The organism is Serratia sp. BIGb0234, from assembly GCF_024809915.1.
GTDB lineage: Bacteria > Pseudomonadota > Gammaproteobacteria > Enterobacterales > Enterobacteriaceae > Serratia > Serratia liquefaciens.
The window spans coordinates 1-200,571 of record NZ_JANUEI010000008.1 but is presented as its reverse complement, the minus strand read 5'-3'; the positions used below and the strand labels follow the sequence as shown (position 1 = coordinate 200,571).

189 protein-coding genes, 7 tRNA genes and 2 pseudogenes are annotated in these 200,571 nt (G+C 55.5%); 95 read left to right on the top strand and 103 right to left on the bottom strand.

What is annotated here, in order from left to right; all coding sequences use genetic code 11:
- Positions 1-94 precede the first annotated feature (94 nt).
- The 7 genes and pseudogenes from M2407_RS23015 to lptF form a co-directional block, all read right to left on the bottom strand.
- Positions 95-460: pseudogene (locus tag M2407_RS23015) on the bottom strand (ash family protein); the annotation flags it as partial.
- Positions 461-465: 5 nt separating this feature from the next.
- On the bottom strand, positions 466-711 hold the full coding sequence (locus M2407_RS23010) for a hypothetical protein (protein WP_259220002.1): 246 nt from the start codon (positions 709-711) through the stop codon (positions 466-468).
- Positions 708-971, bottom strand: coding sequence for an AlpA family transcriptional regulator (locus M2407_RS23005; protein WP_259220001.1), 264 nt, complete (start codon positions 969-971; stop codon positions 708-710). Before M2407_RS23005 ends, M2407_RS23010 begins: the two co-directional genes overlap by 4 nt.
- Before the next feature lie 916 nt (positions 972-1,887).
- The gene (locus M2407_RS23000) at positions 1,888-3,147 is read right to left on the bottom strand and encodes a phage integrase central domain-containing protein (protein WP_112363048.1); all 1,260 of its coding nucleotides are present in this window, start codon (positions 3,145-3,147) and stop codon (positions 1,888-1,890) included.
- A 164-nt stretch (positions 3,148-3,311) separates the two neighbouring features.
- Positions 3,312-3,396, bottom strand: a tRNA-Leu gene (locus M2407_RS22995).
- 556 nt (positions 3,397-3,952) lie between these two features.
- Complete coding sequence (gene lptG / locus M2407_RS22990; protein WP_020825022.1) at positions 3,953-5,023, bottom strand: LPS export ABC transporter permease LptG; 1,071 nt, start codon at positions 5,021-5,023, stop codon at positions 3,953-3,955.
- Positions 5,023-6,117: an LPS export ABC transporter permease LptF gene (lptF, locus tag M2407_RS22985; RefSeq protein WP_020825021.1), complete on the bottom strand. Its 1,095-nt coding sequence runs from the start codon at positions 6,115-6,117 to the stop codon at positions 5,023-5,025. The genes lptG and lptF overlap by 1 nt, the downstream gene beginning before the upstream one ends.
- Positions 6,118-6,397: 280 nt before the next feature.
- Here lptF and pepA point away from each other — a divergent pair, with 280 nt between their 5' ends.
- The 4 genes from pepA (at position 6,398) to M2407_RS22965 (ending at position 12,290) form a co-directional block, all read left to right on the top strand.
- Positions 6,398-7,909: a leucyl aminopeptidase gene (gene pepA / locus M2407_RS22980; protein ID WP_020825020.1), complete on the top strand. Its 1,512-nt coding sequence runs from the start codon at positions 6,398-6,400 to the stop codon at positions 7,907-7,909.
- A gap of 209 nt (positions 7,910-8,118) precedes the next feature.
- Positions 8,119-8,568, top strand: coding sequence for a DNA polymerase III subunit chi (locus tag M2407_RS22975; protein WP_012005017.1), 450 nt, complete (start codon positions 8,119-8,121; stop codon positions 8,566-8,568).
- Between the two features lie 13 nt (positions 8,569-8,581).
- Positions 8,582-11,458: a valine--tRNA ligase gene (locus tag M2407_RS22970; RefSeq protein WP_201895795.1), complete on the top strand. Its 2,877-nt coding sequence runs from the start codon at positions 8,582-8,584 to the stop codon at positions 11,456-11,458.
- Positions 11,459-11,786: 328 nt separating this feature from the next.
- Complete coding sequence (locus M2407_RS22965; protein WP_201895796.1) at positions 11,787-12,290, top strand: GNAT family N-acetyltransferase; 504 nt, start codon at positions 11,787-11,789, stop codon at positions 12,288-12,290.
- Positions 12,291-12,337: 47 nt separating this feature from the next.
- Here the strand turns inward: M2407_RS22965 and M2407_RS22960 are convergent, their stop codons facing one another.
- Positions 12,338-13,327, bottom strand: a complete 990-nt coding sequence (locus M2407_RS22960; protein ID WP_259220000.1) for an acyltransferase — start codon at positions 13,325-13,327, stop codon at positions 12,338-12,340.
- A 352-nt stretch (positions 13,328-13,679) separates the two neighbouring features.
- On the opposite strand from M2407_RS22960, the gene M2407_RS22955 reads away from it, so the two are divergent.
- Positions 13,680-15,287: a GMC family oxidoreductase gene (locus M2407_RS22955; RefSeq protein WP_259219998.1), complete on the top strand. Its 1,608-nt coding sequence runs from the start codon at positions 13,680-13,682 to the stop codon at positions 15,285-15,287.
- Between the two features lie 24 nt (positions 15,288-15,311).
- Here M2407_RS22955 and miaE read toward each other — a convergent pair whose 3' ends face one another.
- Both miaE and rraB read right to left on the bottom strand, forming a co-directional pair.
- Entirely contained in the window at positions 15,312-16,076 is a 765-nt protein-coding gene (gene miaE / locus M2407_RS22950) for a tRNA isopentenyl-2-thiomethyl-A-37 hydroxylase MiaE (RefSeq protein WP_044554017.1), read from the bottom strand.
- A gap of 99 nt (positions 16,077-16,175) precedes the next feature.
- On the bottom strand, positions 16,176-16,604 hold the full coding sequence (gene rraB, locus M2407_RS22945) for a ribonuclease E inhibitor RraB (RefSeq protein WP_020825014.1): 429 nt from the start codon (positions 16,602-16,604) through the stop codon (positions 16,176-16,178).
- Positions 16,605-16,767: 163 nt separating this feature from the next.
- On the opposite strand from rraB, the gene argF reads away from it, so the two are divergent.
- Together argF and M2407_RS22935 are read left to right on the top strand one after the other, a co-directional pair.
- Positions 16,768-17,787: an ornithine carbamoyltransferase gene (gene argF, locus M2407_RS22940; protein WP_149573629.1), complete on the top strand. Its 1,020-nt coding sequence runs from the start codon at positions 16,768-16,770 to the stop codon at positions 17,785-17,787.
- Between the two features lie 202 nt (positions 17,788-17,989).
- The gene (locus tag M2407_RS22935; RefSeq protein ID WP_259219997.1) at positions 17,990-19,558 is read left to right on the top strand and encodes an ABC transporter substrate-binding protein; all 1,569 of its coding nucleotides are present in this window, start codon (positions 17,990-17,992) and stop codon (positions 19,556-19,558) included.
- Positions 19,559-19,796: 238 nt separating this feature from the next.
- Here M2407_RS22935 and M2407_RS22930 read toward each other — a convergent pair whose 3' ends face one another.
- Genes M2407_RS22930 through M2407_RS22920 form a run of 3 tightly spaced genes read right to left on the bottom strand, consistent with a single transcriptional unit; the run spans position 19,797 to position 22,554 of the window.
- Entirely contained in the window at positions 19,797-20,195 is a 399-nt protein-coding gene (locus M2407_RS22930; RefSeq protein WP_020825011.1) for a RidA family protein, read from the bottom strand.
- Entirely contained in the window at positions 20,192-21,652 is a 1,461-nt protein-coding gene (locus M2407_RS22925) for an amidohydrolase family protein (RefSeq protein WP_259219994.1), read from the bottom strand. Before M2407_RS22925 ends, M2407_RS22930 begins: the two co-directional genes overlap by 4 nt.
- 38 nt (positions 21,653-21,690) lie before the next feature.
- Positions 21,691-22,554 carry a MurR/RpiR family transcriptional regulator gene (locus M2407_RS22920; protein ID WP_259219993.1) on the bottom strand — a complete coding sequence of 288 codons (864 nt, stop codon included), beginning with the start codon at positions 22,552-22,554 and terminating at the stop codon, positions 21,691-21,693.
- Positions 22,555-22,747: 193 nt separating this feature from the next.
- Between M2407_RS22920 and M2407_RS22915 the strand changes: the two genes are divergently transcribed.
- From M2407_RS22915 to M2407_RS22860, 12 genes are all read left to right on the top strand, one after another.
- Entirely contained in the window at positions 22,748-23,989 is a 1,242-nt protein-coding gene (locus tag M2407_RS22915) for an amino acid deaminase (protein ID WP_174573667.1), read from the top strand.
- 19 nt (positions 23,990-24,008) lie between these two features.
- Positions 24,009-24,797 carry an ABC transporter ATP-binding protein gene (locus tag M2407_RS22910; protein WP_174573666.1) on the top strand — a complete coding sequence of 263 codons (789 nt, stop codon included), beginning with the start codon at positions 24,009-24,011 and terminating at the stop codon, positions 24,795-24,797.
- Positions 24,798-25,033: 236 nt separating this feature from the next.
- Positions 25,034-25,990, top strand: a complete 957-nt coding sequence (locus M2407_RS22905; RefSeq protein ID WP_129983226.1) for an ABC transporter substrate-binding protein — start codon at positions 25,034-25,036, stop codon at positions 25,988-25,990.
- On the top strand, positions 25,990-26,994 hold the full coding sequence (locus tag M2407_RS22900) for an iron ABC transporter permease (RefSeq protein ID WP_046374622.1): 1,005 nt from the start codon (positions 25,990-25,992) through the stop codon (positions 26,992-26,994). The genes M2407_RS22905 and M2407_RS22900 overlap by 1 nt, the downstream gene beginning before the upstream one ends.
- Positions 26,995-27,307: 313 nt before the next feature.
- Positions 27,308-28,243 (top strand): aspartate carbamoyltransferase, encoded by a 936-nt coding sequence (pyrB, locus tag M2407_RS22895; RefSeq protein WP_020825004.1) that lies wholly within the window; start codon positions 27,308-27,310, stop codon positions 28,241-28,243.
- Positions 28,244-28,255: 12 nt separating this feature from the next.
- On the top strand, positions 28,256-28,720 hold the full coding sequence (gene pyrI / locus M2407_RS22890) for an aspartate carbamoyltransferase regulatory subunit (protein ID WP_020825003.1): 465 nt from the start codon (positions 28,256-28,258) through the stop codon (positions 28,718-28,720).
- Between the two features lie 157 nt (positions 28,721-28,877).
- On the top strand, positions 28,878-29,264 hold the full coding sequence (gene ridA / locus M2407_RS22885; protein ID WP_044554008.1) for a 2-iminobutanoate/2-iminopropanoate deaminase: 387 nt from the start codon (positions 28,878-28,880) through the stop codon (positions 29,262-29,264).
- 207 nt (positions 29,265-29,471) lie between these two features.
- On the top strand, positions 29,472-32,453 hold the full coding sequence (locus M2407_RS22880; protein WP_259219981.1) for a non-ribosomal peptide synthetase: 2,982 nt from the start codon (positions 29,472-29,474) through the stop codon (positions 32,451-32,453).
- 245 nt (positions 32,454-32,698) lie between these two features.
- The gene (locus tag M2407_RS22875; RefSeq protein WP_259220005.1) at positions 32,699-34,135 is read left to right on the top strand and encodes a circularly permuted type 2 ATP-grasp protein; all 1,437 of its coding nucleotides are present in this window, start codon (positions 32,699-32,701) and stop codon (positions 34,133-34,135) included.
- Positions 34,129-35,058, top strand: coding sequence for an alpha-E domain-containing protein (locus M2407_RS22870; protein WP_020824999.1), 930 nt, complete (start codon positions 34,129-34,131; stop codon positions 35,056-35,058). Before M2407_RS22875 ends, M2407_RS22870 begins: the two co-directional genes overlap by 7 nt.
- The gene (locus M2407_RS22865; protein WP_046374624.1) at positions 35,055-35,849 is read left to right on the top strand and encodes a transglutaminase family protein; all 795 of its coding nucleotides are present in this window, start codon (positions 35,055-35,057) and stop codon (positions 35,847-35,849) included. The genes M2407_RS22870 and M2407_RS22865 overlap by 4 nt, the downstream gene beginning before the upstream one ends.
- A gap of 75 nt (positions 35,850-35,924) precedes the next feature.
- Positions 35,925-36,653, top strand: coding sequence for a proteasome-type protease (locus tag M2407_RS22860; RefSeq protein ID WP_149573635.1), 729 nt, complete (start codon positions 35,925-35,927; stop codon positions 36,651-36,653).
- A 94-nt stretch (positions 36,654-36,747) separates the two neighbouring features.
- Here the strand turns inward: M2407_RS22860 and M2407_RS22855 are convergent, their stop codons facing one another.
- Both M2407_RS22855 and mgtA read right to left on the bottom strand, forming a co-directional pair.
- On the bottom strand, positions 36,748-39,141 hold the full coding sequence (locus M2407_RS22855; protein WP_259219975.1) for a beta-N-acetylhexosaminidase: 2,394 nt from the start codon (positions 39,139-39,141) through the stop codon (positions 36,748-36,750).
- Between the two features lie 272 nt (positions 39,142-39,413).
- Entirely contained in the window at positions 39,414-42,122 is a 2,709-nt protein-coding gene (gene mgtA / locus M2407_RS22850; protein ID WP_259219974.1) for a magnesium-translocating P-type ATPase, read from the bottom strand.
- A gap of 417 nt (positions 42,123-42,539) precedes the next feature.
- Here mgtA and treR point away from each other — a divergent pair, with 417 nt between their 5' ends.
- From treR to M2407_RS22805, 9 genes are all read left to right on the top strand, one after another.
- The gene (gene treR, locus M2407_RS22845; RefSeq protein WP_128865679.1) at positions 42,540-43,487 is read left to right on the top strand and encodes a trehalose operon repressor TreR; all 948 of its coding nucleotides are present in this window, start codon (positions 42,540-42,542) and stop codon (positions 43,485-43,487) included.
- A gap of 208 nt (positions 43,488-43,695) precedes the next feature.
- A complete protein-coding gene (locus M2407_RS22840; RefSeq protein ID WP_198640266.1) occupies positions 43,696-43,980 on the top strand; it encodes a pyocin in 285 nt (94 codons plus the stop codon).
- Complete coding sequence (locus M2407_RS22835) at positions 43,977-44,249, top strand: hypothetical protein (protein ID WP_201895802.1); 273 nt, start codon at positions 43,977-43,979, stop codon at positions 44,247-44,249. The genes M2407_RS22840 and M2407_RS22835 overlap by 4 nt, the downstream gene beginning before the upstream one ends.
- A gap of 53 nt (positions 44,250-44,302) precedes the next feature.
- Positions 44,303-44,821: a colicin D domain-containing protein gene (locus M2407_RS22830; protein WP_310445825.1), complete on the top strand. Its 519-nt coding sequence runs from the start codon at positions 44,303-44,305 to the stop codon at positions 44,819-44,821.
- On the top strand, positions 44,818-45,084 hold the full coding sequence (locus M2407_RS22825) for a colicin immunity domain-containing protein (RefSeq protein ID WP_142816056.1): 267 nt from the start codon (positions 44,818-44,820) through the stop codon (positions 45,082-45,084). Before M2407_RS22830 ends, M2407_RS22825 begins: the two co-directional genes overlap by 4 nt.
- Positions 45,085-45,147: 63 nt before the next feature.
- Entirely contained in the window at positions 45,148-45,690 is a 543-nt protein-coding gene (locus M2407_RS22820) for an S-type pyocin domain-containing protein (RefSeq protein ID WP_401423615.1), read from the top strand.
- Between the two features lie 137 nt (positions 45,691-45,827).
- A complete protein-coding gene (locus M2407_RS22815) occupies positions 45,828-46,100 on the top strand; it encodes a colicin immunity domain-containing protein (RefSeq protein ID WP_259219969.1) in 273 nt (90 codons plus the stop codon).
- A gap of 63 nt (positions 46,101-46,163) precedes the next feature.
- Complete coding sequence (locus M2407_RS22810) at positions 46,164-46,844, top strand: S-type pyocin domain-containing protein (RefSeq protein WP_236591382.1); 681 nt, start codon at positions 46,164-46,166, stop codon at positions 46,842-46,844.
- Complete coding sequence (locus M2407_RS22805) at positions 46,841-47,104, top strand: colicin immunity domain-containing protein (RefSeq protein WP_122076806.1); 264 nt, start codon at positions 46,841-46,843, stop codon at positions 47,102-47,104. Before M2407_RS22810 ends, M2407_RS22805 begins: the two co-directional genes overlap by 4 nt.
- 90 nt (positions 47,105-47,194) lie before the next feature.
- On the opposite strand, the gene M2407_RS22800 is transcribed toward M2407_RS22805, so the two are convergent.
- Positions 47,195-47,608, bottom strand: coding sequence for an Exc2 family lipoprotein (locus M2407_RS22800; protein WP_128865503.1), 414 nt, complete (start codon positions 47,606-47,608; stop codon positions 47,195-47,197).
- Between the two features lie 334 nt (positions 47,609-47,942).
- On the opposite strand from M2407_RS22800, the gene treB reads away from it, so the two are divergent.
- Together treB and treC are read left to right on the top strand one after the other, a co-directional pair.
- Positions 47,943-49,358 carry a PTS trehalose transporter subunit IIBC gene (treB, locus tag M2407_RS22795; RefSeq protein ID WP_020824992.1) on the top strand — a complete coding sequence of 472 codons (1,416 nt, stop codon included), beginning with the start codon at positions 47,943-47,945 and terminating at the stop codon, positions 49,356-49,358.
- Between the two features lie 56 nt (positions 49,359-49,414).
- A complete protein-coding gene (treC, locus tag M2407_RS22790; RefSeq protein ID WP_128865502.1) occupies positions 49,415-51,079 on the top strand; it encodes an alpha,alpha-phosphotrehalase in 1,665 nt (554 codons plus the stop codon).
- A gap of 29 nt (positions 51,080-51,108) precedes the next feature.
- Here treC and M2407_RS22785 read toward each other — a convergent pair whose 3' ends face one another.
- On the bottom strand, positions 51,109-51,633 hold the full coding sequence (locus M2407_RS22785; protein WP_259219958.1) for an NAD(P)H-dependent oxidoreductase: 525 nt from the start codon (positions 51,631-51,633) through the stop codon (positions 51,109-51,111).
- 104 nt (positions 51,634-51,737) lie between these two features.
- Between M2407_RS22785 and M2407_RS22780 the strand changes: the two genes are divergently transcribed.
- From M2407_RS22780 to nrdG, 3 genes are all read left to right on the top strand, one after another.
- Positions 51,738-52,646 carry a LysR family transcriptional regulator gene (locus M2407_RS22780; RefSeq protein ID WP_187962185.1) on the top strand — a complete coding sequence of 303 codons (909 nt, stop codon included), beginning with the start codon at positions 51,738-51,740 and terminating at the stop codon, positions 52,644-52,646.
- 283 nt (positions 52,647-52,929) lie between these two features.
- Positions 52,930-55,068, top strand: coding sequence for an anaerobic ribonucleoside-triphosphate reductase (nrdD, locus tag M2407_RS22775; RefSeq protein ID WP_259219953.1), 2,139 nt, complete (start codon positions 52,930-52,932; stop codon positions 55,066-55,068).
- A gap of 173 nt (positions 55,069-55,241) precedes the next feature.
- Positions 55,242-55,706: an anaerobic ribonucleoside-triphosphate reductase-activating protein gene (gene nrdG / locus M2407_RS22770; RefSeq protein WP_116691389.1), complete on the top strand. Its 465-nt coding sequence runs from the start codon at positions 55,242-55,244 to the stop codon at positions 55,704-55,706.
- Here nrdG and M2407_RS22765 read toward each other — a convergent pair.
- The 3 genes from M2407_RS22765 to M2407_RS22755 form a co-directional block, all read right to left on the bottom strand.
- Positions 55,703-55,987 (bottom strand): type II toxin-antitoxin system RelE/ParE family toxin, encoded by a 285-nt coding sequence (locus M2407_RS22765; RefSeq protein WP_259219944.1) that lies wholly within the window; start codon positions 55,985-55,987, stop codon positions 55,703-55,705. The two genes, nrdG and M2407_RS22765, sit on opposite strands and share 4 nt — an antisense overlap.
- Before the next feature lie 8 nt (positions 55,988-55,995).
- Positions 55,996-56,283 (bottom strand): type II toxin-antitoxin system RelB/DinJ family antitoxin, encoded by a 288-nt coding sequence (locus M2407_RS22760; protein WP_020824985.1) that lies wholly within the window; start codon positions 56,281-56,283, stop codon positions 55,996-55,998.
- Between the two features lie 104 nt (positions 56,284-56,387).
- A complete protein-coding gene (locus tag M2407_RS22755; protein WP_046374633.1) occupies positions 56,388-57,446 on the bottom strand; it encodes a permease in 1,059 nt (352 codons plus the stop codon).
- A gap of 261 nt (positions 57,447-57,707) precedes the next feature.
- On the opposite strand from M2407_RS22755, the gene phnF reads away from it, so the two are divergent.
- From phnF to phnP, 11 genes are read left to right on the top strand one after another with little or no spacing between them, the layout of a single operon-like run.
- On the top strand, positions 57,708-58,433 hold the full coding sequence (gene phnF / locus M2407_RS22750; RefSeq protein WP_170868571.1) for a phosphonate metabolism transcriptional regulator PhnF: 726 nt from the start codon (positions 57,708-57,710) through the stop codon (positions 58,431-58,433).
- Positions 58,434-58,877 (top strand): phosphonate C-P lyase system protein PhnG, encoded by a 444-nt coding sequence (gene phnG, locus M2407_RS22745; protein ID WP_046374634.1) that lies wholly within the window; start codon positions 58,434-58,436, stop codon positions 58,875-58,877.
- A 2-nt stretch (positions 58,878-58,879) separates the two neighbouring features.
- Positions 58,880-59,461, top strand: coding sequence for a phosphonate C-P lyase system protein PhnH (gene phnH, locus M2407_RS22740; protein WP_116691392.1), 582 nt, complete (start codon positions 58,880-58,882; stop codon positions 59,459-59,461).
- Positions 59,461-60,546, top strand: coding sequence for a carbon-phosphorus lyase complex subunit PhnI (locus tag M2407_RS22735; RefSeq protein ID WP_259219926.1), 1,086 nt, complete (start codon positions 59,461-59,463; stop codon positions 60,544-60,546). The genes phnH and M2407_RS22735 overlap by 1 nt, the downstream gene beginning before the upstream one ends.
- Positions 60,539-61,399 (top strand): alpha-D-ribose 1-methylphosphonate 5-phosphate C-P-lyase PhnJ, encoded by an 861-nt coding sequence (locus M2407_RS22730; RefSeq protein ID WP_020824979.1) that lies wholly within the window; start codon positions 60,539-60,541, stop codon positions 61,397-61,399. Before M2407_RS22735 ends, M2407_RS22730 begins: the two co-directional genes overlap by 8 nt.
- Positions 61,399-62,187, top strand: a complete 789-nt coding sequence (phnK, locus tag M2407_RS22725) for a phosphonate C-P lyase system protein PhnK (protein WP_020824978.1) — start codon at positions 61,399-61,401, stop codon at positions 62,185-62,187. Before M2407_RS22730 ends, phnK begins: the two co-directional genes overlap by 1 nt.
- Before the next feature lie 16 nt (positions 62,188-62,203).
- A complete protein-coding gene (gene phnL / locus M2407_RS22720) occupies positions 62,204-62,908 on the top strand; it encodes a phosphonate C-P lyase system protein PhnL (protein WP_020824977.1) in 705 nt (234 codons plus the stop codon).
- Complete coding sequence (phnM, locus tag M2407_RS22715) at positions 62,908-64,044, top strand: alpha-D-ribose 1-methylphosphonate 5-triphosphate diphosphatase (protein ID WP_048762825.1); 1,137 nt, start codon at positions 62,908-62,910, stop codon at positions 64,042-64,044. The genes phnL and phnM overlap by 1 nt, the downstream gene beginning before the upstream one ends.
- Positions 64,044-64,613 (top strand): ribose 1,5-bisphosphokinase, encoded by a 570-nt coding sequence (phnN, locus tag M2407_RS22710; protein ID WP_259219924.1) that lies wholly within the window; start codon positions 64,044-64,046, stop codon positions 64,611-64,613. Before phnM ends, phnN begins: the two co-directional genes overlap by 1 nt.
- On the top strand, positions 64,610-65,212 hold the full coding sequence (locus M2407_RS22705) for an acetyltransferase (RefSeq protein ID WP_259219922.1): 603 nt from the start codon (positions 64,610-64,612) through the stop codon (positions 65,210-65,212). The genes phnN and M2407_RS22705 overlap by 4 nt, the downstream gene beginning before the upstream one ends.
- Positions 65,213-65,226: 14 nt before the next feature.
- Positions 65,227-66,009 carry a phosphonate metabolism protein PhnP gene (phnP, locus tag M2407_RS22700; RefSeq protein WP_259219921.1) on the top strand — a complete coding sequence of 261 codons (783 nt, stop codon included), beginning with the start codon at positions 65,227-65,229 and terminating at the stop codon, positions 66,007-66,009.
- Here phnP and M2407_RS22695 read toward each other — a convergent pair.
- A complete protein-coding gene (locus tag M2407_RS22695) occupies positions 65,960-66,598 on the bottom strand; it encodes an NAD(P)H-binding protein (protein ID WP_259219918.1) in 639 nt (212 codons plus the stop codon). The two genes, phnP and M2407_RS22695, sit on opposite strands and share 50 nt — an antisense overlap.
- Positions 66,599-66,645: 47 nt before the next feature.
- Positions 66,646-67,074, bottom strand: coding sequence for a YhbP family protein (locus tag M2407_RS22690; protein ID WP_020824971.1), 429 nt, complete (start codon positions 67,072-67,074; stop codon positions 66,646-66,648).
- 438 nt (positions 67,075-67,512) lie between these two features.
- Between M2407_RS22690 and speFL the strand changes: the two genes are divergently transcribed.
- From speFL to M2407_RS22670, 4 genes are all read left to right on the top strand, one after another.
- Positions 67,513-67,617 (top strand): leader peptide SpeFL, encoded by a 105-nt coding sequence (gene speFL / locus M2407_RS22685; RefSeq protein WP_112363015.1) that lies wholly within the window; start codon positions 67,513-67,515, stop codon positions 67,615-67,617.
- A gap of 269 nt (positions 67,618-67,886) precedes the next feature.
- Positions 67,887-70,049 carry an ornithine decarboxylase SpeF gene (gene speF / locus M2407_RS22680; RefSeq protein WP_217331481.1) on the top strand — a complete coding sequence of 721 codons (2,163 nt, stop codon included), beginning with the start codon at positions 67,887-67,889 and terminating at the stop codon, positions 70,047-70,049.
- A 63-nt stretch (positions 70,050-70,112) separates the two neighbouring features.
- On the top strand, positions 70,113-71,429 hold the full coding sequence (gene potE / locus M2407_RS22675) for a putrescine-ornithine antiporter (RefSeq protein WP_115060310.1): 1,317 nt from the start codon (positions 70,113-70,115) through the stop codon (positions 71,427-71,429).
- Between the two features lie 90 nt (positions 71,430-71,519).
- A complete protein-coding gene (locus M2407_RS22670) occupies positions 71,520-71,834 on the top strand; it encodes a GIY-YIG nuclease family protein (RefSeq protein WP_259219916.1) in 315 nt (104 codons plus the stop codon).
- Here the strand turns inward: M2407_RS22670 and M2407_RS22665 are convergent.
- Both M2407_RS22665 and M2407_RS22660 read right to left on the bottom strand, forming a co-directional pair.
- Positions 71,821-72,324, bottom strand: coding sequence for a GNAT family N-acetyltransferase (locus tag M2407_RS22665; RefSeq protein WP_130016093.1), 504 nt, complete (start codon positions 72,322-72,324; stop codon positions 71,821-71,823). The two genes, M2407_RS22670 and M2407_RS22665, sit on opposite strands and share 14 nt — an antisense overlap.
- Positions 72,318-72,839, bottom strand: coding sequence for an SCP2 domain-containing protein (locus M2407_RS22660; protein WP_020824966.1), 522 nt, complete (start codon positions 72,837-72,839; stop codon positions 72,318-72,320). Before M2407_RS22660 ends, M2407_RS22665 begins: the two co-directional genes overlap by 7 nt.
- A gap of 254 nt (positions 72,840-73,093) precedes the next feature.
- Between M2407_RS22660 and M2407_RS22655 the strand changes: the two genes are divergently transcribed.
- Positions 73,094-74,089: a peptidase U32 family protein gene (locus tag M2407_RS22655; protein ID WP_044553975.1), complete on the top strand. Its 996-nt coding sequence runs from the start codon at positions 73,094-73,096 to the stop codon at positions 74,087-74,089.
- An 11-nt stretch (positions 74,090-74,100) separates the two neighbouring features.
- Positions 74,101-74,979 (top strand): U32 family peptidase, encoded by an 879-nt coding sequence (locus M2407_RS22650; RefSeq protein ID WP_020824964.1) that lies wholly within the window; start codon positions 74,101-74,103, stop codon positions 74,977-74,979.
- A 68-nt stretch (positions 74,980-75,047) separates the two neighbouring features.
- On the opposite strand, the gene M2407_RS22645 is transcribed toward M2407_RS22650, so the two are convergent.
- The 4 genes from M2407_RS22645 to M2407_RS22630 all read right to left on the bottom strand — a co-directional run bounded on the left by M2407_RS22645 (position 75,048) and on the right by M2407_RS22630 (position 79,520).
- Positions 75,048-76,169 carry a cupin domain-containing protein gene (locus M2407_RS22645; protein WP_115060314.1) on the bottom strand — a complete coding sequence of 374 codons (1,122 nt, stop codon included), beginning with the start codon at positions 76,167-76,169 and terminating at the stop codon, positions 75,048-75,050.
- 104 nt (positions 76,170-76,273) lie between these two features.
- Positions 76,274-77,416, bottom strand: a complete 1,143-nt coding sequence (locus M2407_RS22640; RefSeq protein ID WP_020824962.1) for an ABC transporter permease — start codon at positions 77,414-77,416, stop codon at positions 76,274-76,276.
- Positions 77,413-78,567 carry an ABC transporter permease gene (locus M2407_RS22635; RefSeq protein ID WP_020824961.1) on the bottom strand — a complete coding sequence of 385 codons (1,155 nt, stop codon included), beginning with the start codon at positions 78,565-78,567 and terminating at the stop codon, positions 77,413-77,415. Before M2407_RS22635 ends, M2407_RS22640 begins: the two co-directional genes overlap by 4 nt.
- Positions 78,549-79,520, bottom strand: a complete 972-nt coding sequence (locus M2407_RS22630) for an HlyD family secretion protein (protein ID WP_020824960.1) — start codon at positions 79,518-79,520, stop codon at positions 78,549-78,551. The genes M2407_RS22635 and M2407_RS22630 overlap by 19 nt, the downstream gene beginning before the upstream one ends.
- Before the next feature lie 224 nt (positions 79,521-79,744).
- On the opposite strand from M2407_RS22630, the gene M2407_RS22625 reads away from it, so the two are divergent.
- On the top strand, positions 79,745-80,758 hold the full coding sequence (locus tag M2407_RS22625) for a luciferase-like monooxygenase (protein WP_170868569.1): 1,014 nt from the start codon (positions 79,745-79,747) through the stop codon (positions 80,756-80,758).
- An 82-nt stretch (positions 80,759-80,840) separates the two neighbouring features.
- Here M2407_RS22625 and yedF read toward each other — a convergent pair whose 3' ends face one another.
- The 19 genes from yedF to rlmE all read right to left on the bottom strand — a co-directional run bounded on the left by yedF (position 80,841) and on the right by rlmE (position 100,470).
- On the bottom strand, positions 80,841-81,080 hold the full coding sequence (gene yedF, locus M2407_RS22620; RefSeq protein WP_259219913.1) for a sulfurtransferase-like selenium metabolism protein YedF: 240 nt from the start codon (positions 81,078-81,080) through the stop codon (positions 80,841-80,843).
- Positions 81,077-82,291, bottom strand: a complete 1,215-nt coding sequence (gene yedE, locus M2407_RS22615; RefSeq protein WP_259219912.1) for a selenium metabolism membrane protein YedE/FdhT — start codon at positions 82,289-82,291, stop codon at positions 81,077-81,079. Before yedE ends, yedF begins: the two co-directional genes overlap by 4 nt.
- Before the next feature lie 147 nt (positions 82,292-82,438).
- On the bottom strand, positions 82,439-84,406 hold the full coding sequence (locus M2407_RS22610; RefSeq protein ID WP_020824957.1) for a DEAD/DEAH family ATP-dependent RNA helicase: 1,968 nt from the start codon (positions 84,404-84,406) through the stop codon (positions 82,439-82,441).
- Positions 84,396-84,470 carry a protein YrbN gene (yrbN, locus tag M2407_RS26340; protein WP_223499600.1) on the bottom strand — a complete coding sequence of 25 codons (75 nt, stop codon included), beginning with the start codon at positions 84,468-84,470 and terminating at the stop codon, positions 84,396-84,398. The genes M2407_RS22610 and yrbN overlap by 11 nt, the downstream gene beginning before the upstream one ends.
- 122 nt (positions 84,471-84,592) lie before the next feature.
- On the bottom strand, positions 84,593-85,477 hold the full coding sequence (gene nlpI, locus M2407_RS22605) for a lipoprotein NlpI (RefSeq protein ID WP_012004952.1): 885 nt from the start codon (positions 85,475-85,477) through the stop codon (positions 84,593-84,595).
- 128 nt (positions 85,478-85,605) lie between these two features.
- Positions 85,606-87,723 (bottom strand): polyribonucleotide nucleotidyltransferase, encoded by a 2,118-nt coding sequence (pnp, locus tag M2407_RS22600; RefSeq protein ID WP_020824956.1) that lies wholly within the window; start codon positions 87,721-87,723, stop codon positions 85,606-85,608.
- Between the two features lie 255 nt (positions 87,724-87,978).
- Positions 87,979-88,248 (bottom strand): 30S ribosomal protein S15, encoded by a 270-nt coding sequence (gene rpsO, locus M2407_RS22595; protein ID WP_012004950.1) that lies wholly within the window; start codon positions 88,246-88,248, stop codon positions 87,979-87,981.
- A gap of 123 nt (positions 88,249-88,371) precedes the next feature.
- A complete protein-coding gene (gene truB, locus M2407_RS22590) occupies positions 88,372-89,316 on the bottom strand; it encodes a tRNA pseudouridine(55) synthase TruB (RefSeq protein ID WP_020824955.1) in 945 nt (314 codons plus the stop codon).
- Positions 89,316-89,726, bottom strand: a complete 411-nt coding sequence (rbfA, locus tag M2407_RS22585) for a 30S ribosome-binding factor RbfA (protein WP_020824954.1) — start codon at positions 89,724-89,726, stop codon at positions 89,316-89,318. The genes truB and rbfA overlap by 1 nt, the downstream gene beginning before the upstream one ends.
- 68 nt (positions 89,727-89,794) lie before the next feature.
- Complete coding sequence (infB, locus tag M2407_RS22580) at positions 89,795-92,482, bottom strand: translation initiation factor IF-2 (protein WP_259219909.1); 2,688 nt, start codon at positions 92,480-92,482, stop codon at positions 89,795-89,797.
- A gap of 24 nt (positions 92,483-92,506) precedes the next feature.
- Complete coding sequence (gene nusA / locus M2407_RS22575) at positions 92,507-94,015, bottom strand: transcription termination factor NusA (protein ID WP_004952855.1); 1,509 nt, start codon at positions 94,013-94,015, stop codon at positions 92,507-92,509.
- 21 nt (positions 94,016-94,036) lie between these two features.
- Positions 94,037-94,489, bottom strand: a complete 453-nt coding sequence (rimP, locus tag M2407_RS22570) for a ribosome maturation factor RimP (RefSeq protein WP_071827073.1) — start codon at positions 94,487-94,489, stop codon at positions 94,037-94,039.
- 217 nt (positions 94,490-94,706) lie between these two features.
- Positions 94,707-94,783 (bottom strand) — tRNA-Met (locus tag M2407_RS22565).
- 60 nt (positions 94,784-94,843) lie between these two features.
- Positions 94,844-94,930 (bottom strand) — tRNA-Leu (locus M2407_RS22560).
- A gap of 63 nt (positions 94,931-94,993) precedes the next feature.
- Positions 94,994-95,329, bottom strand: coding sequence for a preprotein translocase subunit SecG (gene secG / locus M2407_RS22555; protein WP_020824951.1), 336 nt, complete (start codon positions 95,327-95,329; stop codon positions 94,994-94,996).
- A gap of 252 nt (positions 95,330-95,581) precedes the next feature.
- On the bottom strand, positions 95,582-96,919 hold the full coding sequence (glmM, locus tag M2407_RS22550) for a phosphoglucosamine mutase (protein WP_130016090.1): 1,338 nt from the start codon (positions 96,917-96,919) through the stop codon (positions 95,582-95,584).
- Between the two features lie 7 nt (positions 96,920-96,926).
- Entirely contained in the window at positions 96,927-97,760 is an 834-nt protein-coding gene (gene folP, locus M2407_RS22545) for a dihydropteroate synthase (RefSeq protein WP_020824949.1), read from the bottom strand.
- Between the two features lie 92 nt (positions 97,761-97,852).
- Entirely contained in the window at positions 97,853-99,784 is a 1,932-nt protein-coding gene (gene ftsH / locus M2407_RS22540) for an ATP-dependent zinc metalloprotease FtsH (RefSeq protein ID WP_041414147.1), read from the bottom strand.
- 56 nt (positions 99,785-99,840) lie between these two features.
- Positions 99,841-100,470 carry a 23S rRNA (uridine(2552)-2'-O)-methyltransferase RlmE gene (gene rlmE, locus M2407_RS22535; RefSeq protein ID WP_012004940.1) on the bottom strand — a complete coding sequence of 210 codons (630 nt, stop codon included), beginning with the start codon at positions 100,468-100,470 and terminating at the stop codon, positions 99,841-99,843.
- A 144-nt stretch (positions 100,471-100,614) separates the two neighbouring features.
- Here rlmE and yhbY point away from each other — a divergent pair, with 144 nt between their 5' ends.
- Positions 100,615-100,908, top strand: a complete 294-nt coding sequence (gene yhbY, locus M2407_RS22530) for a ribosome assembly RNA-binding protein YhbY (RefSeq protein ID WP_259219899.1) — start codon at positions 100,615-100,617, stop codon at positions 100,906-100,908.
- 114 nt (positions 100,909-101,022) lie between these two features.
- Here yhbY and greA read toward each other — a convergent pair whose 3' ends face one another.
- Positions 101,023-101,499, bottom strand: a complete 477-nt coding sequence (greA, locus tag M2407_RS22525; RefSeq protein ID WP_020824947.1) for a transcription elongation factor GreA — start codon at positions 101,497-101,499, stop codon at positions 101,023-101,025.
- Positions 101,500-101,755: 256 nt separating this feature from the next.
- On the opposite strand from greA, the gene dacB reads away from it, so the two are divergent.
- The 3 genes from dacB to pmrB are packed head-to-tail and all read left to right on the top strand — an operon-like array spanning position 101,756 to position 104,921.
- Complete coding sequence (gene dacB / locus M2407_RS22520; RefSeq protein ID WP_142816071.1) at positions 101,756-103,189, top strand: serine-type D-Ala-D-Ala carboxypeptidase; 1,434 nt, start codon at positions 101,756-101,758, stop codon at positions 103,187-103,189.
- Positions 103,190-103,197: 8 nt separating this feature from the next.
- A complete protein-coding gene (gene pmrA, locus M2407_RS22515) occupies positions 103,198-103,860 on the top strand; it encodes a two-component system response regulator PmrA (protein ID WP_122076761.1) in 663 nt (220 codons plus the stop codon).
- Complete coding sequence (gene pmrB, locus M2407_RS22510; RefSeq protein ID WP_259219896.1) at positions 103,857-104,921, top strand: two-component system sensor histidine kinase PmrB; 1,065 nt, start codon at positions 103,857-103,859, stop codon at positions 104,919-104,921. Before pmrA ends, pmrB begins: the two co-directional genes overlap by 4 nt.
- A 51-nt stretch (positions 104,922-104,972) precedes the next feature.
- On the opposite strand, the gene cgtA is transcribed toward pmrB, so the two are convergent.
- The 4 genes from cgtA to rplU all read right to left on the bottom strand — a co-directional run bounded on the left by cgtA (position 104,973) and on the right by rplU (position 107,826).
- A complete protein-coding gene (gene cgtA / locus M2407_RS22505) occupies positions 104,973-106,145 on the bottom strand; it encodes an Obg family GTPase CgtA (protein ID WP_020824943.1) in 1,173 nt (390 codons plus the stop codon).
- Positions 106,146-106,161: 16 nt separating this feature from the next.
- Positions 106,162-107,133 carry a DMT family transporter gene (locus tag M2407_RS22500; RefSeq protein WP_259219894.1) on the bottom strand — a complete coding sequence of 324 codons (972 nt, stop codon included), beginning with the start codon at positions 107,131-107,133 and terminating at the stop codon, positions 106,162-106,164.
- Between the two features lie 106 nt (positions 107,134-107,239).
- Positions 107,240-107,497, bottom strand: a complete 258-nt coding sequence (gene rpmA, locus M2407_RS22495) for a 50S ribosomal protein L27 (RefSeq protein WP_004933559.1) — start codon at positions 107,495-107,497, stop codon at positions 107,240-107,242.
- 17 nt (positions 107,498-107,514) lie between these two features.
- A complete protein-coding gene (gene rplU, locus M2407_RS22490; protein WP_004933561.1) occupies positions 107,515-107,826 on the bottom strand; it encodes a 50S ribosomal protein L21 in 312 nt (103 codons plus the stop codon).
- A 269-nt stretch (positions 107,827-108,095) separates the two neighbouring features.
- Here rplU and ispB point away from each other — a divergent pair, with 269 nt between their 5' ends.
- Positions 108,096-109,067: an octaprenyl diphosphate synthase gene (ispB, locus tag M2407_RS22485; protein WP_020824941.1), complete on the top strand. Its 972-nt coding sequence runs from the start codon at positions 108,096-108,098 to the stop codon at positions 109,065-109,067.
- A gap of 49 nt (positions 109,068-109,116) precedes the next feature.
- Here the strand turns inward: ispB and M2407_RS22480 are convergent, their stop codons facing one another.
- Entirely contained in the window at positions 109,117-109,467 is a 351-nt protein-coding gene (locus M2407_RS22480; RefSeq protein WP_259219890.1) for a DNA-binding protein, read from the bottom strand.
- Between the two features lie 182 nt (positions 109,468-109,649).
- On the opposite strand from M2407_RS22480, the gene M2407_RS22475 reads away from it, so the two are divergent.
- A complete protein-coding gene (locus tag M2407_RS22475; protein ID WP_020824939.1) occupies positions 109,650-109,910 on the top strand; it encodes a helix-turn-helix transcriptional regulator in 261 nt (86 codons plus the stop codon).
- A gap of 68 nt (positions 109,911-109,978) precedes the next feature.
- Here M2407_RS22475 and mdh read toward each other — a convergent pair whose 3' ends face one another.
- Positions 109,979-110,917: a malate dehydrogenase gene (mdh, locus tag M2407_RS22470; RefSeq protein ID WP_201895813.1), complete on the bottom strand. Its 939-nt coding sequence runs from the start codon at positions 110,915-110,917 to the stop codon at positions 109,979-109,981.
- A gap of 251 nt (positions 110,918-111,168) precedes the next feature.
- Complete coding sequence (locus tag M2407_RS22465; protein ID WP_153263177.1) at positions 111,169-111,336, bottom strand: hypothetical protein; 168 nt, start codon at positions 111,334-111,336, stop codon at positions 111,169-111,171.
- Between the two features lie 47 nt (positions 111,337-111,383).
- Between M2407_RS22465 and argR the strand changes: the two genes are divergently transcribed.
- The 3 genes from argR to yhcN (M2407_RS22450) all read left to right on the top strand — a co-directional run bounded on the left by argR (position 111,384) and on the right by yhcN (M2407_RS22450) (position 112,911).
- Positions 111,384-111,854, top strand: coding sequence for a transcriptional regulator ArgR (gene argR / locus M2407_RS22460; protein WP_020824937.1), 471 nt, complete (start codon positions 111,384-111,386; stop codon positions 111,852-111,854).
- A gap of 405 nt (positions 111,855-112,259) precedes the next feature.
- The gene (gene yhcN, locus M2407_RS22455; RefSeq protein ID WP_259219882.1) at positions 112,260-112,523 is read left to right on the top strand and encodes a peroxide/acid stress response protein YhcN; all 264 of its coding nucleotides are present in this window, start codon (positions 112,260-112,262) and stop codon (positions 112,521-112,523) included.
- Positions 112,524-112,647: 124 nt separating this feature from the next.
- Positions 112,648-112,911 carry a peroxide/acid stress response protein YhcN gene (gene yhcN, locus M2407_RS22450; RefSeq protein WP_020824935.1) on the top strand — a complete coding sequence of 88 codons (264 nt, stop codon included), beginning with the start codon at positions 112,648-112,650 and terminating at the stop codon, positions 112,909-112,911.
- 203 nt (positions 112,912-113,114) lie between these two features.
- Here yhcN (M2407_RS22450) and mpl read toward each other — a convergent pair whose 3' ends face one another.
- Positions 113,115-114,494 carry a UDP-N-acetylmuramate:L-alanyl-gamma-D-glutamyl-meso-diaminopimelate ligase gene (mpl, locus tag M2407_RS22445; RefSeq protein ID WP_020824934.1) on the bottom strand — a complete coding sequence of 460 codons (1,380 nt, stop codon included), beginning with the start codon at positions 114,492-114,494 and terminating at the stop codon, positions 113,115-113,117.
- Between the two features lie 168 nt (positions 114,495-114,662).
- Here mpl and fbp point away from each other — a divergent pair, with 168 nt between their 5' ends.
- Positions 114,663-115,667 (top strand): class 1 fructose-bisphosphatase, encoded by a 1,005-nt coding sequence (fbp, locus tag M2407_RS22440; RefSeq protein ID WP_020824933.1) that lies wholly within the window; start codon positions 114,663-114,665, stop codon positions 115,665-115,667.
- A gap of 37 nt (positions 115,668-115,704) precedes the next feature.
- On the opposite strand, the gene M2407_RS22435 is transcribed toward fbp, so the two are convergent.
- The gene (locus tag M2407_RS22435; RefSeq protein ID WP_020824932.1) at positions 115,705-117,258 is read right to left on the bottom strand and encodes a methyl-accepting chemotaxis protein; all 1,554 of its coding nucleotides are present in this window, start codon (positions 117,256-117,258) and stop codon (positions 115,705-115,707) included.
- A 256-nt stretch (positions 117,259-117,514) separates the two neighbouring features.
- Between M2407_RS22435 and ppa the strand changes: the two genes are divergently transcribed.
- Positions 117,515-118,045 (top strand): inorganic diphosphatase, encoded by a 531-nt coding sequence (gene ppa / locus M2407_RS22430; protein ID WP_004952787.1) that lies wholly within the window; start codon positions 117,515-117,517, stop codon positions 118,043-118,045.
- 52 nt (positions 118,046-118,097) lie between these two features.
- On the opposite strand, the gene M2407_RS22425 is transcribed toward ppa, so the two are convergent.
- The 3 genes from M2407_RS22425 to M2407_RS22415 are packed head-to-tail and all read right to left on the bottom strand — an operon-like array spanning position 118,098 to position 123,999.
- Positions 118,098-118,445 carry a gamma-glutamylcyclotransferase gene (locus M2407_RS22425; RefSeq protein WP_006317485.1) on the bottom strand — a complete coding sequence of 116 codons (348 nt, stop codon included), beginning with the start codon at positions 118,443-118,445 and terminating at the stop codon, positions 118,098-118,100.
- A gap of 2 nt (positions 118,446-118,447) precedes the next feature.
- Positions 118,448-122,266 (bottom strand): translocation/assembly module TamB domain-containing protein, encoded by a 3,819-nt coding sequence (locus tag M2407_RS22420; RefSeq protein ID WP_115060321.1) that lies wholly within the window; start codon positions 122,264-122,266, stop codon positions 118,448-118,450.
- A complete protein-coding gene (locus M2407_RS22415; RefSeq protein WP_020824929.1) occupies positions 122,263-123,999 on the bottom strand; it encodes an autotransporter assembly complex family protein in 1,737 nt (578 codons plus the stop codon). Before M2407_RS22415 ends, M2407_RS22420 begins: the two co-directional genes overlap by 4 nt.
- Before the next feature lie 286 nt (positions 124,000-124,285).
- Here M2407_RS22415 and msrA point away from each other — a divergent pair, with 286 nt between their 5' ends.
- Both msrA and M2407_RS22405 read left to right on the top strand, forming a co-directional pair.
- A complete protein-coding gene (gene msrA, locus M2407_RS22410) occupies positions 124,286-124,927 on the top strand; it encodes a peptide-methionine (S)-S-oxide reductase MsrA (protein WP_020824928.1) in 642 nt (213 codons plus the stop codon).
- 177 nt (positions 124,928-125,104) lie between these two features.
- A complete protein-coding gene (locus M2407_RS22405; RefSeq protein WP_020824927.1) occupies positions 125,105-126,436 on the top strand; it encodes a hemolysin family protein in 1,332 nt (443 codons plus the stop codon).
- Between the two features lie 196 nt (positions 126,437-126,632).
- Here the strand turns inward: M2407_RS22405 and M2407_RS22400 are convergent, their stop codons facing one another.
- Entirely contained in the window at positions 126,633-126,839 is a 207-nt protein-coding gene (locus M2407_RS22400) for a DUF1107 domain-containing protein (protein WP_012004917.1), read from the bottom strand.
- Between the two features lie 326 nt (positions 126,840-127,165).
- Between M2407_RS22400 and M2407_RS22395 the strand changes: the two genes are divergently transcribed.
- Positions 127,166-127,723: a YtfJ family protein gene (locus M2407_RS22395; RefSeq protein ID WP_020824926.1), complete on the top strand. Its 558-nt coding sequence runs from the start codon at positions 127,166-127,168 to the stop codon at positions 127,721-127,723.
- Between the two features lies 1 nt (position 127,724).
- Here the strand turns inward: M2407_RS22395 and cysQ are convergent, their stop codons facing one another.
- Positions 127,725-128,465, bottom strand: a complete 741-nt coding sequence (cysQ, locus tag M2407_RS22390) for a 3'(2'),5'-bisphosphate nucleotidase CysQ (protein ID WP_041415176.1) — start codon at positions 128,463-128,465, stop codon at positions 127,725-127,727.
- 256 nt (positions 128,466-128,721) lie between these two features.
- Here cysQ and M2407_RS22385 point away from each other — a divergent pair, with 256 nt between their 5' ends.
- Both M2407_RS22385 and ytfE read left to right on the top strand, forming a co-directional pair.
- Positions 128,722-130,674, top strand: coding sequence for a bifunctional 2',3'-cyclic-nucleotide 2'-phosphodiesterase/3'-nucleotidase (locus M2407_RS22385; RefSeq protein WP_174573646.1), 1,953 nt, complete (start codon positions 128,722-128,724; stop codon positions 130,672-130,674).
- 119 nt (positions 130,675-130,793) lie between these two features.
- Positions 130,794-131,459 carry an iron-sulfur cluster repair protein YtfE gene (gene ytfE / locus M2407_RS22380; protein WP_259219873.1) on the top strand — a complete coding sequence of 222 codons (666 nt, stop codon included), beginning with the start codon at positions 130,794-130,796 and terminating at the stop codon, positions 131,457-131,459.
- A 43-nt stretch (positions 131,460-131,502) separates the two neighbouring features.
- Here ytfE and fklB read toward each other — a convergent pair whose 3' ends face one another.
- Positions 131,503-132,123, bottom strand: a complete 621-nt coding sequence (gene fklB / locus M2407_RS22375; RefSeq protein ID WP_020824922.1) for an FKBP-type peptidyl-prolyl cis-trans isomerase — start codon at positions 132,121-132,123, stop codon at positions 131,503-131,505.
- A 288-nt stretch (positions 132,124-132,411) separates the two neighbouring features.
- Here fklB and M2407_RS22370 point away from each other — a divergent pair, with 288 nt between their 5' ends.
- Positions 132,412-133,080 carry an OapA family protein gene (locus M2407_RS22370; RefSeq protein WP_259219872.1) on the top strand — a complete coding sequence of 223 codons (669 nt, stop codon included), beginning with the start codon at positions 132,412-132,414 and terminating at the stop codon, positions 133,078-133,080.
- On the opposite strand, the gene M2407_RS22365 is transcribed toward M2407_RS22370, so the two are convergent.
- The 5 genes from M2407_RS22365 to rpsF form a co-directional block, all read right to left on the bottom strand.
- Entirely contained in the window at positions 133,077-133,436 is a 360-nt protein-coding gene (locus M2407_RS22365; protein ID WP_128865489.1) for a DUF488 domain-containing protein, read from the bottom strand. The genes M2407_RS22370 and M2407_RS22365 overlap by 4 nt on opposite strands.
- Before the next feature lie 110 nt (positions 133,437-133,546).
- Positions 133,547-133,999, bottom strand: coding sequence for a 50S ribosomal protein L9 (gene rplI / locus M2407_RS22360; RefSeq protein WP_004933629.1), 453 nt, complete (start codon positions 133,997-133,999; stop codon positions 133,547-133,549).
- Between the two features lie 39 nt (positions 134,000-134,038).
- Entirely contained in the window at positions 134,039-134,266 is a 228-nt protein-coding gene (gene rpsR / locus M2407_RS22355) for a 30S ribosomal protein S18 (RefSeq protein ID WP_000135199.1), read from the bottom strand.
- Between the two features lie 4 nt (positions 134,267-134,270).
- The gene (priB, locus tag M2407_RS22350; RefSeq protein ID WP_006317460.1) at positions 134,271-134,588 is read right to left on the bottom strand and encodes a primosomal replication protein N; all 318 of its coding nucleotides are present in this window, start codon (positions 134,586-134,588) and stop codon (positions 134,271-134,273) included.
- 8 nt (positions 134,589-134,596) lie between these two features.
- Positions 134,597-134,995: a 30S ribosomal protein S6 gene (rpsF, locus tag M2407_RS22345; protein ID WP_006317459.1), complete on the bottom strand. Its 399-nt coding sequence runs from the start codon at positions 134,993-134,995 to the stop codon at positions 134,597-134,599.
- A 457-nt stretch (positions 134,996-135,452) separates the two neighbouring features.
- Between rpsF and M2407_RS22340 the strand changes: the two genes are divergently transcribed.
- Positions 135,453-135,719, top strand: a complete 267-nt coding sequence (locus tag M2407_RS22340; RefSeq protein ID WP_020824919.1) for a DUF1471 domain-containing protein — start codon at positions 135,453-135,455, stop codon at positions 135,717-135,719.
- A 94-nt stretch (positions 135,720-135,813) separates the two neighbouring features.
- Here M2407_RS22340 and yjfP read toward each other — a convergent pair whose 3' ends face one another.
- Positions 135,814-136,566 (bottom strand): esterase, encoded by a 753-nt coding sequence (yjfP, locus tag M2407_RS22335; RefSeq protein ID WP_259219863.1) that lies wholly within the window; start codon positions 136,564-136,566, stop codon positions 135,814-135,816.
- A gap of 126 nt (positions 136,567-136,692) precedes the next feature.
- Here yjfP and bsmA point away from each other — a divergent pair, with 126 nt between their 5' ends.
- Positions 136,693-137,001: a biofilm peroxide resistance protein BsmA gene (gene bsmA, locus M2407_RS22330; RefSeq protein WP_020824917.1), complete on the top strand. Its 309-nt coding sequence runs from the start codon at positions 136,693-136,695 to the stop codon at positions 136,999-137,001.
- A 122-nt stretch (positions 137,002-137,123) separates the two neighbouring features.
- Complete coding sequence (locus M2407_RS22325) at positions 137,124-137,399, top strand: DUF1471 domain-containing protein (protein WP_020824916.1); 276 nt, start codon at positions 137,124-137,126, stop codon at positions 137,397-137,399.
- Here the strand turns inward: M2407_RS22325 and M2407_RS22320 are convergent.
- The 16 genes from M2407_RS22320 to nnr form a co-directional block, all read right to left on the bottom strand.
- Complete coding sequence (locus tag M2407_RS22320; protein ID WP_020824915.1) at positions 137,396-137,794, bottom strand: DUF350 domain-containing protein; 399 nt, start codon at positions 137,792-137,794, stop codon at positions 137,396-137,398. The genes M2407_RS22325 and M2407_RS22320 overlap by 4 nt on opposite strands.
- An 87-nt stretch (positions 137,795-137,881) precedes the next feature.
- Entirely contained in the window at positions 137,882-139,513 is a 1,632-nt protein-coding gene (locus M2407_RS22315; RefSeq protein ID WP_259219856.1) for an isovaleryl-CoA dehydrogenase, read from the bottom strand.
- Positions 139,514-139,642: 129 nt separating this feature from the next.
- Positions 139,643-140,374, bottom strand: a complete 732-nt coding sequence (gene rlmB, locus M2407_RS22310) for a 23S rRNA (guanosine(2251)-2'-O)-methyltransferase RlmB (protein ID WP_020824913.1) — start codon at positions 140,372-140,374, stop codon at positions 139,643-139,645.
- A 59-nt stretch (positions 140,375-140,433) separates the two neighbouring features.
- On the bottom strand, positions 140,434-142,920 hold the full coding sequence (gene rnr / locus M2407_RS22305; protein WP_020824912.1) for a ribonuclease R: 2,487 nt from the start codon (positions 142,918-142,920) through the stop codon (positions 140,434-140,436).
- Between the two features lie 59 nt (positions 142,921-142,979).
- Positions 142,980-143,405, bottom strand: a complete 426-nt coding sequence (nsrR, locus tag M2407_RS22300) for a nitric oxide-sensing transcriptional repressor NsrR (RefSeq protein ID WP_020824911.1) — start codon at positions 143,403-143,405, stop codon at positions 142,980-142,982.
- A gap of 500 nt (positions 143,406-143,905) precedes the next feature.
- Positions 143,906-145,204 carry an adenylosuccinate synthase gene (locus tag M2407_RS22295; protein ID WP_041415174.1) on the bottom strand — a complete coding sequence of 433 codons (1,299 nt, stop codon included), beginning with the start codon at positions 145,202-145,204 and terminating at the stop codon, positions 143,906-143,908.
- A gap of 97 nt (positions 145,205-145,301) precedes the next feature.
- Positions 145,302-145,502, bottom strand: a complete 201-nt coding sequence (locus tag M2407_RS22290) for a DUF2065 domain-containing protein (protein ID WP_122076706.1) — start codon at positions 145,500-145,502, stop codon at positions 145,302-145,304.
- Positions 145,503-145,565: 63 nt separating this feature from the next.
- Positions 145,566-146,573, bottom strand: coding sequence for a protease modulator HflC (gene hflC / locus M2407_RS22285; protein ID WP_020824908.1), 1,008 nt, complete (start codon positions 146,571-146,573; stop codon positions 145,566-145,568).
- A 3-nt stretch (positions 146,574-146,576) separates the two neighbouring features.
- Positions 146,577-147,836, bottom strand: coding sequence for an FtsH protease activity modulator HflK (hflK, locus tag M2407_RS22280; RefSeq protein ID WP_115060329.1), 1,260 nt, complete (start codon positions 147,834-147,836; stop codon positions 146,577-146,579).
- A gap of 68 nt (positions 147,837-147,904) precedes the next feature.
- A complete protein-coding gene (hflX, locus tag M2407_RS22275) occupies positions 147,905-149,185 on the bottom strand; it encodes a ribosome rescue GTPase HflX (protein WP_020824906.1) in 1,281 nt (426 codons plus the stop codon).
- A 95-nt stretch (positions 149,186-149,280) separates the two neighbouring features.
- A complete protein-coding gene (gene hfq / locus M2407_RS22270) occupies positions 149,281-149,589 on the bottom strand; it encodes an RNA chaperone Hfq (protein WP_012004894.1) in 309 nt (102 codons plus the stop codon).
- A gap of 114 nt (positions 149,590-149,703) precedes the next feature.
- The gene (gene miaA, locus M2407_RS22265) at positions 149,704-150,645 is read right to left on the bottom strand and encodes a tRNA (adenosine(37)-N6)-dimethylallyltransferase MiaA (RefSeq protein ID WP_020824905.1); all 942 of its coding nucleotides are present in this window, start codon (positions 150,643-150,645) and stop codon (positions 149,704-149,706) included.
- Positions 150,638-152,512, bottom strand: a complete 1,875-nt coding sequence (mutL, locus tag M2407_RS22260; RefSeq protein ID WP_201895820.1) for a DNA mismatch repair endonuclease MutL — start codon at positions 152,510-152,512, stop codon at positions 150,638-150,640. The genes miaA and mutL overlap by 8 nt, the downstream gene beginning before the upstream one ends.
- Positions 152,513-152,538: 26 nt before the next feature.
- Positions 152,539-154,335, bottom strand: coding sequence for an N-acetylmuramoyl-L-alanine amidase AmiB (gene amiB, locus M2407_RS22255; RefSeq protein ID WP_020824903.1), 1,797 nt, complete (start codon positions 154,333-154,335; stop codon positions 152,539-152,541).
- A gap of 7 nt (positions 154,336-154,342) precedes the next feature.
- Positions 154,343-154,813 carry a tRNA (adenosine(37)-N6)-threonylcarbamoyltransferase complex ATPase subunit type 1 TsaE gene (tsaE, locus tag M2407_RS22250; RefSeq protein WP_020824902.1) on the bottom strand — a complete coding sequence of 157 codons (471 nt, stop codon included), beginning with the start codon at positions 154,811-154,813 and terminating at the stop codon, positions 154,343-154,345.
- Positions 154,814-154,827: 14 nt separating this feature from the next.
- Positions 154,828-156,339, bottom strand: coding sequence for a bifunctional ADP-dependent NAD(P)H-hydrate dehydratase/NAD(P)H-hydrate epimerase (nnr, locus tag M2407_RS22245; protein WP_259219836.1), 1,512 nt, complete (start codon positions 156,337-156,339; stop codon positions 154,828-154,830).
- On the opposite strand from nnr, the gene queG reads away from it, so the two are divergent.
- Positions 156,338-157,477, top strand: a complete 1,140-nt coding sequence (queG, locus tag M2407_RS22240; RefSeq protein WP_149573656.1) for a tRNA epoxyqueuosine(34) reductase QueG — start codon at positions 156,338-156,340, stop codon at positions 157,475-157,477. The two genes, nnr and queG, sit on opposite strands and share 2 nt — an antisense overlap.
- A gap of 299 nt (positions 157,478-157,776) precedes the next feature.
- Here queG and M2407_RS22235 read toward each other — a convergent pair.
- From M2407_RS22235 to orn, 4 genes are all read right to left on the bottom strand, one after another.
- Positions 157,777-157,852, bottom strand: a tRNA-Gly gene (locus M2407_RS22235).
- A gap of 55 nt (positions 157,853-157,907) precedes the next feature.
- Positions 157,908-157,983 (bottom strand) — tRNA-Gly (locus tag M2407_RS22230).
- Positions 157,984-158,047: 64 nt separating this feature from the next.
- Positions 158,048-158,123 (bottom strand) — tRNA-Gly (locus M2407_RS22225).
- Positions 158,124-158,327: 204 nt separating this feature from the next.
- Entirely contained in the window at positions 158,328-158,873 is a 546-nt protein-coding gene (gene orn, locus M2407_RS22220; RefSeq protein ID WP_020824899.1) for an oligoribonuclease, read from the bottom strand.
- A 183-nt stretch (positions 158,874-159,056) separates the two neighbouring features.
- Here orn and rsgA point away from each other — a divergent pair, with 183 nt between their 5' ends.
- The 3 genes from rsgA to mscM all read left to right on the top strand — a co-directional run bounded on the left by rsgA (position 159,057) and on the right by mscM (position 164,440).
- A complete protein-coding gene (rsgA, locus tag M2407_RS22215) occupies positions 159,057-160,106 on the top strand; it encodes a small ribosomal subunit biogenesis GTPase RsgA (RefSeq protein WP_020824898.1) in 1,050 nt (349 codons plus the stop codon).
- Between the two features lie 76 nt (positions 160,107-160,182).
- Positions 160,183-161,079, top strand: a complete 897-nt coding sequence (gene asd / locus M2407_RS22210; protein ID WP_020824897.1) for an archaetidylserine decarboxylase — start codon at positions 160,183-160,185, stop codon at positions 161,077-161,079.
- 13 nt (positions 161,080-161,092) lie between these two features.
- On the top strand, positions 161,093-164,440 hold the full coding sequence (gene mscM / locus M2407_RS22205) for a miniconductance mechanosensitive channel MscM (RefSeq protein ID WP_048762797.1): 3,348 nt from the start codon (positions 161,093-161,095) through the stop codon (positions 164,438-164,440).
- Between the two features lie 69 nt (positions 164,441-164,509).
- Here the strand turns inward: mscM and epmA are convergent, their stop codons facing one another.
- Positions 164,510-165,487 (bottom strand): elongation factor P--(R)-beta-lysine ligase, encoded by a 978-nt coding sequence (gene epmA, locus M2407_RS22200; RefSeq protein WP_020824895.1) that lies wholly within the window; start codon positions 165,485-165,487, stop codon positions 164,510-164,512.
- Positions 165,488-165,872: 385 nt separating this feature from the next.
- Between epmA and frdA the strand changes: the two genes are divergently transcribed.
- The 5 genes from frdA to blc all read left to right on the top strand — a co-directional run bounded on the left by frdA (position 165,873) and on the right by blc (position 169,797).
- Positions 165,873-167,669 carry a fumarate reductase (quinol) flavoprotein subunit gene (gene frdA / locus M2407_RS22195; protein ID WP_020824894.1) on the top strand — a complete coding sequence of 599 codons (1,797 nt, stop codon included), beginning with the start codon at positions 165,873-165,875 and terminating at the stop codon, positions 167,667-167,669.
- Complete coding sequence (locus M2407_RS22190; RefSeq protein ID WP_020824893.1) at positions 167,662-168,396, top strand: succinate dehydrogenase/fumarate reductase iron-sulfur subunit; 735 nt, start codon at positions 167,662-167,664, stop codon at positions 168,394-168,396. The genes frdA and M2407_RS22190 overlap by 8 nt, the downstream gene beginning before the upstream one ends.
- Before the next feature lie 15 nt (positions 168,397-168,411).
- Positions 168,412-168,804, top strand: coding sequence for a fumarate reductase subunit FrdC (gene frdC, locus M2407_RS22185; RefSeq protein WP_020824892.1), 393 nt, complete (start codon positions 168,412-168,414; stop codon positions 168,802-168,804).
- Positions 168,805-168,816: 12 nt separating this feature from the next.
- Positions 168,817-169,176 (top strand): fumarate reductase subunit FrdD, encoded by a 360-nt coding sequence (gene frdD / locus M2407_RS22180; RefSeq protein ID WP_020824891.1) that lies wholly within the window; start codon positions 168,817-168,819, stop codon positions 169,174-169,176.
- 87 nt (positions 169,177-169,263) lie between these two features.
- Positions 169,264-169,797, top strand: coding sequence for an outer membrane lipoprotein Blc (blc, locus tag M2407_RS22175; RefSeq protein WP_020824890.1), 534 nt, complete (start codon positions 169,264-169,266; stop codon positions 169,795-169,797).
- Here blc and sugE read toward each other — a convergent pair.
- The 4 genes from sugE to efp form a co-directional block, all read right to left on the bottom strand.
- Positions 169,791-170,108 (bottom strand): quaternary ammonium compound efflux SMR transporter SugE, encoded by a 318-nt coding sequence (gene sugE / locus M2407_RS22170; RefSeq protein ID WP_020824889.1) that lies wholly within the window; start codon positions 170,106-170,108, stop codon positions 169,791-169,793. The genes blc and sugE overlap by 7 nt on opposite strands.
- Before the next feature lie 215 nt (positions 170,109-170,323).
- Positions 170,324-170,455: an entericidin A/B family lipoprotein gene (locus tag M2407_RS22165; protein WP_020824888.1), complete on the bottom strand. Its 132-nt coding sequence runs from the start codon at positions 170,453-170,455 to the stop codon at positions 170,324-170,326.
- 122 nt (positions 170,456-170,577) lie between these two features.
- Entirely contained in the window at positions 170,578-170,706 is a 129-nt protein-coding gene (locus M2407_RS22160; RefSeq protein WP_232103375.1) for an entericidin A/B family lipoprotein, read from the bottom strand.
- 71 nt (positions 170,707-170,777) lie between these two features.
- Positions 170,778-171,344, bottom strand: coding sequence for an elongation factor P (gene efp / locus M2407_RS22155; RefSeq protein ID WP_020824887.1), 567 nt, complete (start codon positions 171,342-171,344; stop codon positions 170,778-170,780).
- A gap of 42 nt (positions 171,345-171,386) precedes the next feature.
- Between efp and epmB the strand changes: the two genes are divergently transcribed.
- On the top strand, positions 171,387-172,415 hold the full coding sequence (gene epmB, locus M2407_RS22150; RefSeq protein ID WP_142816086.1) for an EF-P beta-lysylation protein EpmB: 1,029 nt from the start codon (positions 171,387-171,389) through the stop codon (positions 172,413-172,415).
- 83 nt (positions 172,416-172,498) lie between these two features.
- On the opposite strand, the gene M2407_RS22145 is transcribed toward epmB, so the two are convergent.
- From M2407_RS22145 to M2407_RS22130, 4 genes are all read right to left on the bottom strand, one after another.
- Positions 172,499-172,843, bottom strand: a complete 345-nt coding sequence (locus M2407_RS22145) for a DUF4156 domain-containing protein (RefSeq protein WP_020824885.1) — start codon at positions 172,841-172,843, stop codon at positions 172,499-172,501.
- A gap of 239 nt (positions 172,844-173,082) precedes the next feature.
- Complete coding sequence (groL, locus tag M2407_RS22140) at positions 173,083-174,729, bottom strand: chaperonin GroEL (protein WP_020824884.1); 1,647 nt, start codon at positions 174,727-174,729, stop codon at positions 173,083-173,085.
- A gap of 44 nt (positions 174,730-174,773) precedes the next feature.
- Positions 174,774-175,067, bottom strand: a complete 294-nt coding sequence (locus M2407_RS22135) for a co-chaperone GroES (protein WP_004952634.1) — start codon at positions 175,065-175,067, stop codon at positions 174,774-174,776.
- 184 nt (positions 175,068-175,251) lie between these two features.
- A complete protein-coding gene (locus tag M2407_RS22130) occupies positions 175,252-175,743 on the bottom strand; it encodes an FxsA family protein (protein ID WP_020824883.1) in 492 nt (163 codons plus the stop codon).
- 345 nt (positions 175,744-176,088) lie between these two features.
- On the opposite strand from M2407_RS22130, the gene aspA reads away from it, so the two are divergent.
- The 6 genes from aspA (at position 176,089) to M2407_RS22100 (ending at position 181,936) form a co-directional block, all read left to right on the top strand.
- On the top strand, positions 176,089-177,525 hold the full coding sequence (aspA, locus tag M2407_RS22125; protein WP_020824881.1) for an aspartate ammonia-lyase: 1,437 nt from the start codon (positions 176,089-176,091) through the stop codon (positions 177,523-177,525).
- Positions 177,526-177,650: 125 nt separating this feature from the next.
- Positions 177,651-178,952, top strand: coding sequence for an anaerobic C4-dicarboxylate transporter (locus tag M2407_RS22120; protein ID WP_044553921.1), 1,302 nt, complete (start codon positions 177,651-177,653; stop codon positions 178,950-178,952).
- A 124-nt stretch (positions 178,953-179,076) separates the two neighbouring features.
- The gene (gene cutA / locus M2407_RS22115; protein WP_020824880.1) at positions 179,077-179,400 is read left to right on the top strand and encodes a divalent cation tolerance protein CutA; all 324 of its coding nucleotides are present in this window, start codon (positions 179,077-179,079) and stop codon (positions 179,398-179,400) included.
- Positions 179,376-181,085: a protein-disulfide reductase DsbD gene (locus tag M2407_RS22110; protein WP_122076688.1), complete on the top strand. Its 1,710-nt coding sequence runs from the start codon at positions 179,376-179,378 to the stop codon at positions 181,083-181,085. The genes cutA and M2407_RS22110 overlap by 25 nt, the downstream gene beginning before the upstream one ends.
- 40 nt (positions 181,086-181,125) lie before the next feature.
- Positions 181,126-181,701 (top strand): division control transcriptional repressor DicD, encoded by a 576-nt coding sequence (gene dicD, locus M2407_RS22105; protein WP_020824878.1) that lies wholly within the window; start codon positions 181,126-181,128, stop codon positions 181,699-181,701.
- Positions 181,702-181,860: 159 nt separating this feature from the next.
- Positions 181,861-181,936 (top strand) — tRNA-Phe (locus M2407_RS22100).
- A 555-nt stretch (positions 181,937-182,491) separates the two neighbouring features.
- Here the strand turns inward: M2407_RS22100 and torS are convergent.
- The gene (gene torS / locus M2407_RS22095) at positions 182,492-185,233 is read right to left on the bottom strand and encodes a TMAO reductase system sensor histidine kinase/response regulator TorS (protein WP_259219794.1); all 2,742 of its coding nucleotides are present in this window, start codon (positions 185,231-185,233) and stop codon (positions 182,492-182,494) included.
- An 81-nt stretch (positions 185,234-185,314) separates the two neighbouring features.
- Between torS and torT the strand changes: the two are divergent.
- Positions 185,315-186,364, top strand: a pseudogene (torT, locus tag M2407_RS22090) (TMAO reductase system periplasmic protein TorT); the annotation flags it as partial.
- Here torT and torR read toward each other — a convergent pair.
- Complete coding sequence (torR, locus tag M2407_RS22085; RefSeq protein ID WP_122076679.1) at positions 186,344-187,039, bottom strand: two-component system response regulator TorR; 696 nt, start codon at positions 187,037-187,039, stop codon at positions 186,344-186,346. The pseudogene torT and the gene torR overlap by 21 nt on opposite strands.
- Before the next feature lie 134 nt (positions 187,040-187,173).
- On the opposite strand from torR, the gene torC reads away from it, so the two are divergent.
- The 3 genes from torC to torD are packed head-to-tail and all read left to right on the top strand — an operon-like array spanning position 187,174 to position 191,538.
- A complete protein-coding gene (gene torC, locus M2407_RS22080; RefSeq protein WP_259219792.1) occupies positions 187,174-188,337 on the top strand; it encodes a pentaheme c-type cytochrome TorC in 1,164 nt (387 codons plus the stop codon).
- 12 nt (positions 188,338-188,349) lie between these two features.
- Complete coding sequence (torA, locus tag M2407_RS22075) at positions 188,350-190,884, top strand: trimethylamine-N-oxide reductase TorA (protein WP_259219791.1); 2,535 nt, start codon at positions 188,350-188,352, stop codon at positions 190,882-190,884.
- A 12-nt stretch (positions 190,885-190,896) separates the two neighbouring features.
- Positions 190,897-191,538 (top strand): molecular chaperone TorD, encoded by a 642-nt coding sequence (gene torD, locus M2407_RS22070; RefSeq protein ID WP_187962158.1) that lies wholly within the window; start codon positions 190,897-190,899, stop codon positions 191,536-191,538.
- 141 nt (positions 191,539-191,679) lie between these two features.
- Here the strand turns inward: torD and M2407_RS22065 are convergent, their stop codons facing one another.
- Together M2407_RS22065 and M2407_RS22060 are read right to left on the bottom strand one after the other, a co-directional pair.
- Positions 191,680-192,426, bottom strand: a complete 747-nt coding sequence (locus tag M2407_RS22065) for a sulfite exporter TauE/SafE family protein (protein ID WP_259220003.1) — start codon at positions 192,424-192,426, stop codon at positions 191,680-191,682.
- A 79-nt stretch (positions 192,427-192,505) separates the two neighbouring features.
- Positions 192,506-193,129, bottom strand: coding sequence for a DUF2238 domain-containing protein (locus M2407_RS22060; RefSeq protein ID WP_259219786.1), 624 nt, complete (start codon positions 193,127-193,129; stop codon positions 192,506-192,508).
- 210 nt (positions 193,130-193,339) lie between these two features.
- On the opposite strand from M2407_RS22060, the gene actS reads away from it, so the two are divergent.
- Positions 193,340-194,089 carry an amidase activator ActS gene (gene actS, locus M2407_RS22055; protein WP_187962157.1) on the top strand — a complete coding sequence of 250 codons (750 nt, stop codon included), beginning with the start codon at positions 193,340-193,342 and terminating at the stop codon, positions 194,087-194,089.
- Between the two features lie 71 nt (positions 194,090-194,160).
- Here actS and gltP read toward each other — a convergent pair whose 3' ends face one another.
- The gene (gene gltP, locus M2407_RS22050) at positions 194,161-195,477 is read right to left on the bottom strand and encodes a glutamate/aspartate:proton symporter GltP (protein ID WP_122076658.1); all 1,317 of its coding nucleotides are present in this window, start codon (positions 195,475-195,477) and stop codon (positions 194,161-194,163) included.
- Positions 195,478-196,310: 833 nt separating this feature from the next.
- On the opposite strand from gltP, the gene acs reads away from it, so the two are divergent.
- From acs to actP, 3 genes are all read left to right on the top strand, one after another.
- Complete coding sequence (acs, locus tag M2407_RS22045) at positions 196,311-198,269, top strand: acetate--CoA ligase (protein WP_048762782.1); 1,959 nt, start codon at positions 196,311-196,313, stop codon at positions 198,267-198,269.
- Between the two features lie 92 nt (positions 198,270-198,361).
- The gene (locus M2407_RS22040) at positions 198,362-198,673 is read left to right on the top strand and encodes a DUF485 domain-containing protein (RefSeq protein WP_020824859.1); all 312 of its coding nucleotides are present in this window, start codon (positions 198,362-198,364) and stop codon (positions 198,671-198,673) included.
- Positions 198,670-200,322 (top strand): cation/acetate symporter ActP, encoded by a 1,653-nt coding sequence (gene actP / locus M2407_RS22035; RefSeq protein WP_122076651.1) that lies wholly within the window; start codon positions 198,670-198,672, stop codon positions 200,320-200,322. Before M2407_RS22040 ends, actP begins: the two co-directional genes overlap by 4 nt.
- Positions 200,323-200,571 lie beyond the last annotated feature (249 nt).

Sequence of the window (200,571 nt, the reverse complement as noted above, 5' to 3'; positions counted from 1 at the left end):
CGCTTTACGCTCGGGTGAATAGGTCTTCATAAATATCGTCTCCAACCCCCTGATGATTTTTCAGTTGGAGGCGACAACTACCCTGACATGGGGGGATAGTAGCCATGGTGGCAGCCTCCATTGAGTAATGGTTATTGCTACCACCGAAGTTCCTACGCTTATGGGTGGTAGCCCAGACGGGGGTAGGAATACCGGCCTCAATGGATACCGGCCAGCCCGAAGGCTGCCCCGCCTGAGCCACCATTGTTTGACTGCTGCGATAGCATAACATCCATCGCGCAAAAAATGAGCGCGCTAAGGCCGCGACATAAAAAAACACGCAAGGCGCGTGTTGTGTCGCCATTGAGTAACACGGGTTCCTACGCCCGGCTGCCGATTTTGCGACAGCGGGAAAACTATAACGCAGGGCCGGACATGGGGGCAAGCCGTAAGACACCCCCGGACGTTCAATCGATCGCATAGTGATCAACGACCGGTTTGTAGGTGGTGATTGGTGTCGGCGGCTGCGTCGCTCAGAGACACCGGCCCGGCGCAAAACAGGTGAGGTGTGGCCTGGCGGCTGGTTAGACGGATGACACCGTGTTTAGTGCTGCGGTGTTCCGGTAAGACAATATCCGGGTGCTGGCGTTGCAGCAGGATAGCTTCGGCCACAAACAGCGCGTCGTTATCGTTCAGGGTAAACCTCTGTCGGCCCAGGGTTAACTGCATCATGCGGTGGCCCCCTGATGACGGTTGGCAATGCGTTCATCCATCCACTGCTCCACTTCGGAGGCCAGCCAGGCGACATTTTTGCCACCCAGCGAGATTTGGGCTGGAAACTGCTTACGGGTCATCATCTCGTAAACGGTAGAGCGTGACAGACCGGTGGTGTAAAGCACTTCCGGCAGACGAATAAAGCGTTCGCGTGGGGTGTAATCACTGTGCACAACAGGGGAAGGTGTGGCGTTAACGGGGCGGGAAACTGAAAGCATGTAGTGCTACCTCTTTGTGTCCGGTCAGCTCTGGCCGGGACTGTGTGAACTCTGGTAGCGCCCTATTATGTGAATATTTTGGGGGTTGGCAACAAGGGGATGTTGTGTGGTGGCAGAGCTTTTGTGCTTATTTTTCAATCGAATGGGAACATTGGTTAATATTGACCATTATTGACAATCGCTGGCAACACCACAGAAAAGAAACAGCAATGAATAAGAGTTTATTAATAGGTAAAAACAGGCTAAAGGAACAACCACAGGCTTGCCAGAGAAAAGGGCTTTTTTAGCCGGGTGAACAGCAGTGAACACCGAGTGACGAGTTTAAAACATACTATTCACGATTTTATTTATTGATTTAATTACCTTTTTACTTAAGTGAATAGTAGTGAAGAGTTTATATAAGAACTAAAATCACAATGGGGATTTTTCAGTCATTTTAGAAGGGTTATCAAAAGGAAAACTCATCCGGGATAGATAACGATATCTGGTGGGCAGTCAGCAGATAGATTTTATAGTCTGAACAAAAGACCAATCTCGACATCGCCATGATGGGGTAACCAGGCTCACTTCCATAGTGATGCTGCGCCCCCAGCCCTCACCCAAAACAGCCTTTTTCCTGGCTAGCCTGTGTCAAATTACGCGTGCATGCATAGAGTGCATGATTTTGCATGCAATAAAATGCACGTTGCGCCCCCTTCCGCACCAGTACTGGCGCGGTTTACACCCCTTAATGCACCTGCATGAAAAGCGACACATAAAGCGGGCAGGCGAGGCGGGGGTAGCATTGCGCGCCAGGGGGTATTACAAAGAAAAACCATCGGGGGGGCTTATTTTACTACGGTGCTATTTCTTGAGTTATTAGACGGAGTGCCATGAGGTGACACTCCCTTAAAGACGAAGCGTTATTGTGAATGGATCATCCCTTTTCACGGGCAAAATCATAGGGCCCAATGCTTGCTTCTTTATTCGCGTCTAGATAATCAGCCCACCATTGCACCATCAGACGACGTTCATCCAAATGCTCGGAGGTATGGATATACGCCGCACGCACATTATTGCGCTCAGAGTGGCTTAATTGGCGCTCTATTGCATCGTCACTCCACAACCCAGACTCCCCCAATGCACCACGAGCCATCGTCCTGAAACCATGCCCACACACCTCCGTTTTGGTGTCATACCCCATTGCACGCAGCGCGTTATTCACTGTGTTTTCGCTCATAACTTTTTTGGGATCATGGTCGCCTGGGAAAAGGCGCTCATTATCACCACTTAGCTCTTTCAATCTCTCCAGCAAGATCAATGCCTGGCGACTGAGTGGAACAAGATGTTCTTCTTTCATCTTCATACCACGGTGTGAATAGCGTACGCCTTTGATTTCTTCTCGTTGCGCCGGTATGCGCCAACAAGCTCTATCAAAATCGAATTCATCCCAACGAGCAAAGCGTAGCTCGCTAGAACGCACAAAAGTAAGTAAGGAAAGCTCCACAGCAATACGGGTCATCAGACGACCACGATAAGCTGCAAGGCGAGAAAGAAACTCAGGAAAACGATGTGGGGGCAATGCAGGATAGTGTCGGGCTTTGGTCGTTGCCAAAGCCCCAGCCATGTCACTGGCAGGATTCGAATCGATATAATCGTTCTGGACGGCATAGCGCATGATGGCCGTAACACGCTGCTGGAGACGCTGCGCAACATCGTGCTTACCGGTGGCATCAACGGCTTTAATCGGTGTTAAGAGGTGGCTGGTTTTTAGACCGCGAATATCAGCCGCGCCAATACGCGGGAAAATATACAGTTCCAGATAGCGAAGCACACGTGAACGGTGATCCTCACTCCAACGCTTATTGCTGGCATGCCATTCTCTGGCTATGGTTTCAAAAGTATATGCCCCCGCCGCTTCGGCCTGGGTTTCCTTGTGTTCGGCTTTCGGGTCTATCCCCTGCACCAGTAACCTTTTGGCCTCATCTCGTTTACTGCGGGCTTCGGCAAGGGTTATTGACGGCCACACGCCAAAAGCCAAGCGGTCTTCTTTTTTGTCGGCAGGTCGACGGTACTTCATACGCCAGTACTTGGATCCCTTTGCCGTGACTTCAAGGTACAAACCGCCCCCATCAGCCATTTTGTAAGTTTTCTCTTTAGGCTTGGCGGTCTCGACCTGGCGGGCATTGAGCTTCATTTTGGGGGCACATTTCTAATCGAAGTGGGGATGCCCCCAATTATGCCCCCTGCGGGGTCTGGATTGCAACGGATGTGCTCGGACGGATTCAGACCAAAAAAAAAGCCTTTCGGCTTTAATTTTAGTAACTTACGGACTGTTACGGACGTTCTCGAACATACTAATGGTGCCGAAGGCCGGACTCGAACCGGCACGTATCTCTACGGTTGATTTTGAATCAACTGCGTCTACCGATTTCGCCACTTCGGCACTGCAAGTAGTATGCGGAAAACGGGTGCATTATACCTTTCAGCGATCTACGTGCAACACTTATCCGTTGTTCAATGAGTTAAGTGCTGAAAAAATCGTCGCCGGGGTCACATTGGGTTCGTTTTTTGGGCGAAGTAAGGCGTGTCGATCGGGGATAACTGTGGCATACGGCACTGGCGCGGCATGCGGCGCCTCTACGCATATCATCGGGGATAACTGTGGCAAACAGCACGGACGCGGCGTGCAGCGCCCCTACGGATAACATCGGGGATAGCTGTGGCAAACAACACGGGCGCAGCATACGGCGCCCCTACGCATAATATCGGGGATAACTGTGGCAAACGGCACGGGTACGGCATGCGGCGCCTCTACGCATATCATCGGGGATAACTGTGGCAAACAGCACGGGCGCAGCGTGCAGCGCCCCTACGGATGATATCGACGATGATAATGGGCACTGTGCATAGCGGTATCAGCAGTAGCGCGCTGCAGAGTTCCCAGAAACAAAAAAGGCGTAACCGCATGGCTACGCCTTTTTAAATCATCTGTCGTGCCGCTACTTGCGTTTTAGCAGCATATACACGCTGATCAACAGGAACAGCATGCTTGGCAGCAACGCGCCCAGTACCGGCGGCATGTTGTACACCAGGCTCAGCGGGCCGAATATCTGGTCCAGCACGTAGAACAGGAAGCCGAAGCTGATACCGGTCACCACACGCACGCCCATCGGCACGCTGCGCAGCGGCCCGAAGATGAACGACAGCGCCATCAGCATCATCACCGCGACGGACAGCGGCGAGAACACTTTGCTCCACATGTTCAGCTGGTAGCGGTTGGCTTCCTGGCCGCTTTGTTTCAGGTACTTCACGTAGTTGTGCAGGCCGCTGATCGAAAGCGAGGTTGGGTCCAGCGCCACCACGCCCAGTTTGTCCGGGGTCAGGTTGGTTTTCCATTCGCCTGTCAGCGTCTGGGTGCCGGTCACCTGCTTTTCATTGGTCAGGTCAGAGGTATCCACCTGCGAAAGCTTCCACACGCCGTCTTCAAAGCTGGCGGTGGCGGCATAGCGCACCGTCTCCAGCCTGCGCTGGTCGTTGAAGTGGTAGATATTGACGCCGGAAAGCTCTTTCTCGCCCGCCACGCGCTCGATGTAGATGAAGTCGTTGCCGTCCTTCGCCCACAGGCCGTTTTTGGTGGAAAGCAGCGAGCCGCCGTACATCTGCTGCGCGCGGTAGTTGCGCGCCATCTGGTCGCCCTGCGGTGCCACCCACTCGCCAATCGCCATGGTCAACAGCACCAGCGGGATAGCGGTTTTCATCACCGAGCCGGCGATCTGCATGCGGGTAAAGCCGGAAGCCTGCATCACCACCAGTTCACTGCGCGTCGCCAGTTGCCCCAGCCCGAGCAGTGCGCCCAGCAGCGCGGCCATCGGGAAGAAGATCTCGATGTCTTTCGGTACACTCAGCAGGGTAAACATCCCGGCGCTCAGTGCCGTGTACTCGCCCTGGCCCACTTTACGCAGCTGGTCGACGAACTTGATGATGCCGGAAAGCGACACCAGCATGAACAACGTCATGATGATGGTGTTGAAAATCGTCTTACCGATATATCGGTCTAAAACGCCAAACATCAGGCCGCTCCTCTCAGGCGTGCACGCAGCTTACGCATCGGCACCGTATCCCACAGGTTTAGCGCCAGCGCGATCGCAAAGTACGCCGCGTTGACCACCCAAAGCCATATCATCGGGTCCAGTTTGCCCTTGCCGCCGTTGGAACGCAGCGACGTCTGCAGCAGGAAGAAAATCAAATACAGCAGGATGGCCGGCAGCATGCTGAGCACGCGGCCCTGGCGTGGGTTGACCACGCTGAGCGGTACCACCAACAGCGCCATGATCACCACGGAAAGCACCAGCGTCAGGCGCCAGTGGAACTCGGCGCGCGCGTCCGGGTCGTCAGACTCCAGCAGCGTCTGCATCGACATCTGCTCGGCCTGGTTGCCGTCCACGGCGACCGTGCGGTGACCGACCACGGCTTTGTAGTCGTTGAAATCGGTAATGCGGAAGTCACGCAGCAGCGCGGTGCCTTCGAAGCGGGTGCCCTTGTCCAGCGTCACCACCTGCGAACCGTCTTTCATCTGGTTGATCTGGCCATGCTCAGCCACCACCACGGATGGGCGTTGGTTGCCGTTCGGCCGCAGTTGCGCCAGGAACACGTCGTTGAAGGTGCTGCCTTTTACGTTGCCGATAAACAGCACCGCGTTGCCGTCTTGCGAAGGTTTGAACTGCCCTTCCGCCAACCCGGCGATGCTGGGGTTGGCTTTGGCTTCGCTGATTACCACGTCCTGATAGCGCGAGGCCATGGGCCCGGCCCAGAACACGTTGACCGCCGCCACGGCAGAGGTGATCAGCGCCAGCACCATCGCGGCGATAATCAGGGTGCGTTTACCCAGCCCGCAGGCATGCATCACGGTGATTTCGCTGTCGGTATACAGCCGCCCAAGCGTCATCAATAAGCCGAGAAACAGGCTTAACGGCAGGATTAGCTGCGCCATCTTCGGCACACCCAATGCGAGCAATGAAAGGACTAAATTTGTCGGGACATCGCCGTCCACCGCATCGCCTAACACCTTGACCAGGTTCTGACAAAAGAAGATCAGAAGCAGGATGAAAAGGATCGCGATTTGGCTCTTTAGCGTTTCCCGTACCAGATATCTTATGATGATCACGCTTATTACGCCTGTGAAAACTTGTCTTTTTGCAGGAAAATCGATAGTTTCATCGCTAATCCGCCATTTATTCTCATCATATGGCAACCAACACAGCTAAAATAGTATTACAACATCTAGCATTTGGGTGTCCTATAGGAACTTACTTATAGTCGCCAAAACAGAGCAATTTACGCCGTTCAGGTTAACATAGTTAGTTAACTCAATGGCGGGAGATCGTTACGGAGTACGTTATTCTAGCCGTAGCGCCTGCCTTTGTCTTTAAGATTCAGGAGAGTGCATGGAGTTCAGTGTAAAAAGCGGTAGCCCGGAAAAACAGCGCAGTGCCTGTATTGTAGTCGGCGTTTTCGAACCGCGCCGCTTGTCCCCTATCGCAGAACAACTCGACAAAATCAGTGATGGTTATATCAGCGCTTTGCTGCGCCGTGGCGAACTGGAAGGTAAAGTCGGGCAGACGTTACTGCTGCACCATGTGCCTAACATTCTCTCCGAACGCATCCTGTTGATTGGCTGTGGCAAAGAGCGCGAGCTCGATGAACGCCAGTACAAACAGGTGATTCAAAAAACCATCAATACCCTTAACGATACCGGCTCCATGGAAGCGGTCTGCTTCCTGACCGAGCTGCACGTGAAAGGCCGCAACACTTACTGGAAGGTGCGCCAGGCGGTGGAAACCGCAAAAGAAACGCTCTACACCTTCGATCAGCTGAAAAGCAATAAAGTGGAGCCGCGCCGTCCGCTGCGCAAAATGGTGTTCAATGTGCCGACCCGCCGTGAGCTCACCAGCGGTGAACGCGCTATCCAGCACGGTCTGGCCGTCTCTTCCGGTATCAAGGCAGCGAAAGATCTCGGCAATATGCCGCCGAACATCTGTAACGCCGGCTACCTGGCCTCTCAGGCTCGTCAACTGGCGGATGCCTTCAGCACCAACATCACCACCCGCGTCATCGGCGAACAGCAGATGAAAGAGCTGGGGATGAACGCCTATCTGGCGGTTGGCGCAGGGTCGCAGAACGAATCGCTGATGTCGGTGATGGAATATAAAGGCAACCCGAACCCGGACGCCAAGCCGATTGTGCTGGTGGGTAAAGGGCTGACCTTCGACTCCGGCGGTATCTCGATCAAACCTGCCGACAGCATGGACGAGATGAAGTACGACATGTGTGGCGCCGCCACCGTGTACGGCGTGATGCGCGTGGTGGCGGAATTGAACCTGCCGCTGAACGTGATCGGCGTACTGGCCGGCTGTGAAAACATGCCGGGCGGCAGCGCTTATCGTCCGGGTGACGTGCTGACCACCATGTCCGGCCAGACCGTCGAGGTGTTGAACACCGATGCCGAAGGCCGCCTGGTGCTGTGCGACACCCTGACCTACGTTGAGCGTTTCGATCCGGAGCTGGTGATTGACGTTGCCACTCTGACCGGCGCCTGCGTGATTGCGCTGGGCCACCACATCACCGGCCTGATGTCGAACCACAACCCGCTGGCACACGAACTGATCGGCGCGTCCGAACAGGCCGGTGACCGCGCGTGGCGCTTGCCGATGTCCGACGAGTACTATGAGCAGTTGGACTCCAATTTTGCCGATATGGCGAACATTGGCGGCCGTCCGGGCGGGGCTATCACCGCAGCCTGCTTCCTGTCGCGCTTTACCCGCAAGTACAGCTGGGCGCACCTGGATATCGCCGGCACCGCCTGGCGTTCCGGCAAGGCCAAAGGCGCAACCGGCCGTCCGGTAGCGATGCTGGCGCAGTTCCTGCTCAATCGCGCGGGGCTGAACGGCGACGATTAAATCTGAGCGGTAATTCAGGTATAATCCCCAAGGGTACAGCATGCTGTACCCTTGTGTTTTTAGTAATGCTGCACAATTTTATAAACCCAATAGCTTTCGAGTTGCAGCAAGGCGGCAACCGAGAGAATCCCCAGGAGCTTACACGGGTAAGTGACTGGGGTGAGGGAGGGCAGCCAACACGGCTGCAGCTTGAAAGATGAAGGGGTTATATGAAACAGGCTACGTTCTATTTAATTGAACATGCGGAACCGGCAGGTGCGCTCAGCGCGCATGAGGCCGTGGCCTGCGCCGTTGCCGCCGAACGCTGGCGCTCCGGCAAGCGGGTGTTGATCGCCTGCGAAAGCCAGGAACAGGCCCAGCGGTTGGACGAAGCGCTGTGGCAGCGCGATCCGCACCAGTTCGTGCCGCACAACCTGGCCGGCGAAGGGCCACACTACGGTGCCCCGGTCGAGCTGTGCTGGCCCGGCAAACGCGGCAACTCACCGCGCGATCTGCTGATCGCCCTGCTGCCGCAGTTTGCAGATTTTGCTACTGCTTTCCATGAAGTGGTAGACTTCGTCCCTTACGAAGACACCTTAAAACAGTTGGCGCGCGACCGATATAAAGCCTATCGCAGCGTCGGCTTCCATTTGACCACGGCAACGCCGCCAACTCACTGAACAACGATATAAAATGGAAAAGACAAACAGTCATCTCGATACTGCATACGACCCGAAAGAGATCGAACAGAAGCTGTACGATCACTGGGAAAACCAGGGTTACTTCAAGCCAAACGGTGATACCAGCCAGGAAAGCTTCTGCATCATGATCCCGCCGCCGAACGTTACCGGCAGCCTGCACATGGGTCACGCTTTCCAGCAGACCATCATGGACACCATGATCCGTTACCAGCGCATGCAGGGTAAAAATACCCTGTGGCAGGCCGGTACCGACCATGCCGGTATCGCCACCCAGATGGTGGTTGAGCGCAAGATCGCCGCAGAAGAAAACAAAACTCGCCATGACTATGGCCGCGATGCGTTCATCGACAAAATCTGGCAGTGGAAAGCGGAATCCGGCGGCACCATCACCCGCCAGATGCGTCGCCTGGGCAACTCCGTGGACTGGGAGCGCGAGCGCTTCACCATGGACGAAGGCCTGTCCAACGCGGTACGCGAAGTGTTTGTCCGCCTGCACAAAGAAGATCTGATCTACCGCGGCAAACGCCTGGTGAACTGGGATCCGAAACTGCGCACCGCCATCTCCGATCTGGAAGTGGAAAACCGCGAGTCCAAAGGCTCCATGTGGCACCTGCGCTATCCGCTGGCTGACGGCGCCAAAACCGCCGAAGGCAAAGATTACCTGGTGGTCGCCACCACCCGTCCGGAAACCGTGCTCGGTGATACCGGCGTGGCGGTAAACCCGGAAGACCCGCGCTACAAAGATTTGATCGGCAAAGAAATCATTCTGCCGCTGGTGGGCCGCCGCATCCGCATCGTCGGTGACGAGCACGCCGATATGGAAAAAGGCACCGGCTGCGTGAAAATCACCCCGGCGCACGACTTTAACGACTACGAAGTCGGTAAACGTCACGGCCTGCCGATGATCAACATCCTGACTTTCGACGGCGATATCCGTCAGGAAGCGGAAGTGTTCAACACCCTCGGCGAAATCTGCACCGATTACTGCAACGAAATCCCGGCCCAGTTCCGTGGCCTGGAGCGTTTCGCGGCGCGTAAAGCGGTGGTTGCCGCCTTTGACGGATTGGGCCTGCTCGACGAGATCAAACCGCACGACCTGACGGTGCCTTACGGCGACCGCGGCGGCGTGGTGATCGAACCCATGCTGACCGACCAATGGTACGTACGTACCGCACCGCTGGCGAAAGTGGCGGTGGAAGCGGTTGAGCAAGGCGAAATTCAGTTCGTGCCGAAGCAGTACGAAAACATGTACTTCAGCTGGATGCGCGACATTCAGGACTGGTGTATCTCTCGTCAGCTGTGGTGGGGTCACCGTATCCCGGCCTGGTACGACGTGAACGGCAAAGTCTACGTGGGCCGCAGCGAAGAAGAAGTGCGCAGCGAAAACAACCTGGGCGCCGACGTGGTGCTGACTCAGGACGAAGACGTGCTGGACACCTGGTTCTCTTCCGGCCTGTGGACCTTCTCTACCCTGGGCTGGCCAGAGCAGACCGACGCGCTGAAAACCTTCCACCCGACCAGTGTGATGGTCAGCGGCTTCGACATCATCTTCTTCTGGATTGCGCGCATGATCATGCTGACCATGCACTTCATGAAGGACGAAAACGGCAAGCCGCAGGTTCCGTTCAAGACGGTCTACATGACCGGTCTGATCCGCGACGACGAAGGGCAGAAGATGTCCAAGTCGAAAGGCAACGTGATCGACCCGCTGGACATGGTTGACGGCATCTCGCTGGAAGACCTGCTGGAAAAACGCACCGGCAACATGATGCAGCCGCAGCTGGCGGAGAAAATCCGCAAGCGCACCGAGAAGCAGTTCCCGAACGGCATCGAGCCGCACGGCACCGACGCCCTGCGCTTCACCCTGGCGGCGCTGGCCTCTACCGGCCGTGACATCAACTGGGACATGAAGCGCCTGGAAGGCTACCGCAACTTCTGTAACAAGCTGTGGAACGCCAGCCGCTTCGTACTGATGAACGCGGAAGGTCAGGACTGCGGCTTCAACGGCGGCGAGAAAGTGCTGTCGCTGGCGGACCGCTGGATCCTGGCCGAATTCAACCGTACGGTGAAGGCATACCGCGAAGCGCTGGACACCTACCGCTTCGATCTGGCCGCCAACATCCTGTACGAATTCACCTGGAACCAGTTCTGTGACTGGTACCTGGAGCTGACCAAGCCGGTCGTGAGCAACGGCAGCGAAGCGGAACAGCGCGGTACCCGCCACACGCTGATCACCGTGCTGGAAGCCCTGCTGCGCCTGGCGCACCCGGTGATCCCGTTCATTACCGAAACCATCTGGCAGCGCGTGAAAACCCTGACCGGCGAAACCGCAGACACCATCATGCTGCAACCCTTCCCAGAGTACGACGCCGCGTTGGAAGACGCGCAGGCGCTGAACGATCTGGAATGGATCAAGCAGGCGATCACCGCGGTGCGTAACATCCGCGCCGAGATGAACATCGCTCCGAGCAAACAGCTGGAAGTGCTGCTGCGCAACTGCAGTGCCGACGCTCAGCGTCGCGTGCAGGAGAACCAGAGCTTTATCGAGCGTCTGGCGCGTCTGGAGTCTATCGCCCTGCTGCCTGCGGGTGACAAAGGCCCGGTATCGGTCACCAAACTGGTGGACGGCGCCGAGCTGCTGATCCCTATGGCCGGCTTTATCGATAAAGACGCCGAAATCGCGCGTCTGTCGAAAGAGATGGGCAAGCTGGATGCAGAAATCGCCTCGATCGAAGGCAAGCTGGCCAACGAAGGCTTTGTGGCGCGCGCGCCGGAAGCCGTGGTCGCCAAAGAGCGCGAACGTCTGGCAGCCTGCAAAGAAGGTAAAGTGAAGCTGCAGGAACAGCAGGCGACCATCGCCGCGCTGTAATCTTTCGGTTCACTGCAACAGTTGAAAAACAGCGGGGATTTCCCCGCTGTTTTTTTATCGCCGTTGCATCAGCCATATAAATACCCAATAGATTTCGAGATGCAGGAAGGCGGCAAGTGAGCGAAGCCCCAGGAGCTTACATAAGTAAGTGACTGGGGTAAGAAAACGCAGCCAACACATCTGCAGCTTGAAAGATGAAGGGTATAGATGTTATTACAAGATATTAAAGCTGCATGGACGCCGCCGAGATATAACCCCGGCGCGTTTTCGTCTGCACAAAAAACGATATTCCGGAGCCCTTCGGGTTCTTTTTATGGCGAGTGTAACTATGACAACAGCAACCCCAGTACGTCTTCTGGTGCGCCCAATAACGGCTGACGACAATGCCGCTATTGCTAATGTCATTCGCGAAGTCTCTGCCGAGCACGGCCTGACGGCGGACAAAGGCTATACCGTTTCCGACCCCAATCTGGACGTCTTGTATCAGCTCTACAGCCTGCCACGCAGCGCTTATTGGGTGATAGAAGTCGATGACCGGATTGCCGGCGGTGGCGGCGTGGCCCCGCTGCAGGGCGGTGACGACGATATTTGCGAATTACAGAAAATGTATTTCCTGCCGATTTTGCGCGGCCAGGGCCTGGCAAAACGCCTGGCGCTGCAGGCACTGGAGTTTGCCCGTCAACAGGGCTTCCGCTGTTGTTATTTGGAAACCACCGCCAGCCTGACGCAGGCCATCGGCCTGTACGAGCATCTGGGCTTCGAACATATCGACCACGCCATGGGCACCACTGGCCACGTCGACTGCGAAGTCACCATGCTGAAAACGCTTTAATCTTGCTGCTGCGCCCGCGGTCATCACGGGCGCAACATTCAGCCTCCCTACGCCGTTACCCTGCCCTTGATCGCCAGCTCAATCCGGCTCAGCACCAGGCTGGTCAGGTAGGACACCACAATCAGCAGCAGCAGGATCAGCGGCGTATAGCGCGGCGCAAAAATCAGCTTTTGGGTAAAGTAATAGCAGTAGAAGCTGTGGGTCAGCCACATGTACATCGAATGCTTGCCCAGCTCGCCCACCACCCGATTCACCGTGCTGCCCAGCCCGTCTGCGGTTTTCATCATCGCGATGATAAACAGCGGCGTCACCAGCAGCAGCCCCGGATTATGGGCGACGATAAACACCGCTACCGTCACCATCAGCAAGATCAGCGGATGGGTGCGGCTCAGGGTAACAATCAGCTTCGACAGCCAGAAGTCCGCCGGCATTTGCTTGCTGCGGCCAAACACCATGCCAAAGCCGAAAGGCAGTAGCCAGGTGCAATATTCGATCAAGATTTCAGGCGCCCAGGCGAAATACTGCAGCCCTCTGCCGCACAGCGCCGCCAGAACCAGCAGCCCCAGTAAAGGGTAGATATTCAGCCGCGACAACAGCGGCAGAGAAAGCACGTACAGCACATAGAGTTTGAAGAACCACCACTCGCTGTTATACGTGGATTTAATGCCAATCAGGTTTTCGAGAAACAGCGGCAGGGAAAGGCTATACCTTTCTCCGGGAAAGAAGAAAATGCCGATAGGGACAAAGATAAATAACACTATCCAATAGCTGATATATAAATTCTTCAGCTTTCCCCAGATATAGTGAAACGACACTTCTTTTTTCAGCGCAAACCCGTAACCGGACAGAAACAGAAACATCGAAACGCAAATCTTGCCGAACAGACCAAGATACATTTCAAGATCAACGCTGTTAACAATATGATAGACCGGGATATCCGGGCTAATTCGGATCGGGTAGGCAAACAGGTGATGGATCAGCATCAATATGATGGCAATCCCTTTTAAATAATTAGATTTATTAATCGAAATGTCCATATTTCTTAATATCTTATCCAACCACAGAGTGGCTCATCATATAGCAGCATTTTTGTGCTGACATCCTCTTTCCCGCTCGGATAAATCTCATATTTAATATTCCGTTTAGAAACAATGCGCCGGATATTTATCACCGCGTATTTTTCGCTCCGGTATCGTCACGGTCGCGCAAACCACGAAAAATATTAATATGAACATTTTATTTTTTATATATTAAAATCAATTATTTGATAAAAGTTAAAAACAATTTATGTGATATTCATTAACAAATTAACGATTTGAAATTGACCTACCGCCCGCTTGCGATACTCTGCCATGACAGGCTCATGCCGTAATCGCACAGGGAGCAGTCATGTCGGAAAACGCTTTTGATTACATCATTGTCGGCGCAGGTTCCGCCGGCTGCGTACTGGCAGCGCAGTTGATCCGCCGCACTCAGGCACGGGTGTTACTGCTGGAAGCCGGTGGCGACGACAATAATTTATTCATCAAGATGCCGGCCGGCGTGGCGAAAATCATCGCCAAAAAAAGCTGGCCCTACGAAACCGAACCCGAGCCGCACGCCAACAACCGCCGCATGCAGATCGCCCAGGGCAAGGTGTTGGGCGGCAGCAGCTCGGTCAACGGCATGATCTATATTCGTGGCCAGCGGCAAGATTACGACGAGTGGGCCGAACGTTACGGCTGCGTCGGCTGGGGCTATCAGGACGTGCTGCCCTATTTCAAGCGTGCCGAGGCCAACGAGAGCCTGTCCGACGCCTATCACGGCGGTGAGGGCCTGCTGCCAGTCAGCGAGAACCGCTACCGACACCCGCTCAGCATGGCGTTTATCCGCGCGGGCCAGGAGCTGGACCTGCCCTACCGCAACGATTTCAACGGCGACAGCCAGCACGGCGTCGGCTTCTACCAGACCACCACCCATAACGGCGAGCGCGCCAGCACTGCACGCACCTACCTGAAATCGGTGCGTAACGAACAGCGCCTGGTGGTGAAACTGAATGCGCTGGTGCACCGAGTGGTATTGGACAACAACGTCGCCACCGGCGTGGTGTATAGCCAAAACGGCGGTGCCGAAGTCACCGCGCATGCGGCAAAGGAAGTGATCCTCAGCGCCGGCGCGGTAGGATCGCCGAAGATCCTGATGCTGTCAGGCATTGGGCCACGCGAACATCTGCAACAGTTGGGCATAACCCCGCTCGCCGATCTGCCGGTGGGCAAGAACTTCCACGATCACCTGCATATGTCGATCAACGTCAGCACCCAGCAACCGATCAGCCTCTACGGTGCCGATCGCGGGCTGCAGGCGCTACGCCACGGCACCGAATGGCTGGCGTTTCGCAGCGGCGTGCTGAGCTCCAACGTACTGGAAGGTGCCGCCTTCACCGACAGCCAGGGTGACGGCCGGCCCGACGTGCAAATCCACTTCCTGCCGATGCTCGACAGCTGGGACGACGTGCCCGGCGAACCGCTGCCCAATATCCACGGTTTCACGCTCAAGGTCGGTTATCTGCAGCCCAAGGCGCGAGGGGAAGTCCTGCTACGCAGCCGCGATCCGCGCGATCCGGTGAAGCTGCACGCCAATTACCTCGGCCATCCGGAGGATCTGGCCGGCAGCGTGCGCGCGGTGAAATTCGGCCTGCGCTTCCTGCAAACCGCGGCCCTCAAGCCGCTGATCAAAGATCTGCTGATGCCGCAGCCGGCGTGGTTGAACGATGACGCCCAGCTGGAGGAGTTTGTGCGCAACTTCTGCAAGACGGTGTATCACCCGGTAGGCAGTTGCCGCATGGGCCAATCGCCGCAGGACTCGGTGACCGATCTGCAACTGCGGGTGCACGGTTTTGAGCGACTGCGGGTGATCGACTGCTCGGTGATGCCGCAGGTCACCAGCGGCAATACCAATGCGCCGACCATTATGCTGGCGGAAAAAGCGGTGGATTTGCTGCTGGGCGCACCGGCGTAACTGAGTTGCGCGGGCGCCCGACTATCAGGCGAAGGCGGGCACGCCGCTGTGGAAGCGGAACTCGCTGTCCGGCGTTTGGATAAGCTCTGCTTCAATGCGGCCGAAATGGGCCACCCGCTCACTGATGTCGCCACCGGCTATCTGTTCGGCAAGCTGCAGGTAATCCTGATAGTGGCGCGCTTCGGAGCGCAGCAGCGAAACGTAGAAACGGTTTAACTCGTCGTCCAGATGCGGTGCCAACCGGGCAAAGCGCTCGCAGGAGCGGGCTTCGATATAGGCACCGCAAATCAGCTTATCAATCAGCGTGGCCGGATCGTGGGTGCGGATCTCGCGGATCATGCCTTTGGCATAGCGGCTGGCGGTGATCTTCTTATACGGGATCTGCCGCGCCAGCATGATCTCCAGCACCTGCGAGAAGTGATGCAACTCTTCTTTGATCAGCAACACCATCTTGTCCGCCAGATCCTGGCCGTAGGCCGAGCCGTTCTTAGGCAAGATCTTGCGGGTGAAATTGTTTTGCTGAAACAAGGCTTCCGGCACGCCCTGCGCTTCATGCAGAAACGCTTCATAAGGCCTTAGCAGCGCCAACAAGGCATCGCCGCTCTCCTTGTCTGCCACGTAACGGCGGATTAGCCACATGCCGGTTTGCGCCGCTTTCAGCTCGCACACCATATGGTCGGTCAGCAACAGCGGCAGGTTTTCCGGACGACGGGCGGCGTCGATCCAGGCGTCTGGGGTTTCGCAATGCAGGAAGTTTAAAATGGGGGCTAACAGGGATTGGTATTTCATCTGCTTCAACTGCCCTGTGCATTTCAAGTTACAGCTAGCGCTGCGGCTTGAAAAACGGCGGGATAGGCGGGGCCGGCGAGCGCCGGCCCACAAGATTAATTAATGGCGTTTACCGTCGTCGTCTTCGTCGATGAAGTCACCTTCTTCTTCGTCGTCGTCACCTTCTTCGCCGTTCGGATCTTCAAAGTAGGTGCCCCAACCGTCGTAGTTGACGCCGCAACGTGCCGCCAACGCCACCAGCTGCTCTACCTGAGTGTCGATCAGCTCGGCGTTGAGACCGATTTCGCTGATCACGTCACAGCACATCACCAGGGTACCGTCTTCCACTTCCAGCTCTTCGGCGTCGGTCACTTCGTAGCCCAACTTGAAGGCTTCAACGGCGGCCTGCTCCAGCACTTCAAACTTCTCAGCAGAAAGGTGGTGTTCGATAGTGTAGAGCGCTTCCGGATCGCTGCCGTCTTCCAGCAGTTCTTCGATGATCAGGCGGGTCTCTTCACGTTGTTCTTCTAGCTGTTCGCGGTTTGCCATGCCTATATCCTCAAGTCAAATGGCCTGTATTCCTTCTATTTTCACACACCGTCGGCATTGCTTCCACGATAAACGTGAAAGATTTCTCCCACGGGGTTGAAATTGAATATTCATACATATAAAGTGAATTTTAATTCAATAACAACAATCAGGATACACGGCAATGAGTAGCATAAACCCGTTCTACAAACGTCACTTCCTAAGGTTAATGGATTTCACCCCGGCGGAGCTTCAGGCGCTGCTGCAGCTTTCGGCCGAGTTAAAGCAGGCCAAGCGGAAAGGCCAGGAAAAACGCCACCTGCAGGGCAAAAACATTGCGCTCATCTTCGAAAAAGACTCGACCCGTACCCGATGCTCTTTCGAAGTTGCCGCTTTCGATCAGGGTGCTCAGGTCACCTATCTGGGCCCAAGCGGCAGCCAGATCGGCCATAAAGAGTCGATGAAAGACACCGCCCGGGTGCTGGGCCGGATGTATGACGGTATTCAATACCGCGGTTATGGTCAGGCGCTGGTGGAAACCCTGGCCAACCATGCCGGCGTACCGGTGTGGAACGGGTTGACCAACGAGTTCCATCCGACCCAGTTGCTGGCGGATCTGCTGACCGTACAGGAGCACCTACCGGGCAAGCCGCTGAGCGAGGTGAAGCTCGCCTACCTTGGCGACACCCGCAACAACATGGGCAACACCCTGCTGGAAGCTGCCGCCCTGGCGGGCATGGACCTGCGACTGGTGGCGCCGAAGGCCTGCTGGCCACAGCCGGAGTTGGTGGCAGAGTGCCAGGCATTGGCAAAACTGACCGGCGCCAAGATCACCCTGACCGAAGACATTGCCGAAGGGGTGAAGGACGCGGACTTTCTGTATACCGACGTGTGGGTATCGATGGGCGAGCCGAAAGAAACCTGGCAGGAGCGTATCGCGCTGCTGAAGCCTTATCAGGTGAATATGGCGATGGTGAAACTGACCGGTAACCCGAACGTCAAATTCCTGCACTGCCTGCCGGCGTTTCACGACGACCAGACCACGCTCGGTAAGCAAATGGCCGAACAATACGGGCTGCACGGCGGCATGGAAGTCACCGATGAGGTGTTCGAATCTGCACACAGCGTGGTGTTCGATCAGGCCGAGAACCGCCTGCACACCATCAAGGCGGTGATGGTCGCCACCCTGAGCGAAACGTTTTAATCTGCATTGCCGGGGCGCAGTGATCCAGCACGCTGCGTCCCCCTCCCGCCTTTTCCGTCTAATATATTTTAAGCATATCAAATAGCCGATTGGCCTTTGTCAGCCGCCGACAAAGACTCTACCGTGGCATTCTGGCGGCGAAAACGCCGTGAAAACAAACGATAACAATAATTTCTTGCCGTACATTCAAGGGAAAACATCGATGAAAGCCAAAGTCCTGCCGCTATTAATGCTTGCCGCCCTGTCCTCCTCCGCGCTGGCCGCCACCCCGCCCAATACGCTGGTGGTCGTGCAATCGCTCGACGATATCGTCAGCCTGGATCCGGCGGAAGCCAACGAGCTGTCGAGTATCCAGACCGTCCCAAGCCTGTATCAGCGGCTGGTGCAGGCGGATCGCGACGATCCGGCGAAAGTGGAACCGGTGCTGGCGGAAAGCTGGCAGGGCGACGCCGCGGCCAAAACCCTGACCATCAAACTGCGTCCGCAGGCGACCTTCGCCTCCGGCAACCCGCTGACTGCCGATGACGTGATCTTTTCCTTTAGCCGCGCGGTGAAGATGAACAAGTCACCGGCGTTTATCCTCAACGTTCTCGGCTGGCAGCCGGACAACATCGACGCACAGCTGAAAAAAATCGACGACCACAGCCTGCAACTGAGCTGGACGGCGAACGTCAGTCCTGCGGTGGCGCTGAATATTCTCTCCACGCCGATCGCCTCGATCGTCGACAGCAAGGCGGTGCAGCCTAACGCCAAAGACGGCGACTACGGCAATGCCTGGCTGAAAATGCACTCCGCCGGCAGTGGGCCGTTTAAAATGCGCGTCTATCAACCGCATCAGGCGATTGTGCTGGACGCCAACCCGACGTCGCCGGGCAGCAAGCCACTGCTGAAAAGCATCATCATTAAAAGCGTGCCGGACTCCGCCACTCGCCGCCTGTTGATCCAGCAAGGTGACGCAGATGTGGCGCGCGAACTGGGCCCGGACCAAACCGTGGCGCTGAAAAATCAGCCGGGCGTGAAGGTGCTGGAAATCCCCTCTGCCGAGCAGAATTACCTGGTGTTCAACACCGGCAATACCGCCAATCCGCTGTTGAAAAACCCGGCGTTCTGGGAAGCGGCGCGCTATCTGATCGACTATCAGGGCATCACTAAAGATCTGTTGAAGGGCCAATATTTTGTGCACCAGAGTTTCCTGCCGGTCGGCTTGCCGGGCGCGCTGAAAGACAATCCGTTCAGTTTCGATCCGGCCAAAGCCAAGGCCATTCTGGCCAAGGCCGGTATCACCAATGCCTCGCTGACGCTGGACGTCGAGAACAAACCGCCGTTTATTACTATCGCTCAGGCGCTGCAGGCCAGCTTTGCCGAAGGCGGCGTGAAGGTGGAACTGTTGCCGGCCGCCGGCAGCCAGGTTTATTCGCGGGTACGCGCCCGACAGCATCAGGCGGCGATCCGTCTGTGGATCCCGGACTATTTCGACGCCCACTCCAATGCCAGCGCCTTCGCCTATAACGACGGCAAGACCAGCACGGTCGCAGGCCTCAACGGCTGGCAGATCCCACAGTTGAACCAGCAAACGCTAGCGGCGGTGGCCGAAGCCGATCCCGCCAAGCGCAGCGCGCTGTACACTGCCATGCAGCAAGAACTGCAACGCAGTTCGCCGTATGTCTTTATCGATCAGGCGAAAACCGAAGTGGTGCTGCGCGATAACGTCAAAGGCTATCAGCAGGGTCTGAACGCCGACATGGTCTACTACGATCGCGTCAGCAAATAACTGACTCGCGCCGCGGAGCTCCACCGCCTGGTGAAATGATGATTAAGGGAAATTTTCCCCCTAAGGCCACTGGCAAAGTGCTCCAAAGTTTCGTAGTAAGGGCGCTGCATGCTGCGCCCTATCGCATAATCAATCGGTTAAATCGGGTCGAACATGTTCGCCCCCTACCGGTTTAGCCCTTATGCGGGTTAATCAGCGGTCTGAGGGTGGCTTCACCCCCCTTTAATCGGCAAGCGCTCTAGCGGGGAATACGTGCGGCGTTATAGCAGGTGATATCCACTTCAACCTTGCAATCCACCACCAGATCGGCGACCGCGCAAATCCGTGCCGGGGGATGAGCGGCAAAGAACTCGCGAAAGACTTTATTGAATGACTGGAAGTAACGCGCATCGGTCAGAATGACCTTAACGTGCACCACGTCTTCCAGGCCATATCCCGCTTCCGCCATAATATCCAGGCAGTTTTGGATCGCCAGGCGAGACTGATCGATAATTCCCCCCTCCACCACTTCACCGTCTTTCATCGGCGTTTGGCCGGAAATGTACAACCAGCCACCGGCTTCTACCGCGCGGGAAAAGGGCAGATGCTGTCCACCGGTTCCGGTTCCGCCGTCAATGCCGTATCTTTTGATCGTCATGCCTTGCTCCTGTCGATTGTGTTGCCCTGACGGCACAAAAACCGCCCGGCGCGCAGGCCGGTCACGGCCTGATGTTGATAACTCAGTACGCCGTTCACCCACACCGCGTCGATCCCTGCAGCGGGTTGCTGCGGTTGGCTGAACGTCGCGCTGTCTTTCACTTTCAATGCGTCAAACAATACCAGATCGGCGTAGTACCCTGTTTTGATCAGCCCACGCTGCGGCAGTTGATAACGCGCCGCCGACATACCGCTCATTTTGTGCACCGCCACCGTGAGCGGGAACAAACCTTCATCGCGGCTGTAGTGGCCCAGCACGCGGGGAAAAGCGCCCCACAGGCGCGGGTGCGGCATCGGATCGTTCGGCAGGCCATCCGATCCCACCATGGTCAGCGGATAGCGCAATACCCGGCGCACATCCTGCTCGTCCATGTTGTAATAAATCGCCCCCGCCGGCATCAGCCGTTTTCCGGCCTCATGCAGGCTCATTGACCAGGCCCCGGCGATGTCCCGCAAGGATTGCCCCGCCATCTCCGGGTGCGGTTCGGACCAGGTGATGACGATATCGAACTCATCGGTGATCTGTTTTAAATCCAGCGTCGATGAACTGGCGGAATAAGGGTAACAGTCGCAGGACACGTCCTGCGTCTGGCGCACCTTGTCGAACAGCTTGAGCGTTTCCTGCGTGCGGCCCCAGTTTTTGGCCCCGGCGCATTTGTGGTGCGAAATCACCACCGGCACCCGGCCATGGCGGCCAATGTGGAATGCCTCCTCCATTGCCTCGAGTATGGGCTCAAATTCAGAACGCAGGTGAGTGGTGTAAATCCCCTGCTCACCCGCCAGCTCTTCCGCCAATGCCATCACCTCTTCCGTGGGGGCAGAGAACGCCGAGGCATACGCCAGGCCGGTACTCAGACCCAAAGCGCCCTGTTGCAACGCGGCACGCAGCTGCTCACGCATGGCGCAGATTTCCTCGGCATTAGCCGGGCGAAACAGGTCGTCCATCTGGTTACTGCGCAGCGTGGTGTGCCCGATCAGCGTCGCCACATTCACCGCCGGCGTCGCGGCCTCGACCTGCTGACGATAATCGGCAATCGTGGGGTAAACGAAATGCGCTTTTTCTCCCAGCAGGTTCATTGGATCGGGCACGCTGGTTTTGATCACCGCCCCGGCAGCACTGATGCCGCAGTTGCCGACAATCACCGTTGTCACCCCCTGAGATATCTTCGGCAGCATCTCGGGCATGCGGATCACATTGGTGTCGTCGTGAGTATGTACGTCGATAAACCCCGGCGACAGCACCCGCCCCCGGCCGTCGATCACCACCTCGGCTTCAGCCTCTATGGCTGGTGCGATCGCCGCAATCCGATCGTCTTTCACCGCCACATCGGCACGGTATTGCGGCCCGCCGCTGCCGTCGATCACCGTGACATTTTTAATCAGATACTGATACCGCATGAATCATCATCCTCAGGTTAGTGTCTTGGGGCAGCGACTCAGTCCCCCAGCGGCTGCCGATCTTCTCCTCCACGGTGACTGTCCAGCGCCAGCTTGATGCGACGCAGACGGTCCCGGGACTGGCGTTTATTCGCCATGGCCAGCGCCGTCGCCAGCACGTCGACCATCGCCAACATGGCGTAGCGCGAAGTGCTGGGTTTATAGATGTAATCATTTTCCCGCACCACCAGCGCCAACAGCACGTCGGCCTGCGCCGCCAGCGGCGTTCCTGCCGGCGTGATGGCCACCACTTTGGCCCCGTACTGGCGAGCAATCGCCGCGCTTTCCACCACTTCCTGCGTGTAGCCGCCCAGCGACAGCGCCACCACCACATCCTGACTGGCCACCGCCGCCGCCATCATGCGCACCAGCAAGCCGTCGCTTTGCGCGGTCACCGGCAGCCCGAGCCGAAACAGGCGGTGCTGTACCTCAGCGGCACAAATGGTCGAACCGCCCCCCATGCCAATGGCCAGAATTTGCCGCGCATCGCTGAGCCACTCCACCGCTTTGGCCAGCGCCGGCTCATCGATCGTCCGGCGGTTAATCGTCAGGACATTGATGATGGTTTCGTAAATCCCCTGGATCCCTTCCAGGTCCGGTTCTTCATGGATAAACCGTTGCCCCACCGCCAACGACTGCGCCAGCTTGACCTTAAGGTCACGCACGTCACGGCAGCCCAGCGTTTTGGCGAAGCGCGTGATCGAGGCCTGGCTGACGTTGGCCTGTCGGGCCAGCTCGGCAATCGGCAAAGCGGTCACCGCGTCCGCCTCGTCCAGAATGAATTGCGCGATACGTTTTTCGGCGCTGCTCAGCTCAATAAAAAGCTCTGTAATGCGCGAGATAATGTCGATATCCACACCCATCGCCTCACCCCATAGTGATTAAATTTTGTCATTTACAATGCAAGAAAACAGTGGAAGACTACACAAAAATTAGCGTTAAAAATGATACTTTGTACCCTAAAATCAAAAAATAATATTTAAATCCAATTAAAATCAAATAAATAAATCAAGATACCTCATTTTAAAAAAGATAGAGCACCCAAAGGATAATGTTATGAAATACCAAAAAGATTTCACCGTTACCCATAAGGCCGCCGTGCTGCGCAGTGACCCGTCTGCGCCGGCAAACCTGCTTAACGAAGATGTCTGCCTGCCGGCCGCGGTGATCAAGCTCAGCAGCCTGGAAAACAATATCGCCTGGATGCAAAACTATGCCGATGCACGCGGTGTCTCGCTGGCCCCGCACGGTAAAACCACCATGACCCCCTGGATCTTCCAGCGTCAGGTAGCTCAGGGCGCCTGGGCGGTGGGCGTCGGTTCCGCCTGGCAGGCGAAGGTGGCAATGGAGGCGGGCGTACCCCGGGTGCTGATGGCCAACCAACTGGTCGGCAAGGCCAATATGCGACTCGTTGCCGAATTGAAAGCGCAACATCCCTCCACCCTTTTCCTTTGCTGCATCGACAGCCTGAGCAATGCGCAAGCCCTCTCGGCGTTTTTCAGCCAGCATGGGCAAACCCTGGATGTCCTGTTAGAGCTGGGCGTGCCCGGTGGCCGCTGCGGCTGCCGTAGCGTGGCACAAGCCGAGCAACTGGCGCAGGATATCGCCGGGCTGCCAGGGCTGCGCTTGCAGGGTATCGAGCTGTATGAAGGCGTGATGCACGGCGACGACGCCCAGAGTAAAATCGAACGGTTCCTGCGTGACGCCGCCGGCTTGCTGCGTGAACTGCACCGGCAACGTCTGCTCAGCGGTGAAGAAGCAATCCTCACCGGTGCGGGCTCTTCCTGGTATGACGTGGTTTGCCGCGTTTGGGGTGAAGAGTCGCTGCCGGAAAACTGCCGTCGGGTGATCCGCCCCGGCTGTTACATCACCCACGATCGGGGAATTTATCAGGACGCGCAAAATGCGGTGCTGGCCCGCGATAGCTACGCCTGCGATCTGGCGGGGGAGCTAACCTCGGCATTGGAATTGATAGCGCTGGTACAGTCGGTGCCGGAGCCGGGCCGGGTTATCGTCAATTTTGGCAAGCGAGACGCGGCTTTTGACGCCGGATTACCGCAGCCGATCGCCCTTTACCGCAACGGGGTTCGGCAAGACAGTGGCGTGCAGCAGTTAACCACCCAAGGGATTATGGACCAGCACGCCATGTTAAGCTGCCCGGCAGACTTCCAGGTGCAGGTTGGAGATATACTGGTGTTTGCCACATCGCACCCCTGCCTGACCTTCGATAAATGGAAGACGCTGTTGGTGATTGATGATAATTACAACGTTATAGAAACCATTGAGACATTTTTCTGAGCTCGGAAAAGGATATTTCATGACCAGCCTGCCCACCGACAGCCTGCTGTCGGTGCAGAATCTTTCTCTGACGACCCCAGGGAAAGCCCCGCGAATTGATCGGGCCAGCTTCAGTATTCAACCCGGTGAATCCGTTACCATTATCGGCCCGAACGGCAGTGGGAAATCCACTCTATTGCGGCTACTGACCTGTGAGCTCAAGCCGACCGAAGGCGAAATTCTCTTTCAGGGAAAGCCCCTAGCCAGCTTAAAACCTCAGCAACGCGCCCGCGCTATCGCCTTGCTGAGCCAGCACGATGATGCAGATTTACGGCTGAAGGTTAGCGAGTATGTGGCACTGGGACGACTGCCCTGGCTGGCCGATCATTCGCCATCTCAACACGCGCTGATAGTTGCAAAAGCGATGGAGGAGGTGGGTATCGGCCACCTGCAACATAACCCGCTGGGCAAGCTTTCAGGCGGTGAACGCCAGCGCGCCGGGTTCGCCAGAGCATTGGCGCAGCAGCCGGTGCTGTTATTGCTTGATGAACCCACTAACCATCTCGATCCGCTGGCCCGACATCAACTGCTGTCGCTGATCCATGAAAAAAAGATAGCCACGATAAAAGTGCTGCACGATCTCGAGCTGGTGCAACCCTTTTCCGATAAGGTGATGATCATCAATAAAGGGAAAATCCTTTGTTATGACCGCCCTGAAACGGTGCTGGAATCGGCGCACCTGCAACAGGTGTTTGGCATGAGAACGCTGCAGGTTCGTCATCCGGAAAGCGGCGAAGCTGTGCGTTTCTTCGAGGCTTTACCGACATAATCCCCGCGATATTCGCCACAATCGACAATTGTTTGATCTAACTATATTTGTCATACGAATTATTCAGGTATGTTGCCCCCGTTTCCAATAAACCGGGTTATTGACTTCGGTTTTGCCGTTTTGCCCACGGGATTACCCGAGTGGGATGACCTTCCTCCGCCCCACTGACGCCAGGCCAGACAACCGACGGTAATGCCCAATCAATAGCCTTTCGGTGCAATGAATCTGGAGTCGATGTGAAAAAGTTAACCCTCGCCGCGTTACTGGCATTCACCGCGGCAAGCGCCGGGGCATCTGGTTTCCCGGTTACGGTGGACAACTGCGGCCAGCCCCTGACCTTTGAACGCCCGCCGCAGCGTGCCATTATTCAAGATATCAATATGTCGCAAATGGCCTTTGCCCTGCAGCTCCAGCCTTCTATCGTCGGCGTGACAGGGATCTCCGGCTGGTACAAAAACATCCCTGAATTCACGCAGCAACAGGGAACCATTCCTGAACTGGCCGCCAAATACCCGACGATCGAAAACCTTCTCGCTGCCAGTCCAGACCTGTTCTTCGCCGGCTGGAATTATGGTCTTCGTGGGGAAGTGACCCCGCAAGCGCTGGCAAAATTCAATATCAAAACGCTGGTGCTGAGTGAAAGCTGCATCCACGTCGACAACCATCGGCCACGGGCCAGTATGGATTTGCTCTACGACGATATGATCAGGCTCGGCAAAGTCTTTGGTAAACAGGAACAGGCGGAAAAGCTGGTCGCAGGCTGGAAACGGCAGGTGGCAGATATCCATCGCAAAATTGCGACGCAAAAACCCGTCAGGGTGTTCCTTTATGATTCCGGCGAAGAAAAGCCTTACACCAGCGGGGCCTACGCCATGCCGACGGCGATTATTGAAGCCGCTGGGGCAACAAACGTGATGGATACCCTGAACACCAGCTGGGTGAACACCAATTGGGAAAGCGTGGCGGCGACAGAGCCTGAATTTATCATTCTGGTGGACTATCAGGCTGAGCCCACCGACAGCATCGATGCGCGGCAGCTTTTCCTTGAACAACACCCCCTGATGAAGCAAACCCCGGCAGTGGTCCATCACCGCTATTTGAAATTGAAATACCAGGCGTTAACACCGGGGCCGGTCAATATTGAGGCGATCCACAAACTGGCTCAGGCCCTTTATCCTGCCGCTGTTAGCTGATGTCGGAAAAAATACGTTTCAGGCTGGCCTGGACCCTCGCCCCGCTGTTATTGGCAGGGTTAATCTTCGCCAATGTCGCCCAAGGCAGCGTGTCGCTCTCTCTTGCCCAGGTGTTAAGCGCGCTGGGCATCGGCCCGGGTGATGTACCCCCCATGATCAAAAGCATCGTGCTGGAACTGCGTTTGCCACGCACCTTGCTTGGGCTGCTGGCGGGGGCTGGCCTGGCGTTGGTCGGCGCACTGTTGCAAACCACAACCCGCAACGATTTGGCCGATCCCTTTCTGTTTGGCCTCTCCTCTGGCGCCTCCGCCGGCGTGGTGCTGGTGATGACCCGTCTCGGTGATAGCCTCGGGGCCTGGACGTTACCGGTGTCTTCCTTTGCCGGTGGCATGCTCTCTGCTGCCGTGGTGCTGGTTATTTTTATGACTCAATCGCAAAAAGGCACCGAAAAGCTGATTATCTGCGGGCTGGCGGTCTCTTTTTTATTCGGGGCCTTCACCAACTATCTGGTTTTTTCCGGCGATCAGCGTACCGCCAGCAGCGTACTGTTCTGGACGCTGGGCGGGCTGGGGCTGGCCCGCTGGGATAATGTGATTTTTGCCTTGATAGCGCTGCTGTTGCTGGTGGTATTGATTGCCTTGCGCTGGCGATCGCTGGACGGCTTACTGGCGGGCGAACAGACCGCCGGCACGCTGGGCATCAACACCCGCCGTTTGCGCACGGAAGTGTTTCTTTGCTGTTCGCTGGCGACGGCATTACTGGTGGCATTGACCGGGGTGATAGGATTTGTCGGCTTAATGGTTCCCCATCTGGCGCGCCCTTTTACCGGCGTACGTCACCGGCGTCTGCTGCCGTTGGTCGGGGTGCTAGGGGCCATATTGCTCTCTGCCGGCGATCTGCTGAGCCGCGTCATCACCGCCCCCCAAGAGCTGCCCATCGGGATCATTACCGCCGGGCTGGGCGGCGTTTTCGTTCTGGTGATTTTGCTGCGCCGAGCCCACTGAAGGTAAATTTTCTGCCATGCGGCTAAAGGCCACCAGCCAATCGATTGCGAAATGACAAAAATCGGCGTTTTAGCGCTTGCAGTGAACAAAGGCGCGAGTATAATGCGCGACAATTTGCCAGGAGAAAGCATGAAAAACGACGTTTGTTTTGTTAGCCACAACCGACAAAACCGACTGCCAATCGGCAGCCAACTGCCGTTGTTTCTCCTGTTGCTAAACCGATCGTTTCAAGCCCCTCGTTGAGGGGCTTTTTTTTGCCTGAAAAATCTGTTCAAAGCCCCGCGCCACGGGCACGAGTCGAGGAGAGTGAAAAATGGCCAACCCGCTGTATCACAAACATATCATCTCTATTAACGATCTCAGCCGCGAGGATCTGGAGCTGGTGCTGCGCACCGCCGCCAGCCTGAAAGCCAATCCGCAACCCGAGCTGCTAAAACACAAGGTGATCGCCAGCTGCTTCTTTGAAGCCTCGACCCGTACCCGCCTGTCGTTTGAAACCTCGATGCACCGCCTGGGCGCTTCGGTAGTGGGCTTTGCCGACGGCAGCAACACCTCGCTCGGCAAGAAAGGCGAAACGCTGGCCGACACCATCTCGGTGATTGGCACCTACGTCGACGCCATCGTCATGCGCCATCCGCAGGAAGGCGCGGCGCGCCTGGCGACCGAATTCTCCGGCGGCATCCCGGTACTCAACGCCGGTGACGGCGCCAACCAGCACCCAACCCAGACGCTGCTCGACCTGTTCACCATTCAGGAAACCCAGGGCCGCCTGAACAACATCAATATCGCCATGGTTGGCGACCTGAAATACGGCCGCACCGTGCACTCGCTGGCGCAGGCGCTGGCCAAGTTTGAAGGCAACCGCTTCTTCTTCATCGCGCCGGACGCGCTGGCAATGCCGGCCTATATCCTGCAAATGCTGGAAGAGAAAGGCATCGAGTTCAGCCTGCACAGCAGCATTGAAGAGGTGGTCCCCGAGCTGGATATTCTCTACATGACCCGGGTGCAGAAAGAGCGTCTGGATCCTTCCGAATACGCCAACGTGAAGGCGCAGTTCGTTCTGCGCGCAGCGGATCTGGCCGGCGCACGCGCCAACCTCAAGGTGCTGCACCCGCTGCCACGCATTGACGAAATCACTACCGACGTGGACAAAACGCCGTACGCCTACTATTTCCAGCAGGCAGGTAACGGCATTTTCGCCCGTCAGGCGCTGCTGGCGCTGGTTTTAAACGCAGATTTGGCTCTTTAAGGGGGAACCGTCATGACTCACGATAACAAACTGCAGGTTGAAGCGATCAAGTGCGGCACGGTGATTGACCATATTCCGGCACAGATCGGGTTTAAGCTGCTGACGCTGTTCAAGCTGACCGCCACCGACCAGCGCATCACCATCGGCCTGAACCTGCCTTCCAACGAGCTGGGCCGTAAAGACCTGATCAAAATCGAAAACACCTTCCTGACGGAGCAACAGGCCAACCAACTGGCCATGTACGCGCCGAAAGCCACGGTTAACCGCATCGACAATTATGAAGTGGTACGCAAGCTGACCCTCAGCCTGCCAGATCACATCGACGGCGTGCTGACCTGCCCGAACAGCAACTGCATCAGCCGCAGCGAACCGGTGTCTTCCAGCTTTAGCGTGAAATCCCGCGACGGCGACGTACACCTGAAATGCCGCTACTGCGAAAAAGAGTTCGAGCATCAGGTGGTCTTGCAGGCGGACTGAGTTCGGCCGGCTGCCGGGAGATGAGGCTGTTATTCTCCCGGTGACTGCCTATAATGGGAACCCCGTAGGGGCACCGAATACCGGGCCCGACGCTACGGAGAGCCACGCAGCCCACCGCGCTGCGATTTGAAAGACGAAGGGTATATCAGGAGAAAAAATGTCACGTAACATCAGCACTGAACTCGCCCCGGCAGCCATTGGTCCTTACGTGCAGGGCGTTGATCTGGGCAGCATGATCATCACTTCCGGCCAGATCCCGGTCGATCCGAAAACCGGCGCCGTTGCCGACGACGTTGCCGCTCAGGCTCGCCAGTCGCTGGAAAACGTTAAAGCGATCGTTGAAGCTGCCGGCCTGAAAGTGGCCGACATCGTGAAAACCACGGTTTTCGTGAAAGATCTGAACGACTTCGCTACCGTTAACGCCGCTTATGAAGCTTTCTTCACCGAGCACAGCGCGCCGTTCCCGGCCCGTTCCTGCGTTGAAGTGGCCCGTCTGCCGAAAGACGTGAAAATCGAAATCGAAGCCATCGCCGTTCGTCGCTAATACCGCGACCACGCGCCCAACGGTCAGCCCAGGCTGGCCGTTTTTATTTTTAGTATTTTTATTATTTCAATTATTTTATAACGATAGACCTATCCTCCCCACATTTACAATTCCGCATTAAAAATACGTCTATAATTATTTTCGCCCGGCCAGGCTATGATTTCTTGTGATTTATTAACCAGACTAATTATCTCAGGAGAATATCCCATGGCTCAAAGCATATTGGATTATTTTATCCAACAGGTCACTTATTCCCCCGAAGCACTGGCGATCGTCAGTGACGATCAACGTATTACCTACCGACAGTTAAATGAAGCCAGCAACCAACTCTGCGGTCAGTTGCAACGGCAGGGCGTTAGCCCCGGTGATAACGTGCCATTAGTCGCGCTGCGCACGCCGGAATTGCTGATAGGTATCCTGGCGATTATCAAAGCTGGAGCAAGTTATATCCCCATCGATGCCCGATATCCTGAAAAAAGAATTCTGGATATTGTCAGACAAAGCGGGTCAAAAGTAATCATATTGAGTAACTTATCAATTACTTTTGAAATAAATAACCCCGATGTGAAAATCATTACCATTGATAATATTACATCAGATAAACTGGTGCCTTTTGAATTAATAAATCCCAAGAGTGATGCAACGGCTTATATTATTTTCACCTCTGGCACTACCGGCAAGCCCAAGGGAGTGATGATTGAACATCATTCACTGTTGAATATTATTCTCTGGCATAATCAAAAATTCGCCATGAGCCATGAAAGCCGTTCCACGCTGATAGCCGGTATCGGCTTTGATGTGGCCCAGTGGGAAATCTGGGCAGCATTGCTCAGCGGCGGCACGCTGTATTTGCCGCAAGAAGAGACCCGACTGCAGCCCTCTGCCCTGCTCAACTTCTTCGCAGACCACCAGATCACCCATGCATTCGTGCCCACGGTGTTGGTGGCTGAAATCGTCGGCGCGCCACAGCCGGAAAACCTGGCGCTGCGCTACCTGTTTACCGCCGGGGAAAAACTCAACCCGATCGATCTCCGTGGAGTGAGTTACCCCTTGGTGGATTACTACGGCCCCACTGAAGCGACCATCTTCGCCACTTGGAATCGGGTCACTTGTGCAACACAAAACTCGGCCGCGACTATCGGTCGACCGGTGGCAGACACCGAGATTTTCATTCTCGACGATCATCTGCAACCGGTGAGTGGCCAACAGGCTGGCGAGCTTTATATCAGTGGCCGTTGCCTGGCTCGTGGTTACCTGAATGACCCACAGCTCACCGCAGAAAAGTTTATTACCCCGGTGCATTTTGCCGGTAAACGCCTCTACCGCAGCGGCGATCGGGCACGCTGGCTACCGGATCAACGCATTCAATACCTCGGGCGTCTAGACGACCAGATCAAAATCCGCGGTAACCGCGTGGAACTGGGCGAAATAGAAAGCGTTATGGTGCAGGTTGCGGGAGTGAAGGCGGCTGTCGCTATCGCCACCCAACCCCAGGATCCTGCAAACAAACAGATTGTGGCGTTTTTGGCGGCTGACAATGACGACGGCGAGTTGGTCGAACGTGTGAAGCAGCAACTGAAAGAAATGTTACCTTCATACTTCCTGCCCGCCAGCTTCCTGGTGATGGAACGCATGCCGATCAATGCCAATGGTAAAACCGATAAGGCCGCGCTGTTGGCCCTTTCCCGCACGGATCAGCCTCCGGCAGCAGAGACGCTGACCGGCAGCCGGCAGATCATTGCCGCTATTTGGAGCCAGGTATTGGGGACGGCGAATATCCGCGCCGAAGACAACTTTTTCGACATCGGCGGCCATTCACTGCTGGCAGCAAAGCTGGCGACGGCCATCGATAACAAAATCGGAGTCAAAGTCTATGTGCGCGATATTTATGAATATCCGACGATAAACCGTCTGTCGCAGGCGCTGGATGAACGCAGCGGCCATGCACTGCCGACGGTGGACAGCGAACCGGTACGTGCTCTGCAAGACGACGTTTGGCTACCTGCAGATATCACCATCAACCCGGATTATGATGTGCGACAGGTCAGCGACCCCAAAGCCATTTTACTCACCGGCGCCACCGGCTTTGTCGGTGCGCATCTGCTGGCAGAGTTGCTCGCCACAACCCGTGCCGAGTTGTATTGCCTGGTGCGGCAGCGCAGCCGGATATCCCCGCAGCAACGACTCAACGAGATCCTGAATCGCTATCAGATTACTTTATCCGCCGAGCAGTACGCGCGCGTCCATCTGATCCCCGGCGACGTGGCCGAGCACGATTTCGCCCTGTCACCGGAGCACTTCCGTGAACTCAGCCAGCGGATCGATATCATTTATCATTCGGCAAGTGCGGTGAACTTTATCCAGCCCTATTCTTATATGAAACGCGATAATGTGCAGGGCCTGCGCGAAATCATTCGTTTTGCCGCGTACCGGCGCACCAAACCACTGATGTTGATGTCGACGATTTCGGTCTACAGCTGGGGGCACTTGCATACCGGCAAACGGGTGATGCTGGAAAGTGACGACATAGATCAGAACCTGCCGGCGGTGATCACCGATATCGGCTACGTCCGCAGCAAATGGGTAATGGAGAAAATTGCCGATCTGGCGGCATCGCAAGGCTTGCCGCTAATGACCTTCCGTCTGGGGTACGCCACCTTCCACAGCCGAACCGGCGTCAGCGCCAGCTACCAATGGTGGGGACGGCTAGTCAAAACCTGTATCACCAGCGGCACCCTGCCGGTGTTGCAAGACCTGCGCGAGGGCCTGACGACGGTGGACTATATGACCCAATCCATTGCCCATATCACTCGCAACCCTCAGGCGTTAGGGAAGAAATTCAACCTGATCCACCAGCACCAGAATAACCTGACGCTGCAGGCCTTCTTCAGCCTGCTGGAGCGCGAGTGTGGCTACCGTTTCCGACAGCTGCCTTTCGACCAATGGCGAGCACAGTGGGAACACGACGCTAATGCACCGCTCTACCCGTTGCTCAGCCTGTTCAGGGACAATATGGTGAATGGGCAATCGACAGTGCAGCTCTACCAAAATACCTACCAATGGGATTGCAGCAACCTGCAGCATTTCCTGCGGCACAGCGGGATCGAAGAACCACGGTTTACCCGGCAAATGCTACTGAATTATCTGCGGCAGTCTATCGGCACTTCGCAGCAAGCATTGCAGGTATAAATACCAGGGCGGGTCTTCAGGGCCCGCCCGCGTCCTTTGCACGGTGAGTTGCGCCATCACTGCTCATAGCCAACCCACACGCGCCGCAGTTTTGCCCCGTTTTAAGGCAGCGCCCGCTTGGGTTGCACCCAAAGCGGGCCATTTCCTGCCGCGAGCCGGCGTTTTCGCGCCATTTTCGCCCCTTTATCACCTTGGCACATTTTATGCTGGTTCTGTATACAGCCTGCAATGTCGACGAGGTGATGATGCTAAATATCGATCTGTCTGCTTCACCGTTTTTTGATGAGATGCTTCTGGCTGAGGGTAAGCACCGGGGTCACTACGAGGCTTACTGGCATTGGCTGCAACAGGCTGACCAAAAGGCCATTCAACGCAAGAGGGAAGAGGCTGCACTGCTGTTTCACCGGGTGGGGATTACCTTTAACGTTTATGGTGAGGATGATGGCGCTGAGCGCTTGATTCCGTTCGACAGCGTACCGCGCATCATACCCGCCAGCGAGTGGGCGATGCTCGATCGCGGTATTCGCCAGCGCGTACAGGCGCTTAACGCCTTTCTGCACGATATTTACCATCAACAACACATTCTGAAAGCCGGGATCATTCCGGCGGAACAGGTGCTGGCCAACGATCAATATCAACCCTGCATGCAAGGGGTCGATCTGCACCGCAATATTTACGCGCACATCGTTGGCGTGGATATGGTGCGCAACGGTGACGGCCAGTATTACGTGCTGGAAGACAACCTGCGCACCCCGTCCGGCGTTTCCTATATGCTGGAAAACCGCAAAATGATGATGCGCCTGTACCCGGAGCTGTTCGCTCAGCAACGCATCGCGCCGGTGGAGCGCTACCCGTCGCACCTGCTGCAAACCCTGCGTGAAAGCTCGCCGATCAACGATCCTACCGTGGTGGTGCTGACGCCGGGCCGCTTCAACAGCGCCTACTTCGAACACAGCTTCCTGGCGCAGCAGATGGGGGTTGAGCTGGTGGAAAGCGCCGACCTGTTCGTCAAGGACGGGGCGGTCTTTATGCGCACCACCGCCGGGCCTTGCAAGGTGGATGTGATCTACCGCCGGGTGGACGACGCCTTCCTCGATCCGTTGGCATTCCGCCCGGATTCGATGCTCGGCGTGCCGGGCCTGCTGTCGGTATACCGCGCCGGCAACGTGGTGCTGGCAAACTCCATCGGCACCGGCGTGGCCGACGACAAGTCAATTTATCCGTACGTGCCGGACATGGTGCGTTTCTACCTGCAGGAAGAGCCGATCCTCAATAACGTGCCCACCTGGCAATGCCGCCACAAGAATGAACTGTCGTACGTGCTGGCGAACCTGGAACAGATGGTGGTGAAGGAGGTGCACGGTGCCGGCGGCTACGGCATGCTGATCGGCCCGGCGGCGACCAAAGACGAAATCGCTCACTTCCGCAGCCTGCTGCTGGCCAAGCCGCATAACTACATTGCGCAAAATACGCTGGCGCTGTCGACCTGCCCGACCTTCGTCAACGACGGCCTGGCGCCGCGACATATCGATTTACGGCCGTTCGCCCTCAGCGGCGCGGAAATCCGCCTGGTGCCAGGCGGCCTGACGCGCGTGGCGCTGGCGCAAGGCTCACTGGTGGTCAACTCGTCGCAAGGCGGGGGAACCAAGGATACCTGGGTGTTGGAGGACGACGCATGCTGAGCCGAACTGCCAGTGAACTCTATTGGATGGCCCGCTATCTGGAGAGGGCGGAAAGCATCGCCCGGGTGCTCGACGTCACCAACAAGCTGTCGATGATGCCGATCCGCGACAGCGAGGATCAGGATCTGCAGGTGCCGCTCAATCTGACCAGTACCGGGCAGCTGTATGCCGCCGCCTACCCCGACCTGACGATGGCCAATCTGGTGAGCTTTTTTGCGCTCGACAGCCGCAACCACAGCAGCATTTACAGCTGCCTGCAAATGGGCTGGAACAACGCCCATGCGGTGCGCGGCAGCCTGTCTTCCGAGGTCTGGGAATGCATCAACGCCACCTGGATCGAAATGAAGCTGATCCGCCGTCAGGGCATAGGATCTGTGGGCGCGGATGGCTTTTTCGACTGGGTGAAGGAACGTTCTCACCTGTTTCGCGGTGCGATGTTCGGCACTTTGCTGCGCAGCGACGCCATGTGCTTTATCCGCCTCGGTACCCTGCTGGAGCGCGCAGACAGCACTGCCCGTCTGTTAGGGGTCAAGAACTCGCTGATGGACAGCGACGGCGACCCGGTGCGCGAATATTACCGCATGGACACGCTATTGCGGGCAGTGAGCGCACGCGAAGCCTACCACAGCATCTACAAGCAGCAGCTCAGTCGGGACACCATTGCCGAACTGATGATCCTGCGTAATGAAATCCCCCGCTCCCTGCTGGCCTGCGTCGGCGATCTGGTGCAACAGCTGGAGCAAATTGGCGGCAACAGTGCCAATCAGCCGCGCCGGCTGGCGCATACGCTGCACGCCGAGCTGCGCTTTAGCAGCATGAAAGATCTGAACAAGGTCGGGTTGAACGACTGGCTGGACGCGTTTCTCGGCCAGATTGGCGGCATCGCGGAGAGCATCCACCACACTTATCTGGAGGCGCAATGAAACTGAACATTGAGCACAACACCCACTATACCTATGCCCAGCAGGTGCAGCGCAGCACTCAGTATCTGCGCCTGACGCCGCAGGATTCGGAGCATCAGCGCATCATTTCATGGCAGTTGACGCTGCCGGAAGATGCCGTGTGCACCACCGATGCCTTCGGCAACGTGCTGCACGTGCTGACGCTGGATCACCCGCACCAGGCCATCAGCATTCAGGCCCACGGCGTGGTGGAAATTGAAGACGGTGCCGAAGATCAGGTGATGGGGCATTTGTCGCCGCTGGTCTTCCTGCGCCACAGCCCGCTGACCCAACCCGACAGCGCGATCCAGGCCTTCGCCCTGCGCTACTACCAGCCGCAGGCGGTGCTGGACGGGCTGGAAAATCTGATGGGCGAGCTGCTGCTCAAAATGCCGTACACCCCAGGGTCGACCAGCGTCACCGACAGCGCGGCCCAGGCATTCGCGACCGGCACCGGCGTCTGTCAGGATCATACCCACGTATTTTTGGCCTGCTGCCGCAGTCTGAACATTCCGGCGCGCTATGTCAGCGGTTATCTATATAGCGAGGACTCGGCCCACGTCGCCACCCACGCCTGGGCCGAGGCCTGGGTCGACGACCGCTGGCACAGCTTTGACGTCACCAACAATACCCGACTGCCGAATCAACACCTTAAGCTGGCGGTAGGCATCGACTATCTCGACGCCTGTCCGGTACGCGGGATGCGGCTCGGCGGTGGCTGCGAGAACATGCAGACCATCGCCGAAGTGCAGATGATGCCAACCGGCCAGTAGCCTCTTGCCGAAAACCAAGGTTTACGGCACGCTGGCGGTTGGCGGCGTGCCAGTATCGTTTTGAGGGATTGTGGTATGACCTATTGTGTGGCCATGCGCTTGTCTTCCGGGCTGGTCTTTGCTTCCGATTCACGCACCAATGCCGGCGTGGATCATATTTCCACCTTCCGCAAACTGCACGTGTTTCAGCAGGACGGTGAACGCATGCTGGTGTTGCAAAGCGCCGGCAACCTGGCGACCACTCAGAGCATCATCAGCCTGTTACAGCGCCGCAGCAAAGATCCCGAACGCCTGAACCTGCTGAACGCACCGAGCATGTACGAAGCCGCCACGCTGGTGGGCGAAACGGTGCGGGAAGTGATCCAACGCGACAGCGAAGCCCAGCAAAGCGGCAGCACGACCGATTTCAGCTGCAGCCTGCTGCTCGGTGGCCAGATCAGCGGTGAAGAGATGCGGCTATTCCATATTTACCCGCAGGGTAATTTTATCGAGGCCACCCGCGATACGCCCTATTTCCAGATTGGCGAAAGCAAATACGGCAAACCGATTATCGATCGGGTACTGAGCTACGACACCCCGCTGGAACAGGCGATGCAGTGCGCGCTGATCTCTCTGGATTCGACGCTGCGCAGCAATCTGTCGGTCGGCCTGCCGCTCGACGTGATGATCTACCCGCGCGACAGCTTTAGCAGTGCGCAGCAGTACCGTATCACCGAAGATCACCCGCATTTTAGCGCCATCCGTAAAGGCTGGGGCGAAGGGCTGGTCAGTATTTTCAAACAGTTGCCGCCGTTGCAACTGTAGGTTTTGAGGGCTCAGCATGCTGAGCCCCTACATATGCAGAGCCCTACATACGCTGAGCCCTACACATGCTGAGCGCTACATATACTGACTTACCTCATTCGATAACGCTGGCGCGCAAAAGCGCTTCCAGCGGATAGACCGCCGCAATCACCACTTCGTCGCGTATCTGCGCCGCCGCGTCCAATTGCTGCTGTATCTGCGTCGCTTCTGCCTTGCTCAGCGGTTTGCCCTGTTGATAACGCTCCAACAGCATCAATCCCAGCGTGGACAGCGCGCCGACATCCTGCGCCACCGGTGCCAGATCCTGCATCAGCCGGTTACCGGCAATCACCGTTTTTACCGGTGCGGTATTGAGCTGCCAGCGTTGTAAACGTTCGCGCAACGCCTGCGCCGCCGCCCGATCGTTGCGGTCCTTCACTAACGCCGCAACCTGCATGCCCATCTCGCGCACCGCGTTGCTTTCCGCTGGCAGTGCGTCGGCAAAACGGTTCAGCGGTTCGAACTGGTGATAGTTACCGGCTTTGAATTTCAGATGCTGTCGAGTGTAGTACTGGCCCGGCTCCACCGCTTCGGCCAAGGTTTGCAGCGGTGCTATCGTCACGCTGTTTGCCAACCGGGTGAACTCGCGTGCGGTTTCCGCATGCTGTTGCAACCCCACCGACACCACCGACCAGGCATCGACTGCCGCCAGCCTGCGGTACATATTATTTTCATCGGTCACGTCCTGCGCAGACCACAAGCGCTCCGCCACCGCGAACCCACGCGGCCAGAGTTTGAGATCGAGGATCGGCGCCCTGATGTTTTCAGCCCACAGCGCCGCCTCGCCGCCGAGAATATTGGCCTGCTGCTTCGTCTCCGGCACCACCGGCATCTTGCCCACCGGGATCGCCGTCAGCTTGCTGCCAGTAGTCGGGTAACGCACGTTGCCCACCAGCGTATAGCCGCTGAGCTGGTCCTGGCTCAGGGTAAATACCGGGCGGGTATCCCCCATCCAGCTGTCGAGCCGGAAGCTCACCTGCTGCGGAGAACGCCAGACGATTTCGTGCAGCGCACGGCGCGATTTACCGTTGAAATCGATAAAACCCCGCCAGCCCTGCTTGCCTTCAATCAGGGTAAAACTGCCTTCTACCGCGCTGCCCTTCAGCCGCGGCATGCTGAACTGCCAGCTTTGCGCCTTTTCATCCGGCTGTACCTCAGTGTCGACGCCCAGCGGCTGCGGCAGGATCTCATTGCGATAGTGATAGGCCGCGCTTTGCGGTTGATCGAGGTAAAAACCGGTAGACAGAATGCCCTGGTAACCGTCCTGTGCGCTGGCGCCGAGCGAGTCCTGCCCCTGCCAGGACTGGATGACAATGCTGCGCGGCAGCGACGGATGATAGATCTCATCCCAACCCACCATCTGACGCTGATGCTGCTCGAGGATTTTCTCCAGCTTCTGATTGAAGTAGGCCTGCAGCGCATGGGTGTCCGCCAACTGGTGCTGCTGCATAAAGGCCTGAATGGTTTTGGATTGCTTCCACTGGCTGGCATCAACCTCATCACCGCCAATGTGCAAATAAGGATCGGGGAAGATCGCAGCCAATTCGCCAATGATGGCGTCAACAAACCGATAAACTTCATCGCGGGTCGGATCCAGCGTCGGCAAATGCACACCCCACTTGCGCTCCATCGAATACGGGCCCGGCGCGCTCATCAATTCCGGGTAGGCCACGGCGATACTGGAAGCATGGCCAGGCAGATCGATTTCAGGTACTACCCGGATACCGCGCGCGCTAGCGTAAGCCACTACCTGTTGCATCTGTTCGCGAGTATAGAACTGGCCGTCGCTGGCCTGCTGCTGCAGTTTAGGATAGCGCTCGGAGGCAAAGCGCCAGCCCTGATCGTCGGTCAGGTGCCAGTGGAACACGTTGAGTTTGGCCGCCGCCATGCCGTCGAGCTGACGCAGAATGTCCGCCAACGGCAGGAAATGACGTGCCGAATCCAGCAGCACACCGCGCCACGGGAAACGCGGTACGTCGGTAATGCTCACCAACGGCAGGAAAGTGTTCTGCCCGTCGGTCTGCACCAATTGCAGCAGGGTTTCCATGCCGCGCAACGCGCCGAAACGGGTATTGGCTGCCAGCGTTACCCCCTGCGGCGTCACCGTCAATTTATAGCTTTCATCGCTTCCCGGCAGCGGCTGCGCCGCCACCTTATCTTTGATATTCACCTTGATGACCACGCCCGCGGCCTTTTCGGCCTGCGGCACCAGTGTCCAGCCGGTTTGCAGCTCAATACGTTGGCGCCAGCGCTGCAGCGCATCGTCCAGATCGTCCCCCTGCAGGCTAATCGACAAACGGTGATCCAACATCAGCTTGCCCGCCGGCTGAGTCAGTTCAACCTGCTGCGGCCAGGGCATTAGCGGCAGATCGCCGGCCGGCTGCGCCAGCGCGCCCAGGGAAAGCAATAACGATGAAGCCAGTAGCGTATAACGCAAAGTTCTGTGCATCAGAAATTCCTCAGAGGAAAAAATATCAATTGCTCCCCCAACGAATTTCAAATTACCGCCAGGCGGCAAGCGTCTGAATCCCTGGGAGCTTAGATTTGCTAAGTGACTAGGGTGAGGACGTGCAGCCAACAACGCGGTAGTTTGAAAGGCAAAGGGGAAAACAGCTAAGCTGTAAATAAAGACTGAGCACAGGACAGATGTCCAACGACAAGGGTGAAAAGCCGGGTTGGATCACAGATGCCCCTCTTCCAGGCGAAAGAGGGGCGCAGCGATTACTGCCAGCCGTAACGGCGCACAAACCAGCCTTTCACGCACTGGGTCAGCACCATATAGCCAGTCAGGATCAGCACCAGCCACGGGAAGTAGCCGAGCGGCAATGCCTGCAGCTGCAGGAATCCGGCCAACGGCGAGAAGGTCAGGCCGATGCCGGTAACGATGACCAGCAGTGTCATCATGCACAGCGGCCATGAAGGACGGCTCTGGATAAACGGTATTTTGCGCGTGCGGATCATATGCACAATCAGCGTTTGCGACAGCAACCCCTCCACGAACCAGCCGGACTGGAACAGCGTCTGCATTTCAGGCGTATTGGCCTTGAAAACCCACCACATCAGGCTGAAGGTCAGCACGTCGAAGATCGAACTGATCGGCCCGAAAAACACCATAAAGCGTCCAATATCGCCGGAGTTCCAGCGTTGTGGCTGAGTAATCTGATCGTCGTCGACATTGTCGAACGGAATGGCGATCTGTGAAATGTCATACATCAGGTTCTGGATCAACAGGTGCAGCGGCAACATCGGCAGGAAAGGCAAAAAGGCGCTGGCAATCAGCACGCTGAAGACGTTGCCGAAATTGGAGCTGGCGGTCATCTTGATGTACTTGAGCATGTTGGCAAAAGTACGACGTCCCTCGATAACCCCCTGCTCCAGCACCATCAGGCTTTTTTCCAGCAGGATGATGTCCGCCGCTTCCTTGGCGATATCCACGGCGGAGTCCACCGAAATACCGATATCCGCCGCACGCAGAGCGGGCGCATCGTTGATGCCGTCCCCCATAAAGCCGACCACGTGGCCCTGCTGGCGCAATAGCTTGACGATGCGTTCCTTATGCAGCGGCGTCAGCTTGGCGAACACCGTGGTACGCGCCGCAGCCTGCGCCAGCTGTTCGTCGTTCATCTGTTCGATTTCACTGCCGCGCAATACGTGATCCGCCGCCAGCCCGACGTCTTTGCACACCTTCGCCGCCACCAGCTCATTGTCACCGGTAAGGATCTTCACCGTGACACCGCTGTTTTTCAGCGCCGCCAACGCCGGCGCCGTGCTCTCTTTAGGCGGATCGAGGAAGGCCACGTAGCCCTCGAGGATCAAATCCGACTCGTCGGCCACGCTGTATTCATGGGCCTGGGCCGGCAAGATCTTGTTGGCCACCGCCACTACGCGCAACCCTTGCTGGTTGAGATCGTCGGTGATGCGCCGAATTCGCGCCAGCAGCGCTTCGCTGAGCGGGATCACCTCATCTTCCTGCCGCACATGGCTGCAAATCGCCAGCATCTCTTCCAGCGCGCCTTTGCAGATCAGTTCGTGATATTGCGCGTCTTTGGCCACCACCACCGACATACGGCGCCGTTCAAAATCAAACGGGATCTCATCCACTTTACGGTAATGCTGCAACGCATCCGGCTGGTGGTTTTGTTCCGCGCAGCTCAGCACTGCTACGTCGAGCAGGTTTTTCAAGCCGGTCTGGTAGAAGCTGTTCAGCCAGGCGTAATGCAGTACGCGATCGCTGGCGGCACCGAACACGTCGGTGTGGCGCTCCAGCACGATTTTATCCTGGGTCAGGGTGCCGGTTTTATCAGTGCACAAAACGTCCATGGCGCCAAAGTTTTGGATAGCATCCAGACGTTTGACGATCACTTTCTGCCTGGACAGTTTCACTGCCCCTCTGGCCAGCGTTGAAGTGACGATCATCGGCAGCATTTCCGGGGTCAGCCCCACCGCCACCGACAGCGCAAACAGCGCCGCTTCCCACCAGTCACCCTTGGTGTAGCCGTTGATCAAAAAAACGATCGGCGTCATCACCAGCATAAAACGGATCAGCAGCCAACTGACCCTGCTGATGCCGGTCTGGAAGGCGTTCGGCTGTTCATCCTGGCTGATGACCCGCTGCGCCAACTGGCCAAAGTAGGTGCCGCCGCCGGTACCGATCACCATCGCCAGCGCGGTGCCGCTGACCACGTTGGTGCCCATAAAGCACAGGTTCTGGCACTCCAACGGATCTTCTGCCTGTTCGCGCAGCTCGGCGATTTTCTCTACTGGCAGAGATTCGCCGGTCAACGCCGCCTGGCTGATAAACAGATCCTTGGCCGACAGCACGCGCAGATCCGCCGGGATCATATCTCCTGCCGCCAGTTTGATGATGTCACCCGGCACCAGTTGAGAGATCGGCAGTTCAAGGTGTTCGCTTTTCCCGGACAATGCGTCGCTACGGATCACCGTGGCGGTGTTGCTGACCATCGCCTTCAGCGCGTCCGCCGCCCGATTGGATCGCGCTTCCTGAATGAAATTCAACAACGTGGAGATCACCACCATCAGTGCGATCACCAGTGCGCCCGTCAGATCTTCCGTCGCGTAAGAGATCATGCCAAGCGCGGTCAGCAGCAGGTTGAACGGGTTGCGATAGCAGTGCCACAGGTGCTGCCACCAGGCTTCTTTTTGCTGATCGTCGATGACGTTCTCGCCGCAGCGTTCGCGCACCCGCTCAGCCTCATGGGCAGTGATGCCTTCTGGGTGGCTGTGAAAACGCAGATACAGATCGGTGACGTCGGCCGCGGCGCATTCCAGCCGCTGCTGTGCCAATCCGGCGGGCAACCCTTGCGCTTTGCCGCCAAGGCTGTCCAACAGGCTATCGCGGTGCACCAAACGGCGCGGTAAATTGCGGCTGAGCATGCCCAACAGCTGACGGGGAATATTTTTCAGTTTCATTATTTTGCACCTCGTCGCCCATTGCCTCCCGGCAGCGGGTGAACGCGGGATCGCTCCCAACCGGGCTTTTGGATGTGCCAAAAAGCCTCTGCCGGGGCAGATCCTGTTTTTTTAAAAGCAGCAGGAGCGAACGACGGGCGTGCGCTACCGGTTACCGTTTACTTCACCGGTAAAACAGCAGCGCAAAGCGAGCAGGTTTTACCGGATCACCGAGTGGGTGTCTAACGGGGTCGGATCGGGATCCATACGGGTGATAACCTCCGGTAAATGAAAAGATCGAACGACAAGAGCGGCCGTTCAGCGCAGCACATAAATCCCTGCATAGCGTCAAGATCCGTTGCGGAAAATAAGCTATGCTGACGGGCATTCAGCGTAGGCCGCCAGTCTACGCCTTTTAACCTCAACGAAAAGTAAACCATGCAAAACCGGCTGACCATCAAGGACATCGCACGCCTGAGCGGCGTAGGCAAATCCACCGTATCACGCGTGCTGAACAACGAAGGCAGCGTGAGCCCGCAAACCCGCGAACGGGTGGAAGCGGTGATCCGTCAGCAGGGGTTTACCCCGTCCAAATCGGCGCGCGCCATGCGCGGCCAGAGCGATAAAGTGGTCGGCATCATCGTTTCCCGTCTCGATTCGCCATCCGAGAACCAGGCGGTACGCACCATGCTGCCGCTGCTGTATCAGCACGGTTTCGACCCTATAGTGATGGAAAGCCAGTTTGAAACCCGGCTGGTGGAAGAGCATCTGCATGTCCTTCAACAGCGCAACGTCGACGGGGTGATCCTGTTTGGCTTCACCGGCCTGACGGCGGCCATGCTCAGCCCATGGCAAGAAAAGATGGTGGTGCTGGCGCGGGAATACGACGGTTTTTCCTCGGTGTGCTACGACGACGACGGCGCCGTACGGCTGTTGATGGAACGCCTGCACCAGCAGGGGCATCGCCATATCAGTTATTTGGGGGTGCAACTGTCGGATGCCACCACCGGTTTGCGCCGCCACCAGGCCTATCTGGACGCCTGCCGCAAACGGGGTATTTCCCCCCATGTGGCCTTGGGTGAATTGAGTTATCAGAGCGGCTTCCAGCTGGCTGCCTCAGCCATCGAACCACAGACCACCGCGCTGGTGTGCGCCTCCGACACCATCGCCCTCGGCGCCATCAAATACCTGCAACAGCAGCATATTACGCCGCTGCAGGTGTGCGGCATCGGTAACACCCCGTTGCTTAACTTCTTGTTCCCCGAAACGTTCTCGGTCGATCTCGGCTACGGCAGCGCCGGACTGCAGGCTGCGCAACAGCTGCTGGGCCAGCTCAGCGGCGAACAGGGTATCCGTCAGATCATCGTGCCAAGCAAACTCGCCTGACGGCGGGTGGGTTTGTTTACCCGGATAAATTCCCCAGCCTGAAATACCCTGTTGGTGCTCACACCCAGTGAGCGTCACTTCATCGCTATTTTTTTTGTCTCCGCCACCACACAACAACCGGTAGTCGACCGCCTTCACCCATCTAATTAAATTACTGTTCATACATACAGTTATCGCTGTGTGTTTTAGCGGTTTTTCAGCACACGGAATGTGTACCTCCCCAGACCTGCCATTCAGGGGCAACGGAGGTAAGGGTGAACTGCAGCCCACCGATATCGACAAGCGTTTTTACACCCATGAGATCAGGGAGCTTGAAAGATACCGTAATCTAGATGTTGAAGATGGCAAACTTCCCTATAATTCTGGGGAGGTATGGAATAATACTCACACGGCAACTTTAGAGGATTATCAATTAGGTAATGATGAGGCTCTTTTATATACACGAGAAGCTTTAGAGGCTGCTGAAGAACAAGATTTGAGGATGTTAAAATGATTGATCTAGAACGCTTAGCGAACGAAGAAAAAATTTCTGATGTCATTGCCTTTTTAGTAAGAAGAGAAGGCGGATTTGGTTACCAACAAATGGACAGGTTCTTTAGTCGCCACAATTTTTCAGTAATTGAAAATGGTGAGTTTATGCGAGCATTCGAACAATTACGTCAGAATGGTGTTGTGATGTGGGGAGATAAAATGCTTGTTAAAAAAGGCCCCAACTGGAAAGAGCCAAAATTCGTGACCGAGAAAAAATACGGCATCGAATAACATTCTGCGTTTTACAAAAAATTAATTTTCAGCAAAGCCCAACAATTTCTCATTTGTTGGGCTTTTTAATTAATACAATCGTCTTATTCTGTCCATTTATTTATTCTCCCCATGCCGGTACCTATGTCAGACATGCGGACAGCATTGTTGTTACGACCTTCCCTGCAGACGTCGTCCAGGATTTACAGGATTTTATCTTGTGGCAGCCGGATGCGACGGAAACAGGCGTTGAAGCTCTCTATGTGATGGTCAGTGATCCACTTGACTCTGGGCGTTTTACGCGTAAACAATTGGACAAGAAATTTAAGCATGCTAGTGATTTTGGTATTGCCGACACGAAAAAAAATAGAGTAACGTTGACTCAATATCGCGACGCAATTGAAGCACACTTGAAGGATAGAGATACTGTGAAAAAAGGAACATATCGACGAAACACGAGCTCAACTGTGTATTTTAATCCGAAATCAATGAATGTCGTTATTCTTAAGGCTGATAGGAGTTTCTTGTCAGCATGGAAAATAGACCCAACGGAAGAGAACGGCAGGATATATTTAGCATCGGGGGTATTATGAGTAGAGTTAAACTAATAGAAATTGGTAAGAAATTCATAGAAAATAAAATCAGCGCCGAAACTTTCGCAGAAGAAATAGTGATTTCAAGACGTGGGCTATATGGTGTGGAAGAACCGAACAAATCTATAGATATGTGTGGTGGTGAACTATTTATTTTGGCGGATTGTTTTAACCCTGATTCTGACCGTGACAGTTATGAGTTGGACGAATCAGAATTAAAGAAAGAAGTCAAAGCGACCCTGGAGAAATTCAATCTTCTTTAATCTATCGAATGGCCTTATGTCTATGCATTAAACAAAACCCAACAAACGAAACTTTGTTGGGCTTTGTTCATTAATAAAATATTCTTACCCTACTTACTTATCCTATTTTTGCCCCTCTCCTCTGAAGAGATAACTCGTGAAGAGGCAACCAGACTGGATAAAATTACGTTCCCAGCAATGGGCGGCATACCTGCCCAGACCATACTGATAAATTCTGTACCGACTGGCCCTGCGGCACCGTCACATACAGGCAATGGTTCATCGGTCCCCAAGACGCCTGTGAATACCGGCACCAATGTCAGACATGCGGACAGCATTGTTGTTACGACCTTCCCTGCAGACGTCGTCCAGGATTTACAGGATTTTATCTTGTGGCAGCCGGATTCGACTGAAACAGGCGTTGAAGCTCTCTATGTGATGGTCAGTGATCCACTTGATTCTGGGCGTTTTACGCGTAAACAATTGGACAAGAAATTTAAGCATGCTAGTGATTTTGGTATTGCCGACACGAAAAAAAATAGAGTAACGTTGACTCAATATCGCGACGCAATTGAAGCACACTTGAAGGACAGAGATACTGTAGAAAAACGAACCTATCGACGGTAAAAGGGATCTAAGGTGTTCTTTAACACTAAAACAAACAATGTCGTCGTTCTCGATAAGGATGGAGATTTCATTTCTGGATGGAATTTAATCTCTGATTCCCCACAATATAATAGTTATATTAAGACAGGGGTTTTATAATGAGTAAAAAAATAATCAACTTAGCTAAAAAGCTAGTGTCATCAAAACTAACTGCTGATGACTTCGAGTCACAATTCTTTAAATTATGGCGAGAAGAAGGAAAATCAGGGCAATTAGCTAAAGATAGTAAAAATGTTGGTGAGTGTGCATCTGAGATTTTCATCCTTGCAGACTGCTATACTTCCGTTCCAGATCGAAGAGAAAGTGAATTGGACTCCGATGGGTTAAAGAAAGAAGTCAAAGCGACCCTGGAGAAATTCAATCTTCTTTAATCTATCGAATGGCCTTATGTTTATGTATTAAACAAAGCCCAACAAACGAAACTTTGTTGGGCTTTGTTCATTAATAAAATATTCTTACCCTACTTACTTATCCTATTTTTACCTCTCTGCTCTGAAGAGATAACTCGTGATGAGGCAACCGGGCTGGATAAAATCACGTTGCCAGCAATGGGAGGCATACCTGCCCAGACCATACTGGTCAATCCGGTACCGACTGGCCCTGCGGCACCGTCACATACAGGCAATGGTTCACCGGTCCCCAAGACTCCGGTGCATACCGGCACCAATGTCAGGCAGGCGGACAGCATTGTTGTTACGAGCTTCCCTGCAGACGTCGTCCAGGATTTACAGGATTTTATCTTGTGGCTGCCGGATGCGTCTGAATCAGGCGTTGAAGCTCTCTATGTGATGGTCAGTGATCCACTTGACTCTGGGCGTTTTACGCGTAAACAATTGGACAAGAAATTTAAGCATGCTAGTGACTTTGGTATTGCCGACACGAAAAAAAATAGCGTAACGTTGACTCAATATCGCGACGCAATTGAAGCACACTTGAAGGACAGAGATACTGTGAAAAAAGGAACATATCGACGGGAAAAGGAATCTAAAGTTTACTTCAACCCCAAAAATATGAGGGTTGTAATCATAAAAGCCAATGGCGATTTTCTCTCCGGATGGAAAATAAACCCCGATGCGGATAATGGTCGAATTTATTTAGAGACAGGTGACTTATGAACAAAATGGCGATAATTGAATTAGCCAGGGATTTTTTGAACTCAAAAGTTAATGCACTTAAATTTTCTGAAGAAATATGTATTGAAAGACGTAAATTATATGGAATTGATCAGGACAAGAGTGTTTTGAACTGTGGAGAGGAACTATTTATGGTGGCTGAGATTTATAATCCAGATTCAGATCGCGCTGATTATGAACTGGATGAGTCTGGATTAAGAAAAGAAGTCAAAGCGACCCTGGAGAAATTCAATCTACTTTAACCCTCACCAATTTCCGAATAAAATAATTGAAACAATGCCCAATAAGCTCTAGTTTATTGGGCACTTTCATTAGTAGCTTATTTATCCCCCTCAAGGCCGGCCTTCGTAACCATCCCAGTAGGTGGCCACGGCGGAATCCAGCAAGATCTGGCGTTGTTTTTGCGGGTTATCCACTGAATATTGCTGATTGATAAATCGCCCTTTCTTCCCCATGTCATTGAGGAATTCTGGGCTGCGGAAATAGGCTTCCTGCTGCTGTGCCTGTTGCTGCGTTAAGCCCTTGGCCCGATCGGCTTTGCCCATTTGGTAAAACTGGTCAAAGAATGGGATAGCCGCTTTTATCGAGTCTGGGATTTGGGTTCGCATTTCGGGGGAGAAATCCTCACGTGCCAACTGATAAACCGCATGTTTGGCGTGGCGTTCCGGGCTACTTTTTTGACTGGTACAGGCGCTCAGGAGCAGCGCGGTAAAGACAAAAAGCAGTCGAGGCAATGTCAAAGTCATCATTCTTCCTTGAAAAAAGTCCGTGGTAATAGCACTCGAATAGCGTATTGGTTTTGAAAACACAGGCGTGAGTGCCGCTGATTTCAATCAACTTATTGATTGTTAAGGCTGACAGTATAGCCAGCGTTGCATCAGTTCAAGATAATATTACGGAATGTTTCGCCCCGCTCTCAAATTTCCCCTGTTCAACAAGTGGTCATTTTTTTATCGTTTTGTGATCCTCGCCCCAAACCGGGAACGTTCCCATTCCATAAAAAAAGCGAAATGACTAAGCTTTGATCATCACTCCAACAACACCTCTGCGGCAGTCTCATACCAAGAAAGGTATCTAATAATGGGCAAAGTAAAACAGCAGGATATCGATCGCCTGATTGTGCTGGTGGGCGGGCGCGAGAATATCGCCACCGTCAGCCATTGCATTACCAGGCTGCGTTTCGTTCTCAACGACACAAGTCTTGCCAAACCAAAAGAAATCGAAGAGCTGCCAATGGTCAAAGGCTGCTTCACCAATGCCGGGCAGTTCCAGGTAGTGATTGGCCCGGAGGTCGGTGATTATTATCAGGCGTTGATTGCCACCACCGGCGTCAACGAGGCCGATAAAGAGCAGGCCAAGGTGGCCGCGCGCCAGAACATGACCTGGAGCGAGCGCGCTATCTCCCACTTCGCCGAAATCTTCTTCCCGCTGCTGCCGGCGCTGATCAGCGGCGGTTTAATCCTCGGCTTCCGCAACGTGATCGGCGACATCCCGATGTCCGGCGGCCAAACGCTGGCGCAAATGCACCCGGCGTGGAAAACCATTTACGACTTCCTGTGGCTGCTCGGTGAAGCCATCTTCATGTTCCTGCCGGTCGCCATCTGTTGGTCAACGGTGAAAAAAATGGGCGGCACGCCGGTGCTTGGCATCGTGCTGGGCGTCACGCTGGTGTCGCCGCAGTTGATGAACTCCTATCAGCTCGGCCAGCAGATCCCGGAAGTGTGGAACTTCGGCTGGTTCACCATCCAGAAAGTCGGCTATCAGGCGCAGGTGATCCCGTCCATGCTGGCCGGTATGGCACTGGGCTGGATTGAAACCCGTTTGAAAAAGATCGTGCCGGATTACCTGTATCTGGTGGTAGTGCCGGTCGTTTCTCTGCTGCTGGCGGTGTTCCTGGCGCACGCCTTTATCGGCCCGTTCGGCCGCATGATTGGCGATGGCGTAGCCTGGGCGGTGAAAGCCGTCATGACCGGCAGCTTCGCGCCGATTGGGGCCGCGCTGTTTGGTTTCCTGTATGCCCCGCTGGTGATCACCGGCGTACATCAGACCACGCTGGCCATCGATATGCAGATGATCCAAAGCATGGGCGGCACGCCGGTTTGGCCACTGATTGCTCTGTCCAACATTGCGCAGGCATCTGCGGTGCTGGGTATCATCATCGTCAGCCGCAAGGCCAACGAACGTGAAATCTCGGTCCCGGCGGCAATCTCCGCCTACCTTGGCGTCACCGAACCGGCAATGTACGGGATCAACCTGAAATACCGTTTCCCTATGCTGTGCGCGATGATCGGCTCTGCCTTCGCCGGGCTGATCTGCGGCCTGGACGGCGTGATGGCCAACGGCATCGGCGTCGGCGGTTTGCCAGGCATCCTGTCGATCAAACCTCAGTTCTGGATGATTTACACGGTGGCGATCCTGGTGGCAGTGATTATCCCGCTGGTCCTGACCATGATGGTTTACAAACGCAAAGCCAGCCGCGGTGAGCTGCCGGTCTGATTAAAATGTAGGGGCCCGGCATGCCGGGCCCGTTGTCACGATTTAAAGGTATGACTATGAGCAATCCAATCCCCTGGTGGCAAAACGGCGTCATCTACCAAATCTACCCGAAGAGTTTTCAGGACAGCACCGGTAACGGCTACGGCGATCTGGCCGGTGTGACCCAGCGGCTGGACTATCTGCAGGAGCTGGGCGTCGATGCGATCTGGCTGACGCCGGTTTATGTCTCCCCACAGGTGGATAACGGTTATGACGTGGCGGACTACTGCGCCATCGATCCGGCCTACGGCACCATGGAGGATTTCGACCGACTGATTGCCGCCGCCCACCAGCGTAGCATCCGCATCGTGATGGATATGGTGTTCAACCACACTTCAACCGAGCACCCGTGGTTCAAAGCTTCGCAAGAACCGAACAGCCCTTTCCGCCAGTTCTACGTCTGGCGCGATGGCGAAGGTGATACCCCGCCGAACAACTGGCGTTCCAAATTTGGCGGTAATGCCTGGCAGTGGCATGCCGACAGCGGCCAGTATTACCTGCATCTGTTTGCCACCGAGCAGGCCGATCTCAACTGGGAACACCCGCCGGTCCGCGAAGAGTTGAAGAAAGTGTGCCAGTTCTGGGCCGACAAAGGCGTCGACGGCCTGCGCCTCGACGTGATTAACCTGGTTTCCAAACAGCAGGATTTCCCGTCCGATCCCCAAGGGGACGGTCGCCGTTTCTATACCGACGGGCCGCGGATCCATGAGTTCCTGCAGGAAATGAGCCGCGACGTGTTCCAGCCGCGCGGCTTGATGACCGTGGGCGAAATGTCCTCCACCACCCTGGAGCATTGCCGGCAGTACGCTGCGCAAAGCGGTGAAGAGTTGTCGATGACCTTCAACTTCCATCATCTGAAAGTGGACTATGCCGGCGGCGAAAAATGGACGCTGGCGGCACCGGATTACGTTGAACTGAAACAGATTTTCCGCCACTGGCAGCAGGGCATGCACAACCAGGCCTGGAATGCGCTGTTCTGGTGTAACCACGATCAGCCGCGCATCGTTTCGCGCTTCGGCGATGAAGGCGAACTGCGAGTACCGGCCGCCAAAATGCTGGCGATGGTGCTGCACGGCATGCAGGGCACGCCTTATATTTATCAGGGCGAAGAGCTCGGCATGACCAATCCCGGCTTTAGCACCATCGGGCAGTACCGCGATGTGGAAAGCCTGAACATGTACGCCGAGCTGAGCTCCCAGGGCAAAAGTGACGCCGAATTGCTGGCGATCCTGGCCACTAAATCGCGCGATAACGGCCGCACGCCAATGCAGTGGAGTGCCGCGCCCAACGCCGGTTTCACCCAGGGAACCCCGTGGATTGGCTGTGCGGAAAACTACCCGCAAATCAATGCTGAAGCAGCGCTGGCCGATCTGGACTCGGTGTTTTACGCCTACCGTCAGTTAATCACCCTGCGCAAGCAGTATCCGCTGTTGACCCACGGTGACTATCAGGATCTGGCGCCCAACCATCCGGCGCTGTGGTGCTACCAGCGCCGCTGGAACGGCCAACGCCTGCTGGTGGCGGCCAACCTCAGCCGTGAACCGCTGGCCTGGCAGGCGGAAGGCGTGGAACCTTCAGCGTTGTGGCGTCCGCTGATGAGCAATTACGCCGATGCGCCTACGCAACCGCAGGCTATCACCCTGCGCCCGTTCGAAGCGGTGTGGTGGTTGTTAGAGGACTAACCCCCCAGGGCGCGGCCTCAGGCTGCGCCCTACTCTTTTTTCAACAGAGCCACCACTCTGGCGGCCTCTTGCGCCAGACGCTCATCGCTCATATCAAAGACGCCCTGCACCAGATGCGGCGGCAGATAATCCATGCCGGTCAGGTTGGCCATCGCATGGAACGGACGCAGCAAATCCTCGACCGGATAGCGATTATACCCTTCCGCCGTATAGGCCTGCTGATTGCCGCCGGTGGTGACCACCAGCTGCAAGGGCTTGCCATGCAGTTGGGTACCTTCACTGCCGTAGGCGAAACCGTGGGTTAATACCGCATCCTGCCACTCGCTGAGAATCGCCGGTGAGCTGTACCAATAGAACGGGAACAGCATCACCACCACATCATGGTTTTGCAGCAACTCTTGCTCACGCGCCACGTCGATTTGATAGTCCGGGTAAGCACGCATCAGTTCGTGGACAGTGACGTTAGGCAAAGGACGAAGCGCTTCGATCAACGCTTTGTTGATGCGTGATTCGTCGGGAAAACGGTGGGCGGTCAACACTAAAATACGCGACATAAAGGATCCTTGATTAAGATTTGATAACGCATTTTTCCATTTCCAGCGCCCCGGGTGTAGGCTGTGAATCGTCACTTCAATTTCAACTGAAAGTATCAACCACTATGTCGCTGCCCTTTGACGTGCACCGCCTGCTGCCAGCCTTTCTCGCGGCCGCCCAGGTACAGAATTTCTCCGCCGCCGCGCGCCAACTGGGCGTCACCCCGGCGGCAATCAGTAAAAATATTCGCGTGCTGGAAGAAAAACTGGCGCTGCGGTTGTTCCAGCGTAATACCCACAACGTGGTGCTCACCGACGAAGGTAAGGCGCTGTTGCAGCAAGTCGCACCGCTATGGCAGGCGCTGTCCGCCACGCTGGAAACTGCCGGTAGCGCGCAGCAGGCACCTTCCGGCACGGTGCGCGTCAGCATGATCCCCGGCTTCGGCCGCCAGATCCTGATGCCGTTGATCCCGCAATTCCTGGAGCGTTATCCGCAGATCGATCTCGATCTCTCACTGGATGCCCGCGTGGTTAATCTGGTGGGCGAAGGATTTGACGTCGGCATCGGCAGCCGGGTCGATCCCGACAGCCGGCTGGTGGCGCGGCCACTGTATCCGATGCAGATGGTTCTGGCGGCCTCGCCCGGCTATCTTGCGCAGCACGGCACGCCGCAGGATCCTGACGATCTGCTGCAACATAATTGTCTGCTGCACCGTAACCCGGCCACCGGCCGCAGCGTAAAATGGCCGTTGCATCGACATGGCGAAGTCAAAACGCTGGAGCTGCATGGTCGCCTTGTGGCCAGTCGGCCGGAGATGTTACTGGATGCGGCGCTGGCTGGCCTGGGCATCGTCTGTCTGGCGCGTTGGTATGCGGAGCATCACTTTGCGCAGGGTACCCTGCTGCCGGTGCTGGCAGAATGCTGGCCGCAGCCAACCCAACTGTGGTTGTACTATGCCTCGGCCGATCTGCCCCCGCGAGTGCGCGTCTGGGTTGAGTTCCTGCTCGAACATTTCCACTCTCGTCCGGCCTGAGCATTCAGGCCAAAATTAACGTCTGTACAGCTTACGCGCGCTCTTTCATTTTCTTTGTCCTACGTCAAAAGAACTCCACCAACACCTATATATAGTGCATTAAGAAACGACAGCAACTATATATAGTAGCTATCCACAAAATCATCCACACATCGCCTCAGCCCTTGCGTGCTGCGGCATTGCCCTGTGGATAAGCTGAAATCATACCGATACCCGCTAGCTTTCAGGCTGAAATCTGCAAGGCAGGGCATCAACGCTCCCTCGGGGAACAAGGAGTAACAACGTGAAACCAGTAGTGATTAAACGGGACGGTTGTCAGGTACCTTTTGACGAGGCACGTATTGGGCAAGCGATCGAGCGGGCCGCGCTGGCCGTGGGGATCGTCGATGCGGACTACTGCGCAACCGTCGCCCGCGTAGTCGCTCAACAGATATCGCAGCAGCCGCGCGTCGATATCCATGAAATCCAGCGGGCAGTGGAAAACCAGCTTATGGCCGGCGAATACAAGCAGCTGGCGCGGGCCTATATTGAGTACCGTCACGATCGCGACGTCGCGCGTGAACTGCGTGGACGGTTGAACCAGGAGATCCGCGGCCTGGTCGAGCAAAGCAACGTAGCGTTGCTCAATGAAAACGCCAATAAAGACAGCAAGGTGATCCCCACCCAGCGCGATCTGCTGGCCGGGATCGTCGCCAAGCACTATGCCAAGCAGCACATCCTGCCGCGTGACGTGGTGCTGGCCCATGAGCGAGGCGAGATCCACTACCACGATCTCGACTACTCGCCATTCTTCCCGATGTTCAACTGCATGCTGATCGACCTGAAGGGCATGCTGACCAACGGCTTCAAGATGGGTAACGCCGAGATTGAACCCCCGAAGTCGATCTCCACCGCTACCGCAGTGACCGCGCAAATCATCGCGCAGGTGGCCAGCCATATTTATGGCGGTACCACCATTAACCGTATCGACGAGATCCTGGCGCCGTTCGTCACCGAAAGCTTTAACAAACACCAGCAGGTCGCCGAACAGTGGCAGATCCCGGATGCGCAAGGCTATGCCATGGCGCGCACCGAAAAAGAGTGTTACGACGCCTTCCAGTCGCTGGAATACGAGGTCAACACCCTGCACACCGCCAATGGCCAGACGCCGTTCGTCACCTTCGGTTTCGGGCTGGGGACCTCTTGGGAATCACGCTTGATCCAACGTTCTATCCTGAGTAACCGCATTGCCGGGCTGGGCAAAAACCGTAAAACGGCGGTATTCCCTAAACTGGTGTTTGCCATCCGCGACGGCCTGAATCATCAGTACGGCGATCCGAATTACGACATCAAGCAGTTGGCGTTGGAGTGCGCCAGCAAACGCATGTATCCAGACATACTCAATTACGATCAGGTGGTGAAAGTCACCGGCTCGTTCAAAACGCCGATGGGCTGCCGCAGCTTCCTCGGCACTTACGAAGAAGAGGGCGAGCTGGTACACGATGGTCGCAACAATATCGGCGTGATCAGCCTGAACCTGCCGCGTATTGCGCTGGAGGCCATGGGCGATGAAAGCCGCTTCTGGGATCTGCTGGATCAGCGCTTGCTGCTGGCGAAAAAAGCGCTGATGACGCGCATTGCCCGGCTGGAAGGTATCAAGGCGCGCGTGGCCCCTATTTTGTATATGGAAGGCGCCTGCGGCGTACGCCTGAAGGCAGACGACAACATTGCCGAGATCTTCAAGAGTGGCCGTGCCTCTATTTCGCTGGGTTACATCGGTCTGCATGAAACCATCAACGCCCTGTTCGGCAACGAACAACACGTATACGACGATGAAACGCTGCGCGCCAAGGCGATCGCCATCGTTGCGCACCTGCGGGCCGCCACGGAAAGTTGGAAAGCCGAGACCGGTTACGGCTTTAGCCTGTACAGCACGCCAAGCGAAAACCTGTGCGATCGCTTCTGCCGGCTCGATACCGCCGATTTCGGCGTGGTGTCTGGCGTGACCGACAAAGGCTATTACACCAACAGCTTCCACCTCGACGTAGAGAAAAAGGTCAATCCTTACGACAAGCTGGATTTTGAAGCCCCCTATCCGCCATTGGCCAACGGCGGTTTCATCTGTTACGGCGAATACCCGAACCTGCAGCACAACCTGAAAGCGCTCGAAGACGTGTGGGATTACAGCTACAGCCGCGTGCCCTATTACGGCACCAACACGCCCATCGATGAATGCTACGAGTGCGGCTTTACCGGAGAATTCTCTTGCACCAGCAAGGGCTTCACCTGCCCGAAATGCGGTAACCACGAGCCATCCAAGGTCTCCGTCACCCGCCGGGTGTGCGGCTATCTCGGCAGCCCGGATGCCAGGCCGTTCAATGCCGGCAAGCAAGAAGAGGTGAAACGCCGGGTGAAACACCTGGGGAACGGGCAGATCGGCTGAAGCAAAGATCGTCAAGCCTGCTGAGCATACGTCTGTTCATCGGGCGTGATTGTCGCCGCCAATTTACCCTCGGCCAGCGCGGAAGAAACGGAGCGTACACACAGTACGTGAGTATTCAGAGCACTGCCCGAGGGGAAAATGGCAAGTAAAATAGCCAGATGGGCAGACCTCACATGAATTATCACCAGTATTACCCCATTGATGTCGTCAACGGCCCCGGCACCCGCTGCACGCTGTTTGTTGCCGGCTGCGTGCACCAGTGCCCTGGCTGCTACAACAAAAGTACCTGGCGGCTTAACTCCGGCCAGCCGTTTACCCAGACGATGGAAGATCAGTTGATTGCCGACCTGAACGATACGCGCATTCCGCGCCAGGGGCTGTCGCTGTCCGGTGGCGATCCCCTGCACCCCGCCAACGTCGCGGCGGTGCTGCAACTGGTAAAACGGGTGCGCGCCGAATGCCCCGGCAAGGATATCTGGCTGTGGACCGGCTACCGGCTGGCGGAGCTGGATGCGCAGCAAATGCAGATAGTGGACAGGATTAACGTGTTGATTGACGGAAAGTTTGTGCAGGACTTAAAAGATCCGGCGCTGATTTGGCGCGGCAGCGCTAATCAGGTGGTGCATAAGCTGCGTTAGTTCTCTATGTCGGGGAATTTCTCTCGTTGATGAACAACGGCTAAAACCTTAATCACGTCGTCGACAACAACGTATAAAACTATTAATGAAGCCTGGCTGACCAATAACTTACGCGCCTGCCTGTACCACATTTTACCGAGTTCAGGGTAATCCAACAGGCGCTTCACTGCCTTATCAATCTCAGCATCAGCCTGCTCAGCAACCTGTGGATTAAAAGGATAGAGAAAATCAAAAATACGTTCCCTGTCCCGTAGCGCTTCTTCATCCCATTCGACACGCATAACGATCCTTATTTTCGGTCGTATTTCGCTCGGACTTTTGCCTTAAAGGCATCCATGCTTTCATCAACCTGTTGTTGGTCAAGATAGACCGCACTTCCTTCATGCAAACGGGCAAAAGCGGCATCAACCTTTTCTTTCAACCAATTTTCATGTTGCTCAGTGGCCCGTTGCTCATCCGCCATTTGCTCAGCCAAACGTCGACACGCCTCACTCAAAGTGATCCCCTTGGCTTCTGCGGCTTTCTGCGCCAAACGTTTAGTCTCATCCTCAATGCGAAACTGGATACGGCTTTCCATCTTGATACTCCTGCATTCGCTCAATATTTAACAACTGAAAACCTGCCAACGTTAGCACATTTGTGACAACGCAAATACGAATGAAAGACTATTTATTAAACAATTTATACCAACCCCATTCCTACCACGCCCGTGACGATCCCACACAGCGCAACCAATAGCGCTGTCAGGCACAGTGCCTTGGCAGAGAAGGCCTTGTTCAGCATCAGCAACGAAGGCAGGCTGACCGCTGGCAGGGTCATCAACAGCGCCAGCGCCGGGCCGGTGCCCATGCCCGCCAGCATTAGAGTCTGCACAATCGGGATTTCCGCCGCCGTCGGGATCACGAACAGGCAACCGGCGATCGCCAGGCCAATAATCCACAACACGCTATTATCTATCGCCCCATCGGCATGCGGGAACAGCCAAACGCGCGCGGCCCCTAGCGCCAATACCGCCAGAATGTAGACAGGTATGGTGGACCAAAACAGCGACCACAGCGCCTTGAGCCAGCGGCCGAAAAACGGCTTTTCGTCAGCTTTATCCAGCGGCAGCAGCGGCGTTTGCAAAGCCGCCGGCTGCGGATCCCTGGCAGTGGCACGCTGCACCAGCCAGGCGATGCCCAGCACCATGATCACCCCAGCCACCAGCCGGATTGCGGCAAACTGCCAGCCGAGCACAAAGCCCATAAAAATCAGCGTGGCCGGATTCAGCACCGGGTTACTCAGCCAGAACGCCATCGCTGCCCCGCTGGACACCGACTGACGCCGTAATCCGGCAGCTACCGGCGCGGCACAACAGGTACACATCATGCCCGGCAGTGCGATCACCGCGCCCAGCAAGGTACCGGAAAAACGCGGATGACCGAGCGTGCGCATCAACCAATCGCGTGGGATCAGCACCTGCACCAATGAGCCCAACACCACACCGAGCACCGCCGCCTTCCATACCGCCGTGAAATAGACCAGCGCATAGTGCCAGGCCGCCAGCCACGGGCTACTGTCGTCGTTGACCAGTATCGATTTGCCGATGGAATGCGTGTCCGCCGCCAGAAAGGCCTTGCCGTAATAAGGCTGCCATTTGACGTAGTAGAGGCCGATGGCCACCACCAGCAGAAACAGCGCCGGTTTCCACCACGGCCAAGGGCGCGCGCGGTGTTCAGTTGCAGTCAGGGGATGTGGCATGGGCTTAGATTAACTCGGTTCAATCATCAATAGCGCCAGCTTAGCGCGCAGCGGCCCCCTGCGCATCATCTGCCTGTCCAAAATAGTTCATCTGTTCGCCACCGACGCGTAACGCGATTGTCATCTGACGCCTGCAAGATGATGCCAACTTCACCACGGGACCTACCCGTCGTCTTTCAAGCCGCAGGGTAAGCACTGTAAGACATGCCAATAAACCGCATATTTTTTATGTCGTTATGGCCACCGAGGTTTTTTATTATGATGGACTTATCTAGACATCCGACCAGTTTCCCCACCCGCTACCAGCAAATCGCCGCGCAGCTGGAACAAGAGCTGCGCACCCAATACCGCTGTGGCGACTACCTGCCTTCCGAGCAGCAATTGGCGGAACGCTATCAGGTCAATCGCCATACCCTGCGTCGTGCAGTCGATCAATTGGTGGAGCGCGGCTGGCTGCAACGCCGGCACGGGATCGGCATTCTGGTGTTGATGCGCCCCTACGACTACCCGCTGCATGCCAATACCCGTTTCAGTCAGAACCTGTTCGAGCAGGGAAGCCACCCCACCAGTGAGCGCTTACTCGCTGTACTACGCCCGTGCAATGGGCATGTTGCCAGCGCATTGTCACGGGAAGAAGGCGAAACGGTGATCCACCTTCGCACTTTGCGCCGGGTCAACGGCGTACCGATGAGCCTGATCGACCACTATCTGCCCGATCTGGACTGGTGGCCGGCGCTACAGCAGTTCCACAGCGGTTCGCTGCACGAATTTATCGAATCAAACATCCACCAGCCGCTGACCCGCAGCCAGACACGCATCAGTGCGCGCCGGGCCCAGGCCAAAGAGAGCCGGATGCTGGAAATTGCCACCCAGGCGCCGCTGCTGTGCGTGCGCACCCTGAACGTCTGCACCGGCAGCGACAACGTGGCGGAATACTCCGTCAGCCTGGCGCGCGCCGACATGATTGAACTGACGATGGAGCACTAAATGCAAGCCTTACAGCCGAGACAACGCTGGATGTCGGTACTGGCGCACAGCCAGCCGGCCCAGTTGCGCAGCCACTGGCAGGCGCTGAATATCAACCCGCGCTACCAGAGCATCCGTGCACCGGAGATTGGCCTGGCGCAGTTGCAGGGGCGCATGGGGGCCACCGGTCGCCGCTTCGTCTTGGGCGACATGACCGTCACCCGTGCGGTGGTCCAGCTCGAAAACGGCGGCTATGGCTACAGCTATATCGCCGGGCGCGATAAGGCGCATGCCGAACTCTGCGCGCTGCTGGATGCCCTGCTGCAACTGCCGGAGCAGGCCGAATTGCTGCAACAACAGCTGATAGAGCCGCTGGCCGCGCTGCAACACGAGCAACGCCAGCTGCGTGCAAGGGCCGTCGCCTCCAGCCGGGTGGACTTCTTTACGCTGGTGCGAGGGGATTAATCATGAGCCTACTGACAGGTTTTACCCAGCCGATCGACCAATCTCAGCAAACTTTCCGCTTAATTCTTAAGGCGTTAAGCGAGCCTGGGCATGTGGTTACGCTGCAAGGCAGCCCAACCTGGGACAGGCTGAATGCCGCCAGTACCGCTGCCTTGCTGACCCTGGCGGATCAGGAAACTCCGATCCAGCTGAGTCCTGAGCTAAAAAGTGAGCAAGCGCTAACAAACATTCGCTTCCACAGCGGCGCACCGCTGGCCGAGCGCGCCGAAGAGGTGTGTTTCGCCCTGTTCGATAGCCAACTGCAGGCGACCGATTTACAGGCATTGCCGCACGGCAGCGAAATTTCCCCCGAGTTCAGCGCTACGGTGATTGTGCAGTTAGCTAGCCTGGAACAAGGCACCGCACTGCGCCTGACCGGGCCAGGCATCGAACATCAACGAATTATTTCACCGCAGCTGCCGCCGGCGCTGCTGGATTACCTGCTTAACCGCCCGCAGCGCTTCCCGCTGGGGCTGGATTTCCTGCTGACCTGCGGCGAATGCCTGTTGGCGTTACCGCGAACCACCCACGTGGAGGTGTGCTGATGTACGTTGCCGTTAAAGGGGGCGAAAAAGCCATTGAGGCCGCCCATCAGTTACAGGAACAGCTGCGGCGCGGCGATGACAGCGTGGCGGAACTGAGCGCACTGCAGATTGAGCAGCAGCTGGGCCTGGCCGTGGACAGGGTCATGACCGAGGGCGGCATCTACGATCCTGAGCTGGCGGCGCTGGCCATCAAGCAGGCGAGCGGCGATCTGGTCGAGGCCATTTTCCTGCTGCGCGCCTACCGTACCACTCTGCCGCGCCTGGCGATCGGCGAATCGCTGGCGACAGAAAATATGCGACTGGAGCGCCGCATCTCGGCAGTTTATAAGGATTTGCCCGGCGGACAGGTGCTAGGGCCAACCTACGATTACACCCACCGGCTGTTGGATTTCGCGTTGCTGGCGGAAGGAGAAGCCCCCCGCGCACCACAGGCGGACGAACCCTTGCCGGAAAACTGTGCCCACGTGTTTGATCTGCTCAGTCAGCAACAGCTGGCATTGGCGGAACAGGACGACGGCAGCATACCGGACGATATCACCCGTAATCCTCCGGTTTACCCCTGCTCACGCTCAGCGCGTCTGCAGCAATTGGTGCGCGGTGACGAAGGCTTTTTACTGGCGCTGAGCTACTCCACCCAACGTGGCTACGGCCGTACCCACCCGTTCGCCGGCGAGATCCGCACCGGCTATGTTTCAGCGGAGATCACGCCAGAAGAGCTGGGTTTCACCATTGATATCGGCGAAATCCTGCTAACCGAATGCGAGATGGTTAACGGTTTTATCGATCCGCTTGACCAGCCGCCGCATTTCACCCGCGGCTATGGTCTGGTGTTTGGCCGGGCCGAACGCAAGGCGATGGCAATGGCGCTGGTAGACCGTGCACTGCAAAGCCCCGAGTACGACGAAGGCATCGCCAGCCCGGCGCAGGACGAAGAGTTCGTGCTGGCCCATGCCGATAACGTCGAAGCCGCCGGCTTTGTTTCCCACCTTAAACTGCCGCACTACGTCGATTTCCAGGCAGAGCTGGAACTGCTTAAGCGTCTGCGCCAGGAATTTAGCGAGCGTCAGGAGGCCCGCAATGAGTGAAGTATTAACCGGCTACAACCTGGGCTACCTGGACGAGCAAACCAAGCGCATGATCCGTCGCGCCATTTTGAAGGCAATCGCCATCCCCGGTTATCAGGTGCCGTTCGGCGGCCGTGAAATGCCGATGCCCTACGGCTGGGGCACCGGCGGCATTCAGTTGACCGCCAGCGTGATTGGCCGTGCCGACGTGCTGAAGGTGATTGATCAGGGCGCCGACGACACCACCAACGCCGTGTCGATTCGCCGCTTCTTCCAGCGCGTCGCCGGGGTCGCCACCACCGAACGCACGCCCGAGGCTACGCTGATCCAGACCCGTCACCGCATTCCGGAAACCGCGCTGCGCGAAGACCAGATCCTGATTTATCAGGTGCCGATCCCTGAGCCGCTGCGCTTTATCGAACCGCGAGAAACCGAGACCCGCAAAATGCATGCGCTGGAAGAGTATGGCGTGATGCAGGTGAAGCTGTACGAAGACATCGCGCGCTACGGCCACATCGCCACCACCTACGCCTATCCGGTGAAGGTCAATGACCGCTACGTGATGGATCCGTCGCCGATCCCCAAATTCGATAACCCGAAAATGCACATGATGCCGGCGCTGCAGCTGTTTGGGGCCGGACGCGAGAAACGTATCTATGCCCTGCCACCCTTTACCAAAGTGGAGAGCCTGGACTTCGACGATCATCCGTTCAGCGTACAGCAGTGGGACGAGCCCTGCGCGCTGTGCGGCTCGCGCCACAGTTATCTGGACGAGGTGGTGCTCGACGACCAGGGCAACCGCATGTTCGTCTGCTCCGATACCGATTACTGCCAGCAGCAACTGGCGCAACCTTCGCAAGAGGCGCAGCACTGATGACTTCCACCCCTCTGAGCACCACGCCGCTGCTGTCGGTGGCTAACCTGACCCACCTGTACGCGCCGGGCAAAGGCTTTAGCGATGTGTCTTTCGATATCTACCCCGGTGAAGTGCTGGGCATCGTCGGCGAATCCGGCTCCGGCAAAACCACCCTGCTGAAGTCGATCTCTGCGCGGCTGGCGCCACAGCAAGGGCAGATCCTCTACCGTCCGCAGGCCGGGCAACAGCATGATTTATATGCGATGGCGGAAAGCGATCGCCGCCGCCTGCTGCGCACCGACTGGGGCGTAGTGCATCAGCACCCGCTCGACGGGCTGCGGCCCAAGGTTTCCGCCGGCGGCAACATCGGCGAACGGCTGATGGCCATCGGCCAGCGCCACTATGGCGACATCCGCCGTCAGGCCGGGCAGTGGCTGGAAGACGTTGAGATCCCGCTGTCGCGCCTTGACGATCTGCCGACCACCTTTTCCGGCGGCATGCAGCAACGCTTGCAGATCGCCCGCAATCTGGTGACCCACCCGAAGCTGGTATTTATGGACGAACCCACCGGTGGTCTGGACGTTTCGGTGCAGGCGCGGCTGCTCGATCTGCTGCGCACTTTGGTGGTGGAAATGCAGTTGGCGGCGGTGATCGTCACCCACGATCTCGGCGTGGCGCGCCTGCTGGCGCACCGCTTGCTGGTGATGAAACAGGGCGAGGTGGTGGAAAGCGGCCTGACCGACCGGGTGCTGGACGATCCACACCATCCTTATACCCAACTGCTGGTTTCTTCGGTGCTGTCGTAACTCAAGGTAATAACAGATGACTATTCAAATCCGGGTTGAACACCTCAGCAAAACCTTTGTGCTCCACCAGCAGCACGGCACGCGGCTGCCGGTGTTGCACGACGCCAACATGACGGTCAGCAGCGGCGAGTGTGTGGTGCTGCACGGCCATTCCGGCAGCGGAAAATCAACCCTGCTGCGCTCGCTGTATGCCAACTATCTGCCCGACAGCGGCCATATCTGGGTCAACCATCAGGGGGAATGGCTGGACATGGTGCAGGCCGAAGCGCGCCAAATCCTGGCGGTTCGCCGTCATACCCTTGGCTGGGTCAGCCAGTTCCTGCGAGTGATCCCTCGTATCAGCGCACTGGACGTCGTGATGCAGCCGTTACTGGAACAGGGTGCCGATCGCGCCGAATGCCGTGAACGCGCCGAAACCTTGCTTAACCAGCTCAATGTGCCGCAGCGTCTGTGGCAGTTGGCGCCTTCGACTTTCTCCGGCGGCGAGCAACAGCGGGTGAACATTGCGCGCGGCTTTATTGTCGATTATCCGATTTTGCTGCTGGACGAACCCACGGCGTCACTCGACAGCCGCAACAGCGCGGCAGTGGTCGCCTTGATCGAACAGGCTAAACGGCGCGGCGCGGCTATCGTCGGCATTTTTCATGATGAGGGCGTCCGTCAGCAGGTCGCCGACCGGTTATATGACATGCAGGCGCCACAGGCGCTGGAGATCCTCTGATGATCATCAATAACGTGAAGCTGGTGCTGGAAGATCAGGTTGTCGAAGGATCGCTGGAGATCAACGACGGCACGATCCGCAGTTTTGCCGATACGCCCAGTCAGTTACCCCAGGCACTGAACGGTGAAGGCGGCTGGTTGCTGCCTGGCCTGATCGAATTACACACCGACAACCTGGACAAGTTTTTCACCCCGCGCCCCAACGTCGACTGGCCGGCCCATTCGGCCATGAGCAGCCATGATGCATTGATGGTGGCCAATGGCATCACCACCGTGCTGGACGCAGTGGCCATTGGCGACGTACGCGACGGCGGTCACCGACTGGAGAACCTGCAAAAAATGATCGACGCGGTGATCCACAGCCAGCGTGCGGGGGTGAATCGCGCCGAACACCGGTTGCACCTGCGCTGCGAACTGCCGCACGACAGCACCCTGCCGTTGTTCGAACAGCTGATGGACAAGCCGGGCGTGTCTCTGGTGTCGTTGATGGACCATTCGCCGGGTCAGCGCCAGTTCGCTTCGCGAGAAAAATACCGCGAATATTATCAGGGCAAATACAACCTCAATGACCAGCAGATGAGCGACTTTGAGGAGCAGCAAATCGGGCTTTCCGCTCGCTGGGCCACGCCAAACCGCGAAGCGATCGCCGCTCACTGCCGGGCACGCAAGATCTCTCTTGCCAGCCACGACGACGCGACCGCCGAACACGTAGCCGAGTCCTGTGCGCTGGGCAGCGCCATTGCTGAATTCCCCACCACCGAAGCCGCAGCCCTGGCCTCGCATCAGCAAGGATTACAGGTGCTGATGGGGGCGCCGAATATCGTGCGCGGCGGTTCCCACTCCGGCAACGTGGCAGCGCACCATCTGGCGGCGTTGGGGGTGTTGGATATTCTGTCTTCCGATTATTACCCGGCCAGCCTGCTGGATGCGGCATTTCGTATCGCGGCCGACGAGCGCAACGGCTACGGCTTGCCGCAGGCGGTGCAGATGATCACCCGCAACCCGGCGAAAGCGCTGGACTTGCAGGATCGCGGGACCATCGCCGAAGGATTACGGGCAGATTTGGTACTGGCGCGGCCGCACGGCGAGCATATCTACGTGCAGAACGTGTGGCGCCAGGGCAAGCAGGTGTTCTGATGGCACAGCTTATCTATCTGATGGGGCCTTCCGGGGCCGGGAAAGACAGCCTGCTGGCCGCCCTGCGCGCCCATGCCGACAGTGCGCCGCTGGTGGCGCACCGTTATATCACCCGGCCGGCAGACGCCGGCTGCGAGAACCATATTGCGCTCAGTGAACCCGAATTTTTGCGCCGCCGCGCCAAAGGCCTGTTCGCCCTCGACTGGCACGCGCACCAGCATCATTACGCTTTTGGGATCGAAGTGGATCTTTGGTTGCTGCAGGGGATCGATGTAGTGGTCAATGGCTCGCGCGCTCACTTATTGCAGGCGCAGCAGCGTTATGGCGCACAGCTGCTGCCGGTTTGCCTGCAGGTCAGTACGCATATTCTCCGCCAGCGGCTGCAAAACCGCAGACGCGAAAATGCCGAGCAGATCGAACAACGATTGGCGCGAGCGGCAGAGTACCAGGAAAAACTCCCTGCCGGTTGCCGATGGTTGGATAACGACGGCAACCTTGATGACACGCTGGCGGCGCTGTTGGCGCTGCTGCCCTCTTTGGCAAAACAACCACAGGATGCCGTGCCATGAACGATGCTGCACAGCCGAAAATCGGTAACAACGTGACGCTTAACCGCAGTCGCTTAGGCCAATATGTACATCTGGCCGACGATGCGATTCTGGAAGAGGTGGAGATGGGTGACTACTCCTATACCGCCGGACACAACCAGATTTTTTACGCCACCATCGGCAAATTCGTGTCAATTGCCTCTTATGCACGCATTAATCCTGGCAATCACCCCAGTTACCAGCGTATCGCCCAACACCATTTCACCTACCGCGCTTCAGAGTATGACCTGGGAGAAGACGACGAAGCGTTCTTCGACTGGCGGCGCGAACAGCATGTGACTATCGGCCACGACGTCTGGATCGGTCATAACGCCATCGTCATGCCCGGCGTCAGCATCAGCAACGGTGCCGTTATCGGCAGCGCGGCCGTCGTCACCAAAGATGTCGCCCCCTATGAGATTGTCGCCGGCGTAGCGGCCAAAAAGATCGGCATGCGTTTCGACGACGCCCTGATCGAACGCATTGAGCGCAGCCAGTGGTGGCACTGGGACCACCAGACGCTGCAACAACGGTTGGCGGATTTCCGTGATATCCATGCCTTCGCGGAGAAGTATTTATAATCGGGAGTGACGACATGCAACTGACGTTTCTCGGCACCGGTGGCGCGCAACAGATCCCGGTGTTTGGCTGTGATTGTCTGGTCTGTCAGCGGGCGAGGCGCGAGCCGGCGTTTCGGCGACGACCGTGCAGCGCCATGCTCAAATTTCAGGGGGAAACGACCTTGCTGGATGCGGGATTACCGTCGTTGGAACGGCGTTTTTCGGCGGGGGAAATTCAACGTTTTTTACTGACACATTACCACATGGATCACGTACAGGGGTTATTTCCTTTGCGTTGGGGGTGCGGAAATTTTATTCCGGTCTATGGTCCGGCAGACGAGCAGGGCTGCGATGACCTGTTCAAACACCCTGGTATTCTGGCGTTTCAACCGCCGTTAACCCCCTTCTCCCCCCTTGAACTGGGCGGGCTGCGCATCACACCGTTGCCGCTGCAGCATTCAAAAATCACGCTGGGCTATCTGATCCAGGCCGCTGGGGCATCGCTCGCCTACCTGACCGATACCGTCGGTCTGCCGCCCGATACCGACGCTTTTCTACGCGGAGTGCCGTTGGATTTGCTGGTTCTCGATTGCAGCCTGCCCCCTCAGCCGCAGGCACCGCGTAACCACAACGATTTGACCCGTGCGCAGGAAATTCAGCAACGCTTGCAACCAGGCCGTACCCTATTGACGCACATCAGCCATCATCTCGATTTGTGGCTGACGGACAATGAACTGCCGCCTGGCCTGGAGCTGGCGTTCGATAATCTCAGCGTGCACTGCGGTAACAATGCAGCCGATCGGATTCCAGCACCCTAACGCCGTTGCCAGGGCTGAACGCCTGCTCCAGCAGGGTTTGCGCCACGTCTTTGGCACTCACCGCTCGCCATTTGCCGGGCAGCAATTTAAACAGCGGCGCGGTGAGGCGCTCCAGCAAACGCGGCGAGGGCCGTGACCCCAGTAGCATGGATGGCCGCACCAGCGTCAGGCGCGGCCAATTCTGTTCACGCAGCGCCTGCTCCATTTCCCCTTTGGTGCGGTTATAGAGGAACGTAGAGCGCCTGTTCGCGCCTAACGCACTGACGGCCAGACAATGCTGCGCCCCTAACCGACGGCCAGTCAGCGCACTTTCCACCACCAGGGTGTAATCGACATAATGGAAATTAGCGTCGCTACCGGCTTCGCGGCGGGTCGTCCCCAGGCAGCAAAACACCATATCGACCGGCTGTTCACATTCAGTCAGCAGCGCAAACAAATCATCCCCTACCGGGTTCTCTAATTTTTCGTGCGGTGGCAATGGCCTGCGCGTTGGCGCCACGATCGCCGTGACCTGCGGATCACGCTGCAGCAGATGCAACAGTGCATTACCCACCAACCCAGTTGCCCCGACAATGAATACCCGTGCCATATGCCCTCCCGCTGATTGATGATGCTGAAAAGTATAGTTTGCGGTATTCAGACCCGCGCCCAGTGAAGCTTTTTACCGAAACCGAGGGTGTTGTCAGTCATCTTCACCTCCTGCAGATCCAACTGCCAGACCGGCGCCTTCATCATCTTGGCAATCGGGAAACGCTTGCAGTAACGTGCCCGTGCCAACGCCTCCTGCTCACCGTTCAGCATCGTCGCTTGCGCCCGATACTGAATGCCGCGGATCAAGGCGATGGTCTTCGGTTTCGGCGCTATGGTGCCCACCACGCTGGCGTTTTGCAGCATCAGCTCACCGTGACGGGTGTGGGTTTCGGTCATCAACCACAGCGCCATCCGCTCGGCGTCAAACACGTAGAAACAATTGGCGCACCACATATCCATGCCGTTTCCCGCGCACAGCGTCAGTACGTGCTGCTTGCTGAGAAACTGTGCGATAGGTTGATGCTCATCGGTCATAGTCACTGTGAATTCTCCCCGTTAGCTTGTTTCATCTTAACCCGTGTTGTTGAGGCGGGTCACAAATAACAACAATGTCGGCAAAAATCAAAACAGAATAAACACCCACATAAAGTGAATTTATATACAAAATATCATTATATGGACTTATAACATAATAAAAACAAACTCACTTCAATTGCGCATTATACGCCCCTCTTAAACCCAATTTTTTTTGCTATTTCTCCCGCATAGGAAAAATCAGGTAGCAGAAAGGGCTATTTGTTATCAATCTATTTACATGCATAATCACTCTTTAGAGGTATTCTTATGCAACCGAATGCATAACCAGTGAATAGTTATTTACTTGAAGGTGTGTATGCGTGATGTATGTCACATATTTTGCTCAAGCCTGCGTTAAAATAGCGCCATCTTTTCACTCACAAAGGTGGATTAGAAATGGAAAACAACAACAGAAAAATGGCGCATATCAGGCGCACAACCCATATTATGATGATGGCTCATCGTAGTTGCTTTAGCTTCGCTTTCTTTAACTTCAGATAACCTCCCTCCTCGTTCGTCCTTATTCCGAACGCAAGATATCATTACGACATATTTTTCACTCTGATCAACAGAGATAAACTCCTGTTGCTTACGCAGCGGAAAATATCGTAATTCATCTTCATGGGATAAGAACGCCGCCACAAAATAATAGAGTGAACTCAGGAATGCCTTCCGGCATGCCAGGTTCTCGTACACCTTTATTTTAATAAGGTATTAACGGCAGATTTAATTATTTGCCGATGGAATACCTTTGTCTGAAGAATGAGAAAATGAAAAAGTTAAAAATTGCCGCTAATGAAAAAACACTGGGCTGCTTTGAAACAGAACGTGAAATTGTCGATGTGCATCAGAGCGATTTCAATGATGTCGCCGCCATTGTGCTGTCCGTTGAGGACGTTGCAAAGGGCATGGTGACGCATCTCGAAGAGATCGGGTTGAACATCCCGCTGTTTGTGGCGGTTTGCTGCGAAGAAGAGTTGGACAATGCCGTATTACCGGCGCTGCACGGGGTATTTGAACTCTGCGGGAAAAACACCCAGTTCTACGGCAAGCAGTTGGAGGCCGCGGCGGTAAAATATGAAAAAGATCTGCTGCCACCGTTCTTCAACACGCTGACGCAGTATGTCGAAATGGGTAACGCCACCTTTGCCTGTCCGGGCCATCAGGGCGGTGAATTCTTCCGTAAACATCCGGCCGGACGTCAGTTCTTTGATTTCTATGGCGAGACGCTGTTCCGTTCCGATATGTGCAACGCGGACGTCAAACTGGGCGACTTATTGATCCACGAAGGGGCACCCTGTGCCGCGCAGCAACACGCAGCCAAGGTCTTTAACGCCGATAAGACCTATTTCGTGCTGAATGGGACCTCGGCATCAAACAAAGTTGCGACCAACGCCCTGTTAACACGCGGCGATTTAGTGTTGTTCGACCGTAATAACCATAAATCCAATCACCATGGCGCTCTGATTCAAGCTGGCGCAACGCCGGTGTATCTGGAGACCGCCCGCAACCCATTTGGCTTTATCGGCGGTATTGATGCGCACTGCTTCGATGAACGTTATTTACGTCAGCAAATCCGCGAAGTGGCGCCGGAGCGTGCCAATGAGGCCCGGCCTTTCCGTCTGGCAATCATCCAGTTAGGCACCTACGACGGCACCATTTACAACGCTCGCCAGGTGGTCGACAAGATTGGGCACCTGTGCGATTACATCCTGTTTGACTCCGCCTGGGTGGGCTACGAACAATTCATCCCAATGATGAAAGATTGCTCGCCTTTACTGCTTGAACTGAATGAAAACGACCCGGGGATCATTGTGACCCAGTCCGTTCACAAACAGCAGGCCGGCTTCTCGCAAACCTCACAAATCCATAAAAAAGACAAACATATCAAAGGCCAAAGTCGCTATTGCAACCATAAACGCTTTAACAACGCTTTTATGCTGCATGCTTCCACCAGCCCGTTCTATCCGCTGTTTGCCGCTCTGGACGTCAATGCCAAAATGCATGAAGGGAAAAGCGGTCAGCGCCTGTGGAAGGAGTGCGTTCGCGTAGGGATTGAAGCCCGTAAAATGCTGCTGGAGACCTGCCAGTTAATCAAACCTTTTGTTCCAGACCAGATCGACGGCAAGCCCTGGCAGTCTTATGACACCGAGACAATGGCCAACGATTTGCGCTTCTTCAACTTTGTGCCAGGCGAGAAGTGGCATGCCTTTGAAGGCTATGCGGAATCGCAGTATTTTGTCGACCCTTGCAAGCTGTTGCTCACCACGCCGGGCATAGACACGGCGAGCGGTAACTACAGTGACTTCGGCATTCCGGCGACCATTTTGGCCAACTATCTGCGCGAAAACGGCATAGTACCGGAAAAATGCGATCTCAACTCGATCCTGTTCCTTCTCACGCCGGCCGAAGACATCGCCAAAATGCAGCATCTGGTGGCGCTGATTGCCCGCTTTGAAAAACACATCGAGCAGGATTCATTACTCAGTGAAGTCCTGCCCGCGGTATATAAAAGCAATGAGCAACGCTACAAGAATTATACCCTGCGTCAACTTTGCCAAGAAATGCACGATCTCTATGTCAGTTACGATGTTAAAGAACTGCAAAAAGAGATGTTCCGCAAGAATTATTTCCCTCGTATCGCCATGAACCCGCAAGATGCCAATACAGAATTTGTCCGCGGCAATATCGAATTGGTTTCATTGGCCAAGGCCGAGGGCCGTATTGCGGCAGAGGGTGCACTGCCTTACCCTCCGGGTGTTTTATGTGTCGTCCCTGGAGAAATATGGGGCGGCGCTGCACAGCGTTATTTCCTGGCATTGGAGGAAGGCATTAATTTACTTCCTGGTTTCGCACCGGAATTGCAGGGTGTTTATATCCAACAAGATGAAGATGGCTGGAATCGCGCTTACGGCTACGTCATGAGTAATTAATGACCTCACAAGGCGGTGAATATTATTCACCGCCCAGATCGCATCATAAAAGAGAGAATGATCATGAGTAAGTCTAATAATAAAATGGGGGTCGTGCAGTTAACGATCCTGACGGCCGTCAACATGATGGGGTCCGGCATAATTATGCTGCCGACCAAATTGGCCGAGGTAGGCACAATTTCTATTGTTTCCTGGTTGGTCACTGCGGTTGGTTCAATGGCGCTGGCCTATGCTTTCGCCAAATGCGGGATGTTCAGCCGTAAATCCGGCGGTATGGGGGGGTATGCTGAATATGCCTTCGGCAAATCGGGCAACTTTATGGCGAACTATACCTACGGCGTTTCGTTACTGATCGCCAATATCGCCATCGCCATTTCCGCCGTGGGTTACGGTACCGAGCTGTTTGGCGCCAACCTGAGCCCGTTAGGGATCTGTATCGCCACCATTGGTGTGCTGTGGTTAGCCACGGTCGCCAACTTCGGCGGCGCTCGCATTACCGGCAGGATCAGCGGCATCACCGTTTGGGGCGTCATCATCCCGGTGGTCGGGATTTCGATCATCGGCTGGCACTGGTTCAGCGGCAGCGCTTACGTCGCCGCGTGGAACCCGCATCAGGTGCCAACTTTTGAAGCCATTGGCGCTTCGATTTCCATGACCCTATGGGCTTTCCTGGGCCTCGAATCCGCCTGTGCCAATACCGATGTGGTGGAGAACCCAGAACGTAATGTGCCGATCGCCGTATTGGGCGGCACGCTTAGCGCCGCAGTGATCTATATCGTTTCGACCAACGTGATCGCCGGTATAGTACCGAATATGGACCTGGCCAATTCCACCGCGCCGTTTGGGCTGGCGTTTTCCCATATGTTCAACCCAACGGTCGGCAAGATCATCATGGCACTGATGATCATGTCCTGCGTCGGGTCGCTGCTGGGGTGGCAGTTCACCATCGCTCAGGTATTCAAATCTTCCGCCGACAGCGGTTTCTTCCCGAAAATCTTCTCGAAACTCAGCAAGGCGGACGCCCCGGTCAAAGGCATGCTGACCATCGTCGTTATCCAGAGCGTACTGTCGCTGATGACCATCAGCCCGTCGCTGAACAAGCAGTTCAACGTGCTGGTTAACCTGGCCGTGGTGACCAATATTATCCCCTACATCTTGTCGATGGCGGCGCTGATCATTATTCAGAAGGTGGCGAAAGTGCCGGAGAAAAAAGCGCGGATCGCCAACATCATTGCCGGCATTGGCGCGCTTTACAGCTTCTATGCGCTCTACAGTTCCGGTGAAGAGGCCATGATGTGGGGTGCCATCGCCACTTTCCTCGGCTGGACGCTGTACGGCATCGTTTCACCTCGCTTTGAAATGGCGGGCAAAAAAGGCTAATCGTAATCATCCGCAGGCGGACAGGGTGGGATTACGACGGCGAACATGCCATCATATTCCCACCCTGACCACCGAAGTTGCTGCTTATTCATGACCGATACCCTCTCCCCCTGGCACCTTTACATGCTGCGTCTGCCTAACGGCATGCTGTATACCGGCATTACTACCGACGTCGAACGACGTCTGGCGCAGCATCAGGCTGGCAAAGGTGCAAAGGCACTGCGGGGCAAAGGCGAGCTGGTGTTGGCGTTTCACTGCCTGGCGGGGGATCGTTCTAAAGCGCTAAGGCTGGAATACCGGGTGAAGCAACTGAGCAAAACGCAAAAAGAGAGGCTGGTGAATCACCCGCCTCTTACTTTGGATCATTTACTGCTACTGCCGGACGCTAAGATTAAAACCGGTTAAACGGCTCGGAAAACTCCACCGCCCCATGCGCATCATCCAGAGCATTTTCCGCCAGCGGATACACCTGGAAGGCGGCTTCGCTGCCCGGCCAACGGCACTGCAGCCCATAGGCGGCAGCCGGTTTAAAGCCAAAGCGGCCGTAATAAGCAGGATCGCCCAGCACCACTACTGCGGCATAGCTAAACTCATTGAGCGAATCCAATCCTTCGTAGATCAGTTTTTCACCCAGCCCTTGGCGACGCAGGCTTTCGTCCACCGCCAGCGGTGCCAGACCGACCCATTGGCGATCCTCCCCGGCCACGTCCACCGGACTGAACGCCGCATAACCTACCACGCCGCCTTCGTCGTCGGTGGCGACAATGCCCAGCGTCAGCAGGCCATCTTCGCGCAGTTGCTGCACCAGATCGGCCTCGTCGTCACGCCCAAAGGCACGACGCAACAGCGCGTCGATCCCTGCGGCATCTACCGGAATTTCTACGCGGATTAGCATGATACCGGCACACGGGAAGTTTGCACCGTGCCCTCCTGCAGCCCTGCTTCGACAAATTCAGCCAGTTGCAGCAGGCCCAGGCGCAATGGCGCAGGCATGGCTTCCAACTCGATGGCGTCCATCAGATTTTTTACATACAGGCCCAATTCGGTGTCCCCTTCAATCTGCAGCCGACGCTGAAAGAACAGCGTATCGGGATCTTGCTTACGCGCTGCGATAAGAATCAGATCGTTGGCGTCGCCGCTGAAGCTGACATCAGCCTCGGCATGTTGGCTGACAACCAGCTTGCCGTTTTCTACCGTCATAAACCAGTGTAGCGCCAGATCGCGGACTTCGATCTTTAACCAGCGCGATTCAAGAAATTCCAAATCGCCATCCGCCAACGCCTGGCGGAACTGCCAGCCCAGCACCTGTTCCAGAAGCTGGCGCTGCAAAGCAAACGGCGTGAATTTTAGCGGTACTCGCAGCAGCGACGGCCCCTGGCGCACAATGCGCGCTCGTAATTGTTCCAACACTGTCGTTCACTCCTTTCAACACAGATGCACTATTTTGCCACAGTGGCGCACGGCAGAAGCGCTCTATATCAACAAATAGTGCATTTCGCCGCCAGCTTTATCAATACGCCAGAAGCTGCCTCAAATCAAAGCCTGTTCAGCGCGCTTTCACTAAAATTGCCTCCCGATTAGCGTTTGCCGGTTAAAAACGGTCACCGGTAAACATTGTGACAGCCCGCATCCGCCATGGGTGCATGCTGAGTCAGGATAAATCTATGGAGCTGCTTTGTCCCGCCGGTAATCTGCCGGCCCTGAAGGCTGCGGTGGATAACGGCGCTGACGCCGTGTACATCGGCCTGAAAGATGATACCAACGCGCGCCACTTTGCCGGCCTCAACTTTACCGAGAAAAAGCTGCAGGAAGCGGTCGAGTACGTCCATCGCCACAACCGTAAGCTGCACATCGCCATCAACACCTTCGCCCACCCGGACGGCTATGCCCGCTGGCAGCGGGCGGTAGACATGGCGGCGCAGTTGGGTGCCGACGTGCTGATCCTCGCCGATTTGGCGATGCTGGAATACGCCGCCGAACGTTACCCGCAGTTGGAGCGCCACGTATCGGTGCAGGCTTCTGCCACTAACGAAGAGGCAATTCGCTTCTACCAACGCCATTTCGACGTCGGTCGGGTGGTGCTGCCGCGCGTGCTGTCGATGCACCAGGTTAAACAGTTGGCGCGTACCAGCCCTGTGCCGCTGGAGGTCTTCGCCTTCGGCAGCCTGTGCATCATGGCCGAGGGGCGTTGCTACCTCTCCTCTTACCTGACCGGCGAATCCCCCAATACCGTCGGTGCCTGTTCGCCGGCGCGCTACGTGCGCTGGCAGCAAACGGCTCAGGGTATGGAGTCACGCCTGAACGGCGTGCTGATCGACCGCTACCGGGACGATGAAAATGCCGGTTACCCGACGCTGTGCAAGGGCCGCTATCTGGTGGATGACGTGCGCTACCACGCGCTGGAAGAGCCCACCAGCCTCAATACGCTGGAACTGCTGCCGGAACTGCTGGCTGCCAATATCGCTTCGGTGAAGATTGAAGGCCGCCAGCGCAGCCCGGCCTATGTCAGCCAGGTTGCCCGCGTGTGGCGTCAGGCCATCGACCGCTGCCAGGCCGATCCGGCCGCTTATCAGGCCGAGGCCGGCTGGATGGAGGCGCTCGGCTCGATGTCCGAAGGCACCCAAACCACCCTCGGTGCCTATCACCGCAAATGGCAGTAGCAGGAGGACGCATGAAATACGCATTAGGCCCAGTGCTGTACTACTGGCCAAAAACCGAGGTCGAGAGTTTTTATCAGCAGGCGGTAAACAGCAGCGCGGAGATTATTTATCTCGGTGAAAGCGTCTGCACCAAACGGCGTGAAATGAAGGTGGGGGACTGGCTGGCGCTGGCGCAAGAGATAGCCCGCAGCGGCAAGCAGGTGGTGATCTCTACCCTGGCACTGTTACAGGCGCCGTCCGAGCTGAACGAACTGAAGCGTTATGTGGAAAACGGCGAATTCCTGATCGAAGCCAACGATCTGGGCACGGTGAACATGGCCGCGGAACGTGGCCTGCCGTTCGTCGCCGGTCACGCGCTGAATTGCTACAACGCCTACACCCTGCGTCTGCTGCACCGCCAGGGCATGACCCGCTGGTGTATGCCGGTCGAGCTGTCACGCGACTGGCTGGCCAAACTGTTGGCGCAGTGCGAAGAACTGGGCTTCCGCCAGCAGTTTGAAGTGGAAGTGCTGAGCTACGGCCACCTGCCGCTGGCCTATTCGGCACGCTGCTTCACCGCACGGTCTGAAGACCGCGCCAAGGACGAATGCGAAACCTGCTGCATCAAATACCCGCAGGGCCGCATGATGCGTTCCCAAGAACAGCAGCAGGTGTTCGTGCTCAACGGTATTCAGACCATGAGCGGCTACTGTTATAACCTGGGTAACGAATTGAGCGGTATGCAGGGATTGGTAGACATCGTGCGCCTGTCGCCGCAGAGCACGGAGACGTTGGCTCTGGTCGAACGTTTCCGTGCCAACGAGCAGGGTGCGCAGCCGTTAACGCTCACCGATCAAGCCGACTGCAACGGCTACTGGCGCCGGGTCGCGGGGCTGGAATTGGTGTCTTAATTCGTTGAGAAAATACAAAACTGCCGGGTAGGCGTAGCGCCACCCGGCAAGTCAGCCCACAGCGACAACTACTCTTTGAAGAACCAGTATCCCTGATTGATCAGCTCGGTCAGCTCAGCCACAAAGGCCGGATTTTGCAACGCATCACCCAGCTCCGGCTGGCCCAGCTCGGTATAGCGACACAGCGCATCGGCCGCACGATCGTCCACGGTGTTCAGACGCTCGCTGTTGACGAAGAAGCTGTCGCCGACCTGCAGCACACGCAGGCCGCTCAGGCGAGTCAGGGTTTCACCGCCCATCAGCGCATTCAGTACCTCTTCCGCTTCATAAGGGGGTTCCGCCATAGCGATATCCAGCTCATGACGTGGCGTAGTGGCAAAACGGCCAAACCACTGCTTAAAGTCTTCCGGTTGGCCGATCATTTCGAACATCATTGAGCGCAGGCGCTCAAGCTCATATTCTTCAACCCGGCCCGGATGTTCACGCAGGGTTAAATCAGGATCGCTGTAATGCGCACCACCCAGATCTTTTTCCAGCGCGTAATCAGCAAAGCTGCTGATCAAGTCGCGGCCGTTTGGCCCACGGAAGCCCACTGAATAGTTGAACGCCGTTTCGTGGGTAAAGCCGTCATGGGGAAAGCCTGGCGGGATGTACAGAATGTCGCCCGGTTCCAATTCTTCATCAATGATCGGCTCGAACGGATCAACGTGCAGCAGCGCCGGGTGCGGGCAGAACTGACGCATCGGCAAGGCATCGCCAACGCGCCAGCGACGGCGGCCCATCCCCTGAATGATGAACACATCATAGTTGTCGATATGCGGACCCACACCGCCTCCCGGCACCGAGAAGGAGATCATCAGATCATCCAGGCGCCAGTCCGGCAAGGCGCGAAACGGGCGCACCAGCTCGGCTGAGGGCGCATGCCAGTGGTTAACCGCCTGCGCCAGCAGTGACCACCCCGTTTCACCGAGGTCATCGAAATGTTCAAACGGACCGTTGCTGGCCTGCCATTTTCCCTCTGCGTTGCTCACCAGACGACTGTCAACCTCCTGCTCCATCGCCAGCCCCGCCAGTTCGTCTGGCGTGATAGGATCGACAAAATTTGGGAAGGCATTTTTCAAAACAACAGGTTTTTTCTGCCAATACTTCTCTAAAAACTCGGGCCAGTTCAGGTTCAGTTGGTAAGCCATACAATCACACCAGTAAGAAAATTCACGGACGTGATTATGCGAGACAGCGCGTCTGTCCACCTTGTTAAGGGTCAAGGAAATGGTGGGGCTCCCTTGCTGGAACGTTAATTAACCTGCCGTTTGCGGAACATACTGCGCAGCGCGACGCTGTTGCGTACGAAACCTACGCCGAAGCCCAACAGGGTGTAAACAATCCCCAGTACCAGCAGCATCGCCACGTCCCCCCACACTTCGTTCAGCGACAACCCCATCTGGTTAACCCCCGCAACGGCCTTGGTTGCCCAGGTGGAGGGAATGCTGTAGGAAATCGCCCGCACCCAGCCCGGCATCGCCTGCAGCGGCCAGATGGTGCCCGAAAGATAAAATATCGGCGTCGTAATAAACGCCAGCGTCAGGTAGATCATTTCGACGCTGCGCAGGCACTCGGTCACCAGCTTGCCCAACCCCAGCACCGCCAGTAAGAACGGGAAGGTCAGCAGCAGAATTTCCGCAATGCCCGCCGTTTGCCGGTAGCCCAGCACCCACGGCCACAGCACAAACAGCACGATCGACAGGAACAGCCAGATCGGCAGCAACGCCGTCAGCCCCCCCAGATGCGCCGCCAGCGGCGCTTTGCCCCCGGGCATGCTCTTCATGGCAATGCTGACGCGCACGCAGGCAATCAACAACGAGTGCTGCAACAGCATCACCAGCAGGCCGGGGAAGATGATCGCCGCAAAGCTGATGCCCGGGTTGAACACATCTAGCGTCTGCCCGACGATCGGCGTCAGGATCACCTGCGCCTGGCGTTCGCTGAAACCGCTGCGTAACAGCAGGCCGTTGTTGTACTGGGTCAGCAACTGCTGATAAGCCGCCACCACATCCTGCTGGATCTGCCCGTTGGCCAGGCGGTTGGTCGCATCGCCATACACCGGCACCACGATATTCTGGCCGCTCAGGATCTTCTTCTCCAGATCCACCGGCATGATGATCACCGCGAACAGCTTGCGCCAGCCAAGATCTCGCTGCGCCTGCTCAAGACTGTCGTAGGTTTCAATAGCGATTTTGGAGGTGGCGTCCAGTTGACGGATCAGCTGGCGACTGGCGGTGCTGTGGTCCTGATCGATGACGCCCACCGGCAGATCCCATACCGTGCGGTTGGCATAGACCATGCTCATGACGCACAACGACAGGATCAACATCAGCCACATCGGCCGCTCCAGCATGCCGAGCAGCACCCGGACGAAGGTTTGCCAATAAAGTTTCATCCTGCCCCCCCTTCTTTTAACAGCCGCGCCAACAGCCGGTTACGCACCAGCAGTGCGGTCACCAGCGGATAAATCGACAGCAACGCACAGACGCTGAAGATGGCGCTGGCAGGGACTTGCCGCAGGAATACGTCAAACATGGCGTACAACGCATGAGTTAACGGCTCAATATTAGAAATAATGCGCGCCGGCAGCGGCATCGACAGTTCCGGCACCGCCATGCCCGAAAAGGTCAGCGCAATACTCACCAAAATGGCGATCAGGCTGTAGGCGGTGATGGTGCTGCTGGTAAAGGTAAACAGCAGCAGGCCAATGCTCTGCGCCGCCATCACGTAGAAGAAACCAATCATCAGCATGAACAGCGGATTGCCGCTGACGCGGGCGTCAAAAATGCCCACCAGCGCGGCAATTTCAACCATCAGCAAGCTGGTGAAACATAAGGTGTACGGCGCCAACTTGCCGAGCAGCGCCAGGCTGAACGGCCGCGCCTTCAACAAGGATTTACTGCGTGCCAACACGTAAATCATGCAGGTCACTACGAACAGCTGCAGCAGGTGGATGGTGGCGGCAAACTGTTGATAATAAATATAGCTGCCGCTGGCGTTGAATAAACTGCCGTAGGAAAGCGTCACGTCCGCCAGGGGCGGCAGTGTTTTGCCCATCTCGCCGGCGATGATGCTGCGGTAGCTGGCGTTGATTTCGGTCATCAGGCCGCTGAAGTCCTGGGTGGAATACAGCCCCGCACCGTAAAACAGCGCATTGTAGTACATCACCACGCTCGGCTGTTTGCCAGCCAGCGCGTTGGCCTCAAAATCCGGCGGCACATACAGCAGCGCGTAATCCTGCGCGCTACGCAGGCGATGCAGCGATTCTTGCAGCCCACCGGGGTAAGCCTCGACGTGGGCGTGCGAACCGGCATCCAGACGGCGCGTCAGCGATTTGGATAGCGGGCTGTGATCGCTGTCCACTACCGACACCGGCAGATCGAGCAAGGTCCCTTCCGAAAAGTTACTGCTGATCAGACCAAACAGGATCAGCGGGAAGATCCAACTCAGCCAATGCACCACCGGGCTGCGGAAGGCAAGCCGACACTCGTTGCCAAACGCATGGCTGAAGCAGCGCCAGCCGGCCCTTACTCTTTCCATAGCCATAAGCTGCTCATCCCTGGGCGCAGGCCGTCTACCGGCTGTGACGGATACAGGCGCACTTCAAACGTTTTCAGATCGAAGTCACCGGTAGCTCGGGTGGCGCGTTTGGTGGCGTAGTCGCCCAGCGGGGCGATATAACGCACTTCCGCCTCGATCATTTTGTCCTTCAGTGCCGGTACCCGCATCTGGACTTTGTCGCCCTTCCGCACGTGAGCCAAAATATCTTCACGCAGGTTAAACACGAAATAAGCGTCCGGTATGCGGATCAGCGTCAGCAATGGGCTACCCGCATTCAACAACTCGCCCACTTCTGCCGGTATTGGCCCAACTTCGCCGGTCACCGGAGCTAATACCTGCAAGTCGTCCGTCTGGGCTTTCACCTGCAGCAAGTTTTCTTCCGCTGCTCGCAGTGCCGCAGCGTACTGTTGCCGTAATTCGACACGGTCGCCGTTAATCCCTTCGTCCAGGTTGGCTTTGGCCGCCTGCACCTGTTGGAAAGCGGTATCGCGCGCGCGGCGTGAAGCGTCCAATTCAGATTTCGAAATATAACCTTTACCGGCCACGCTCAGGTTGCGGTTGTAGTCGTTTTGCGCGTTGCGATATTGCGCTTCGGACTGCGCCAGGTTGGCGCGCAGGTTGCGGATGCTTTCTTCACGCGTGCCGTGTAGCGACTGCTCGAGCTGCGCTTTGGCCTCATCGCGCGACGCCTGCGCGGAACGCAGTTGCGCCATCAGTTCCGGGCTGTCGAGATGAATCATCACTTGCCCTGCCTGCACGTCGTCCCCACGCTCCACCAGACGTTCAATCACTCGTCCCTTAGCCTTGGAAGCCACAATCACCTCAGGCGCATCCACTTCGCCCTGCAACAACAAATCCTGATTATGCGCGCGGAACAATATCGCCATGGCGATCGCCACCACCATCAACAGTAGGGTAAACAACGTCTTTTTTTTCATTCTCTCAGCTCCCTGAGCAATAAGCGGCAGGTGAAATCATCATGTCCATATCTCAATAAACTCCCAAAAAAACCATTTTAGTCATAAGGATATTCCGAGCACATATATCCTCTTTTATAACTATAAATTGGATTATGCTTTTAACACTAAAAGCACATTATGCTTTGTAGTTTGCAGACTTCTGCAATCGCCCTTTAAGCGATCACCTTTTGATGGACGATGCCATGACTGAAAAAACTGCGGTACCGGTTTCGGTACTGGATTTATCCCCTATCCCACAAGGGGCCAAACCACGTGATGCGTTTCACGCTTCTTTAGATTTAGCACAACATGCCGAAAAATGGGGTTATCAACGCTATTGGTTGGCAGAGCATCACAACATGACCGGCATCGGCAGTGCCGCCACCTCGGTACTGCTGGGTTATCTGGCCGCGGGTACCCAAACCATTCGCCTTGGTTCCGGTGGCGTGATGCTGCCTAACCATGCGCCGCTGGTGATCGCCGAGCAGTTCGGTACGCTGGAGTCTTTGTACCCCGGGCGTATCGATTTGGGCCTCGGCCGTGCACCCGGTACCGATCAACGCACCATGATGGCACTGCGCCGCCATCTGTCCGGCGAGGTGGATAACTTCCCCCGCGACGTGCAGGAACTGCAACATTACTTCTGCGATGCACAACCGGGCCAGCCGGTTCAGGCGGTACCCGGTCAAGGATTGCATGTCCCTCTCTGGCTGCTCGGTTCCAGTTTGTACAGCGCGCAGTTGGCGGCACAGCTCGGCCTGCCGTTCGCCTTCGCCTCTCACTTTGCACCGGAGATGCTGTTCCAGGCGCTGAAGTTGTATCGTGATAACTTCAAAGCTTCCGAGCAGTGCCAGCAGCCGCATGCGATGGTGTGCGTCAACGTGGTGGCCGCCGACAGCGATGCCGATGCGCGCTTCCTGTTTACGTCGATGCAGCAGCAGTTCATCAACCTGCGTCGTGGTTCGCCAGGCCCACTGCCGGCGCCGGTGGACAATATCCACGCGCTATGGACCGCCGGGGAACAGTACGGGGTTGATCAGGCACTGCGCATGTCGATCATCGGTAACGAAAATACCGTGCGTCACGGGCTGCAAACGTTGCTCAACGAAACCGGTGCGGATGAGATCATGGTTAACGGCCAGATCTTTGACCATCAGGCACGGTTGCATTCGTTTGAGATTGTCGCCGGAGTAAAAGACACGCTGGCGAAAGGGTAAGTCAACGGCGGGCCGCAGGGCAATCATTTCCCTCAACGTCCGCCATGCAAAAATGGGGCAGCACACCGCTGCCCCACGTCGGTTAACGCTGGATAAGATAGCAGATGGTTGGCCCGTCCTGCTGAATATCCAACACTTTGTAACCGTGATTCCGCGCGTCGAGTGGAATGTTGTTGATCGACTGCGGGCAGTCGCTGATCACTTCCAGGATCTCGCCCGGCTTCAACTGTGGCATCGCCTCCAGCGTGGCCACTGCCGGATACGGACAAGGTTCACCCAGCATATCCAACCGATAATCTGGCACTATCGCCGCTTGCTTCATGACACACTCCTCAAATTAACCACCTGCGCATCGGGTTTGGCGCGGAAAAAACGTTTCTCCCACCACAGCATGGCGGCAAACGCTAACGCCAGCAGCAGGTAAGTCACCAGCAGGCCGCCGATCGGCCCGAAAGTATCCAGCAGGTTGATCTTGTCGTAATCTGTGGCCAGCGCCGGGGCCAGGTCATCCCAGTAGTAAGCCAGCAGGGTCGCGCCGATGATGTTACCCAGCCCCACCCACCAATAGTGCACCTGTCCTTCCACCGCACGGTACATCCAGCCGGTTTCACAGCCGCCGGCCAGCACGATGCCGAAACCAAACAGCAGGCCGCCCAGAACCGCATTGGGGCCGGCCCACATGATTTTCGGCGCGACACCCAACTGCACATAGCTGAAAATACCGATGGCGCTCACCGCCATGCCGATAATGATCGCTTTCGCCATGTGGGTACGCCCGGTGATCCATAAATCGCGGAAGGCTGAGGTGAAGCAGATCTGCGCACGCTCAATCAGCAGGCCAAAACCGATACCGAACAGCATGGCGATACCCAGCTTCGGCGCATCGAACAGCGTCCAAAGTGACCAGGCTACCGACAGGCAGAAAATCACCATGCCCAAACGGAAGCGGCGGCGCGCCTGCTCCGGCTTTTGCGTCAACGGGGCGGCGGCTTTTACCTTTTGTAATTTCACCGGGAGGCGGAACATCGGCAGCAGGGTAAATTTGGCGCCAAAGTAGGAGCCAGCAGCGGTCGCCAGTGCGAAGAACCAGGCGTGCAGCGAGAATTGAGGAATACCGGTGAAGAACGCCGCCAGGTTGCAGCCCATCGCCAGACGGGCACCGAAGCCGGCGATAATGCCGCCCAACAGCGCCTGCACAATGCGAATGCGGTGCTGTGGCTGGCGCAGCTTGACGTTATTGGCCCACAGTGCGGCAGCGATACAGCCAGCAAACATGCCGATGATCATCCTGCCGTCGATGCGCTGCAGCGGCGTGCCCTCAAGGCCGATAACCTTGAAGTAGCCCCATTGCTCAGGGTGCAGGCCGAACCACTGCAATACATGGCCACCCCAGCGGGTAAATTCCCCGGTTACCGCCCAGAAGGTACCGGTCAAACCAAAGTAGTAGGTAGAGAGGATCCCTGCGGCAATCACCGCGGGTAAAGGTGCCCAAAAGCGCACCAGGTATTGAGACTTGAACTGCTGCCAACTCATGGCATCTCCCGTGCATAGTATCCATAAGAAAAAACCTTATAAATGATACGCCATTTTGTGCCATTTAACGGTGAATTTCAGGCATAAAAAAACCAGCCCGAAGGCTGGTTTCTTAGTCCGATTAACCGCAAGCGGTCAAATCAGATGTTATGCATCACCGAAACGGCGACGTGGTGCAGCCGGAGCGGCGTCATCACGACGTGGGGCGCGTTGGCCGTCACGGTTGAAGTTACCGCCACGACGTTCGCCACCGTTGCCGGCAGGTGCAGCAGCACCGCCTTCACGACGATCACCGAAAGAACGACGGCCTGGGTTTGCCCCTTCACGACGTTCGCCGTTGAATGGACGACCACCGCCACGACGCTCGCCGTTACCTGCACCAGCACCGCCTTCGCGACGCTCACGACGTTCATGCGGCTGTGCATCGCCCAGCAGTTGCATGTTCATCGGCTTGTTCAGGATACGAGTACGGGTGAAGTGAGACAGGATCTCGCCCGGCATGCCTTTTGGCAGTTCGATGGTCGAGTGACCAGCAAACAGCTTGATGTTACCGATGTAACGGCTGCTGATGTCACCTTCGTTAGCGATCGCGCCAACGATATGACGAACTTCAACGCCGTCATCACGGCCCACTTCAATGCGGTACAGCTGCATTTCGCCAACGTCACGACGCTCGCGACGTGGGCGATCTGCGCCACCATCACGGCTGTCTGGACGTGCGTCACGACGACGGTCGCTGCCGCGGTCGTCACGGTCGTTGAATTCACGACGCTGACGTGGTTTGAACACGGGATCCGGTGGCAAGATCAGAGGACGTTCGCCCTGTGCCATTTTCAGCAGTGCTGCGGCCAGGGTTTCCATTTCCAGCTCTTCTTCCGGCTGCAGTTTAGCCAGCAGTGCGCGGTACATGTCCAGATCGCTGCTTTCCAGCTGTTGCTGTACTTTAGCGGCGAACTTGGCCAGACGACGCTCACCCAGCAGTTCTGCGTTTGGCAGCTCAACTTCTGGAATGGTCAGCTTCATGGTGCGTTCGATGTTGCGCAGCAGGCGGCGTTCGCGGTTTTCTACGAACAGCAGCGCACGGCCGGCACGACCAGCACGGCCGGTACGGCCGATACGGTGAACGTAAGACTCTGAATCCATAGGGATGTCATAGTTTACCACCAGGCTGATACGCTCAACGTCCAGGCCACGAGCAGCAACGTCGGTTGCGATCAGGATATCCAGACGACCATCTTTCAGGCGCTCCAGGGTCTGCTCACGCAGTGCCTGGTTCATGTCGCCGTTCAGTGCTGCGCTGCTGTAACCGCTGCGCTCAAGCGCTTCAGCCACTTCCAGAGTCGCGTTTTTGGTACGAACGAAGATAATCGCCGCATCAAAGTCTTCCGCTTCCAGGAAACGCACCAGCGCTTCGTTTTTACGCATGCCGTGCACAGTCCAGTAGCTCTGGCTGATGTCCGGACGGGTAGTAATGCTGGATTGGATGCGCACTTCCTGCGGCTCTTTCATAAAGCGGCGGGTAATGCGACGGATCGCTTCCGGCATGGTTGCGGAGAACAGCGCGGTCTGATGTTCAGCCGGGATCTCTGCCATGATGGTTTCTACGTCTTCGATAAAGCCCATGCGCAGCATTTCGTCGGCTTCATCCAGCACCAGACCGCTCAGGTTAGAGAGGTTCAGGGTGCCACGCTTCAGGTGGTCCAGCAGACGGCCTGGAGTCCCTACTACGATTTGCGGGCCCTGACGCAGAGCGCGCAGCTGCACGTCATAACGCTGGCCGCCGTACAGGGCCACGACGTTAACGCCATGCATGTGTTTGGAGAAATCAGTCATCGCTTCAGCAACCTGAACCGCCAGTTCGCGGGTCGGTGCCAGCACCAGGATCTGAGGTGCTTTCAGGGAAGCGTCAAGGTTGTGCAGCAGTGGCAGCGAGAATGCTGCAGTTTTACCACTACCGGTCTGTGCCATGCCCAGCACATCACGGCCGTTCAACAGGTGAGGAATACACTCAGCCTGGATCGGTGAAGGTTTTTCATAGCCCAGATCGGTCAGGGCAGAAATGATCGGAGCAGACAGCCCCAGGTCAGCAAAAGAGGTTTCAAGCTCAGTAGTCATGTACACGTGCCTCATTAATAATGGCAGCCAGTCTACATAACTCGTCGAGAAAATTTTCAGTCATTTTCATTGAAAAGTGTGAACCGGCTCAAATTAGATTATAAAACGAACAAAAAAGCCCTCGCCCGTTAAGACGATAACTTTGGCAAAAAACCAATGTATATCAGGCTGATAGTTGTTCGTCAGCTATTGCTGGTCCGATTCCGATAGGTCGTCTTGTTCTTGGCCTAACAGCGCCAATTCCAACAATGCATAGCGGTGCTCAACGAAGTTATGAACGTTGTTAGCGACCGTCAGTTTGAACAGCGCCGAAGCGGTGTCCTTGTCCCCCAGACTTAGGTAATGCTTACCTAAATAGAAGTCAGTTTCACTGAGATGCTCAGCGAGCGAAGTGTTATCCGTTGCATCTGCCTTGAGCCTTTCCATCAGCGTTTTTTCACTGATGTTGCCCAGGTAGAATTCGACAATATTCCATCCCCATTGCCCTCGGTTCGCTTTGTCATAACGCTGCTGGAGCGCTACGTCAGCCTTCTTGGGATCGATTTCTCTTTCCACCAGATAAAGCCACAACGAACGGAAGGGATCGTTTGGGTCGTCTTGATAAAACGCCTGCAGATCATCCTGCGCCAACGGGAAGCGGCCGCCATAATACAGTGCGATGCCCCGGTTTAAACGCGCGTAATTGTAAGTTGGATCAAGCTCTAGTACAGAATCAAACGCTTCATAGGCAGCATCAAAATTGCCTGCCTGCGTTAAGTAAATGCCCAGGTAGTTGAAAACTTCTGGCATATCAGGACGTATCGCCAGCGCTTGCGAGAAATCATTGCGCGCCAGTGCACGTAGCCCGAGGCTATCATACAGCACACCGCGCTCATATAAAAGCTGCGCACGCTCATCGTCCGTCAGTGCCCGGCTGGCAAGTATTTGTTCCATGCGCGCCAGGATCACTTCCTGCTGCAGAGTTGGCTGCAACGGGATCGCCAAAACTTCGTCTTTACGCCAATCATGGTTGCTGCATCCTGCCAGCATGAGTGCTGTCGCAACGTAACACCAGCGCAAGAAAGGCTTCATTTCCCACTCCCGAAGACAAACATTGGATGAACATCCTTTCATCCGTTTGCTAATACGCAAGCATCCTACCCGCGCGATACGAACAGCTCCCAACCCCATGGCCGGGAGCTGTAAATCTATCTATACAGTTATTCTGCTTCAGGCGCAGGTGAACCTGCTTCTGGTGCGGTCGCTTCTTTGATGCTCAGACGCACGCGGCCCTGACGGTCAACTTCCAGTACCTTAACCGGTACTTCCTGACCCATCTGCAGATAGTCGGTCACTTTCTCAACGCGCTTGTCTGCGATTTGAGAGATGTGCACCAGGCCTTCTTTACCACCACCGATCGCCACGAATGCGCCGAAATCAACGATACGGGTAACTTTACCCTGGTAAATACGGCCCACTTCGATCTCGGCAGTGATCTCTTCGATGCGGCGAATAGCGAATTTCGCTTTCTCACCGTCGGTAGCAGCGATTTTCACTGTACCATCATCTTCGATTTCGATGGTAGTGCCGGTCTCTTCGGTCAACGCACGGATGACAGAGCCGCCTTTACCAATCACGTCTTTGATCTTGTCCGGGTTGATTCGGATAGTGTGAATACGTGGTGCGAACTGAGAGATATCGCCGCGCGGAGTGCTGATAGCCTGTTCCATCACGCCCAGGATGTGCAGACGCGCGCCCTTGGCCTGGTTCAGTGCAACCTGCATGATTTCGCGGGTGATGCCTTCAATTTTAATGTCCATCTGCAGCGCGGTAATACCGTCACGGCTACCCGCTACTTTGAAGTCCATGTCGCCCAGGTGATCTTCGTCACCCAGAATGTCGGACAGAACCACAAAGTTGTCTTGTTCTTTCACCAGGCCCATTGCGATACCCGCAACGGCGGCTTTGATTGGCACACCAGCGTCCATCAGCGCCAGAGAAGCGCCACAGACTGAAGCCATGGAAGAAGAACCGTTAGATTCGGTGATTTCGGAAACCACACGCACCGTGTACGGGAAATCTTCTGCTTTAGGCATCATAGCCAATACGCCGCGTTTCGCCAGGCGACCGTGACCAATTTCACGACGTTTAGGCGAACCTACCATCCCGGTCTCACCAACGGAGTACGGAGGGAAGTTGTAGTGGAACAGGAAGCTGTCGGTCTTCTCGCCCATCAGCTCATCCAGGTTCTGCGCATCACGTGCGGTACCCAGAGTTGCAGTAACCAGAGCCTGAGTTTCACCACGGGTGAACAGTGCGGAACCGTGGGTACGCGGCAGTACGCCGGTGCGCACGTCCAGACCACGGATCATGTCTTTTTCACGGCCGTCGATACGCGGCTCGCCACGCAGCACGCGGCTACGAACGACGTTTTTCTCAACGCTGCCCAGGATGTCCTGAATTTCAGACGCGTCCAGGGTTTCGTCCTGTGCCAACAGGGTTTCAACAACGCTGTTCTTGATCGCATCTACCTGAGCGTAACGCTCTTGTTTTTCGGTGATGTGATAAGCGTCGCCCAGGCGGCCTTCAGCCAGTTCAGCAACGCGCGCGTGCAGCGCTTCGTTGACTGCAGGTGCCTGCCAATCCCACTTAGGCTTGCCGGCTTCGGCAACCAGGGAATTGATGTTCTCGATAACGATCTGCTGTTGCTCGTGGCCAAAGACCACCGCGCCCAGCATTTGATCTTCGCTCAGAACGTCAGCTTCGGATTCAACCATCAGCACTGCGCCTGCGGTACCGGCAACCACCAAGTCCAGGCTGCTTTCTTTCAGCTCGTCAGTCGTTGGGTTCAGCACGTACTGGCTGTTGATGTAACCCACGCGAGCAGCACCGATTGGGCCATTGAACGGAATACCGGACAGGCTCAGGGCTGCAGAGGCACCGATCATCGCAACGATGTCCGGGTTAACCTGCGGGTTTACGGAAACAACGGTCGCGATCACCTGAACTTCGTTCAGGAAGCTGTCCGGGAACAGTGGACGGATCGGACGGTCAATCAGACGGGAAGTCAGAGTTTCGCCTTCGCTCGGACGGCCTTCACGACGGAAGAAGCTGCCCGGGATACGACCAGCAGCGTAGGTACGCTCCTGATAGTTAACGGTCAGTGGGAAGAAGCTCTGGCCTGGTTTGGCTTTTTTCTGGCCAACTACGGTAACGAATACGGCGGTGTCATCCATGCTCACCATCACGGCGGCGGTGGCTTGACGAGCCATCATACCGGTCTCAATAGTGACGGTATGCTGGCCATACTGGAATTTGCGAATGATCGGTGTCAGCAAAATTATATCCTTAGATTAGGCGCGCAATCGTATTGACGACTCGACACGCCATTGACTCGATTTGCCTTCTCACTACATCCTCGCGACTAATGACAATCCTTATCTCAAGCCTGAGACAAAGCCTCTCATTAGCCGCGCGAACCTCTGTAATGGAAGATCCTGTTTGGAAACATCAGTAATACATTAACCTGATTTGCTTATGCTTCCTAGAAGAAAGGGGCCCAAATAGGCCCCTTTCCACTGAAACTCGCTAGATTAGCGACGCAGACCCAGACGCTCGATCAGGCTGGTGTAACGTGCTACATCTTTACGCTTCAGGTAGTCCAGCAGCTTACGACGCTGAGAAACCATACGCAGCAGACCACGACGGCTGTGGTGATCTTTTTTGTGCTCTGAGAAGTGGCCTTGCAGATGGTTGATCTGCGCAGTCAACAGGGCAACCTGAACTTCGGAAGAACCGCTGTCGTTAGTACCACGACCGAAATCAGCTACGATTTTAGCTTTAGCTTCAACACTTAGAGACATTGTAATACTCCAGATTATAGATAATAAATACAGGCGCCGATCTCTAATTCAGCAACCCAATGCATAAGCTGCGCCATTCTACCCTTAGCGCAGTGCGATCGCAAGGCAGTGCGTTTTCTGCCCTCAGTCGAAATATTCGACGACCAGGCGGCGCGGCGCCACACGACCGTCATCGGCGATATCACCCACGCCGATAAATTTACGCTCTTCACCTTCGGTGATACGTACCATGCCCGACGCCGGCGCACCGGCAACCTGTACGGGCTGCCCCTGCTTAACGTATCCCGCGACTACCGGCAGCAAATTCACTTCCGGGTAGTTCTCCACCGGGCTGTCCATCGGCATCAGCAGAGGATCGAGCAGCTCGCCTGGCGCGACTTCCTGTGCCTGTGCCTGCTCCAGCAATTCGTTCAGCTGTTCCAGCGTGACCATCCTTTCGATCGGATAGGTCGCCACCTGCAGACGACGCAGGTAGATCACGTGTGCGCCACACCCCAGCAGCTCACCGAGGTCGTCGGTAATGGTGCGGATGTAGGTGCCTTTCGAACAGTGAATTTCCAGCTCCAGTTCGTCCCCTTCCCAGCGGATAAACTGCAGATCGTAAACGGTGATGCTGCGTGCTTCGCGCGGAACTTCGATACCTTGACGAGCATACTCATAGAGTTTCTTGCCCTGGTACTTCAGCGCCGAATACATCGAAGGCACCTGCTTGATATCGCCGCGGAAGCTGTCCAGCGCCGCATCGAGCTGCGCCTGGGTGAAGTTCACCGGACGTTCCTGCACAATCTGGCCGTCGGCGTCCGAAGTATCGGTGCGCTGACCCAGTCGAGCAATAACGCGATAGCGTTTGTCGGAGTCGAGCAGGAACTGTGAGAACTTGGTCGCCTCACCGAGGCAAATCGGCAGCATGCCGGTCGCCAGCGGGTCGAGCGCGCCGGTGTGTCCCGCGCGGTTGGCGTTATAGAGGCGTTTTACTTTTTGCAGGGCGTCGTTAGACGACAGGCCCTGCGGTTTGTCCAGCAACAGGACGCCGTGGATATCACGGCCGCGGCGACGAGGGCGACTCATTAAGCCTCCTCGTCATCGCCTGATGCGGAACGGCGTTCGGCGTCGTTCTTCACTACGTTAGTCACCAGGTTGGACATGCGCATGCCTTCAACCAGAGAGTTGTCGTAAGCGAAGGTCAGCTCAGGTACTACACGCAGACGCATGGCTTTGCCCAGCAATGTGCGGATGTAGCCCGAAGCGTCTTGCAGCGCTTTGATACCGTTTGGCACCAGTTCCGGATCCGGGTTTTCGGTCAACACGTTCAGGAAGGTGACATAAACTTTGGCATAGGCCAAATCGCGAGAAACTTCTACACCAGAAACGGTAGCCATGCCGATACGCGGATCTTTGACTTCACGCTGCAGAATGATAGCAATCTCTTTTTGCATCTCTTGTGCCACGCGCTGACCGCGGCTGAATTCTTTTGCCATTATGGATTCTCCAGACAAATCGGGGGGCACAAGGCCCCCCAGAAAAGACTTAAGCAGATGTGCTAGCGTTAAGCGATGGTACGTTGGATCTCGATGATTTCGAAGACTTCGATCATGTCGCCGACGCGCACGTCGTTGTAGTTCTTAACGCCGATACCACATTCCATGCCGTTACGGACTTCGTTAACGTCATCTTTGAAGCGGCGCAGGGATTCCAGCTCGCCTTCATAGATAACCACGTTGTCGCGCAGAACGCGGATTGGGTTGTGACGCTTGATGTTACCTTCGGTAACCATACAACCGGCAATAGCACCGAATTTAGGTGATTTGAACACGTCACGCACTTCGGCCAGACCGATGATCTGCTGCTTGTACTCAGGCGCCAACATACCGCTCATCGCCTGCTTCACTTCGTCGATCAAGTTATAGATCACGGAGTAGTAACGCAGATCCAGGCTTTCTGCTTCAATCACGCGGCGCGCAGAAGCGTCGGCACGGACGTTGAAGCCCAGGATGATGGCGTTGGAAGCGGCTGCCAGCGTTGCGTCGGTTTCAGTGATACCACCTACGCCAGAACCAACAATCTTCACTTTCACTTCGTCGGTAGAGAGTTTCAACAGTGAATCCATGATGGCTTCACAAGAACCCTGTACGTCGGATTTCAGTACGATGTTCAGCTCAGAAACTTCACCGTCGGTCATGTTCGCAAACATGTTTTCCAGTTTAGATTTCTGCTGACGCGCCAGTTTAACTTCGCGGAACTTGCCTTGACGGTACAGCGCAACTTCACGCGCTTTCTTCTCGTCACGCACAACGGTCGCTTCATCACCGGCGGCAGGAACGCTGGACAGGCCCAGGATCTCAACCGGAATAGAAGGACCCGCAGAGGTCACTTCGCGACCCAGTTCGTCACGCATCGCACGCACGCGGCCGTATTCGAAGCCACATAGAACGATATCGCCTTTGTTCAGCGTACCTTCCTGTACCAACACGGTAGCAACCGGACCACGACCTTTATCCAGGAAGGATTCGATAACTACGCCGCTGGCCATGCCGCTGCGTACTGCTTTCAGTTCGAGAACTTCGGACTGCAGCAGGATAGCGTTCAGCAGTTCGTCGATACCGGTACCGGCTTTCGCAGATACGTGAACGAACTGAGCTTCGCCGCCCCACTCTTCCGGCATAACGCCGTACTGGGACAGTTCTTGCTTAACGCGATCCGGATCGGCTTCCGGCTTGTCAATTTTGTTCACTGCAACCACCAACGGTACCTGCGCTGCTTTCGCATGCTGGATAGCTTCGATGGTTTGCGGCATTACGCCGTCGTCGGCAGCAACAACCAGAACAACGATGTCAGTCGCCTGAGCACCACGGGCACGCATTGAAGTAAAGGCTGCGTGGCCTGGGGTATCCAGGAAGGTGATCATGCCGTTGTCGGTTTCTACGTGGTAAGCACCGATATGCTGGGTAATACCGCCGGCCTCGCCTGCTGCCACCTTGGTGGAGCGGATGTAGTCCAGCAAAGAAGTTTTACCGTGGTCGACGTGGCCCATGATGGTCACAACTGGCGCACGTGGCTCAGCCGCTGCACCGGTATCACGATCGCTCATCAGCGCTTCTTCCAGCTCGTTCTCACGACGCAGGATAACTTTGTGGCCCATCTCTTCGGCAACCAGCTGCGCGGTTTCCTGATCGATGACCTGGTTGATGGTGGCCATTGCGCCCAGCTTCATCATCGCTTTGATGACCTGAGAGCCTTTAACCGCCATTTTGTTAGCCAGTTCGGCTACGGTGATGGTTTCGCCGATAATAACGTCGCGGTTAACCACCTGAGCCGGCTTGTTGAAGCCCTGCTGCAGAGTGCTTGGCTTACGCTTGCCTTTACCGCCACGGGTAACGGCGCGCGCTTCTTCACGGTCTGCTTTAGACTCGGAAAGCTTGTTGCCTTTCTTCTGCTTGGTCGCTTTACCGCCACGGGTGCGGCTGCGGCGTTCGCCTTCAACTTTAGCGTCGTTTTCGTCTTCAGCGGCACGGGCGTGCTGAGAGGTAGTCACGTGGTAATCGGCTGTTTCAACCGCAGCGCTTGCTGCTTCAGCTTCGGCCCACTTCTCACCGTTCTCTTCTGCCATGCGGCGAGCTTCTTCCGCTACGCGTTTGGCGTCTTCTTCGACCTTACGGCGCACTTCCTCTTCCGCTTTACGTTTCAGTTCAGCGGCTTCGGCTTCACGGCGTGCTTTTTCTGCCTGAGCTGGCTTGGTCATTTCGTCGGTATGTTGATTCGTCACTTTTTCTTTTTCCGCTGAATTACGCTTAGCAATCTCCGCGGCCTCACGTTTGGCTTGCTCTTCGGCTGCGCGCTTCGCTTCTGCTTCGCGTTTCGCTAGCTCTTCCGCTTCGCGCTGTGCCTGCTCTTCCGCTTCACGCTGTGCCTGCTCTGCCGCTTCAGCCTGTTGGGCTTCTGGCGTATCGCGATTTACATAAGTGCGTTTCTTGCGGACCTCAATTTGCACCGATTTACTTTTACCGCCGGTGCTCGGAATATTCAAGGTGCTGCGCGTTTTGCGCAGCAACGTGAGCTTACCAGGCGCGCTACCGTGTTCACGGTTCAGGTGCGCCAGTAAGGCTTCTTTCTCATGTTGGGTTACAGAGTCTGTCTCAGACTTGTTAATCCCTGCATCAGCAAACTGCTGTACCAGGCGATCAACTGGAGTCTGAATCTCTGCTGCCAGCGATTTTACGGTTACATCTGTCGTCATGCTGTTCCTTCCTGCTACAGTTTATTACGCGTTGTCGCCAAACCAACAGATATTACGTGCGGCCATAATCAGCTCGCCGGCTTGCTCATCGCTAAGCCCTTCAATATCAGCCAGATCGTCAACACCCTGCTCGGCAAGATCTTCCAGCGTACAAACCCCACGCGCGGCCAGTTTAAAGGCCATGCTGCGCTCAAGACCCGGAAGGTTGAGCAAATCGTCAGCAGGTTTTTGGTCGCCCAGGCTTTCTTCTTGGGCCAGGGCCAGCGTGGTCAATGCAGCTTTGGCGCGATCGCGCAACGCTTCAACCATATCTTCATCCAGACCGTCGATTTCCAGCAGCTCTTTGATTGGCACGTAAGCCAATTCTTCCAGCGTAGAGAAGCCTTCTTCAACCAGTACGGTGGCGAAATCTTCGTCGATATCAAGATACTTGGTGAAGGTATCAATGGCGGCATGAGCTTCGGCCTGGTGCTTGGCCTGCAGATCGTCCGCCGTCATCACGTTCAGTTCCCAACGGTCGTCGTCACGGTGTTGTTTTAACAGCTGGGATGCCAAACGCACGTTTTGGCCATTACGGCCGATCGCCTGTGCCAGATTGCTGGCTTCAACGGCGATATCCATAGTGCAATTATCTTCATCAACCACGATCGAGGCAACGTCTGCCGGCGCCATGGCGTTGATGACGAACTGCGCAGGGTTATCATCCCACAGGATGATGTCGATACGTTCACCGCCGAGCTCGCTCGAAACGGCCTGAACGCGCGCACCGCGCATACCTACGCAAGCGCCGACCGGGTCGATGCGTTTGTCGTTGGTTTTCACTGCAATTTTCGCACGGGAGCCTGGATCGCGGGCTGCCGCTTTAATTTCAATCACTTCTTCGCCGATTTCCGGTACTTCGATGCGGAACAGTTCTTTCAGCATCTCGGCGCTGGAGCGGCTGACGAACAGCTGGGCACCACGGGCTTCGGGACGAACGGCGTACAGGATGCCGCGGATGCGGTCGCCTGGACGGAAGTTTTCGCGCGGCAGCATGTCTTCACGGCCAATTACCGCTTCGGCGTTGCTGCCCAGATCCAGCGCGATGCTGTCACGGTTAACTTTCTTCACCACGCCGGTGACGATTTCACCTTCGTGCTGACGGAAAGCATCAACGACCATAGCGCGCTCGGCTTCACGTACTTTCTGTACGATAACCTGCTTCGCGGTTTGAGTGGTGATACGGTCGAAGGTCACAGATTCAATCTGATCTTCAATGTAACCGCCCAGCTCGATGCCTGGCTCTTCATACTGCGCAGCTTCCAGCGTGATTTCACGCGTTGGCTGAGTCACTTCATCTACGGCGACCCAACGGCGGAAGGTATCGAAATCGCCAGTTTTGCGGTCAATGCTGACGCGAACTTCGATTTCCTGCTCGTATTTTTTCTTGGTGGCGGTGGCTAATGCGGTTTCCAGCGCTTCGAAAATCTTCTCACGCGGAAGGGATTTTTCATTGGAAACAGCTTCAACAACAGCCAGAATCTCTTTATTCATCCTAGTTGCCTCATCCAAACTTTAAAAGTGGGGTACCAGGTTCGCTTTCTGGATATTGCTCAGCGCGAACACTTCATCTTTCCCTTCCACAGTAACCGTGATCATCTCGCCATCGACAGACTTGATAATGCCCTGCCATTTGCGACGGTTCTGTACGGCCATGCGCAGGACCAAGCTGACTTCATCACCGAGGAAACGAGTATAGTGTTCGGCGGTGAACATCGGGCGATCAAGGCCAGGAGAGGAGACTTCCAAGTTGTAAGCGACTGTGATTGGCTCTTCGACGTCCAATACAGCGCTGACCTGGTGGCTGACATCAGCGCAATCGTCAACATTGATGCCGTTTTCACTGTCAATATAGATACGGAGCGTCGATTGGCGCGCACGAATAAATTCGATGCCTACAAGTTCAAAGCCCAACGCTTCTACCGGTGCCGAAAGCATCTCTGTTAATTTTTGCTCTAATGTGGACAAGCCCACCCCCAAGACATAAAAAAAGGGCCTAATAGCCCAGTGATTCTGTTGCCAAATAACAAAAAACCCCGAAAATTCGGGGCTTTATGCAACTGGACCCTGTTTGCCGCTAAGCGGCTTCGGTGCAACTTTCTAACAAGTGTCATTTTCAAATGTTGATCGAGAAAAGCGGAATTCAATCGAAAAGTGTATTTGAAAATAAACACTTAAAGGAAAGTGGTTGCGGGGGCCGGATTTGAACCGACGACCTTCGGGTTATGAGCCCGACGAGCTACCAGGCTGCTCCACCCCGCGTCCGAAAACGTGGCAAATATTACGCCGATAATCGCAAAATTGCAAGTTATCTCTGGGATTTGGTACCGAGGATGGGACTCGAACCCACAAGCCCGTTAGGGCACTACCACCTCAAGGTAGCGTGTCTACCAATTCCACCACCTCGGTACTGATTCTTACTGCTAACGGCCGTTATTTTAATGAGGTAATAACAACCGTTTTCAAACTCTGTTACTGCGGGATATCGCTGCTCGGCTTGGTTGGTGCTGCCGGCGCGGTAGTCTGCTCAGATTTCACTGGCTGACCCAGGTTTTCCCACTCGCTGCCTTTCTTGCTCTGGTTGGTGCTCAGGTTGCCCAGGATCAGACTGATGACGAAGAACAGCGTCGCCAGCACAGCCGTCATGCGGGTCATGAAGTTACCGGAACCGCTCGAACCGAACAATGTGCCAGAAGCACCTGCTCCGAATGAGGCTCCCATATCAGCGCCTTTACCTTGCTGCAGCATAATCAGAGCAACCAGCCCGATTGAGATCAGCAGGAAAATTACCAGAAGAGCTTCGTACATAGTTGTACCCGTATCCTTGCGGCTTCACCGCGTGCCAAATGCTTCACACCCCAAAGGCTTCTAATTCTATTAAGAAGTCGCAGGCGTTATATCAAACTGCCCACTGAAGCGGGTGTGAATACTAACCAAAGGCGCCAAACCACGCAAGGGCAATTTGCAGCCACCGGCGCGTTTGCGGAAAAAAACGCCAATAAAATTCGCAGGCTGTGATTTCCGAGGGCAGCGGTTGCCCCCGGACCGATCAAAAAAGCGTTAGCCCGCAGATTTCACCGCGTCGGCAATGCGATGTGCCAATGCCGTCACTTGCTGCTCGTCCTCGCCTTCCACCATCACGCGGATCAGCGGTTCGGTACCGGATTTACGTAGCAGCACGCGGCCGCGGCCGGCCAGTTCAGCCTCGACCTGCTCGGTGATTTTACGCACCTCGTCGGATTCCAGTGGGTTGTGTTCACCGACAAAGCGCACATTGACCAGGATCTGCGGCAGTAATTTCATGCCGCTACACAGGTCGTGCAGGCTCATGTTGTTGCGGACCATCGCCGTCAGTACCTGCAGACCGGCAACGATGCCGTCACCGGTGGTAGTTTTATCCAGCAGGATTACATGGCCGGAGTTTTCCGCACCAATGCGCCATCCCAGTTCCTGCAGCTTCTCAAGTACGTAACGGTCACCGACTTTGGCGCGAGCGAAGGGAATGCCCAGTTGCTTAAGTGCCAGTTCGAGCCCCATGTTGCTCATCAGCGTGCCTACCGCACCACCGCGCAATTGGCCCTGACGCAATCCTTCACGGGCAATGATGTAAAGGATCTGGTCGCCGTCGACCTTGTGGCCAAGGTGATCAACCATCATCACCCGGTCACCGTCACCGTCAAATGCCAGACCGACGTGCGCTTTCTCCTGCAGCACGCGCTCTTGCAGTTGGCGAACGTCTGTTGCACCGCATTTTTCATTGATGTTCATGCCGTCCGGTTCAACGCCGATGGCAATCACCGTGGCACCCAGTTCACGCAGCACGCTCGGCGCAATGTGATAGGTCGCGCCGTTGGCGCAGTCCACCACAATTTTCAGGCCTTTCAGGCTCAGTTCGCTCGGGAAGGTGCCTTTACAGAATTCGATGTAACGGCCGGCGGCATCGATGATCCGGCTCGCTTTACCCAGTTCGGAAGATTCTACGCAGGTCAGCGGTTTTTCCATTTCGGCTTCAATGGCTTCTTCCACATGGTCCGGCAGCTTCGCGCCATCAATGGAGAAGAATTTAATGCCGTTGTCGTAAAAAGGGTTATGAGAAGCCGAGATTACAATACCGGCTTCCGCACGGAAGGTACGTGTCAAATAGGCTACCGCCGGCGTCGGCATTGGCCCCGTGAAGGAAGCAGACAGCCCCGCCGCGGCAAGACCGGCTTCCAATGCCGACTCAAGCATGTAACCTGAGATACGGGTGTCTTTGCCGATAATAATTTTACGAGAACCGTGGCGTGCCAGCACCTTGCCCGCCGCCCAGCCCAGTTTCAGAACGAAATCAGGGGTAATAGGACTCTCACCGACCTTGCCACGAATACCGTCGGTACCAAAATATTTGCGCTCGCTCATGTCTCTATCATCCCTTAGCTGAAATGGTTGCCTCGACGACACGCATCGCCTCGACGGTTTCTTTAACGTCATGCACTCTGACAATCTGCGCTCCCTGCATGGCGGCGATAACCGCACAGGCTACGCTGCCGATAACCCGCTGATCAGGGGGGACATTCAGCAGTTGCCCAATCATCGACTTACGCGACATTCCCACCAAAAGCGGCAGGCCGAAGTGATGAAACTCAGACAATCTGGCCAGAAGCTGATAATTGTGCGCTAAATTCTTACCGAAACCGAACCCGGGGTCGAGCAGCAATTTCTGATTTGTAATACCGGCGGCATTACAGCGTTCGATATGATGCTGAAAAAAGGCGTTCACATCGCCAATAAGATCGTCGTAGTGCGGTGCCTGCTGCATGGTTCGTGGCTCGCCCTGCATGTGCATCAGGCACACTGGCAACCCGCTTTCCGCCGCAGCGGCCAATGCGCCCGGCTCCTGCAATGAGCGAACGTCGTTGATCAGGTGCGCACCGGCCTGAGCCGACTCGCGGATCACCCCCGCTTTCGAAGTATCCACCGAGATAAAAACTTCAAAACGCCGGGCAATGGCTTCAACGACGGGGACTACGCGCGCGATCTCTTCGTCTTCGCTGACCTCAGCCGCTCCCGGTCTGGTCGACTCGCCGCCCACATCAATCATGGTCGCACCGGCCGAAATCAGCGCATGCGCGTGCAGCAAAGCCTGATTGAGCTGGTTGTGTTGGCCGCCGTCAGAAAAAGAATCCGGGGTCACGTTGAGGATCCCCATCACCCGCGGATGGGAAAGATCGAGAGTCATGTCTCGCACGGTTAACTGCATTGCTAATCCACCTTACTGTTGCCTGGTCCACTGCCCGCCGGGCAATAAAAAACCCCGGCATGCCGGGGTTCGATGTTATTACACAGCCAAAGTTACTTGTCTAGCTGTTCAGACATGGTATTGCCTGGGTTTGGTGTGCGCGGTTCATCAACCGGCGTCGGGGCTTTTGGTGTGCCACCGTTGTCGGAATTGCTGCCCTTGCCCACATCGTCCCAACCCGCTGGCGGACGCACGTCTTTGCGGTTCATCAGATCGTCAATCTGCGGCGCGTCGATGGTTTCGTACTTCATCAGGGCGTCCTTCATTGAATGCAGGATGTCCATGTTTTCCATCAACAGCGAACGCGCTCGCACATAGTTACGTTCAATCAGGGATTTAACTTCCTGGTCGATAATGCGCGCGGTTTCGTCCGACATGTGCTTCGCCTTGGCCACTGAACGGCCCAGGAACACTTCGCCCTCTTCTTCCGCATACAGCAATGGCCCCAGCTTCTCGGAGAAGCCCCATTGGGTCACCATGTTGCGTGCAATCGAGGTCGCCACTTTAATGTCGTTCGAGGCACCGGTAGAGACTTTTTCCGGTCCGTAAATGATCTCTTCAGCCAGACGACCGCCGTACAGAGTAGAGATTTGGCTTTCCAGCTTCTGACGGCTGGCGCTGATCGCATCCCCTTCCGGCAGGAAGAAGGTCACACCCAACGCACGGCCACGAGGAATAATCGTGACCTTATGCACCGGATCGTGCTCAGGAACCAGGCGACCAATAATGGCGTGGCCAGCTTCGTGATACGCGGTCGACTCTTTCTGCGCTTCGGTCATCACCATGGAGCGACGTTCTGCACCCATCATGATCTTGTCTTTGGCTTTTTCGAACTCCACCATCGACACAACACGTTTGTTTCCACGTGCGGCAAACAGCGCAGCTTCGTTGACCAGGTTGGCCAGGTCAGCACCGGAGAAGCCAGGCGTACCACGAGCCAGTACAGAAGCATCAACATCGGGTGCCAGTGGCACGCGGCGTGAATGCACTTTCAGGATCTGCTCACGGCCACGCACGTCCGGCAAGCCCACCACAACCTGGCGGTCGAAACGGCCTGGACGCAGCAACGCCGGGTCAAGCACGTCTGGACGGTTGGTCGCAGCGATAACGATGATACCTTCGTTGCCTTCAAAGCCGTCCATCTCAACCAGCATCTGGTTCAGCGTCTGCTCACGTTCGTCATGACCGCCGCCCAGGCCGGCACCACGCTGGCGACCGACGGCATCGATTTCATCGATAAAGATGATGCACGGTGCCGCTTTCTTCGCCTGCTCGAACATGTCACGCACACGGGAAGCACCGACACCCACAAACATTTCCACGAAGTCAGAACCGGAAATGGTGAAGAACGGCACTTTCGCCTCACCGGCGATAGCTTTCGCCAGCAGGGTTTTACCTGTCCCCGGCGGGCCAACCATCAGCACACCTTTCGGGATCTTGCCTCCCAGCTTCTGGAAACGGCTCGGCTCGCGCAGGTATTCCACCAGTTCGCTTACTTCGTCTTTCGCTTCGTCACAGCCGGCAACGTCAGCAAAAGTGGTTTTGATCTGGTCTTCCGTCAGCATGCGGGCCTTGCTCTTGCCGAAGGACATCGCGCCCTTGCCGCCGCCGCCCTGCATTTGACGCATGAAGAAGATCCAGACCCCGATCAGCAACAGCATCGGGAACCATGAAATAAAGATAGAAGCCAGCAAACTCGGCTCTTCAGGCGGTTCACCAACCACTTTCACATTCTTGGTCAACAACGTATCCAGCAACTTAGGATCGTTGACAGGGATGTAGGTCGTGTATTTGTTACTGTCTTTCTTGGTAACGTTAATTTCACGTCCATTGATTCGCGCTTCGCGAACCTGATCTTGGGTCAGTTCGGACATGAAGGTAGAGTAATCCACCCTACGGCCATTCGACTCGCTGGGCCCAAAGCTCTGGAATACAGACATCAACACTACCGCGATGACTAACCAGAGAATTAGGTTTTTCGCCATGTCACTCAAGGGATTAACCTCATATTACAACTGTGTTAACAAACAGCGTTAGGGTACTACAGCTTGCGCCCTGTCGCTACAATGTACACTTCGCGCGAACGTGCGCGGGAAGCGTCTGGCTTACGAATCTTAACCTTCGTAAACAGGGAGCGAATTTCCCGTAGGTACTCGTCAAAGCCATCTCCCTGGAACACCTTCACCAGGAAACTTCCGCCTGGTGCGAGGACATCACGACACATTCCCAGTGCTAATTCCACCAGATACATCGATCTTGGAATATCGACGGCCGGAGTGCCACTCATATTCGGGGCCATGTCAGACATGACCACCTGAACCTTACTTTCACCTACACGTTCCAACAGAGCCTTGAGCACCAGTTCATCACGAAAATCGCCCTGAAGGAAATCGACGCCAACGATAGGATCCATTGGCAAAATATCACAGGCGATGATGCGGCCGGAACCGCCAATCTGGGTCACGACATACTGCGACCAACCACCCGGCGCCGCACCTAAATCTACTACGGTCATGCCAGGTTTAAACAGTTTGTCACTCTGCTGTATTTCATCAAGTTTAAACCAGGCGCGCGAACGTAGCCCTTTTTTCTGCGCCTGTTGCACATATTTATCGCTAAAGTGTTCTTGTAACCAGCGACTGGAGCTAGCAGAACGCTTTTTATTAGCCATCTCGTTTTCCAACTATCATAAAAAGAGTCTTAATGTCAGGTTCGCAGCTCATGTAGACTCACACCGATGAAGACCGATTTGGTGATATACATGAGATGGCGGTAGAATGTACCGTTTTCAATCCCAACTTAAGCAAAAAAGACAATGAATCTGAATAATAAACAAAAACAGCACCTGAAAGGCCTGGCGCATCCGTTAAAACCGGTTGTCATGCTGGGTAATAACGGTCTCACCGAAGGGGTGCTGGCTGAAATTGAACAGGCTCTGGAGCATCATGAGCTGATCAAGGTAAAAATCGCTGCTAAAGATCGCGAAACCAAAACCCTGATCGCCGACGCTATCGTGCGCGAAACGGGTGCCTGCAATGTGCAAGTCATCGGTAGTACGCTTATTCTTTACCGCCCGTCTAAAGAGCGCAAGATCAGTCTACCGCGTTAATAAGCATTGGGTTAACGAAAAGGTGCCATGCACCTGATTCAGATAAAAGGCCGCACGCGGCCTTTTTCCTTTCTTTACAAAACCCTGGCGATTTTCTGCACGATTGGAAGGTGATCAGAGATATTCAACCTTCAAGATCTCATAATCGACATCGCCACCCGGGGTTTTTATCACAACCACATCATCTTGTTCTTTGCCGATCAGGCCACGTGCCATAGGCGAATTGACAGAAATCAGATTTTTCTTGAAATCAGCTTCGTCGTCGCCAACGATACGGTAGGTCACTTCTTCTTCGCTATCCAGGTTCAGCACCGATACGGTAGCGCCAAAAATCACGCGGCCATTGTTTGGCATCTTGGTGATATCGATCACCTGCGCGTTCGACAGCTTGGCTTCAATTTCCTGGATACGTCCTTCACAGAATCCCTGCTGCTCACGCGCCGCATGATACTCTGCGTTTTCTTTCAAATCGCCGTGTTCACGGGCGTCAGCGATGTCCGCAATGATTTTCGGACGGCGCACGCCTTTCAAATATTCGAGTTCTTCGCGCAGTTTTTCAGCGCCAAACAAGGTCATCGGAATCTGTTTCATAGTATAAATACCTCTAAATCTTTCCTGTTCAAATAGCCGTCATCCTGACGTGTTCGTATGAAAAAACGGTGGGTACGTGCCCCCCGCCTCCAGGCGATAAACAAAAGAAGCCTGACTCGGAACCCTTGCCCAAGTCAGGATCGATTTTGCATTTTGATACGCATTTTAGCCTAGAGTTCCTTGAGGGTCATCGTTTACTTTTTCCCTGAATGCACCGTAGTATGACGGCACGTTATCCAGCTGTTATCCCGAGATTATGCGTTTTTCACGAATTGTCAGTGCATTGGCTTGCGCATTTGTTCTGAATGCGAATGCGGCCCCGGTTGAAGATTACACACAATATTTGCCTGATGGGGCCAACCTTGCCCTGGTAGTTCAGAAGATCGGCGCTAGCGCTCCGACCATCGATTATCACTCTCAGCAAATGGCGTTGCCGGCCAGTACCCAAAAAGTACTGACCGCTTTAGCTGCCTTGTTGCAGCTCGGCCCAGACTATCGCTTCACCACCACGCTGGAGAGCCAGGGCGACATCAGCGACGGCGTGCTGCGCGGCAACCTGATTGCTCGCTTTGGCGGCGATCCGACCTTTAAGCGCCAGAGCCTGCGCAACATGGTGGCGATCCTGAAAAAACAGGGCGTGCGCCAGATTACCGGCGATGTGCTGGTCGATACCTCGGTATTCGCCAGCCATGACAAAGCCCCCGGCTGGCCGTGGAACGACCTGACGCAGTGTTTCAGCGCACCGCCGGCGGCGGCGATAGTCGACCGCAACTGTTTCTCGGTGTCGCTGTACAGCGCCCCCAATCCGGGCGATATGGCCTTTATTCGCGTGGCCTCCTATTATCCGGTCAATATGTTTAGCCAGGTTCGCACGTTGGCGAAAGGGTCTGCGGATGCCCAATACTGCGAGCTGGATGTGGTGCCGGGCGAATTGAACCGCTTTACCCTGACCGGTTGCCTGACCCAACGTAGCGAACCGTTGCCGCTGGCCTTCGCCATTCAGGATGGTGCCAGCTATGCCGGGGCGATCCTGAAAGATGAGCTGACCCAGGCCGGTATCCAGATCAACGGACACCTGAAGCGCCAGACGCAGCCGGGCCTGAAAGGCACGGTGATCGCCCAGACTCAATCAGCGCCGCTGCACGAATTGCTGAAAATTATGCTGAAGAAATCGGACAACATGATTGCCGATACCGTCTTCCGTACCATCGGTCATGAACGTTTTGGCGTTCCGGGTACCTGGCGTGCTGGCGCTGACGCCGTGCGTCAGGTGCTGCGTCAGAAGGCCGGCGTGGATTTGGGCAACAGCATCGTGGTAGACGGCTCAGGCCTTTCACGCCATAACCTGCTGGCTCCGGCGACCATGATGCAGGCGCTGCAATACATTGCGCAGCATGACAGCGAGCTGAACTTTATTTCGATGCTGCCGCTGTCCGGTTACGACGGAACGCTGCGCTACCGTGGCGGGCTGCACGAAGCCGGTGTTGACGGCAAGGTGTCCGCCAAAACCGGTGCGCTACAGGGCGTATATAACCTGGCCGGATTTATTACAACCGCCAGCGGCCAGCGTTTTGCCTTCGTACAATATCTGTCAGGCTATGCCGTACCGCCGGAAGATCAAAAGCAGCGTCGAGCACCACTGGTGCGTTTCGAAAGCCGCCTGTACCGGGATATTTATCAGAATAACTGAGGGTTATGATGAAACTGCTGATTGTGGAAGACGATGAGCTGCTGCAACAAGGGTTGGCACTGGCATTAGCCGGGGAAGGCTATGCCTGTGACTGCGCCGCCACGGCAGCGGAGGCCAATGCTCTGCTCATCACCAGCCAATACAGCATGATTATCCTCGATCTGGGCTTGCCCGACATGGATGGTGCCAGCCTGCTGCGGCAGTGGCGCCGCCAGCAGGTCGACCTGCCAGTGCTGATTTTGACCGCCCGTGACGCACTGGAAGACCGGGTCGAGGGGCTGGACGCCGGTGCTGACGATTACCTGGTCAAGCCCTTCGCGTTAGTTGAACTACAGGCGCGCGTGCGCGCCCTGATCCGCCGCTATCAGGGCCACAGCGACAATCTTATTCAGTTGGACGATCTCCAGCTCAATCTCTCCAGCCAGCAGGTTTATGTTCAGCAGCAGCCGGTGGAGGTGACGCCGAAAGAATTCGCCATCCTCTCCCGCCTGATGATGCGCGCCGGTCAAACGGTTAATCGCGAGCTGTTGCAGCAGGATCTTTATACCTGGCAGGATGATTTAGGCTCCAACACGCTGGAAGTGCATATCCATAACCTGCGCCGTAAATTGGGCAAGGACCGCATCCGTACCGTTCGTGGCATTGGCTATCGTCTGGAATCCTCATCATGATCAGCATGCGCCGTCGTCTGTTGTTGATGCTGGCGCTGATCCTGTTGGTCACCCAGTTAATCAGCGCCTTTTGGCTCTGGCATGAAAGCCAGGAGCAAATCAGTTTCCTGGTGGATGAAACCCTGTCGGCCAAGGTGCGTACCGAGCGTGTCGATACGGAAATCGCCGAGGCGATAGCCTCACTGCTCGCCCCTTCGCTGATCATGATGATCGTCACCCTGCTGGCCTCATTCTGGGCTATCAGCTGGATTATTCGCCCGCTCAATCAGCTGCAGCAACGGTTGGAGAAGCGTTCCGCCGATAACCTGACGCCTCTGCCGCTCAGCGGAGACAGCCTCGAAATTATGGCGGTCACCACCACACTCAACCAACTGTTCTCACGGTTGGATAACACCATTCAACAGGAACGACTGTTCACCGCAGATGCCGCACATGAGTTACGTACGCCACTGGCGGGGATACGACTGCACCTGGAGTTAATGGAAAAACAGGGGGTCCCGCAAAGTAAGCCGTTGATCACCCGCATCGATCAACTGATGCATACCGTCGAACAATTGCTGATGCTCGCACGCGCCGGACAAGACTTTGCCAGCGGCCACTATCAGCGTTTCGATTGGGTGAGCGACGTGATCCTGCCGCTACAAGAAGAACTTGAGGAGTTGACCCGCCAGCGCGGACAAAAACTGCAATGGCAGCTCCCGGCAGCGGCCCCGATGCATGGCGATCCGGTCCTGCTTCGCCTGCTGCTGCGTAATCTGGTAGAAAATGCTCACCGCTACAGCCCGGAAGGCAGCAGCATTCAGGTGCAGCTGGCACAGCAGAAACCCGGCTATCAGTTGCAGGTGACGGATGAAGGTCCGGGAATCAAAGAACAAATGGAAGGCGAGCTCACTCAGGCATTCCGCCGTATGGATCAGCGCTATGGCGGCAGCGGACTGGGACTGAACATTGTCACTCGCATAGTGCAACTGCATCAGGGCCGTCTGACTCTGGAAAATCGTCGCGACACGCACGGGCTGAATGCACAATGCTGGTTACCTGAGAATGTCCTGAACAAATAATGCCGATAAAAAAAGGGCCCAGTTCTTAACTGAGCCCTTTTCTTTGCAAGATTATTTCTGGTAAATGATTTCGACGCCTTCGTCGTCATCTTCGTCCCAGTCATCATCCCAATCGTCTTCCGCTTCAGCTTCCACTTCAGCGATCTGTTCACGGTGGTAATCATCCCACATGAACTCGACTTTCTCCGGTGCGCTTTCTTCGATAGCCATGGCTTTCGGTTGGGTGTTGATGAACTTCATCACGTCCCAGCACAGCGCATTCACTCCTTCGCGATTCACCGCGGAGATCATGTAGTACTTGCCTTCCCAGCCCATGCCTTCTGCAATCGCCTTGGCGCGCTCGGCAGCTTCTTCCTCACCTATCAGGTCAACCTTGTTGAAAACCAGCCAGCGTGGCTTCTGCGCCAGATTTTCGCTGTATTGATTCAACTCGTTGATAATGACTTTGGCGTTTTCTACCGGATCGGATTCATCGATAGGTGCGATATCCACCAGGTGCAGCAGAACGCGGCAACGCTCCAGGTGCTTCAGGAAGCGAATACCCAGGCCGGCACCGTCGGAAGCCCCTTCGATCAAGCCAGGAATATCGGCAATAACGAAGCTCTGTTCGTGATCCATACGTACCACGCCCAGGCTTGGGACCAGAGTGGTAAATGGATAGTCGGCCACTTTCGGCTTAGCGGCAGACACTGCACGAATGAAGGTGGATTTGCCGGCGTTTGGCAGGCCAAGCATGCCAACATCGGCCAGCAGCAACAGCTCCAGCAAGATGTCACGTGCTTCACCGGCGGTGCCTAAGGTTTTCTGACGTGGTGCACGGTTAACCGATGATTTAAAACGGGTGTTGCCCAAACCGTGCCAACCGCCCTTCGCTACCATCAGACGTTGTTCATGGCGGGTCATGTCACCGAGGATCTCACCGGTGCCCTGATCCTGCACGCGGGTACCGACCGGTACCTTGATGGTGATATCTTTGCCACGCTTGCCGGTACAGTCACGGCTTTGGCCGTTCTGGCCACGTTCAGCACGGAAAGATTTCTCAAAGCGGTAGTCGATCAGCGTGTTGAGGTTTTCGTCCGCCAACAGATAGACGTCGCCGCCATCGCCGCCGTCACCGCCATCAGGGCCGCCGTTCGGGATATACTTTTCGCGGCGGAAGCTGACGCAACCATTACCACCGTCACCTGCAACGACCAAAATCGCTGCTTCATCTACAAACTTCATTTACCGTCTCCGTAAATCATTCACCGGGCTGCTTCAAAGGAGCAACCAGGCGGGTTTCTGCCCGTCGCGGCCACCAACGGTGACCAATTGCGGAAAACATGGCGCCCGCTACCACGACGAAAGCGCCGACATAACCGACGACATTCAATGTCGGGGCGGCGAATACGTGTGGCCAGGCCAGCGCCAACAAATCTGAAAACAGCAGGGTAAACAGCGGGGTCAGCGTGATTAACGCACTCACCTGCGCCGCCTGCCAGCGCGCCATCGCTTCCGCCAGCGCACCATAGCCAATCAGCGTGTTGGCGCCACAGAACAGCAAACAGGCTAATTGCCAGCCGCTGAGCTGGAAAATCACCTCAGGCTTGGCCAGAGGGAATAGCGCGATCGCACATAAAGTGTACAACATTACCAGAATTTGCGGCGAGGCTAATCGACGTAGCAACACTTTCTGCGCCACGCCATAAGTCACCCAGACCATCGCCGCACACACGCCCAACAGCACCCCCAGGGTGTAATCCGTCAGGCGGGTGAAAATCTCAATCAGGCTGACATTGAAGAACAACAGCAGCCCGCAAATCAGCATCAGTGCGCCAATCACCTGGGTGATGCGCATCCGCTCTTTTAAAACCAGCACGCTGGCAAACATCATACCGACAGGCGACAGCTGGCCGATAACCTGCGATGCGGTCGGGCTAAGGTACTGCAACGAAGAGCTGAAGAAGATAAAATTCCCCAGCAGGCCCGCGGTGGCGATGGCCAAAATCAGCAGCCAGCGTGGTTGACGGAATATGGTCACCGGCGGCAATCTGCCGCGCACGGCCAAAATGATCCCCAGCCCCAGCGCCGCGATGGTAAATCGATACCAAACGACGGTAAACGGCTCCATCACTACCAGCACTTCTTTCATCGCAATCGGCAATGCACCCCAGCAAACTGCCGTAGTTACCGCCAGGAAAATGCCAATTCCGACCTGCTGTTTCGTTTCCATCTTACCTTTTGCCAGCGCTGACGGGCCGATGCACAAGCAGCCCATAAATGTAAAAAGCCCCGCAACGAGTTGCGGGGCTTACATCTATTTCGTAAGGCTCGAAAAATTATTCAGCTTCGATGCTGATGAATTTACGATTGCTCGGGCCTTTAACTTCGAATTTGACTTTACCGTCTTTCAAAGCAAACAGAGTGTGGTCTTTGCCGCAACCCACGTTGGTACCAGCGTGGAATTTAGTGCCGCGCTGACGAACGATGATGCTGCCTGCCAGTACTGCTTCGCCGCCAAAGCGTTTAACGCCCAGACGTTTAGCTTCTGAATCGCGACCGTTACGAGTCGAGCCGCCAGCCTTTTTGTGTGCCATTAATCTGCTCCCCTAACTTAAGCGCTGATGCCGGTGATTTTAACGTCAGTGAACCACTGACGGTGGCCCTGCTGCTTACGATGGTGCTTACGACGACGAAACTTAACAATCTTAATTTTCTCGCCACGACCGTGAGCAACGACTTCAGCTTTGATCTTACCGCCATCGACGAAAGGAACGCCGATTTTGATATCTTCGCCATTAGCAATCATCAGAATCTGGTCAAACTCAACAGCTTCACCAGTTGCGATGTCCAGCTTTTCCAAGCGAACGGTTTGACCTTCGCTTACTCGGTGTTGTTTACCACCACTTTGGAAAACCGCGTACATATAAAACTCCGCTTTCCGCGTGCCCAACTGTTCAGTACAGAGCGCGCTATAAATATTCACAATAGGGCGCGAATTCTACGCAATAATCCAGCATATGACAAGAGCAGAATAAGACCAGAAGTACAAAAAAGAAGAAAAAAAGCACAGTTTCTTTCATGGCGTTTATCTGAGGCGTTTTTCAAGTACAATCAGTAGGACAGTTACCGCCATGTACCGATGTGAGCAGCGATCTCAACGCGGTGAAGAGAAACACAGCTGAAAAAAATACAATGAACCTAGAGCAAATTACCGAGTTAACCGCGCAAGATATGGCGGCCGTGAACGCAACAATTCTCGAACAGCTGAATTCCGATGTCACGCTCATCAATCAGCTTGGCTATTACATTATCAGTGGTGGCGGTAAACGCATCCGCCCGATGATCGCCGTTCTGGCGGCGCGGGCATTGCATTATCAGGGTGATAAACACATTACCGTCGCTGCGCTGATCGAATTCATTCATACCGCAACCCTGCTGCATGATGATGTGGTGGATGAATCCGATATGCGTCGCGGCAAGGCCACTGCCAATGCCGCCTTCGGCAATGCCGCCAGCGTATTGGTTGGCGACTTCATCTATACGCGTGCTTTCCAGATGATGACCAGCCTGGAATCGCTCCGTGTATTGGCGCTGATGTCCGAGGCGGTCAATGTGATTGCCGAAGGTGAAGTGCTGCAGTTAATGAACGTGAACGATCCGAACATTACCGAAGAAAGCTACATGCGGGTGATCTACAGCAAAACCGCACGCCTGTTCGAAGCGGCGGCACAATCTTCGGCGATCCTTTCGGGCGCCAGCGAGGCAGAAGAAAAAGCGCTGCAGGATTACGGCCGCTATCTCGGCACCGCCTTCCAACTGATCGACGACCTGCTCGATTACAGCGCCGACGGCAGCACCCTGGGTAAAAATACCGGTGACGATCTTAACGAGGGCAAACCGACGCTGCCCTTGCTGCATGCCATGCATAATAGTGAAGGCGAGCAGAAAGCCATGATCCGCGGCGCGATTGAACAGGGCAACGGTCGTCATTTGCTGGAGCCGGTTTTACAGGCCATGGAGCAATGCGGCTCGCTGGAATATACCCGCCAACGCGCTGAGGAAGAGGCCGACAAGGCGATTGCCGCACTGCAGGTGCTGCCGGAGTCTGCCCACCGTGCCGCGCTGGAAGGATTAGCCCATCTTGCAGTTCAACGCGATTTTTAAGAAATAATAAACGCCCTGCAGTTTCCACAGACCCGCGATGCGGGTCTGTTCATTTCCCCGGAAAGACACGCGCCAGCAGGCCGCCAATCCCTTCCCGCATCAGGAAAGCCAACATCTTTTCGCGTTCGCTCTCCGTCAGGTGGTAGTAATACTCAATCCACACCGTCAGCGGATCCTTGCGCTCAACTCCATACAGCGCCGGCTCCTCTTTCAAGATCAGTAAATTGCGCGTACCGGTCGGCAAACTGTCAATGTGATACTCCAGCGCCTTTCCCTGTACGCCTTTGCGCCGGCGGCTGATCCAGCCTTCACGACGCGCCATCAAGTTTATTCCCTGTGGTGAGGAAGGTAACCCTGCCACGCCGGTCAATTCCTTGGCGGCAAACCACTCTTTTTTCATGGCCATGTTCTCTGGGCAAAAGTAGGCGAAGATCTTTTTTAGGAAATTTATTGGATATTTTTTAAGAAATTTAGTGGTATCCTAGTTTCCGTATAAGCGTTTCATGTTGTTCAAACGATTAATCTTGACCTGTTAGTTATACCACTAACAGAACTTTCGCTAATCAAAAAAGGAATGCAAACATGAACTCAAGGAACAAGGATTGGCATCCGGCGGATATCATTGCGGCTTTACGTAAGAAGGGAACGACACTGGCGGCGGTGTCGCGCAAGGCAGGACTTAGCTCATCAACGCTGGCAAACGCACTGTCGCGTCCCTGGCCAAAAGGAGAATGGCTGATTGCCGAAACGCTCGATATACACCCTGCAGAAATCTGGCCGAGCCGCTATTTCGATCCCCATACCAATAACTTACTGGATCGAAAAGCCCGTATTCGGTCCTAGCTGCGGGCATAAAAAAACCGCCGGTACGTTGTCCGGCGGCCTATGCATACTCATGCACTGCTGGATGATCAGTTATTGATAAACTTTTCGCCCAGTTCGATATCTTTGTGCAGAACATCCAGCATTTCTTCCAGCGCTTTCTGTTCGAACGCGCTCAGAGTGCCGATGTCTTTGCGTTCTTCAACGCCATTCTTACCCAGCACCAGCGGCTGCGCGAAGAAGCGAGCGTATTTGCCATCGCCTTCCACATAAGCACATTCCACTACGCCTTTTTCGCCTTGCAGCGCACGAACCAGAGACAGGCCGAAACGCGCCGCCGCCTGGCCCATAGACAGGGTTGCAGACCCGCCGCCGGCTTTGGCTTCAACCACTTCGGTACCCGCATTTTGGATACGCTTGGTCAGATCGGCCACTTCCTGATCGGTAAAGCTCACGCCAGGGATCTGCGACAGCAGCGGCAAAATGGTCACGCCAGAGTGTCCGCCGATAACCGGCACGTTCAGCTCTTCCGGCTGTTTGCCTTTCAGCTCAGCCACAAAGGTGTTGGAACGGATGATATCCAGCGAGGTCACGCCGAACAGTTTGTTCTTGTCATAAACACCGGCTTTCTTCAGCACTTCTGCCGCGATAGCCACGGTGGTGTTGACCGGGTTGGTGATAATGCCGATGCAGGCTTTCGGGCAGGTGGTTGCCACTTGCTGGATCAGATTACGCACGATACCTGCGTTCACGTTGAACAGATCTGAACGATCCATACCTGGTTTACGCGCAACGCCTGCAGAAATCAGCACCACGTCTGCACCGTGCAGAGCTGGAGTAGCGTCTTCGCCACTGAAGCCTTTGATTTTCACTGCGGTTGGGATGTGGCTTAAATCGACGGCAACGCCTGGGGTAACGGGGGCAATGTCGTAGAGAGAGAGTTCAGAACCTGAAGGAAGCTGGGTTTTGAGTAGAAGGGCGAGGGCCTGGCCGATACCGCCAGCAGCACCGAGAACTGCAACTTTCATCCTATACTCCTTTATTATCTTAAATATATAAAGCGCCGTGAATATGTTGGTTACGGACCTTAAATTATTACACCTTTAAAAACAATCTCTTAACAGTCTGTTTGAGAACTGGCGCAATAAAACAGCCGATGTCGCGCTCATTTTAGATTAAATAGCTTACGCATTAAGGGCATAGCGCACACTAATCAAAAATACTGCGAGGTTATTCACGAGCAAGTTAACCGGCGGTTACATTACACCCTTACACAACATCAGAACAACATCATTTTAATAACATTTTCTTTACCACCGAGGGCGGCATTTTCGGTCACCGAAAGGGCATATTCATGAGGTACGGATTTTGTTAAAATGCTGCCCTTTCCTCGTTGTCCGGGCATTGTTATTTTTTCCGGGCGTCCTTTGATTGCATAAAAATTCATTTATATGCATAATCATCACTTCTATTGTCAACATTCCACGGTGCAAAATGCGTAATCCCGCAAAGCAGGAAGATCTGATCAAGGCGTTTAAAGCGTTATTGAAAGAAGAAAAATTCAGTTCTCAAGGCGAGATTGTTTTGGCGCTGCAAGAAGAAGGCTTCGAAAACATCAATCAATCCAAAGTATCGCGCATGCTGACCAAGTTCGGCGCGGTGCGTACGCGCAATGCCAAAATGGAAATGGTGTATTGCCTTCCCGCTGAACTCGGCGTGCCGACCACTACCAGCCCGCTGAAGAATCTGGTGCTGGATGTCGATCATAACGATGCAGTTGTCGTTATCCACACCAGCCCCGGCGCCGCGCAGCTCATTGCTCGCCTGCTGGATTCTCTGGGCAAATCCGAAGGTATTCTCGGCACCATCGCCGGTGACGATACCATTTTCGTTACCCCAGCCAGCAGCTTTACCGCGCGCCAGCTGTACGAAGCCATCCTGACCCTGTTCGAACAGGAGCTGTGATGCATCACGCTAACAAAATGCGGCGAGCCGTCGCGTTTTGTTAGCGTTTCTTTAACCCCATCCTTACTTTTCCCCCTCCCCCTACCACTTTTAACGCCAGGTTTCTTTCTCTTCGCAACACATTTCAATGACATTTCCGCTTAGCTAGTGATAGCTACTGTGATCTTCCGCACTTTTGGTCAAAAGCACTTACCTTATTGAAATTACATAAATTTAACATCAAAAGATCGTTTTATAACCGCTTTTTATTCCATCTGGTTATAAAAGATAAGGATCGTCATAATAAAGTTTCACTAGAAACTGTTAGCGAACTATTAATTTTTGGCGTTACTAGATGTATACTCATTTCCGTGACGTAAATCACAGTTCACTGGAACTGACAAAAGAATACGAAAAGGTCAAATCATGAAAATTAAATCTACCATCGCAACCATGAGCGTTCTCTCCATGCTTTCTTTCGGCGCATTTGCAGCACAATCTGTTGATGCAAGCCAGGCCGCAAAAATGCAATCTGCAGGCACCATTACCGTCAGCGGCGTTGCCGGTGCACCTTCAGATATCCGTCAGGCACTGTCTGAAAAAGCCGATGCCAAAGGAGCGACCGCTTACCGTGTAATCGAAGCACGCAACGAAGGTAACTTCCACGCGACCGCAGAAATTTACAAATAAGTACAAGGCGTTACCCGGCAACGGGCAATATAACTCTGGTACCGAGCACCACTGATAACAGCCTTCAAGTACAAAAACGCTGCAAAAGCCCTTCCAGGCGGTTATCACAACAGGACGCACTATCATGAATATGAAAACCACTCTCGCTGCACTTAGCCTGCTGTCTGTCGTTTCGTTCGGCGCTTCCGCCGCGACGTTAATCACTAACGACCAGGCCAATACGCTCCAGTCTGCCGGTACCATCACCGTCAGCGGCGTCACCGGCGCGCCTTCCGATATTCGCCAGGCCCTGTCTGACAAAGCCGATAAACAAGGCGCTAAAGCCTACCGCGTGATCGAAGCCTACGAAAACGGCAATTGGCACGCGACAGCCGAAATCTACAAATAACAATTCAGGGAGCCCTGCTTACCGAACTGATTACCCTCGTCACTGCCACTGCCGAGTTCTATCGTAAGCACTGATTCCTTGAAGAAACTTCGTCGTCCTATCCGACGAACCCCGTTGCCCTCGCTCGCGAGGGCTTTTTTATGGGCAAAAGAAAAGGCCGCAAGCGGCCTTTTAGTTTTGCTTCAGTCACACTGAATCGACGATCAATAAGTCACTTTAGGTTCTGACTTGTGGGCCAATGCCTCCAGCAGACGGTCATGGATCCCACCGAAGCCGCCGTTACTCATCACCAAAATGTGGTCGCCAGGCTGGGCCGTTTTAACGATCATGTCCACCAGCGTGTCGAGATCGGCGCTCCAGTGGGCCGGCTGTACACAGGCTTCCGCGACTTCCGCCACCTGCCAGGGGATATGGTGCGGTTGGAACAGGAAGACCTCATCGGCACGGCCCAGAGACGGTGCCAAATCATTCTTGCTGATCCCCATTTTCATGGTGTTGGAGCGCGGCTCGAGCACAGCCAAAATGCGCGCGGTACCGCCAACCTTGCCGCGCAATGCGGCCAAGGTCGCCAGGATCGCCGTTGGGTGATGGGCAAAATCGTCATACACCGTAACGCCATGAGCTTCACCGCGCAGTTCCAGACGGCGGCGAGCATTGATAAACTCACCGAGCGCGCGGCAGGCATCGGCTGGCAGCACACCAACGTGGCGCGTGGCGGCAATGGCCATCAAACCGTTATGCATGTTGTGTTCACCCACCAGCGACCACTTCACTTCGCCCACCTGTTCGCCGTCGAGGAACACCGCATAATGGCTGGCGTCCGGCGTTAATTTTTGAGCGCGCCATGCGCCCTCTTCCCCGACCAGCTCTTGCTCACTCCAACAGCCCATCGCCATCACCTGTTTCAGGTGGTTGTCGTTATCAGGCAAAATGATCTTGCCCTTGCCCGGCACCAGACGCACCAGATGGTGGAACTGTTTCTGGATCGCTTTCAGATCGTCGAAGATATCAGCGTGATCGAACTCCAGGTTATTCATGATCAGCGTACGCGGGCTGTAATGCACAAACTTGGAACGCTTGTCGAAGAAGGCGCAGTCATACTCATCGGCTTCGATCACAAAGAACGGGCTACCGCCCAGACGCGCGGAAACGTCAAAGTTGCCCGGAACGCCACCGATAACAAAGCCCGGTTGATAGCCGCAGGCTTCCAGGATCCAGGTGGCCATACCGGCGGTAGTGGTCTTGCCATGCGTGCCGGCCACGGCCAGCACCCAGCGATCGCGCAGCACATAATCGTGCAGCCACTGCGGGCCGGAAACGTAAGGGATCCCCTGTTCCAGTACCGCTTCAACGCAAGGATTACCCCGCGTCATGGCGTTACCGATGATCACCAGATCCGGCGCCGGATCCAATTGAGCAGGATCGTAGCCCTGGATCAGGTCGATCCCTTCCTTCTCCAGCAGCGTGCTCATCGGCGGATAGACATTAGCGTCAGAGCCGGTCACCTCATGCCCTAGCGAACGAGCCAGCACCGCCAGCCCGCCCATAAAGGTGCCACAGATCCCAAGAATGTGAATGCGCATAGTTTTCTCATAGAGTACGTCGAATGTTGGCTCATTCTAACGCTCAGAATCGTCCAGAAGAAATGGATTTGCCTATGAATAGCGTTCATCTTTGGGCTACACTGCTCGCGAATACGTTGGCGGTTTGTTAACAAACCGCTACCCATCCGTAGATTCAGGGATTGTGTCATGAAAACGTTAGGCGAATTTATCGTCGAGAAACAGCACGACTTCTCACACGCCACCGGCGAGCTGACTGCGCTACTTTCTGCAATTAAACTGGGCGCCAAAATCATCCACCGCGATATCAACAAAGCGGGTCTGGTGGATATTCTGGGCACCAGCGGCGTTTCCAATGTACAGGGCGAAGTTCAGATGAAACTGGACCTGTACGCGAATGAAAAGCTGAAAGCAGCATTGAAAGCGCGCGGTGAAGTTGCGGGTATCGCTTCTGAAGAAGAAGATGAAATCGTGATATTCGACGGCGAGCGGGCTGAAAATGCCAAGTATGTGGTGCTGATGGATCCGTTGGACGGTTCGTCCAACATCGATGTCAACGTCTCGGTCGGTACGATTTTCTCTATCTATCGTCGCATTACCCCGGTCGGTACGCCAGTGACCGAAGAAGACTTCCTGCAGCCAGGCAGCGCACAGGTCGCCGCAGGCTACGTGGTTTACGGTTCATCCACCATGCTGGTGTACACCACCGGTTATGGCGTGCATGCCTTTACCTACGATCCTTCTCTGGGCGTGTTCTGCCTCTCCCACGAGAAAGTCCGCTTCCCGGCCAGCGGCAATATGTATTCCATCAACGAAGGTAACTACATCAAGTTCCCGCGCGGCGTGAAGAAATACATCAAATATTGTCAGGAACAGGACGAAGCTACACAACGCCCTTATACCTCACGCTACATCGGTTCACTGGTTGCCGACTTCCACCGCAACCTGCTGAAAGGCGGCATCTACATTTATCCAAGCACCGCCAGCCACCCGCAAGGCAAGCTGCGCCTGCTGTATGAATGCAACCCGATGGCGTTCCTGGCGGAACAGGCCGGCGGTAAAGCCAGCGACGGTAAAAACCGTATTCTGGACATCACCCCGGTGAAACTGCACCAGCGCGCACCGTTCTTCGTCGGCACCAAATCCATGGTGGAAGACGCAGAGCGCTTTATCGCTGAGAACCCGGACGAATAACGAGTTCAATGTGGGGGACGGCTTGCCGTCCCCGGCATTATAATTTGAACGCCGCCATGCTCTGCGCCAGCAACTGCGCCTGATCCTCCAGCGAGCGCGTCGCCGCCGCCGACTCTTCGACCAAGGCCGCATTTTGTTGCGCCACCTGATCCATCTGCGCCACCGCCAGGTTTACCTGCTCAATGCCGCTGCTTTGCTCACGCGTAGCCGCAGAGATTTCCCGCATCAGCGCCGTCACCCGGCCCACTTCACCGGTAATGCCGTTCATGGTTTTCGCCGCCGAACCGGCCATTTGTTCGCCTTCCTGCACCCGATTCTGCGACGCTTCAATCAACCCTTTGATCTCTTTCGCCGACTGCGCGCTGCGCTGAGCCAGGCTGCGAACCTCACCGGCCACCACGGCAAAACCACGCCCCTGTTCACCGGCACGTGCCGCTTCCACCGCCGCATTCAACGCCAGAATGTTGGTCTGGAAGGCAATGCCGTCCATCACGCTGATGATATCGGCAATGCGGCGTGAGCTGTCGGTGATCGCCTGCATCTTGTCCATGACCTGACTGACCACTTCACTGCCTTGGTTGGCAATATCGGATACGCTCAGCGCCAGTTGATTCGCCTGTTCGCAGTTCTCGGCGTTCATCTTCACCGTCGAGGTCAGCTGTTCCATGCTGGCGGCGGTTTCTTCCAGAGAAGCAGCTGATTCTTCGGTACGCTGCGCCAGGTGCAAGTTGCCGGCAGCCAGTTCGCGTGAACCGGTATCGATTTGGCTGCTGGCATCGCGCACCTTGCTGACCGAACTGACCAAGGCCTGCTGCATCCGCTGCATCGCACGCACCAGACGGCCCATTTCGGTCTCGCCTTCGCCGGTGATACGGTGCGTCAGGTCGCCGCTGGCGATATGTTCCAGCTGGGCGATTGACTCATCGAGCGGACGCAGGATAATCACCCGCAGCGCAAACCAGGCCAGTAGCGCCAGCAAAATGCTGAGCAGGCCGGCAATCACGATCAGCGTAATTTTGGTGCTGGCATTGCTTTCCGCTTCATTCACCCGCTGCTGGCCAATCTTCATGGCGAAGCTGCGGAAGTCGCTGAGGTCCTTTTCAAAAGCGATGCTCAACGCGGAAATTTTTGTTTCCTGAATGTCGTAGTAATCATCAACTTTGCCGGCCTTGATGGCATCGGCCATCGGCCCAACGCCCTGTTCCAGATAGGCGCGGTAGCTGTTTTGCAAACGACCGGACAGCTCGCGTCCGCGTTCGGTGACGGTACCGACGCTGACAAAACGCGCCATTTCCTGCTTCGATTGCGCAAGGTAGTCATAGATACGGCCCACCGTAGCATCTGAAACCTCAATCTGGCCGATTTCCCGTTGGCGTACCGCCAGTGAGGCAGCGGTTCTGGCGCGCAGCGTCAGGTTGGAACTGCTGGCCAGCGACCCCAACTCTTCCCCCAGGATTTGATTCAGGGTGTGTAACGAGCGCGATCCTTCGTTAATCGCGTTGACGCCAATCGTGCTGACCATAATCAACAGCAGCGTCATCAGGCTCAACAGGGCAATCAGCCCGGCCTTGACCGTAATCTTTTTTAGCATGAGTTCTTCCCGGCTTCAGAAATAGTGAGATCTTACGTAGAGGAGGTAAAACGCGGAGCCAGACTTCGCCGACTCATTATTATTTGATGAAGTTATCGGCAACCCTCGAGAAAACTTAACGCCGTGGGAGGATTTATCTGGAAATTCGATGGATGGCTCTGCGCCGGGGCGGGGATGATGAAAAGGGCAGGAAATCGCAAAAGAGTCCGCTATAATAGCCGCCACTCCATTTCTGGTTTGATTAAAGGAAACCGACATGAGCTTGAACCTGGTCCCTGCTGGCAAAGACCTGCCGGAAGACATCTACGTTGTTATCGAAATCCCGGCAAACGCCGATCCGATCAAATATGAAATCGACAAGGACACCGGTGCGCTGTTCGTTGACCGTTTCATGTCCACCGCGATGTTCTACCCGTGCAACTACGGTTACATCAACCACACCCTGTCTCTGGACGGTGACCCGGTTGACGTGCTGGTGCCAACCCCATACCCACTGCAGCCTGGTTCTGTGATCCGCTGCCGTCCGGTTGGCGTGTTGAAGATGTCCGACGAAGCCGGCGAAGATGCGAAACTGGTTGCCGTACCGCACAGCAAGCTGACCAAAGAGTACGATCACATCAAAGACGTGAACGACCTGCCGGAACTGCTGCGTGCCCAGATCGCTCACTTCTTCGAGCACTACAAAGATCTGGAAAAAGGCAAATGGGTGAAAGTCGAAGGCTGGGCAGATGCTGCCGCTGCCAAAGCTGAAATCGTTGCTTCTTTCGAGCGTGCCGCCAAGAAGTAATTCTTGCCCGCCGTCCGATAAAAAAACACCGCTCAGTGAGCGGTGTTTTTTTTTACTTTTCGTCGAGACGCTTCAGCCAGTCGCCGCTGTTAATTCGCGGGTAACCGTCCACACTGTGTTTATACAGGTAGATCCACGCACTCCCATAAGGCGTCTGAATCAGCTCGCGCTTATAGTCCTTGGTGTTGCTTTTCAGTTCGTCCAGCTCAGCCAAAATCGATGAGTTGATGCGGTACACTTCGCAATGTACCGTGCCCTCTCCAGGGATCGCCGCCGGGTAATGGCCCAGATTATAAATCTGATAGCCTTCGAGCTCATGCTCGCCGAGCCATTGGGCGTTGGTCATCCAATGGCTGTTTCCCTGTTTGCGTCGTAAACTGCCGTAGACAATTATTCGCATCGCTAAAACTCAAACTGATAGAGCAAATCTAATGCCTGGTCGAGACCAGACACCGCTTCCAGATACAATTTAGGCATCAGGCGGTAACGCAACGTCAACGTAGCCAGCGAGTCGAAAATACCCACCCCATATTTTACTTGTAAGCCTGGGAGAACATAACCGCTCACGACAACCTGGGAACTGTCGCCGACACCCTGAGTATCCAGGGCCAAATTGCTTACGCCAAACGCCTCGCCGATTTTACCCACAAGTTGACCACTTTGTGCAACCCCCATCCCAATTAACATTGAGGTCATTGCGTTACCATCGGCGCCGGAACTGCCCAATCCCTGCCCGCGCAGCAGATAAGATAGCGCTTCCTGCTGAGATTTGGCCGGATCCGAGAACACTTCCAGCTTGGGTGCATCCGCCAACCCGGTAACGCGTACCCCAGCGGTAACGTCGTCTTCTGTCGATTCAGGATTACGAATGGCTTCAATATTCAGCAGCGGCTGATCCGGCGGCCCTGAGAACATCAGTTGACCCTTGCGGACGATCAAATCCTGACCATAAGCATGGAAGCGACCGGAAGGGATGTCAATCTGGCCGTTCAGGCCCAGGCCATTCTTGTCCTGCACCACTTTCAGATCGCCCTTCAGGCGGGCTTTTAAGCCAAAGGCATCCAGCCGCACATCGTTACCCACGTGGATCATCAGGTTGCTGTTGATCGGGATCCCTGCGGTTTTCGGCTGTATCGGTTTCAGTTGGTCGTCCAGCATCACTTCGTCGGAAGAGACGCCCACCGCACTTTCCGGCAACTCCTGCACCGTAATGCGCGCCCACGGAATATCTACCGAACCATTGAGCGAGAACAACTGCGGCGTGGCTTCAAACACCAGATCGGGTGAAACGTCGATGCGGATCATCGGCGGCACCGTCACCCGCAGCTTATCGCCCTTGGCGGCGATACGTGCGCGCCAGGCGTTGATGTCGCGCCAGTCAGCATCGCCCGACAGGTTAAGCTGTCCGCGCGTGGTGCTGACCAGCCCTTCCATGGTCGAGGTCATGCCGTCAAAGTTCATCACCAGGCGGCCGTCCGTCATATCAAACGGCATCCAGTGACCATCTATATCAACCTTATCCAACGCCATCCGGCCATAAACCAGAGGCTTCTGCGCACTGCCACCCAAGCGCAGATTGGCATTCAGCATGCCCGCGGCCTTCTCCCCCTTCATCAACGCCGGATTGATCATCGCCAGCGAGATATTGGTGATATTGACGTTGCCGCTGATAATGCGTCGTACCTGTGGATCGGCAACCTGCACGTTACCGTCAAATTGGCCATTATTGGTCAACTTGATCAACCAGTCGGCCTGTGCACGACCGTTGGACAGGCCGGCATTAAGGTTCAGCCGATCAAAGGCGATCGGCAACGCGTTGCCCTGCACTTGCTGAACCACCTTCACGCCGTTACCCACCAGGGAAACTTTCGCGTCCGGCAGCGCACCGCCCGGTTTCCAGCTTACGTCCGCCCGCCCGGTGAACACGCCGCTCAAAGCGGTCTCCGGACCGAGGAAAGGTTTGATCATCGCCAGATCAAAGCGGTTCAATACCACGCTGGCCTGGCCACTCTGGCCTGCTTCGATGGTCTTGGGTACGCACAGTTCGGCGTTCGGGTTCTGCCAGCAGTGCGGTCCAATACTGATTTTCTGCGCGGTATTCAGGTAATCCAGCGCAATGGCGCGAGTCAATCGCCATTCGCCCACCGGGGTATCGAAACGGGTATTGTTCAGGTTGCCGCGCCAGCGCTGCTGTTGGCGATCGAAACTGCCCTGCAGCGCCAACTGACCGGATACCGGCTTGCCGTCAATTTTCAACTGCAGCTGATGCTGCTTCTCACTGCCTTTGGCATCCAGTGTCAGCAGGCTGATATCCAGCGCATCCTGCTTAAGTTGCTCAACGCGTACCGCCAACTGACCCTGGATCTGGTCGCTGGAACGCACGTCGCCGTCAATCTTCACCCGGTTGATGCGCAGCGCCTGCCACTGCAGGCCGGAAGCGGTCAGGTCGGCCAGCAACTGAGGCGCTTGCAGGTTGCCCCGCAGTTTCAGCAAGCCTTTCGCCGTACCGCCCAGCCCTGGCAGAGCGCCGTCCAGACGTGGCGCGTCAATATTCGCATCCAGGTTCCAGCTTTTCTCGTCCAGTTGGCCCTTAACGTTCAGTTGGTTGCGTCCCAGCGTCAGATCGATGCCCGGGATTTTCCACTGACCGGCAGCATTGCCGCTAAGCGTGCCACGTGCGGTGACTTTGTTTTGCTTCACGTTACCATCGAGCTGCAGCACCGGCACCTGCAATTGCCAACTGCCGCCGTGCAGGCTGCCACGCGTAGTGATTTTACCGTCCAACTTCGCCGGCCATTCCGGCCACTGCTTGGCGGTATTGATGCCGCTCAGCGTCAGCTGTGAATTCCAACTGATGGCCTTGCTCCAGTCCACCAGCGCCGTCAGATCGGTATTGCCCTGCAAGGCCGCCAACCGCAGGCGATCCAGTTTGAACTGTTCAACGTTACCTTTACCGTCCAGCGTCAGCACCGCCGGCGGGAGATCCTGCCCCTTGATATTGGCCCGGGTCGACAAGGCATAATCAGTCGCCTTGCCATTGAAACGCAGGCGGAAATCGTTGACCTGATACTGAGCTTCGCCGCTCAGCGGCCATTTCAGCTGTTTGCTTTGCAGCGTCAGTGCCAGCGGTAAACCCACTTCGGCCAATTGGGTCTGTACATCAAGCTGCGCACCGACCGGTCCGGAGAGGTTCAGCGCCACTTTAAGTTCTTCGCGCAGCCCACCGCCGACGTTCAGTTTGACCTTTTCCCCTTTCAGCGGCTCGATATTCAGCGTGCTGTTAGCCACCATTTCCACCGGCCAACTGCCGGTCAGCGTCGCCTGCCCCTGCGCAGACAACGTGCCCTGCGGGGATTTCACATCGAAATTGTCCAGCTTGATATGCTGATCCTGGGTACTGGCCTGCAGCAACAGGCTGGTAATCAACACCTCGGTATCACCGGTCAAGCGCAGTTGTTCCCCGCTGATCTCCTTAACCGTGATGTCCAACGGCAGGCGGATTTCCGGCAGATCCGGCAGCAGCGGCTTGGCGAACAGCTCTTTCAACGTTTCGCCCAGCGGCTTCTCTTCCGGCACCGGTGCCGGTTTCGCCGCCTTGTCGACCTGTTCACCCACTTTTTTCGCGACCTCGACAGCCGGCTGTATCGCCTCCGGCAACGGGTTCTGCGGGGTTTTCGGCAGTGCAATCAACAGGCCGCTGATTTTGGTGGGCAGCAAGGTCAACGCACGCTCTTGCCACTGCGCTCCGGTACGGAATTCACCAAGAGAGATTGCCGTGTCGTCTACGCTTACCTTAACGTTATTCAGCGTCAGCATACGCAAGGTAATAGGGTACGGCGTGCTCAGATTGGTGGTCGGCTCGCTGGTCTCTTCCACCGGCGCAGACGGCGTCATTTCTTTGGTTTTCACCACCACGTCGACGTCCTGCGCGGTCAGCGCATTGACGCACAGCGAACTGTTTTTAAAGCAGGCCAGATCGAGTGACAGATGGAATTGTCCGGCATTCACCGTGACGCCCGGCATCTGATACTTCACGCCTTTTAGCGTCAGATCACGCCAGCCACCGCTCACGCTGGCAATATCCAACCCCGGCACCCATCGAGCAGCAGCGTTGAGGGTCATATGCAAACCACTGGTGGTACCGAGCAAGTACGCCACCGCCCCGACCAGTAACAGCAAGACAATCAGGAAACCAAAGCAAATCTTTTTTATCAGGCTCATAGTTCAGGCCCCAAACCGATGTAGAACTGCATCCCGTGGGTGTCCTTGTCCCCCACGGGCGCGGCGATATCCAGCTTCACTGGCCCTACCGGCGACTGCCAGCGTACGCCTACACCGGCGCCAGTTTTGAAGTTGCTCTGCTTGATATCGTTCACCGCTTCACCGGAATCAACGAACATCGCCCCCCACCATTTACCGGTCACGTTGTATTGATATTCCAGCGAGCCAGTCAGCATTTTGGAGGCACCGGTCAACTTGCCGTCATCGTTGCGGGGGGAAATGTCTTTGTACTTGTAGCCACGGATGCTGCGATCGCCACCGGCAAAGAATCGCAGGTCTGGCGGCACTTTGTCGAAGTCGTTGGTTTCGATCCACCCCACCTGCCCGCGCGCCACGAACCGGTGCTTATCGGCCAGGGTGCGGATCCAGACGTTCTGCGCCTGCATCAGCGCGAAGTCCACGCCGGATCCCCAGGTGGTGTCGGAAACGTCGATGGAGTAGCGTTGGCTATCGCCCCAGGTCGGCATCAGGCCTCCACGCGAGCGGGTGCGGTTGAGGCTGACACCAGGGTACAGCAGCATGGTGGTATTGCTGACGTTACCCTGGGTAAAGTTATCCCAGCGCCAGGTCAGGTTAATAGCCCGCTGCCAGCCGCTGGAGAGATCCCAGTTGCGCGAGGCCACCACTTTGGAGGTTACGGACTTGGTATCGTTGAGATCGACGTTCTTGAGCCCGCCCTGCAGCAGGTAATACTGCTCCAGCGGATTCTTCAGCAACGGGATCTTATAGGTCAGATCGAGCTGCTGCTCGGGGGCCGAAATACTGGCGCTGGTTTCCAGACTGTGGCCGCGATCGTTAAGCCAGGGCTTCTTCCAGGTGCCTTTAACGCGGGGACCAACGTCGGTGGAGTAACCGACACCGGTTTCGATGGTGTTGCGAGTGCGTGGTGACACCAACGCATCTAGCGGCAAAATCTTGTTCTCTTTGGCATCTTTGAAATCAGGGGAGACCACCACCGAGTTAAACCAGTTAGTGGCGGACAAACGGCGGTTCAGTTCGGCCAGGTCTTCCGAAGTGTAATAATCCCCCTGATGAAAGGGCACCAGATTTTGCAGATAGTCTTCACGAATTTGCGAACCGGTAAACTTCACCTGGCCGAAGCGGTAACGCTGCCCGCTGTCGAAGTCGATGTCCCAATAGGCCTTATGCAGATCCTCCGCCACGCCGAGCTGGCTTTTGGTCATATCGGCATCGAAATAGCCTTTGCGCAGCGCCAGGCCGGTCAGTGAACCTTTAAAACTGTCGTATTTACCGTGATTAAGGATCTCACCTATCGTCGGTTTGCCTTTTTTGACCAACGACAGATAGTCTTCATCGGTTTTCGCACCGCCTTCCAACACGATATTGGCTCCGGCAATGCGCACCGGTTCACCCGGATTGACCTTGGCGTGCAGCACCGGCCGCGCCAGCCCTGGCCGATCGTCCAACGTAAATTCGATGGTAGGCTGATAATAGCCAAGCGCTCTCAGCCCCTGACGAACAGCTTCATCCACGCGTGCGCGGAAACGGCCATCAGTACCGACCTCTTCCGGAGTGATGGAAGACAGGCGTACCCGGACGTTTTTTTCCAGTTCCCCGCTAAGTCCTTCAACCTGCAGCCGCACATTCGCCGAAAACGCCGCAGGCGTCGCGAGCAGCGCACACAAAAAGCACAGGGCACGGTATCGTGGCACGCGTTCTCCTTAATTTATTTTACTTTCCTGTTATAACACGCACTCTGGTGCCAGGGCATACTCCGCGCTATCAAGACGGCAGCCCTTTCAGCCTTATTCCAGACGCGACATATTACGATTTTACTGCCGCAGTAAACTGGCGCATTCTTAGCTTTTGGCGCTCTAAATACTGCGTTAATCTGATTCATAATCTGAATATGTAGCTTATTGTGGGCAAAGTTGCGGTTAGATACAACCGAACTGCCGTGTCTTAGGTCAATTCTTACTGTGACAACAGGAGTCAACCGTGGTGCCATTTTTTGATAAAACACAAACCGTCGACAAGGCGAACGCGCTGCCTGGCCGCACGACGCCCATGCCGGTTGCCACGCTCAACGTGGTCACTCACCATTCAATGACCCAGGTGCCGGAAGGCATGGAAGTGGCTATCTTCGCCATGGGATGCTTTTGGGGTGTGGAGCGCCTGTTCTGGCAACAGCAGGGCGTATACAGCACGGCGGCAGGCTACAGCGGCGGTTTTACGCCAAACCCAACCTACCGCGAAGTCTGCAGCGGCCAGACCGGTCATACTGAAGTGGTGCGGGTGGTATTCGATCCGAAAATCATCAGCTATAAGCAGCTGCTGCAGGTGTTCTGGGAGAACCACGATCCGGCGCAGGGCATGCGTCAGGGGGGCGACGTCGGCACTCAGTATCGCTCAGCAATTTATACGCTGACGCCGGAACAGCAGACCGCAGCCGAAAGCAGTCTGAAGCGTTTCCAGCAGGCCATGAACGAGGCGGGCGACCAACGCACCATCACCACCGAAGTGGTGCCGGCGCTGCCGTTTTACTATGCCGAGGATGACCATCAGCAGTATCTGTACAAGAATCCTGAAGGCTACTGCGGCCTGGGCGGCATCGGCGTTTGTTTGCCACCCCAGGGCTAACCCCTTGGTCAGCGGTAATTTTTTAACCGCTGGCGGCCCCTGTAGGGCTGCTGCTATACTATGCGGGCCGCATCTGCGGCCTGATAGCCTCCTTTCTGGTTGTTATCACTACTTTTTTTACAATGTACTACCCTTCCTCAAGAGCGCCGTCATCCCGTCGGCACGTATGGATAGATTATGTTAAACAGTATTTTACTGATTCTTTTTCTGATCGCAGTGAGTGCGTTTTTCTCACTGTCGGAAATATCTCTGGCCGCGTCACGCAAGATTAAACTGAAACTGATGGCTGACGAAGGTAACGTCAATGCCGCCAAAGTCCTTAAACTACAAGAAACCCCGGGGCTGTTCTTTACCGTGGTGCAGATTGGTCTGAACGCCGTAGCCATTCTCGGTGGTATCGTCGGCGATGCTGCCTTCTCCCCTAGCTTCCAGGTGTTGTTCGATCGCTTTTTGTCCCCAGAGATGGCGGAGCAAGTCAGCTTTATCTGCTCGTTCGTCCTGGTGACCAGCCTGTTCATCCTGTTCGCAGATTTGACCCCGAAGCGCATCGGTATGATTGCACCAGAGACGGTCGCCGTCCGGATCATCAACCCGATGCGTTTCTCGATCATGATCTTCCGGCCGCTGGTGTGGTTCTTCAACGGCATGGCAAACCTGATCTTCCGCCTGTTCAAACTGCCGATGGTGCGCAAGGACGACATCACTTCCGACGACATCTATGCGGTAGTGGAAGCCGGTGCCCTGGCTGGCGTGCTGCGCAAGCAGGAGCATGAGCTGATCGAAAACGTGTTCGAACTGGAGTCACGCACCGTACCTTCGTCGATGACCTCGCGTGAAAGCGTGGTTTACTTCGATCTGCGTGAAACCGAAGAAAGCATTATCGAGAAAGTCTCGACCCATCCGCACTCCAAGTTCCTGGTATGTGACGGCAATATCGATCAGGTGGTCGGCTACGTTGACTCCAAAGACTTGTTGAACCGCGTGCTGGGCAATCAAAGCCTGGTGCTGAGCAGCGGTGTGCAAATCCGCGCGGCGCTGATCGTGCCGGATACCCTGACGCTGTCCGAAGCGCTGGAAAGCTTTAAGACGGCCGGCGAAGACTTTGCCGTTATTCTCAATGAATATGCACTGGTCGTGGGCATCATCACGTTGAATGACGTAATGACCACCCTGATGGGCGATCTGGTCGGTCAAGGCCAGGAAGAGCAGATCGTCGCACGCGATGAAAGCTCATGGCTGATTGAGGGTGGTACGCCAATCGACGATGTGATGCGCGTTCTGCACATTGATGAGTTCCCGCAGGCGGGCAACTACGAAACCATCGGCGGCTTTATGATGTACATGCTGCGCAAGATCCCAAAACGCACCGACTTCGTGAAATACGCCGGCTACAAGTTTGAAGTGGTGGACATCGACAGCTACAAGATTGACCAGTTGCTGGTAACCAAACTGAGCGACAAACCGGCGGCGGTACTGCCGAAGGCGCCAGAAGACAACGCCCCTGCCTGATCCGGACTGTAGAAACGTCAGCGGCCCCATCGGGCCGCAATTATTTCAGTTTTTTCAGCTGCTCTAATTTCCCTATGAATTTCAAGTTGCAGCTAGGCAGCCAGCTCACTCATCCCCTGGAGCTTACTTAAGTAAGTAACAGGGGTGGGTGGGTGCAGATAACAACGCTGCGGCTTGAAAGGCGACGGGTAATGCATCAACCCATCTCTGTTTGCAGCAACAACACCTGACGGTTTACCTCTGACATCACGCTGAAGTGGCGCCGGTCACGAATTTTCGGTAACAGGATTTTCCCTTCGTCGAATTCGAACGCGCCTACATCTTTGATATACAGCCGGCCACGAAACAGGGTTTTTACGTACTTCGCCACTTTCAACGGATTATAACGCTGGAAGATTCTCATTCTATTACTCTCCTCCGTTTGGTCCATGCGCTCAGCGAGCCGCCAAGGTGGCAGCCTCTAAAGTAAGAACGCAACTTGATTGCCATGTAGTAGACCTAGTAAAGACGATAATGTTCACTTCTGCACGGATATCTTCACTGGATTTACACTTTTTGACAGAATTGTATATGATAATATATAACTTTTTCAGTATATCCCTTCAAAACACAGGTATTACCGGCCAGAAGGGGAAACTGCGATCCAGCTAACAGGACAGACCTCCGATCACCACCTATGCTTTAGGCTGTCGGGTGCTGTCGGCACCGTTCCCCTTCCAAGGAGAAGGCATGAAAAAAAGTCACCTGCTTATTGTTTCCCTGCTGCTTGCCCCCTTTTTAGCCTCTGCGCACAACTTCCAACTCCAGCAACGCGTCGCGCCGGTCGGCGTCAGCGATAAGGGAGAGTTGAATTACGCTAATGATAAGTTTAGCTATCAAAACTGGAATAGCGCGCAACTCAGTGGGAAAGTGCGAGTCATACAGCATATTGCCGGCCGTAGCTCCGCCAAGGCGATGAACGATCCGCTGATCGAAGCGATTAAGAAAGCTAAACTACCGCACGATCGTTACCAAACGACGACAATAGTGAATACCGACGACGCGATACTCGGCACCGCGGTGTTTGTTCGCAACAGCATTGAAGACAGCAAGAAAGAGTTCCCCTGGTCGCAGTTTGTGGTCGACAGCAACGGCAACGTGCGCAAGGCCTGGGATTTGCAGCCGAAAGGATCGGCCATTGTGGTGTTGGATAAGCAAGGCAGGATCCAGTTCGCCAAAGACGGCGCCCTGACGCCAGAAGAGGTGCAGCAGGTCATGACCCAACTGCACCAGTTGCTGGCGAACTGATTTAGAACAGCGAAACCCTGAAGCCGGGGTTTAGGAAGGATTCACGCGGCGTATAGAGCAGAGGTCTGCCCTGCCAGTCGTGGATCTGTGCCCCGGCTGCCACGGCCACGGCATGACCGGCGGCGGTATCCCAGATATTGGTGGGCCCAAAGCGCGGATAGAGCTGCGCTTTACCTTCCGCCACCAGGCAGAATTTCAGCGAAGAACCGACGGAAACGGTCTGGTGTTCGCCCAGCTGTTTCAGGTAGTCCTTCAGCTCTTCGTCGCTGTGCGAACGGCTGACCACCACCAATGGCGGATGGGCATTGCTGACGCCAATCTCCTGCCGGTGGCCCTTTTCTTCTTTCCAGGCTTTACCGCGCTCGGCCAGGTATAACACGTCGATCGCCGGGGCGTAAACCACGCCCATTACCGCCTGCCCGTCTTCAATCAACGCGATATTTACCGTGAACTCACCGTTGCGATTCAGGAACTCTTTGGTGCCGTCCAGCGGATCGACCAGCCAATAGCGCGTCCAATTCTGCCGCACTTCCCAGGTCGGTGGATCTTCTTCCGACAGCAAGGGGATGTCCGGCGTTAACGCCGCCAGGCCGCGCTGGATAATGTGGTGCGCCGCCAGATCGGCCGCCGTCACCGGGGAGTCATCTTTTTTTTGTGTAACATCAAGCGGTTGTTCACCGTTGTACACCGCCATGATGGCCGCGCCCGCCTCGCGGGACAGTTGGCAAATTTTTTCTAACATCATTCACCTCAGATAGACAGTTCCGTGGGCCATTTCCCCTTTCTCATTGCTAGCAGCCTAGTTTTTTTTGCATCGAATATCCATCATAACGATTTAACCTTCGGTAATGACTCGAGTCTTTGCCGTCACAACTGTGACATTTCCTCCGATACCTTGGCCGATTTTCTGCCACACTTCACAGTTTGGTGAGACAACCAATGTTAATTACATGCCCCTCTGCGATAAAACTCGAAAAATAGAATGGAGAAAGCCAAAAATGATGAAGCGTCCGCTGACGTTGTCTGTCCTCGCTGTGCTGGTTTGCGCCTCAGCGCAGGCGGCAACGGTCGATCTGCGCGTGCTGGAAACCACCGACCTGCACAGCAACATGATGGACTTCGATTACTACAAGGATAAACCGACCGACAAGTTCGGTCTGGTGCGCACCGCCAGCCTGATTGAACAGGCTCGCCAGCAGGCCACCAATAGCGTACTGGTGGATAACGGCGACATCATTCAGGGCAGCCCGCTCGGTGACTATATGGCGGCCAAGGGCCTGAAGCCCGGCGATATTCATCCTGTCTATAAGGCCATGAACACCCTGAATTATGTGGTCGGCAATATCGGCAACCACGAATTCAACTACGGCCTCGATTACCTGAAAACCGCCATCAGCGGTGCCAAGTTCCCGTATATCAATGCGAACGTGATCGACGCTAAAACGCAGAAACCGCTGTTCACTCCTTACATTATCGTCGATACGCCGGTAAAAGACCGTGACGGCAAGGAACATAGTTTACGCATCGGCTATATCGGTTTTGTGCCACCGCAAATTCTGGTGTGGGATAAGGCCAATCTGCAAGGCAAGGTTAAGGTCAACGACATCACCGAAACCGCCAAACGCTACGTGCCGGAAATGCGTAAACAGGGGGCCGATCTGATCGTGGCGATCCCGCACTCCGGCCTGTCCAGCGAGCCGTACAAGGCGATGGCAGAGAATTCGGTGTACTACCTCAGCCAGGTTCCGGGCATTGACGCCATCATGTTCGGCCATGCTCACGCGGTATTCCCGAGCAAAGACTTCGCCAATATCAAAGGCGCTGACATCGCTCAGGGCACGCTGAACGGCATACCTGCGGTCATGCCCGGCCAGTGGGGCGACCACCTCGGCGTTGTCGATCTGCAGTTGAACAACGACTCTGGCAGTTGGAAAGTAGCTTCCGCCAAAGCGGAAGCACGGCCCATCTACGACAAAGAGAACAAGAAATCGCTGGCGGCGGAAGACGCCAAGCTGGTGAAAGTCCTGGCGGAAGATCATAAGGGCACGCGCGATTTTGTCAGCAAGCCGGTCGGCAAAGCTGATGACAACATGTACAGCTACCTGGCGCTGGTGCAGGATGACCCAACGGTACAAATCGTGAATAACGCGCAGAAAGCCTATGTGGAACACTACATTCAGGGCGACCCGGATCTGGCCGATTTGCCGGTGCTGTCAGCGGCAGCGCCGTTCAAGGTCGGCGGCCGCAAAAACGATCCGGCCAGCTTCGTCGAAGTGGAAAAAGGCCAGCTCACCTTCCGTAACGCTTCGGATCTCTACCTCTACCCCAACACCCTGGTGGTAGTAAAAGCCAGTGGCAAAGAGGTGAAGGAGTGGCTGGAGTGCTCCGCCGGGCAGTTCAATCAAATCGACGTCAACAGCAGCCAACCGCAGGGCCTGATCAACTGGGATGGCTTCCGCACCTATAACTTCGACGTGATTGATGGGGTAAATTACCAGATCGACGTCAGCCAGCCTGCGCGTTACGACGGCGAATGCCAGTTGATTAACGACAAGGCGGAACGTATCAAGCAGCTGACGTTCAAAGGCAAGCCAATTGATCCTAAAGCCACCTTCCTGGTGGCGACCAATAACTATCGCGCTTACGGTGGCAAGTTCGCCGGCACTGGCGATCAGCATATTGCCTTCGCTTCGCCGGACGAGAACCGTTCAGTGTTGGCGGCCTATATCAGCGCTGAAACCAAGCAGCATGGCGCAGTCCGGCCACAGGTGGATAACAACTGGCGCCTGGCGACCTTCAGCAGCCCGCAACCGCTGGATATTCGCTTCGAAACCTCGCCAAGCGAGAAAGCGACAGCGTTTATCAAGGCACATGCCCAGTATCCAATGAAATCCGAAGGCACGGATAACATCGGGTTCGCAGTTTATAAGATTGATTTAAGTAGCAAATAAGCTGCAGGCCGGGAGGCACAGGGTTCCCCCCGGCCATCTACTCCTTTTTCTCGCTGGCGCGCCATTTAAATTGCATTTAAAATGCATGTTATAAATTTTTCATTTAAAGAGGCACTCTCATGGATTACCGTAATCAATCCCTCGGCGCTCTCGCCATCGCTATTCCCCGGGCATCACGCCTGTTCCGCCTGAACGATTTGGATTTCTGCTGTGGCGGAAAACAAACGCTGCAACGCGCGGCCGAGCGTAAAGGACTGGATCTCGAGCAGCTTGAAAGCGAATTGGCCGCCCTCGCCGCCAGACCGGCAGCAAGCCATGACTGGCGTACTGCACCGCTCGGTGAACTGATTGATTATATTCTGCCACGCTTCCATCAGCGGCACCGCGAACAGTTGGCCGAGCTGGTACTGATGGCGGAAAAAGTCGAACGGGTTCATGCCGACAAAGCCACCTGTCCACGCGGTCTGGCAAAACAGCTGAACCTGATCCTGCTGGATCTGGAAAATCACATGATGAAAGAGGAACAGATCCTGTTCCCGATGATCAAGCAGGGTATGGGCCGGCAGGCGGCAGGGCCGATCTCGGTAATGGAACATGAGCATGACGAAGCGGGCGAACAGCTGGAAGTGGTGAAGTTCCTCACCCACAACGTGACGCCACCGGAAGGTGCCTGCAATACCTGGCAGGCGCTGTATGGTGGTATCGACGAGTTTATTGATGACCTGATGGAACACATCAATCTGGAGAACAACCTGTTGTTCCCCCGCGCGCTGAACGGCGCATAAAACAAGGGCGCCATCAAGGCGCCCAGAGAAATCTGTTAGAGAATTACAGGATTTCCAGCAGTTCGACGTCGAACACCAGCGCGCTGAATGGCGGGATGGATGCGCCGGCACCACGCTCGCCGTAGGCCAGGTCGTGTGGAATATACAGCTGCCATTTGGAACCGACCGGCATCAGGGTCAGCGCTTCGATCCAGCCAGGGATCACGCCGCTAACCGGGAATTCTGCCGGTTGACCGCGCTCTACGGAGCTGTCGAACACGTCGCCGTTAATCAGGCGGCCAGTGTAATGCACACGCACGCGATCCTGACGGGACGGGATTGGGCCGTTGCCCTGCTCCAGCACGGAGAACTGCAGACCGGATTCGGTCAGCGTAACTTCGTCGCGTTTGGCGTTGTCTTCCAGGAATTTCTGGCCTTCAACGGCCATCGCCTGTTGACGCTCACGACGTACGGCATCCGCACGCTCGTGGATTTCGCGCAGCGCACGGTGCACCACGTCTACCGGAACCGCCGGGGCATTCCCTTCCAGCGCGTCACGCAAACCTGCCAGCAAAGCTTCCGGTTGTAAACCTTCCAGACCGGACTCTTGCAGCTGCTGGCCGACCTGTAAACCAATCCCGTAGCTCGCCTGCGCTTCAACGCTGTCAAAAGAAGGGGTTGTCATGGGGTTTTCCTTTAGTCTGTAAAAAGTCGAAAGCGCAGCATAACAGCGCCGCAATGCCGGGTAAAATCTTGTGTGGAGAATGATGACTTTTGTCGTAGAAAAAGAAACAATAACCCTCAGTTAACACCCGCTCCCGCGCGCCCAGGCGAATCGCCTGCCGCAACAGGTATGGGTTTGCTGCTGCCTTTCACTTCAATCAGTTAGCGGACTATACTGAAAACAGGGCATCGGGTCGGCGGTACACCCTTTTGTACCGTGATAATTTTACGCCGTTGAAGAGAGGTTACCATGGGCAGAATCTCGCCCAGGAGAAGGAAGACCACCCGTATCTACCAGCCGTTGTTGCGTACCTGGCTGAACTTCAGTCAGCGCCTGAAGCCCGGCTCCGCGCCAGCGTCGGTAGAAGACCCGGATTCAGAACAACCACCGGAAAGCGGTAAGGGGCAAAACATCAAAGCGTTACTGCTGAAGATCTGGCACCTGCCGGACGGCTTCTGTTGGATGGAGCCACTGCCTTATTTCCATCGTCGCTGGACCCTGATTTTCGGCATCATCCTGCTGCTGGCACTGCTGTGGCCGTATTCATCGGAAAAACAGCCATTCCCTGTCACCCAGCAGGAAAACAGCGTTCCCTTGCAGGCCGAATTGCAAAACGACACTCAGCAGCAGCACGCTGTAGAGCCGGAACCGGCGGGCAACTGGCAACGCTACCAGATCCAACCGGGCCAGACGCTGGCGCAGCTTTTCCGTGACAACAACCTGCCGGTGAACGAAGTTTTCGCCATGGCGCAGGTGGAAGGGAACGATAAGCCGCTCAGCAACATGAAGGCTGGCCAGGAAGTGCGTATCGAACGTGATACCAACGGCGTGATCACCGCGCTATCTGTCACCACCGCTGACAACAGTCAGGTGTTATTTCGCCGCCAGGCCGACGGCGGCTATCGTCGCGAGCGTTAATCCGCTAACTGCCTTAACAGAAAGTCGCGCAGCACGATGCCATGGTTGTGCTGTGTGTCTTTACTGCCATAAAGTAAGGTCAAGGGTTGCCCCTGTCTTAGTAAAGCCACCAATGGCTGCCAGGCGTCGTTTTGAGCCAGTTGCAAGCGGTAGTGGCTTTCGAACTCGTCCCACCGGTCAAGATGTTGATGAAACCACTGCCGCAGCGCGTTATCCGGCGCAACCTGCTTTAGCCACTGCACGCCCTGCAATCGTTCCTTGCTGATGCCTCGCGGCCACAAACGATCGATCAGATAACAGTGCTCCGGTGCAGGGCCGGTAAAATCGTAAACGCGCTGCAAGATAATCTCCGCCATTTCCGCTGCTCCTCATTCATGCTGTGATAGCAGGGTAGCGCGTTTTACCGGACGCAGAAAAGCAAAACGCCAGCACGAGGCTGGCGTTTTAACTTGGCTGGCAGGAGCGATTAAGCTTCTGCAACCACAACTACATTCAGCTGTGCGAACACGTCGCTGTGTACCTGGAAGTGAACTTCGTGTTCACCAGTGGTACGCAGAACGCCGTTCGGCAGACGAACTTCGCTCTTGGCAACTTCAACGCCTGCCGCAGTAACTGCGTCAGCGATGTCGCGGGTGCCGATAGAGCCGAACAGTTTACCTTCGTCGCCTGATTTAGACGCGATGGTGACTGAACCCAGTTCGTTGATCTTGGTTGCGCGAGCTTCAGCAGCAGCCAGAACGTCAGCCAGTTTGGCTTCCAGTTCAGCACGGCGTGCTTCGAAGAACTCTACGTTTTTCTTGGTAGCAGGAACAGCTTTGCCCTGTGGTACCAGGAAGTTACGGGCGTAGCCCGCTTTAACGTTAACTTGATCACCCAGGCTGCCCAGGTTTGCTACTTTATCAAGCAGAATAACTTGCATTACCTTATCCTCTCAAAGTCGTTAATGGACAGTGGCCGATTACTGATGACGATCAGTGTACGGCAACAAAGACAGGTAGCGCGCGCGCTTGATAGCACGGGCCAGCTGGCGCTGATATTTTGCACGAGTACCGGTAATACGGCTCGGGACAATTTTACCACTTTCAGTGATGTAGTTTTTCAGCGTAGCGATGTCTTTATAGTCAATCTCTTGAACGCCTTCCGCGGTGAAACGGCAGAACTTGCGACGACGGAAATAACGTGCCATTAGGCTAGTCTCCAGAATCTATCAATTCAATCTGCTCGGCATGCAGAACCAGTTTGTTCAGCCCGTTGCGCCCTTGATGGCAGCTTACGAAGCCTTGCACGGTTATCTGACTGCCGACCGTTAATCTTTGAGTTAGTGCTTGTGACTGTTGTCCGCTGACAACCACGGGCATTCGGCACCATGCTTGCCTGCTAAATCCGGCTTCCATTTGCTGCGAACGGTGCTCTAGCACAAATTGGCAGTGGGGGATCCCGGAAGGACTCACTTTTCGAACCGGCGCCTTGCACACAGTGCCCGACAAAACCAGACGATTAGATGTCACGGCGGCAATTACTCTTCAGAATCCCCAGCATCTGCATCATCTGCGGTTTCGTTAGCGAAGTCTTCGCGGCGATCGCCACGACGTTCGTCTTTCGCTTTAACCATCGGAGATGCTTCAGTTACCGCGTGCTTAACGCGCATAACCATGCTACGGATAACGGCGTCGTTGAAGCGGAAGTTAGTTTCCAGCTCATCGATCGCTTCCTGCGGAGCTTCAACGTTCAGCAGAACGTAGTGAGCTTTGTGCAGTTTGTTGATCGGGTAAGCCAGTTGACGGCGGCCCCAGTCTTCCAGACGGTGAATCTGACCAGCAGCGTTAGTGATGGTAGCACTGTAACGCTCGATCATGCCCGGAACCTGTTCGCTTTGGTCAGGATGGACCATAAAAACGATTTCGTAATGACGCATCGAATTGCTCCTTACGGATTATTCAGCCTCCTGTCAGGGTCAACCGCGGCCCATGGAAGCAAGGAACGTGTATGTGTGTGCGGCTGAAAAAATGACGCGTAATCATACTTGCGCAGGCTGGGAAACTCAAGGACAGAAGGGTATTTATTATCGGTAATGCGGGCCCGATGCGTAAATAGCACGATTTGCTATCTGTACAACCTATGTACACAGATCCATCAGTTCAAAAAATCTTTCAATGAAATCATCACTGATGCGCAAAATTCATTCATTTTTTTTGAATAATGACATCAAAAAGCCCCCCTTTTTAATCCTGCCGGAAGGTCTAAAATTGTTGTTATCCGCCGCAGACAGCGCGACGAAAAAGATTTGAGGTTATTCAATACAGACAAATAACTTTTTGCTGCACTGGCACCTGCTGTCAGGCCGTTGAAGCAAACAGTTAAGAGAGGCACTTATGAAACGCATTACCATCGCCACCGCCATTGCTTTACTGTTTTCCGCCAACGTCATGGCCGCTACCGAAATCACTTCGCATCAGGCTGACCAACGCCAGAGCGTGGGATTCGTCACGTTGAACCAGAATGTGGTATCGCCGGATGACGCCAGCAGCCAGGTGAGCAAAATAGCCGATCAGCGCGGCGCGACCGCTTACCGGATCATTGCGCTGCACGAACCGGAAAACAACAGCACCATTCACGTCAGCGCGGAACTGTATCGTTAAGCCTGCATGCAGTGCCAGGGAAGCAAGCCGCACCCAAAAGCGGCAAATTAAAATGTGAAAATGTCGTCAGCCCCCTGCCCGCAGGGGGCTTTTTTTATAAGGTTTTCACGAAGAACTCGGCCGTTGCGTCAAGCGCTAACGGCGTGATGCGGTGCTTAACGTCCGGTTCAGTCAAAAATGTCAGTTGCCGGTCCCAACCACTCTGGCGAAGCTCGGTTGCCAGGCGTCGACTTTCAGCCGCCGGGACCACATCGTCCGCTTCGCCGTGCCATAACAGCAGCGGACGATCGGCAATCTTTTCCAACTGGCGTTCCAGGCCATAATCCGCAAGCGCGGCAATGCGCGCATCAAAACCGCTCGCCGTTAAGGGTTTACCCTGCTCATCCAGCGGTGGGAACAGCGTCTGCGCCAGGGAACTGTAATAACCGGCCCCCATCAGGCTCGCCGCAGCTTTCACCCACGGATAACGAGCGAAGCCTCCCAACGTCGTCATCCCCCCCATGGACGCGCCCGCGACGCCGATGCGCCCTTCGGCAATCAGCCCGCGCCGTTCAAAGTCCGTCTTCAACGCCGGTAACTCATCGATATTGCTGCGCAGGATCTCCCAAAAGCGGGACAACCGCTTTTGTTCATCGCCGTCAAAACGCTCGCCGTGCAAATCGGCATCCGGCAGCACCACGCGAAATCCCACCCTGGCTAACGCGTAGGCAAAGTAGGCGTAGACTTCTTTCGACGAGGTATAACCATGGTAGAAAAATACCGTCGGCAACGGCTGATGATACTGCCCCTGCGGCACGGCATGGATGACCGCAATATCTCCTGATCGCTCGTCATAAATTTCAATCATTCATTTTCCCTCTGCATCGCCATTGCCTTCATAATGGCAAACTTGCGCTAAAAAGCATTAGCTCAATCTGTTCCAATTTATAATGGGTTACACTCAAATCACGCTATCCGCTTTCTTGAGGTATCTATGAAAATGTCCCGCCTGCTGCTCTCCTTGACGCTGGTCACGCTGCTTAGCGCCTGTGGCATGATGACCACGACGCCCAAAGCGCCCCCACCGCCGACCGGACAGGCGCAGGAGATAACCCGGGCACAAACCGGTAGCCTGGAAAAAATAGGCACCACCAGCGCCCTGGTGCGCGGCAGCCCGATGGATGTGGAAGCGGAAATTCAGCAGAAAGCCAATGCCAGCGGCGCGCGCTATTACATGATCATCATGAACAGCGAAACTGTGGTTCCCGGCCAGTGGTATTCGCAAGCGATCCTGTATCGGTAACTGCTGGAGTTTTAATAAGATTTACATTGGCTTTGCACAGACTGAAGTTGGATAGAGCACACTGGCAAACAGCGCGCCGCAGCCCGCGGCCGTGAATCCAGGATCCGACGAAGGGGAACGCCATGACACGCTCCGCCGCACTCACCGCCCTCCTGCTTTCTATGGGGTTACTCAGCGCCAGCGCCCAGTCCGCTGAACTGGCCCCCGCAGACCGCGTTACGCCACTCAGCGAAATTGCGGAAATCACCCTGAACAACCTCTCCGGCTCCCCTCAGGACGTAGAACAATTGATCGCCCAAAAGGCGGATGAGCATGGGGCAAGCTATTACCGCATCCTGCGAATGGAAGAACAGGCGCATCAGCCAGGCTGGCGCGCCTCCGCAATACTTTACCTTTAGTAGGTCATGCAGGCCGCATTCAGCACACCGCCACTGATCGACACGCCGCCGAGGAAAATCCCGGCCGCCACGTGATTGGACTCAATCTTGTCGCTGATGCGCGGCATATAGATTTTCACCGCCGCAAACAGCAGCAGCTGTACCACCAGCGCCACCACGCCCCACAACAGATAGTCCAACAGGCTGACGGAGTTGATCGCTGCACTCGCCAGCGGGATGACATACCCCAGGCAGGCACCGACGAATCCAAAAGCGGCGGCCTGATTGTCGGCCTTGATCAACGCCCATTCGTCATGCGGCGTAATGCGGGTATAAACGAACAAAAACACCAGAACCATGGCAAAGCCACTGAAGAAATAAGAGGCGAATGCCGCCAACGCGCTGAGAATATCCATGTCATGTTTCCTGGTCAGAGGTCAGTATCCCTTACGGGCCAAGAGCTGAATTAAAAAGCTTTTCCGGCTGCGGCGCCACCGTTTTACCTAGCCGCCCATCGCGCGGGTAAACAGCGTTTCGCACAGCCTTTCCGGCAATGTCCGCTCACCACGGGCATCAAGCATCATTTGACACCAGGCTTCCGCCAACGGCGGTGAACTGTAACGCAGAAGCTGCGCCGCCGCGAACAGATTAAACAAGGCGCCGGTCACCGCACGTCCTTGCTCTTCCTGAGGTTTGCGAATCAGCTGAAGCAATCGTCGCCATTGGTGATCATAATGGCGGTTCTGCCCTCTCACTTCACCGAGTTCCTGCTCCAGCGCCTCCTGCACCGCCGGCAGCTTGCCCCAGGCGCGCATGACGTCCAGACACATAATATTGCCGGAGCCTTCCCAGATGCTGTTTACCGGCATTTCACGGTACAACCTCGGCAGTTCGCTCTCTTCGCAATAGCCGATACCGCCCAGCGCCTCCATGGCTTCACCAATAAAAGGAATGCCTTGCCGGCAGACTTCAAACTTCGCCGCAGGCGTCATCACTCGGCATAACGCCTGCTCCAGGGGCGTGCTACCTGCGCTGTCATAAGCACGCGCCAGACGCATCAGGGCCGCCGTCTGCCCCTCCAGGCGCAGGGCCATTCGCGCCAGCACCTGCCGCATCATCGGTTGTTCAATCAGCGTCTTACCAAACGCCTGCCGCTGCAGAGCATGGTACAACGCCACCGACAGTCCGCGCCGCATCAGCCCGTGGCTACCCAGTGCGCAGTCAAAACGCGTCAGCCCCCCCATTTTCAGGATATGTCGTACGCCATCCCCTTCCTCGCCCACCAGCCAGGCGCTGGCATCCTGGAATTCTACTTCGCTGCTGGCGTTGGACCTGTTGCCCAACTTATCCTTCAGCCGTTCCAACCTTATGGCATTGCGTGTGCCGTCAGGCAAAATTCGCGGCAGGAAGAAACAGGACAGCCCGCCTTCGGTCTGCGCCAGCACCAGGTGCGCATCGCTCTGCGGTACCGAGAAAAACCACTTGTGGCCGACCAAACGGTAGGCTTCTCCTGGGCCGCGTGCACCCAGCGGGCTGGCGGTGGTGGTATTACTCAGCACATCGGAACCGCCCTGCTTTTCGGTCATTCCCATGCCGATCAGCAAACCGCGCTTTTGCCCGCCGGGCAATGAATGCGCGTCGTAACGATCGGACAGTAGCGGCGTTAGCCAGGATTGGAACTCCGCAGGCAACGAGCGCTGCAGCAAAGGAATTGCACCAAAGGTCATGGTCACCGGGCACAAAGTGCCGGCCTCGACCTGCGCATGTAATATAAAACGCGCCGCCCGCGCCACAAAAGAGCCGATTCGGGCGTCCTCCTGCCACGGCAGGTTATGCACCCTGTTGGCTATCAGCCCTTGCATCAGGATATGCCAGGCGGGATGAAAACGGACGTCGTCCAATCGCTGGCCGGTGGCGTCATAGCGCAGCAGTTCCGGGGGATTGGCATTGGCCAGCCGCCCCAACTCCAGCGACTCCTGAGTGCCCAACTGTTGGCCCAGCGAGGCCAGCACGTCCGCATCCCAACCGGCCTGCTCACGCTGAATGGCTTCATGCAATGGCGTATCGGACAGGAACAGATTACTGTTGCCCAGCGGCTTCGGCTGATTAAAAACGGTGTGTGTATTCCAGACCATTGGCTTGCTCCCTGATAAAAGCGTCAGGAGTAATTATGGTCGTCAGGGGGAATTCTGCCGCAGGCGAGATCACAGGGTAGGCATTGAGAAAGGAATTAAGGGCGCAAAAGCTGCGCCCTTACGGATAAATCAACTGCGTTGACGCACCGCTTCAAACAGGCAGATACCGGTCGCCACCGAAACGTTCAGCGAAGAAACCGTACCGGCCATCGGAATGCTGATCAGCTCGTCACAGTGCTCGCGAGTCAGACGACGCATACCTTCGCCTTCCGCCCCCATCACCAGCGCCATCGGGCCGGTCATTTTGCTCTGGAACAGCGTGTGGTCGGCTTCGCCCGCAGTGCCCACGATCCAGACGTTCATCTCCTGCAACAATCGCAGGGTGCGCGCCAGGTTGGTGACGCGAATCAACGGCACATTCTCCGCCGCGCCACAGGCCACTTTCTTGGCCGTTGCGTTCAACTGGGCAGAACGATCGCGCGGGACAATCACCGCGTGCACACCGGCCGCGTCGGCGCTGCGCAAGCAGGCACCAAGGTTATGCGGGTCGGTCACGCCGTCCAGCACCAGCAGGAACGGGGTATCCACGCTTTCCAGCAGCGCCGGCAGGTCATTTTCCTGATACTGGCGTCCTTCGCGCACCCGGGCAATGATCCCCTGATGCACCGCACCCTCGACCTTCTCATCCAGCCACTGGCGGTTCGCCACCTGGATAACAATGCCGGTCGCTTCCAGCTCGGCAATCAACGGCTGTAGCCGACGATCGTCGCGGCCTTTGAGGATAAACACTTCCAGGAAGCGTTGCGGATCGTTGTCTAACAGGGCTTTGACGGCATGAATACCGTAAATAATTTCGCTCATGATGCTCTTTTTACTGTGCGGCAGGCAAACGCCTGCCGGTGATAATGACGTGTGGCAGGTTAAGCCTGCTCAGCACCTTTCTTCTTGCCGGCGCGTTTGGCCTTGGTCGCCGCCGCTATTTTCCGGGTTTTGTCGGACACTTTCTTGGCTTTCGCCTTTTTGTCTTTCTTCACCTTGTCAGCGGGCTTGGCTTCATCCTTACGGAAGGCGCTGTCAGGCTCAAAATTGGCTGGCGGTTTGCCGCCCCGGCGTTTGCGCGGTGACGAGGTGCGGCCTGCGCCTGCGCCATCACGCAAGGTGCGCTGGCCGCCTTTCTTGGCGCGATCGCGTTCAGTTTTGCCTTCACCGCGTGGTTTGCGGGTGCTGGAGACCAGAGCGAAGTCAATTTTACGCTCATCCATATGCACCGCTTCCACACGGATCTCTACCGTGTCGCCCAGGCGATAAACCACGCCTGAGGATTCGCCAATCAGACGCTGGCCGATATTATCGTAGCGATAATAATCATTATCCAGCGACGATACGTGCACCAGGCCGTCGATAAACAGATCGTTGAGACGCACGAAGAAACCGAAGCCGGTCACGCTGGCAATGATGCCGCTGAACACTTCACCGACGTGATCCTGCATAAAGTCGCATTTCAGCCAGTCGGCAACGTTGCGCGTCGCTTCATCGGCGCGACGTTCAGCCATCGAACAGTGCTCGCCCAACTGCAGCATTTCTTCGAATTCGCTGTGCCAACCACCGGTCGGCGTCCAGCGCTCTTTCGGTTCGCCGTGCTCTTTGGCCAGTTGGTACTTGATCGCACGGTGCATCGCCAGATCCGGATAACGGCGGATCGGTGAGGTGAAGTGGCCATAAGAAGCCAGCGCCAGACCAAAGTGGCCGCGGTTTTCCGGATCGTAAACCGCCTGCTTCATCGAACGCAGCAGCATGGTTTGCAGCATTTCATGGTCAGGACGTTCGGACACTTCATCCATCAGTGTGGCGTAGTCCTTCGGCTGCGGCTTGTTGCCCCCGCCCAGCGTCAGGCCCAACTCGCCCAGCACGCTGCGCAGTGCACTGATGTGATCGTCACTTGGGCGATCGTGCACGCGGAACAGCGCCGGTTCGTTATTTTTCTCGACAAAGCGTGCAGCGGCGACGTTCGCCATAATCATGCACTCTTCGATCAGTTTGTGAGCGTCGTTACGCACCGTAGGTTCGACGCGCTCAATACGACGTTCGGCGTTAAAGATAAACTTGGCTTCTTCGGTTTCGAAAGCGATACCGCCACGTTCAGCACGCGCCTGATCCAGCACCTTGTACATCGCATGCAATTCTTCCAGGTGTTTGACCAGCGGGTGATAATGCTCACGCAGCTCCTGATCGCCCTGCAGAATATGCCAGACCTTGTTATACGTTAAGCGGGCGTGAGAGCTCATGACCGCTTCATAGAATTTGGCCGTCGACAGGCGTCCTTGTGCAGAGATGGTCATCTCACACACCATGCACAGACGGTCTACCTGCGGGTTAAGCGAACACAGGCCGTTAGACAGCACTTCCGGCAGCATCGGAATAACCTGCGATGGGAAGTACACTGAAGTCCCACGGTTACGGGCTTCGTCATCCAGTGCCGTGCGCGGACGCACGTAATAGCTGACGTCGGCAATGGCAACCCACAGGCGCCAACCGCCGCCGCGTTTTTTCTCGCAGTAGACTGCGTCATCGAAATCGCGGGCATCTTCGCCATCAATCGTTACCAAAGGCAGTTTACGCAGATCAACGCGGCCTTTTTTGGCGGATTCCGGTACCTGTTCACTGAGGTCGGCAACCTGTTTTTCCACCTGCGGCGGCCAAACATGCGGGATTTCATGGGTGCGCAGCGCGATATCTACCGCCATGCTGGTCCCCATTTTATCGCCAAGGATCTCGACAATCTTGCCAACCGCTTTGGTACGACGGGTTGGGCGCTGGGTCAGTTCAACCACCACCATAAAGCCCATGCGCGCACCGCTGACGGCGTCGGCCGGGATCAGGATATCGAAGCTCAGGCGGCTGTCATCCGGCACCACGAAGCCGGTACCGGCGTCCATGAAGAAGCGGCCGACGATTTGACTGGTTTTCGGCACCAGCACACGGACGATACGCGCTTCGCGGCGGCCCTTGCGATCGGCAGCCATGGCCTGTGCCAACACCACGTCGCCGTGGATCGCCATCTTCATCTGTTCAGCTGACAGATACAGGTCGTCTTTGCTGCCTTCGATACGCAGGAAGCCAAAGCCATCGCGGTGGCCGATCACGGTGCCGCGCAGCAGGTCCAGACGTTCCGGCAACGCGTAGCACTGGCGGCGGGTAAAGATTAATTGGCCATCACGTTCCATCGCACGCAGGCGACGGCGCAACGCTTCCAGGGGTTCTTCGCCGGTTAAATTCAGCTCTTTGGCCAGCTCTTCGCGGCTGGCCGGCGTTTCTCTTTTCGCCAAATGGGCCAAAATAAATTCACGGCTCGGAATGGGGGATTCATATTTTTCTGCTTCTCGTTCCAGGAATGGATCTTGTGACATTGCGGTTCCTCCGTTGTCATCAGCAGGGTGCCGCTGAGCCTTGTCTTCTCAGCGACGCTTTATTCGACAAGCAATAGCTTGTAGAGCGATGGATTGTCTTCGACCATATCGGCCAACGTGTGGTTATCCAGCTCTTCAAGGAAATTCTGTACGCCCTGTTGGAGCACCTGCTTCAGTCGGCAGGCAGGGGTTATGTGGCAAAACGTACTGCTGCAATTAACCAGTGAGAGCGGCTCCAGCGCCCTGACCACGTCGCCGAGGCGAATGGTTTCGGCCGGTTTGCCTAAACGGATGCCGCCGTTCTTACCGCGCACTGCGGTGACAAACCCAACCCGGCTTAACTGATTGATGATCTTTACCATATGGTTTCTGGACACGCCGTAGACCTCGGTGACTTCCGAGATGCTGGTCATTTTGTCCGGTGGCAGCGAGGCCATGTAGATCAACGCCCGCAGGCCATAATCAGTAAAACTTGTTAACTGCACATCTACCTCTGGGTATCATTTTACCCGTCTGATACGCCGATTTTCGGCACTATTCAAAAGATTACTTATTGGATAATAAACCAGCCAGAGAGTTCGCCGCTAATTATTTAGCGCATGTCGAGCTCTGGGACAGGTTAAAGAAAGGATTTTTGGACGTGAAACCGCAATCGGGGAAAATCAGGATAAAAACAAACCGGGACACGCCCGGTTTGTACAGGCTGCGTCCCGTAATAGGTCGTGGTGCCGTCGCAGACCCAAAAGCCCGTAATCAAGGCGGAGGGTGATGAACATAGTGGGCCTACGTTCAAGCCCGACAACTCAGAGTACGGTTTTTTGGGGCGCGACCCGAAGGGCTGGGGCCATTTGAACGCGCACCTGTGTTACGCGCCGCTTATTTGGCCCACCAAACCTCACGACTCGCGCCTTGCTGCGCGTCCAAATGACCGCCAGCGGCACTCACGCACTATTGCGGGACACAGCCTAAGTGCAGCAAAGCCAGATTATGCGTCGAACGGGTCGCGCAGGATCATGGTTTCGCTACGGTCCGGGCCAGTAGAGATAATGTCTACCGGTACGCCAGTCAGTTCTTCAATGCGCTTGATGTAGTCCAGCGCTGCCTGTGGCAATTTGCTGTGTTCTTTCACGCCAAAAGTGGTGTCGCTCCAGCCAGGCATGCTTTCGTAGATTGGTTCGATACCTTCCCAACCTTCAGCCGCCAGCGGCGTGGTGGTCATTTCGCGGCCATCTGGCATGCGATAGCCCACGCAGATTTTCACTTCTTTCAGGCCATCCAGCACGTCCAACTTGGTCAGGCAGAAGCCAGACAGGGAGTTGATCTGCACTGCGCGGCGAACCGCTACGGCATCCAACCAGCCGGTACGACGACGACGGCCAGTAGTGGCGCCGAATTCGTTACCCTGTTTGCACAGGTATTCGCCAGTTTCGTCGAACAGTTCGGTTGGGAACGGACCTGCACCCACGCGGGTGGAGTAGGCTTTCACGATGCCCAGCACGTAATCCACGTAACGCGGACCAATACCTGAACCGGTAGCAACGCCGCCAGCAGTGGTATTGGAAGAGGTTACGTACGGATAGGTACCGTGGTCGATATCCAGCAGGGTGCCCTGTGCGCCTTCGAACATGATCAGGTCGCCACGCTTGCGCGCGCCGTCCAACAGTTCAGAAACGTCAACAACCATTGCAGTCAGGATGTCGGCGATAGACAGCACGTAATCCAGAGTCGCCTGGTAATCAACGGCTTCGACTTTGTAGTAGTTAACCAACTGGAAGTTATGATAATCAACAATTTCCTTCAGCTTAACGGCGAAGGTTTCTTTGTTGAACAGGTCGCTGACGCGCAGACCGCGACGAGCTACTTTATCTTCGTAAGCCGGGCCGATACCGCGACCGGTGGTACCGATAGCTTTCGCGCCACGTGCTTTCTCACGCGCGTTATCCAGCGCAACGTGGTAAGGCAGGATCAGCGGACAGGCTTCGGACAGTAACAGACGTTCGCGTACCGGGATGCCGCGCGCTTCGAGTTCACCCATTTCTTTCATCAACGCGTCTGGCGCCAGAACTACACCGTTGCCGATGATGCTGGTCACGTTTTCACGCAGAATGCCTGAAGGAATTAAATGAAGGACGGTTTTTTCACCGTTAATTACCAGAGTATGGCCAGCGTTGTGACCACCTTGATAGCGCACTACATATTGAGCCCGTTCGGTCAGCAGGTCTACGACCTTGCCCTTACCTTCGTCACCCCATTGAGTGCCCAGTACGACGACGTTCTTACCCATTTTAAAAATCACCGGTTGCTTAAAAATGGATTCTACCACCGTAATTCGTGAGTTTCAGCACTTTTAGCGTTGAGTTGCGTATTTTTTAGGCTAACCTTTAAACCCCTGCGCGACTACGCAACATGTAGTAGATCACACAGCCCGCAACCACTATTCCGCCGCCAAACCGCCGCAAGGTAGAGTCAGGCAACTGGGTCATCGCCAGTATCATTTTACGCCAGGCCTGTGGAAACAGCATCGGCCCCAGGCCTTCCAGAACCAAAACCAGCCCTAACGCCAGCCAGATCGTTGAATTCATCAGAAACTCCCAAAAAGAAAGGGCCCGCGTTTAAACGGGCCCTCGATCAATTACCTGTCGTGATTACTTGCGCGTGGAGTCAGGCGACTTCATGTAGCGGAAGAAATCGCTGTCCGGGCTCAGAACCATCACGTCCTGGTTATTGCTGCTGAAGCTGGTTTCGTAAGCACGCAGGCTACGGATAAAGGCGTAGAAGTCCGGATCCTGGCTGAATGCGTTGGCAAACAGTTTGGCCGCTTCGGCATCGCCATCACCGCGAGTGATACGTGCAGTACGCTCAGCTTCCGCCAGGGTACGAGTCACTTCGTAGTCTGCGGTCGCACGCAGCTTCTCGGCTTCTTCCTGACCCTGTGAACGGTGACGACGGGCTACCGCTTCACGCTCGGCGCGCATACGCTGGTAGATCGCATCAGACACTTCCGCCGGCAGGTTGATCTGCTTGATACGCACGTCGATCACTTCAATACCCAACGCCGCCATGCTGTTCGGGTTAACCTTCGGCAGGTTGCCGGTGGTTTCCTTCTCAACACGCGCTGCTGCAGAGGCGATAGCGTCATCGGCTTCGGTGGTGGTGACTTCTTGATCGTCACCCACGGTACCGGTGTTCAATGCATCACGCACGTCTGACATCAGCTTACCGCGCGAGTCGGTGACGATGTCTTTCACGTCCAGACGACCAATCTCGGAACGCAGACGGTCACTGAACTTACGTTTCAGCAGCACTTCGGCCTGTGAAACATCACCGCCGCCGGTTGCCAGATAGTAACGGCTGAAATCGCTGATACGCCATTTCAGGTAAGAATCGACAATCAGGTCTTTCTTCTCGCTGGTCACAAAGCGGTCAGCCTGGTTATCCATGGTCTGGATACGCGCATCCAGCGTCTTCACTGATTCAATAAACGGGATCTTGAAGTGCAGGCCTGGCGCATACACCAGCGGCTTGTTGTCGCTGTCACGCAGAACCTTGCCAAAGCGCAGCACGATGCCACGCTGACCTTCCTGAACCACGAACAAAGAAGCGTATAACGCCACCAGCACCGCGAGGACGATTACTACAAAAGACTTACGCATTGATTACTCTCTCCCTACGCGAGTGGTGTCGTCACGCTGCGCATTTGCCCGGCGCTGGTCCATGACCGAGCCGCTGCTGGTGCGCTGGCTGCTGGAGCTGGCGCCGCTGTTGGCAGACGGAGCGGGGTTGAGACGAATCAGGCTGGTGTCTTTATTGCCGTCCGCCGCCGCGCCGGTTTGGCCACGCAGCATTTGATCCAGCGGCAACACCATCAGATTGTTGCCTTTGTCATTCACCAACACCTTACGGGTGTGGCTCAGGACTTTTTCCATGGTTTCGATATACAGACGCTCACGGGTAATTTGCGGTGCCGATTTGTATTCCGGCAACAGCTTGGCAAAGCGAGCAACCTCACCCTGAGCTTCCAGGACGGTACGGTCTTTATACGCTTTGGCATCTTCCAACAGACGCTGCGCCTGGCCGTTAGCACGTGGCTGAACTTCGTTGGCGTAAGCTTCCGCTTCACGGATGTACTGCTGCTCGTTCTCACGTGCGGCAATCGCATCGTCAAATGCGGCCTTCACCTCTTCCGGCGGACGAGCGGCCTGGAAGTTGACGTCCAGCAGCGTGATGCCCATGTTGTACGGACGAATAGTTTCTTCCAGTACGCGTTGGGTATCGCTACGCACGATAGTACGACCTTCGGTCAGGATCTTGTCCATGGTGTACTTGCCGATAACGCCACGCAGGGCGCTGTCGGTAGCCTGGCTCAGGCTGTCGTCGGCATTGGTCACGCTGAACAGATAGGCTTCCGGGTTGGTCACGCGGTACTGCACGTTCATTTCTACGCGCACTACGTTCTCGTCGGAGGTCAGCATCACGCCAGACGCCGCCAATTCACGAACCGACTCCACGTTAACCGGACGCACTTCATCGATAAAGGTCGGCTTCCAGTTCAAACCTGGCTGAACCAGGTGGCTGAACTTGCCAAAACGGGTCACAACACCACGTTCGGCTTCCTTGATGGTGTAGAAGCCGCTGGCAGCCCAAATCACCACTACCGCTACCGCGGCAATGCCGATGATGCGACCGCTGAGGCCCGGGCCAGAAGTGCCGGTGCCGCCGTTGTTATTGCTGTTGGAGCCTTTGCCCCCGCCCAAACCGCTCAATTTCTTGCTCAGTTTGCGGAAGATATCGTCCAAATCAGGTGGCCCTTGATCACGACCGCCTTTGTTATTACCGCCAGAGTTGCCGCCATTGTTATTGCTGCTCCCCCACGGGTCGCGGTCCTGTCCGTTATTACCGGGCTGATTCCACGCCATGTTTTAGCTCCATATTCTGTGATTGGGTACTTCAGGCTTACGCGAAGCTCAAATGTAACAGGATATGATCATACTATAAAGTTAATCAGTTCCTGTTCCTGTTTGCAGAGGCGACGCCATTCGACGATAGGCATACGTACCACCACGCCAATGCTGCCGTCTTCTTCGTTCCACTCTTTTTCAATTGCCTGAAGCTGGTAAAAACGGCTACGAAGACGGCCTGCCTCTGGCGGTAAGCGCAGCTCATAATGCGCGATTTCCCCCGATAAGCGCTCCGTCAACGCCTGATACAGCAACGGGATACCTTCACCGCTGGCGGCGGACAGCCACACCCGGATCGGTAAGTTTTCATCGTTGCGGTCGATACGCGGGACAAAATCATCCAGCATATCTATTTTGTTCATCACTAAAAGTGTAGGGATCTCATCCGATTCAATCTCTGCCAGCACGGTATTGACCGCTTCTATGTTTTCATCGACGCGGGTATCCGCGGCATCGATTACATGTAACAGCAAAGACGCCTGACGCGTTTCTTGCAGCGTCGCCTTGAAGGCGGCCACCAGATCGTGCGGCAGGTGCCGGATAAAGCCTACGGTATCCGCCAACACGGTATCGCCCACATCGGCCACGTCAATGCGCCGCAGGGTGGGATCCAAAGTGGCAAATAGCTGGTCTGCCGCATAGACATCGGCGGACGTAATTCGGTTAAACAGGGTGGATTTTCCGGCGTTGGTATACCCTACCAGCGATACGGTCGGCACTTCAGCACGGGTACGCGCACGTCGGCCCTGTTCACGCTGCTTAGCTACCCGCTCCAGGCGGCGTAGAATCAAGCTAATGCGATCGCGCAACAGACGACGGTCGGTCTCTAATTGGGTTTCCCCTGGCCCGCGCAGGCCTATCCCCCCTTTTTGGCGCTCAAGGTGGGTCCAGCCACGCACCAAACGCGTGGCAATATGACGCAACTGCGCCAACTCTACCTGCAGCTTACCTTCATGGGTACGGGCGCGCTGGGCAAAGATGTCTAGAATCAACCCGGTGCGATCGATCACTCGGCATTCGCACAGGCGTTCAAGATTTCTCTCCTGCGCTGCAGAAAGGGAGTGATCAAACAGGACAACAGATGCGCCACTGGCTTTTACCGCGTCTGCAATTTCTTCGGCCTTTCCTTCACCGACAAAGTATTTGGGATGCGGGGCTTTGCGGCTACCAGTCACCACTTGCAAAGCTTCGACACCCGCAGAGGACACCAAGGATTCGAACTCACTGAGATCTTCTGTGTCTTTGTCTTGCGAGAAATAGATATGAACCAGGACGGCCTGCTCACCGGCTTCATAACGGTCAAACAAGCGTGCAACCTCTCAAACGGGAACCCGTGAGTTTGGGGGACATAAACAGCCCACGGCTGCTTATGCTCCCCTTCATGGTTGACTCGCAACGCGCTTTATTCAGCGTCATCGCTTTCCTGCTGCGGCTGTTGCGGCGCAGACGGATTGTTACCATGGTGATAGTTACTGGTGCCGCCGCTCGGGGTATTGCTATGGTGCGAAACCGGGCGTGACGGGACAACGGTAGAGATAGCGTGCTTATAAACCATCTGGCTCACCGTGTTTTTCAACAGGATGACAAACTGGTCAAAAGACTCAATCTGGCCTTGCAGCTTAATACCATTCACCAAATAAATAGAAACCGGAACACGTTCACGACGCAATGCGTTCAGGAACGGATCTTGCAAAGATTGCCCCTTAGCCATTCTATCTTTTCCTTATTTGCTTGTTGTTTTTAACTAAGAACCTGTCGGCTCTAAAATAAACGACCTAAAAAATTTGCGCGCTGAATACTCATCAATTGTACACAATCACTCGACCTATGCACTAACAACCTGTATTACCGAGTCCAAAGCCTCTCCCGGCTTCTCGCTGTCCAGCCAATGTACCGAGTTCCAGCCTCGTAACCAGGTCATTTGGCGCTTGGCCAACTGACGTGTTGCGCAAATACCACGATAAACCATCTCATCGTAACTAATTTCGCCAGATAAATATGACCACATCTGGCGATAACCGACACAGCGAATGGAAGGCAAATCCGTATGCAAATCACCCCGTGCAAAAAGTGCACGCGCTTCCGTCTCAAAACCTGCCGCCAACATTTGATGGTACCGCAGCGCGATGCGTTGATGGATCAACTCACGGCTGGTCGGCGCTATCGCAAATTGGTGAACATGATACGGCAACGATTCACCCGAAATTTTAGTCAGTTCCGTTAAAGTTTTACCCGAAATAAAAAAAACTTCCAGTGCTCTGGACAGTCTCTGCGGATCATTAGGATGAATTCTCAAAGCCGCAACCGGGTCAATCTCTTGCAACTGACGGTGTAAAACGTCCCAACCCTGCTCCGCAGCCTGCTGTTCGATACGCTCACGCACCGCCGGATCGGCAGGCGGCAGCGGCGATAAACCTTCCAGCAGCGCCTTGAAGTAAAGCATGGTGCCCCCGACCAGCAGCGGGATACGCCCGGCGGCGGTAATGGCGGCCATCTCTTTCAGTGCATCGGCGCGAAAATCCGCTGCTGAGTAAACTTCGGCGGGATCGCGAATATCAATCAGCCGGTGCGGTGCCTGCGCCAATTCCTCAGCGCTCGGTTTAGCCGTGCCGATATCCATGCCGCGATAAATCAGCGCGGAATCCACGCTGATCAGTTCCACAGGCAGGCGTTCACGCAGCGCGATCGCCAACGCGGTCTTGCCCGAGGCGGTCGGCCCCATCATAAAAATAGCAGGGGGACGTGGTGTCATTTCAGTTTCAATCATGCTTAAGGGCTGCCAGTGCAGCCTGTAAATCAACAGGTTGTAAAAGTCCGCTCGGTGGTGATTTGACCAGCTGCGGGCAAAGTCGTTCAACGTCGGTCAGCAATTGTATCGCTTGCGAGGTGTTCCACTGCTCATGTTCGCTGCCCAAGTGGCGGGCGAACCAGGTGGCTAACACCGGGGGCGACATCTCCTGATGCTCGGCCAGATAGCCTAACAGTTCGGGTATCAGTTTTTGTAAATTTTGTTGGCGTAATGGTAAAGGTACTGCGCGCAACGTCACACGCCCATGATCCGTCTGCAAATCCAATCCCATTTTGACCAGTAACGGCTGATGGCGCACACAGGCGGCCGCTTCTTGCTTATTCAGCGTCAGTTTGATGGGGATCAGCAGCGGCTGCGGCCGCAGGCCTTCTTCAGCCGGATTAAGCTGCGCCTGGCGCAACCAGCGCTCGGCCACCGGCAGGTTGAGCAACATCAATTGCTGGCGACGCTCAATCAGGGCAAAGCACGGCGGATGGATCATCAGCACCCGACCAAAACTGTGCTGGCTGCCGTCCAGCGGCACTTCTCGCTCAGCCTTTACCGGTGGGAACAGCGGTTGTTTCGGCGTTTCTGGCGCTGGCTCCACCACCGGAGCAGCCTGCATCAGTTTGCCGTAAAGCTCGCCTTCGCGCTTTTGGTAGCCGTTGCCTGCCTGATAGGCCGGTTGAGGTGCACGCTCGCGCGCGACGCCCGGTTCACTCGGCTGAGGTTCACGGCGCGGCGCCGGCTGCGAGAAATGGTTGCCGCCGGCGGCGACGCGGTTTTCCGGCTGCCAGGTTGGCGCCGACGGTTGTTCCGGCTCATCGTCCAGCGGCAGCGGCGCGTTGCCGACCTGCTGCAGCACGGTAGTTACCGCCTGATAAATAAAGTCATGTACCAATCGCGCCTGATGAAAACGTACTTCGTGCTTGGCCGGATGCACATTCACGTCTACCTGGTGCGGATCGACCTCGAGATAAAGTACGTACGCGGGCTGCTGATCGTCTTTCAACTGATCCTGATAGGCCTGGCGGATGGCATGATTGATCAGACGATCGCGCATCATACGGCTATTGACGTAGCAATACTGCATCTCGCCCAATTGGCGTGCACCGGCGGGATCAGCCACCCAGCCGCGAATGGTCAGGTCGCCATGCTGCCAGGAAATGTTCAACGCATGCTGCAAAAAAGCCGGGCCACAAATGCTGCCCAGGCGGCGCTCATAGTGGCTCTCGTCTTTGGCTGCGCGATATTGGCGGATCAGTTTGCCGTTGTGGCTGAGGTTGATCGCCACATCGAAACGCGCCAGCGCAATGCGCCGCACCACTTCATCGATATGGCCGAATTCGGTTTTCTCGGTGCGCATGAATTTGCGCCGCGCCGGGGTGTTGTAGAACAGATCCAGCACTTCCAGCGTGCTGCCTATCGGATGCGCCGCTGGTTTGACCGTCACCGCCTGATCGCGGCCTTCGGCATAGGCCTGCCAGGCTTCATTCTGTTCCGCGGTGCGCGAGGTGAGTGTCAAACGGGAAACCGAGCTGATGCTGGCCAACGCCTCACCGCGAAAACCGAGACTGACGATGGCTTCCAAATCGTCGAGCGTGCTGATTTTACTGGTGGCATGACGCGCCAATGCCAATGCCAGATCGTCTTTACCGATGCCGCAGCCGTTATCGCGGATGCGAATCAGCTTGGCACCGCCGCGTTCGATATCAATATCAATGCGCGTTGCACCGGCATCCAGACTGTTTTCCACCAGTTCCTTTACCACTGACGCGGGCCGTTCGACCACTTCACCGGCGGCAATCTGGTTGGCAAGCTGGGGCGGTAACACCTGGATGGGCATGCTGACTCCTCTATCTAATAGTGGCGCTAGGCCTGCGGAATGGTCAGCGTCCGATCCAGCGGCGCGACGTCCGACTTCAGTTTATTCACGCGTTTCAGGTCGCTGACGCTGACACCGTAACGGGTAGCGATGGAGGATAAGGTATCACCGCGGGTCACTTTGTGCCTGGACGGCTTCTTCACACTGGGTTTTGCCTTGGCGACTGTACTGACCGTCGCGGCGGTTTTACCCGCCGGCACTTTAAGGCGCTGGCCGACCCACACGCCGTCTTTTTTCAGCTTGTTCAGGTCACGCAACGCCGCCATGGTGGTGCCATAGCTGTCGGCAATACCGGAAAGCGTTTCGGCTCGCTTCACCACGTGGATCTGCGTTTTACCGCTAATGCGGCTGCTGCCGGCCGAACTGACGATCGGCGCGGGCTGACTGACGTCTTGTGTTGAGGAGTTAACCGCCGCTGCGACGTCCAGCGGTCGGTTTTCCACCTTTGGGTCGGCTTGTAGCGGGTGCGCCAGGAAATAACTGCGCAGGCCGTTGTGGATCGCCCGGGCAATTTTCTCCTGATATGCGCTACTGCCGAGCAGCCGCTCCTCCGTGCTATTACTGATAAATCCTGTTTCCACCAACAAGGATGGGATATCCGGCGAACGCAGCACGCCAAGACTGGCGTGTTCAGGACGACGTTTATGCAATGAGCCGACACTCTGCAACTGCTGCAACACTTTTACTGCGACATCGTAGCCCACGCGTTGCGAGTGACCAAACTGCAGATCCAGCACCGCCTGGCTCAGGTAAGGATCCGCCTGGCTGTTGGCCAGCAAATCACCCGCACCGCCCAGCAACTCGGACTGCTTCTCATGTTGCTCCAGCCAGCCGGCCATCTCACTGTTGGCGCGGCGGTTGGACAGAACCCAAACCGAAGCCCCGTTGGCGCTGCGGTTTGGCGCGGCGTCAGCGTGAATGGAGACCAACACGTTAGCGCCTTGCTTACGTGCCACGTCAGAGCGGCCCATCACCGAGATGAAGTAGTCGCCGTTGCGCGTCAACACTGGTTTAAACTGGGGATCGGCATCCAACAATGCCTGCAGGCGGCGAGCGATGGCGATAGTTACATTTTTCTCTTTCAGGCCGTTCGGGCCAATGGCGCCCGGATCCTGACCGCCGTGACCGGCATCAATAGCCACCACCACCCGATCGCCGGAACCGGCGGATACGCGGCTGCTGCGCGGCGTGACCTCAGATGCGGTACCCGCAACCACGGTAGGCTTATTGGTGAAAGGATTGGAACCACTTGGCGCTCTACGCACCGGAGCGGGCTCTGGTTCAGGCTCACTCACCACCACCGGGGCTTTACGCGTCGGTGGGTTCACGACCACCGGTGCCGGCGTCGGGGCTTTTCGTACTGTAGTGTTTGCGCTGCCCTCGGCGGCGATGGTGAACACCACGGTATAGACACTGCCGTTCTGGCGTGTGGCTACCCGGGTCTTCGCGCGCTGGGTCAGATCAAACACCAGCCTTACGCTCTGGGCGTCTTTCGGCGCGCTGGAACGAATGCTTTTCACCAGGTTCTGGCCGCTGAAATTTAACGGTAAACCGCCCACCTTGCCTTTCTGGTTTACATCCAACACCACGCGATCCGGGCCGTGCAACGGGAAGAAGGCATAGTCCGGCGGACCGGTAAAGCTCACCGATACCGTGGCTTCGCGCTGGGCATTGGTGACTTTAATATCAGACAACGACGATGCGGCCAACGCACTGGCTGCACCCAAAGGCCCCAATACGGCGATCAGGGCGATTACGAGTAATTTTCTCAACGCATACGTCATTGCGGCGTCATTCCTGTGGCCCGTGAATACGGTCTAAAAGCTGGCTGCCGTAGGCAGAAACCGCCTGAATTTTTGCTTCGCGCCCCTGATCCTGGTAGCTGAGATGCAGCTCCAAATCAGGTTCCGGCAAGACGCCGGTCCCCTGCTGTGGCCATTCCACCAGGCAAATGGCATCCTGCGCAAAATAATCGCGAATGCCCATAAATTCGAGTTCTTCCGGATCGGCCAAGCGATACAGATCAAAATGGTATACCGCCAGCGGCTGCAGCGCATAAGGCTCCACCAGCGTATAAGTTGGGCTTTTAACGTTGCCCTGGTGGCCCAATGCCTGCAGAAAACCACGGCTGAAGGTGGTTTTACCGGCGCCCAGGTCACCGTAAAGGTAAATTACGCTGGCGCGATCGCACGCCTTGGCCAAGGCGGTACCCAATGCGACAGTCGCTGCCTCATCCGGCAGAGGTAAAACGAGTTCTTTCATTCGATAGTTTCTATTTATGCCAACTCAGGATTAACGTAATAAGGGATTTCCGGCAATAAATCGCTCGCCAGCATCCCCCTTATTCCTTGTCTTGCCGCCACGCGATCGGCAGCTGCGCCATGCGCCACGCAACCGGCGCAGGCTGCATCATACAGTGAGAGCTTTTGCCCCAGCAAACCGCCGATGATACCGGACAGCACATCGCCCATTCCACCAGAGGCCATGCCGGCGTTGCCGACGTCGGCGATCGCCATCTGGCCTTGATCATCGGCGATCAACGTACCCGCACCTTTCAGCACGGCCACGCCACCGTAATGCGTGACCAGATTACGAACTGCAAGTAAGCGGTCACTCTCAATCTCGGCGGTACGGCACCCCAGCAGGCGTGCCGCCTCCCCAGGATGCGGGGTAAGCACACGATTCTGACGCTTCTCGGGATTTAATGCCAGTAAGTTCAGCGCATCGGCGTCCCATAACGCCGGTTTATCACTGGCTTGCAATATTTTCAGCGCATTCCTACCCCATTCGCCCTGACCCAGCCCCGGGCCAATCACCAGCACATCCGCCCAGTCGAGCGCCTGCTGCAACCCTTCGTCGCTCAGCGGTTGCACCATCAGTTCCGGTCTGGCGGTCAGCAAGGGCCCGACATGCTCAATGTGAGTGAGTACTCGCACCAATCCTGCGCCGCTGCGCAACGCCGCTTCTGCCGCCATGCGTATCGCGCCGCCAAAGCCGTGATCGCCCCCCACCACTAACAAACGCCCCTGTTCACCTTTATGTGAGCAGGGACGACGCGGTTTCAGCCACTGGGACAGCGATTCGGCAGTAAGCCGCTGAATCTGCGTCGGTTGCTTTGCCAGCCACCCCGATAATCCTAGCGTACTCTGGTGAAGTTGCCCGACCCAATCACGAGCCTGGCCGGTCAGCAGGCCAGGTTTAAGCGCGATGAAAGTCATGGTATGCGTTGCGCGGATGACGGCTCCAGGCGCGGCACCGCTTTCAGCCAGCAGGCCCGAGGGGATATCGAGTGCGATAACCGGCGCGCGGCTGCGGTTAACCGCTTCAATCAGGGCATCGTACGGCGCCCGCGGCGCACTGCTTAACCCATTACCGAGCAGGCCGTCGATGATCAGATCAACGTCTTCCGGCCAGCGGCTGTCGACCGGATGGATCTCGCCGCCGCTAGCCAACCATGCCTGTCTGGCAGCAGCCGCTTCTGGGGGCAGTGGGCGTGTGCCTTCGCAGGCAATCAGGCTGACTTTGACACCGGCCGCCGCAGCCAAGCGGGCGACAACGTAGCCGTCACCGCCATTGTTGCCATGACCGCACAGCACCAGCCAGTGGTGGGCGGCAGGATATTGGTCGCACGCCAGCGTGTAAGCCGCCTCACCGGCACGTTGCATCAGTTGATAGAGAGAAATGCCCTGCGAGGCGGCGGCGCTTGCTTCTGCTCGCCGGATCCAGTCCGCAGACCAGACAGAGTGTGGTAAACTGTCAGAGTATCGTTTTTCACTGTGGCCCGTCATGACTCACCCCCTCGATCTCAATCAACTCGCCCAACATATCAAGCAATGGGGGCAATCGCTAGGATTCCAGCAGGTAGGCATCTGCGACACCGATCTGAGCGCGGAAGAGCCCAAGCTGCAGGCCTGGTTGGACAAACAATACCACGGTGAAATGGAGTGGATGGCACGCCATGGCATGCTGCGCGCCCGGCCACATGAGCTGTTGCCCGGCACGCTGCGCGTGATCAGCGTGCGCATGAACTACCTGCCGGCCAAAGCGGCCTTTGCCAGCACCCTCAACAACCCAGAATTAGGCTATGTCAGCCGCTATGCGCTCGGGCGGGACTACCACAAACTGCTGCGCCAACGGCTGAAAAAACTCGGCGATCAGATCCAGGCCTACTGCGGCGAACTTAATTTCCGCCCCTTTGTCGACTCCGCGCCGGTGATGGAACGCGCACTGGCCTCCAAGGCCGGGATTGGCTGGGTTGGTAAACACTCACTTATTTTAAACCGCGAAGCCGGCTCCTGGTTCTTTCTTGGCGAACTGCTGATCGACCTGCCGCTGCCGGTGGATAAGCCCCAGGAGGAACAGTGCGGCCGCTGCGTCGCCTGTATCACCACTTGCCCAACCGGCGCCATCGTCGCCCCCTACACCGTAGATGCACGCCGCTGCATCTCCTATCTGACGATTGAGTTGGAAGGCGCCATTCCTGAAGAATTCCGGCCGTTATTGGGTAATCGTATATACGGCTGTGATGATTGCCAGCTTATCTGCCCGTGGAACCGCTTCTCGCAACTTACCGACGAAGACGATTTCAGCCCACGCGCCGCACTGCATGCACCGCAACTGATTGAACTCTTTGGTTGGACGGAAGAGAAATTCCTGCGCATCACCGAAGGCTCCGCCATCCGGCGTATCGGCCATTTACGCTGGCTGCGCAATATCGCCGTGGCGCTGGGCAACGCCCCTTACCAGGATGCGGCAGTGGTGGCGTTGCGCTCCCGGCTGGCACAGGACGCAATGCTGGACGAACATATCCACTGGGCACTGGAGCAACAGTTGGCGCGGCGTGAGGCGCAAGGCATAGAAGTGCAGACAACGCAGAAAAAACGATTGGTACGGGCTGTGGAAAAAGGATTGCCGAGGGATGCCTGAAATCTTTCATTCAGACCCGATAGTCACTCTGTGGATTTGTGCATAAAAATAAAAATGCTTTGTCTTTCAACTGCAACAAAAAGAGCAAGTGATCGGTATAACGTTTTCGGATAAATAAATATGCATACAAATCAATGCGATAAATATTTCATTTGTGTGGCGTTGATTTTTTGAGCTGCGGGTATTATGAGCGCTACCTGTGGATAAGTCTGTTCACAACATTTCGACAGGGTATGTATAACGAGACAAAGAACCGCGCCGCTAAAGGCGTTGGACTGAGTTTGAAACGAAGAGAAAATTGGAGCGGGAAACGAGACTCGAACTCGCGACCCCGACCTTGGCAAGGTCGTGCTCTACCAACTGAGCTATTCCCGCATTGAGATGCTTTGGGCATCCGGCCATCAAACAACAACATGGCCTTTGAATTTTTTGGAGCGGGAAACGAGACTCGAACTCGCGACCCCGACCTTGGCAAGGTCGTGCTCTACCAACTGAGCTATTCCCGCGTCGCATGGGTACTACCTGATACTTTTTTTATTCATCACGCCACATCAGCAGCATTGTTGAATTTGGAGCGGGAAACGAGACTCGAACTCGCGACCCCGACCTTGGCAAGGTCGTGCTCTACCAACTGAGCTATTCCCGCCCGGCGTATCGATGTCGGAACTAAACGAAATTCTTCATCGGTACGGGGTGCGCATTATACGAGAAATCCTTTTTGCCGCAAGCCCCTGAAAGCAAAAAAACGCGATTTTTGTTTGATTGCCGATTAAAGCGCCAAACTGATTAATTAAGCGGCGGAATCGGCTGCTTTCGGCAATAGGGCCCCGCTCAAGAGGCCCTGCATTCGTTATAACTGGATGAAATGCTCGCGGTAATAGGCCAGTTCACCTACCGACTCGCGAATGTCGTCCATTGCCTGGTGGGTGCCCTGCTTCTTGAAGCCACTGAGGATTTCCGGCTTCCAACGGCGCGCCAGTTCTTTCAGCGTACTGACGTCCAGATAACGGTAATGGAAGTAGGCTTCCAGTTCGGGCATATAGCGGAACAGGAAACGGCGGTCCTGACCCACGCTGTTGCCGCAGATCGGCGATTTGCCCGCCGGCACCCACTGCTGCAGGAAGGCGATGGTGGCCAGCTCAGCGGCATGGTCGTCAAACTGGCTGGCTTTCACCCGCTCCACCAGGCCGCTGCCGGTATGGGTGCGCACGTTCCAGTCATCCATCAGGGCAAGCTGTTCATCGGATTGGTGTACGGCGATCACCGGCCCTTCCGCGAGAATGTTCAGATTGGCGTCGGTGACCAGCGTAGCGATCTCGATAATGCGATCGCGTTCAGGATCCAAGCCGGTCATCTCCAGATCGATCCAAATCAGGTTATTTTCGTTTCCTGTCATGATATTTCCTGCGTAAAAGCCAAAAGATAAACAAACTGTAGGCAAGGCGGCGACCGGCGCTGGCCGTTCAGCGGCCAAGGTGCGCTGCGCGTGGCGGCTAACAACGGTTATTTAATATAAAATAGCGTGTATCATAGTCCTTTTGGTCGCCATGAGCGATAAAGCGGATTCAAGTGAGGCGCAGTGAGCAAGAACAAACTGTCCAAAGGTCAAGAACGCCGTGTACAGGCGAACCATCAACGTCGCCTGAAACGCACCGATAAAAAACCGGAACTGGATGATTCCCAACTGGGCGAGCCGCAGGACGGTATCGTCATCAGCCGTTTCGGGATGCATGCCGACGTTGAGGCAGCGGACGGCACCCAACACCGCTGCAATATTCGCCGTACGCTGCGTTCGCTGGTCACCGGCGATCGCGTGGTGTGGCGCCCTGGCGTTGGTACCCATGAAGGGGTCAAAGGCATTGTCGAGGCCGTGCATGAACGCACCTCGGTGCTGACACGCCCAGATTTCTATGACGGCGTGAAACCTATCGCCGCCAATATCAACCAAATCGTTATCGTTTCGGCGATATTACCCGAGCTTTCGCTGAACATCATCGACCGCTACCTGGTGGCCTGTGAAACGCTGGAAGTTGAACCGCTGATCGTACTGAACAAGATCGATCTGTTGGATGCCGAAGCGCGCAAACGGGTCGACGGCATGATGGATACCTATCGCAAGATTGGTTATCGAGTGCTGGAAGTCTCCAGCCAGACGCGCGAAGGCATGGAAGCGTTTGAACAAGCGCTGGTCGGCCGCATCAGTATTTTCGCCGGGCAGTCGGGGGTCGGCAAGTCCAGCCTGCTTAACGCTCTGCTGCCAGCTTCCAAAGAGCAAATTCTGGTAAATCAGGTTTCCGATGTCTCTGGGCTCGGGCAACATACCACCACCGCTGCACGGCTGTATCATTTCCAGCACGGCGGCGACGTGATCGACTCCCCAGGCGTACGTGAGTTTGGCCTGTGGCACCTGGAACCGGAACAAATCACCCAAGGTTTTGTCGAATTCCGTAACTATTTAGGCGGTTGCAAGTTCCGTGATTGCCGCCACGATACCGATCCAGGCTGTGCTATCCGTGCCGCAATGGAAAAAGGCGATATCGCCAAAGAACGTTTCGACAACTATCACCGTATTCTGGAAAGCATGGCGCAAGTGAAGGTTCGCAAGAACTTCACCGATGCCGCAGACTGATAATGCCGGGCGGCGTTGACGGTGGCAGAGCCAGCGTTACAATGCGCGCCCTTTACCCTGATTCAAGAGGTTAAACGTGCTGGATAGCATCAAAATTAAATTGCAGTACTGGTTACCGAAGCTGGCTCTGACCCGCCTGGCGGGCTGGGGTGCGGACAAGCAGGCCGGTTGGTTGACCCAATTGGTTCTGAAGGGCTTTGCCCGTTATTACCGCGTAAACATGCAAGAGTCGCAACATCCAGAGCTGAGCGCCTACGCCAGCTTCAACGAATTCTTTGTACGCCCGCTGCGTGACGGCGCCCGCCCGATCATCAGCGACGCCAACTGGCTGGCCCTGCCCGCAGACGGTGCCATCAGCCAGCTCGGCCAGATCCACGACGACCAAATTTTCCAGGCCAAAGGCCACAACTACAGCCTGGAAGCGCTGTTGGCCGGCAACTATGTGCTGGCAGAGCCGTTCCGTAACGGTCTGTTCGCCACCACCTACCTGGCTCCGCGGGATTATCACCGCGTACATATGCCGTGCAACGGCGTGCTGCGCGAAATGATTTATGTGCCGGGTGACCTGTTCTCCGTTAACCCATTGACCGCGGCCAACGTGCCAAACCTGTTCGCGCGCAATGAGCGTGTGATCTGCGTGTTTGATACCGCTGTCGGGCCAATGGTGCAGATCCTGGTGGGCGCCACCATCGTCGGCAGCATCGAAACCGTCTGGGCCGGCACGGTAACCCCGCCACGCGAAGGCATTATCAAACGCTGGACCTATCCTGAAGAAGGTGCGGAAGGCGCTATCGTGCTGGAGAAAGGCGAAGAAATGGGCCGCTTCAAGCTGGGTTCGACGGTCATTAACCTGTTTACCCCAGGCAGCGTACAGTTCGCGCCGCAGTTGAACAACGGCACCGTGACCCGCATGGGCGAAGCCTTCGCAGAAATCCCGGCCGCGTCTGCTGCCGTTGAAACACCGCAGATCTGAAGGAATTGACGCTGTGCGCCTGATTATCACGTTATTGCTCGGTTGCTTACTGGCTCAACCGGTGCTGGCCGCCACGGTGCCCACCGAAACACAGCTCAAACAGGAGCTGAAGCAGGCCGAGAGCAACAAGAGCGCGCCTAATCAGGCGGAAACCACTGAGGCGTTGCAAAGCGCCCTCAACTGGCTGTCGGAGCGTAAAGAGTCGCTAACGCGCGTTGAGCAGTATCAGCGCGTGATCGACGATTTCCCGAAGATGACGCAGGAACTGCGTCGTCAGTTAGCGCTGGAAGACAGCAAAATCCTGCCGAACGGCGATAACCTGCCCGCCAGCGATTTGGAACAGCAAATCCTGCAAACCAGCAGCCTGCTGCTGGAACAGGCGCGTTTGCTGCAGCAAGAGCAGGAGCGCACGCGGGAAATCAGCGATTCCCTCGGCCAATTGCCACAGCAACAGACCGACGCTCGCCGTGCATTGACCGAGGTTCAACGTCGCCTGCAGGCCCAACCCGCCAACCCGACCACTCCGCATGCTCAGGCTGCGCTGGCGTTATTGCAGGCGGAAGCCGCTGCACGCAAAGCCAAAGTCGATGAGCTCGAACTGGCACAGCTGTCGGCCAACAACCGCCAGGAACTGGCGCGGATGCGCGCCGAAGTCTACAAAAAGCGCCACGAGAAGATTGACGTTCAACTGCAGGCGCTGCGCAATAACCTCAATGCCCAGCGACAGCGCGAAGCCGAACTGGCACTGGAAAAAACCGAGCAGTTGGCCGAGCAAAATGGCGATCTGCCGAAAAGTATCAGTCAGCAGTTGCAAATCAACCGTGAACTGTCTGCGGCGCTGAACAATCAGGCCCAGCGCATGGATCTGATTTCATCCCAACAACGTCAGGCCGCCGCGCAAACGCTGCAGGTGCGCCAGGCATTAAGCACCATTATCGAACAGGCCCAGTGGCTCGGCTCCTCATCGGCGCTGGGAGAAACCCTGCGTGCTCAGGTCGCCACGCTGCCGGAAATGCCCAAGCCGCAGCAGCTCGATGGCGATATGGCCCAACTGCGCGTACAGCGCCTGCAGTTTGAAAGCCAACTGGAAAAACTGTCACAGCGCGAATTCAAACGTGACGACGGCAGTGAACTGACCAGCGCGGAAAGACGCATTGTCGACGCCCAGTTACGCACTCAGAGGGAACTGCTGAATTCACTGCTGTCCGGGTGCGATACTCAGATCCTCGAGCTGACCAAGCTGAAAGTGGCCAACACCCAGTTGATCGAGGCGTTAAACGAAATCAAGGACGCCACCCACCGCTATCTGTTCTGGGTGCCTGACGTCAATCCTATCACCCTGTCCTATCCGATTAACGTCGCGCACGATCTGACACGTCTGCTGTCGCTGGATACGCTGTCACAGCTCGGTGGGGCCTTTATGATGATGGTGACCAGCCGCGAAACGCTGATCCCCATCTTCGGCGCCCTGCTGCTGGTTATTTTCAGCATCAGCTCTCGCAAGCACTACCACGCCTTCCTGACACGCGCCAGCAGCCGGGTTGGCAAAGTGACCCAGGACGAATTCTTCCTGACCCTGCGCACCGTATTCTGGTCGATTTTGGTGGCACTGCCGCTGCCGGTGCTCTGGGCAGCGCTCGGTTTTGGCCTGCAAAGCGCCTGGAACTACCCGGTAGCCGAAGCGATCGGCAAGGGTGTCACCGCCACGCTGCCGATCCTGTGGGTATGTATGATTTGCGCCGCCTTCGCCCACCCACAGGGGTTGTTTATCGTGCATTTCCGCTGGCCGGTGAAGCAGGTTTCACGCGCCATGCGCTATTACAAAATGTCGATCTGGCTGATAGTGCCGCTGATCATGGCGTTGATCACCTTCGACAGCCTGAAAGAACGCGAGTTTGCCAATACCCTGGGGCGGCTGTGCTTTATCCTGCTGTGTCTGGCTTTGGCCATCGTCACCAATAGCCTGAAACGTGCCGGCATTCCGCTGTATCTGGATAAAAAAGGCTCCGGCGACAACATGGTCAACACCGCGCTGTGGGGGCTATTGCTGTCCGCGCCGCTGCTGGCGGCGCTGGCCTCCGCCGTCGGCTATCTGACCACCTCTCAGGCACTGTTGGCACGGTTGGAAACGTCGGTGGCCATCTGGTTCTTCCTGCTGGTGATTTACCACATTATTCGCCGCTGGATGCTGATCCAACGGCGACGTATCGCCTTTGACCGCGCCAAGCAACGCCGGGCCGATATTCTGGCTCAGCGTGCGCGCGGTGAAGAAGAAACACCGCATACGCCCAATAGCACCGAAGGATCGATGGACATGGATGATTCAGAAATCGATCTGGATACCATCAGCGCCCAGTCGCTCCGGTTGGTTCGTTCGATCCTGACGATGATCGCGCTGGTGTCGGTGATCGTGCTGTGGTCAGAAATTCACTCGGCCTTCGCCTTCCTGGAAAACATCTCCCTGTGGGACGTGACCTCGACGGTCAACGGCGTGGAAACCGCGCATCCAATCACCTTGGGTGCGGTATTGATCGCCATCCTGGTGCTGATCGTTACCATGCAGTTGGTGCGTAACCTGCCGGCCCTGCTGGAGCTGGCGGTACTGCAGCACCTGGATCTGTCACCGGGCACCGGCTACGCCATCACCACCATTACCAAGTATCTGTTGTTGTTGTTCGGCGCCATCCTCAGCTTTTCCTGGATCGGTATCGAATGGTCGAAATTGCAGTGGGTAGTGACCGCGCTCAGCGTGGGGTTGGGCTTTGGTATGCAGGAGATCTTCTCCAACTTTATCTCCGGCCTGATCATCCTGTTTGAAAAACCGATCCGCATTGGTGATACCGTGACGATCCGCAACCTGACCGGTACCGTCACCAAGATCAACACCCGCGCCACCACCATTTCGGACTGGGATCGCAAAGAGATCATCGTGCCGAACAAAGCGTTTATCACCGAGCAGTTCATTAACTGGTCGCTGTCGGACAACCTGACTCGTGTGGTACTGACCGTACCGGCACCGGCAGAAGCCAACAGCGAAGAAGTGACCAAGATCCTGACCAATGCCGCCGAACGCTGTTCGCTGGTGCTTGATAATCCGGCACCGGAGGTTTATCTGGTCGATCTGCAACAGGGTATCCAGATCTTTGAACTGCGTATTTACGCCGCCGAGATGGGCCACCGCATGCCGTTGCGCCATGAGATCCATCAGTTGATCTTGTCCGGCTATCGCGAGCACGGCATTACGCTGCCGTACCCACCATTCCAGGTTCGCAGCGAGACGCTGTCCCGCCTGACCAGCAACGGTCGCACGCCGGCCTCCACACCGGCGCCCAACACCAAACGCGAATCGGGCAGTTTGTAACCGCCGCATGCAAAAAGGGTTCGGCTATGGCCGAACCCTTTTTTTATCGCAATGGCGCTGAATTAGCGGTTATGCGCGCCCGACCGGGAAGGCCAACACTTCACTCAGGCTTTCAGCGCCCAACGCCAGCATCACCAGCCGATCAACGCCTAGCGCCACACCGGAACACTCCGGCATACCGTGCTGCAGCGCATCCAGCAGGTTGTTATCAATCGGGTGCTGCGGCAAACCGCGTTCCGCTCGCTTGCGGTTGTCCTGATCAAAACGCTGACGCTGCTCGCGGCTGTCGGTCAGTTCACGGAAGCCATTCGCCAGTTCAATACCTTTGAAATAGACTTCGAAACGCTCCGCCACGCGGTGATCTTCAGTGCTGATCTCCGCCAGCGACGCCTGACTGGCCGGGAAGTGATAAACGAACGCCGGTTTATCACGGCCGATGTACGGCTCCACGCCAACGGTAAACAACAATTGCAGCAGCGTATCGCGATCCTCTTCGGTATCGGCAATGTTGCTCAGATCGAGTTTGGCCGCCGCTTCACGCAGTTGTACCTTCTCCGCCGACAGCGGATCGATATCCAGATGGCGCAGGAAAGCCTGCTGATAAGACAGGGTCTCCGCACTCTCGCAGTCCAGTACCTGCTGCAGCAGATCATCCACCTCGTTCATCAGCCGGTACATGTCGTAGTGCGGACGGTACCACTCCAGCATGGTGAATTCAGGGTTGTGATGACGACCGGCCTCTTCATTGCGGAAACTGCGCCCCATCTGATAGATCGGCCCGCTGCCCGCCGCCAGCAGACGTTTCATGTGGTATTCCGGGCTGGTCATCATGTACAGCGTCATGCCATCCGCCGCACCGGGCCCGACAAAACGCGTCTGGAACGGGAACAGGTGAATATCGGTGACCGTCGCCTGGCTCATGGTTGGCGTCTCAACTTCCAGCACGCCACGATCGGCGAAGAAACGCCGGATCTCAGTCAGGATCGCTGCGCGTTTCAACAAATTGGCGATGGGTGCACTTGGCTGCCAGCTTGCCGTTTCGCTCATGGTAATTACTCCGAAATCAAACAGGGGATGCAGTCTACTCGTATCCTGGCATGCAAACAAATTCTTAACAGCTCGGCCGCTTTAACCTCGACATTACCTGATAAATAGTTGGCAAAAAGGTTAATAAAAGTTGAATAAACGTTAAATCCAACCCACAGGCAATTATCCTTCCGCCCGCCGGTTAAAAGGCAAAACAATCGATCACATCAAATTTCTTCTACTTAACTTTAGGTATAGTTAATTCCACATTATTGGTGGGAGATATCTATCCTTAAGCTTTATGCAACGACAATGAACTCAGTTAGTTAGCACCCGAAGAATATTTATAAATATTAAGCATAGATATTTAATTTGCCGTTCTTAACAAGAATATTGGAGGAATGCAGTGCAAACCTTTAACGCCGATCTTGCCATTATTGGGGCCGGGGGTGCTGGTTTACGTGCAGCAATAGCCGCAGCGGAAGCCAACCCCCAACTGAAAATCGCGCTCATCTCAAAAGTCTACCCGATGCGCAGCCATACGGTAGCCGCCGAAGGGGGATCCGCCGCCGTCACTCAGGATCACGACTCTTTTGACTACCACTTCAATGACACCGTTGCCGGTGGCGACTGGTTGTGTGAGCAAGACGTGGTCGACCATTTCGTCCACAACTGCCCGCGGGAAATGACCCAGTTGGAACAGTGGGGCTGCCCGTGGAGCCGTAAACCGGACGGTTCGGTCAACGTGCGTCGCTTCGGCGGCATGAAGATTGAACGAACCTGGTTCGCCGCCGACAAGACCGGCTTCCACATGCTGCATACCCTGTTCCAGACCTCGCTCAAATACCCGCAAATCCAACGTTTCGACGAGCACTTTGTGCTGGATATTCTGGTGGATGACGGTCAGGTCCGCGGTTTGGTCGCAATGAACATGATGGAAGGCACCCGCGTGCAGATCCGCGCCAATGCGGTGATCATGGCCACCGGCGGTGCCGGACGCGTGTACCGCTACAACACCAATGGTGGCATCGTCACCGGTGATGGCATGGGCATGGCGTTCCATCACGGCATCCCACTGCGCGATATGGAGTTCGTCCAATATCACCCTACCGGCCTGCCGGGTTCCGGCATCCTGATGACCGAAGGCTGCCGCGGCGAAGGCGGTATTCTGGTGAACAAAGACGGCTACCGTTATTTGCAGGACTACGGCATGGGCCCGGAAACCCCGCTGGGCGAGCCGAAGAACAAATACATGGAGCTGGGCCCGCGCGATAAAGTTTCGCAGGCCTTCTGGCACGAATGGCGTGCCGGTCGCACCATCGCCACCCCGCGCGGCGACGTGGTCTATCTCGACCTGCGCCATCTGGGGGAAAAGAAGCTGCTCGAACGCCTGCCGTTCATCTGTGAACTGGCCAAGGCCTACGTCGGCGTCGACCCGGTAAAAGACCCCATCCCGGTACGCCCAACGGCGCATTACACCATGGGCGGCATTGAAACCGATCAAAACTGCGAAACCCGCATCAAGGGGCTGTTTGCCGTCGGCGAATGCTCTTCCGTCGGTCTGCACGGTGCCAACCGCCTGGGCTCCAACTCGCTGGCGGAACTGGTGGTGTTTGGCCGGGTGGCCGGTGAGCATGCAGCTCGTCGCTCGCTGGAATCTGGCCCGGCCAATGGCAGTGCCCTTGATGCGCAAGGGCGCGACGTCGAAACCCGACTCAGCAATTTGATGAAGCAGGAAGGCAGCGAAAACTGGTCGAAGATCCGCGATGAAATGGGGCTGTCGATGGAAGAAGGCTGCGGTATCTACCGTACGCCAGAACTGATGCAAAAAACCATCGATAAACTGGCTGAGCTGAAAGAACGCTTCAAGCGCGTCAAAATCACCGATAACTCCAGCGTGTTCAATACCGACCTGTTGTACACCATCGAGCTGGGCTACGGCCTGGACGTCGCCGAGTGCATGGCGCACTCCGCCTTCAACCGCAAAGAATCCCGCGGCGCCCACCAGCGTCTGGATGAAGGCTGCACCGAACGTGACGACGTGAATTTCCTGAAGCATACGCTGGCGTTCCATAACCCGAACGGCGCACCGCGCCTGGAATACAGCGACGTGAAGATCACCAAACTGCCACCGGCCAAACGTGTGTACGGCGCTGAAGCCGAAGCGCAGGACAAAAAGGATAAGGAGCAGGCAAATGGCTGAGATGAACACCCTGAAAATCGAGGTCATGCGCTATAACCCGGAATGCGACGCAGAGCCACATTTTGAGACCTTCGCGGTGCCTTACGATGAACAAACCTCGCTGCTCGACGCGCTGGGTTACATCAAGGATAACCTGGCGCCCGACCTTTCCTACCGCTGGTCATGCCGCATGGCCATCTGCGGCTCGTGCGGCATGATGGTCAACCGGGTACCGAAGCTGGCCTGCAAGACCTTCCTGCGCGAATACACCGACGGCATGAAGGTAGAGGCACTGGGTAACTTCCCGATTGAACGCGATCTGGTAGTCGATATGACCCACTTTATCGAAAGCCTGGAGGCGATTAAGCCTTACATCATCGGCAATAACCGCAAACCAGAAGACGGCCCTAACGTGCAAACACCGGCGCAGATGGCCAAGTACCACCAGTTCTCCGGCTGTATCAACTGCGGGCTGTGTTACGCCGCTTGCCCGCAGTTCGGTTTGAACCCAGAGTTCATCGGCCCAGCGGCAATCACCCTGGCGCACCGCTACAACCTGGATAATCGCGACCACGGCCAGAAACAGCGCATGGCGCAACTCAACGGCCAAAACGGCGTGTGGAGCTGTACCTTTGTCGGCTACTGCTCTGAAGTGTGTCCGAAGCACGTCGACCCGGCCGCTGCTATCCAGCAGGGCAAGGTGGAAAGTGCCAAAGACTTCATGATCGCCATGCTGAAGCCGCAATAAGGGAGAGAAACCGCAATGACAACACAACGTAAGCCCTATGTGCGCACCATGACGCCAACCTGGTGGCAAAAGCTCGGCTTCTATCGTTTCTATATGCTGCGTGAAGGGACCTCGGTGCCGGCCGTGTGGTTCAGCATCGTGCTGATCTACGGCGTTTTTGCGCTGAAAGGCGGTGCGGAGAGCTGGGCAGGGTTCGTCGGTTTTCTGCAAAACCCGCTGGTGCTGCTGATTAACGTAGTCGCCCTGCTGGCGGCGTTGCTGCACACCAAAACCTGGTTCGATTTGGCACCGAAAGCCGCCAATATCGTGGTCAACAGCGAAAAAATGGGGCCAGGGCCTATCGTCAAAGCGCTGTGGGCGGTAACGCTGGTCGCCAGCGTGGTCATCCTGGCCGTGGCCCTGCTGTAATCCGGAGGAAACATGATAAATCAAGCACCTAAACGCTCAGACGAACCGGTTTTCTGGGGATTATTCGGCGCCGGCGGCATGTGGGGCGCGATCATCGCGCCCGCTATCGTGCTGCTGGTCGGCATTCTGCTGCCGCTGGGGTGGTTCCCAGGCGATGCGCTGGGCTATGACCGCGTGTTGGCTTTCTGCCAGAGCCTGATTGGCCGGCTGTTCCTGCTGCTGATGATTATTCTGCCGCTGTGGTGCGGTCTGCACCGTATTCACCATGCGATGCACGATTTGAAAATCCACGTGCCGGCCGGTAAATGGGTCTTCTATGGCCTGGCGGCCATCCTCAGCGTCGTCACCGTTATCGGCGTGGTGACGCTGTAAAACACTTCTGGCGGCCAACTCCCGTTGGCCGTCTGCTTTGCCTTTCGGCTACACTGTTTATTCCAACCCGGTAAACAGGAGTAACCAATGCGTTTTCGGTCAAAGCTATGCGCGATCATTCCCGCCTTCCTTTCCGCCGCTTGCAGCGTTTCCCCGCCGAAGAACATCAAAGTAGTGAATGATTTCGACAGCCAGCGCTATCTCGGCACCTGGTATGAAATCGCGCGTTTTGATCACCGTTTTGAACGCGGCCTCGAACAGGTCACCGCCAACTACAGCCCACGCGAAGACGGCGGCCTCAAAGTGGTGAACCGGGGTTTTAATACGCAAAAACAACAATGGCAGGAAAGCACGGGCAAGGCCTATTTTACCGGCTCACCACAGGTAGCCGCACTCAAGGTGTCCTTTTTTGGGCCTTTCTACGGTGGGTATAACGTGATTGAGTTGGATGCAGATTATCGCTACGCGCTGGTTTGCGGCCCAAACCGAGGGTATTTGTGGATACTGTCGCGCACGCCGACGCTGGACGCCGCCACGCGCGACAGATTAGTGCAAACCGCGAAAAACAACGGCTTTGATACGGATAAGCTAATCTGGGTGAAACAAACGCAGCATCAGTGACTGCTGAACTTCAACCCAAGTATGCCGACAACAATCAGGCACAGGCTGAGGATGCGCGCGATATTGGTTGATTCACCAAGTAACACCATCCCCATAATTGCCGCGCCTACCGCACCAATGCCTGTCCAAACGGCATAAGCCGTGCCGGCGGGCAGCGTTTTCATCGCATGTGCCAACAGCAGCATGCTGACCACCATGGCGGCAACAGTAATAATGCTGGGGGTCAAACGAGTAAAACCATGGGTGTATTTCAGGCCAACAGCCCATACGACTTCCAACAAACCGGCAATAAGCAGAATAATCCAAGCCATGAAACAGGCTCCATAACGGTGGGGTCGTCCCCGAATGCAGATGCGTAAACGGGTCGTCCCATTTAGCGTTGTGATATGCCAGGGGATTATACCCACTGCCGGGGAGGATAACAGTACAAAGCTTTCGGCAGGAGATAGGTCAACAGGGGAAGCGGTATCCCACAACGATGCCTTTGGGCAGCTTTTCGCGGAATACCGCAAGTCAGTAAAGGGAGTTATTCCGCGCTACGCTGGATAGCCTTGCCGCCAGCCTGGATGTCCTCGCCCACGCCCTGAGTGGTGTTGCATGCGGTCAATGAGGTCAAGATCATCAAAGAGAAAATCGCGATAATACTTTTCTTCAGCATAGGAAAGTCCTTATTTGTCAGTGATGAAAAAGTACGGCTTTCTAAGCGTAGTAAATATTAGCGAGAGTTGCTGTTTAAAATGGTTTTATTTCGCACGATTACATTAGAGGCTTTAATGGTTATTAGCTGGCAGTACGCGAAATAGCGCCGCCGAGGTGCTGAACGTCCTCACCGAAACCACGGAAAGTATTACAGCCGCTAAGGGACATCAGTAACAGTAGGGAGACAACGGCTAACAGAGTTTTTTTCATTATGTAGATTCTGCCAACGAGATACGGAAGGTAAAACAAAGGAGCCGCGCAGGGCTCCTTTCTTTTGAAACTTATTTTACGCGTGAAACGTATTCGCCAGAGCGGGTGTCAACGCGAACAACTTCACCAATCTGTACGAACAATGGAACCTTAACCACGGCGCCAGTGCTCAGGGTGGCAGGCTTGCCGCCGGTACCGGCAGTATCACCTTTCAGACCTGGATCGGTGTCAGTGATTTCTGCTTCGATAAAGTTCGGGGGCTGAACCGCGATTGGACGACCGTCCCACAGGGTAACGATACATTCTGCGTTGTCTTGCAGCCATTTTGCCGCATCAGAAACGGTTTTTTCTTCAACACCGTGTTGCTCGAAAGTCTCAGGGTGCATGAAGTGGTAGAACTCACCGTCGTTGTACAGGTAGTTCATGTTGGTATCTACCACGTCCGCGCCTTCGCAAGAGTCGGTAGATTTGAAGGTTTTCTCAACGCGAGTGCCGGTCAGCAGACGACGCATTTTAACGCGCGCAAATGCCTGGCCTTTGCCCGGTTTAACGAACTCACTGGATTCGATAGCGTAAGGTTCGCCCTCGAACATGATTTTAAGACCCGGACGGAAATCGTTGCTAGAATAAGTCGCCATGATGGCCCTCTGAATATTTAAACTGGTAGCTTAGCCAAAAAAATGGCACACATTATAACCCAAAGTACGGCATATAGAGAAGATTGGTTGCATCAACTCGCCGATGTTATTACCGATCCCGATGAATTACTGCAGCTTTTGTCACTGAATATGCATCCGGACCTGCCGCAGGGCCGTGAAGCCCGTCGGCTGTTTGCATTGCGCGTACCCCGCGCCTTCGCCGCACGCATGCGTCCCGGCGACGCCAATGATCCGCTATTGCGTCAGGTTCTGACCGCCAGCGAAGAATTCATCAATGCACCCGGCTTCACGACCGATCCGCTGGACGAACAGCGTAGCGTGGTGCCAGGCCTGCTGCACAAATACCGTAATCGTGCTTTGCTGTTGGTTAAAGGCGGCTGTGCGGTTAACTGCCGCTACTGCTTCCGTCGCCATTTTCCGTATCAGGACAACCAGGGCAATAAAGCCAACTGGCGTCAGGCGTTGGATTATATCCGCCAACACCCGGAACTGGATGAGATTATTTTCTCCGGTGGCGATCCGCTGATGGCCAAAGATCACGAGCTGGACTGGCTGATCGGGGAACTGGAAGCCATTGAGCACGTAAAACGCCTGCGCATCCACACCCGTTTGCCAGTGGTGATCCCGGCACGTATCACGCCAGAACTGTGCCGCAGGCTGTCGGCCTCACGCCTGCAGGTACTGATGGTCACGCACATCAATCATGCCAATGAGATTGACCGTGAACTGCAGGGAGCCATGGCGCAACTGCGTCTGGCCGGCGTCACCTTGCTGAACCAAAGTGTGTTGCTGCGCGGCATCAACGACAACGCCGACACGTTGGCGGCGCTGAGCAATGCGCTGTTTGACGCAGGTATCCTGCCCTATTACATCCACGTGCTGGATAAGGTACAGGGCGCGGCGCACTTTATGGTCAGTGACGACGAAGCGCGCGCCATTATGCAGGCGCTGCTGAGCAAGGTTTCCGGATATATGGTGCCGCGTCTGACCCGTGAAGTCGGCGGCAAGCCAAGCAAAACGCCGCTCGACCTGCGCCTGATGCAAGATTGACTGACCGACGGAATGACAAAAACAAAAGAGGCATGCCTGGGCATGCCTCTTTTTTATGCTATGACGTACGCATTAATCTTGCGTTACGGGCACTTATAAACCTGGCCGGCCATTTTGCTGTCCAGCGGGGCAAAGCTTGAAAGCAGGTTCTGGCTTGGGCTGGTAGCACCATAAATCACGTTGCCGCCCATTGCCGCTGCCTTGTTGCGCAGATCGTTTGCCGCGCCGCGCATGGAGCTGCCTTCACCACCGTTACCGGACAACCAGTTGCTCTGGGTGCCAGTCACTTCGCCCACCAGCTGGCATTCTGCCGCCGGTTTGGTATCGGTAAATTTAACCTGCTGACCTGCGGCGGAAAGTTCATTGGTGCTGCTGCAACCTGCCAGCAGCAAGGCTGCCGAAAGACCCAGTAAGGCTTTAATCCGCATCTTGTTCCCCATCTATATTGAGAGTTTCGCAAAAGCTTATCAGAAAGCGTTGCTATCTCTTAAGCATCCGTTGCCACTGGTGCTGGCCAACGTCTTGAGCGACAGCTGATGAAAGATCAGTTTACCAGCTAAATCAGCCCGGTCTGCATAAATATCATCAAAAGCAGTGAGACAAAGCACGCAAAAAAAAGCCCCGACCAATTGGCCGGGGCTTTTGCACACGCGAACGTGGGGGATGATTACATCATGCCGCCCATGCCGCCCATGCCACCCATACCGCCAGCGCCACCTAAATCAGGTGCGTCGCTTTTTGGCAGATCGGTCACCATGCACTCGGTGGTGATCATCAGGCCAGCCACAGAAGCCGCGTACTGCAGAGCAGAACGGGTTACTTTGGTTGGATCCAGGATACCCATCGCGATCATGTCGCCGTATTCTTCAGTGTAAGCGTTGTAGCCGTAGCTGCCTTCGCCTGCTTTCACGTTGTTGGCAATCACGGAAGCTTCTTCACCGGCGTTGATTACGATCTGACGCAGTGGAGATTCCATCGCGCGCAGAGCAACCTTGATACCGACGTTCTGGTCTTCGTTGTCGCCTTTCAGGTTAGCGATTTTGCTTGCTACGCGGATCAGTGCAACACCACCGCCGGCAACCACGCCTTCTTCAACCGCAGCACGGGTCGCGTGCAGGGCATCTTCAACGCGGGCTTTCTTCTCTTTCATTTCAACTTCAGTTGCTGCGCCCACTTTGATAACGGCAACGCCGCCAGCCAGTTTAGCGACACGCTCCTGCAGTTTTTCACGATCGTAGTCAGAGGTCGCTTCTTCGATCTGCTGACGGATCTGGGTAACGCGGCCTTGGATAGTCGCTTCGTCGCCCACGCCATCGATGATGATGGTGGTGTCTTTGTTGATCACAACGCGCTTAGCCTGGCCCAGGTCTTCCAGGGTCGCTTTTTCCAGCTCCAGACCAATCTCTTCAGAGATAACGGTACCGGCAGTCAGGGTAGCGATGTCCTGCAGCATGGCTTTACGACGGTCGCCGAAACCAGGTGCTTTAACCGCAGCCACTTTCACGATGCCGCGCATGGTGTTGACCACCAGAGTAGCCAGCGCTTCGCCTTCAACATCTTCAGCAATGATCAGCAGTGGTTTGCCGGCTTTCGCTACGGCTTCCAGTACTGGCAGCATTTCACGGATGTTGGAGATTTTCTTGTCAGCCAGCAGGATGAACGGGCTTTCCAGTTCGATAGAACCGGTTTCTGGCTTGTTGATGAAGTATGGAGACAGGTAACCGCGGTCGAACTGCATACCTTCAACAACGTCCAGCTCGTCTTGCAGGCCAGTGCCTTCTTCAACGGTAATAACGCCTTCTTTGCCCACTTTCTCCATCGCTTCTGCAATCAGTTTACCCACGGTTTCGTCGGAGTTTGCAGAGATGGTGCCTACCTGAGCGATAGCTTTGGAGTCAGAGCAAGGTACGGATAATTTTTTAAGCTCTTCAACAGCGGCGATAACCGCTTTGTCGATACCGCGCTTCAGATCCATTGGGTTCATGCCGGCAGCCACAGCTTTCAGGCCTTCGGTGATGATGGATTGAGCCAGTACGGTTGCAGTGGTGGTACCGTCGCCCGCAGCGTCGTTCGCTTTAGAGGCAACTTCTTTCACCATTTGCGCGCCCATGTTTTCAAACTTGTCTTCCAGTTCGATTTCACGAGCAACAGATACGCCATCTTTAGTGATGGTAGGAGCGCCGAAGGACTTATCCAGCACTACGTTACGGCCTTTCGGGCCCAGGGTCACTTTTACTGCATCAGCGAGAACATTCACACCGCGGAGCATTTTCACGCGAGCGTCATTGCCGAATTTTACGTCTTTAGCTGCCATTGGTATTTCCCTTCAACTCGTTCAGTTCAGAAGATAAAGCGCACTTACGCTTCAACAATTGCCAGAATGTCGCTTTCGGACATGATCAACACTTCTTCATTGTCGATCTTCTCTGCTTTCACGCCGTAACCGTCGTTGAAAATCACGATATCGCCAACTTTCACATCCAGCGGCTGGATGTTGCCGCTTTCCAGAACACGCCCTTTACCCACTGCGACAACTTCGCCACGAGTAGATTTACCCGCTGCAGAGCCAGTCAGGACGATGCCGCCAGCAGATTTTGATTCAACTTCTTTGCGCTTGACGATAACGCGGTCATGCAATGGACGAATACTCATTGAACGCTCTCCTGTAAGAAGGTCTCTATCAGATTTAGGGTTGTCACCGGATTGTGAATACCGGCTTGTGGGATTTGAAATGGGGGCATTCCATCCCCCTTCAAGGGGGCGGCCAAAAAAATTTTCGCTTTTGATGGCAATACTGAGCTACTGATGCGAAAAACGCGGCCTGGGCCGCGTTTTTTCAACGATCGTTGCGTTTGTCATGATCGTCGGGCTGATGATCCAGCGTATAGCGATCGTCGTTTTTACGCTGGAACTCGCCGTCGAAGGTGTTGCCGTTGGCAGCATTACCGCCCTGGCTCCAACCGCCGGGGCGGTAAACGGAAAGATGCGGCATCAACTTCAACGTCAGCGATTTTTGCACCGGGGGCAGTAACAACAACAGGCCGAGGAAATCGGTAAAGAATCCCGGCACCAGCAGCAAGAAGCCCGCTAATACCAGTGAAACACTTTTCACCATTTCCGACGCAGGGCTTTCACCTGCTGCCAGCTTTTGTTGCATCTGCATGAAGGTCTTCATGCCCTGGTTGCGCACCAGCGAAATGCCGACGCAGGAGGTGAACACCACCAGCAACAGGGTAATCGCCACGCCCAATACGGCGGCGACTTTAATAAATAGGGATATCTCTATGTAAGCCAACAGAAATATCAGCAGTAACGGTAACCAGCGCACCTGGTTCTCCTCTGGTAGATCTGCGCAACCGCACGTTGGCGACGGCGCGAAAAGGGGGCCGGTTAACGGCCGACCTAAATACAATGGGGTCTGCCGGCGTGCATTTCAACCAAAGGCCCTTTTTTATTGCTAAAGTTAATAAACGTGAAAGGGATCACAGAACCAGAAACAGGCAATTTAAGAAGGCTCAGAAGGTGATCTGGATTCAGTCATTTATTACTAACCAGCATATGATCTGGGCAGCAACGGGCACAGTGGTTAATCGTTTCATGCCTGAAGCCTTCGGCAACATAATTTGGTTCCCTGACAATTAATTAATTCGGCAGCAATACAAAGAAGGTTCACATGTCAAATAACATTCGTATCGAAGAAGACCTGTTAGGAACACGTGAAGTCCCCGCAGAAGCCTATTACGGTGTTCACACTCTGCGTGCGATTGAAAACTTTTATATCAGCAACAGCAAAATCAGCGATGTGCCCGAGTTTGTTCGCGGCATGGTAATGGTAAAAAAAGCCGCAGCGATGGCGAACAAAGAACTCAAAACCATTCCACGTAAAATCGCTGATGTCATCATCCAGGCCTGTGACGAAGTGCTGGATAAAGGCAAATGCATGGACCAGTTCCCGGTGGATGTGTTCCAGGGCGGCGCGGGCACTTCATTGAACATGAACACCAACGAAGTGCTGGCGAATATTGGTCTGGAGCTGATGGGCCACCAGAAAGGCGAATACCAATACCTGAACCCTAACGATCATCTCAACAAGTGCCAGTCTACCAACGACGCCTACCCAACCGGTTTCCGCATTGCGGTTTACGCCTCCAATCAGAAGCTTATCGACGCCATCAACCAGCTGCGCGAAGGGTTTGACCGCAAGGCAAAAGAGTTTGAAACCATCCTGAAAATGGGGCGCACCCAGTTGCAGGATGCGGTGCCAATGACGCTGGGCCAGGAATTCCATGCGTTCAGCGTGTTGCTGAAAGAAGAAACCCGCAACCTGCATCGCACCGCCGAGCTGCTGCTGGAAGTGAACCTGGGTGCGACAGCAATCGGGACGGCGCTGAACACTCCGGAAGGCTACCCGCAACTGGCGGTTCAAAAATTGGCAGAGGTCAGCAACCTGCCTGTCGTGCCGGCCGAAGACTTGATCGAAGCCACCTCCGACTGCGGCGCCTACGTAATGGTGCACAGTGCGCTGAAACGCCTCGCAGTTAAACTGTCTAAAATTTGCAACGACCTGCGCCTGCTGTCTTCAGGCCCACGCGCCGGTCTGAACGAAATTAACCTGCCGGAACTGCAAGCGGGCTCATCCATCATGCCGGCCAAGGTCAACCCGGTCGTACCGGAAGTGGTCAATCAGGTATGTTTCAAGGTGATTGGCAACGACACTTGCGTTACCATGGCGGCCGAAGCGGGCCAACTGCAGTTGAACGTCATGGAGCCGGTGATTGGCCAGGCGATGTTCGAGTCCATTCACATCCTGACCAACGCCTGCTATAACCTGCTGGAAAAATGCATTAACGGCATCACCGCGAATAAAGAAGTGTGCGAGCACTACGTCTTCAATTCTATCGGTATCGTCACCTATCTGAACCCGTTCATTGGCCACCACAACGGTGACATCGTCGGGAAGATCTGCGCCGAAACCGGCAAGAGCGTACGTGAAGTCGTGCTGGAACGCGGTCTGCTGACCGAAGCCGAGCTGGATGACATCTTCTCCGTGGAGAACCTGATGCACCCGGCCTATAAAGCCAAACGCTATACGGATGAAAATGAACAATAACAGACACACCCGGTAGCCCAAAAAGGCACGCTAAATCCCCCTGGATAGCGTGCCTTTTTACTTTCCATCGCCCACAAAATTTTAACTTTTCGTTTTCAAAAAAACTTATTTAAGGAGTAGACACTATGTTAGCCGTAGAATTGGTTATCGTTCTGCTGGCCATTTTTTTAGGGGCCAGGCTGGGCGGTATCGGGATTGGATTTGCAGGCGGGCTGGGGGTTTTGGTCCTGGCGTTGATTGGCGTGAAACCGGGCAGTATTCCGTTCGACGTCATTTCCATCATCATGGCAGTGATTGCTGCGATCTCGGCGATGCAGGTCGCCGGCGGTATGGACTATCTGGTGCAGCAAACGGAAAAACTGCTGCGCAAGAACCCCAAGCACATCACCATTCTGGCACCGATCGTCACCTATTTTCTGACTATCTTCGCCGGTACCGGCAACATTTCGCTTTCCGCGCTGCCGGTGATCGCTGAAGTCGCGAAAGAACAGGGCATCAAGCCTTGCCGTCCGCTGTCTACCGCCGTGGTATCCGCACAGATCGCCATCACCGCCTCGCCAATTTCTGCCGCGGTGGTGTACATGTCTTCAGTGATGGAAGGGCACGGCGTCAGCTATCTGCACCTGCTGATGGTCGTGATGCCGTCTACCTTCTGCGCCGTACTGGTGATGTCGCTGCTGGTAAGCTGGCTGTTCGACTCCAAATTGTCGGACGATCCGGTTTACCTGAAGCGCCTGGAAGAAGGTTTGGTAACACTGCGCGGCAACAAGATCATGGAAATCAAACCCCGCGCCAAAGTGTCGGTGCTGCTGTTCCTGCTCGGCGTGCTGTGCGTGGTGGCTTACGCCATCATCAACAGCCCGGGCCTGGGCCTGGTGGCAAAACCGCTGATGAACACCACCAACGCCATTCTGATCATCATGCTTAGCGTCGCTACCCTGACCACCCTGCTGTGCCGCGTCGATACCGATATGGTGCTTAATTCCAGCACCTTTAAGGCCGGCATGAGCGCCTGTATCTGTATTCTGGGGGTAGCCTGGTTGGGTGATACCTTTGTTCAAGCCAACATTGACTGGATCAAAGAGACTGCTGGCACGGTGATTCAATCGCATCCGTGGCTATTGGCCGTGATTTTCTTCTTCTGCTCGGCGCTGCTGTATTCTCAGGCCGCCACCGCCAAGGCGCTGATGCCGATGGCGCTGGCGTTGAACGTATCGCCATTGACCGCAGTGGCTTCCTTCGCCGCCGTTTCCGGCCTGTTTATCCTGCCAACCTACCCAACGCTGGTCGCCGCGGTACAAATGGATGATACCGGCACCACCCGCATCGGGCGTTTTGTGTTTAACCACCCGTTCTTTATCCCCGGCACCATCGGCGTGATATTGGCGGTGCTGTTTGGCTTCCTGCTGGGCAGCGTGATGCTGTAATGCTTCACCCCGGGGCTGCGGCCCCGGTTTCCCCTCTCCTGCCCCACTGGCGATAAACTCGCCTTCTAGCTGACCGCCCTTCAAGGTATAGTGCCCACTGATAATCTGGATGAGAGGGCTGAAGATGTCTGATTGCGAAGCTGTCGTCATACTCTGCACCGCACCCGATGAGGCCACGGCACAAGACCTGGCGGCCCGGGTTCTGGGGGAAAAGCTGGCGGCCTGCGCCACGCTGTTACCCGGCGCAACGTCGTTATATTACTGGGAAGGGAAACTGGAACAGGAATATGAAGTGCAGATGCTGTTCAAAAGCGATTGCCACCATCAAGATGCCCTGCTCAGCTACCTGAAACAACATCACCCCTACCAGACGCCAGAACTGTTGGTGTTGCCGGTGATGGCCGGAGATAAAGACTACCTGTTATGGATCAACGCCTCATTAAACTGATTTTTCTGCTTTGCAGCCTGTTCTTTCTGCCGCAGGCGGCCCAGGCTTCGCTGTTCGGCCAAAACGGCGGTAGCCAGTTCGTGCCTGTCGATCAGGCCTTCGCCTTTGATTTCAAACAGCAAGGCAATCAGCTGTCGCTGGACTGGCAAATTCGTCCCGGTTATTACCTGTATCGCCAGCAGATCAAACTGGTGCCAAAGCAGGCCACGCTGGGCACCGTTGAACTGCCCGCCGGGCTGAGCCACAAAGACGAATTTTTCGGCGAGGTCGCCATTTTCAAGCAACAGCTGAATCTGAAGATTCCGCTGCAACAAGCAACGGCAGATGCCAGCCTGAGCGTGACCTACCAGGGCTGCGCGGAAGCCGGTTTCTGCTACCCGCCGGAAACGCGCGTGATCCCGTTGAATGCCGTGAGCGCCTCCGCCGCTCCGGTACTCCCTACTGCGGCAGAGCCGGTACCGGCTCCCAATGATCTGCCGTTTTCACCGCTGTGGGCATTGCTGATCGGTATCGGTATCGCTTTCACCCCCTGCGTTTTGCCGATGTACCCTCTGATTTCCGGCATCATTCTGGGCCGTGAAAAACCGCATAGCAGCGGTCGAATTTTGGCGTTGGCCGTGGTTTACGTGCAGGGTATGGCGCTGACCTATACCTTGCTGGGTTTGGTGGTCGCTGCCGCCGGGCTGCAGTTTCAAGCGGCACTGCAACATCCGTACGTGTTGATCGGCCTCTCAGTGCTGTTTATCGCCTTGGCATTGTCGATGTTTGGCCTCTATTCATTGCAATTACCGGCCTCGCTGCAAACGCGTTTAGCGGGCTGGAGCAATACCCAAAAAGGAGGCTCGCTGCCCGGCGTGTTCCTGATGGGGGCTCTGGCTGGATTGATCTGTTCCCCTTGTACCACCGCACCACTCAGCGCGATCCTGCTCTACATTGCCCAGAGCGGTAATATGTGGGCCGGCGGCGGTACCTTGTACCTTTACGCATTAGGCATGGGGATCCCGCTGGTGCTCGTCACCCTGTTCGGCAACCGCCTGCTGCCGCGTAGCGGCCCATGGATGCAGTATGTCAAAGAGGCTTTCGGCTTTGTGATCCTCGCCCTGCCGGTATTTCTGCTGGAGCGTGTGATCGGCGATCTGTGGGGGCTGCGGCTGTGGAGCCTGCTGGGTCTGGCGTTCTTCGGCTGGGCATTTGCCCTTAGCCTGAAAACCTCCCGCGGCTGGGCCCGTGTTTTACAGATGCTATTACTGGCAGCGGCGGTGATCGCCGCACGGCCGTTGCAAGACTGGGCTTTTGGCGTTAACAGCACTCAGCAGGCAGCACCACATCTGAACTTTACGCAGATCAGTAATGTGGAGCAGCTCAACCTGGCGCTGCAGCAAGCACAGGGTAAACCGGTGATGCTGGATCTGTATGCCGATTGGTGCGTCGCCTGCAAAGAGTTCGAAAAGTATACCTTTAGTGATGCGGCCGTTCAGGCTAAGCTGACCAATGCCGTGCTGCTGCAGGCGGATGTGACCGCCAACAATGCCGAACAGGCAGCGCTGCTCAAGCACTTGAAAGTCCTGGGTTTGCCGACAATTCTATTTTTTAACGGCGCAGGACAAGAGTTGACGGCCCAGCGGGTGACCGGATTTATGGATGCTCCAACGTTCAACGCGCATTTGCAGAAAGTAGTGCAATAAATAACACTGAAGTTCAGAACCGAATTTGGAGGGAGCACAAGTGCAACGCGAACAAGTTCTTGATACGGCACTGGGGCTGTTGGAACAACAGGGCCTGGCAACCACCACATTAGAAATGCTGGCAGAAAAACTCGACGTACAGCCGAGCGATCTTAAACGCTTCTGGCCGGATCGCGAAGCGCTGCTGTATGACTGCCTGCGCTATCACGGCCAGCAAATTGACACCTGGCGTCGTCAGTTGCTGCTGGACGAAGCCCTGAGCCCACAGCAAAAATTGCTGGCACGCTACGACGTGCTGGCAGAGTACGTACAACACGATCGCTATCCCGGCTGCCTGTTTATTGCCGCCTGTAGCTTCTTCCCGGAGGTGGATCACCCTATCCACCAGCTGGCCGAGCAGCAGAAGCTGACTTCGCTGGAACTGACCCGTGACCTGCTGCGAGAAATGGACGCCGACGATGCGGATATGGTGGCGCAGCAGATGGAACTGATCCAAGAGGGCTGCCTCAGCAAACTGCTGATAAAACGTCAGCTCCAGGACGTATCCGTTGCCAAGCGCTTGGCGGAAGACATCTTGCAGGTCGCTCAGTGCCGCAGAAATGGCGCATTAAGCTGAATGACACCATGGCGGCGAGCGCAACCACGGTACTTTACGCCCATCTCGCGCTTTTTTTGCTCCCTTTGACTGAAAAGCCAGCAACCGGACGCGTTTTGCCTTATTTCGTTCACAAAGCCGTTGACTGACTTCGGCCAATACGGTTTAATGCTGCGCGTTGCCCGGATAGCTCAGTCGGTAGAGCAGGGGATTGAAAATCCCCGTGTCCTTGGTTCGATTCCGAGTCCGGGCACCACTAATTAAAGAAACCAGCTTAACGGCTGGTTTTTTGCTTTTCTGGAGTGAGACTCATCATCGAACAAGTTCGATTATTCGGCCAGAGGCCTCACCCTGCGGGCCAACGCTAAAGCGTTGTTCAATCCGGCGCAAGCGCCGGTTGTCCGAGTCCGGGCACCATATTTAGAGAACCCAGCCAATGGCTGGGTTTTTGCTTTTCTAGAGTGGGACTCTTCATCGAACAAGTTCGATTATTCGGCCAGAGGCCTCCCCTGCGGGCCAACGCTAAAGCGTTGTTCAATCCGGCGCAAGCGCCGGTTGTCCGAGTCCGGCCCCCTATTTAGAAGAACCCGCCTATGGCGGGTTTTTTGCTTTCTGAGACAGGACTCCTCATCGAACAAGTTCGATTATTCGGCCAAAGGCCTCACCCTGCGGGCCAACGCTAAAGCGTTGTTCAATCCGGCGCAAGCGCCGGTTGTCCGAGTCCGGCACCCTATTTAGAAGAACCCGCCTATGGCGGGTTTTTTGCTTTCTGAGACAGGACTATTCATTGAACAAGTTCGATCGCACGACCTTATTGCGCATCGAGCCAGGCCGAAAGCTGCCGCAATTCTTCCGTGAGGATTTGGCGCAGCGGAATCAATTTATCCGGTGTCTGCTCCAGCTCGGAACAGGCCTCAACCGCATGCTGCATGCCCAAACTGGCACAGCTGCTTTTTAGTTTATGTGCCAAATGCACAACTCTGCGCACATCGCCCGCTTCGCTGGCCTGTTCAAGCTCAGTAACCCATAACAAGGCATGTTCTGTGAACAAGTCTCGCCACTCGCTGATTTTCTCTTTACCGAACACCGCCATATCCTGCGTTAGCTGAACGAGATCCAAACTGGGACCGAGTTGCATCGGGCATTTTTCCGCCGTTAAATAGTGCTCAATCAGTCGGCTTAATGCTGCACAGGCGATAGGTTTTTGTATCAATCCGCAGAATATTTCGCCGACGCGGAGCCTTAACGTTTCGTCGGCAACATGGGCGCTGAAACCAATAAGGGGTAACTGTGGCTGCAACGCAGCAATCAGCCCAGAGAGCGTCACACCGTCCATATCCGGCAGATCCAAATCCACCAGTACACCGCTGAATGCGCCATCAACTGCCAATAGGTTCAATGCGCTTTGGCCATCGCCAACCACCTCAACCATGGCATGGCAAGACAGCAACATTTCGGCGGTAATACGCTGGGTGACCAGGTTATCTTCCACCAGCAGCAGACGGTAACCGGAAAGATCCGTTCGTTCTTCTGCCCGATGCTGTATGGGCGTAGCCGCGATAATCAGCGGCAGACTCAGTGAAAAACAGCTGCCGCTCCCCAGCGTGCTGGTGACGCTTAAGCTGCCTTGCAGTGCCTCCGCCAGCCCCCGGCTGATCGCCAATCCCAGCCCGGTGCCACCGCGCTTGGCCGTCAGCTGTACAAAGGGTTTGAAAATCTGTGCCAGTGCTTCACCGGCAATGCCACACCCCGTATCTGCAACGTCAATTTGCCAGCGCGGCCCATCAATATGGCAGCGAATATCCACCCGGCCTTGATCGGTGAAACGCAGGGCGTTAGCCAACAAATTCATCACAATTTGGCGAATACGCCGCGCATCACCCTTGAGCCATTGCGGCAATTCGTCAGCACAAGTGAGAGCCAATGTAATCTCACGATTACGTACCCGCCCGGAGATTAACCTCATGATACTCGCCAGTAACTGACGTGGGTCGAAAGCCTCTTCGTTGAGCGTCACGCTGCTCTTACCCGCCTCGAGCGCGGAGTAATCCAGAATATCGTTGAGGATCGCCAATAGACTCTCACCGGAGTCATTGATCGCCTGTACGTAGGAGAGGTTCTTTAGCGACAGCGCCTGTTCCGACAACAGCTGAGCCGTGCCAAGAATACCGTGCAACGGGGTTCGAATTTCATGGCTCATCGCGGCCAAAAAGGCCGACTTAGCCCGGTTGGCCTTTTCCGCCTCAGCGCGAGCCTGGTGGTGCTCCATTACCATGGCTTCTAATTCTGCAGTACGTAATTCGACCTGCTTCACCAGGTCTTGGCGCTGGTTTTGTAAGGCATAGGCATTGGCGCGAAAAGCCTCCATCAACTGCCCCATGGTATTTAGCTCCCGCACACCGGAAGTCGCTGGGAATGGCGTGTTGAGATCGCCCTCCAATAACCCTTCCAGAGCCGCTGCTTGCTTCGCCAAGGGCAACGTCACCGAGCGCCACACCACGCGCCACAGGATCAATGACAGCGCCACCAACGAGAATAAACTCAAGATAATCAGCCAGAACTTTCCCGTTTCCCGAGCCTGCCGAAGTGCCTCTAACGCCTGAGTATTACGCCGCTCGATATCGCTGACCTGACGGCTGATTTCAGTACTGAAGCGAGTAAACATATCCAGGTTGTCTTGCGACAGCGCCTGAAGCTGCGCGCGGAGATCCCGTTCCCGCTGATACAGTGCCGCAAGCTGTTGATAACGTTCCAGGGTCTGTAATTCACGCGCTATCTTTTCGCTTGTAAGGGGATCTTCGACTCGCTCCTGCCTGCGCTGGAGAATACGAACGTAGTTGCCGATACGGGAGATTAATTCTGCTGGCGCACGCTCGGCAAGCTCCTTCTCCAGCAGCAAAATCAGATGCTCAATTTGTATCGCATTGAGCCGTAGCTCGGCCATTTGATTTTGATATTCATAATCGATATCGATCAGGCGGTCTAACGCCTGCTCCGCGGCCTGATTGCGATGCTGCTCAATCAAATCGTAAATCCCTGCCTGCGTAACGCCTGCGGCCGTTGCGGCATTGTTTAACTGCCCTTTGGCCAACTCGGCAATGCGGGCCGCTGCATCCATAATTTCACGGGAAAGATCGCGCTGCTGTTTTCGCAGCGTCAGGCGCTGACCAACCAACTCACCCTGCAGACCTAAACTGCGCGTAATGTCGGACTCCTGCTGCTCTATCGCCGTCGTATCAAACCCTTGGCTGCGCAAACGTTCCAAAAGCCGGCTGATACGCAAACTTTGCACCGTGAGCATCTTTCCTTGTGCCATCCAATCGGCTTGGGTATCGGCATTCGTTAAACTTTGGGCGGAAAACAATTCGTATGCACTGGCCTCACTGAGTTGCCGGGCCAAATTCATCGTCGGGATCACCGACCGGGTGTGGTTTTGTTCGACCTCGCCCATAAAGCGAAAACCCAACCAACCTATCAGCGAACTGATCAGCGCTAACCCTGCCATCAGCAGAAAAGCCAACCAAAGTCGCTGTGTTAACGAAGGGTGCCCCATAGGTATCCTGATGATGAAATTAAAGTTGTTTTATCAGTGACGAAACCTCTAGCATAAAGACTTATTAAATATGAGGCTATTATGCGCAGCGCGATTTTCCGTTTTCTTCTGCCGTTTTTCTGCGGCACGATAACCTGCTCGGCATTGGCTGTTTCGCAAGCCCCTCTGGTGCGCTGGCTAAACGAGCGACAATCAGAGCCGGTTGCCGCCATGCCGGTATTGCAGATGGAACGCCGTTGGAAATTGTGCGCCCTCTACCCCAGCCTGAAGGACGCTTACTGGCTCTCGATCAATTACGGCATGATCCGTGAAGCCCAGCGAACCAAAGTGCAGCTGAAGATATTTGAAGCCGGTGGCTATTCGCAGCTTGAAACCCAACGCGAACAATTAACGCTCTGTCGCCAATGGGGGGCCGATGCGATTTTGCTTGGCAGCAGCCTGGCTCAATTTCCCGACCTGGCAGCATCCGTTGGCAACTCGCCGGTGATTGCCGTAGTGAATGAACTGAATTATGCGGCGGCCAAAGCCCGGGTGGGCGTGCCCTGGTTTCAAATGGGCTACCAACCCGGCCGATATCTGGCCGAGCATCCCCCTCACCCTTCACTCCATGTGCTGCTGATGCCAGGGCCAAAGGATGCCGGAGGCAGCCGGGAAATGGTTGACGGATTTCGCACCGCGGTGGAAGGAAGTTCGATACAGATCGTTGATGTGGTTTATGGCGATAACGACGTAGAAATACAGCGCAACTTATTACAGGACATGCTGGAAAAACACCCTGAAATCAACCTGATTGCCGGGAATGCCATTGCCGCTCAGGTCGCCATGGGGGAAGCACGCAACCGTCGCCATCCCTTGGGAATTGTCTCTTTTTACCTGTCACATCAGGTATATCGGGGACTGAAACGGGGCAGAATCATCGTGGCAGCCAGTGACCAGATGGCGCTACAGGGCGAGCTGGCCGTCGATCAAGCCATTCGAGCCTTGCAGCATCAAAACGTGGACATGAACATCAGCCCGCAAATTCTGGTACTGACACCGGCGAACATTTCCCCTGAGAAGGTAAAGCTATCCCTTTCTCCCCTGGGTTTTCGCCCGGTGTACCTGTTCCCTTCAGCTAACCTCAGCCGCGAGAAAGTAACCCTCGCCATGCCTGGTGACGAACAGTTCGTGGCTCAATTTGTTTCTCAACCGGCGGATCAATACATCTACGGTACGAAGATCCGGCTGGTCCACCCGGTGAGATGACAACATGCGCAACAGCCGTTCGCGGCTCAACACCGTGCCCGGGTTGGTAATAAACGCCAGCAGCATTTCGTATTCGGCTCGCGTCAGGCGAATCGGCTCCCCCTCGCATTCCAGCGTATGCCTGGAAGGATTAAGGCAATATCCGGCGAACAGATAGCAGTTTTCCTGTTGCCCTTGCCTTGCTGGCGTCTTGGCCAAATCGATACGCCAAAGGAGGTTTTTGACGCGCACCACCAGCTCACGCAACTCGAGGGGTTTAGTGACATAGTCATCCGCCCCCATTTCCAGCCCTACAATCCGATCAATTTGCTCACAACGGCCGGTCACGAGAATAATGCCGACGTTTGAGCGTTCACGCAGAGATCGGGTCAGCAACAAGCCGTTTTCATTGGGCAGGTTGATGTCCAGCAGTACCAGATCCACCGGCTGAAGCAGCATAATTTCCTTCAGCCCCGCCCCGCTTTCGGCCACAGAAACCTGATAGCCCTCATGAACAAAATAATCACGTAAGCGCGCCTGTGTAACCGGATCGTCTTCAACGATAACAATGTGATGGCTCATGATTTCACGCTCGCTTCAGTCTGTTCATATCCATTCATATTCTGACTTACTCCATTCATCCAGACCGGTGACCCCATTCATATTTACTCAATATCCTACTAAAGGAGTACCCATAATAACGAGAAGGTTTATTTATGAGCAAACTTTGGCGAAAACTGACACGGCCCAGTGCCAAATGGTCAGTGCTGGCACTGTTAGGGATCGGTTGTATTCTCGGATTGGCCATCATCATCGTGCCGCACGCTGGCATTAAGCTGACCAGCAATACGGAATTCTGCGTCAGTTGCCATGCGATGCAGCCGGTATATCAAGAATATCAACAGTCCGTTCACTTCAAGAATGCGTCCGGCGTACGCGCAGAATGCCGTGACTGCCATATCCCACCAGATATTCCAGGCATGCTGTGGCGCAAGCTGGAAGCAGCCAACGATCTCTATCAAAACTTTATTGCCCATTCGATTGATACGCCTGAGAAATTCGAAGCGAAACGCGCCGAATTGGCCAAGCGTGAATGGAAGCGCATGAAAGACAACAACTCCGTCGGCTGCCGTTCTTGCCATAACTACGAGGCCATGGAGCACAGCAAGCAGCACCCGGAAGCGGCCAAACAGATGAGCATTGCGGCGAAGGACAATCAGTCTTGCGTTGATTGTCACAAGGGGATTGCTCACCAACTGCCGGACATGAGTAGCGGTTTCCGCAAGCAATTTGAAGATATGCGCCTGCAGGCCAACGAAAACAGCGACGGCAACACGCTATATACGCTGGACATGAAACCTATCTACGCGGCCAAAGGCGATAAAGAACCGGCGGGCTCTCTGCTGCCGGCCTCAGAAGTTAAGGTCTTAAAACGTGACGGCGATTGGCTCGAAGTGCAAATCGTGGGCTGGACAGAAACCGAGGGGCGCCAACGCGTGCTTTCGCTGCTGCCTGGCAAACGCATTTTTGTTTCGTCCATTCGCGATGAAGTGCAAAAACACGCCCAAACGCTTGAAAAAAACACGGTAGCCGCCACCGGTGCGGAGTGGAGCAAACTGCAAACCACCGCCTGGGTACAAAAAGGCGACCTGGTCAACGATATCAAACCGATTTGGGCCTACACCAGCGCGCTGTACACCGGAACCTGCAATCAGTGCCACGGTGCCCCTGACATTGCGCACTTTGATGCCAACGGCTGGATCGGCACGCTGAACGGCATGGTGGGCTTTACCAGCCTTGATAAGCGCGAAGAACGCACCCTGCTGAAATATTTGCAGATGAATGCTTCCGATACCGGCGGCGCAGACCAGAAGCACTAAGGGAGAATGCACATGAAATCATCACAGAAAGTCAGCTTGTCCCGCCGTCGTTTTCTGGCTCAGCTTGGTGGCTTAACGGCCATTGGCATGATAGGCCCTTCGCTGTTAGTACCCAAAAACGCCCTGGCTCAGGGAGGGTTGCAAGAAGGTATACTGACCGGTTCCCATTGGGGAGCCATCCGCGCGACCGTGGTGGACGGGCGATTTGTCGCTGCCAAACCCTTCGAAATGGATAAATATCCCTCGAAAATGATTGCGGGCTTACCCGATCATGTCCATGGCACGGCACGCATCCGTTACCCGATGGTACGAATTGACTGGATGCGTAAACGCCATTTGAGTGATACCACACAGCGCGGCGACAACCGTTTTGTGCGGGTAAGTTGGGATGAAGCACTGAACCTGTTCTATCAAGAGCTTGAGCGGGTGCAGAACACCTACGGCCCGTCTGCTCTGCTATCCGGCACCGGTTGGCAATCGACCGGCATGTTCCACAATGCCGCGGGCATGCTGGCACGTGCGCTGGCCCTGCACGGGGATTCTGTCGGTACCGGCGGTGACTATTCAACCGGTGCCGCTCAGGTGATTTTGCCGCGGGTGGTGGGTTCAATGGAAGTGTATGAACAGCAAACCTCCTGGCCGTTGGTGCTGAAAAACAGCAAAACGCTGGTGCTTTGGGGATCGGATCTGGTGAAAAACCAGCAGGCCAACTGGTGGTGTCCGGATCATGATGTTTATGAATATTACGCCGAACTTAAAGCCAAAGTGGCCAAAGGCGAAATCAACGTTGTCAGCATTGACCCAGTGGTGTCATCTACCCATGCGTTTTTAGGCCGTGAGCATGTGCAGCACATCGCTCTGAATCCGCAAACAGACGTGCCCCTACAGTTAGCGCTGGCGCACACGCTGTACAGCGAGAATCTGCACGATACCCACTTCCTCAAAACCTATTGCGTTGGCTTCGAGCAATTCCTCCCTTATTTGCTGGGCCAAACGGACGGCCAACCTAAAGATGCCCAATGGGCGTCAGCACTGTGTGGCGTCGATGCTGAAATCATTCAGGCATTGGCTCGTCAAATGGCGGCCAACCGTACGCAAATCATTGCGGGCTGGTGCGTGCAACGTATGCAACACGGCGAACAATGGGCGTGGATGACGGTAGTGCTGGCGGCGATGCTTGGCCAAATCGGCTTACCTGGCGGCGGGTTCGGTTTTGGTTGGCACTACAACGGCGCAGGTACACCGAGCCGCAAAGGGGTGATCCTGAGCGGTTTCTCCGGTTCCACCGCTACGCCGGCACGCCATGCCAAGGGGGATTTCAAAGGTTACAGCAGTACCATTCCGATCGCGCGCTTTATCGATGCCATGCTGGAGCCGGGCAAGGAGATCGATTGGAATGGCAAACGCGTCAAGCTGCCAATGCTGAAAATGTGCGTGTTTGCAGGCACCAATCCGTTCCATCGCCATCAGCAGGTTAACCGGATGATTGCCGGCTGGCAGAAACTGGAAACCGTGATTTCTATTGATAATCAGTGGACCTCAACCTGTCGTTTTGCCGATATCGTTCTGCCTGCTACCACACAATTCGAACGCAACGATCTCGATCAGTTTGGCAACCACTCCAATCGCGGCATTATCGCGATGAAACAGCTGGTACCGCCGCAATTTGAGGCACGTAATGACTTCGATATCCTGCGCGAACTTTGCAAACTGTTCGATCGCGAACGTGATTTCACCGAAGGCCTGGATGAAATGGGTTGGATCAAACGCATTTATCAGGACGGCGCGCGCCAGGGCAAAGGACGCGGCGTGACTTTGCCTGCATTCGATGAGTTTTGGGATGGCGATGGCTACGTCGAGTTCCATCACCCCGAAATGTTCGTGCGTCACCAGGCGTTTCGTCAAGACCCGGATCTGGAACCTTTAGGCACCCCAAGCGGCCTGATCGAGATTTACTCAAAGAGTATTGCGGATATGAATTATAAGAACTGCAAAGGTTACCCAATGTGGTTTGAAAAGGCAGAACGTTCACACGGCGGGCCGCTTTCAGCGAGCTATCCACTTCATTTGCAGTCGGTACATCCCGATTTCCGGCTGCACTCCCAGCTGTGCGAGTCTGAAACCTTGCGTGCACAGTACAGCGTTGCAGGTAAGGAACCGGTATTTATCAGCCCGGAAGATGCGGATGCTCGCGGCATCAATAATGGTGATGTTGTTCGGGTGTTTAACGCCCGCGGGCAGGTTTTAGCGGGTGCGGTAGTTTCAGATCGCTATGCGCCGGGAGTGATCCGCATCCATGAGGGTGCCTGGTACGATCCTGAACGTGGCGGCGTGGCGGGTAGCCTGTGCAAATACGGCAATCCAAATGTACTGACGTTGGATATCGGTTCTTCCGAGCTGGCTCAGGCGACTAGCGCCCATACGGCACTGGTTGAGATTGAACGCTTTAATGGCAAAATCGAACCTGTTACCGCCTTTGATGGCCCATTGGAAATGGTTGCGCAATGCGACTACGTGCCGATGACGCCAGCAAACGTGCCGCAGTAAGGAGGTGGTTCCATGGAAGATAATATTTCAGCTCTGGGACATCCGCATTATGCTTGCCTCTATGCCTGGTTATCCGGCAGTTTCGCCCGCGAGCTTAGCGACGTGCAAATTGCAGAACTGACCAGCCCTGAACTCACCGCATGGCTGGCAATAATTGAACCGCTGCCGGGGCTGACAGCGCCGGTAACCCAATTCAGACAAACCGTTACGGCACTCCAACAGCGGCCCGACGCGCAACTGGAATTGGCCGCCGACTTCGCCGGGCTGTTCCTGATGACGGAGAAGTCCGCTGCGTTACCCTATTCCTCTTGTTATCAGTTGGAATCTTCGCGTTTTAAGCAGGAACCCAGCGCGCAGATGAAAGCGCTGTTGGCACAATCGGGCATGGCGGTGGCGAGTTCCTTTGGCGAACCGGAAGATCATTTAGCTCTGGTTGTCGAACTGTTGAGCCACCTGAATTTCGCATTAACAGAAGCTGGGAATGAGCGCAGAGAATTGCTTGAACTGCGAAGTGAAGCCTTGATTCACTGTCTGAGTTGGCTGCCGGAGTTTAATCAGCGCTGCCTCAGTTACGACAAGTTTGGCTTCTATGCCGCACTCAGCGGCTTACTGCTCGCCCTGATGCGCCTTGATGCCGGCATGCCCATGCAATAAATCACCGGCTTGGCCCTCATAACCTGAGGGCCTGGCGCGCCTGAGAGAATGCCTGAATAAGTGGCCACACCCACCAGCGCCGCTTAATCGGGATCGAAGCAAAGCTCGCTGGCATGGCAGAAGGCATTCCGCCCAGCATGCTCAACTGAAATACTTAATCATCAGCGCGGTATCCGAGGCCAACAAAATCACATTGATTAGCTTCAGGAATTGCTCACGTGACATTTTCAAAGTGAAATGACGCCCCAGGGTAATCCCCACCAACATCCCCGGCAGCAGCACCAATGCCAGTAGCAATAAATCAATGTCCAGATAAACACCGGCAAAGGTGAAAATAACCACCCGCGTCAACGTACTCATCCCGATAAGCGTGGTTTGAGTCATCCGGAAAGCCTCTTTCTTCTCAATACGACCGCTGAGATAGATGGCATAGATAAAGCCGCCGCTGCCGAATAATGCGCTGAAAATCCCGCCCACCAGGCCAAAAGGCACCGAAGCCTTGGGCGAAAATTGCCGATCGGGTTTTAAACCGCTGAGCGAATAAAGAGCATAGAGCACCACAAAAATGCCCAACGCCAACAAGAGGATATCCGGCCGGGTTTTCAGCAGGATCGCCGCGCCCAGAAGACTGCCGATAATCATCACCGGGATCAGCCGTTTTAATTCTGTCCATTGTGCATTGCGACCATCGCGGCTGACGTTAACAATGGCTGCGCACATGTCCAGCAGCGCCAGCAAAGGAACAATTTTCGCTACCGGAATATAAAGCGCCATCACCGGACTGGCGACCAACGCCGAGCCAAAACCGGCAATGCCGAAAATGACATAGGCCACCAGCAAGGTGGCGGCCAGTACCAGATAGCTTGAGAGCGTTAAGGTTTCTTGCATATCCATTTCCGCCTACTCCATTACCCCGAAGCGAGCTGCAGGCTAAAACCTAATACTTTAGTTGATAAACGGAGGAACGCTATTTCGCGCTTAAACCAGCCAGTTGCCGATCCTGTCGACGGCCGAACAGCAACAGCCCACATGCCGCCCCCAACAGGGCACAGAACATGTCAGACTGGGTATCCCATGGGTCGCCCTGTGTTCCCAGAAACTCATCGGCACCCTGCCCTAATGCCAATGCGGCCCACCATTCGATCAGTTCATAAACCGCGCTGATGGCCAACGCAATGCAGCACACCACGAAACCCAACATTTTTCGGCCCCGGACATAATCCCCACGCAGCAGAATTTCCCGCGCCACCAGCGCAGGCACCAGCCCCTGGAAAAAATGCCCAAGCTTATCGTAGGGGTTACGCCCCAATCCCAATAACTCCTGCACGTAAAACCCGGCGGGCACGCGCGCATAGCTATACATACCGCCAAAAATCAAAATTAACGCGTGGAGAAAAATCAGCTGGTACAACAAGGGGGTTAGCGGATAACGACGCCGGGTCAGCCCCAAGACGACCAGCGCTATCACAACCGGCATGACTTCCATCAGCCAGGTCATTCGGTCATAGGGGTAAACACCGCTATAAATCAGCAATGCAATCAGCAACAACGCGGCGGTGGGTAATAAATAACGGGCAGACAAGAGGGACATGGTGAAGTTACCAGGACGGTGAAAGTTATCGCATTATTATACAGTGACAAAATGAAGGCGGCATATATCGCCGTCCAGTGAAACCACCAGGCAGCTTTTTTGACCACATAGCCGTTGATGTTACTATACGAAGATCACTATGCTCCCGCACAAGTACCACCTGGCAGCATAACTACTAAGGGCGACGACGTTTAAGGACGATATTTGAGTATGGGAAGCACATTCGCTGTATGGCGGCTGATTGCCGTGTGCGTAGTCAGTCTTGCGTTGCTGGGCTGTGGCTCCGGAAAGAAGGCCAACACCTATGACCGCGACTACGATAGCCTGGCCAGAGGCAGCTATAGCGGCAGCACCTATACCGTCAAACGCGGTGATACCCTGTTCTATATTGCCTGGATCACCAATAGCGAAGTCAGCGAGCTGGCGCGTCGCAACAAGATCCCCAAGCCTTACAATCTCGAGATTGGCCAAAAGCTGGCGTTAAATAATATGACGGCGCAAAAAGGTAAAACGCGTAAAACGAAATCGACAGGCCAACTTGCGGCCGTGGCGCCGCCGATCCGCAGCAGTATCAAATGCTGGCGCTGGCCAACCCAGGGCAATATCGTCAGCAAGTATTCTACCGCCGACGGTGGCAATAAAGGCATTGATATCGCCGGTAACCGCGGGCAGCCGGTATTTGCCGCAGCCAAAGGTCGAGTGGTGTACGTGGGTAACCAACTGCGGGGCTACGGCAACCTGATTATGATCAAACACAATGACGAGTACATCAGCGCCTACGCTCATAACAACACCCTGCTGGTGCGCAACGCGCAGGAAGTGAAAGCCGGGCAAAAAATCGCCACCATGGGCAGCACAGGTACCGATAAGGTCATGCTGCACTTCCAAATACGCTATCGCGCTACCGCTCTGGATCCGCTGCGCTTCTTGCCACCGCAAGGTTCCGCACCTTCCTGTTAATTCCTCTGTGGAAAATGAACGAAAAAAAACCCGCACAAGGCGGGTTTTTTCATAAGCAAGCGCAATAGCCGTTAAGACTCGTTGACCTGCTTTACCTTGCCGGACAAGAACGCTTGTTCGTAAGCCCGCGCCTTTTTGCTGTCGAACTGGTGCTCCCATTTCGCGACCACCAATACCGCCAACGCATTACCCACCACGTTCAGCGCGGTACGTGCCATATCCAGAATACGGTCAACCCCGGCGATAAACGCCAGACCTTCCAACGGGATCCCGACGCTGCCCAGCGTGGCCAACAGCACCACAAAGGAAACCCCCGGCACGCCGGCAATGCCCTTAGAGGTCAGCATCAGCGTCACCACCAGGACAATCTCCTGCCCCAGGGACAGCTCAATACCGTACAGCTGCGCAATAAAAATGGCGGCGATGCTCTGATACAGCGTCGAGCCGTCCAGATTAAAGGAATAACCCGTCGGCACCACAAAACTGGTGATCGCCTTCGGTGCACCGTAGGCTTCCATTTTTTCGATGATACGCGGCAACACCGTTTCTGAACTGGCTGTGGAGAAGGCCAGGATCAGTTCATCCTTCAAAATACGAATCAACGTCCAGATACGCAGATTGCAGATGCGGGCAACCGCGCCCAGCACCACCAAAGCGAAGAAGGCGATAGCAAAGTACACCAGCACCACCAGCTTGGCCAAAGGCCACAGCGAGGCGAAACCAAAGTTGGCAACCGTCACTGAGATCAGACCAAATACCCCGATCGGCGCATAGCGCATGATCATATGAGTGACTTTGAACATGCTTTCGGAAACGGCTTTAAACACCTTCAGCAGCGGCTCTTTGGTTTCTTTCGGCAATGACGACAGACCAAGACCAAAGAGCACCGAGAAGAAGATGATCGGCAACATGTCGCCCTTCGCCATCGAAGCGAAAATGTTCGACGGGATCAACGACAGAACCGTGGCAACCAGGCTGTGCGATCCACTTTGCACCTGCTCAGTGGTTTTTTCATACTGCGAGATATCGACTGCGGTCAGCGTCGACATGTCGATACCGTGACCGGGTTGAAAAACATTAGCCAGCGTCAGCCCCACCACGATGGCAACAGTGGTGATCACTTCAAAGTAAATAATGGTTTTCAATCCGAGCCGACCCAGCTTTTTCGCATCTCCCACCCCGGCGATACCGACAACCAGTGTAGAAATAACAATCGGCACAACAATCATCTTAATCAGGCGAATAAATATATCTCCCGCCGGGCTAAGAATATTGCTGACTAACCACTCTCGTGATTCCGTCTGATTATGGAGTACGGCCCCAACGATAATACCCAGTACCAACGCGATCAGGATTTGCCAAGCAAGACTGATTTTTACACTTTTCATACCCAAAAAGTCCTCAAAGACTCTTTTCCGCGTATTTAAAACAATTCGCCGAAAAGAATACTTAATCATTTAATACAGGCTTATGTTGATGACAACGAAGCGCTCACCTGCCCTTAGTGTGACGCTATTTAAATCTGTACCATCTGAAAGGCATGCTCTGCAAGCCTTGTTTTATCGACCTTCTGTGCAAAATATAATCACCAATGAATTTGGTATTTAATTTCACCAAACATAATTAGTTGTTATTAAAAGCATAATTTTATGCGAGATGTATCACGAAACCACCTCATACTTTGCTTTTTTAGCCGGATGGAAGTGCGTTTATTTTCGCTAATCTTGCATATTTAGTCCATCGTACATGTTTATATTTTGTTGCAATAAAGTTTTAAAAATGAAAATATAAGAACGTTCAGGTACCGCATTTTATCGTCTATTTATTAGGATGATTCTCAAATCATTCTCTTATTAACGCCGCTGACTGACCACTCCACTATTAATATCAACATCGAATATCAAAAGGGAACTATGTTCCAAAAGGATTTAACCGAGATTTCAGCAGTGGCGTTTTATATTAAAAAATGGCGATAAAAAACGGGTTTATTGTGGGATTGTTTATTCTTTTTAGTTCTTTAGATAGTGTTTTCTGGCGAAAACTTGGTATCTGAACGTTTTTTCCCGCCAAGCAGATAGATGCTCAACACAAATGGGGCAGAACTATTACAAATCAATATCTTCGTTGCGTGATCTGCCGCGCAAAAAAGAAACAAAGAATCGGAGCAAACTATACTTAACCTTCAGTTGACATATCATTAACAACTTCAAGGAGAAAAGCTATGAGCCAAGTGCATAAACACGCTATTCCTTCTGCAATTGCAGAACACGCCCTGATCAGTCCGACACAATATCAACAATATTATCAACAATCTGTGCAAGACCCAGAAACGTTCTGGGGCGAGCAGGGAAAAATTCTCGACTGGATAAAGCCTTATAGCCGGGTAAAAAACACCTCGTTTGATCCGGGCCATATCAGCATTCGCTGGTTTGAAGACGGTACCCTGAACCTGGCGGCCAACTGCCTCGATCGCCACCTGGCCGAACGTGGTGACCAAACTGCCATCATCTGGGAAGGTGACGATCCCACCCAGTCAAAAAAAGTGACCTACAAACAACTGCACCACGATGTCTGCCAGTTCGCCAACGTGCTGAAAAAGCTGGGCGTTAAAAAAGGCGACGTCGTGGCTATCTATATGCCGATGGTACCGGAAGCTGCGGTGGCCATGCTGGCCTGCGCCCGCATCGGGGCCGTGCATTCGGTCATCTTTGGCGGTTTTTCACCGGAAGCGGTCGCCGGACGAATTATCGATTCCAACTCAAAACTGGTGATTACCGCTGACGAAGGCCTGCGTGCCGGACGTGCCGTACCCTTGAAGAAAAACGTCGATGATGCGCTGAAAAATCCTGGTGTGAAAAGCGTCGCCAACGTTGTGGTGTTCAAGCGCACCGGCAAACCGGGCTACTGGCAGGAAGGCCGCGATCTGTGGTGGCATGAGCTGACCGAAGGCGTCTCAGCCGACTGCCCGCCGGAAGAGATGAATGCGGAAGATCCGCTATTTATCCTTTATACCTCGGGGTCAACCGGCAAACCCAAGGGTGTGCTGCACACCACTGGCGGCTACCTGGTTTATGCCGCCCTGACCTTTAAGTACGTGTTCGACTACCACGATGGCGACGTGTACTGGTGTACCGCCGACGTCGGTTGGGTCACCGGCCACAGCTATCTGCTGTACGGCCCACTGGCCTGTGGCGCCATTACCCTGATGTTTGAAGGTGTGCCGAACTACCCTGGCGTCAACCGTCTGTCACAGGTGATCGACAAGCATCAGGTCAATATTCTGTACACCGCGCCCACCGCCATTCGTGCCCTGATGGCTGAAGGCGACAAAGCGATCGAAGGCACCAAACGCGACTCGCTGCGTATCATGGGATCGGTGGGCGAGCCAATCAACCCGGAAGCCTGGGAGTGGTATTACAATAAAATCGGCAACGGCAAATGCCCCATCGTAGACACTTGGTGGCAGACCGAAACCGGCGGCTTTATGATCACCCCACTACCGGGCGCCACCGAGCTGAAAGCCGGCTCGGCAACGCGTCCGTTCTTCGGCGTACAGCCGGCGCTGGTCGATAATGTCGGCACGCCGCAAGAAGGTGCCTGCGAAGGCAATCTGGTGATCACCGACTCCTGGCCTGGTCAGGCGCGAACCCTGTTCGGCGATCACGATCGCTTCGAGCAAACCTACTTCTCCACCTTTAAAGGCATGTATTTCAGCGGTGACGGCGCGCGCCGTGACGAAGACGGATACTACTGGATCACTGGCCGCGTCGACGACGTTCTGAACGTATCCGGCCACCGTCTGGGCACCGCCGAAATCGAATCCGCCCTGGTCTCTCATCCGAAAATCGCCGAAGCGGCGGTAGTCGGCATTCCGCATAACATTAAAGGCCAGGCAATTTACGCCTATATCACGCTCAATCACGGCGAGGAACCTTCGCCTGAGCTTTATACCGAAGTCCGTAACTGGGTACGTAAAGAAATAGGGCCGATCGCTACCCCGGACGTGCTGCACTGGACAGATTCCCTGCCCAAAACGCGCTCCGGCAAGATCATGCGCCGTATCTTGCGCAAAATTGCCGCCGGCGATACCAGCAACCTGGGGGATACCTCAACGCTGGCGGATCCGGCCGTAGTCGACAAGCTGTTGGAAGAAAAACAATCAATGAAAGTGCCGTCATAATTTACGCCGCCTCTGGCCGATCGGCGGGAAGATAACCCAATGATCGGCTTCAAGCGCGGCGTATTCGTTCAATACCTACTGGAGACACTCTGATGAATGACACCATTTATCAAGGGATTGAGGAAAACCCGCGCTTTATCGAGCTGGTGCGAAAACGCAGCCGATTTGCCTGGCTGCTGTCGCTGATTACGCTGGCGCTCTACGTTGGCTTTATTTTATTGATCGCCTTCGATCCTCAGTGGTTGGGCACCCCGATCGCCGCAGGATCTACTATTACCCGCGGGATCCCGGTAGGCGTTGGCCTGATCGTGATCTCTTTTGTGCTCACCGGGATCTACGTATTCCGCGCCAACGGCGAATTCGATCGCCTGACTGCAGAAATCCTGCGTGAGGTGAAGAAATGAAGCGTTTACTGTCCGCCGCCGCTCTGATGATGCTACCGGGCCTGGCCTTTGCCGATGCCATTGGCGGTGAAGTGAAGCGCCAACCGTTGAACATTCAGGCCATCGTCATGTTCATCCTGTTTGTCGGCGCCACGCTGTATATCACCTATTGGGCCTCAAAACGCACTCGCTCACGTCAGGACTATTACACCGCCGGCGGGAAAATTACCGGTCTGCAGAACGGTCTGGCGATTGCCGGCGATTTTATGTCAGCGGCCTCTTTCCTGGGTATTTCTGCCCTGGTGTATACCTCCGGCTATGACGGACTGATTTACTCCATCGGTTTCCTGATCGGTTGGCCGATCATTTTGTTCCTGATTGCAGAACGCCTGCGTAACCTGGGCCGTTACACCTTTGCTGACGTGGCTTCCTACCGGTTAAAACAAAAGCCAATCCGTACGCTCTCCGCCTGTGGCTCTCTGGTGGTGGTCGCACTGTATCTGATTGCCCAAATGGTCGGTGCCGGCAAGCTGATTCAGCTGCTGTTCGGCCTCAATTACCACGTGGCGGTCATTCTGGTCGGTATTCTGATGGTGCTGTACGTCTTGTTCGGTGGGATGTTGGCCACCACCTGGGTGCAGATTATCAAGGCGGTGCTGTTACTGGCCGGCGCCAGCTTTATGGCGTTGATGGTGATGAAATCGGTCAATTTCGACTTCAACACCCTGTTTGCCGAAGCCGTGAAGGTGCATCCAAAAGGCCTCGCCATCATGAGCCCGGGCGGTCTGGTTTCCGACCCTATTTCTGCGTTGTCTCTGGGGTTGGCGCTGATGTTCGGTACCGCTGGTCTGCCACATATTCTGATGCGGTTCTTTACCGTGAGCGACGCTAAAGAGGCCCGCAAAAGCGTGTTCTACGCCACCGGTTTTATCGGTTACTTCTATATCCTGACCTTTATTATCGGCTTCGGGGCCATCTTGTTGGTCAGCCCTAACCCGGCGTTCAAAGATGCCACCGGGGCGCTGCTGGGCGGTACCAATATGGCGGCGGTGCATTTAGCCAACGCCGTGGGCGGCAACTTCTTCCTCGGCTTTATCTCTGCTGTCGCCTTTGCCACCATTTTGGCCGTAGTCGCAGGCCTGACGTTGGCGGGTGCTTCAGCGGTATCTCACGATTTGTACGCCAGCGTGATTAAAAACGGCAAAGCGACTGAGCGTGACGAACTGCGCGTCTCCAAGATTACCGTGGTGATCCTGGGTATCGTGGCGATAGCTCTGGGGATTTTGTTTGAGAAACAGAATATCGCCTTTATGGTCGGCTTGGCTTTCTCTATCGCTGCCAGCTGTAACTTCCCGATTATTATTCTTTCGATGTATTGGTCACGTCTGACAACCCGTGGTGCCATGATCGGCGGCTGGTTGGGTCTGCTCACTGCGGTGATCCTGATGATCCTCGGCCCGACGATCTGGGTGCAGATCCTGGGGCATGAGAAACCCATCTATCCGTATGAATATCCGGCGCTGTTCTCGATGATTGTCGCGTTCGTCGGCACCTGGCTGTTCTCGGTTACCGACAGCTCTTTAGCCGGGCAACAAGAACGCGAACGCTTCCGTGCTCAATTTGTACGTTCACAAACCGGCCTGGGCATTTCCCAGGGCAGCTCACACTAAACGAATAATAAGTGAAAAAAGCAAACACACCCTAATCAAAGGCCCTTCGGGGCCTTTTCTCTTGGATAAAGATGATTAACGGTATTGCTGGAAAAGGGATTTGACGACGAGGAATACAAGACCCAGCCTGGCTGCGCCTTTTTCTTTCGCACACAGCAAAAAGGCCATCCTTGCGGATGGCCTCTTGGCTTAATTGATGCCTGGCAGTGTCCTACTCTCGCATGGGGAGACCCCACACTACCATCGGCG

What these genes read in the sequence shown, in the direction of transcription:
- M2407_RS23010 (WP_259220002.1), bottom strand. Translation starts at nt 711, where the DNA reads ATGATGCAGTTAACCCTGGGCCGACAGAGGTTTACCCTGAACGATAAC.
- M2407_RS23005 (WP_259220001.1), bottom strand. Translation starts at nt 971, where the DNA reads ATGCTTTCAGTTTCCCGCCCCGTTAACGCCACACCTTCCCCTGTTGTG.
- M2407_RS23000 (WP_112363048.1), bottom strand. Translation starts at nt 3,147, where the DNA reads ATGAAGCTCAATGCCCGCCAGGTCGAGACCGCCAAGCCTAAAGAGAAA.
- lptG (WP_020825022.1), bottom strand. Translation starts at nt 5,023, where the DNA reads ATGTTTGGCGTTTTAGACCGATATATCGGTAAGACGATTTTCAACACC.
- pepA (WP_020825020.1), top strand. Translation starts at nt 6,398, where the DNA reads ATGGAGTTCAGTGTAAAAAGCGGTAGCCCGGAAAAACAGCGCAGTGCC.
- M2407_RS22975 (WP_012005017.1), top strand. Translation starts at nt 8,119, where the DNA reads ATGAAACAGGCTACGTTCTATTTAATTGAACATGCGGAACCGGCAGGT.
- M2407_RS22970 (WP_201895795.1), top strand. Translation starts at nt 8,582, where the DNA reads ATGGAAAAGACAAACAGTCATCTCGATACTGCATACGACCCGAAAGAG.
- M2407_RS22965 (WP_201895796.1), top strand. Translation starts at nt 11,787, where the DNA reads ATGACAACAGCAACCCCAGTACGTCTTCTGGTGCGCCCAATAACGGCT.
- M2407_RS22960 (WP_259220000.1), bottom strand. Translation starts at nt 13,327, where the DNA reads ATGGACATTTCGATTAATAAATCTAATTATTTAAAAGGGATTGCCATC.
- M2407_RS22955 (WP_259219998.1), top strand. Translation starts at nt 13,680, where the DNA reads ATGTCGGAAAACGCTTTTGATTACATCATTGTCGGCGCAGGTTCCGCC.
- miaE (WP_044554017.1), bottom strand. Translation starts at nt 16,076, where the DNA reads ATGAAATACCAATCCCTGTTAGCCCCCATTTTAAACTTCCTGCATTGC.
- rraB (WP_020825014.1), bottom strand. Translation starts at nt 16,604, where the DNA reads ATGGCAAACCGCGAACAGCTAGAAGAACAACGTGAAGAGACCCGCCTG.
- argF (WP_149573629.1), top strand. Translation starts at nt 16,768, where the DNA reads ATGAGTAGCATAAACCCGTTCTACAAACGTCACTTCCTAAGGTTAATG.
- M2407_RS22935 (WP_259219997.1), top strand. Translation starts at nt 17,990, where the DNA reads ATGAAAGCCAAAGTCCTGCCGCTATTAATGCTTGCCGCCCTGTCCTCC.
- M2407_RS22930 (WP_020825011.1), bottom strand. Translation starts at nt 20,195, where the DNA reads ATGACGATCAAAAGATACGGCATTGACGGCGGAACCGGAACCGGTGGA.
- M2407_RS22925 (WP_259219994.1), bottom strand. Translation starts at nt 21,652, where the DNA reads ATGCGGTATCAGTATCTGATTAAAAATGTCACGGTGATCGACGGCAGC.
- M2407_RS22920 (WP_259219993.1), bottom strand. Translation starts at nt 22,554, where the DNA reads ATGGGTGTGGATATCGACATTATCTCGCGCATTACAGAGCTTTTTATT.
- M2407_RS22915 (WP_174573667.1), top strand. Translation starts at nt 22,748, where the DNA reads ATGAAATACCAAAAAGATTTCACCGTTACCCATAAGGCCGCCGTGCTG.
- M2407_RS22910 (WP_174573666.1), top strand. Translation starts at nt 24,009, where the DNA reads ATGACCAGCCTGCCCACCGACAGCCTGCTGTCGGTGCAGAATCTTTCT.
- M2407_RS22900 (WP_046374622.1), top strand. Translation starts at nt 25,990, where the DNA reads ATGTCGGAAAAAATACGTTTCAGGCTGGCCTGGACCCTCGCCCCGCTG.
- pyrB (WP_020825004.1), top strand. Translation starts at nt 27,308, where the DNA reads ATGGCCAACCCGCTGTATCACAAACATATCATCTCTATTAACGATCTC.
- pyrI (WP_020825003.1), top strand. Translation starts at nt 28,256, where the DNA reads ATGACTCACGATAACAAACTGCAGGTTGAAGCGATCAAGTGCGGCACG.
- ridA (WP_044554008.1), top strand. Translation starts at nt 28,878, where the DNA reads ATGTCACGTAACATCAGCACTGAACTCGCCCCGGCAGCCATTGGTCCT.
- M2407_RS22880 (WP_259219981.1), top strand. Translation starts at nt 29,472, where the DNA reads ATGGCTCAAAGCATATTGGATTATTTTATCCAACAGGTCACTTATTCC.
- M2407_RS22875 (WP_259220005.1), top strand. Translation starts at nt 32,699, where the DNA reads ATGCTAAATATCGATCTGTCTGCTTCACCGTTTTTTGATGAGATGCTT.
- M2407_RS22870 (WP_020824999.1), top strand. Translation starts at nt 34,129, where the DNA reads ATGCTGAGCCGAACTGCCAGTGAACTCTATTGGATGGCCCGCTATCTG.
- M2407_RS22865 (WP_046374624.1), top strand. Translation starts at nt 35,055, where the DNA reads ATGAAACTGAACATTGAGCACAACACCCACTATACCTATGCCCAGCAG.
- M2407_RS22860 (WP_149573635.1), top strand. Translation starts at nt 35,925, where the DNA reads ATGACCTATTGTGTGGCCATGCGCTTGTCTTCCGGGCTGGTCTTTGCT.
- M2407_RS22855 (WP_259219975.1), bottom strand. Translation starts at nt 39,141, where the DNA reads ATGCACAGAACTTTGCGTTATACGCTACTGGCTTCATCGTTATTGCTT.
- mgtA (WP_259219974.1), bottom strand. Translation starts at nt 42,122, where the DNA reads ATGAAACTGAAAAATATTCCCCGTCAGCTGTTGGGCATGCTCAGCCGC.
- treR (WP_128865679.1), top strand. Translation starts at nt 42,540, where the DNA reads ATGCAAAACCGGCTGACCATCAAGGACATCGCACGCCTGAGCGGCGTA.
- M2407_RS22840 (WP_198640266.1), top strand. Translation starts at nt 43,696, where the DNA reads ATGTGTACCTCCCCAGACCTGCCATTCAGGGGCAACGGAGGTAAGGGT.
- M2407_RS22835 (WP_201895802.1), top strand. Translation starts at nt 43,977, where the DNA reads ATGATTGATCTAGAACGCTTAGCGAACGAAGAAAAAATTTCTGATGTC.
- M2407_RS22825 (WP_142816056.1), top strand. Translation starts at nt 44,818, where the DNA reads ATGAGTAGAGTTAAACTAATAGAAATTGGTAAGAAATTCATAGAAAAT.
- M2407_RS22815 (WP_259219969.1), top strand. Translation starts at nt 45,828, where the DNA reads ATGAGTAAAAAAATAATCAACTTAGCTAAAAAGCTAGTGTCATCAAAA.
- M2407_RS22805 (WP_122076806.1), top strand. Translation starts at nt 46,841, where the DNA reads ATGAACAAAATGGCGATAATTGAATTAGCCAGGGATTTTTTGAACTCA.
- M2407_RS22800 (WP_128865503.1), bottom strand. Translation starts at nt 47,608, where the DNA reads ATGACTTTGACATTGCCTCGACTGCTTTTTGTCTTTACCGCGCTGCTC.
- treB (WP_020824992.1), top strand. Translation starts at nt 47,943, where the DNA reads ATGGGCAAAGTAAAACAGCAGGATATCGATCGCCTGATTGTGCTGGTG.
- treC (WP_128865502.1), top strand. Translation starts at nt 49,415, where the DNA reads ATGAGCAATCCAATCCCCTGGTGGCAAAACGGCGTCATCTACCAAATC.
- M2407_RS22785 (WP_259219958.1), bottom strand. Translation starts at nt 51,633, where the DNA reads ATGTCGCGTATTTTAGTGTTGACCGCCCACCGTTTTCCCGACGAATCA.
- M2407_RS22780 (WP_187962185.1), top strand. Translation starts at nt 51,738, where the DNA reads ATGTCGCTGCCCTTTGACGTGCACCGCCTGCTGCCAGCCTTTCTCGCG.
- nrdG (WP_116691389.1), top strand. Translation starts at nt 55,242, where the DNA reads ATGAATTATCACCAGTATTACCCCATTGATGTCGTCAACGGCCCCGGC.
- M2407_RS22765 (WP_259219944.1), bottom strand. Translation starts at nt 55,987, where the DNA reads ATGCGTGTCGAATGGGATGAAGAAGCGCTACGGGACAGGGAACGTATT.
- M2407_RS22760 (WP_020824985.1), bottom strand. Translation starts at nt 56,283, where the DNA reads ATGGAAAGCCGTATCCAGTTTCGCATTGAGGATGAGACTAAACGTTTG.
- M2407_RS22755 (WP_046374633.1), bottom strand. Translation starts at nt 57,446, where the DNA reads ATGCCACATCCCCTGACTGCAACTGAACACCGCGCGCGCCCTTGGCCG.
- phnF (WP_170868571.1), top strand. Translation starts at nt 57,708, where the DNA reads ATGGACTTATCTAGACATCCGACCAGTTTCCCCACCCGCTACCAGCAA.
- phnG (WP_046374634.1), top strand. Translation starts at nt 58,434, where the DNA reads ATGCAAGCCTTACAGCCGAGACAACGCTGGATGTCGGTACTGGCGCAC.
- phnH (WP_116691392.1), top strand. Translation starts at nt 58,880, where the DNA reads ATGAGCCTACTGACAGGTTTTACCCAGCCGATCGACCAATCTCAGCAA.
- M2407_RS22735 (WP_259219926.1), top strand. Translation starts at nt 59,461, where the DNA reads ATGTACGTTGCCGTTAAAGGGGGCGAAAAAGCCATTGAGGCCGCCCAT.
- M2407_RS22730 (WP_020824979.1), top strand. Translation starts at nt 60,539, where the DNA reads ATGAGTGAAGTATTAACCGGCTACAACCTGGGCTACCTGGACGAGCAA.
- phnK (WP_020824978.1), top strand. Translation starts at nt 61,399, where the DNA reads ATGACTTCCACCCCTCTGAGCACCACGCCGCTGCTGTCGGTGGCTAAC.
- phnL (WP_020824977.1), top strand. Translation starts at nt 62,204, where the DNA reads ATGACTATTCAAATCCGGGTTGAACACCTCAGCAAAACCTTTGTGCTC.
- phnM (WP_048762825.1), top strand. Translation starts at nt 62,908, where the DNA reads ATGATCATCAATAACGTGAAGCTGGTGCTGGAAGATCAGGTTGTCGAA.
- phnN (WP_259219924.1), top strand. Translation starts at nt 64,044, where the DNA reads ATGGCACAGCTTATCTATCTGATGGGGCCTTCCGGGGCCGGGAAAGAC.
- M2407_RS22705 (WP_259219922.1), top strand. Translation starts at nt 64,610, where the DNA reads ATGAACGATGCTGCACAGCCGAAAATCGGTAACAACGTGACGCTTAAC.
- phnP (WP_259219921.1), top strand. Translation starts at nt 65,227, where the DNA reads ATGCAACTGACGTTTCTCGGCACCGGTGGCGCGCAACAGATCCCGGTG.
- M2407_RS22695 (WP_259219918.1), bottom strand. Translation starts at nt 66,598, where the DNA reads ATGGCACGGGTATTCATTGTCGGGGCAACTGGGTTGGTGGGTAATGCA.
- M2407_RS22690 (WP_020824971.1), bottom strand. Translation starts at nt 67,074, where the DNA reads ATGACCGATGAGCATCAACCTATCGCACAGTTTCTCAGCAAGCAGCAC.
- speFL (WP_112363015.1), top strand. Translation starts at nt 67,513, where the DNA reads ATGGAAAACAACAACAGAAAAATGGCGCATATCAGGCGCACAACCCAT.
- speF (WP_217331481.1), top strand. Translation starts at nt 67,887, where the DNA reads ATGAAAAAGTTAAAAATTGCCGCTAATGAAAAAACACTGGGCTGCTTT.
- potE (WP_115060310.1), top strand. Translation starts at nt 70,113, where the DNA reads ATGAGTAAGTCTAATAATAAAATGGGGGTCGTGCAGTTAACGATCCTG.
- M2407_RS22670 (WP_259219916.1), top strand. Translation starts at nt 71,520, where the DNA reads ATGACCGATACCCTCTCCCCCTGGCACCTTTACATGCTGCGTCTGCCT.
- M2407_RS22665 (WP_130016093.1), bottom strand. Translation starts at nt 72,324, where the DNA reads ATGCTAATCCGCGTAGAAATTCCGGTAGATGCCGCAGGGATCGACGCG.
- M2407_RS22655 (WP_044553975.1), top strand. Translation starts at nt 73,094, where the DNA reads ATGGAGCTGCTTTGTCCCGCCGGTAATCTGCCGGCCCTGAAGGCTGCG.
- M2407_RS22650 (WP_020824964.1), top strand. Translation starts at nt 74,101, where the DNA reads ATGAAATACGCATTAGGCCCAGTGCTGTACTACTGGCCAAAAACCGAG.
- M2407_RS22645 (WP_115060314.1), bottom strand. Translation starts at nt 76,169, where the DNA reads ATGGCTTACCAACTGAACCTGAACTGGCCCGAGTTTTTAGAGAAGTAT.
- M2407_RS22640 (WP_020824962.1), bottom strand. Translation starts at nt 77,416, where the DNA reads ATGAAACTTTATTGGCAAACCTTCGTCCGGGTGCTGCTCGGCATGCTG.
- M2407_RS22635 (WP_020824961.1), bottom strand. Translation starts at nt 78,567, where the DNA reads ATGGCTATGGAAAGAGTAAGGGCCGGCTGGCGCTGCTTCAGCCATGCG.
- M2407_RS22630 (WP_020824960.1), bottom strand. Translation starts at nt 79,520, where the DNA reads ATGAAAAAAAAGACGTTGTTTACCCTACTGTTGATGGTGGTGGCGATC.
- M2407_RS22625 (WP_170868569.1), top strand. Translation starts at nt 79,745, where the DNA reads ATGACTGAAAAAACTGCGGTACCGGTTTCGGTACTGGATTTATCCCCT.
- yedF (WP_259219913.1), bottom strand. Translation starts at nt 81,080, where the DNA reads ATGAAGCAAGCGGCGATAGTGCCAGATTATCGGTTGGATATGCTGGGT.
- yedE (WP_259219912.1), bottom strand. Translation starts at nt 82,291, where the DNA reads ATGAGTTGGCAGCAGTTCAAGTCTCAATACCTGGTGCGCTTTTGGGCA.
- M2407_RS22610 (WP_020824957.1), bottom strand. Translation starts at nt 84,406, where the DNA reads ATGACTACTGAGCTTGAAACCTCTTTTGCTGACCTGGGGCTGTCTGCT.
- nlpI (WP_012004952.1), bottom strand. Translation starts at nt 85,477, where the DNA reads ATGAAGCCTTTCTTGCGCTGGTGTTACGTTGCGACAGCACTCATGCTG.
- rpsO (WP_012004950.1), bottom strand. Translation starts at nt 88,248, where the DNA reads ATGTCTCTAAGTGTTGAAGCTAAAGCTAAAATCGTAGCTGATTTCGGT.
- truB (WP_020824955.1), bottom strand. Translation starts at nt 89,316, where the DNA reads ATGAGTCGCCCTCGTCGCCGCGGCCGTGATATCCACGGCGTCCTGTTG.
- rbfA (WP_020824954.1), bottom strand. Translation starts at nt 89,726, where the DNA reads ATGGCAAAAGAATTCAGCCGCGGTCAGCGCGTGGCACAAGAGATGCAA.
- infB (WP_259219909.1), bottom strand. Translation starts at nt 92,482, where the DNA reads ATGACGACAGATGTAACCGTAAAATCGCTGGCAGCAGAGATTCAGACT.
- nusA (WP_004952855.1), bottom strand. Translation starts at nt 94,015, where the DNA reads ATGAATAAAGAGATTCTGGCTGTTGTTGAAGCTGTTTCCAATGAAAAA.
- secG (WP_020824951.1), bottom strand. Translation starts at nt 95,329, where the DNA reads ATGTACGAAGCTCTTCTGGTAATTTTCCTGCTGATCTCAATCGGGCTG.
- glmM (WP_130016090.1), bottom strand. Translation starts at nt 96,919, where the DNA reads ATGAGCGAGCGCAAATATTTTGGTACCGACGGTATTCGTGGCAAGGTC.
- folP (WP_020824949.1), bottom strand. Translation starts at nt 97,760, where the DNA reads ATGCAGTTAACCGTGCGAGACATGACTCTCGATCTTTCCCATCCGCGG.
- ftsH (WP_041414147.1), bottom strand. Translation starts at nt 99,784, where the DNA reads ATGGCGAAAAACCTAATTCTCTGGTTAGTCATCGCGGTAGTGTTGATG.
- rlmE (WP_012004940.1), bottom strand. Translation starts at nt 100,470, where the DNA reads ATGGCTAATAAAAAGCGTTCTGCTAGCTCCAGTCGCTGGTTACAAGAA.
- yhbY (WP_259219899.1), top strand. Translation starts at nt 100,615, where the DNA reads ATGAATCTGAATAATAAACAAAAACAGCACCTGAAAGGCCTGGCGCAT.
- greA (WP_020824947.1), bottom strand. Translation starts at nt 101,499, where the DNA reads ATGAAACAGATTCCGATGACCTTGTTTGGCGCTGAAAAACTGCGCGAA.
- dacB (WP_142816071.1), top strand. Translation starts at nt 101,756, where the DNA reads ATGCGTTTTTCACGAATTGTCAGTGCATTGGCTTGCGCATTTGTTCTG.
- pmrA (WP_122076761.1), top strand. Translation starts at nt 103,198, where the DNA reads ATGAAACTGCTGATTGTGGAAGACGATGAGCTGCTGCAACAAGGGTTG.
- pmrB (WP_259219896.1), top strand. Translation starts at nt 103,857, where the DNA reads ATGATCAGCATGCGCCGTCGTCTGTTGTTGATGCTGGCGCTGATCCTG.
- cgtA (WP_020824943.1), bottom strand. Translation starts at nt 106,145, where the DNA reads ATGAAGTTTGTAGATGAAGCAGCGATTTTGGTCGTTGCAGGTGACGGT.
- M2407_RS22500 (WP_259219894.1), bottom strand. Translation starts at nt 107,133, where the DNA reads ATGGAAACGAAACAGCAGGTCGGAATTGGCATTTTCCTGGCGGTAACT.
- rpmA (WP_004933559.1), bottom strand. Translation starts at nt 107,497, where the DNA reads ATGGCACACAAAAAGGCTGGCGGCTCGACTCGTAACGGTCGCGATTCA.
- rplU (WP_004933561.1), bottom strand. Translation starts at nt 107,826, where the DNA reads ATGTACGCGGTTTTCCAAAGTGGTGGTAAACAACACCGAGTAAGCGAA.
- ispB (WP_020824941.1), top strand. Translation starts at nt 108,096, where the DNA reads ATGAACCTAGAGCAAATTACCGAGTTAACCGCGCAAGATATGGCGGCC.
- M2407_RS22480 (WP_259219890.1), bottom strand. Translation starts at nt 109,467, where the DNA reads ATGAAAAAAGAGTGGTTTGCCGCCAAGGAATTGACCGGCGTGGCAGGG.
- M2407_RS22475 (WP_020824939.1), top strand. Translation starts at nt 109,650, where the DNA reads ATGAACTCAAGGAACAAGGATTGGCATCCGGCGGATATCATTGCGGCT.
- mdh (WP_201895813.1), bottom strand. Translation starts at nt 110,917, where the DNA reads ATGAAAGTTGCAGTTCTCGGTGCTGCTGGCGGTATCGGCCAGGCCCTC.
- M2407_RS22465 (WP_153263177.1), bottom strand. Translation starts at nt 111,336, where the DNA reads ATGAATTTTTATGCAATCAAAGGACGCCCGGAAAAAATAACAATGCCC.
- argR (WP_020824937.1), top strand. Translation starts at nt 111,384, where the DNA reads ATGCGTAATCCCGCAAAGCAGGAAGATCTGATCAAGGCGTTTAAAGCG.
- yhcN (WP_259219882.1), top strand. Translation starts at nt 112,260, where the DNA reads ATGAAAATTAAATCTACCATCGCAACCATGAGCGTTCTCTCCATGCTT.
- yhcN (WP_020824935.1), top strand. Translation starts at nt 112,648, where the DNA reads ATGAATATGAAAACCACTCTCGCTGCACTTAGCCTGCTGTCTGTCGTT.
- mpl (WP_020824934.1), bottom strand. Translation starts at nt 114,494, where the DNA reads ATGCGCATTCACATTCTTGGGATCTGTGGCACCTTTATGGGCGGGCTG.
- fbp (WP_020824933.1), top strand. Translation starts at nt 114,663, where the DNA reads ATGAAAACGTTAGGCGAATTTATCGTCGAGAAACAGCACGACTTCTCA.
- M2407_RS22435 (WP_020824932.1), bottom strand. Translation starts at nt 117,258, where the DNA reads ATGCTAAAAAAGATTACGGTCAAGGCCGGGCTGATTGCCCTGTTGAGC.
- ppa (WP_004952787.1), top strand. Translation starts at nt 117,515, where the DNA reads ATGAGCTTGAACCTGGTCCCTGCTGGCAAAGACCTGCCGGAAGACATC.
- M2407_RS22425 (WP_006317485.1), bottom strand. Translation starts at nt 118,445, where the DNA reads ATGCGAATAATTGTCTACGGCAGTTTACGACGCAAACAGGGAAACAGC.
- M2407_RS22420 (WP_115060321.1), bottom strand. Translation starts at nt 122,266, where the DNA reads ATGAGCCTGATAAAAAAGATTTGCTTTGGTTTCCTGATTGTCTTGCTG.
- M2407_RS22405 (WP_020824927.1), top strand. Translation starts at nt 125,105, where the DNA reads ATGTTAAACAGTATTTTACTGATTCTTTTTCTGATCGCAGTGAGTGCG.
- M2407_RS22400 (WP_012004917.1), bottom strand. Translation starts at nt 126,839, where the DNA reads ATGAGAATCTTCCAGCGTTATAATCCGTTGAAAGTGGCGAAGTACGTA.
- M2407_RS22395 (WP_020824926.1), top strand. Translation starts at nt 127,166, where the DNA reads ATGAAAAAAAGTCACCTGCTTATTGTTTCCCTGCTGCTTGCCCCCTTT.
- cysQ (WP_041415176.1), bottom strand. Translation starts at nt 128,465, where the DNA reads ATGTTAGAAAAAATTTGCCAACTGTCCCGCGAGGCGGGCGCGGCCATC.
- M2407_RS22385 (WP_174573646.1), top strand. Translation starts at nt 128,722, where the DNA reads ATGATGAAGCGTCCGCTGACGTTGTCTGTCCTCGCTGTGCTGGTTTGC.
- ytfE (WP_259219873.1), top strand. Translation starts at nt 130,794, where the DNA reads ATGGATTACCGTAATCAATCCCTCGGCGCTCTCGCCATCGCTATTCCC.
- fklB (WP_020824922.1), bottom strand. Translation starts at nt 132,123, where the DNA reads ATGACAACCCCTTCTTTTGACAGCGTTGAAGCGCAGGCGAGCTACGGG.
- M2407_RS22370 (WP_259219872.1), top strand. Translation starts at nt 132,412, where the DNA reads ATGGGCAGAATCTCGCCCAGGAGAAGGAAGACCACCCGTATCTACCAG.
- M2407_RS22365 (WP_128865489.1), bottom strand. Translation starts at nt 133,436, where the DNA reads ATGGCGGAGATTATCTTGCAGCGCGTTTACGATTTTACCGGCCCTGCA.
- rplI (WP_004933629.1), bottom strand. Translation starts at nt 133,999, where the DNA reads ATGCAAGTTATTCTGCTTGATAAAGTAGCAAACCTGGGCAGCCTGGGT.
- rpsR (WP_000135199.1), bottom strand. Translation starts at nt 134,266, where the DNA reads ATGGCACGTTATTTCCGTCGTCGCAAGTTCTGCCGTTTCACCGCGGAA.
- rpsF (WP_006317459.1), bottom strand. Translation starts at nt 134,995, where the DNA reads ATGCGTCATTACGAAATCGTTTTTATGGTCCATCCTGACCAAAGCGAA.
- M2407_RS22340 (WP_020824919.1), top strand. Translation starts at nt 135,453, where the DNA reads ATGAAACGCATTACCATCGCCACCGCCATTGCTTTACTGTTTTCCGCC.
- yjfP (WP_259219863.1), bottom strand. Translation starts at nt 136,566, where the DNA reads ATGATTGAAATTTATGACGAGCGATCAGGAGATATTGCGGTCATCCAT.
- bsmA (WP_020824917.1), top strand. Translation starts at nt 136,693, where the DNA reads ATGAAAATGTCCCGCCTGCTGCTCTCCTTGACGCTGGTCACGCTGCTT.
- M2407_RS22325 (WP_020824916.1), top strand. Translation starts at nt 137,124, where the DNA reads ATGACACGCTCCGCCGCACTCACCGCCCTCCTGCTTTCTATGGGGTTA.
- M2407_RS22320 (WP_020824915.1), bottom strand. Translation starts at nt 137,794, where the DNA reads ATGGATATTCTCAGCGCGTTGGCGGCATTCGCCTCTTATTTCTTCAGT.
- M2407_RS22315 (WP_259219856.1), bottom strand. Translation starts at nt 139,513, where the DNA reads ATGGTCTGGAATACACACACCGTTTTTAATCAGCCGAAGCCGCTGGGC.
- rlmB (WP_020824913.1), bottom strand. Translation starts at nt 140,374, where the DNA reads ATGAGCGAAATTATTTACGGTATTCATGCCGTCAAAGCCCTGTTAGAC.
- rnr (WP_020824912.1), bottom strand. Translation starts at nt 142,920, where the DNA reads ATGTCACAAGATCCATTCCTGGAACGAGAAGCAGAAAAATATGAATCC.
- M2407_RS22295 (WP_041415174.1), bottom strand. Translation starts at nt 145,204, where the DNA reads ATGGGTAAGAACGTCGTCGTACTGGGCACTCAATGGGGTGACGAAGGT.
- M2407_RS22290 (WP_122076706.1), bottom strand. Translation starts at nt 145,502, where the DNA reads ATGAATTCAACGATCTGGCTGGCGTTAGGGCTGGTTTTGGTTCTGGAA.
- hflC (WP_020824908.1), bottom strand. Translation starts at nt 146,573, where the DNA reads ATGCGTAAGTCTTTTGTAGTAATCGTCCTCGCGGTGCTGGTGGCGTTA.
- hflK (WP_115060329.1), bottom strand. Translation starts at nt 147,836, where the DNA reads ATGGCGTGGAATCAGCCCGGTAATAACGGACAGGACCGCGACCCGTGG.
- hfq (WP_012004894.1), bottom strand. Translation starts at nt 149,589, where the DNA reads ATGGCTAAGGGGCAATCTTTGCAAGATCCGTTCCTGAACGCATTGCGT.
- miaA (WP_020824905.1), bottom strand. Translation starts at nt 150,645, where the DNA reads ATGATTGAAACTGAAATGACACCACGTCCCCCTGCTATTTTTATGATG.
- mutL (WP_201895820.1), bottom strand. Translation starts at nt 152,512, where the DNA reads ATGCCCATCCAGGTGTTACCGCCCCAGCTTGCCAACCAGATTGCCGCC.
- amiB (WP_020824903.1), bottom strand. Translation starts at nt 154,335, where the DNA reads ATGACGTATGCGTTGAGAAAATTACTCGTAATCGCCCTGATCGCCGTA.
- tsaE (WP_020824902.1), bottom strand. Translation starts at nt 154,813, where the DNA reads ATGAAAGAACTCGTTTTACCTCTGCCGGATGAGGCAGCGACTGTCGCA.
- queG (WP_149573656.1), top strand. Translation starts at nt 156,338, where the DNA reads ATGACTCACCCCCTCGATCTCAATCAACTCGCCCAACATATCAAGCAA.
- nnr (WP_259219836.1), bottom strand. Translation starts at nt 156,339, where the DNA reads ATGACGGGCCACAGTGAAAAACGATACTCTGACAGTTTACCACACTCT.
- orn (WP_020824899.1), bottom strand. Translation starts at nt 158,873, where the DNA reads ATGACAGGAAACGAAAATAACCTGATTTGGATCGATCTGGAGATGACC.
- epmA (WP_020824895.1), bottom strand. Translation starts at nt 165,487, where the DNA reads ATGAGCGAAACGGCAAGCTGGCAGCCAAGTGCACCCATCGCCAATTTG.
- M2407_RS22190 (WP_020824893.1), top strand. Translation starts at nt 167,662, where the DNA reads ATGGCTGAGATGAACACCCTGAAAATCGAGGTCATGCGCTATAACCCG.
- frdC (WP_020824892.1), top strand. Translation starts at nt 168,412, where the DNA reads ATGACAACACAACGTAAGCCCTATGTGCGCACCATGACGCCAACCTGG.
- frdD (WP_020824891.1), top strand. Translation starts at nt 168,817, where the DNA reads ATGATAAATCAAGCACCTAAACGCTCAGACGAACCGGTTTTCTGGGGA.
- blc (WP_020824890.1), top strand. Translation starts at nt 169,264, where the DNA reads ATGCGTTTTCGGTCAAAGCTATGCGCGATCATTCCCGCCTTCCTTTCC.
- sugE (WP_020824889.1), bottom strand. Translation starts at nt 170,108, where the DNA reads ATGGCTTGGATTATTCTGCTTATTGCCGGTTTGTTGGAAGTCGTATGG.
- M2407_RS22165 (WP_020824888.1), bottom strand. Translation starts at nt 170,455, where the DNA reads ATGCTGAAGAAAAGTATTATCGCGATTTTCTCTTTGATGATCTTGACC.
- M2407_RS22160 (WP_232103375.1), bottom strand. Translation starts at nt 170,706, where the DNA reads ATGAAAAAAACTCTGTTAGCCGTTGTCTCCCTACTGTTACTGATGTCC.
- efp (WP_020824887.1), bottom strand. Translation starts at nt 171,344, where the DNA reads ATGGCGACTTATTCTAGCAACGATTTCCGTCCGGGTCTTAAAATCATG.
- epmB (WP_142816086.1), top strand. Translation starts at nt 171,387, where the DNA reads ATGGCACACATTATAACCCAAAGTACGGCATATAGAGAAGATTGGTTG.
- M2407_RS22145 (WP_020824885.1), bottom strand. Translation starts at nt 172,843, where the DNA reads ATGCGGATTAAAGCCTTACTGGGTCTTTCGGCAGCCTTGCTGCTGGCA.
- groL (WP_020824884.1), bottom strand. Translation starts at nt 174,729, where the DNA reads ATGGCAGCTAAAGACGTAAAATTCGGCAATGACGCTCGCGTGAAAATG.
- M2407_RS22135 (WP_004952634.1), bottom strand. Translation starts at nt 175,067, where the DNA reads ATGAGTATTCGTCCATTGCATGACCGCGTTATCGTCAAGCGCAAAGAA.
- aspA (WP_020824881.1), top strand. Translation starts at nt 176,089, where the DNA reads ATGTCAAATAACATTCGTATCGAAGAAGACCTGTTAGGAACACGTGAA.
- M2407_RS22120 (WP_044553921.1), top strand. Translation starts at nt 177,651, where the DNA reads ATGTTAGCCGTAGAATTGGTTATCGTTCTGCTGGCCATTTTTTTAGGG.
- cutA (WP_020824880.1), top strand. Translation starts at nt 179,077, where the DNA reads ATGTCTGATTGCGAAGCTGTCGTCATACTCTGCACCGCACCCGATGAG.
- M2407_RS22110 (WP_122076688.1), top strand. Translation starts at nt 179,376, where the DNA reads ATGGATCAACGCCTCATTAAACTGATTTTTCTGCTTTGCAGCCTGTTC.
- torS (WP_259219794.1), bottom strand. Translation starts at nt 185,233, where the DNA reads ATGGGGCACCCTTCGTTAACACAGCGACTTTGGTTGGCTTTTCTGCTG.
- torR (WP_122076679.1), bottom strand. Translation starts at nt 187,039, where the DNA reads ATGAGCCATCACATTGTTATCGTTGAAGACGATCCGGTTACACAGGCG.
- torC (WP_259219792.1), top strand. Translation starts at nt 187,174, where the DNA reads ATGAGCAAACTTTGGCGAAAACTGACACGGCCCAGTGCCAAATGGTCA.
- torA (WP_259219791.1), top strand. Translation starts at nt 188,350, where the DNA reads ATGAAATCATCACAGAAAGTCAGCTTGTCCCGCCGTCGTTTTCTGGCT.
- torD (WP_187962158.1), top strand. Translation starts at nt 190,897, where the DNA reads ATGGAAGATAATATTTCAGCTCTGGGACATCCGCATTATGCTTGCCTC.
- M2407_RS22065 (WP_259220003.1), bottom strand. Translation starts at nt 192,426, where the DNA reads ATGCAAGAAACCTTAACGCTCTCAAGCTATCTGGTACTGGCCGCCACC.
- M2407_RS22060 (WP_259219786.1), bottom strand. Translation starts at nt 193,129, where the DNA reads ATGTCCCTCTTGTCTGCCCGTTATTTATTACCCACCGCCGCGTTGTTG.
- actS (WP_187962157.1), top strand. Translation starts at nt 193,340, where the DNA reads ATGGGAAGCACATTCGCTGTATGGCGGCTGATTGCCGTGTGCGTAGTC.
- gltP (WP_122076658.1), bottom strand. Translation starts at nt 195,477, where the DNA reads ATGAAAAGTGTAAAAATCAGTCTTGCTTGGCAAATCCTGATCGCGTTG.
- acs (WP_048762782.1), top strand. Translation starts at nt 196,311, where the DNA reads ATGAGCCAAGTGCATAAACACGCTATTCCTTCTGCAATTGCAGAACAC.
- M2407_RS22040 (WP_020824859.1), top strand. Translation starts at nt 198,362, where the DNA reads ATGAATGACACCATTTATCAAGGGATTGAGGAAAACCCGCGCTTTATC.
- actP (WP_122076651.1), top strand. Translation starts at nt 198,670, where the DNA reads ATGAAGCGTTTACTGTCCGCCGCCGCTCTGATGATGCTACCGGGCCTG.